Source organism: Flavobacterium foetidum, assembly GCF_004634245.1.
Taxonomy (GTDB): domain Bacteria; phylum Bacteroidota; class Bacteroidia; order Flavobacteriales; family Flavobacteriaceae; genus Flavobacterium; species Flavobacterium foetidum.
In genome coordinates this window covers 288,358-519,043 of record NZ_SJTF01000001.1, presented here as the reverse complement: position 1 = coordinate 519,043, position 230,686 = coordinate 288,358, and the positions used below count along the sequence as shown (strand labels likewise).

Annotated in this window: 206 protein-coding genes (2 of these 206 running past the window's edge); 99 read left to right on the top strand and 107 right to left on the bottom strand. The window is 35.1% G+C overall.

The window, feature by feature from the left end; all coding sequences use genetic code 11:
- Both E0W73_RS02250 and galA read right to left on the bottom strand, forming a co-directional pair.
- A protein-coding gene (locus E0W73_RS02250; RefSeq protein ID WP_135220457.1) for a helix-turn-helix domain-containing protein crosses the window boundary here: on the bottom strand, positions 1-526 show its 5' portion. Its footprint begins 344 nt before the window's first position; only the first 526 of its 870 coding nucleotides appear in the window; it begins with the start codon at positions 524-526; its stop codon lies beyond the left edge, outside the window.
- Between the two features lie 208 nt (positions 527-734).
- On the bottom strand, positions 735-3,551 hold the full coding sequence (gene galA / locus E0W73_RS02245) for a beta-galactosidase GalA (protein ID WP_135220456.1): 2,817 nt from the start codon (positions 3,549-3,551) through the stop codon (positions 735-737).
- 214 nt (positions 3,552-3,765) lie between these two features.
- Between galA and E0W73_RS02240 the strand changes: the two genes are divergently transcribed.
- The 3 genes from E0W73_RS02240 (at position 3,766) to E0W73_RS02230 (ending at position 5,599) form a co-directional block, all read left to right on the top strand.
- Positions 3,766-4,155: a hypothetical protein gene (locus tag E0W73_RS02240; RefSeq protein ID WP_135220455.1), complete on the top strand. Its 390-nt coding sequence runs from the start codon at positions 3,766-3,768 to the stop codon at positions 4,153-4,155.
- 17 nt (positions 4,156-4,172) lie between these two features.
- A complete protein-coding gene (locus E0W73_RS02235; RefSeq protein WP_135220454.1) occupies positions 4,173-5,039 on the top strand; it encodes a chromate resistance protein ChrB domain-containing protein in 867 nt (288 codons plus the stop codon).
- 62 nt (positions 5,040-5,101) lie between these two features.
- The gene (locus E0W73_RS02230) at positions 5,102-5,599 is read left to right on the top strand and encodes a hypothetical protein (protein WP_135220453.1); all 498 of its coding nucleotides are present in this window, start codon (positions 5,102-5,104) and stop codon (positions 5,597-5,599) included.
- Positions 5,600-5,744: 145 nt separating this feature from the next.
- On the opposite strand, the gene E0W73_RS02225 is transcribed toward E0W73_RS02230, so the two are convergent.
- Positions 5,745-6,239 carry a TlpA family protein disulfide reductase gene (locus E0W73_RS02225; protein WP_135220452.1) on the bottom strand — a complete coding sequence of 165 codons (495 nt, stop codon included), beginning with the start codon at positions 6,237-6,239 and terminating at the stop codon, positions 5,745-5,747.
- Between the two features lie 180 nt (positions 6,240-6,419).
- Here E0W73_RS02225 and E0W73_RS02220 point away from each other — a divergent pair, with 180 nt between their 5' ends.
- From E0W73_RS02220 to E0W73_RS21540, 4 genes are all read left to right on the top strand, one after another.
- A complete protein-coding gene (locus tag E0W73_RS02220) occupies positions 6,420-6,722 on the top strand; it encodes an ArsR/SmtB family transcription factor (protein WP_135220451.1) in 303 nt (100 codons plus the stop codon).
- Between the two features lie 7 nt (positions 6,723-6,729).
- A complete protein-coding gene (locus E0W73_RS02215) occupies positions 6,730-7,836 on the top strand; it encodes an NADH:flavin oxidoreductase (protein WP_135220450.1) in 1,107 nt (368 codons plus the stop codon).
- Between the two features lie 421 nt (positions 7,837-8,257).
- Positions 8,258-9,094 carry a tyrosine--tRNA ligase gene (tyrS, locus tag E0W73_RS02210; protein WP_244248417.1) on the top strand — a complete coding sequence of 279 codons (837 nt, stop codon included), beginning with the start codon at positions 8,258-8,260 and terminating at the stop codon, positions 9,092-9,094.
- A 13-nt stretch (positions 9,095-9,107) separates the two neighbouring features.
- A complete protein-coding gene (locus E0W73_RS21540) occupies positions 9,108-9,461 on the top strand; it encodes a S4 domain-containing protein (protein WP_244248416.1) in 354 nt (117 codons plus the stop codon).
- A 34-nt stretch (positions 9,462-9,495) separates the two neighbouring features.
- Here E0W73_RS21540 and E0W73_RS02205 read toward each other — a convergent pair whose 3' ends face one another.
- The 7 genes from E0W73_RS02205 to E0W73_RS02175 all read right to left on the bottom strand — a co-directional run bounded on the left by E0W73_RS02205 (position 9,496) and on the right by E0W73_RS02175 (position 19,941).
- Positions 9,496-10,014 (bottom strand): hypothetical protein, encoded by a 519-nt coding sequence (locus E0W73_RS02205; RefSeq protein ID WP_135220449.1) that lies wholly within the window; start codon positions 10,012-10,014, stop codon positions 9,496-9,498.
- Positions 10,015-10,123: 109 nt separating this feature from the next.
- Positions 10,124-11,260 carry an acyltransferase family protein gene (locus tag E0W73_RS02200; RefSeq protein WP_135220448.1) on the bottom strand — a complete coding sequence of 379 codons (1,137 nt, stop codon included), beginning with the start codon at positions 11,258-11,260 and terminating at the stop codon, positions 10,124-10,126.
- Positions 11,261-11,360: 100 nt separating this feature from the next.
- Positions 11,361-12,008, bottom strand: a complete 648-nt coding sequence (locus E0W73_RS02195) for a DUF1349 domain-containing protein (protein ID WP_135220447.1) — start codon at positions 12,006-12,008, stop codon at positions 11,361-11,363.
- Between the two features lie 192 nt (positions 12,009-12,200).
- Positions 12,201-14,417, bottom strand: coding sequence for a glycoside hydrolase family 3 C-terminal domain-containing protein (locus E0W73_RS02190; protein ID WP_135220446.1), 2,217 nt, complete (start codon positions 14,415-14,417; stop codon positions 12,201-12,203).
- 206 nt (positions 14,418-14,623) lie between these two features.
- Entirely contained in the window at positions 14,624-16,267 is a 1,644-nt protein-coding gene (locus E0W73_RS02185; RefSeq protein WP_244248415.1) for a DUF6377 domain-containing protein, read from the bottom strand.
- A gap of 185 nt (positions 16,268-16,452) precedes the next feature.
- On the bottom strand, positions 16,453-18,714 hold the full coding sequence (locus E0W73_RS02180) for an acyl-CoA dehydrogenase family protein (RefSeq protein ID WP_135220444.1): 2,262 nt from the start codon (positions 18,712-18,714) through the stop codon (positions 16,453-16,455).
- Positions 18,715-19,017: 303 nt separating this feature from the next.
- Positions 19,018-19,941, bottom strand: coding sequence for an EamA family transporter (locus E0W73_RS02175; RefSeq protein WP_135220443.1), 924 nt, complete (start codon positions 19,939-19,941; stop codon positions 19,018-19,020).
- A gap of 110 nt (positions 19,942-20,051) precedes the next feature.
- On the opposite strand from E0W73_RS02175, the gene E0W73_RS02170 reads away from it, so the two are divergent.
- Positions 20,052-21,476, top strand: a complete 1,425-nt coding sequence (locus E0W73_RS02170; protein ID WP_135220442.1) for an aminotransferase-like domain-containing protein — start codon at positions 20,052-20,054, stop codon at positions 21,474-21,476.
- Between the two features lie 77 nt (positions 21,477-21,553).
- Here E0W73_RS02170 and E0W73_RS02165 read toward each other — a convergent pair whose 3' ends face one another.
- The 6 genes from E0W73_RS02165 to aspA form a co-directional block, all read right to left on the bottom strand.
- The gene (locus E0W73_RS02165) at positions 21,554-22,501 is read right to left on the bottom strand and encodes a bestrophin family protein (RefSeq protein WP_135220441.1); all 948 of its coding nucleotides are present in this window, start codon (positions 22,499-22,501) and stop codon (positions 21,554-21,556) included.
- Positions 22,502-22,548: 47 nt separating this feature from the next.
- Positions 22,549-23,271 (bottom strand): hypothetical protein, encoded by a 723-nt coding sequence (locus E0W73_RS02160; RefSeq protein WP_135220440.1) that lies wholly within the window; start codon positions 23,269-23,271, stop codon positions 22,549-22,551.
- 83 nt (positions 23,272-23,354) lie between these two features.
- The gene (locus E0W73_RS02155; RefSeq protein ID WP_244248413.1) at positions 23,355-24,593 is read right to left on the bottom strand and encodes a HAMP domain-containing sensor histidine kinase; all 1,239 of its coding nucleotides are present in this window, start codon (positions 24,591-24,593) and stop codon (positions 23,355-23,357) included.
- Between the two features lie 145 nt (positions 24,594-24,738).
- Positions 24,739-25,413 (bottom strand): response regulator transcription factor, encoded by a 675-nt coding sequence (locus tag E0W73_RS02150; RefSeq protein ID WP_135220438.1) that lies wholly within the window; start codon positions 25,411-25,413, stop codon positions 24,739-24,741.
- 163 nt (positions 25,414-25,576) lie between these two features.
- Positions 25,577-26,194 (bottom strand): outer membrane beta-barrel protein, encoded by a 618-nt coding sequence (locus E0W73_RS02145; RefSeq protein WP_135220437.1) that lies wholly within the window; start codon positions 26,192-26,194, stop codon positions 25,577-25,579.
- Positions 26,195-26,403: 209 nt separating this feature from the next.
- Positions 26,404-27,813, bottom strand: coding sequence for an aspartate ammonia-lyase (gene aspA / locus E0W73_RS02140; RefSeq protein ID WP_135220436.1), 1,410 nt, complete (start codon positions 27,811-27,813; stop codon positions 26,404-26,406).
- Between the two features lie 158 nt (positions 27,814-27,971).
- Between aspA and E0W73_RS02135 the strand changes: the two genes are divergently transcribed.
- Positions 27,972-28,550, top strand: coding sequence for a pentapeptide repeat-containing protein (locus E0W73_RS02135; protein WP_135220492.1), 579 nt, complete (start codon positions 27,972-27,974; stop codon positions 28,548-28,550).
- A 127-nt stretch (positions 28,551-28,677) separates the two neighbouring features.
- Here the strand turns inward: E0W73_RS02135 and E0W73_RS02130 are convergent, their stop codons facing one another.
- The 4 genes from E0W73_RS02130 to glyA form a co-directional block, all read right to left on the bottom strand.
- Positions 28,678-29,181, bottom strand: coding sequence for a GNAT family N-acetyltransferase (locus E0W73_RS02130; protein WP_135220435.1), 504 nt, complete (start codon positions 29,179-29,181; stop codon positions 28,678-28,680).
- 1 nt (position 29,182) lies between these two features.
- A complete protein-coding gene (locus E0W73_RS02125; protein ID WP_135220434.1) occupies positions 29,183-30,223 on the bottom strand; it encodes a GMP reductase in 1,041 nt (346 codons plus the stop codon).
- A gap of 245 nt (positions 30,224-30,468) precedes the next feature.
- A complete protein-coding gene (gene miaE / locus E0W73_RS02120) occupies positions 30,469-31,062 on the bottom strand; it encodes a tRNA-(ms[2]io[6]A)-hydroxylase (RefSeq protein ID WP_008463152.1) in 594 nt (197 codons plus the stop codon).
- A gap of 134 nt (positions 31,063-31,196) precedes the next feature.
- Entirely contained in the window at positions 31,197-32,471 is a 1,275-nt protein-coding gene (gene glyA / locus E0W73_RS02115) for a serine hydroxymethyltransferase (protein WP_135220491.1), read from the bottom strand.
- Positions 32,472-32,579: 108 nt separating this feature from the next.
- Between glyA and fahA the strand changes: the two genes are divergently transcribed.
- On the top strand, positions 32,580-33,863 hold the full coding sequence (fahA, locus tag E0W73_RS02110) for a fumarylacetoacetase (RefSeq protein WP_135220433.1): 1,284 nt from the start codon (positions 32,580-32,582) through the stop codon (positions 33,861-33,863).
- A gap of 444 nt (positions 33,864-34,307) precedes the next feature.
- Here the strand turns inward: fahA and E0W73_RS02105 are convergent, their stop codons facing one another.
- Positions 34,308-35,348 carry an agmatine deiminase family protein gene (locus E0W73_RS02105; protein ID WP_135220432.1) on the bottom strand — a complete coding sequence of 347 codons (1,041 nt, stop codon included), beginning with the start codon at positions 35,346-35,348 and terminating at the stop codon, positions 34,308-34,310.
- 185 nt (positions 35,349-35,533) lie between these two features.
- On the opposite strand from E0W73_RS02105, the gene E0W73_RS02100 reads away from it, so the two are divergent.
- A complete protein-coding gene (locus E0W73_RS02100) occupies positions 35,534-37,048 on the top strand; it encodes a choice-of-anchor I family protein (protein ID WP_135220431.1) in 1,515 nt (504 codons plus the stop codon).
- Positions 37,049-37,249: 201 nt separating this feature from the next.
- Positions 37,250-38,509: an OmpA family protein gene (locus E0W73_RS02095; RefSeq protein WP_135220430.1), complete on the top strand. Its 1,260-nt coding sequence runs from the start codon at positions 37,250-37,252 to the stop codon at positions 38,507-38,509.
- A gap of 347 nt (positions 38,510-38,856) precedes the next feature.
- Here E0W73_RS02095 and E0W73_RS02090 read toward each other — a convergent pair whose 3' ends face one another.
- From E0W73_RS02090 to clpB, 6 genes are all read right to left on the bottom strand, one after another.
- On the bottom strand, positions 38,857-39,747 hold the full coding sequence (locus E0W73_RS02090) for a carbon-nitrogen hydrolase (RefSeq protein WP_135220429.1): 891 nt from the start codon (positions 39,745-39,747) through the stop codon (positions 38,857-38,859).
- 181 nt (positions 39,748-39,928) lie between these two features.
- Positions 39,929-40,138, bottom strand: coding sequence for a type II toxin-antitoxin system RelE/ParE family toxin (locus E0W73_RS02085; protein ID WP_135220428.1), 210 nt, complete (start codon positions 40,136-40,138; stop codon positions 39,929-39,931).
- Positions 40,138-40,383, bottom strand: a complete 246-nt coding sequence (locus E0W73_RS02080; RefSeq protein ID WP_135220427.1) for a hypothetical protein — start codon at positions 40,381-40,383, stop codon at positions 40,138-40,140. Before E0W73_RS02080 ends, E0W73_RS02085 begins: the two co-directional genes overlap by 1 nt.
- 133 nt (positions 40,384-40,516) lie before the next feature.
- Positions 40,517-40,927: a hypothetical protein gene (locus E0W73_RS02075; protein ID WP_135220426.1), complete on the bottom strand. Its 411-nt coding sequence runs from the start codon at positions 40,925-40,927 to the stop codon at positions 40,517-40,519.
- Positions 40,928-41,265: 338 nt separating this feature from the next.
- Positions 41,266-42,147 carry a DUF808 domain-containing protein gene (locus E0W73_RS02070; RefSeq protein WP_135220425.1) on the bottom strand — a complete coding sequence of 294 codons (882 nt, stop codon included), beginning with the start codon at positions 42,145-42,147 and terminating at the stop codon, positions 41,266-41,268.
- 396 nt (positions 42,148-42,543) lie between these two features.
- The gene (clpB, locus tag E0W73_RS02065; RefSeq protein WP_135220424.1) at positions 42,544-45,141 is read right to left on the bottom strand and encodes an ATP-dependent chaperone ClpB; all 2,598 of its coding nucleotides are present in this window, start codon (positions 45,139-45,141) and stop codon (positions 42,544-42,546) included.
- A gap of 201 nt (positions 45,142-45,342) precedes the next feature.
- Here clpB and ytxJ point away from each other — a divergent pair, with 201 nt between their 5' ends.
- Positions 45,343-45,732: a bacillithiol system redox-active protein YtxJ gene (gene ytxJ / locus E0W73_RS02060; RefSeq protein WP_135220423.1), complete on the top strand. Its 390-nt coding sequence runs from the start codon at positions 45,343-45,345 to the stop codon at positions 45,730-45,732.
- A 151-nt stretch (positions 45,733-45,883) separates the two neighbouring features.
- On the opposite strand, the gene E0W73_RS02055 is transcribed toward ytxJ, so the two are convergent.
- The gene (locus tag E0W73_RS02055) at positions 45,884-47,050 is read right to left on the bottom strand and encodes a hypothetical protein (protein ID WP_135220422.1); all 1,167 of its coding nucleotides are present in this window, start codon (positions 47,048-47,050) and stop codon (positions 45,884-45,886) included.
- Positions 47,047-48,042, bottom strand: a complete 996-nt coding sequence (locus E0W73_RS02050; RefSeq protein WP_135220421.1) for a DUF2157 domain-containing protein — start codon at positions 48,040-48,042, stop codon at positions 47,047-47,049. The genes E0W73_RS02055 and E0W73_RS02050 overlap by 4 nt, the downstream gene beginning before the upstream one ends.
- A 259-nt stretch (positions 48,043-48,301) precedes the next feature.
- Between E0W73_RS02050 and E0W73_RS02045 the strand changes: the two genes are divergently transcribed.
- Positions 48,302-49,354 carry a pectate lyase family protein gene (locus E0W73_RS02045; protein ID WP_135220420.1) on the top strand — a complete coding sequence of 351 codons (1,053 nt, stop codon included), beginning with the start codon at positions 48,302-48,304 and terminating at the stop codon, positions 49,352-49,354.
- Between the two features lie 63 nt (positions 49,355-49,417).
- Here the strand turns inward: E0W73_RS02045 and argH are convergent, their stop codons facing one another.
- The 12 genes from argH to E0W73_RS01985 all read right to left on the bottom strand — a co-directional run bounded on the left by argH (position 49,418) and on the right by E0W73_RS01985 (position 64,034).
- Positions 49,418-50,698 (bottom strand): argininosuccinate lyase, encoded by a 1,281-nt coding sequence (gene argH / locus E0W73_RS02040; RefSeq protein ID WP_135220419.1) that lies wholly within the window; start codon positions 50,696-50,698, stop codon positions 49,418-49,420.
- A gap of 184 nt (positions 50,699-50,882) precedes the next feature.
- On the bottom strand, positions 50,883-51,389 hold the full coding sequence (locus tag E0W73_RS02035; protein ID WP_135220418.1) for a hypothetical protein: 507 nt from the start codon (positions 51,387-51,389) through the stop codon (positions 50,883-50,885).
- A gap of 25 nt (positions 51,390-51,414) precedes the next feature.
- Positions 51,415-52,485, bottom strand: a complete 1,071-nt coding sequence (locus E0W73_RS02030; RefSeq protein ID WP_135220417.1) for a M20 family metallo-hydrolase — start codon at positions 52,483-52,485, stop codon at positions 51,415-51,417.
- A 289-nt stretch (positions 52,486-52,774) separates the two neighbouring features.
- Entirely contained in the window at positions 52,775-53,548 is a 774-nt protein-coding gene (gene argB, locus E0W73_RS02025) for an acetylglutamate kinase (RefSeq protein ID WP_135220416.1), read from the bottom strand.
- Positions 53,549-53,640: 92 nt separating this feature from the next.
- Positions 53,641-54,594 carry an N-acetylornithine carbamoyltransferase gene (locus tag E0W73_RS02020; RefSeq protein WP_135220415.1) on the bottom strand — a complete coding sequence of 318 codons (954 nt, stop codon included), beginning with the start codon at positions 54,592-54,594 and terminating at the stop codon, positions 53,641-53,643.
- Between the two features lie 88 nt (positions 54,595-54,682).
- Complete coding sequence (proB, locus tag E0W73_RS02015) at positions 54,683-55,444, bottom strand: glutamate 5-kinase (protein ID WP_135220414.1); 762 nt, start codon at positions 55,442-55,444, stop codon at positions 54,683-54,685.
- A 197-nt stretch (positions 55,445-55,641) separates the two neighbouring features.
- On the bottom strand, positions 55,642-56,835 hold the full coding sequence (locus E0W73_RS02010) for a glutamate-5-semialdehyde dehydrogenase (RefSeq protein ID WP_244248412.1): 1,194 nt from the start codon (positions 56,833-56,835) through the stop codon (positions 55,642-55,644).
- Positions 56,836-57,002: 167 nt separating this feature from the next.
- The gene (locus E0W73_RS02005; RefSeq protein ID WP_135220412.1) at positions 57,003-58,142 is read right to left on the bottom strand and encodes an aspartate aminotransferase family protein; all 1,140 of its coding nucleotides are present in this window, start codon (positions 58,140-58,142) and stop codon (positions 57,003-57,005) included.
- A 176-nt stretch (positions 58,143-58,318) separates the two neighbouring features.
- Entirely contained in the window at positions 58,319-59,296 is a 978-nt protein-coding gene (gene argC, locus E0W73_RS02000; RefSeq protein WP_135220411.1) for an N-acetyl-gamma-glutamyl-phosphate reductase, read from the bottom strand.
- Entirely contained in the window at positions 59,289-60,482 is a 1,194-nt protein-coding gene (locus E0W73_RS01995) for an argininosuccinate synthase (protein WP_095927668.1), read from the bottom strand. The genes argC and E0W73_RS01995 overlap by 8 nt, the downstream gene beginning before the upstream one ends.
- A gap of 55 nt (positions 60,483-60,537) precedes the next feature.
- Positions 60,538-61,185, bottom strand: coding sequence for a GNAT family N-acetyltransferase (locus E0W73_RS01990; protein WP_135220410.1), 648 nt, complete (start codon positions 61,183-61,185; stop codon positions 60,538-60,540).
- A gap of 578 nt (positions 61,186-61,763) precedes the next feature.
- Entirely contained in the window at positions 61,764-64,034 is a 2,271-nt protein-coding gene (locus tag E0W73_RS01985; RefSeq protein WP_135220409.1) for a M1 family metallopeptidase, read from the bottom strand.
- Between the two features lie 186 nt (positions 64,035-64,220).
- Here E0W73_RS01985 and E0W73_RS01980 point away from each other — a divergent pair, with 186 nt between their 5' ends.
- From E0W73_RS01980 to E0W73_RS01970, 3 genes are all read left to right on the top strand, one after another.
- On the top strand, positions 64,221-65,087 hold the full coding sequence (locus tag E0W73_RS01980) for an aldose 1-epimerase family protein (RefSeq protein ID WP_135220408.1): 867 nt from the start codon (positions 64,221-64,223) through the stop codon (positions 65,085-65,087).
- Positions 65,081-65,629 carry a GNAT family N-acetyltransferase gene (locus tag E0W73_RS01975; RefSeq protein ID WP_135220407.1) on the top strand — a complete coding sequence of 183 codons (549 nt, stop codon included), beginning with the start codon at positions 65,081-65,083 and terminating at the stop codon, positions 65,627-65,629. Before E0W73_RS01980 ends, E0W73_RS01975 begins: the two co-directional genes overlap by 7 nt.
- 111 nt (positions 65,630-65,740) lie before the next feature.
- Entirely contained in the window at positions 65,741-66,298 is a 558-nt protein-coding gene (locus E0W73_RS01970; RefSeq protein ID WP_135220406.1) for a DUF3575 domain-containing protein, read from the top strand.
- Here the strand turns inward: E0W73_RS01970 and E0W73_RS01965 are convergent, their stop codons facing one another.
- Both E0W73_RS01965 and E0W73_RS01960 read right to left on the bottom strand, forming a co-directional pair.
- Entirely contained in the window at positions 66,299-66,523 is a 225-nt protein-coding gene (locus E0W73_RS01965) for a VF530 family protein (RefSeq protein ID WP_135220405.1), read from the bottom strand. It abuts the gene before it with no gap.
- Between the two features lie 94 nt (positions 66,524-66,617).
- Positions 66,618-67,256 carry an outer membrane beta-barrel protein gene (locus E0W73_RS01960; protein WP_135220404.1) on the bottom strand — a complete coding sequence of 213 codons (639 nt, stop codon included), beginning with the start codon at positions 67,254-67,256 and terminating at the stop codon, positions 66,618-66,620.
- Positions 67,257-67,390: 134 nt separating this feature from the next.
- Here E0W73_RS01960 and smpB point away from each other — a divergent pair, with 134 nt between their 5' ends.
- The 3 genes from smpB (at position 67,391) to E0W73_RS01945 (ending at position 69,697) form a co-directional block, all read left to right on the top strand.
- Positions 67,391-67,846, top strand: a complete 456-nt coding sequence (gene smpB / locus E0W73_RS01955) for an SsrA-binding protein SmpB (protein WP_135220403.1) — start codon at positions 67,391-67,393, stop codon at positions 67,844-67,846.
- 75 nt (positions 67,847-67,921) lie between these two features.
- The gene (locus tag E0W73_RS01950) at positions 67,922-68,563 is read left to right on the top strand and encodes a DUF4136 domain-containing protein (protein ID WP_135220402.1); all 642 of its coding nucleotides are present in this window, start codon (positions 67,922-67,924) and stop codon (positions 68,561-68,563) included.
- Between the two features lie 84 nt (positions 68,564-68,647).
- Positions 68,648-69,697: a Fic family protein gene (locus E0W73_RS01945; protein WP_135220401.1), complete on the top strand. Its 1,050-nt coding sequence runs from the start codon at positions 68,648-68,650 to the stop codon at positions 69,695-69,697.
- Positions 69,698-69,726: 29 nt separating this feature from the next.
- Here E0W73_RS01945 and E0W73_RS01940 read toward each other — a convergent pair whose 3' ends face one another.
- The gene (locus E0W73_RS01940; protein ID WP_135220400.1) at positions 69,727-70,368 is read right to left on the bottom strand and encodes a protein-L-isoaspartate(D-aspartate) O-methyltransferase; all 642 of its coding nucleotides are present in this window, start codon (positions 70,366-70,368) and stop codon (positions 69,727-69,729) included.
- Between the two features lie 218 nt (positions 70,369-70,586).
- On the opposite strand from E0W73_RS01940, the gene E0W73_RS01935 reads away from it, so the two are divergent.
- The 7 genes from E0W73_RS01935 (at position 70,587) to E0W73_RS01905 (ending at position 77,415) form a co-directional block, all read left to right on the top strand.
- Positions 70,587-71,552, top strand: coding sequence for a Gfo/Idh/MocA family protein (locus E0W73_RS01935; protein ID WP_135220399.1), 966 nt, complete (start codon positions 70,587-70,589; stop codon positions 71,550-71,552).
- An 87-nt stretch (positions 71,553-71,639) separates the two neighbouring features.
- Positions 71,640-72,527, top strand: a complete 888-nt coding sequence (locus tag E0W73_RS01930) for a 3-hydroxyacyl-CoA dehydrogenase family protein (protein WP_135220398.1) — start codon at positions 71,640-71,642, stop codon at positions 72,525-72,527.
- 10 nt (positions 72,528-72,537) lie between these two features.
- Positions 72,538-73,209, top strand: a complete 672-nt coding sequence (locus tag E0W73_RS01925) for a YggS family pyridoxal phosphate-dependent enzyme (protein ID WP_135220397.1) — start codon at positions 72,538-72,540, stop codon at positions 73,207-73,209.
- Positions 73,210-73,284: 75 nt separating this feature from the next.
- Positions 73,285-74,646: an exonuclease domain-containing protein gene (locus tag E0W73_RS01920; RefSeq protein WP_135220396.1), complete on the top strand. Its 1,362-nt coding sequence runs from the start codon at positions 73,285-73,287 to the stop codon at positions 74,644-74,646.
- A gap of 28 nt (positions 74,647-74,674) precedes the next feature.
- Positions 74,675-75,514, top strand: coding sequence for an ion transporter (locus E0W73_RS01915; RefSeq protein ID WP_135220395.1), 840 nt, complete (start codon positions 74,675-74,677; stop codon positions 75,512-75,514).
- A gap of 154 nt (positions 75,515-75,668) precedes the next feature.
- Positions 75,669-76,589, top strand: coding sequence for a tRNA (adenosine(37)-N6)-dimethylallyltransferase MiaA (gene miaA, locus E0W73_RS01910; protein WP_135220394.1), 921 nt, complete (start codon positions 75,669-75,671; stop codon positions 76,587-76,589).
- Between the two features lie 79 nt (positions 76,590-76,668).
- Positions 76,669-77,415 carry an acyl-[acyl-carrier-protein] thioesterase gene (locus tag E0W73_RS01905; protein WP_135220393.1) on the top strand — a complete coding sequence of 249 codons (747 nt, stop codon included), beginning with the start codon at positions 76,669-76,671 and terminating at the stop codon, positions 77,413-77,415.
- A 165-nt stretch (positions 77,416-77,580) separates the two neighbouring features.
- On the opposite strand, the gene E0W73_RS01900 is transcribed toward E0W73_RS01905, so the two are convergent.
- The 18 genes from E0W73_RS01900 to E0W73_RS01815 form a co-directional block, all read right to left on the bottom strand.
- Positions 77,581-78,111 (bottom strand): hypothetical protein, encoded by a 531-nt coding sequence (locus E0W73_RS01900; protein ID WP_135220392.1) that lies wholly within the window; start codon positions 78,109-78,111, stop codon positions 77,581-77,583.
- Positions 78,098-78,787: a peptide chain release factor H gene (gene prfH, locus E0W73_RS01895; protein ID WP_135220391.1), complete on the bottom strand. Its 690-nt coding sequence runs from the start codon at positions 78,785-78,787 to the stop codon at positions 78,098-78,100. Before prfH ends, E0W73_RS01900 begins: the two co-directional genes overlap by 14 nt.
- Positions 78,775-79,380: a hypothetical protein gene (locus tag E0W73_RS01890; protein WP_135220390.1), complete on the bottom strand. Its 606-nt coding sequence runs from the start codon at positions 79,378-79,380 to the stop codon at positions 78,775-78,777. The genes prfH and E0W73_RS01890 overlap by 13 nt, the downstream gene beginning before the upstream one ends.
- A 12-nt stretch (positions 79,381-79,392) precedes the next feature.
- Positions 79,393-80,784: an RtcB family protein gene (locus tag E0W73_RS01885; RefSeq protein WP_135220389.1), complete on the bottom strand. Its 1,392-nt coding sequence runs from the start codon at positions 80,782-80,784 to the stop codon at positions 79,393-79,395.
- Positions 80,774-81,535, bottom strand: a complete 762-nt coding sequence (locus tag E0W73_RS01880; RefSeq protein ID WP_135220388.1) for a hypothetical protein — start codon at positions 81,533-81,535, stop codon at positions 80,774-80,776. Before E0W73_RS01880 ends, E0W73_RS01885 begins: the two co-directional genes overlap by 11 nt.
- A gap of 512 nt (positions 81,536-82,047) precedes the next feature.
- Positions 82,048-82,761 carry a response regulator transcription factor gene (locus tag E0W73_RS01875; RefSeq protein WP_135220387.1) on the bottom strand — a complete coding sequence of 238 codons (714 nt, stop codon included), beginning with the start codon at positions 82,759-82,761 and terminating at the stop codon, positions 82,048-82,050.
- A gap of 3 nt (positions 82,762-82,764) precedes the next feature.
- Positions 82,765-84,351 (bottom strand): sensor histidine kinase, encoded by a 1,587-nt coding sequence (locus E0W73_RS01870; RefSeq protein ID WP_135220386.1) that lies wholly within the window; start codon positions 84,349-84,351, stop codon positions 82,765-82,767.
- A gap of 59 nt (positions 84,352-84,410) precedes the next feature.
- Positions 84,411-85,007, bottom strand: a complete 597-nt coding sequence (gene coaE / locus E0W73_RS01865) for a dephospho-CoA kinase (protein WP_135220385.1) — start codon at positions 85,005-85,007, stop codon at positions 84,411-84,413.
- A gap of 1 nt (position 85,008) precedes the next feature.
- Entirely contained in the window at positions 85,009-86,007 is a 999-nt protein-coding gene (locus E0W73_RS01860; RefSeq protein ID WP_135220384.1) for a glycosyltransferase, read from the bottom strand.
- 121 nt (positions 86,008-86,128) lie between these two features.
- Positions 86,129-87,319, bottom strand: coding sequence for an enoyl-ACP reductase FabV (fabV, locus tag E0W73_RS01855; RefSeq protein WP_135220383.1), 1,191 nt, complete (start codon positions 87,317-87,319; stop codon positions 86,129-86,131).
- A 59-nt stretch (positions 87,320-87,378) separates the two neighbouring features.
- Complete coding sequence (locus E0W73_RS01850; RefSeq protein WP_135220382.1) at positions 87,379-88,083, bottom strand: hypothetical protein; 705 nt, start codon at positions 88,081-88,083, stop codon at positions 87,379-87,381.
- Between the two features lie 52 nt (positions 88,084-88,135).
- Positions 88,136-89,788 (bottom strand): DNA repair protein RecN, encoded by a 1,653-nt coding sequence (gene recN / locus E0W73_RS01845; RefSeq protein WP_135220381.1) that lies wholly within the window; start codon positions 89,786-89,788, stop codon positions 88,136-88,138.
- Positions 89,789-89,841: 53 nt separating this feature from the next.
- On the bottom strand, positions 89,842-90,726 hold the full coding sequence (gene porD / locus E0W73_RS01840) for a type IX secretion system protein PorD (protein ID WP_135220380.1): 885 nt from the start codon (positions 90,724-90,726) through the stop codon (positions 89,842-89,844).
- 59 nt (positions 90,727-90,785) lie between these two features.
- Complete coding sequence (gene coaBC, locus E0W73_RS01835) at positions 90,786-92,003, bottom strand: bifunctional phosphopantothenoylcysteine decarboxylase/phosphopantothenate--cysteine ligase CoaBC (RefSeq protein ID WP_135220379.1); 1,218 nt, start codon at positions 92,001-92,003, stop codon at positions 90,786-90,788.
- A gap of 9 nt (positions 92,004-92,012) precedes the next feature.
- On the bottom strand, positions 92,013-92,330 hold the full coding sequence (locus tag E0W73_RS01830) for a DNA-directed RNA polymerase subunit omega (RefSeq protein ID WP_012025451.1): 318 nt from the start codon (positions 92,328-92,330) through the stop codon (positions 92,013-92,015).
- A gap of 8 nt (positions 92,331-92,338) precedes the next feature.
- Positions 92,339-93,133, bottom strand: coding sequence for an outer membrane protein assembly factor BamD (locus tag E0W73_RS01825; protein WP_135220378.1), 795 nt, complete (start codon positions 93,131-93,133; stop codon positions 92,339-92,341).
- 136 nt (positions 93,134-93,269) lie between these two features.
- A complete protein-coding gene (dapA, locus tag E0W73_RS01820) occupies positions 93,270-94,151 on the bottom strand; it encodes a 4-hydroxy-tetrahydrodipicolinate synthase (protein ID WP_135220377.1) in 882 nt (293 codons plus the stop codon).
- Positions 94,152-94,166: 15 nt separating this feature from the next.
- Positions 94,167-94,679, bottom strand: coding sequence for a DUF6913 domain-containing protein (locus E0W73_RS01815; RefSeq protein ID WP_135220376.1), 513 nt, complete (start codon positions 94,677-94,679; stop codon positions 94,167-94,169).
- 47 nt (positions 94,680-94,726) lie between these two features.
- Between E0W73_RS01815 and E0W73_RS01810 the strand changes: the two genes are divergently transcribed.
- Positions 94,727-95,506: a 5'-nucleotidase C-terminal domain-containing protein gene (locus E0W73_RS01810; RefSeq protein WP_135220375.1), complete on the top strand. Its 780-nt coding sequence runs from the start codon at positions 94,727-94,729 to the stop codon at positions 95,504-95,506.
- A gap of 40 nt (positions 95,507-95,546) precedes the next feature.
- Positions 95,547-96,458, top strand: coding sequence for a bifunctional metallophosphatase/5'-nucleotidase (locus E0W73_RS01805; RefSeq protein WP_135220374.1), 912 nt, complete (start codon positions 95,547-95,549; stop codon positions 96,456-96,458).
- On the opposite strand, the gene E0W73_RS01800 is transcribed toward E0W73_RS01805, so the two are convergent.
- The 9 genes from E0W73_RS01800 to rpsF form a co-directional block, all read right to left on the bottom strand.
- Positions 96,445-97,146 carry a hypothetical protein gene (locus E0W73_RS01800; RefSeq protein ID WP_135220373.1) on the bottom strand — a complete coding sequence of 234 codons (702 nt, stop codon included), beginning with the start codon at positions 97,144-97,146 and terminating at the stop codon, positions 96,445-96,447. The genes E0W73_RS01805 and E0W73_RS01800 overlap by 14 nt on opposite strands.
- Positions 97,143-99,143, bottom strand: coding sequence for an NAD-dependent DNA ligase LigA (gene ligA / locus E0W73_RS01795; RefSeq protein ID WP_135220372.1), 2,001 nt, complete (start codon positions 99,141-99,143; stop codon positions 97,143-97,145). The genes E0W73_RS01800 and ligA overlap by 4 nt, the downstream gene beginning before the upstream one ends.
- Before the next feature lie 236 nt (positions 99,144-99,379).
- On the bottom strand, positions 99,380-101,317 hold the full coding sequence (locus E0W73_RS01790; protein ID WP_135220371.1) for an OmpA family protein: 1,938 nt from the start codon (positions 101,315-101,317) through the stop codon (positions 99,380-99,382).
- Between the two features lie 11 nt (positions 101,318-101,328).
- On the bottom strand, positions 101,329-102,261 hold the full coding sequence (locus E0W73_RS01785) for a PorP/SprF family type IX secretion system membrane protein (RefSeq protein WP_135220370.1): 933 nt from the start codon (positions 102,259-102,261) through the stop codon (positions 101,329-101,331).
- 47 nt (positions 102,262-102,308) lie between these two features.
- Positions 102,309-112,700 (bottom strand): Ig-like domain-containing protein, encoded by a 10,392-nt coding sequence (locus E0W73_RS01780; protein WP_135220369.1) that lies wholly within the window; start codon positions 112,698-112,700, stop codon positions 102,309-102,311.
- A 1,201-nt stretch (positions 112,701-113,901) separates the two neighbouring features.
- Complete coding sequence (locus E0W73_RS01775; protein WP_135220368.1) at positions 113,902-114,375, bottom strand: DUF6495 family protein; 474 nt, start codon at positions 114,373-114,375, stop codon at positions 113,902-113,904.
- A gap of 83 nt (positions 114,376-114,458) precedes the next feature.
- Positions 114,459-114,899, bottom strand: coding sequence for a 50S ribosomal protein L9 (gene rplI / locus E0W73_RS01770; protein ID WP_135220367.1), 441 nt, complete (start codon positions 114,897-114,899; stop codon positions 114,459-114,461).
- Between the two features lie 64 nt (positions 114,900-114,963).
- Positions 114,964-115,260: a 30S ribosomal protein S18 gene (gene rpsR / locus E0W73_RS01765; protein ID WP_135220366.1), complete on the bottom strand. Its 297-nt coding sequence runs from the start codon at positions 115,258-115,260 to the stop codon at positions 114,964-114,966.
- A gap of 5 nt (positions 115,261-115,265) precedes the next feature.
- Positions 115,266-115,607 (bottom strand): 30S ribosomal protein S6, encoded by a 342-nt coding sequence (gene rpsF, locus E0W73_RS01760; RefSeq protein WP_135220365.1) that lies wholly within the window; start codon positions 115,605-115,607, stop codon positions 115,266-115,268.
- A 175-nt stretch (positions 115,608-115,782) separates the two neighbouring features.
- Here rpsF and E0W73_RS01755 point away from each other — a divergent pair, with 175 nt between their 5' ends.
- A complete protein-coding gene (locus E0W73_RS01755) occupies positions 115,783-116,481 on the top strand; it encodes a LytR/AlgR family response regulator transcription factor (protein ID WP_135220364.1) in 699 nt (232 codons plus the stop codon).
- On the opposite strand, the gene priA is transcribed toward E0W73_RS01755, so the two are convergent.
- The 7 genes from priA to nadC all read right to left on the bottom strand — a co-directional run bounded on the left by priA (position 116,478) and on the right by nadC (position 122,708).
- On the bottom strand, positions 116,478-118,928 hold the full coding sequence (priA, locus tag E0W73_RS01750) for a replication restart helicase PriA (protein ID WP_135220363.1): 2,451 nt from the start codon (positions 118,926-118,928) through the stop codon (positions 116,478-116,480). The two genes, E0W73_RS01755 and priA, sit on opposite strands and share 4 nt — an antisense overlap.
- A gap of 34 nt (positions 118,929-118,962) precedes the next feature.
- Positions 118,963-119,298 carry a HepT-like ribonuclease domain-containing protein gene (locus E0W73_RS01745; RefSeq protein WP_135220362.1) on the bottom strand — a complete coding sequence of 112 codons (336 nt, stop codon included), beginning with the start codon at positions 119,296-119,298 and terminating at the stop codon, positions 118,963-118,965.
- Positions 119,291-119,590, bottom strand: a complete 300-nt coding sequence (locus E0W73_RS01740; protein ID WP_135220361.1) for a nucleotidyltransferase family protein — start codon at positions 119,588-119,590, stop codon at positions 119,291-119,293. The genes E0W73_RS01745 and E0W73_RS01740 overlap by 8 nt, the downstream gene beginning before the upstream one ends.
- A gap of 40 nt (positions 119,591-119,630) precedes the next feature.
- Positions 119,631-120,377, bottom strand: coding sequence for a subclass B1 metallo-beta-lactamase (bla-B1-FLAV, locus tag E0W73_RS01735; protein ID WP_135220360.1), 747 nt, complete (start codon positions 120,375-120,377; stop codon positions 119,631-119,633).
- A gap of 11 nt (positions 120,378-120,388) precedes the next feature.
- Entirely contained in the window at positions 120,389-120,820 is a 432-nt protein-coding gene (locus E0W73_RS01730; RefSeq protein WP_135220359.1) for a DUF2147 domain-containing protein, read from the bottom strand.
- Between the two features lies 1 nt (position 120,821).
- Positions 120,822-121,745 (bottom strand): YihY/virulence factor BrkB family protein, encoded by a 924-nt coding sequence (locus E0W73_RS01725; RefSeq protein ID WP_135220358.1) that lies wholly within the window; start codon positions 121,743-121,745, stop codon positions 120,822-120,824.
- A gap of 105 nt (positions 121,746-121,850) precedes the next feature.
- Positions 121,851-122,708 (bottom strand): carboxylating nicotinate-nucleotide diphosphorylase, encoded by an 858-nt coding sequence (gene nadC, locus E0W73_RS01720; protein ID WP_135220357.1) that lies wholly within the window; start codon positions 122,706-122,708, stop codon positions 121,851-121,853.
- Between the two features lie 414 nt (positions 122,709-123,122).
- Between nadC and E0W73_RS01715 the strand changes: the two genes are divergently transcribed.
- The 7 genes from E0W73_RS01715 to rlmH all read left to right on the top strand — a co-directional run bounded on the left by E0W73_RS01715 (position 123,123) and on the right by rlmH (position 128,957).
- The gene (locus E0W73_RS01715; protein WP_135220356.1) at positions 123,123-124,223 is read left to right on the top strand and encodes a DNA alkylation repair protein; all 1,101 of its coding nucleotides are present in this window, start codon (positions 123,123-123,125) and stop codon (positions 124,221-124,223) included.
- A gap of 295 nt (positions 124,224-124,518) precedes the next feature.
- Complete coding sequence (locus E0W73_RS01710) at positions 124,519-125,400, top strand: pirin family protein (RefSeq protein WP_135220355.1); 882 nt, start codon at positions 124,519-124,521, stop codon at positions 125,398-125,400.
- 2 nt (positions 125,401-125,402) lie between these two features.
- Positions 125,403-125,798, top strand: coding sequence for an OsmC family protein (locus E0W73_RS01705; RefSeq protein ID WP_135220354.1), 396 nt, complete (start codon positions 125,403-125,405; stop codon positions 125,796-125,798).
- Between the two features lie 5 nt (positions 125,799-125,803).
- Positions 125,804-126,088 (top strand): GNAT family N-acetyltransferase, encoded by a 285-nt coding sequence (locus E0W73_RS01700; RefSeq protein ID WP_135220353.1) that lies wholly within the window; start codon positions 125,804-125,806, stop codon positions 126,086-126,088.
- A gap of 380 nt (positions 126,089-126,468) precedes the next feature.
- Entirely contained in the window at positions 126,469-127,884 is a 1,416-nt protein-coding gene (locus E0W73_RS01695) for an amidohydrolase family protein (protein ID WP_135220352.1), read from the top strand.
- A 163-nt stretch (positions 127,885-128,047) separates the two neighbouring features.
- Positions 128,048-128,314 carry an antibiotic biosynthesis monooxygenase family protein gene (locus E0W73_RS01690; protein ID WP_244248411.1) on the top strand — a complete coding sequence of 89 codons (267 nt, stop codon included), beginning with the start codon at positions 128,048-128,050 and terminating at the stop codon, positions 128,312-128,314.
- Positions 128,315-128,483: 169 nt separating this feature from the next.
- The gene (rlmH, locus tag E0W73_RS01685) at positions 128,484-128,957 is read left to right on the top strand and encodes a 23S rRNA (pseudouridine(1915)-N(3))-methyltransferase RlmH (RefSeq protein ID WP_135220351.1); all 474 of its coding nucleotides are present in this window, start codon (positions 128,484-128,486) and stop codon (positions 128,955-128,957) included.
- Between the two features lie 37 nt (positions 128,958-128,994).
- On the opposite strand, the gene E0W73_RS01680 is transcribed toward rlmH, so the two are convergent.
- The 3 genes from E0W73_RS01680 to folP form a co-directional block, all read right to left on the bottom strand.
- On the bottom strand, positions 128,995-129,630 hold the full coding sequence (locus E0W73_RS01680) for a hypothetical protein (protein ID WP_135220350.1): 636 nt from the start codon (positions 129,628-129,630) through the stop codon (positions 128,995-128,997).
- A 305-nt stretch (positions 129,631-129,935) separates the two neighbouring features.
- The gene (locus tag E0W73_RS01675; protein ID WP_135220349.1) at positions 129,936-130,553 is read right to left on the bottom strand and encodes a hypothetical protein; all 618 of its coding nucleotides are present in this window, start codon (positions 130,551-130,553) and stop codon (positions 129,936-129,938) included.
- A 5-nt stretch (positions 130,554-130,558) separates the two neighbouring features.
- Positions 130,559-131,395, bottom strand: coding sequence for a dihydropteroate synthase (gene folP, locus E0W73_RS01670; protein WP_135220348.1), 837 nt, complete (start codon positions 131,393-131,395; stop codon positions 130,559-130,561).
- Between the two features lie 247 nt (positions 131,396-131,642).
- On the opposite strand from folP, the gene E0W73_RS01665 reads away from it, so the two are divergent.
- The 16 genes from E0W73_RS01665 to E0W73_RS01585 all read left to right on the top strand — a co-directional run bounded on the left by E0W73_RS01665 (position 131,643) and on the right by E0W73_RS01585 (position 143,802).
- The gene (locus tag E0W73_RS01665) at positions 131,643-132,182 is read left to right on the top strand and encodes a DUF1599 domain-containing protein (RefSeq protein WP_135220347.1); all 540 of its coding nucleotides are present in this window, start codon (positions 131,643-131,645) and stop codon (positions 132,180-132,182) included.
- Between the two features lie 79 nt (positions 132,183-132,261).
- Positions 132,262-133,383 (top strand): BT_3928 family protein, encoded by a 1,122-nt coding sequence (locus E0W73_RS01660; protein WP_135220346.1) that lies wholly within the window; start codon positions 132,262-132,264, stop codon positions 133,381-133,383.
- 659 nt (positions 133,384-134,042) lie between these two features.
- The gene (locus tag E0W73_RS01650; protein WP_135220345.1) at positions 134,043-134,540 is read left to right on the top strand and encodes a TlpA family protein disulfide reductase; all 498 of its coding nucleotides are present in this window, start codon (positions 134,043-134,045) and stop codon (positions 134,538-134,540) included.
- Positions 134,541-134,622: 82 nt separating this feature from the next.
- A complete protein-coding gene (tpiA, locus tag E0W73_RS01645) occupies positions 134,623-135,375 on the top strand; it encodes a triose-phosphate isomerase (RefSeq protein ID WP_135220344.1) in 753 nt (250 codons plus the stop codon).
- Between the two features lie 122 nt (positions 135,376-135,497).
- Positions 135,498-136,331 (top strand): 50S ribosomal protein L11 methyltransferase, encoded by an 834-nt coding sequence (gene prmA, locus E0W73_RS01640; RefSeq protein WP_135220343.1) that lies wholly within the window; start codon positions 135,498-135,500, stop codon positions 136,329-136,331.
- Positions 136,332-136,365: 34 nt separating this feature from the next.
- Positions 136,366-136,641 carry an ATP-dependent Clp protease adaptor ClpS gene (locus E0W73_RS01635; protein ID WP_135220342.1) on the top strand — a complete coding sequence of 92 codons (276 nt, stop codon included), beginning with the start codon at positions 136,366-136,368 and terminating at the stop codon, positions 136,639-136,641.
- A gap of 214 nt (positions 136,642-136,855) precedes the next feature.
- Positions 136,856-138,127: a sterol desaturase family protein gene (locus E0W73_RS01630; protein ID WP_135220341.1), complete on the top strand. Its 1,272-nt coding sequence runs from the start codon at positions 136,856-136,858 to the stop codon at positions 138,125-138,127.
- A 6-nt stretch (positions 138,128-138,133) separates the two neighbouring features.
- A complete protein-coding gene (locus E0W73_RS01625) occupies positions 138,134-138,811 on the top strand; it encodes a lysoplasmalogenase (protein ID WP_135220340.1) in 678 nt (225 codons plus the stop codon).
- Positions 138,812-138,857: 46 nt separating this feature from the next.
- Entirely contained in the window at positions 138,858-139,310 is a 453-nt protein-coding gene (locus tag E0W73_RS01620; RefSeq protein WP_135220339.1) for a 2-dehydro-3-deoxyphosphooctonate aldolase, read from the top strand.
- Between the two features lie 25 nt (positions 139,311-139,335).
- The gene (locus E0W73_RS01615) at positions 139,336-139,701 is read left to right on the top strand and encodes a hypothetical protein (protein ID WP_135220338.1); all 366 of its coding nucleotides are present in this window, start codon (positions 139,336-139,338) and stop codon (positions 139,699-139,701) included.
- A 6-nt stretch (positions 139,702-139,707) separates the two neighbouring features.
- Positions 139,708-140,019 (top strand): hypothetical protein, encoded by a 312-nt coding sequence (locus E0W73_RS01610; protein WP_135220337.1) that lies wholly within the window; start codon positions 139,708-139,710, stop codon positions 140,017-140,019.
- Positions 140,020-140,449: 430 nt separating this feature from the next.
- Entirely contained in the window at positions 140,450-141,268 is an 819-nt protein-coding gene (kdsA, locus tag E0W73_RS01605) for a 3-deoxy-8-phosphooctulonate synthase (RefSeq protein ID WP_135220336.1), read from the top strand.
- Positions 141,269-141,286: 18 nt separating this feature from the next.
- Positions 141,287-142,183 (top strand): hypothetical protein, encoded by an 897-nt coding sequence (locus tag E0W73_RS01600; RefSeq protein WP_135220335.1) that lies wholly within the window; start codon positions 141,287-141,289, stop codon positions 142,181-142,183.
- Between the two features lie 97 nt (positions 142,184-142,280).
- The gene (locus E0W73_RS01595; protein WP_135220334.1) at positions 142,281-142,955 is read left to right on the top strand and encodes a YiiX family permuted papain-like enzyme; all 675 of its coding nucleotides are present in this window, start codon (positions 142,281-142,283) and stop codon (positions 142,953-142,955) included.
- 87 nt (positions 142,956-143,042) lie between these two features.
- Positions 143,043-143,495 (top strand): hypothetical protein, encoded by a 453-nt coding sequence (locus tag E0W73_RS01590; RefSeq protein WP_135220333.1) that lies wholly within the window; start codon positions 143,043-143,045, stop codon positions 143,493-143,495.
- 4 nt (positions 143,496-143,499) lie between these two features.
- Positions 143,500-143,802, top strand: coding sequence for a hypothetical protein (locus E0W73_RS01585; protein ID WP_135220332.1), 303 nt, complete (start codon positions 143,500-143,502; stop codon positions 143,800-143,802).
- Positions 143,803-143,880: 78 nt separating this feature from the next.
- On the opposite strand, the gene E0W73_RS01580 is transcribed toward E0W73_RS01585, so the two are convergent.
- From E0W73_RS01580 to corA, 13 genes are all read right to left on the bottom strand, one after another.
- Complete coding sequence (locus tag E0W73_RS01580) at positions 143,881-145,272, bottom strand: M20/M25/M40 family metallo-hydrolase (RefSeq protein ID WP_135220331.1); 1,392 nt, start codon at positions 145,270-145,272, stop codon at positions 143,881-143,883.
- A gap of 167 nt (positions 145,273-145,439) precedes the next feature.
- Positions 145,440-147,359, bottom strand: a complete 1,920-nt coding sequence (locus E0W73_RS01575; protein ID WP_135220330.1) for a discoidin domain-containing protein — start codon at positions 147,357-147,359, stop codon at positions 145,440-145,442.
- A gap of 27 nt (positions 147,360-147,386) precedes the next feature.
- Positions 147,387-148,163: a glycerophosphodiester phosphodiesterase family protein gene (locus E0W73_RS01570; RefSeq protein ID WP_135220329.1), complete on the bottom strand. Its 777-nt coding sequence runs from the start codon at positions 148,161-148,163 to the stop codon at positions 147,387-147,389.
- A gap of 85 nt (positions 148,164-148,248) precedes the next feature.
- Positions 148,249-150,549 (bottom strand): beta-glucosidase BglX, encoded by a 2,301-nt coding sequence (bglX, locus tag E0W73_RS01565; RefSeq protein ID WP_135220328.1) that lies wholly within the window; start codon positions 150,547-150,549, stop codon positions 148,249-148,251.
- Between the two features lie 79 nt (positions 150,550-150,628).
- Entirely contained in the window at positions 150,629-151,342 is a 714-nt protein-coding gene (locus E0W73_RS01560; protein WP_135220327.1) for a carboxylesterase family protein, read from the bottom strand.
- Positions 151,343-152,719, bottom strand: a complete 1,377-nt coding sequence (locus E0W73_RS01555) for a glucoamylase family protein (protein ID WP_135220326.1) — start codon at positions 152,717-152,719, stop codon at positions 151,343-151,345. It abuts the gene before it with no gap.
- Between the two features lie 78 nt (positions 152,720-152,797).
- Positions 152,798-154,264 (bottom strand): RagB/SusD family nutrient uptake outer membrane protein, encoded by a 1,467-nt coding sequence (locus E0W73_RS01550; protein ID WP_135220325.1) that lies wholly within the window; start codon positions 154,262-154,264, stop codon positions 152,798-152,800.
- Positions 154,265-154,268: 4 nt separating this feature from the next.
- The gene (locus E0W73_RS01545; protein WP_135220324.1) at positions 154,269-157,268 is read right to left on the bottom strand and encodes a SusC/RagA family TonB-linked outer membrane protein; all 3,000 of its coding nucleotides are present in this window, start codon (positions 157,266-157,268) and stop codon (positions 154,269-154,271) included.
- A 244-nt stretch (positions 157,269-157,512) separates the two neighbouring features.
- Positions 157,513-160,257 (bottom strand): LuxR C-terminal-related transcriptional regulator, encoded by a 2,745-nt coding sequence (locus E0W73_RS01540; RefSeq protein WP_135220323.1) that lies wholly within the window; start codon positions 160,255-160,257, stop codon positions 157,513-157,515.
- A 102-nt stretch (positions 160,258-160,359) separates the two neighbouring features.
- On the bottom strand, positions 160,360-160,866 hold the full coding sequence (locus E0W73_RS01535; RefSeq protein WP_135220322.1) for a hypothetical protein: 507 nt from the start codon (positions 160,864-160,866) through the stop codon (positions 160,360-160,362).
- A 24-nt stretch (positions 160,867-160,890) separates the two neighbouring features.
- Complete coding sequence (locus E0W73_RS01530) at positions 160,891-162,075, bottom strand: acetate/propionate family kinase (protein ID WP_135220321.1); 1,185 nt, start codon at positions 162,073-162,075, stop codon at positions 160,891-160,893.
- Positions 162,076-162,635: 560 nt separating this feature from the next.
- Positions 162,636-164,729 (bottom strand): phosphate acetyltransferase, encoded by a 2,094-nt coding sequence (gene pta / locus E0W73_RS01525; protein WP_135220320.1) that lies wholly within the window; start codon positions 164,727-164,729, stop codon positions 162,636-162,638.
- Positions 164,730-164,795: 66 nt separating this feature from the next.
- Positions 164,796-165,869: a magnesium/cobalt transporter CorA gene (gene corA / locus E0W73_RS01520; protein ID WP_135220319.1), complete on the bottom strand. Its 1,074-nt coding sequence runs from the start codon at positions 165,867-165,869 to the stop codon at positions 164,796-164,798.
- A 603-nt stretch (positions 165,870-166,472) separates the two neighbouring features.
- On the opposite strand from corA, the gene E0W73_RS01515 reads away from it, so the two are divergent.
- Positions 166,473-167,366 (top strand): Fic family protein, encoded by an 894-nt coding sequence (locus E0W73_RS01515; RefSeq protein ID WP_135220318.1) that lies wholly within the window; start codon positions 166,473-166,475, stop codon positions 167,364-167,366.
- A gap of 199 nt (positions 167,367-167,565) precedes the next feature.
- Here the strand turns inward: E0W73_RS01515 and dnaK are convergent, their stop codons facing one another.
- Positions 167,566-169,449, bottom strand: coding sequence for a molecular chaperone DnaK (gene dnaK, locus E0W73_RS01510; RefSeq protein ID WP_135220317.1), 1,884 nt, complete (start codon positions 169,447-169,449; stop codon positions 167,566-167,568).
- 265 nt (positions 169,450-169,714) lie between these two features.
- On the opposite strand from dnaK, the gene E0W73_RS01505 reads away from it, so the two are divergent.
- The 13 genes from E0W73_RS01505 (at position 169,715) to E0W73_RS01445 (ending at position 180,799) form a co-directional block, all read left to right on the top strand.
- On the top strand, positions 169,715-171,199 hold the full coding sequence (locus E0W73_RS01505) for a TlpA family protein disulfide reductase (protein ID WP_135220316.1): 1,485 nt from the start codon (positions 169,715-169,717) through the stop codon (positions 171,197-171,199).
- A 66-nt stretch (positions 171,200-171,265) separates the two neighbouring features.
- Entirely contained in the window at positions 171,266-172,015 is a 750-nt protein-coding gene (locus E0W73_RS01500) for a hypothetical protein (RefSeq protein WP_135220315.1), read from the top strand.
- 95 nt (positions 172,016-172,110) lie between these two features.
- On the top strand, positions 172,111-173,667 hold the full coding sequence (locus tag E0W73_RS01495; RefSeq protein WP_135220314.1) for a rhomboid family intramembrane serine protease: 1,557 nt from the start codon (positions 172,111-172,113) through the stop codon (positions 173,665-173,667).
- Between the two features lie 183 nt (positions 173,668-173,850).
- Positions 173,851-174,315, top strand: coding sequence for a nuclear transport factor 2 family protein (locus E0W73_RS01490; RefSeq protein ID WP_135220313.1), 465 nt, complete (start codon positions 173,851-173,853; stop codon positions 174,313-174,315).
- Positions 174,316-174,319: 4 nt separating this feature from the next.
- Positions 174,320-174,781: an SRPBCC family protein gene (locus tag E0W73_RS01485; RefSeq protein WP_135220312.1), complete on the top strand. Its 462-nt coding sequence runs from the start codon at positions 174,320-174,322 to the stop codon at positions 174,779-174,781.
- Between the two features lie 22 nt (positions 174,782-174,803).
- A complete protein-coding gene (locus tag E0W73_RS01480; RefSeq protein WP_135220311.1) occupies positions 174,804-175,358 on the top strand; it encodes a hypothetical protein in 555 nt (184 codons plus the stop codon).
- Positions 175,359-175,463: 105 nt separating this feature from the next.
- Entirely contained in the window at positions 175,464-175,901 is a 438-nt protein-coding gene (locus E0W73_RS01475) for an acyl-CoA thioesterase (RefSeq protein ID WP_057122622.1), read from the top strand.
- An 11-nt stretch (positions 175,902-175,912) separates the two neighbouring features.
- The gene (locus E0W73_RS01470) at positions 175,913-176,392 is read left to right on the top strand and encodes a hypothetical protein (protein WP_135220310.1); all 480 of its coding nucleotides are present in this window, start codon (positions 175,913-175,915) and stop codon (positions 176,390-176,392) included.
- Positions 176,393-176,471: 79 nt separating this feature from the next.
- Entirely contained in the window at positions 176,472-177,461 is a 990-nt protein-coding gene (locus E0W73_RS01465) for an alpha/beta fold hydrolase (RefSeq protein ID WP_135220309.1), read from the top strand.
- 152 nt (positions 177,462-177,613) lie between these two features.
- On the top strand, positions 177,614-178,003 hold the full coding sequence (locus tag E0W73_RS01460; protein WP_135220308.1) for a DUF1398 domain-containing protein: 390 nt from the start codon (positions 177,614-177,616) through the stop codon (positions 178,001-178,003).
- Positions 178,004-178,065: 62 nt separating this feature from the next.
- Positions 178,066-178,917 (top strand): sulfurtransferase, encoded by an 852-nt coding sequence (locus E0W73_RS01455; RefSeq protein WP_135220307.1) that lies wholly within the window; start codon positions 178,066-178,068, stop codon positions 178,915-178,917.
- 15 nt (positions 178,918-178,932) lie between these two features.
- Complete coding sequence (locus tag E0W73_RS01450) at positions 178,933-180,174, top strand: ATP-binding cassette domain-containing protein (protein ID WP_135220306.1); 1,242 nt, start codon at positions 178,933-178,935, stop codon at positions 180,172-180,174.
- A 1-nt stretch (position 180,175) separates the two neighbouring features.
- Positions 180,176-180,799, top strand: a complete 624-nt coding sequence (locus tag E0W73_RS01445; RefSeq protein ID WP_135220305.1) for a family 16 glycoside hydrolase — start codon at positions 180,176-180,178, stop codon at positions 180,797-180,799.
- Between the two features lie 155 nt (positions 180,800-180,954).
- On the opposite strand, the gene E0W73_RS01440 is transcribed toward E0W73_RS01445, so the two are convergent.
- Together E0W73_RS01440 and E0W73_RS01435 are read right to left on the bottom strand one after the other, a co-directional pair.
- Positions 180,955-182,001, bottom strand: a complete 1,047-nt coding sequence (locus E0W73_RS01440; RefSeq protein WP_135220304.1) for an RluA family pseudouridine synthase — start codon at positions 181,999-182,001, stop codon at positions 180,955-180,957.
- Positions 181,991-182,611: a PASTA domain-containing protein gene (locus E0W73_RS01435; protein WP_135220303.1), complete on the bottom strand. Its 621-nt coding sequence runs from the start codon at positions 182,609-182,611 to the stop codon at positions 181,991-181,993. The genes E0W73_RS01440 and E0W73_RS01435 overlap by 11 nt, the downstream gene beginning before the upstream one ends.
- A 341-nt stretch (positions 182,612-182,952) precedes the next feature.
- Between E0W73_RS01435 and E0W73_RS01430 the strand changes: the two genes are divergently transcribed.
- From E0W73_RS01430 to E0W73_RS01415, 4 genes are all read left to right on the top strand, one after another.
- Positions 182,953-183,924 carry a D-alanine--D-alanine ligase gene (locus E0W73_RS01430; protein ID WP_135220302.1) on the top strand — a complete coding sequence of 324 codons (972 nt, stop codon included), beginning with the start codon at positions 182,953-182,955 and terminating at the stop codon, positions 183,922-183,924.
- Between the two features lie 330 nt (positions 183,925-184,254).
- Positions 184,255-184,947, top strand: a complete 693-nt coding sequence (locus E0W73_RS01425; protein WP_135220301.1) for a DUF421 domain-containing protein — start codon at positions 184,255-184,257, stop codon at positions 184,945-184,947.
- A gap of 111 nt (positions 184,948-185,058) precedes the next feature.
- Positions 185,059-185,520, top strand: coding sequence for a pantetheine-phosphate adenylyltransferase (coaD, locus tag E0W73_RS01420; RefSeq protein ID WP_135220300.1), 462 nt, complete (start codon positions 185,059-185,061; stop codon positions 185,518-185,520).
- A 418-nt stretch (positions 185,521-185,938) separates the two neighbouring features.
- A complete protein-coding gene (locus E0W73_RS01415; RefSeq protein ID WP_135220299.1) occupies positions 185,939-186,517 on the top strand; it encodes a PhnA domain-containing protein in 579 nt (192 codons plus the stop codon).
- A gap of 292 nt (positions 186,518-186,809) precedes the next feature.
- On the opposite strand, the gene E0W73_RS01410 is transcribed toward E0W73_RS01415, so the two are convergent.
- Both E0W73_RS01410 and E0W73_RS01405 read right to left on the bottom strand, forming a co-directional pair.
- Entirely contained in the window at positions 186,810-187,253 is a 444-nt protein-coding gene (locus E0W73_RS01410) for a hypothetical protein (protein WP_135220298.1), read from the bottom strand.
- Positions 187,254-187,452: 199 nt separating this feature from the next.
- The gene (locus E0W73_RS01405; protein WP_135220297.1) at positions 187,453-188,814 is read right to left on the bottom strand and encodes a DEAD/DEAH box helicase; all 1,362 of its coding nucleotides are present in this window, start codon (positions 188,812-188,814) and stop codon (positions 187,453-187,455) included.
- Between the two features lie 361 nt (positions 188,815-189,175).
- Between E0W73_RS01405 and E0W73_RS01400 the strand changes: the two genes are divergently transcribed.
- From E0W73_RS01400 to E0W73_RS01365, 8 genes are all read left to right on the top strand, one after another.
- Entirely contained in the window at positions 189,176-190,903 is a 1,728-nt protein-coding gene (locus E0W73_RS01400) for a M14 family metallopeptidase (RefSeq protein ID WP_135220296.1), read from the top strand.
- Between the two features lie 143 nt (positions 190,904-191,046).
- Complete coding sequence (locus E0W73_RS01395; RefSeq protein WP_135220295.1) at positions 191,047-191,385, top strand: cyclic-phosphate processing receiver domain-containing protein; 339 nt, start codon at positions 191,047-191,049, stop codon at positions 191,383-191,385.
- Positions 191,386-191,581: 196 nt separating this feature from the next.
- Entirely contained in the window at positions 191,582-192,190 is a 609-nt protein-coding gene (locus tag E0W73_RS01390) for an SLATT domain-containing protein (RefSeq protein WP_135220294.1), read from the top strand.
- A complete protein-coding gene (locus E0W73_RS01385) occupies positions 192,153-193,439 on the top strand; it encodes an SMODS domain-containing nucleotidyltransferase (protein WP_135220293.1) in 1,287 nt (428 codons plus the stop codon). Before E0W73_RS01390 ends, E0W73_RS01385 begins: the two co-directional genes overlap by 38 nt.
- 308 nt (positions 193,440-193,747) lie before the next feature.
- Complete coding sequence (locus tag E0W73_RS01380) at positions 193,748-194,152, top strand: hypothetical protein (protein WP_135220292.1); 405 nt, start codon at positions 193,748-193,750, stop codon at positions 194,150-194,152.
- On the top strand, positions 194,076-194,909 hold the full coding sequence (locus E0W73_RS01375) for a transposase (RefSeq protein ID WP_244248420.1): 834 nt from the start codon (positions 194,076-194,078) through the stop codon (positions 194,907-194,909). The genes E0W73_RS01380 and E0W73_RS01375 overlap by 77 nt, the downstream gene beginning before the upstream one ends.
- Before the next feature lie 367 nt (positions 194,910-195,276).
- Positions 195,277-195,834 (top strand): Crp/Fnr family transcriptional regulator, encoded by a 558-nt coding sequence (locus E0W73_RS01370; RefSeq protein ID WP_135220290.1) that lies wholly within the window; start codon positions 195,277-195,279, stop codon positions 195,832-195,834.
- Between the two features lie 70 nt (positions 195,835-195,904).
- Positions 195,905-196,801 carry an alpha/beta fold hydrolase gene (locus E0W73_RS01365; RefSeq protein ID WP_135220289.1) on the top strand — a complete coding sequence of 299 codons (897 nt, stop codon included), beginning with the start codon at positions 195,905-195,907 and terminating at the stop codon, positions 196,799-196,801.
- A 54-nt stretch (positions 196,802-196,855) separates the two neighbouring features.
- Here E0W73_RS01365 and E0W73_RS01360 read toward each other — a convergent pair whose 3' ends face one another.
- Entirely contained in the window at positions 196,856-197,485 is a 630-nt protein-coding gene (locus E0W73_RS01360) for an NUDIX hydrolase (protein WP_135220288.1), read from the bottom strand.
- 7 nt (positions 197,486-197,492) lie between these two features.
- Between E0W73_RS01360 and pyrE the strand changes: the two genes are divergently transcribed.
- Positions 197,493-198,137, top strand: coding sequence for an orotate phosphoribosyltransferase (pyrE, locus tag E0W73_RS01355; protein WP_135220287.1), 645 nt, complete (start codon positions 197,493-197,495; stop codon positions 198,135-198,137).
- A 136-nt stretch (positions 198,138-198,273) separates the two neighbouring features.
- Positions 198,274-198,666, top strand: coding sequence for an SRPBCC family protein (locus tag E0W73_RS01350; protein WP_135220286.1), 393 nt, complete (start codon positions 198,274-198,276; stop codon positions 198,664-198,666).
- Between the two features lie 206 nt (positions 198,667-198,872).
- Here E0W73_RS01350 and E0W73_RS01345 read toward each other — a convergent pair whose 3' ends face one another.
- Positions 198,873-199,601, bottom strand: coding sequence for a biotin--[acetyl-CoA-carboxylase] ligase (locus E0W73_RS01345; protein WP_135220285.1), 729 nt, complete (start codon positions 199,599-199,601; stop codon positions 198,873-198,875).
- A gap of 93 nt (positions 199,602-199,694) precedes the next feature.
- Here E0W73_RS01345 and rsfS point away from each other — a divergent pair, with 93 nt between their 5' ends.
- The 7 genes from rsfS (at position 199,695) to E0W73_RS01310 (ending at position 205,321) form a co-directional block, all read left to right on the top strand.
- Entirely contained in the window at positions 199,695-200,066 is a 372-nt protein-coding gene (gene rsfS / locus E0W73_RS01340) for a ribosome silencing factor (RefSeq protein ID WP_135220284.1), read from the top strand.
- A gap of 15 nt (positions 200,067-200,081) precedes the next feature.
- A complete protein-coding gene (gene ftsH, locus E0W73_RS01335) occupies positions 200,082-202,007 on the top strand; it encodes an ATP-dependent zinc metalloprotease FtsH (RefSeq protein WP_135220283.1) in 1,926 nt (641 codons plus the stop codon).
- Positions 202,008-202,122: 115 nt separating this feature from the next.
- Positions 202,123-202,728: a lactate utilization protein B/C gene (locus tag E0W73_RS01330; RefSeq protein ID WP_135220282.1), complete on the top strand. Its 606-nt coding sequence runs from the start codon at positions 202,123-202,125 to the stop codon at positions 202,726-202,728.
- Position 202,729: 1 nt separating this feature from the next.
- Positions 202,730-203,620, top strand: coding sequence for a phosphatidate cytidylyltransferase (locus E0W73_RS01325; protein WP_135220281.1), 891 nt, complete (start codon positions 202,730-202,732; stop codon positions 203,618-203,620).
- The gene (locus tag E0W73_RS01320) at positions 203,610-204,263 is read left to right on the top strand and encodes a phosphatidylserine decarboxylase family protein (RefSeq protein WP_135220280.1); all 654 of its coding nucleotides are present in this window, start codon (positions 203,610-203,612) and stop codon (positions 204,261-204,263) included. The genes E0W73_RS01325 and E0W73_RS01320 overlap by 11 nt, the downstream gene beginning before the upstream one ends.
- Complete coding sequence (locus tag E0W73_RS01315; protein WP_135220279.1) at positions 204,264-204,533, top strand: acyl-CoA-binding protein; 270 nt, start codon at positions 204,264-204,266, stop codon at positions 204,531-204,533.
- A gap of 8 nt (positions 204,534-204,541) precedes the next feature.
- Positions 204,542-205,321: a superoxide dismutase gene (locus E0W73_RS01310; protein ID WP_135220278.1), complete on the top strand. Its 780-nt coding sequence runs from the start codon at positions 204,542-204,544 to the stop codon at positions 205,319-205,321.
- 52 nt (positions 205,322-205,373) lie between these two features.
- Here the strand turns inward: E0W73_RS01310 and E0W73_RS01305 are convergent, their stop codons facing one another.
- Complete coding sequence (locus E0W73_RS01305; protein WP_135220277.1) at positions 205,374-207,245, bottom strand: alpha-amylase family protein; 1,872 nt, start codon at positions 207,243-207,245, stop codon at positions 205,374-205,376.
- Between the two features lie 284 nt (positions 207,246-207,529).
- On the opposite strand from E0W73_RS01305, the gene E0W73_RS01300 reads away from it, so the two are divergent.
- From E0W73_RS01300 to E0W73_RS01270, 7 genes are all read left to right on the top strand, one after another.
- Entirely contained in the window at positions 207,530-209,191 is a 1,662-nt protein-coding gene (locus E0W73_RS01300) for an OstA-like protein (protein ID WP_162847646.1), read from the top strand.
- A 173-nt stretch (positions 209,192-209,364) separates the two neighbouring features.
- Positions 209,365-210,558 carry an aspartate aminotransferase family protein gene (locus tag E0W73_RS01295; RefSeq protein WP_135220276.1) on the top strand — a complete coding sequence of 398 codons (1,194 nt, stop codon included), beginning with the start codon at positions 209,365-209,367 and terminating at the stop codon, positions 210,556-210,558.
- 247 nt (positions 210,559-210,805) lie between these two features.
- Positions 210,806-212,200, top strand: coding sequence for a tetratricopeptide repeat protein (locus tag E0W73_RS01290; RefSeq protein ID WP_135220275.1), 1,395 nt, complete (start codon positions 210,806-210,808; stop codon positions 212,198-212,200).
- 8 nt (positions 212,201-212,208) lie between these two features.
- Entirely contained in the window at positions 212,209-212,649 is a 441-nt protein-coding gene (locus E0W73_RS01285) for an energy transducer TonB (RefSeq protein ID WP_135220274.1), read from the top strand.
- Positions 212,636-213,382, top strand: coding sequence for a shikimate dehydrogenase family protein (locus tag E0W73_RS01280; protein WP_135220273.1), 747 nt, complete (start codon positions 212,636-212,638; stop codon positions 213,380-213,382). The genes E0W73_RS01285 and E0W73_RS01280 overlap by 14 nt, the downstream gene beginning before the upstream one ends.
- 423 nt (positions 213,383-213,805) lie before the next feature.
- A complete protein-coding gene (locus tag E0W73_RS01275; RefSeq protein WP_135220272.1) occupies positions 213,806-215,797 on the top strand; it encodes a DUF349 domain-containing protein in 1,992 nt (663 codons plus the stop codon).
- Between the two features lie 240 nt (positions 215,798-216,037).
- Positions 216,038-216,457: an OsmC family protein gene (locus tag E0W73_RS01270; RefSeq protein ID WP_135220271.1), complete on the top strand. Its 420-nt coding sequence runs from the start codon at positions 216,038-216,040 to the stop codon at positions 216,455-216,457.
- Positions 216,458-216,524: 67 nt separating this feature from the next.
- On the opposite strand, the gene E0W73_RS01265 is transcribed toward E0W73_RS01270, so the two are convergent.
- The gene (locus E0W73_RS01265; protein WP_135220270.1) at positions 216,525-217,793 is read right to left on the bottom strand and encodes a tetratricopeptide repeat protein; all 1,269 of its coding nucleotides are present in this window, start codon (positions 217,791-217,793) and stop codon (positions 216,525-216,527) included.
- A gap of 35 nt (positions 217,794-217,828) precedes the next feature.
- Positions 217,829-220,468: a DNA gyrase subunit A gene (gene gyrA, locus E0W73_RS01260; protein ID WP_135220269.1), complete on the bottom strand. Its 2,640-nt coding sequence runs from the start codon at positions 220,466-220,468 to the stop codon at positions 217,829-217,831.
- Positions 220,469-220,724: 256 nt separating this feature from the next.
- Here gyrA and E0W73_RS01255 point away from each other — a divergent pair, with 256 nt between their 5' ends.
- From E0W73_RS01255 to E0W73_RS01245, 3 genes are all read left to right on the top strand, one after another.
- Positions 220,725-223,271 (top strand): ATP-dependent Clp protease ATP-binding subunit, encoded by a 2,547-nt coding sequence (locus tag E0W73_RS01255; RefSeq protein ID WP_135220268.1) that lies wholly within the window; start codon positions 220,725-220,727, stop codon positions 223,269-223,271.
- Between the two features lie 341 nt (positions 223,272-223,612).
- Positions 223,613-224,980, top strand: a complete 1,368-nt coding sequence (gene rimK / locus E0W73_RS01250) for a 30S ribosomal protein S6--L-glutamate ligase (protein ID WP_135220267.1) — start codon at positions 223,613-223,615, stop codon at positions 224,978-224,980.
- A gap of 111 nt (positions 224,981-225,091) precedes the next feature.
- The gene (locus E0W73_RS01245; protein ID WP_135220266.1) at positions 225,092-225,613 is read left to right on the top strand and encodes a DUF421 domain-containing protein; all 522 of its coding nucleotides are present in this window, start codon (positions 225,092-225,094) and stop codon (positions 225,611-225,613) included.
- 89 nt (positions 225,614-225,702) lie between these two features.
- On the opposite strand, the gene E0W73_RS01240 is transcribed toward E0W73_RS01245, so the two are convergent.
- From E0W73_RS01240 to hutH, 3 genes are read right to left on the bottom strand one after another with little or no spacing between them, the layout of a single operon-like run.
- Positions 225,703-227,043 carry an inorganic phosphate transporter gene (locus E0W73_RS01240; protein ID WP_135220265.1) on the bottom strand — a complete coding sequence of 447 codons (1,341 nt, stop codon included), beginning with the start codon at positions 227,041-227,043 and terminating at the stop codon, positions 225,703-225,705.
- Positions 227,044-227,073: 30 nt separating this feature from the next.
- Positions 227,074-227,718: a DUF47 domain-containing protein gene (locus E0W73_RS01235; RefSeq protein WP_091491116.1), complete on the bottom strand. Its 645-nt coding sequence runs from the start codon at positions 227,716-227,718 to the stop codon at positions 227,074-227,076.
- Between the two features lie 48 nt (positions 227,719-227,766).
- Positions 227,767-229,281: a histidine ammonia-lyase gene (hutH, locus tag E0W73_RS01230; protein WP_135220264.1), complete on the bottom strand. Its 1,515-nt coding sequence runs from the start codon at positions 229,279-229,281 to the stop codon at positions 227,767-227,769.
- Between the two features lie 569 nt (positions 229,282-229,850).
- On the opposite strand from hutH, the gene thrA reads away from it, so the two are divergent.
- A protein-coding gene (gene thrA, locus E0W73_RS01225; RefSeq protein ID WP_135220263.1) for a bifunctional aspartate kinase/homoserine dehydrogenase I crosses the window boundary here: on the top strand, positions 229,851-230,686 show its beginning. 1,612 nt of this gene lie beyond the right edge of the window; the window shows 836 of its 2,448 coding nt (coding positions 1-836); the start codon lies at positions 229,851-229,853; its stop codon lies beyond the right edge, outside the window.

Genomic DNA, 230,686 nt, shown 5'->3' with positions numbered 1-230,686 from the left:
TATGCTTAAAATAGTTCTCTGAAGGCTGCATTTTCATTGACTCGTGAATAATCAAATTGACGTAACTGCGCATTAAATCGTCTTTGAAAGCATAGTCGGTTTCATATTCTTCAATCATTTTTTGAAACAACGAATCTATAAACACCTTTTGTTCAGTTGTTAAAGAAAAAATCGGAGTTCCTCCTATTTTAAACAACGGCGATTCATTTAGTGTTTCTGATCGGTCTGTGGTTTTAAAAAACTCCTCGGTAAAAACGCACGCATAACCTTCATATCCTTCAGAAAGAGTTTCCCAAGAATACGGAATAATCGGATTCCCGAAAAACAAAATCGTTCCGTCTGTCTCTATGCCTCGGTCTGCGTATTGGATTATGCTTTTGCTGGTATTGATGCAGATTTTATAAAAATCTCTTCGACTGTACACGGGAACTTTGGTGAAATCTCCATTTATAGGATAAACTTTAAAACCCTTCATCTTCAAATCTGAAGTGAAATCGCAATTCTGTATTTCTGTGTGATTATTCATTTGGCAAAGTTATGAAAATCAAACAATATTTTTTGTTTCAGGTTTAAAGTTTCAGGTTTTAGGTTTAACCGCAATGAACGCAAAGATTTACGCAAGGTTTGCTAAGTTTTTTTTAGCTTTATGGAAGAATCTCGCAGAGACGCATAGACACAAAGTTTTATTTCTCTTTGCGTGCTTTGCCTAAATCCTAGCGAACTTTACAGTTAATTTAATTTTTTAAAATGTTAGCACGTAATCCTTTCGCGGAAGCGGATAAAATCACCTCTTTTGCATTATCATCTTTTTGAATAATGATTTGGGCATAACCGTTAAAAAGCTTTCTTTTCCAAGATTCTGCTGGAGTTATAACCTGAATAATTCCGGGATCTGTGTTGATAACATCCCAGTCTTTTATTTTTTGCAATGGCGTTGTTGCAATGTGGATTGTATTTTTACCTTCTTTTAAAATCGATGTATTCAAAATATATTTTTGAACATCTTCTTTGCTTGGTTCAACTTTATTTCCATTTATAAAAACCACTGTTTCAACTCCTATTTTTTTGTAAAAGAAACTCACAAGATTAGAAGCCGAATTATTTCTTAGCTCAAATTCTCCTTTATAAACATAAGAGGCTGCTTGTTTTTTATAATCCCGATTTTTAAAAGCTTCCGTCCAGTCATTTTCTGAATAATGTGCTAATTGTTGTGGCAAAGTCGAATTTGCGCCTTTTTGTTCCATAAAATTATTTATGGAAACAAGTGTTATGTCATCAATAAATTTATCTTTTTCTAATGATGTCGGATCACCATTTCCTACTCCTAGAATTTTTCCTCCTTTTATCGAAAACGTAATTTCGTCATTTGCTGTTGGAACGTGCAAATTATTTTTATCAGTAGTTTCAACCGTTACAACAGAAACATTACCTTTTAAAACATTTTCTTTATCTAATGACAATTTGATGTTTTCTGGTTTTCCAGTTGTTTTTTGAATATCTGAAAGTACTTTTTTACCGTTTTTATAACCAATTGCTTCGAGAGTTCCTGGCGCGTATTCCACTTTCCATTCTAAATGTCCGTTTTGCTGCATTTTCTTTTTTCCCAGACTCTTTTTATTTAGAAAAAGTTCCACTTCATCACAGTTCGAATATGTCCAGACATCAATTTCTTTGCCCTCCATGCCGCTCCAATTCCAGTGTGGCAATACGTGCAAAACGGGTTGATTTCCCCACCAAGATTTGAGATAGAAAACATTGTCTTTCGGAAAACCGCACACATCCATCATTCCGAAATATGACGTTACCGAAGGCCATCCATACGGAGTCGGTTCACCTCGGTAATCAAATCCTGTCCAGATAAACATTCCGGCCAAATAAGGTCTTTCAGCATAGAATTTCCAACCTTCTTCAATGCTGTAAAAAGTAGGACGAGGTTTCTTGTCATACGCACTCTGGTAATGCTTTGTTTCATCAGTAAAATAAATGCCACGAGTCGCAAATGTCGAACCTTCTTCTGTTCCCATTCCAGGTTGTTTCTTAAATTCGTTTCGATGCGCATCAATATCACCGTTTCCTAAATAATTATAGCCCATAATTTCAACTACAGACGAAATACCGCTTTTAAATCCGCTGCTGATGCCGACCGTTACAGGTCTTGTTGGATCAATCGTTTTGGCAAAATCCTGCATGACATTCGTAATCCTTTCCCCCACAATATTGCCCTCAATATTCCATTCTTCATTTCCAACCGACCAGCAGAAAATACTCGGATGGTTTCGGTCTCGTTTTATCATTCTTTCCAAATCATTCAAGTGATAATCGTTTATTCCCATTAAACGTGTTTCGTCGATCACCAGCATTCCTAATTCATCACAGGCTTTTAACAATTCAGGAGTTGGTGGATGATGCGAACATCGATAGGCATTCGAACCCATTTCTTTCAGCTTTTTAATTCTGTAATACTGAATTTCATCGGGAAGCGCCGTACCGATTCCTGCATGATCTTGGTGATTGTTAGTTCCTTTTAGTTTTAAAGGTTTTCCGTTTAGAAAAAAGCCATTCTCAGGATCAAATGCAACAGTCCTAATCCCGAAAGAAGTTTTATAACTGTCAATTATTTTTCCTTCCTTTTTTATCTCGGTAATCAATTGATATAAATTCGGCGAATCGACATCCCATAAAATCGGTTTTTGGACACCCAGTTTTGAACTGTAAGCAATAGTTTGATAGAAGTCGGGAGCTTTTCTATTTTCAGAAGAAATCGCAACTTTGTTATTTTTATCATCCAAAATTGTTTGAATTATTTCAATCGAACCTTCAAACCTTCCTTTATTTGCTATTTCTACGGTTGCTGTAATTGTTGCATCATCGTCTTTTAATTCAGAAGTAACATACGTTCCATTTGCAGCCACATGAATGGGGTTGGTTTTCTTTAAGTAAACATGTCTATAAATCCCAGCACCTTCGTAAAACCAACCTTCTTCCATCGAAGCGTCTACGCGCACTACGATTGTATTTTCTCCTCCATAATTAACGTAAGCCGTTACATCATATTCAAAACCATTATAACCGCTTTGTTCTGTTCCGAGGTAATAGCCGTTAAAAAATACTTTTGAATTTCTAAAAACACCGTCGAATTGCAAAGAAATTATCTTTCCGTTATCTGATTCTGGGATACTAATCTTTTTTCGATACCAACCGATGCTTTTTTCAGGATGATTTTTTCCTGCTGCTTTAAATCCATGACTAAAACTGGCGCTTTCGCTAAAAAGCTGTTCAACCGCCCAATCATGAGGAAGATCAAGTTTTCTCCAGGCACGATCGTCAAAATCCTTTGCTGCGGGACCATCTCCAAAACCTGTTTTGGTCAAATAGGAAAAGTAGCCCGTAGCATGTCCTAAATCTTTTTTGGTATCGTATAAATGACCAAAAGAAAAACTCCAGTCCTTGTCAATCAAAATAAGCTCTCTGTCTGATTTGTTTTGAGCAAAAGATGACGCAGAACAAATAATCAGAAACAGCAAAAATGCTTTGGGCAATACTATTTTCATAAAAAAGCGGTTAGTGGTTAGAATGTGCAAAACGATAAAATTAAGTTTTATAACAGTTCTAAATTAATAGTATTTTATCAAAACGTTCGCAATTACTCTTTTTTATTAGGTAAAAATGAGGGGTAAAATTTAGAATCATTCTATTGGCTATACTTTTCAAAATAATTTTCTTTTGGTGTAATTTTATATAAAAATTTAAAAAGCAGAGAGTATTATGAGTGTTATTAAAGATGAAAAAAAGCTTCTGAGCACCATTAAACGAATCGATGAAAAAATCGACAAGAATAATGATCAAAAGATAGTTGCCTTTTTTGATTCTCTTGGATTAACAGAAAGAGAGGATGTTCCGAAGAATTTTCTGGACTGGGACACAATCCTTATCGTGGTTCCCGACCGCCACATTTCGCATGAACTAAAATATTACAAATTCTCTATATCAAGACTTTTTTTCGTAACCAATCCGTATGCGGACAAAATTCATATTTTTGATTTTGACGAATGGAAAAGCGTTACACGAAATAAAACCCAGTTTCAGATTAGAGAAATGATGAAAACTAATTTTGGCGGCGTGAGAAATGTATCCAAAAATCAAGAGCAAGAATAATTCTTAATTAAGAAAAAATGAAATGGATCACACGGGAAAGACCCAAAATTGACAGAATTGCGTGCCCATGGCTTATTAAAAAGTTTATCGATTCTGAGGCCGAATTCCTGTATGTTCCATTTGATGACGTACTTAGCAAAGCAAAAGAACTTGGCGCCATACCGTTTGACATTCCAAATGTAGAATATAGCCATTACAATGAAGAATGCACATTTGATTATATTGTAAAAAAACATCAAATCACTGATCCTGCTGTTTTAACAATGGCAAAAATTGTTAGAGGCGCCGATACCGACCAACATAATCTAGCAAAAGAAGCTGCGGGGCTCTGGGCGATTTCGGCAGGGCTTGCTCATAACATTACCGACGATCATTTATTACTGGAAACGGGTCTGAAAATTTATGACGCACTTTACAGCTGGGCCTCCTATTTGTACAACCAAAACCATCTCCAGAACAGCCCTTTCGAAAGCCTGTTGCAGGAAGTTTATAAAAAATTTCTAGCCGAAAAGAAATCCAATAAAAAAACTCCTTCTTGGGTAAAAGAATTAAAAGAAATAATACAAGATCAGATTGACACCCAATTTACTTTTGATCTGAAAAAGATTTCAAATGATTTAGAGCTAAACCCATCCTACTTATCCAGAGAATTTTCAAAGTATTTTGAAGATCTTAATTTTGGGGAATATGTACGCAAATTACGTATAGAGAAAGCCATAAATCTGATTCAGAATTCTACTTTTACCTTAACGGAAATCGCCTATATGACTGGGTTTTCAGACCAAAGCCACTTTACAAGAATCTTCAAACTCCACACTGGAAAAAATCCTTCTTCATACAGAAAAAACGCTTCAAAAAGTAAATCAGATACAAAAGGTAAATAGTGTTCTATTTATCAAAATGAACCATACTTAGCTTTGTTTTCCGATTAAAAAACAAACTATTTATGACTATTAAGCACATTTACTTATTTCTTTTATTGACCTTATCGGCCAATATCAATTCTCAAACTGTTTATCCTAAAATTACAGGGTACTTCGGCATTATGCATCCCATTACTACAATAAGCAATGAACAAACCAATGTAAACTTTCGCGATTATTATGCCGTTGGTTTTCCCACAGGCATTAACATTTGGAAAAATCAAAAAATTGGTTTTTCATTTGAAGTGGTTCCTAATATTAGAGTTCAGGGTGGCAGTGATAAAGTTAGCAATCTGCTGTTTCATCCTGGGGTGCTGGTCGCATTGGGAAATGGGTACACTTTTGCCGGAAGAGCAGCTTTTGAAAGCGGAGGCAGATATGGTTTTACACCTGTAATCAACAAAACCATTATTAAAAGCGAAAATTGCAGTTATTTTGCAGCTCTTCCGTTGCCAATACGTTTTGGAAATGACCATCCCGCAACATTTACGGTTGGTTTTCAGTTTGGTATAGCTTTTTAATTTCTGTTAGCTAAAACACAAAATTTAAAAAATCTCGCAAAACCACAGATTCGCAAAGAAAATTAATTTAAAACTTTGCGACTCTGCGACCATGCGAGATAATTGCTTTATATAACTTAACTAGCGTTACTGGCTGTTAAGAAAACTATTGCGACCCTAGAAGCTCGTTTATTTTATCTTCTAAAGCTTTTCCATGAATATTTTTGGCTAAAATGATTCCGTTTTTATCTATCAAAAAATTCAACGGAACCGACTGCAGCATGTAATCGTTCACTACAGGAGATTTCCAATATTTTAAATCGCTTACATTTGTCCAAGGCAACTTTCCTTTTGCAATTGCAGCCGTCCATAAAGGCTTTTTGGTATCCATAGAAACGCCATAAATTGATAATTTATCTGGATAAGCACTATGAAGTTTGACTAGTAATGGCTGCTCTTTGATGCACGGACCACACCATGAAGCCCAAAAATCAACCAAAACCAAAGAGCCTCTCAACGAAGAAAGTGCTGTATTTTCTCCTTTTGCATCTGGAAGATCTATTTCTGGAGCAATATCTCCTACATCTACGCCTACAACTTGTGCTTTAGAACTGGTAACCACACAGCATAGAAACGCCGCGATTAGTAAAGTTTTTTTCATAGTTAAGTTTATTTATTTGGGGTTCAATCTTATAATCAGCACACTATTTGCGAGATTATTCTATAGGCAAATATAAATTTTCTATCCGAAAAGAGCTAGTTTCCGAACTTCCAATCCTAAAATTATGCTAAATATTTTTCACTTAATTGATATATCGGGAAAAGTCGATATATTTGTTTCATGGAAACGATAGAAATTTTTAAAGCTCTTTCTAATAAAGCCAGACTTCAAATGTTGGAATGGCTTAAGGAACCCGAACTTAATTTTCCGGGACAGTTAGAACATGGCGGATTTGAGCATGGTGTCTGCGTTGGGCAGATTCAAGCCAAAGCTGGCTTGACGCAATCTACAGTATCTGAATATTTGTCTATTTTACAACGCGCTGGTTTTATAGAAGCCAAACGTGTTGGGCAATGGACTTACTATAAACGCAACGAAGGTGCCTTTGAAGCACTTAGTAAATTAATTCAATCTAATTTGTAAAATTACTATGAGTACAAACAACCTATTTTCTGAATTTAACCTAAAATCGTTAAATCTGAAAAACCGAATCGTAATGGCGCCAATGACGCGCTCTTTTTCTCCAAACGGAGTTCCAACGGATGAAGTCGCAGCTTACTACCAAAAAAGAGCTGAAGGCGAAGTTGGATTAATTTTGTCTGAAGGAACTGTTATCGACAGGAAATCTTCTTCTAATGATGCTAATGTCCCTCATTTTTACGGGGATTTAGCGCTAAATGGCTGGCAAAAAGTAATTGACGAAGTTCACGCTGCTGGCGGAAAAATGGGGCCGCAGATCTGGCATATGGGAATTATGGATAATCACCATTCTGGATGGGTGCCGCCGGTTCCATTCGAAGGACCTTCTGGATTAAACCGTCCTGATTTTAGAAACGGTGTAGCCATGACTGAAAAAGATATCGAAGATACTATTCTCGCTTTTGGTAAAGCTGCCGCTGATGCGAAAAGATTAGGTTTTGACACCATCGAAATTCATGGTGCTCACGGTTATCTAATTGACCAATTCTTTAGAGCTGAAACTAATTTACGTGAAGATGTTTATGGCGGCAAAACATTGCCTGAACGCAATCGCTTTGCTATTGAGGTAATAAAAGAAATCAGAAAACAAGTTGGAAGTGATTTTGCTGTAATTATGCGTTTTTCTCAATTCAAACCTTCTGATTACAACTATAAACTGGCTAAAAATCCGCAAGAATTAGAAGCTTGGCTCACTCCTCTTGTTGATGCTGGTGTGGATATTATACACGCTTCGCAACGCCGTTTCTGGGAACCTGAATTTGAGGATTCTGATTTAAACTTTGCCGGATGGGCCAAAAAAGTAACCGGAGCGCCAACTATTACAGTAGGTTCTGTAGGACTTTCTGGCGATTTCTTTGGTGCGTTTGCTGGAGAAAGTTCACAGCCAACTTCTTTAGAAGAATTGAACAGACGTTTCGACAGAGGCGATTTTGATCTGGTTGCTGTTGGAAGACCTCTCTTGTCTGACCCAAATTGGGTGGCTAAAATCAAGGCTGGAAAAACGGATGAATTAAAAGGTTTCAGCAAAGAAGCTTTAGCAGAATTGGTTTTAGAATAATTTTTCTTTTGAGATACAAAGTTACAAAGGTTCAAAGGGACAAAGGTTTTTCCTTTGAATCTTTATTGTTTGCTACAATACTCAAATCTGTTTAGATCTGCTTTAATCTGTATAAATCTGCGTGAAAAAATCTATGCGCAAAAGTATTTGAGGGAGATTTTAAAAAAAATTCCAGTAAATCAAATTTGATTTTATTATTCTACCAACCGATAAATTATTATAAAAAATTTATCTTTGCAGTCATGAAATTCTTGAACAGCATATTACGTCTTCCTTTTTTCAGCACTTATTATTATGCAATAACATCTGCTCGGATAGGCTATGCATATAATTCAACGTATTCTCAACTGTAAATTAGACAAATAAATTATATAAACCTTAAAGCCCGGGCATTGCGTCCGGGCTTTTTTATTTTCAAAAAATGGAAACAATTCAAAAATTAAAAGAAAATGCGGCCATCTTTCTTCCTGAAAATGGTTTGGAAGAAAAAATCAATCAGGCTCAAAAAGAAAACAGAAAACTAGTCATCAAACTAGGATTTGACCCCACTGCTCCCGATTTGCATCTAGGACATGCTGTTGTATTGAAAAAACTAAAACAATTTCAGGATCTCGGACATCAGATTGTGATTGTGGTAGGAAGTTTTACAGCTAGAATTGGCGATCCTACAGGAAAAAACAAAAGCAGAAAACCGCTTAGCAGTAAAGAGGTACAGCACAATGCCGAAACTTATATTACACAATTATCCAAAATTATTGATGTTGAAAAAGCTAAAATTGTTTTCAATTCAGAATGGCTAGACGAACTTTCTTTTGCTGAAGTGATTCAGATCATGTCGAATGTGACAGTTGCGCAATTGATGCATAGAAATGATTTTAACAAACGTTTTACCGAAAATACGCCGATTGCAATGCACGAACTCGTTTACCCAATTTTACAAGGTTTTGATTCGGTCAAAATAAATGCTGATATTGAAATGGGCGGAACCGACCAGCTGTTCAATTGCACAATGGGAAGACAATTGCAGGAAAATTTTAGAATGGCAACCCAGATTGTAATGTGCATGCCTTTATTGAAAGGCCTTGACGGAAAAGAAAAAATGAGCAAATCGCTTCATAACACTATCGGACTGATTGACGAGCCAAAGGAAATGTTCGGCAAAACGATGTCGATTCCAGATGATCTTATTTTAGAATTTTTAGAATTGACAACCGATTTTTCATTCGAAGAAAAACAAAAAAATCAAAAAAAGGCTTGAAAATGAAAATCCGATGAAAATTAAAAAACTGATTGCCAAAAATATCATAACGCAATACCATGACGCAGAAAAGGCAGATGAAGCAGAAGAATTCTTTGTTAATCAATTTCAAAACAAAAATTTAGATGTGAAATCTTTTGTTCCAGTTTTAATTTCTACATTAGAAAATGAATCTGATAAAATCGCCCTAATTGACCTTTGTGCTTCATTAAAAAATGAGATAACAAAATCGGCTAACAGGAGATTGATTGAAAGCGGTGCTGTACAAGTCAACAATGTGAAAATTACAAATCCGTACGAATCTATTGCTTTACAAAAAGAAACAAAAATTAAAATTGGAAAACGAAGTTTTTATGAATTACGCTAAAAGATCAAAGGGAACAGCAGCGTTCCCTTTTATTTTAATCTTCGTCATCATCGTAATCTTCTTCATTATCAAATTCAAAAAAATCATTCGGATCAAAAGGAATATCAGCATCGGGATCTTTATCGTGTGCTGTAACTCCTGGAGGATTAAACAATCCCCAGCTGTCCTTGATATAATTATATTGATCAAATCCAGCAACCCAGTCAACAAACAAAAGACGAAACTCTTCAATCGTATTTCGAAGCAATTCGATATAATCCTTATCTCTGATTCCTTCTTCAAAACGAAGACTTCCGGCCTGAACATACAATTCTCTGGCAGCTTTACGAATCAGCGCGGCATTTTCCATTCTTAAATCATACAAATCACCGCCTTCTGCTCCAGCAATTTTTACTGGAATAGTCATGGAATTTTCAAGCATGTACTTAACCACAGTTTCCTGCAAGTATTCATTCTCAGGCGGCACAATCTGTACCAGGCCTTGTGTCAGCTGAAAAATCTGTTCTGCCTTGATGTATATAGGCATTTTGTGGGTATCATCAATCGGTGACATTTCTTATATTTTTGAGAATCAAATCTAACTAAAAAAGGGATAAAACAAAAATGTTTCATCCCCTTCTGCATTTGTAACTAACAAAAATTACAAACTCTAAAAAAAAAACTTATGCAGCTCTTTTCTTCTGAAATTTATTCTGAAGCCATTTGCGAACTGGCTCATCATACAATTTCAAACATAAATAAGCCAACAATATACTTGCAAATAAAAGAGCGATTCCGAATGGATAACCTTCTTTTAATGATACTTTTTTATCTACTACCCAAGCCGTGTACCAATAAATCAGCGGATAATGAGTAATGTAAATTGGATACGAAATGTCTCCCAACAGCTTGCAGATTTTATTTGAAAATTCGCTTTTGATATGTCCGCCAGCGCCAATTGCCACAATTAGCGGAAATACCAAAATAATGCAGAATGACTCATACAATCCATTGATCCAAAGACTGTTTTCATCGCCAAATCGTGGCAGAGCCAAAACAATAGTTATTAAAATAGTGCAAATCCAGAAAGCGTTTTTTAGGTGGATCAGCTTTCCTAAACGGCATAGTGAAACTCCCGCAAAGAATGGAAATAACAATCTTGTAAAACCTACATTCATTTGCTCCAAATTTAGAGACCATCCGCCAATGACATCTCCCTTGGGGCCAAAAACCGTATAATTAATTAACAGACCGGCAAATATTACCACAAAAAACGTTAGCACCTTGTTCGAAAATCTGCGGAAAAACAGCGCATACAAAATGTTTGCAATATATTCAAAGAAAAGCGACCACGCAGGACCATTTAACGGATGCATTTCTCCCCAACCTCTAATTTCCATTGAAGGCGGAATTGGCAATAAGGTAAAACCTATTATCATGGTCAAAATCACTTTCCACACTTCCATCCCGGCAATCTGCGGAAACAATATATCTGACGCCTGAAAATAATACAATAACGCCCCAATAATCATTCCTAGAATCACCATTGGCTGTAAGCGAATCAATCTGCGTTTGTAAAACTCCCATTGCGTCATATTTCCCCAACGATCATCATAGGCATAGGCTACAACAAATCCCGATAAAAGAAAAAAGAAATCTACAGCCAGATATCCGTGGTTGATAATTTGTATAAAACGGTTCCCGCCGCTATGAGATTCGAAAATATGAAAAGCCACGACTAAAATAGCCGCAACTCCACGCAGACCGTCCAGAATTTCATAATGTTTCTTTGGTTGAATATCTGATGAAATTGTATTCATTTATTTTGGTTTAAGGTTATGATCGTTTTTTAATCATAGATTTCTAACATTTTAAAATCTATAAGCTTGGATATTGGAATTTAAAAAATTGGAATTTTATTTACTGATGATTCTTAAGCCATTCAAGCCTTCGCTGATCTGGCAAATGTTTTACGGTAAAATTTTCGAATTTTGCTTCAAAACCTTTTCCGTCAGGTGAAGCGGCCATTAATCCTACCATGACCGGTTTATTGTCTTCTAAAGGAGCATTTCTAGTCATGATGTAATTTTTATCGTCTAAAGAATAAAATACCTCCACAGCATCTAATCTTCTAACGACTTTTATCCAGATAAACGGCGGTGCTTTATCTAATGCTGTCACACTCCAATCACTTTTTTCGTGAGTCACAACTGTACTGACATTGAATTTTCCATCGACAAACTCCACTCCCGTTTTGATGTAGTTTTTTTCATCAATACGAATCATTAGCCCCATTTGATCAAAACGTGCGATATAATTTCCTGTCAATTTTACTTTTGCTTCAAACTCACCTCCATAATTGGCATAATAAAATGGCGCATCGTCTACTGTAAATCCGTAATGCGAAATCCTCCAGTAATCACTATTTGCTGTAACATTCATAATCAGGGCATTGTTTTTAATTTCCCATTTTTCAGGTTCGTTAAACCATTGCATTTTATTCAAGCTTTGCGCTGAAAGATTTTGCATTAAAAATAAGGCTAATACTGCAAGGATAATTTTTTTCATGTTATTTTTATTTTTTTTAACCATTTAAGATATTAAGAAAATTAAGCTAGACTTTAATAATACTCATTTATATTTAAGAAAATAAAGCTCTCCTTTATTTTTCTTAATGCCAATGGTAAAATTAAACTAAAGCAAAGCTGCAAATTTTTTAGACTTGCAGCTTTACAACCAACCAATTTAGAAATAATGAAATTATTGAAGTGAGAATCCCACTTTAGATTTTATATCTGTAGAAGATGCTCCGATAACAGCTTCAAAGGCTCCTGGCTCAGCAACCCAGTCGTGTTTTTTGTCGTCAAAGAAACTTAAAGCCGTTTTATCGATTGTAAACGTCACTGTTTTTTCTTCTCCAGCTTTAAGAGCCACTTTTTCAAAACCTTTTAATTCTTTTACCGGTCGAGGCAATGAAGCTTTTAAATCACTGATATAAAGCTGAACCACCTCTGATCCGTCGCGACTTCCTGTATTTTTTACCGAGACAGAAAATGTAATCTTATCTCCTGTTGTCATTTGTTTTTTATCAGCCGTTACTTTTCCATAAGCAAAAGTGGTATAGCTCAGTCCGTGACCAAACGAAAACAACGGTTTGATTTTGTTTTTGTCTGCCCAACGGTATCCAACAAAAATTCCTTCATTGTATTTTACGTCGTCACCACCTGGGAATTCTCCTAGGGCATGAGCTCCGTTATCGTTTAATTTTACTGGAAAAGTAAAAGAAAGTTTTCCTGACGGATTTACATCTCCAACCAAAACATTTGCCAAAGCATTTCCAGCTTCAGTTCCTAAGAACCATCCCTGAACCACTCCTGGAACTTCTTTGATCCAAGGCATCGCAACGGCATTTCCTGAAATATTTACGAAAACAATGTTTTTATTCACTTTGGCTAATTCGCTGATCAATTTATCCTGACCATAAGGCAATTCTAGATGTTTGCGATCATGACCTTCGTCATCCTGATTTTCGCTTTTGTTCAAACCTCCAATAAAAAGAACAATATCGGCATCTTTAGCAATTTTTAAAGCTTCAGCCGTTAATTCGGACTGCGGACGTTTTTCTTCTAAGCTTACTTTAGCCACTACCCCATTATAGTTGCTAGTTGGGTCTCCAACATAACCTCTTGCATATACAATTTCAGCCTGATTTCCGATTCTTTTCTTTAATCCTTCCAGAGGGGTGATTTCGTATCTTGCTTTTAGAGAAGAGCTTCCGCCACCAACAGTCATCATCTTAATTGCATTTTCTCCAATGACCGCAATCTTTTTAGTTTTTGAAAGATTGATTGGCAGAATATTGTTGTTGTTTTGTAATAAAACGATTCCTTCTTCGGCAATTTTGCGTCCTGCCAAAGCATGTTCTTCAGTTCCAAAAGAACCAAAAGGACGGTTTCTGTCCATTGTTGTCAAGAAAGATAAGCGTAGAATACGGCGTACTTTCTCGTCTAGTTCTTTTGTGCCCACTTCACCTTTTCTGATCATTTCAGAATAGGGTTTTGCCAAATAATAGTTATCATAAGCATTGCTTGTTCCCCAAGAAAGACCATTTGTCCAAGAACCAAATTCCATATCCAATCCGTTGTGGATGGCTTGTTTGGTATCGTTTACACCGCCCCAATCTGAAACTACAACACCTTTAAAACCCCATTCTCCACGAAGAATATCGTTTAGCAAATACTCGTTGTGGCAACATTGCTGCCCTTTATATTTATTGTATGATCCCATAATCGACCACACATCACCTTCTTGAACTGCGGCTTTAAAAGCTGGAAGATAAATTTCGTACAATGCACGATCGTCTACGATTACGTTTACAGAGTTACGATTTGTCTCCTGATTGTTTAAAGCGAAATGTTTTACGCAGGCCGCAACTCCATTTGCTTGTACGCCTTTAATATAAGGAACCACCATTTTTGAGGCCAAAAACGGATCTTCTCCCATGTATTCGAAATTTCGCCCGTTCAACGGACTTCTGTAAATATTAACTCCTGGTCCTAATAGTACGTTTTTGTTACGGTAACGAGCTTCTTCTCCAATCGATTTGCCGTACAATAAAGACAATTCTTTATTCCATGTCGAAGAAAGTGCTGTCAAAGCCGGAAATGCAATACAAGAGTCGTTTGTCCAGCCAGCTTGATCCCATTCGTCCCATTTTACTTCTGTACGAATACCGTGAGGCCCGTCAGTCATCCAGTTTTCTGGAATTCCCAAACGTTTTACTCCTGGCGAACTAAATTTGGACTGTGCATGAATCATCGCGATTTTCTCCTCGGTTGTCATTCGCTTTAGCGCATCTTCTACACGTTCATTAATTGGCTTTCTATCATCAAGATAAACCGGAACTTTATTTTGTGCATTCATTCCGAATGAACTCAATAAAACTAAAACAACGATTGTTTTAACGTTTTTAAACATAACTATTGTAATTTATTTAAGCATTCAATATCTGCAAAAGTACTAGTGGTCATTTGTACCTTTATCATATTGTAAAACTAAAACGTTATCGTACAGGTTATATTTTTGAACGCAAAAAAGTAGTGATTTAAAAAATTAAAACATTGATTTATAATTACATAAATAAAAAAAAGCACCAAAAAAAGTAGTGCTTTTAAAATTTTTATCTATGTTTTTAATGCCATCGAACCAATTTTCATGACCATTTCTTCGAAATCATTTCGCGAAACTGCAGCCTTATTCCTTCCTCTTGTTCTGTAATTGTAAATGGTGCTTAAAGAATAACGAAGAAATGCCGCAATCTTAACACTGTCTGTTATTCCGAGTCGGATCAAAGCAAAAATTCGGAGTTCGGTATTTAGCAATTCTCCTTGTTTCAAAACAATCTGCTCTTCCGGAATTAAAAGCGCATTAAAATCTTTTACGAAAGTCGGATAGAGATTTAAAAAAATGATATCGAAATTTTTGTAAAGCTCTTCAAGCTCGTTATCTACTAAAGTAGTTGACTTTAAGATTTTGTAAATTTCGTCAAACTGTTTGGCCGTCGCTTTTTTATTCAAGATAATTCTATAATTCTCCAATTTGTTGATGTATGTCGAACAAAGGCTAAAAAAATGCGCGATATATTCTTCTTTAACATGATTCGATTCAGACAATTGCGAATTGGTTTTCTGAAGCTGTTCGTTTGTTTCGGTGATGTCTTTGTTTAACTCGGCTAATTTCTGGCTGGTTTCATACAATTCTGCTCGAATTTTAGATACCTTTTTCATTTGTTTGTAGACATAAATTACAGCTGCAATCAAAAAGACCGATAACAAGCTAATACACAACAAATAAAGCTGTAATTCTGTTTTACGTTTTGCTTCTTTCTCAAGATAAACAGTGTTGATAATCGAGTACACCTCAGACATTAACAGGGTTCGAAACTGCACATTGCAGTATAAAGCATCTTCAATAGCCGATTGTGTCAATTTATAAGCCATATCAACATCGCCAATTTCATAAAAAACCAAAGCAAGTTCCTGTAATGAAGCATTGTCCTTATTGGCGTTTTTAAGATCTGATGTTGCCGAAAGCGCATAATACCTCTTTCGCAGTTCAAGATTATTAGTGGCTTCATAAATTTTGCCAAGCAAGTAAGTAATCATTGCATACTGCGGATTGTCTTCTTTTGTAACCGCCAGCAAATCTTGCAACTGCTTCTTTGTGTTATCAAATTTTTTATGGAAAATATCTTGCTGAATACGGTTTATCTTATAGCTAAATGAATTTGGATTCAGAATTGTAAGCAGAGAATCTCTGTATTTTATAATTTGTTGGCGGTATTCTTCATTATAGCTATTTGCAGCATAATGTTCAAAAAATTCGCGGTACGATATATAATAGGTTGGCAACAAATCTGAAGAAATCGTTTTTTTATTGATGCTTTTCAGAATGGCTTCAGATTCTCGGTATTTTCCGGACGAGGAATAAAGCGTAACCAATTGAAGCTGCGCCAAATTAAATAGATTTTTATCTTCAAGCTTTTCGGCTATATTGATGTTTTTTTTTACATATCGAATTGCGGAATCAGAATTGAATTTCTGGTATTCTAAGTATAATGTTTTATTGTAATTGTACTCCTGCTCTGGGGTAAGATTTTCAGATTTTATTTTTTTGAAGTTTAAAATCCGTTCTTCTTTGAGTCTTACATAATGTTGTTTGTTTTTGATGGCATTGTTTAATTTCGCCAAAATTACATCTTCGCTATCCAGTGCAAAAGACGGAATACAAAATAAAAAAGCACAAAAAAGTAAAAAGTGATTTTTCACTAGAAAAAGATAGATAGTTTAATAGGGAAACAAATATAATGATTTTAGATCCTAAGATACTAAGTGGCTAAGGTTCTAAGTTTTTTCTTTTTTTTGCCGCAAATTTCACGAATTTTCACGAATGAATTCTAATTTCTTCTTTACATCATATTTCGTGAAAATTTGTGAAATTCATGGCAGAAACCTTATTTTACAGCAATTGGCGCCGCTAAACAGCTTTCCGGAATATCAAAAGCGTTGACAAGCGCAACTGCATCTGGGCGAATATCCCAACACAATTGGTTGACTATTTTACGAATTGCTTTTGTTTTTACGGCTTCCATATAGCCGTCTTCTAGATACCACGCTTTGTTTTTTTCTAGTTGCGAAAGCGCAAACAGCTGATAAACCTTGGTAAGGATTTGCTTTGATTTTTCATCTTCAATGTTTTTTAGAGCTTCTTGAAACTGCTCCAAAACAATGCGCTCCAAATAAGCTTGTGCTACATCAATCATTTGATGTTGTACGACATTAAAAGCGTCATAAGCTTCTAATCCGCCATCGACCAATTTCTTGATACGTCTCGCTGCAGAAGCCAATATCGTTTTTTCTCTGTGTATGAATGCCTGCAAATGAAATTCGCTGTCGAGTAAATGTTCCTCCTCTGTTCTTCTGGTTGCAATCGGATTTTTTTCTGCTAAAGCGGTTTTGGCATTTTCATAAACATAATTGATAATTCCCAAAGATCCCATTTCTCCAAATGCTTTTCTAAATTCAGATAAACGGTTTTTTGCCACCAATTGCATCAATACCGTATTATCGCCTTCAAAAGTGGTGTAAATTTCGGTATCGTTTTTTAGCGCATCGATTCTGTTCTCAGACAAATATCCTTTTCCGCCACAAGCTTCACGGCATTCTTGCAAAATATCTCTTGTACTCCAGGTTGAATACGATTTCATTCCAGCTGCCAAGGCTTCTATTTCTTGCATTTCGGCTTCCGTTCTGTTCAAAAATCTTTTGGTTAAATACTGAAGAGCGAAATGTACAGCATACGTTTTAGCCAAATGCGGCAATAATCTACGCTGATGCATTCTGTAGTTTAAAATCGGAACTTCTGCGCCGCCTTCTGGTCCGAATTGCCTTCTTTGATCGCTGTAGCGAATAGCAATTGTTAATCCAGATTTCGCTGCCGCCAACGCAGATCTTGGAATCCCGATTCTACCTCCTACCAAAGTTCCTAACATGGTAAAAAATCGACGGTTATCACTTGGAATCGGACTTTCGAATTCTCCTTTTTCGTTTACCGAAGCAAAACGATCCAGCATATTTTCCTTTGGAATTACGACATTGTCAAAACTGATTGTTCCGTTATCTACGCCGTTTAGTCCCATTTTATGACCGCAATCACCAATTGTAACGCCTTCTACTACATTGCCGTCAGAATCTCGTAACGGTACCACAAAGGCATTAACGCCATAATCATGTCCGTCAATAATCAATTTTGCAAAAACAGTGGCCATTTGTCCATGAACTGCTGCATTTCCTATATATTCTTTCTGAGCGTTTTTGTATGGTGTATGAATCGTAAAAGTCTGATCATTATGATTGTACGTTGCGGTGGTTTCCAGACCTTTTACGTTTGATCCGTGATGCGTTTCGGTCATGGCAAAACAACCCGGAAGTTTCAACGAACCAATATCTCTTAAATATTTAGCATAATGTTTTTCGGTTCCTAAAGATTGTACGCTCATTCCCCACAGTCCAAATTGCACGCCGAATTTGATTACTAAACTCAAATCGTGATAACTCAGCGTTTCCATAATCGCAAAATAATCGGCTATGTTCTCTCCTCCTCCATATTGTTTTGGATAAGCCATATTTCCCAAATTTTCATCGGCAAGAATTTTACACCATTTGTAAACCGTCTCTCTGAAAACATTGATGTCAGTCGACGTTTCATAAGCAAATTCGGGTCTTGAAATAACCGATTTTACCTTTTTTATGATTGGCGCTTCTGTTCCGTCTAGAAATTCAGTTATTTTTTTGATGTCAAAATTCTCCGATGTCTGCGAATTAGCCGTAAATGACGCTGCCTTGGTTTTAAAATTCTGCAACGCTTCCTCACCTAGGATACCAAGATCATTTTCAAGCTTTACAAAGTCAGATTCGATTGGCGTTAGATCCAGATCATCTCCTGACAAAGCTTTTGCAATATCAAAAATCGATTTTATTGATGATTTATCCTGAATACTTTTCTCAATATCTGATTTCCATTGTGTAAGTTCACTTCGCGAAGGCGGATTTGAAATATCAACTTTTGAAAGAAGAAACTCTTTTTCGTCTTGAGAAAGAGCAGATAGTGAATTTATAAATTCTTTTAAGGTCGAAAACTCTTTCTGCGTCAAAAGATCATCAGACCACACTAAATAAAATAACGGAATAAAAGCTTGAAGTTTGTTGTTTTTCATATCAATAGATTCGGATTCGTATTCGTTTTTATATCACCACAGATTACACAGATTAAAATGATTTTCTTTCGCCACGAATTTTCACAAATTTTATTTACTATTCTCATAATCTAATTCGCTGGAATTCGTGCAATTCGTGGCAACATTTTTTCGCACAAAGAATACAATCAGTTAAATCAGTGGCTAAATAATTTTTCTGTTTAAAACATAAAAAAAACAGAAATGAAAAATAGTCATTCCTGTTTTAAAACCCTGTTAAGATTCTCGTAATTTTACATTTTAAACCAATAAAAAATAGTAAGATTATGTCTGGCGAGAATCTTTAGACGACAGGATATATTTTTGCTTTATGGCAAAAAGATGATGTGAATTAAAAACTAACACTGCAGCAAATATGATTCCGTATGCTGTAATCTGCAAAGGCGTTATATTTTCTTTAAAAACAAAGGCTGCCAACCCAAATGCAATCATCGGATTAATGTTTAATAACATTCCAACTGTTGAAGAATTGATTCCAGAAAGCGCGTACAAATTCAGGAAAAGCGGTACAATTGTAAATAAGATTGCGATTGTTTCGATACAGAAATAAAATCTAAATTCTGTTGGAACCGGTCCTCCATAACTTGGATAAAATGGTACTAAAAACAAGGCAGCCAATGTTATATGAAAAGTCAAAACAATAAATTTATCAAAATTCTTATTGGCACGCTGGCTTACCAAATAAGCTGCATACGTGAGACCAATAACGATACTAAAAAGCATATCCATAATATCGGTATAAGAAAGCAACAAACAGCCCGAAATGCTAAGTCCAACCGAAATCCATTGCGTTTTGAGCAGTTTTTCTTTTAGTATAAAATAAGCCAGCAACGTCGTTAAAATCGGACAAACTAAGTACGCCAAAGACGCCGCTTTAATGCTTACATGATTCATAGCATAAATAAACGTAAACCAGTTTGCCATCAAAAAAGCACTGCCGCCAATATTCAGAAGAATTGATTTTCTTTTTTCTGATTTCGGCATCGCTTTAAAGATTGCGATCGTTTCTTTTATTTTTTTTCTTTTGAATAAAAAAGCAATCAAAAGCATTAAGATACTGCAGCTGAAAACACGAAAAAATAGAATATCCAAGGAAGGATAATCGTGAATAGGCCTTAACACCAAACTGAAAAGTCCCCATGTTACAAAGGCGGTTATTGCGGCTATATAGTACTTTGTTGTTTTCACAAAATTTCTCTTTTGAATTTGTTTTCTTTTGATGAAGCAAATTTCTAAAAAATAAGACAGCAATACAGATACAGTTTTTGTAAATTGCAGCAGAACAGTTTTTATTTTTTATGAAAAATTCCAGTTACTTATACCTTCAGTTTGCTGACTTAATTGAGAAACAAATAAAATCCGGACTTCTCAATGTGGGCGACAAACTGCCATCAATCCGCGAAGTCTGTGCAGAAACGGGTTACAGCATGAGCACGGTCAGCAAAGCGTATTATGAAGTAGAAAGCCGCTCTTTGATTGAGTCAAGACCGCAATCAGGCTATTATGTGAGTAACATTTCGGCTCGTAAAATTCCGGAACCTTCTGCAAGCAATCCTGTTTTAACTGTTGAAAATATCGAACGCGAAGACCTGATTGATTTGGTGTATGGAGATATGCGCAAAAAGGATCTGACAATGCTTTCACTTGGTTTTCCTTCAAATGAATTACTACCAATAGCCAAATTAAACAAAGGAATGGTTCAGGCTATGCGCCAATTACCCAACAGTGGCACCAGTTATGAGGAAATTCAGGGAAACAGCAATTTACGAAAAGAGATAGCACGCTGGTCCTTTACTTGGGGCGGTTCTCCGACTGAGGAAGATATTATTACAACACCCGGATGTATTTCTGCTATTTCAGATTGTTTACTGACCCTGACAAAACCTGGAGATACCATTATTACCGAAAGTCCCGTCTATTTTGGTATTTTGCAGTTGGCCAGATCTTTGGGGCTTTACGTAATGGAGCTTCCAACCAATATGACAACGGGAATCGAGCTCGAAGCAGTAAAAAAAACGCTTTCATCCAAAAAAGTAAAAGCCTGTGTCTTGATGAGCAACTTCAGTAATCCTTCTGGAAGCATGATGCCAAACGAACATAAAAAAGAAATCGTCAAGATGATGGAATTCTATAATATTCCATTGATTGAAGACGATATTCATGGAGATTTGTATTTTGGCACAAGCCGTCCGACGAATTGCAAAACTTACGACCAAAGCGGTATTGTTCTCTGCTGCAGCTCAGTTTCAAAAACGTTAGCTCCTGGTTATCGCGTGGGCTGGGTTTTGCCTGGGAAATTCAAAAAAGAGGTGTTGCGAACCAAATTGTATCATACGATTTCTTCTCCCACAATTACTCATGAAGTTGTTGGTGATTTTTTGAAAAATGGCCGTTACGAAAATCATCTCCGCAGAATAAGACAAATCTTAAACCGCAACTGCAACAACTATATCAATACCGTTTTAGAATATTTTCCGGCTGGAACCAAAGTAAGCCAGCCACAAGGAGGCTTTTTTCTGTGGGTAGAACTTGATAAAAACATAGATACGGCTGCGTTTTACCATCTGGCGCTTAAACATAATATCAGTATTGCTCCTGGAAGAATCTTTTCTTTTCAGGACCAGTTTTCAAACTGTATGCGTTTGAGTTTTGGGCTTCCTTGGTCAAATGAATTAAGGCTGTCTATACAGACATTAGGAAATCTGCTTAAAAAATATTCCTGATAAATCATAAAAATGCCAGACAGCGCCACTAATTAAAACGCTGCCTGGCGACAATTGAGAAACCAAGTCAATTATTGTTACAAAACGTAGTAAGCCTCGCTTTCTACCTTTTTAGCATCATCTTTTAATTCAAACTCTTTCAAAATATCAAACTCGCTTTGGTATTCGTTAAGCATTTGTCTTATATTTTTTTCTATTGTATTGGCAATTGCCGTTACAGGAGTATCTGTTGGCCTGTTTTCAAACGGATCTTGCAGATGAATTGCCATTCTCTCAATTAAAAAGAAGGCTGCTCCAATAGCAGTAATCAATGGAATCGCAAACCAGCTCAAAACACTTGTAAGTCCGAAAGGCAATAACAGAATAAACAAACACAATGTCAGCCTGATGTACATGCTATAGGTTGTCGGGAAAATCGTGTTCTTAATTCGCTCACATTTTCCCATTTCATCGCATAATCTTGATAATGTGTTATCAATTTCAACCTGCTGATAGGCATTGATTTTCTTTTCGTTTTTAGCGTTTCTCAAATCTCTTCCGTGCAGCATCAAGATTGCATTCGGAACATTTTGATGATTTTTGATGTACTTGATTTCTTCTTCGCTCATCAATCCGTGAAGCGGTTTTACAGCATCTTTATTTCGGAGCGACTGTCCTAAGCTATAACACCAGGCAATTTGTCTTTTTGCAAAATTTTCTTTGAATTCGCTTGCTTCAACAGAAAAATCAGGATCTTCATAAAATGTCAGCACCTGACGAATCAAAGTTCTCGAGTCGTTTACAACAGCTCCCCATACAATTCGGGCTTCCCACCATCTGTCATAAGCCTGATTGGATTTAAAGGCTAGCAAAAGCGAAATAATGGTTCCGATCATGGTCGGAATTGCAATCGGAATATCGACCGGAAGCGTTACAAAATAGTGATGAAAGACTTCAAAAACTACTACATAAGCCATTACAAGGGCAATTTCTATTTTAATTTTCCCGAGAACGTACTTCATTGGTATTCTTTTCTTTAACAGCATACTTTTCGGTTTTTAAATTAAATTACACTTATTCTAAAACAGGTTTTTTAAACCAGTTCCTCGTATAATGAAAGTACTGGAAGTCCCAGTTTTTCATTAATATTTTCCTTTTTTACTTTCTTAAATTTGATTTTTTCTCCTTTGCGGGTTTCTACCAACATATCAATATTATGTTTCGTAATGGCCTCAGATAAAAATGGTTCTGCATTTTCGAAATTATCTTCAAAACTTGCCGTCTGGCTCACAATCTCAAATGAAAAGTTTTCGCTCAAAAATTGCTGCACATCTTTTATATGAATATTCACGTCTGAATTTTCTATATAAAGCGCTTTTTTGAAAACATCTTTATTGATTTCTGTGCTTAAATGTAGAATCGGGCATTTCTGATTGCCTGCAAGCTGCACTAAATATTGATGGATTTTTTTGGTTTCCTGTTTATAAGAAGGTGTCAGGATTACCAGTTTTACTGAAAAAACTTCAATAATACGTTTAAAAATAGGCGACGAAAGTCCGTACTGATTGTGAACTTTTAGTTTGCAGTTAGGAGTATGATCAATAATATAACGACAAGTCTCTAAGACTTCTTCTTGGCTTTTGGTAAGGCTAGATCGCATTTCTCTCAAAAAATTGGAAGAAGAAAATGTGTCTGGTGCCTCAGAAACTAATACTAATATAATTTCTGAATCAGTATTTTTAGACTGATTTACCGCAGATTTAACAGCAGAGATAGTGTCGTCTTTTAAAGTCGTAGGTATAAGGAAATTTTTCATAAGTATAACAGTTTAGTTTATACTTACAAAGTAACCAAGTGCAAATTAGACACTTATTAATCTAAAATTAGAATTTTCTAAGATTAAACATTAGATTTTTTAATGTTTGATTTCTTGAAGATGATTGTGACAATAGTACCTTTGTTCTGCTCCGACTGAACCTGCATTTCACCCTCATGCATGCGGATGATTTTTGATGCTAGCGGAAGTCCTAAACCATAACCAATATATTTAGTTGCAATTTTACCTCTAAAAAAAGGTTCGTAAAGATGAGGAATATCCTCAGGCGGAATTCCGATTCCGATATCATTAATCGAAATTTTAATCATTTCGTTATTGGCCGATAAAGTGACGAAAACCTCGTTATTGTCCGAATATTTTACTCCGTTTGTAATAATATTATTGATGGCAAGTTCCAGAAGCGGTTTATTGCAAGGCAAAAGCAATAAATTGGAGTCTTTTGGTGCAAAATTAAGCCTCACGACAACTCTGTTGTCCGGATAAATTTTATCTAGGTCAGATTTTACATCCATCAAAAGTTCGTCTATACGGGCGATATCAGAGACCTGTTTTTTTCCGTCGTAGCCGGTTTGTGTAAGTTTGAGCAAGCTTTCGGTCAGATTTCCTAATCTCGAAGCTTGGTTGTAGATATTTTCAAGTGATTCGACATATTCAGCAACAGCACGCTCTTTTAATAGCATAATTTCTGCCTCCGCAATAATGGTCGTAATTGGCGTTTTTAATTCGTGTGAAGCATTATTGATAAAATTGGCCTGAATCTCAAAAGAAGTTTCGAGCCTATCAAGCATATTGTTGAAAGTATTGGTCAAGTCTGAAATCTCATCCGAATTTTTGACTTCTGGCAGACGATTATGAAGATTAGAAGCACTGATTCTTTTTACTTCCTTAGTAATGCGTGCCACCGGATTGATTACTCTTTTGGCCAAAAAACGTCCTAACAAGAAAGCAAGAATCACAAATCCTATACCGCCAAAAACCATAATCTTGACGATGTAAACCGTTGTATCTGTTCCTTTTCTATCTCTTGCTCCAACGATTACAATGTATCTCTGATTGTTTTCTTCAAAAATTTGTCCTAAGTAATACTTATTGTCACGTTCAAAGTAATCACTTCCAGTGCTTAAAATAGTAGTATAAAATTTATTCGGAAGATTTAAGTTCGTATTGTAATCAAAACTGTTGTGGCTGTTGATTTTTAGTACATACTCTTCCTCTTCTATTAATTCTTCAAGACCGTTCTTTTTAAGATTCTTGTAGTATTTTATCTTTTGGGGATCATTCTGAAAATGGATTGAAGCCACAATTTTCGATCTGTCATCTAAACGCTTTAAAAAGTGGTATCTATTGTTTTCTCTGAAAAGAAAAAAAACAATAACACACAACAATGACGTGCTGAAGGTAGACAGAGCAACATAATTGAAAGTAATTTTTTTCCTAATATCCATTTTACGGTTTTATAACATAACCCAATCCTTTCATGGTATGAATAAGTTTGGATCCAAAAGGCTTATCGATTTTTCTTCTTAAGTAAGTGATGTATACATCTACAACATTGGTATTCATATCAAAATTGATGTCCCAAACATTGTCCAAAATCTGATCTCGGGAAACAATTCTGCCTGTATTTTTTGCCAGATAATACAATAACTTAAACTCTTTTGCGGTCAGAATTATGTTTTCGCCTCTTCTTTTTACGGTTTTGGCACGGCCATTTATTTCTAAATCAGCAATTGTAATGGTATCAATTTTCTCTGTTTCCTGATGCGATCGTCTGTACAATGCATTGACACGCGCATCAAGTTCTCCAAACTTAAAAGGTTTCACCAGATAATCATCTGCACCAGAATTAAGTCCTGTAACAATGTTTTCTGAAGTTCCCAAAGCGGTTAAAAGGAGAATCGGCACAAAGTTTTTGGCAGCACGAAGTCTTCTGCAGATTTCTATTCCGTTAATGTCCGGAAGCATTACATCTAAAATCACAACATCAAAAGTGTAATTATGAATCATTTCCAGAGCAGTTTTTCCGTCCATTGCCACACTTACTTCATTATTGTTTTCAGCAAATCCTTTACGAAGGATTGACAACAGATTTGGTTCGTCTTCAACTATCAGTAATTTCATCTTTAGAAGTTTGTATATACAACAAAAATAAGAATTGAGTTCAAAAATAGTACTTATTACGGATAGAAATTATGATTTAATTATGAACAATTAAGCCAAAACATAAAAAAAGCAGACCCAAGAGCCTGCTTTTTCTTATTTATTTATGTTAAACTTCAAATTCTTAATTTTTAAAGTTGAAACTTAATGTTGCGCCTAAACCAAATTGAAAGGTAGAAATATAATCTTCAATCGCAACTGGTCCTACCCAGTATGACCAATAATAACTTTCGCCAACTGCTGCCGATATAGATTGTAAATAGGCATTAATATTAACAGAAACAGATGATGTGGTTTTAATCTTTACACCTCCCTTTACGTCCCATGCAAAATATGTTCCGCTTCCTCCTTGAGGCGATTCTACAATACCGACTCCAGCACCGGCACCCAAAAACGGAAGCAAATTTGATCCTGTATCAAAATAGTGGGTAAAATCTGTAAGAATGAAATTGAATGCACCTTTATCATCAGTATTGATTTGATTTCCTGCAGGACCATATAATGGTATTTTAACATCTGAGCGTAAATACTTTAACTCAACAGAATTATTTGTTGAAAAGAAATACTCAAATCCCGCTCCATATTGAAAACCATCTTCGATTGTTGCCGAATAACCGTCGTAATCGAGTTGATCTGAAAAATTATATCCTCCATACAAATTAAGAGAAAATGACCTTGCATCTTGAGCCTGCATTCCTATCACCGATAGAAATACAGCTACTAATAAACTGTACTTTTTCATAAATTTTGGATTTTGTTTGTTAATGTATATCCAAATTTACTATTTTTCTTTCAAAAATATTTCTGTTTTGGAAAGAAAAAACATGAACTCAAAAACACAACTGCATGAAATACAGAACATTAAAATCAAATAATCAAACAAAATGCATTTTATCAATGTGTCAAAAAAGCGCTCTATTACAGTTTAATTTTATATTGCTTATCAACAAATTATTTCGTTATAAATTTTGGATGAATTAAATTTTCTAAAGAATAGATTTCATCCCACTTTTCCTGAGTAATTAATTTTCGTTCTATAACCGCAATTTGATGAACGCTTTTACCAGTTTTTAAAGCCTCGCCTGCAATACTGGCACTTTCTTCATAACCAATAATCGGGTTTAGTTGCGTTACGATTCCAATACTGTTCATGACCATATTGTAGCAGTGATCAACATTTGCCGTAATTCCGTTAATACATTTATCGATTAACGTCTGAATTGCATTCGAAAGATAATCCAACGATGTAAACATGGCAAAAGCAATAACAGGCTCCATTACATTCAACTGCAATTGACCTGCTTCTGCCGCCATTGTAACCGTTAAGTCCTGCCCAATAACATAAAAACAAGTCTGATTTACGACTTCTGGAATTACTGGATTTACTTTTCCGGGCATAATAGAAGATCCTGGCTGACGTGCCGGAAGATTGATTTCGTTTAAACCGGTTCTTGGCCCAGAACTCAATAAACGTAAATCGTTGCATATTTTAGAAATCTTAACGGCAGAACGTTTTAAAGTCCCCATAATCTGAACATAGGCTCCAGTATCTACAGTTGCTTCAATTAAATCTGGTGAAAGCGTTAACGGAATTCCGACCTCGTCTGCCAAATATTTTACGCAAAGTTCAGGATAACCTTCTGGAGCATTTACTTTTGTTCCAATAGCGGTTGCTCCCATATTGATTTCTAACAATAAATCCTGAGTATTTTTCAAACGCTGAATATCTTCACCAATTGTAGTTGCATAAGCTTTGAATTCCTGTCCTAAAGTCATCGGAACGGCATCTTGCAACTGCGTTCTTCCCATTTTCAGCACATCCTTGAATTCTTCTCCTTTTTTGGCGAAAGCAACTTCTAAACCTGCAAAAGTTTTGATAAAGCTTTCCATTTTTAAATACAAAGCAATTCTAAATGCCGATGGATAAGCATCGTTTGTCGATTGCGAACAGTTGACATGATTGTTAGGATGAAGAAACTGGTATTCTCCTTTTTTATGGCCCAAATATTCTAATCCGATGTTGGCAATTACCTCGTTAGCATTCATGTTTACAGAAGTTCCTGCTCCGCCCTGAATCAAGTCGCTTACAAATTCTTGGTCAAATTTACCTTCAATTACCTGATCACTTCCGTAACAAATCGCTTCGGCAATTTTAGGATCAATGGCACCACAGTCTTTGTTTGCCATTGCTGCGGCTTTTTTTACATAACCTAAACCTTTGATAAACAAAGGTTCTTTAGAGATTGGGATTCCTGTGATATTAAAATTTTCTACAGCTCTAAACGTCTGAATTCCGTAATATAAATGATTCGGAATTTCTAATTCTCCTAAAAAATCATGTTCCTTTCTTGTTGATTCCATATTGTGAAAATTGATAAATTTCAGCTTGAAAAATAACTGTAAAGCTACATTAATTTTATTCTAAAGTTTATATTATTTCAAAAATGATTTACGATTTTCCTCGAAAATTCTGTCGCAAATTAGTACCTTTTCGGCCTTAAATGATTATCAAAAAAGAGGTGAAAAAAGAAAGCGAATATTTTCTTGATAAAGAATACGATTCATTTATTTACGCTAAAGACGACCTTAATTTTAAAGATTTCGAAGGTTGCGTTTTTAATAATTGCAACTTCTCTGCCTGCGCTTTTCTAGCCGTTACTTTTATTGACTGTGTTTTTAATGATTGTATTTTTAACGAAGCAAAGATTAATTACGTCGCTTTGAGAACAGTCACTTTTAATCGATGCGAAATTAAAGAGGTAAATTTCGCCATGTGTGACAAATTAATTTTTGAAGTACATTTTAATGACTGTATTCTCGATTTTTCGAAGTTCTATACTTTAAAACTAAAAGGAACTCCGTTTATCAATTGCAGTTTAATTGCCGTCGATTTTATGGCCGCAGATTTAACCAGTGTAATTTTTGACAATTGCGATTTATACCGTTGCGAATTTAACAAGGCCATCGCCAACAAAGCCGATTTTAAAACGAGTTATAATTATACTATGGATCCATCGAAAACGAAACTGAAGAAAGCTGTTTTTTCTTTGAATGAAGTGAAAGGGTTATTATTTACGCATGATGTGATTGTGAGTTGAGCCACAGTTTGTCATTTCGACTGAAAGGAGAAATCACACTAGAAATTCCGCAGAGATAAATTCCAATCTTTGTCGAGTTCCGCGTGTGATTTCTCCTTTCAGTCGAAATGACAAAAATGCTGGAAAATTACTTTGAAATATCCTTCCCCATCACGTAATCCTCCATCAAATACCCGTTTCCAATTTCTATATCAATCGTTTCTTTAATTTCGAAACCTAGCTTTTTATAGAAATTTAAAGCGGTATTAAAACGGTTTACATTTAATAAGAGTTTATTGGAATTGTTTTCTAAAGCCAGTTTTTCAATAGATTCAAAAACTGTTTTGCCATATCCTTTCCCTTGAGTTTCTGGCAAAAGATAGATTTTATGGATTTTGGTAATCGCTTCGTTTTTATAATGATGCTCAATTCCGATAAAACCAATTACTAATTCTGAATCGGAAATTAAATAAAACAATTGTTCTTTATTCTGAATTTGTTTTGAAAGTGCTTCATCAGAATAAATGAGATCTAACATATATTCCAATTGTTCACTAGTCAAAATTTCGCCATAAGTTATTGGCCATGTTATATGTGCAATCTCTTGAATTTTAGCGATATCTTCAATCGACGCTTCTGTAATTTTAATCATATTATTTTGTAAAAACCTGATTTTCTTGTTCGCTTACGCGGATGAAAGTCGTTCGTTTTGTTAATTCTTTTAATCTTGAAGCACCAACATACGTACAAGTGCTTCTAATGCCGCCTAAAATATCTAAAACAGTATGAATCACATCTCCTTTAAACGGAACCTGAACTGTTTTTCCTTCACTTGCTCTATATTCTGCAACACCGCCAGCATGCTTGTCCATTGCAGTTTTAGAACTCATTCCGTAAAATTGCTTGAACTTTTCACCTTTTACTTCGATTAATTCACCACCACTTTCAGTATGTCCTGCGAGCATTCCGCCCAGCATCACAAAATCGGCTCCAGCTCCAAAAGCTTTGGCTACATCACCCGGAGTTGTACAGCCTCCATCGCTTATAATATGGCCGCCTAAACCGTGAGCGGCATCTGCGCATTCGATAATGGCAGATAACTGTGGATAACCTACGCCTGTTTTGACACGAGTGGTACAAACGGATCCAGGACCAATTCCAACTTTTACAATATCAGCTCCGGCCAATAAAAGTTCTTCGGTCATCTCGCCAGTCACAACATTTCCGGCAATAATTATTTTGTCTGGATATTGTTTTCTTGTTTTCTTTAGAAACTGAACAAAATGTTCTGAATAACCATTCGCAACATCGATACAAATAAATTTCAGTAACGGATTTGCAGTTATTATTTCTCCAATTTTATTAAAATCTTCTTTTCCAGTTCCTGTGCTGACTGCAATATAATTGTATACATCTGGAGCTGCATTTTTAAGAAACGTATTCCATTCTTCAAGAGAATAATGTTTATGAATCGCTGCAAAAAGTTTTTCTTTTGCTAAAACTTGAGCCATTTCAAAAGTTCCTACCGTATCCATATTGGCAGCCATAATCGGAATTCCTGTCCAATTTGATGTGCTGTGCAAAAACTTAAAATTTTGTTCTAAGGAAACTTCTGACCTACTTTTTAATGTAGATCTTTTAGGTCTAAACATTACATCTTTAAAACCTAATTTTAAGTCCATTTCTATTCTCATAGTTCGAGTTTTTGGTTACTCTCAAATATAAGGAATTTTAGATTTCAGACTTTAGATTTTAGATTATAAAAACTAAAAAAATGGACACGATTAAACTGATTCGTTTTCGCAAAACGCTGATTAAAACGGATTTTTAGAATTTCACAGAGATTCACAAAGGCTTTCGCAAAGCTTCACAAAGAAAAATTGAAAACTGTGACTGAGACTGAACACTAAAAAACCGAACACTGAACACTGAAAAAAACCTATCCGTGAATCGTTTCGTTTTTCCCGTAGTTGGTGATAATAGATTCTTCGAATGCCAGCCATTCTCTCCAACGTTTTTCGACGTCAATTCCAACTCCGTATTTGCGTGCGTAAGTTATGAAAGTCGTGTAATGCCCTGCTTCGCTTTCCATTAATTCTCTGTAAAAAACAGCTAATTCTTCATCCTGAATATTTTCAGAAAGCACTTTAAAACGCTCACAGCTTCTTGCCTCAATCATAGCAGAAAAAAGAAGTCTTTCTACAAGACCAGAAACGCGGCTTCCGTCTCCGCTTCTTTTCATGTACTGGTACAATTCGTTTACGTATTCATCTTTGCGCTCACGTCCTAATTTCAAGCCTCTTTTGATGATTATATTATGAACCTGCTCAAAATGATCTACTTCTTCTTTTACTAAAGCCAATAAATCCTGAACCAAGTCCTGATGTTCTGGATTGTTTGTAATGATAGTAATAGCGTTTGTTGCGGCTTTCTGCTCGCACCACGCATGATCCGTGAGAATCTCTTCTATATTTTTCTCAACAATATTTACCCATCTCGGGTCGGTTGGTAATTGTAATCTTAATACGCCCATTTTATTTTTTGTTTCAGGTTTGTTTTGTTTAAGTTTCAAGTTTTCTTTTCTAAACGAAAAAAGTTTAAAGTGTCATAATACGTCTATTTCCGCATTACAAAACTTTAAACTTGAAACCTTAAACTTTAAACTAATTAATACGCAAAAATTGGTCTTTCGCTCATTAATTCGTTAACTTCTGCTGCAACTTCTTCGATAAGATCTTCGTTTGTATGATCAGCAAGTACTTTATCGATTAAAGCTACGATAGTTTCCATATCTTTTTCAACTAAACCACGAGTTGTGATTGCAGCTGTCCCAACACGGATTCCAGAAGTGATAAATGGAGATTTATCGTCAAAAGGAACCATGTTTTTGTTTACTGTAATTTCAGCTTTTACCAATGCATTTTCAGCTTCTTTACCAGAAATATTTTTATTTCTTAAGTCAATAAGCATCATGTGGTTGTCTGTTCCGCCAGAGATAATGTTGTAACCTCTTTTTACGAAAGCATCTGCCATTGCATTAGCATTTTTTTGCAATTGCATTGCGTAAGTAAAGAACTCATCTTTTAATGCTTCACCAAAAGCAACCGCTTTAGCAGCAATAATATGCATTAAAGGCCCTCCTTGATTTCCTGGGAAAACAGCTAAATCTAATAAAGAAGACATCATTCTGATTTCTCCTTTTGGAGTTGTCAATCCTTGTGGATTTGGGAAATCTTTACCCATCAAGATCAAACCTCCACGTGGCCCTCTTAATGTTTTGTGTGTTGTTGTAGAAACAATATGGCAATGTGGAATTGGATCGCTTAATAATCCTTTTGCAATAAGACCAGCTGGGTGAGAAATATCAGCAAATAAAATTGCTCCAACACTGTCAGCAATTTGTCTGAAACGAGCAAAATCCATATCACGAGAATAAGCAGAAGCTCCAGCAATGATTAATTTTGGTTGCTCCTTAGTTGCTATTTCTTGAATTTTATCATAATCTAAGCGACCAGTTTCAGCGTCTACACCATAAAAAACTGGACGGTATAAACGACCTGAAAAGTTTACAGGAGAACCGTGAGTTAAGTGACCTCCGTGAGATAAATCAAAACCTAAAATTGTATCTCCAGGATTCAAACAAGCATGATAAACAGCAGTGTTTGCCTGAGATCCTGAGTGTGGCTGCACGTTTGCATATTCAGCTCCAAATAATTCTTTAGCTCTGTCAATAGCAATCTGCTCGATAACATCAACTACCTCGCATCCACCATAATACCTTTTACCAGGATAACCTTCGGCATATTTGTTAGTTAAAACAGACCCAGCTGCTGCCATTACTTCATCACTTACAAAATTCTCAGAAGCGATAAGTTCAAGTCCGTGAATTTGTCTTTCTTTTTCCTCTTGGATAAGATCAAAAATTTGTTCGTCGCGTTGCATTTTTTCGTTTTTCGTTAATTTCCTGCAAAAATACAAAAAAACGTTTGCCATACAGTTAGATTATGATATATTTGACATGTATTTTTTCAACAAACAATTAACACAAACATGCCAATAACCGCCAACGATACCAGTAGAAAATCATGGTTGGAAGTGCCAGAAAATAGCGACTTCCCTATTCAGAATATTCCCTTCGGCGTGTTTCTTACGAAAGAAAATGTCGTTACCGTGGGAACCAGAATTGGCGATTATGCCATAGATTTAGGGGCTTTACAGCAATTAAATTATTTTGACGGAATCGAATTAACAGACGATATGTTTATGCAGGATACGCTGAATGATTTTATTTCTGACGGAAAAAAAACATGGCGTTTGGTCCGAAATCGCATCGCAGATATTTTTGACCAAAATAATCCACAATTAAGAGATTCAACAAAACACCGAGATATTGTTATATTTAAAATTGAAGATGTAGAAATGCAACTTCCGGTTTTAATTGGCGATTATACCGACTTTTATTCTAGTAAAGAACATGCCACAAACGTAGGCAAAATGTTCCGCGATCCTGAGAACGCCTTACTTCCAAACTGGCTTCATATTCCGGTTGGATATCACGGTAGAAGTTCTACAATTGTGCCGTCTGGAATTCCAGTTCACAGACCAATGGGACAGACTTTGCCCAATGGCCACGACACCCCGGTTTTTGGCGCTTCACGTTTGGTCGATTTTGAATTGGAGACTGCTTTTATTACCACAGATGTAAACGTAATGGGCGAAAACATTCCGACTTACGAAGCCGAAGATTATATATTTGGGATGGTTTTATTGAATGATTGGAGTGCTCGTGATATTCAGAAATGGGAATATGTGCCTCTTGGACCATTTTTAGCTAAAAACTTTGCGACTTCAATTTCTCCATGGATTGTAACAATGGATGCCTTGGAGCCTTTTAGAACCAAAGGTCCAAAACAAGATCCAGCGCCACTTCCTTATTTGCAAACCAAAGGAAAGAAAGCTTTCGACATTCACTTAGAAGTTTCATTAAAGCCTGAGGACCAAGAAGAAACTGTTATTTCGAGATCCAACTTTAAATATTTATACTGGTCAATGAGCCAGCAGTTAGCACATCATACTTCCAACGGATGCCGCGTAAACTCAGGCGACATGATGGGTTCCGGAACAATTTCTGGCCCCACTCCGGATAGTTTTGGCTCTATGTTGGAATTGACTTGGGGCGGTAAGAATCCGTTAAAAATGAAAGACGGAAGCGAACGCAAATTTATTGAAGACAATGATACTGTAATTATTCGTGGTTTCTGCGAAAATGCAGAAGTAAGAATTGGATTTGGAGAAGTTTCAAGCCAATTATTGCCTCCTTTCATTAGACAATGAAGAACAGATAAAGATTCTGAAAAATTGTAAAAATACAGAAGCCTTGGGTATCGCCAAGGTTTTTTTATGCTTTTTTTGCCACAGATTAAAAGATTAAAATGATTTTTCAATCTATGAAAATCCTTTAATCTGTGGCAAATATTTTTTTAAGCTGGATCTGGTGTATGTTTTTAATCTCGCACAGACGCCAAAACGCAAAGTTTTCCTCATTTTTTGTCATTTCGACGTAAGGAGAAATCTCCACGAGAAACTCTATAAAGATTGACTAACTGTTGCGGAGTCACTTGCGGAGATTTCTCCTTACGTCGAAATGACAAATATTACTTGTAATTATTATTGTTCTTAAACTTTACCGGGGCTTCGACTTCGCTAAATCTGACAAAAACATATAAGTTAAGCCAAAAACCAAATCTTTGCGCCTTTGTGCCTTTGTGGCAAAAAAAATTAAGCTGGAATCTGCTGGCTTAAACAATGCAAAGTTCCGAATCCCCAGATGAAATCAATACAACTGATTCCAATTACTTCTCTGTCTGGGAAACATTCTGCCAAGATATTTAAAGCCACTCGATCATTGCTATCGTTAAATGTCGGCACTAAAACGCAATTATTCAAAATCAAGAAATTAGCATAACTAGCTGGCAATCTTAAATCTTCAAAATCGACACGTTTTGGCATTGGAAGCGCTACAATTATTGGAGATTTTCCGTTTTCTAATTTTGCGTTTTGAAGACGTTTCAAATTATCCTGCAACGGTTTGTAATTTGAATCATTTTTATCTGTTTCGACAATCGTTACGATTGTATCTTCATTTACAAATCGGCATAAATCGTCGATGTGTCCGTGAGTATCATCTCCTTCTATTCCGTCACCAAGCCAGATTACATTAGTGACTCCAAGATATTCTTTGAAAACTGCTTCGTAATCTTCTTTTGTAAAGCCAGGATTTCGAACCTGAATTGTTGGATGCATCAAACATTCCTCAGAAGTCAATAAAGTTCCTTTTCCGTTTACATCAATCGCACCGCCTTCTACAATTACCGGTTTTCCTTTGTATACAACCTGAGTTAACGGAACATCAATAAAATCAGCCACTTTTCCCGGAACGAATTTATCTAGCTGATAGTTTTTATATTTTGCCCAGCCATTGAAATTGAAATTCAGCGCTTCTCTTTTTGAACCATTTTTCACAATAATTGGTCCGGAGTCACGCATCCAGCTTCTGTTGGTTTTATGAATGATATACGAAACATTTTCAAGATTTACACGAGCCCTTTCAAGCATATCAGCAACTTTTTCCTTTAGTTTTTCATCGGCTACAACCAAGAAAACAGTTTCAAAAATGGCTACCTTTTTTATAAATTCTACAAAAGCCCATTGAACAGCTTCGTATTTTCCCGGCCAGTCGTTGCCATTATGCGGAAAACACAATACAATGCCCTGTTGCTTTTCCCATTCTGCTGGAAATCTTCTATTATTTGTTGACATAAAAACGTTCTAATTTAAGAAAGAGCAAAGATAAGCATTCATTAGGATTATAAAACAATCAGCCATAAATCATCTTTTATTTTATAAAAATTATCCGTCAAAATTTAAGTTAAAGATTATATAATATCTTCTTAATATTTGGCAGAAACCCTGTAATTACTTTTGCCAAAACTAAAAACTAACACATGAAAAAATTATCTATCTCCTTATTGGCTGCTCTTTTTATTATGGCGAGCTGTAATAATGATGAAAATTCAAACAACGAACCTGAGGTTGTTGTAAACGAAAATCCGGCAACTTTTAAGGAAATTGGTTCTATTACCATTGGTGGCGAAGCTGCTGCAGAAATTTCAGCTTACTGTGAAAAAACAAAAAGACTTTTTACAGTAAACAATAGTGGTGTCAATCAAATCGACGTTATTGACATTACCGATCCAACGAAACCGGCAAAAATTGGGAAAATTGATTTAGCTGCCTATGAAGGTGCTGCTAACAGCGTTTCTGTTTTTGATGGAAAATTGGCAGTTGCTTTAGAATCTACTGCAAACAAACAGGCTAACGGAAAAGTGGTTGTTTTCAATACTTCAGACTACAGCTTAATCAGACAAATAACTGTTGGTGCTTTACCTGACATGATTACCTATTCTCCAGATGGAAAATATATTATGACGGCAAACGAAGGGGAGCCAAATACTGATTATTCGCAAGATCCAAACGGAACCATTTCTATTATTGAAACAAGCAATTATAGTGTTACTACTTTAGATTTCAGCTCTTTTGCAAGTCAGGCAGCAACATTGTCAAAAGATGGATTCAGAATTTCTAAGTTCGCCAAAAGTTTTGCTCAGGATATTGAACCAGAATACATTACCATTTCTGACGATTCAAAAACAGCTTGGGTAACTTTACAAGAAAATAATGGTGTGGCAAAAGTTGATTTAACTTCTAAAACTATTACTGCCATTTATCCTTTAGGTCTAAAAGATTTCAATACTGCTGAAAATGCAATTGACCCAAGTGATAGTGATGACAAAATCGCTTTTAACCCATGGAAAGTAAAAGGATTATTTATGCCAGATGCAATCAGTCATTTTTCGGCCAGCAATGTTCCTTATTTTGTTACTGCTAATGAAGGCGATGCTAGAGAATACAATGCTTACTCAGACATTAAGAGATTGAAAAGTTTAAAACTTGACCCAACGGTTTTCCCTGATGCTAACTTAAAATTAGATGCTAATTTAGGAAGATTGAATCTTGTTACTGATATGGGAGATACAGATGGCGACGGAGATTTGGACGAATTGGTAAGCTTTGGCGCAAGATCTTTCTCGATTTGGAACGGTAATACTGGAAAAATCGTTTACGACAGTAAAAATGATCTTGACAAAAAAGCCCACGAACTAGGCCTTTACGACGATAAGCGCAGTGATGATAAAGGTTCTGAGCCAGAAGCTGTGTATGTTGCCAAAATGGGAAATCAAAACATTCTTTTTGTTGGACTTGAAAGATCTGACGCTTTTATGACTTATGATGTAACCAATCCTAATTCGCCACAATATTTACAGACCGTAAAAACCGGAGATGCTCCAGAAGGAATTCTTTTTATTCCAGCTTCAAAAAGTCCGACCAAAAGAAGCCTTTTAGTGGTAAGCAGCGAAGGCGACGGAACAGTAAAAATTTATCAGCCAGATTTAAAATAACCAGAATTTTTAAACCTAAAAACGGACAAATTTTAATTTTGTCCGTTTTTTTTATGCAAAAAATTGAAATTTAATTAACACATTTTCAGAATTCTAAGTTAAATAGTGGGAATTATGTAAGGCAATATAGAACACATTCCAAAACTCTCGCTATAATTTTGTCAGGAGTTTAAATAAAAACCCAATTAAATTTTTGATATCATGAAAAAGAAATTAGCATCAGTATCACTTTTACTATTAGCACTTACAGCAGGTGCCCAAAATATGACTACTACGTCTGCAAAACCAAATGTTGACCAGGAATATAATAAATGGTCTATCGAATTAAACGGCGGTGTAAACAAGCCAACACGTGCTATGACTCCAGGTTATACAACCGAGTCTTTAAACTTCTTTCACGCAGATTTAGGTGCGAGATATATGTTCAACCCAAAATTTGGTGTGAAGTTAGATGTTGGTTATGACCAGTTTAAAGAGAAAAAAAACACTCCTGATTTTGAAAGCCGTTATGTAAGAGCAAGTTTGCAAGGGGTTATTAATGTTGGACGTGCATTAAATTTTGAAACTTGGACTAATACAATTGGTATTTTGGCACATGGTGGTTTTGGAGTTTCGCAAATTAGCACAGAAACTGGTTTTGGCGGACAAGATTACATGGCACACGGAATTGCTGGTATTACTGGACAAATCAAATTAAGCAACAGAGTAGCTTTGACAGGTGACCTTACCGGAATTGTAAACGGAAGACAGAACTGGAACTTCGACGGAATGGGTAACACAACAACCGGTTCTTTTGATGGTGTTTTATTAAATGCTTCGGTAGGTTTAACATTCTATCTTGGTAAAAATGAAAAACATGCTGACTGGGTTGGCGAAGAAGACAGAATTACTGAATTGGAACAAAGAGTGGATTTAATCGAAACTGGTCTTATAGATTCTGACAAAGATGGAGTTGCTGATTTATACGATTTGGAACCAAACAGCGTGGCAGGAGTTGCTGTAAATACAAAAGGACAATCTATTGATACCAATCAAAATGGTGTACCAGATGAGTTGGAAAGCTACCTAGATAAAAATTATGAGAGAAAAGGAAGCGGAAATGCTACAAACAATACTGTCGAAGAATTAATCAACGGTGGTTATGTAAATGTTTATTTCGATTTCAATTCTTCTAAGCCAACAAACGCATCATTATCTGGAGTTGATTTCTTAGTAAAATATTTGAAAAACAATCCTGGAAAATCGGCAGACATTATTGGTTATGCTGACGAAATTGGAAATTCAAACTACAATACTGAATTGTCAAGAAAAAGAGCTGAGGCTGTGAAAAAAGTAGCAATAAATGCAGGAATTGATGCATCGAGACTGAATGTGATTGCTAACGGAGAGGATACTTCGGTTAACAAAAATTCGAAAGAGGCACGTCAAATCGTGAGAAGAGTTACTTTCCAAGTGAAGTAATATATATAAAACTAAAACGTAAAAAAGAGTTATTCAATTTTGAATAGCTCTTTTTTGTTATTAAATAGAATTACTGACCAATCTTTCAATAAAATAATTTTCGATTAATTCACAATTAGAATAAAGCTTCGGGGAAGCTAAATATTTATAGAAATAACAAGTACATACAAAACAAAGCTCCGGAGGAGCGGTATATTAAGTCGGAAAAATATGTCGCTTCTCCGGAGCTTCTTTCATTTGGCTTATATAAATTCTATAAATATTTAGCTTCTCCGAAGCTTACAAAAAAAAGAGCTATCTTTTTGGGATAGCTCTTTCATATATTTAAAAAAAAAAAAAAAAATCAATTATTTACCGATTGCTCTTTTAGTAATATCCTCAAAAGCATCGATTCTTCTGTCTCTGAAGAAAGGCCAATTTTGACGAACATTTTCCTGAAGATCTAAATCAACTTCAGCAATTAGGATTTCTTCTTTATCGTGCGATGCCTGAGCTAAAATCTCTCCTTGTGGCCCAGCAATAAATGATGCTCCCCAGAATTGGATTCCGTCAGTTCCATCGATATATTTTTCAAGACCAATTCGGTTAGCCGCAGCAACGAAAACGCCATTTGCAACCGCGTGACCTTTCATTACATTCATCCAAGCTCCGTACTGATTTTCTCCGTATTGCTCTTTTTCTTTAGGATGCCATCCAATTGCTGTTGGGTAAAATAAAACCTCAGCACCTTTTAAAGCTGTAATTCTTGCCGCTTCTGGATACCATTGATCCCAGCAGATTAAGGTTCCAACAGTTCCTTTTTTTGTTTCGATTGCCTGAAAACCTAAATCACCTGGAGTGAAATAGAATTTTTCATAAAAATGCGGATCGTCTGGAATGTGCATTTTACGGTATAAACCTGCTTCTGACCCATCTGCATCGATGATGTAAGCACTGTTATGATAAATTCCAGCCATTCTTTTTTCGAAGAAAGGAACAATAATCACAACTCCTAATTCTTTTGCCAATTCGCTGAAAGCAACAAAAGAAGTACTGTATAATGGTTCTGCTAAAGCAAAATTATCCACATCTTCACTTTGGCAGAAATAATGACTGCTATATAATTCAGGAAGTAAGATTACCTCTGCCCCTTGGCTTGCTGCATCTCTTACCCAGCTGATACATTTTTTTAGATTATTTTCAGCAACATCATTCAGGTTTAACTGAATTACTGATATTTTATATTTTCTTTTCGCCATGACATAAAATTTAGAGTGTAAAAATAATACTTTTTAAAGGAATGGCAAAGCCAGTTCAATTTACTTAACTCAGATATAAAAAGAGCTTCAAAGCTCTTCTTATAATTGTTTGATACTATCTCGTTTTGTAGAAAATATTTTACATATATAAATCACATCATTCTCTTCAAGATATAAAACTTTATAATCCCTTTATTATTATTCTTCGATACTCAAGCTCAATCTCATCTTTTTGATATTGCTCACTAAAGCGTATTTTTTTAGTGGCATCCAAAATTTCATTTTTAATATTATTTGCGCCTTGAACAGATTTCTCTTTATAGTAATTGTAAATAGTTTTAAGCTCATTTTTGGCCGAATTAGTCCAAATAACTTTTAAAAACTTATCCATTACCAGTTTTCAGATTCTTTCTCTAGATCTTCTTGTGAAGTATACTCTCCTCTTTCAATTTCCATTTTGACACCAGCCAGTTGAGCTTTATATTCACTTCGAGTGACTGGTTTTCCTTCTACAGAAAAAGCAACTACATCTTCTTCCTGATAACTTTCAATAACTGCTTTTACAACTTTTAAAAGACGTTCATCAGCCGTGTTAATATATTCTAATACACTTTCTCTCAACTCTAAGGCTCCCATAATCATATTTTTTTTAATCTTTCAAAGATAAAGATTTCGTTCACCTATTAAAGTCAAAAAAGAAAACCATTTCACATCGATTAAAAACCTCTGCAAAATGGCTTATCAACCTAAAAAATATCAATATTAGTCGTTATTCAATCACCACTTTCTGAGTTAAGAATTCAGTTTCTGATTTTTTGAATTTAATTTCGAAAGTTCCTTTCGCGGTTGCTTTGAATTTGTAAACTGTCTTTTTAGGATCTGGAACTTGCTGCGTGCAAACTTCTGATGGATATTTTGCAATTACCTGTAGTCCCTTTACATCTCCAATTGTTACTTCTGAAATTTTATCGAATTCTGCACAGGCATTATCTACAACATAAGTTACATCATAACTTAATTCGTCATTTACTTTTCCTGTTGTTGGTCCTTTGATTTCTGTTACGAAAGCAGCCTTTGTAGTTACAACCGGAGTTTTCTCGTCGTCATCATTACTGCATGAAACAAATGCAATTGATAAAAATAATACTACCAAAACTGATTTTAATCTAAAACTTTTCATATAAAATAATAATTAATTGTTAATTACTATGAAGACGTGTCTTGGTTGCAATGGTTGCTTAGAAAAAATGTTAAAAAGGTTGAAATAAGTATTAAGCAATTCGGAATCAGGAATTTATTTCATAAAAAAATATTTAAAAAATACCGTTATTTCTTATAAAAATAAAATTTTCTAGGTAGCCCCGATAGAAGAGGAAATCCTTTTGTGCCGGGGTTCGGCGCAAAAGATTGGAACGGATAGCGGGACAAAACGTTCTTTTAAAAACGATTCAATCTGCTCCCAAAACAAAAAAACACCAGCATTAACTGATGTTTTTTGAAATGTCTATTTGATTTTTATTATGCTTTCTTTTTAAAAATCTTTTTGAAGAGGTTGATCACTAGTAGAACTACAAATCCTAATACTAGACCAACCGTAAATTCTTTTATAATTGCAGGGATTTTAATTTCTTCCGACAAATGATGGAAATATGGAATATAGTGCACAAATATTCCACCAGCTACCAAAAGCAATGCAATTGTACCAATTACTGTTAGGCCTTTTATCACCAATGGAAGAGCTTTTACCAATAAATTTCCAATAAATCTAGAAAGGCTCTTTTCGCTCTTGCTGTGTTTTATGAGTTTGTAACCTGCCTCGTCCATTCTAACAATAAGCGCTACAATTCCGTAAACTCCTATTGTTGCTACCAATGCGATTATTGAAGTTACCATAATCTGCTGCGTCAAAGGTTCTTCTATTACGGTTCCTAACGCTATAATTACGATTTCTACAGATAAAATAAAATCGGTTACGATTGCTGACTTTATTTTTCCTTTTTCAATTTCTAGAATTTGTTCTTCAGTAAGAGTTTCATTTGTTATTCCTTCTGACTCGTCGTGTTTATGTGGAAAAACAAATTCGTAGATTTTTTCGGCTCCTTCATAAGCCAGGAAAAGTCCGCCCAGAACAAGAATTACGATGATGGCAACTGGAAGAAACGCGCTCAGCAAGAATGCAATTGGAAGAATAATGATTTTATTCAATAACGAACCTTTGCTTATTGCCCATAAAACCGGTAATTCTCTTGAAGAGGCAAATCCAGAAGCTTTTTCTGCATTTACTGCTAAGTCATCACCCAAAATTCCAGCTGTTTTTTTTGCAGCAACTTTACTCATTACTGCAACATCATCCATAATTGCTGCGATATCATCTAATAGAACAAAAAATCCTGAAGCCATTTTATAAATTTTATTTTTAGTGATGCGAATCTAGACATTTTGCCTTAATCTGCCCAATAATCCCGCATCAAAATTTGCGTTTTTTATTCCTACTTTTCTGTATCGGTTTTTTAGCTGCATTGTCCTAACAACACCCACAAAATAATAAAAACGATAATGGTTCCGAAACATCCGCCACCTAATTTTTTAGCGCCATACCCTGCTAATAGTCCTCTGAAAATATTGTTCATGATTGTAAATTTTAATTAATAATTTGCTGATTTTTATAACTTTAAAATTGAGTATTTATTCAAGATTTGTCGTTATAAGAATTGGGCAAAAAGTTTCAGAATTCACGGATAAAAAAAAGCATCAACCTTTCGGCTGATGCTTTTCTTAAGAGTAACATTAAAAAAATTATTTAGCGGTCTGGTTTCTAAAGACCAAATTACCATCGAAAGCATCTAATAAAATGATGCTGTCTGTTGTGATGTTTCCTGCCAAAATTTCTTTTGACAATTGATTCAACACTTCTCTTTGAACCACACGTTTTACTGGTCTAGCTCCAAAATGCGGATCGTAACCTTTGTCTGCCAGATACGCAATAGCTTCTGGAGTGGCATCCATTGTAATGCCTTGCAGTGCGAGCATTTTGGTAACGCTCTTTAACTGCAGACTTACAATTCTTGAGATATTCTCTACAGTAAGCGGTGTAAACATTACGATTTCGTCGATACGGTTGATAAACTCAGGTCGAACCGTTTGTTTTAACAATCCCAAAACTTCATTTTTAGCGGCTTCAGTTGCTGCTTCAACGCTTCCTTTTAGGTTTTCAAATTTCTCCTGAATGATATTACTTCCCATATTTGAGGTCATAATAATAATCGTATTTCTGAAATCGGCCAAACGACCTTTGTTGTCTGTTAAACGTCCTTCATCCAAAACCTGTAATAAAATATTGAAAGTATCAGGGTGCGCTTTTTCAATCTCATCCAACAAGACCACAGAATATGGTTTTCTACGAACAGCTTCTGTCAATTGACCTCCTTCATCATAACCCACATATCCTGGAGGCGCACCAACTAAACGGCTCACACTATGGCGTTCTTGATACTCACTCATATCGATACGGGTCATGGCATTTTCATCATCAAAAAGATATTCAGCCAGTGCTTTTGCCAGCTCCGTTTTACCAACTCCGGTTGTTCCTAAGAATAAGAACGAACCCACAGGTTTTTTCATATCCTGTAAACCGGCACGGCTTCTACGTACAGCGTCACTCACGGCCTCTATCGCTTCTTCCTGACCTACCACACGTTTGTGCAGTTCATCTTCCAAATGCAATAGTTTTTCTCTTTCTGTCTGAAGCATTTTGGTAACTGGAATTCCTGTCCATTTTGCCACAACTTCTGCAATATCTTCTCTGGTTACTTCTTCTTTTATTAAAGAATTACCAGATTGGAATTCTAACAGTTGTTTTTGCAAGCTTTCCTGGCGTTCCTGTGCTTCTTTTATTTTTCCGTAACGGATTTCGGCTACTTTTCCGTAATCGCCTTCACGTTCTGCACGTTCTGCTTCGTATTTAAAATCTTCAATTTCGTGTTTTACAGCCTGAATTCCGTCAACGATATCTTTTTCCTGTTTCCATTTTGCATAGATTTCGTTGCGTTCTTCTTTTAGGTTGGCCAATTCCATTCCTAAAATTTTTAGCTTGCTTTCTTCTTTTTCACGTTTGATGGCTTCGATTTCGATTTCCAGCTGCATGATTTTACGATCCAAAACGTCTAATTCTTCTGGTTTTGAATTGATTTCCATTCGAAGTTTAGAAGCCGCTTCGTCCATCAAGTCGATTGCTTTATCCGGCAAGAAACGATTCGTAATATAACGTTGTGAAAGTTCAACAGCCGCAATAATCGCTTCGTCTTTAATTTGAACTTTATGATGTGTTTCGTATTTCTCTTTGATTCCACGTAAAATCGAAATTGCACTTTCCGTATCTGGCTCATCGATTAATACTTTTTGGAAACGTCTTTCAAGCGCTTTATCTTTTTCAAAATATTTTTGATATTCATCTAAAGTAGTAGCACCAATCGCTCTCAACTCTCCACGAGCCAAAGCTGGTTTCAGGATATTAGCCGCATCCATTGCGCCTTCTCCTCCACCTGCTCCTACAAGCGTGTGAATCTCGTCAATAAACAAAACGATATCTCCATCTGCAGCGGTAACTTCTTTTACAACCGATTTTAAACGTTCTTCGAATTCTCCTTTGTATTTTGCTCCGGCAATCAAAGCTCCCATATCTAGTGAGAAAACGATTTTATCTTTTAAGTTTTCTGGAACGTCTCCATCCACAATTCTGTGTGCCAAACCTTCTGCGATTGCGGTTTTACCAACTCCTGGTTCTCCAATAAGCATTGGATTGTTTTTGGTTCTACGAGTCAGAATCTGCAATACACGACGGATTTCTTCATCACGGCCAATAACTGGGTCTAATTTTCCCGTACGTGCTAATTCATTTAGGTTCTTAGCGTATTTATTTAAAGAATTGTATGTTTCTTCAGCCGATGCCGATGTTACTCGTTCGCCTTTTCGTAATTCCTCGATTGCTGCTTTCAAACCTTTTCCAGTAACGCCTTGATCTTTTAAGATTTGGGAAACTTTACTTTTTGAGTCGAAAATAGCCAAGATTAAATGTTCGATTGAAACATATTCGTCGTTCATTTTTTGAGCAATAATTTCAGCTTCGTTCAAAGCTTTATTTGCGTCTCTTGAAAGCATTACATCGCCTCCCGAAACTTTTGGGAAACTCTGAATGGTACTGTCCAAAATCTGAAGAAACAACGGAACGTTTACATTTAATTTCTTTAGAATAAATGGCGCTACGTTTTCATCTACTTCAAAAATGGCTTTGAAAATGTGTTCATTTTCAATTTGCTGCTGGCCATTTCTTTGCGCTAATTGTTGCGACAACTGAATGGCTTCCTGCGATTTAATAGTAAACTTGTTAATATTCATATTTTTTCGATTTGATTGATTCTTTTCTAAATTCTATAAGATTAAAGTTACGATTTATAGAGCTAATTTTTTGATTCAAATAATTTAACTTTGTATTCAAATAGACAAATTATATTCCATAACAAAAAAACGGACAAAACGACACTTAAAAGCTGATTTTTATCATCTTCTAATGTCAAAAAGTCATAAAACAAGTCAAATATGAGTTTTTTTAATTCAATCTTCGGAAGTTCAGAGAACTCAGAAGCTCCAAAAAGCAACGTAAATTGGACAGAATTGACCGATATGCTACAATTAATGGAAATCGAAGCGATTTCTCAAGAAAAACCAGTCGTGATTTTTAAGCATAGCACAAGATGCAGCATCAGCCGAATGGCTTTAAAACAATTTGAAAGAGAATTTGACCTTGAAGGTGTTGTAGATGCTTATTTTTTAGATTTGATTGCACATCGAGATATTTCAAACGAAATTGCAAGCCGATTTGGGGTTTATCACGAATCTCCTCAATTGATTTTAATCAAAAACGGAAAAGCAGTTTACGATGTTTCGCACAGCGATATTGATGCTGAGGCACTGAAAAGCAAAGTATAGTTTTTTTTTTGCCACAGATTATCATAGATTAAAGGGATTTTTTCGCCACGAATTACACAAATTTCCACGAATTATTTTTTTGTAACTGTTGAAGCAAAAATTTTAAAATATACAATTAGTGAAAATTTGTGTAATTGGTGGCAAAAACAATTTAGAAACTCTCGCTAGAGCCACCACCGCTGAAACCTCCGCCTCCAAATTCCATCGGAGAATCTTGTGGTTTTACCTCTGGCTTCATTCCGAAAGCTGAAGCAACAACTAAGGCTTCTGCATTAAGGAATGCATCTGAATGATTGATTCTATCTGGTTTAAATGTCAGACCACTTTCTTTTTCTTTTAATTTTCGGATTGAAAAATACGCTATCGCGAATAAAATAAGTCCGCCCAAAGTTAGCGCCACTTCTACTGGCAAAACTGCGTAATAAAAACGAATCGTATAGATTGAAAATCCAATCGCTAAAAAACCTATCCACAGCATGATTCTGTCTTTTGTTCTTAAAGCTTGAGCCAAATAAACAATCGGAACAATAAAAGTAAAAGCATAAAAGAAAAAAGCAAACTTAATATCGGTTCCTGGTTTTACTTCTGCACCTAAGAGTTCAGCCGAAAGCTCTCTTACTACCAAATAATTGCATGAAAGGTACAACAACACAAGACAAAAACTATTAGCCAGCAATAATCCGTTTAGATAATAACTTTTAGTTAAGCTATACATCATCTTTTTTGTCAAAAAATAAAAAAATACTGCAAAAATCATGGCTACAAATGGTAGAATCGCCTTTCCAATATCTCCAAACTCAAACATCTGATAAAATAAAAACGCTGTTACAGACAAACAAAAAGCAAGCATTGAAAGCAAATGCAGGTATCTTAAAAACATACAAATAGATGCCACTGCCATAAAAAAAGCTATCACAGCTTCATAACCTTCGGTTGTTATAGCAATAGCAATTCCAATATTCATTATGGTTCCCAAAATAAAAGCATCATCTAAGCCGTGATTATGAAAATTTTGCTTAGCCAATATTTCTGAACCAGCAAAACCAACAACGGCAAAAATATAAAAGGAGATTTGGAAATAAGCATTTTCAGCACTTATTCCAAATATCGAAATGGCACCGCATATGGAACCATATAATAAACTGCTTAATAAAAAGAATCCTATTCGAACCAGTATATTTTCCTGACTTTTAAAAACGGGTAATTCATTTTGAACAAATTTCTTTTGTTCTTTACTTATAAAACCTCCTTTATACAAAGTTTGTGCTTCATCAACCAAGATTTGATTATCCAGCAGTTTTTTATCGTACACTATCATGCTGTAATTTTCTTATGAAAGTTTTTAATTAATATAACAAACATTACTATTGAGCCAACGAAATAAGCTGGTAGCAACAACACCAATAATTCCCAAATGTCTGAGAAATCGACATCTCCAAAAATTCTAAACAAAACTATATTCGCTCCTATATAGCCATAAACAATCATAAAAACATAAAGAGACATCGCTTTATAGGCATAACTGACTTTATAAAAATAATATGTCGAAGCCGCCAAAACCACAGCAAATAACATCCAAGTCACAACATAACCGGTTAAATTACTGATTGAAGAGATGCTTATGATGTGTAAGGCAAAAGTGAGAAAAACTAATCCAAAATGAGTTTTTAATCCTATTCGATTACTGTAAATGGTCCATAAAATCAATAAAACTCCTAGCATTACAGCCGAGTAGCTCAAATTTTGACTGGCGTAAAAATCATTGATATGTAATAAATCCTGAGGAGTAACTGAAAGTCCCACATAAGCAGCTAAACCAGTGATGGCAATCGTAAGAACACTTCGATTGTCAAAATAATACGCACAAAAGAAACTCACTGTAGTTGGGATTAAAGTCGCCAATCCGTAATGTTCTCCAAAAGGCTTGTATTGAAACTGCAGGTAACCAATAAAAATACAGGTCAGAATATTAGCGAGTAAAACCAGATATTCTAAAACTGGATGTTCAAACTTAGTTTCTGTTTTCTGAAAACCTTTTGAGTTTTTAAAACAGTAAAAAAAGCAAACCGCAATTACAACTAAAAGAACAGAAAGAATCGCAATATGCCCAATAGAGTCAATGTTTTCATAAATCAAAATTCCAATTCCTGAAGTAAACAAAAGAACTGATAAATAAAGAAATAGTTTTAATTCTGTGTTTATCGAAAAAATATTTAAACTTCTATAGGATTTAATTTCTTCAAACTGATTTTCTGTAATCAAACCTTTTTCATATAGGCCAGCAGTCGCCTGCTCATTAAACTTCTTCATTTGATTAATTTAAAATGTATCCAAATATATGTATTTAGTATGAATTTTCTCTTTTAATCCACCGTATAATATGCTGCCTATCTTTTATTATCTTGATTTTTAAATAAGAAGCTGTTTTTAAATGTAAAAACAACACTTACTACTCTTGTATTCAAAACCTTAGGCATAAAAAATATCATAAATTAATTTGAAATTAATCTGAATCCTATACATTTGTGCAATCGATTACATCAACTATTTACCTACACAAAAACCACAAATGAAAACAAAACTTATTTTATTGGCACTGCTTGTTCCGTGTTCTTTTCTTTTTTCTCAAAATTATTGCATGAGTAATCCCGAAGGATTTGGAGCTGCGGCTACAGGAGGAGGAAATGCTGTTCCTGTAACAGTAACAAATCTTGCAGATTTGACAGCAAAACTCAAACTTAAAACACCGCAGGTAATCTTGGTTTCCGGAACAATCAACTGTTCGTATACCAGTTTGGCTGTCAATGACAAAACAATAATCGGACTTCCGGGAGCACGATTGGTTAATTTAGACCAAACCGCGGTTGGGTCGGGAATTTTAAGCCTAAAATCGGGCTCCAATAATATCATCATTAGAAATCTGATTTTTGAAGGCCCTGGCTCTTATGATGTTGACGGACACGATAATCTGACTTCTGAGGCAACTAATATATGGGTTGACCATTGTGAATTTCAAGACGGAATGGATGGCAATTTTGACAATAAGGGCGATGCCGACAATGTTACGATTTCTTGGTGCAAATTTACTTATCTAAAAACGCCTAAATCTGGTGGAACTGGCGGAGCCGACGACCACAGATTTTCAAATTTAATAGGCTCCTCTAAAACTGATGCACCAGCCGACGGCCATTACAGCATTACCTTTAAAAACTGTTATTGGGCGAAAGGATGCAAACAAAGAATGCCTCGCGTTAGAAATGCTGAAATCCATATTCTTAACTGTCTTTACAATACATCAGAATCTGGTTCTGTAGCAATTGGTTTAGGCGGTGGAACCAAAAATTCAACCTGTTATGTAGAAGGTTCTGATTTTGTCAATGTTGATAAAGTTTTTAAAGAATACACGAGTACAGATGGCGGTGAAGTCGGAATCGCATTTGACCACTGCCGTAAAAGCCCAATGGATTTTGGCACTAAAGTAAATAAACCTTCTTATGCCTACACTACAATTCCTTTAGGAAAAGTGGAGGAATTTGTTTCTAATACATCTTGTGGTGCTGGAGCAACATTACAAGTAAGTTCAACTGGTTTAATAAATGCAAATTGCACTAACAAAATCTAACTTAAAAACACAAAAAAACCGATTTGATAATCACAAATCGGTTTTTCTTATTTTTAGAAAATCCTAAAAAGCAGCTTTCATTTTATCTTTTATCGCATCAAGGCATAAATTATTGATACTGCCTTCGTGCGTGTGTTTTGTCGCTTTTGGAGATTTGTAAGTTCCAGATTCCAATTGTTCAGCAACAGCTTTGTAAGCATCTCTAAACGGCATCCCGTCTACTACCATTTCGTTTAAAGTGTCAACTGTAAACAAATAATCGTATTTTTTATCTTCTAAAATATGGTCTTTAACCGTGATGTCTTTTATGGAGAAAATAGCAATATCCAAACAAGCTTTCAGATTCTGAATCGCTGGAAATAAACCTTCTTTTAAAAGCTGTAAATCTCTATGATAACCGCTTGGAAGATTATTGGTAATTAAAGTGATTTCGTATGGGAGCGCCTGAATCTTATTGCATTTTCCTCTGATTAATTCGAAAACATCTGGATTCTTCTTGTGAGGCATAATACTAGAACCCGTTGTAAGATGCGCCGGGAGACCAATAAAATCGAAATTCTGGCTCATATACAAACAAACGTCCATCGCAAACTTTGATAACGTTCCTGCAACGCTTGTCATAGCAAAAGCAACTGTTTTTTCTGCTTTTCCTCTACTCATTTGTGCTGCAACGGCATTATATTTCAAGGTTTCGAAACCTAATTCCTGTGTTGTGAAAGTTCTGTTGATTGGAAATGAACTTCCGTAACCTGCTGCAGAACCTAACGGATTCTGATCTACAATTTTTGAAGCAGCGTTCAGCATTGTAATATCATCAATCAAACTTTCGGCATAGGCAGAAAACCACATTCCGAATGACGATGGCATTGCAATTTGCAAATGCGTATAACCCGGCAATAATACATTTTGATGTTTCTCTGCCGATTCCATCAACAAATCAAACAAGGTTTTTACCTGTTCTTTTATGGCTTTTAGTTCATCTTTCAAATACAAATGAACGTCTACCAAAACCTGGTCGTTACGAGAGCGCGCGGTGTGGATTTTCTTTCCTGCATCGCCCAGTTTTTCTGTTAAAAGATATTCGATTTTAGAATGTACGTCTTCGAAACTGTCTTCGATTTCAAAATTTCCAACCACGATATCGGCGATGATTTCGTTTAAAGCATCAACTAAAGATGTTGTTTCTTCTGGAGTCAATAAACCAATCTGTCCCAACATTTTCGCATGAGCAATTGAACCTAAAGCATCGTATTTTGCTAAAACCAAATCCAGTTCACGATCGTTTCCAACGGTGAATTGCTCGATTTGTTTATCTGTTGGTATTCCTTTTTCCCAAAGTTTCATATTGTAGATTTTTTTGTTCCACAGAGATTCACAAAGTAATCTCAGAGATTCACAAAATTCTTTTCTTTCTGAATTTTATTTTTGTGACTTATTACTAAGAGCTGGACTAGTGTTTTCAGATTTTTCTCTTGTATTTGACGGAGGAGTCGGTTTTGGTTTTTGACCTGAATTGTTATTTGACATGTTATATTGTTTTTGTTAAATAAATTAATATTAAAACTAATGACAGTGTAACTGAAAGAAATATATACTTTTTCGATAAATGCAAATTTACACTTCTTTCATCATTAATTATTTTATTATGTTCCGCCATTTCAGCAAAATTATTTTTCAAATAATCTTCAAAGTTTATTTTTTCACTTTCTTCGGCATCTTTATTATAATCTTCTACCTCATTTTCATAATCTAATAGCTTTTTTGATAAAGGTAAATTTTCATATTCAAATCCTTTAAAAAGTCCATTATATGCTCTCGCTATATAAAAAGATGAAATTAAAAGAAAAATGATCATCAAAATTATCAAAGCCTTTACATAATAATTTTTTAAAAATACACTTTCGTCTTTTGTAAAATATGAAATTAAACCTATTAATAGCGTTATTAAACCAATTGGTATATTAACTCCATCTTCAACTTCTTTGCGTCTAGTTAATTCACGATTATGTAATTCTTTATAAAATTCTATATCCATAATAATTAACTAATAAACCAAAATATTATAATTTAAAGAAATCGGTTAGTATTTTGATGTACAAATCGACTCCTTCTACAATTTCATTTACAAAAATAAATTCGTCTGCAGAATGCGAACGCAATGTTTCTCCTGGGCCTAATTTCAAAGACTGACAGCTTAAAACGGATTGGTCTGAAAGCGTTGGCGAACCATAAGTCGTTCTTCCCAAGGCAATTCCGGCCTGAACCAAACCGTGGGCAACTGGAATTGACGAAGCATTTAAATGCATTGATCTTGGCGTTACTTCGGCATTTACATTTGCTTTTACCACTTCCAAGATTTCGGCATTGGTATAACGGTCTGTTACACGAATATCCACAACCAAATCACATTCTGATGGTACAACATTATGCTGTTTTCCAGCATTAATCTGTGTTACGGTCATTTTTACAGGACCTAAAACATCAGAGATTTTGTCGAATTTATAGTTTTTAAACCATTCCATTACCGGAATTGATTTGTATAAAGCGTTATCATCGTTTTGATGCGCAGCGTGGCTTGCAGTTCCTTTTACTTTTACATCTAAAACTAAAAGTCCTTTTTCGGCTACTGCCAATTGCATTAAAGTTGGTTCTCCAACAATTGCACAGTCTAGTTCTGGTAAATGTTTTAAAACACTGTTTAAACCGTTTTTACCACTGCTTTCTTCTTCGGCAGAAGCTACAATCACAATATTGTGAGAAAGGTTTTTATTTTCGTAGAAATGTACAAAAGTTGCTAATAACGAAACTAAACACCCTCCTGCGTCATTACTTCCTAATCCGAATAGTTTTCCGTCTTTTTCAATTGCTTTGAACGGATCGTTGGTATACGCCTGATTTGGTCGTACGGTATCGTGATGTGAGTTTAGTAAAAGTGTTGGTTTGTTTTCGTCGAAATATTTGTTGAAAGCCCACACATTGTTGTTTTCTCTCTGGAATGGAATTTCATTCTGATTGAACCAATTTTCGATTAAAAGAGCCGTTTGGTCTTCTTCGCTTGAAAATGAAGGGGTTTCGATTAGGCTTTTTAATAAACTAATTGCTTCCTGGGTAAGCGTATCTATATTTTTCATTTTGTTGTGCTCTTGCCGCAAAGGCGCTAAGTCGCTAAGTTTTTTTAAGCTTTTACTTTCTTAACTATATAATATGCGACATTTTTAATTTGCGCAAATTTCTTAAATTAATATTTAAAAGCACTGCTCAGTCTTGTTTTTTTGCCACTAATTACACGGATTTTCACAAATTATCTTTTTGTCACAGATTTAAAATCAAAATGAACTTTTTCATGTATTTTAAAAATTATTTTCTCTTTTTTAAACAGAAAAAAATTAGTGTCAATTCGTGTAATTCGTGGCTATATCTTTACAACGTAATCGTTGTATGCGGAATATCTGAATTTTGGAGCATTCTGTGATGTCCAATTTTGATTTTCTGCACACCTCTTGATAAACTATTGAAACAGTTATCCAGTTTTGGAATCATTCCGGAATGGATTACTTTTTCTTCTTTTAGTTTATTGTATAATGTTTCATTGATTTTAGTAATTACAGACGAATCGTCTTCCGAATCCATCAAAACACCTTGTTTCTCAAAACAATACGTCAGCGTAACATCAAAAACTTCAGATAAAGCAATTGATAATTCACTTGCAATTGTATCAGCATTGGTGTTTAATAATTGTCCGTTTTTATCATGTGTGATGGCACAGAAAACGGGAACAACTCCAGCTTCTAATAAAGTAGCTAATAACTTGGTGTTGACTTGTTTTACATCGCCTACAAATCCGTAATCGATTGTTGGGTGGTTTCTTTTTGTGGACTGAATCAAGTTTCCATCTGCACCTGAGAAACCAATGGCGTTATTGTCTTTAGCCTGCAATTGCGCTACAATATGTTTGTTGATTTGCCCTGCATAAATCATCACGACAACATCAAGCATTGGAGCATCTGTAATTCGGCGTCCATCAATCATTTGTGGCACCAAGCCAATACTCTGCGCCATTTTCGTAGCCGATTTTCCACCGCCGTGAACCAATATTTTATAGCCTTCAATTTTAGAAAAATCAGTTAAAAATTGTTCAAGTTCTGTTGGATTATCGATGATGTTTCCACCTATTTTGATTACGGTAACTTCCATGAGGTTCTAAGTTGCTAAGGTTCTAAGGAACTAAGGTTTTTGCTCATCGTTTCTTAGTATCTCAGAAACTTAGAACCTTAGTACCTCAAAAATTATATTTTTTTAAGAATCTTTTGTAAAACTAATTGTGCTGAATACGTTCTATTATTCGCTTGCTCGATTACGATTGAATTTTCTCCATCCAAAACTTCATCGCTTACAATCACGTTACGACGAACAGGAAGACAGTGCATGAATTTTCCGTTGTTGGTTAAAGCCATTTTTTCAGCTGTTACTGTCCAATTTGGATCACTGTTGGTTACTTTTCCGTAATCGTTGAAATTACTCCAGTTTTTTACGTAAACGAAATCGGCATTTTCGAAAGCTTTATCTTGGTCGTATTCGATTTTGCAGTCTTGTGTAATTTCTGGACTTAACTCGTAACCTTCTGGATGTGTGATTACAAAATCCATATCTTTCTGCATCTGCATCATTTCTACGAATGAATTGGCAACTGCCTGTGGCAACGCTTTCGGATGTGGCGCCCACGAAAGAACTACTTTTGGTTTGTTTTTGTGTCTTGGTTTGAATTCTTCCATCGTAATAGCATCTGCCAAAGATTGCAATGGGTGACGTATAGCACTTTCCATGTTTACAATTGGCACTGTAGCGTATTTCAAAAATCCTGAAATTACAGTTTCTTGATAATCTTTTTCTTTATCAACCAAACCTGCAAAAGCACGGATTGCAATAATATCACAGTATTGTGAAACTACTTCTGCCGCTTCTTTAATATGTTCTGATGCTCCAGAATTCATTACAGCTCCGTCTTCGAATTCCAATGTCCATCCTTCGTTGGTAAAATTCATTACCATAACGTTCATTCCTAAATTCATAGCCGCTTTTTGAGTACTCAAACGCGTTCTTAAACTTGGATTGAAGAATAACATTCCAAGAGTTTTATTCTTTCCTAAACTCTGATTTTTAAGCGGATTCTTTTTGATTTTAAGCGCTTGTTTTACCCATTTTGATAATGAGTTGATTTCTTTTATTGAGATGTAGTTCATTTGTTTTCTTTTTAATTTAGATAATGTGATAATTAGAAAATTGGATAATTCTGTCATTATCTAATTGACTAATTTTCTAATTGACTCATTAGATTATTTTTGTAAATGGAATTTCGTCTTTCAATGCCCGCAGAATAAAATTATCATTCAGTCCGTTGACAATCCAGGTTTCGATGTTGGCTGCTTTTGCAATTCCTGCTGCTTCAATTTTAGATTGCATCCCTCCTGTTCCATGTGATGATTTTGAGTCGCCGATTTCTTTTTCGAGCGATTTTAAATCATTTACCAATTTAATTGTTTGAGGAACTTCATCATGAATAGATTCTTTTGTGTAAATTCCATTTGTATTGGTTGCAATAATCAGAATATCAACATTTAAAAGAACCGCTGTTAAAGCCGCTAATTTGTCATTATCTCCAAACCGAATCTCATCTGTTGCAACGGTATCATTTTCATTGATAATGGGAATGTAATTATTTTTAACCAATACATTAATCGTATTTACAATATTCTTTTTGGTCTGCTCTTTTTCAAAATCCGAATAAGAAAGTAAACACTGCGATGTATTTAAGCCTAAATCTTTGAAATTCTCATTGTAAATCCGCATTAAATGTGGCTGTCCGATTGAAGCTAAAGCTTGCTTTACAAAAACATCTTTATCTTGATTATCCAGTTTTACAAATTGTTTTGCTGCCGCAATGGCTCCTGAACTTACTATGATAAATTCATATTCGTCGTTTAAAGCCGCAATCTGAACTCCAAGATCTTCAATCTTTCCCCGCGAAATGTGATTGGTTTCTTTGGTTAAAGTATTACTTCCTATTTTTAATAAAATCCGTTTTTTTGCCATGTCTTTTGTTTTTGCCACGAAGGCGCTAAGGCACTAAGTTTTTATGTTTTTTTTGCCACGAATTACACAAATTGACGCTAATTTATTCAGCATCTTAATAAAAAATAATTTGTGCGAATTAGTGTAATTCGTGGCAAACCAAATCTTAAATTCTAATTATTAATTATCTAATTGCCTCAATTTTCAAATTATCTCAATTATCGAATCTGTCCTTCTCCATACACGTACCATTTGTTTGTTACGAGATGTTGAAGTCCAATTGGCCCTCTTTGGTGCAATTTATCGGTGCTTATCGCTAATTCTCCGCCAAGACCGAATTGTCCGCCGTCTGTAAATCGGGTTGATGCATTTTGGTAAACCGCTGCAACATCTATTGATTCCATAAACTGCTGTGCTACTTCGTTATCTCTTGAAATAATTGCTGCCGAATGTCCGCCGCAATATTTGTTGATTTTTTCGATAGCATTTTGCTGAGAATCAATTGTTCCGATTACGATTTTATAATCCAGAAATTCTTCATACCAAATATCTTCATTTTCAAGGGTTTTAGTATTTTCAAAATTCTCTAATGATTTATCGACAATAACTTCCACTTTGGCCTCAATTAAAGCTTCGATTAACATTGCTGTAAAACCTTCAAAATTTGGCAACTTGGAACTTATCAAAACTTTATCTAATGCATTACAAGCCGAAATTTTAGCAGTTTTAGCATTTAAAATTACTTTTAAAGCCAAATCTGTATCAGCATCTTCATGAACATAAACAAAATTATTTCCGCGTCCGCTTACAATTACGGGACAAGTGGCATGTGCTTTTACAAATTCAATAAGTTTTTCTCCACCTCTCGGAACTATTAAATCGACTTTTTGAGTTGGTTTTTCTAAAAAAGCCTGGGTTTCTGTTCTGTTATAATTCAGATATTCCACCCAGTCTTTTGAAACTCCATTTTCTTCTAAAGCTTTATGCCAAAGACTTACTATTTTTAAGTTTGATTTTAAAGACTCTTTTCCTCCTTTTAATAATATCTTATTTCCGGATTTAAAAGCAATTCCGCCTGCTTCGATGGTAACGTCTGGGCGAGATTCGTAAATAATTAAAATCGTTCCGAAAGCGGCTGTTTTATTCACCACTTTTATTCCATTATCATGAGTAAAATGAAAACGCTCAACGCCAACGGGGTCTTCCTGAGAAGCTAACTGATTCAATGATAAAATCATTTCGTCGACTTTTTTATCATCTACTTTCAGACGTTCTTCCATCGCTAAATCTGAGCCGTCGTAATCTGATAAATCTTCTTGATTGGTCAAAATTATCTGATTCCGCTCCTGTTCGACCAGCTTTGCCATAGTCCGCAGCACGAGATTGCGTTTTTCAATTGATAATGGATTCATAATTTCTAGTTGGTTGGTTGTTTTTTGGTTGTTTCTTTTATCGAAACGTTATTTATCCTAACAGGTTTTAAAAACCTGTTAGGTTTAATTCTTGAAATATTTCCAAGGTTGCTTTCTACTAAATACCTAACAGGTTTTGGAAACCTGTTAGGATACTTACTTGTGTGTTAGTTCTTTAATTCCTCCAAACTTTCTTTTAAAGCTTTTACAAACGTATCGATATCTGCTTTTTTCACAGTCAACGGCGGTAAAATTCTTAACAGATTTTTGTTGTTGGCGCTTCCTGTAAAAATGTGTTTTTCGATGATTAATTTCTTTCTTAAAGCTGCTACATCAAAATCAAACTCTACACCAAGCATCAAGCCCTTTCCTTTTATTTGTTTGATTCCCTCAACTTCTTTGATTTTTTCTAAGAAATATTCGTAAACTTCATTTACATTTTTCTGTAAATCCAGTTTTTCAATTACATCTAAAACTGCAATTCCAGCGGCACAAGACAAGTGGCTTCCGCCGAAAGTTGTTCCTAATAATCCGAAACTTGCTTCGAATTTTGGAGAAATTAAAATGGCTCCAACAGGAAAACCGTTCCCCATTCCTTTTGCAACCGAAATAATATCAGCGTTGATTCCGTGATGTTGGAAAGCGAAAAATTTCCCGCTTCTTCCGTATCCAGATTGTACTTCATCTAAAATCAAAACCGCATCATGTTTTTTACATGCTTTCTCTAAAGCTTGGAAAAACTCCGTTGTTCCTTGGTCTAAACCTCCAACTCCTTGAATTCCTTCGATAATTACTGCTGTAACATCTCCTTTTGCTAATTCAGCTTCAACCAATTCGATTTGGTTTAAAGGTAAAAATGTTACTTCCTGTTGTGCATTTATTGGCGCAACAATTTTCTTGTTATCTGTAACGGCAACGGCTGCAGAAGTTCTTCCGTGGAAAGAGTTATGAAAAGCCACCACTCTTGATTTTCCATTATGGAAAGAAGCTAATTTTAAAGCATTTTCGTTTGCTTCAGCTCCTGAACTGCATAAAAACAATTCGTAATCTTCAAGACCGGAAAGTTTTCCTAATTTCTGCGCCAATTCCACCTGCAAAGGATTCTGAATGGCATTAGAATAAAATCCTAAGTTATCTATCTGATTCTTCAATTTTGCTACATAATCCGGCTGTGTGTGCCCGATAGAAATCACACCATGTCCGCTGTATAAATCTAAATATTCTACTCCTTTGTCGTCAATAATTGTACAATCTACTGCTTTTACTGGAGTGATGTCGTATAATGGGTAAACGTTGAATAAGTTCATCTTTTTAAAGTTAAAAGGTTATTTGTTAGGAGTTAAGAGTTATTTAGCAGATTTTAAACTGCTTGTAACTTTTTAACTCTGGAAAAAGTTATTTATAAATAGGAGTTAGAAGTTTTTAAATACAAGCAGTTATATAACGCTTAACCAATAACCTATAACTCATAACTTTTTTTAAATTAAAATCCGCTTGGTTTCAAATGTAAACCTGTGGTTTCTTCTAATCCGAACATTAAATTCATATTTTGAATTGCTTGTCCTGAAGCACCTTTGGTTAAGTTATCTATAATTGATGTTATGAGAACCCGGTTTCCTTTTTTCAATAAACTAATAATACATTTATTCGTTTGCACCACTTGTTTCATGTTGATGTTTGTTGTGGTAACGGTTACGAAAGGCTCGTTTTTATAGAACTCTTCGTATTTTTCAACTAATTGCTCCAAACTGTCATCGCACAATGTGTAAAGCGTTGCAAAAATTCCTCTTGGAAAATCTCCTCTGTTCGGAATAAAAAGCAATTCGCTGTCAAAATCATCCTGCAACTGAACCAGACTTTCTGAAATTTCACCTAAATGTTGGTGTTCAAAAGCTTTGTAATGCGACATATTATTGTTTCTCCAGCTGAAGTGAGAAGTTTCAGAAAGACTTACTCCTGCTCCTGTGCTTCCTGTTGTAGCATTAATATGAACATCATTATTCAACAAATTATGTTTTGCTAAAGGCAGTAAAGCCAACTGAATAGCAGTTGCAAAACAACCTGGATTGGCTATATAATTTGTCTTTTTGATTTCGGCTTTATTGATTTCAGGCAAACCGTAAACAAAATCTTTTCCTTCGAAATGCGCGTCTTTATTCAATCTGAAATCATTTCCTAAATCGATGATTTTAGTATGACTCGCGAACTGATTTTCTTTCAAAAATGAAATCGATTTTCCGTGACCTAAACACAAGAAAACAACATTTACATTCGGATTGATTTCGGCTGTGAAATTCATTTCAATATCGCCCATCAAATCGTGGTGCGCTACAGAAAGTGGTTTTCCAGCGTTTGTCGTACTGTAAACAAAATCGATGTTTACATTGGGATGATACATTAAAATTCTGATGAGTTCTCCGGCCGTGTAGCCCGAACCACCAATAATTCCGACATTAATCATGGTCTAATTTGTTTACAGATGAGAATATGTTTTGTGCATTTCCTAAAATCTTGATAAATCCTTTTGCATCGTCTGATGTCCAAGCATTGTTCATTTCTCCATACTGACCGAAACCAGTGTTCATCAAATCATTTTCAGATTCGATTCCGTCCAATGAGAAATGATATGGTTTTAATGAAACGGTTACTGTTCCGTTTACTGTTTTTTGAGTATCCTGAAGGAAAGTTTCAATATTTCTCATAACTGGGTCTAAGAACTGACCTTCGTGGAATAACATTCCGTACCAGTTTCCTAATTGCTCTTTCCAGTATTGTTGCCATTTCCCAAGAGTGTGTTTCTCTAGTAAATGGTGTGCTTTGATGATAATTAATGGTGCAGCGGCTTCAAAACCAACTCTTCCTTTAATTCCGATAATCGTATCACCAACGTGAATATCTCTACCAATTGCGTAAGCGCTTGCTAGCTTTTCAAGGGCAACAATATTATTTGATGGTTTATCTGTTTTTCCGTTTAAACCAACTAATTCTCCTTGTTCAAAATGAAGCGTTACTTTTTCTTCTCCTTCTTTTTGCAATTGCGATGGATAAGCTTCACTTGGCAATGGCTGACCTGAAGTTAGAGTTTCTTTTCCTCCAACACTTGTTCCCCAAAGTCCTTTATTAATAGAATATTGTGCTTTTTCCCAAGAATAGTGAACTCCGTTTTGAGCCAAATAATCTACTTCTTCTTGTCTTGACAATTTTAAATCTCTAATTGGAGTAATAATTTCGATTTCTGGAGCAATAGTCTGGAAAATTAAATCGAAACGAATTTGGTCATTTCCTGCACCAGTACTTCCATGAGCAATAGCCGTTGCTCCTACTTTTTTAGCATATTTTATAGCTTCAATTGCCTGAAAAACACGTTCAGCACTTACTGATAACGGATACGTATTGTTTTTCAATACATTTCCGAAAATCAAGTATTTAATAGCTTTATCGTAATATTTATCTAAAATCGTTAAGTTGGCGTGTTGCGCACTTCCTAACTCGTACGCTCTTTTTTCGATTGCTGATAATTCTTCTGCGCTAAATCCTCCTGTATCAACAAGAACGGTATGAACTTCATAACCTTTTTCATTTTTTAAATATTTCAAACAATACGAGGTATCTAATCCTCCGCTATAAGCTAATACTACTTTTTTCATTTTTTATAATTTAGGCTAATACTTTCGTATGTAGCAGTTTGAGATTTCTTTTTGATTAAATTTTGAATAAAAAAATAAATGACACTATTTTGTTTAAGAATAAAGCCTGTTTAATTTTTTTAAGTCTGCTTAAAACAGCCTCATTAAAAGGATGTCTTGGCGGTGTTTTTTGTTTTTCTTTAGGGTCGTATAACATTCCGGTGCAAAGACACATTTTGTTTTCTTTGCTTTGCAAGATTGGGAAATTGGTACAAGTTTTACAGCCAGCCCAGAAACTTGGGTCGGTTGTCAATTCTGAAAACGGAACCGGCTTATATCCTAATTCAGAGTTAATTTTCATAACTGCTAAACCAGTCGTAATTCCGAATATTTTAGCGTTCGGATATCTTTTTAAAGAATAGTCAAAAACTTTCGATTTGATTTTTTTTGCCAAACCTAAACTTCTGTAGTCAGGATGCACAATTAATCCTGAATGCGCCACGAATTTTCCGTGTTCCCAGCTTTCGATATAACAAAAACCTGCAAATTTCCCGTCTGCCAGAGCAATCATTGCATCACCATTCGACATTTTTTTCTGAATATACTCAGGAGTTCTTTTAGCAATCCCCGTACCTCTCAACAAGGCAGATGATTCTATCGTATCGCAGATTTCTTGTGCGAATTTGAAGTGTTCTTCCTGGGTAACAACAATAGAGATCTTCATTTCAATAATTGAAGTTTAGTGTTAAAAATAAAAGAATATTGTTTGGCTTGAAATCCAGAATTGAATCCAATAAAATTAAGCAAAACAGAAGTAACATTCTCAAAATCAAAAACTTGATTAAGAAAATTTACAAAATAATAAATACTTTTAGGATGTGTTTGTCCAATGGACAAATTATGTGATTTCAAAATGAAAAATGGATATGAATAAATATACGGGCTAAAAACTCAATGAATACTATATAGATAGCATCCGTACTTCGGGAGAAGTACCTGGTGAGATTGTCCGTGACAAAGAAGTTATATGTAAACTTGTTTTATTCATCGGTGCAAAAGTACATTATTTTTTAATTCAACAAACAAAAAAATGAATTTCTAACATTTTTTTAATGCAATGTTTGTTTTTTGGAGGTGCTAAGGTGCTAAGTCACTAAGGTTCTGAACCTTTCAATCAGCACCCTACACCTGAAACTTGAAACATGAAACCTGAAACTTGAAACCTGAAACCTGAAACCTGAAACAAAAACAAAACCCGATAGCTAATAACTACCGGGTTCTTAAACATTTATTATTGATTTATTATTTTTTAGTAAACTGCATTACTTGGCCATTTCCTAAAATCGTCATATCAAAACCAGTTTTAGCTTCGTTAAATTTAAATTTTAATCCCGCTCTCGGAGATTCGAATGTATCTTTTTCGCCCGCAACTGGGTCTAGGGCAAATTTTGGATAGTTTGGAAGCTCAGCATTCAGCACACTATTTTTTTCGGTCATTTCAATGGTTAAAGCCGATTTCGAGGCAACAAAATGACCTAAATACGGATCTAATATAAGATCTTTTTCAACCTTTCCTTTTCCAGCTGTCCAAACATTGTTGCTTTCATTATAATCTGGAAAAACATGATCGGGATCTAAAGTAATGCTTTCAATCTCTTCTGTCGAATTATGCTTGAAAGACCATGATTTATTACGTTGCCAGATTTCTACAGGAAGTTTAACTCGCGTCACTTTCCCGCTTTTCGTTTTTACATCCAAAACAATCGGCATTGGAATTTTATCAAAATTCTCAACGGTAATGACAACTCCTTTCGAAGGATCATTTTTTACGTATTTAATAGAATTAATACCTTGATCAAAACGCCAGTTGTTTACAAACCAGCTTCTCCAGAACCAGCTTAAATCTTCTCCTGCGACATTTTCTATTGTTCTAAAGAAATCATCTGGAGTTGGGTGTTTGTATGCCCAACGCTCTATATAAGTGCGCAGTGCCTTATCAAAACGTTCTTGTCCTAAAATCTGCTCTCTCAACATCACAAGACCCGCGCTTGGCTTAGCATAACATAAAACCCCAATATTGGCCTCCTTCATGTTATCAGGAGAACTCATTACTGTTTCTAACTTTGTACTTGTATAGTATTCTGCATATTCGTGAAGATCTTCTGGCTGGTGTTTGTATTCTCCATTATTAAAATCAACAGAACTCACCGAATTAATAAAAGTATTAAAACCTTCATCCATCCAAGCAAAATAACGTTCGTTTGAACCAACAATCATCGGGAACCAAATATGTCCGAACTCGTGATCTGTAACTCCCCATAAATCATCTCCTTTAGACTTCCATCCACAGAAAACAATTCCAGGGTACTCCATTCCGCCTTCATTTCCTGCTACGTTGGTTGCAGCTGGATAAGGATATTCTAACCATCTTTTTGAATAATTTTCAATTGAGCCTTTTACATATTCCGTCGAACGGCCCCAAGCATCGTTTCCTGAACTTTCTACTGGATACGCCGATAACGCCAATGATTTTTTACCGCTTGGAAGATTAATTTTTGCGCCATCTAAAATAAAGGCCGGAGAAGATGCCCATGAAAAATCTCTTGCATTTGTAATTCTGTAATGCCATGTTTTTTCAGCTGTTGCATTAGAATTTGCTGTTGCCGCAACTTCTTCAGCTGAGCGAATCATAACCGTTTTATCGCTTTGCTGTGCGTCTTTATAACGCTTAAATTGTTCTGCAGAAAAAACTTCTGCCCCGTTTACCAATTCTCCAGATCCAACTACATAATGGTTGGCTGGAGCGGTGATTTTTACATCAAAATTTCCGTACTCCAAATAAAACTCAGAAGCGCCTAAATAAGGTGCTGTATTCCAGCCTCTAACATCATCGTAAACGCACATACGCGGATACCATTGCGCAATCGTGAATATTTTTCCGTTTTTAGTTTCCAAAACCCCCATTCTATCCGATCCCTCAAATGGCGCAATGAATGAAAATTCGATTCTAATTTTCACAGAAGCTCCTTTTGCCGCTAATTCTTCAGGAAGAAAAACCTGCATTCTGGTGTCTGTAACTATATATTTTGCCTCAACTTCTGTTCTCTTTTTTCCAACAGAAATTACCTTGACCGATTTAATTTTGTTTCCTCCGTCAAAAATTTGGCCTTGAGCGCCGTTTCGGCTTCCTGTCAAGGGCACTACTGCATTTCCGCGAGAATCATCTTTAAATAAGTTCTGATCTAAATACAACCACAGAAACGATAATTTGTCTGGACTATTATTAGTATACGTGATTTCGTCTGTACCCACAATTTCGTTTGTGGCATTGTTAAGTTTTGCCGTAATTACATAATCGGCCCTGTTCTGCCAGTAATCTACTCCCGGCTGTCCACTTGCCGTTCTTGTAGAAGTTCCGTTTTTTGTATAAAAATTAGGTGCAAATGCATCATGATAATCGTAATTGTTTACGGGACTTCCTGCAGTAACCGATGGTGTCTGTTGTGCAGACGCAAAAGAAATCCCTGCAAACAAAGCCACGGTCAATAAGGCTTTTAGAGAATTATTTTTCATATTTTTTAGCTGTTTATGTAGCAAATTAATGAAAAAAAAAGCTATTTACAGAGAAACATCAAAACTTAAATTCAATTTTAGTAAAATTTTATAAATAAAATAAATTAAGCGATTTTCCTAAAAAAATAAAATTTATAAAATATATTTACATCACTCTAAAACTAATTTCTCTATAAACATCTTATTTTGAATACAACAATCTCAAATTCACTATTAACAGCTTCTATAAAACATGCTGGAGCTGAATTATTTTCTATAAAAGATAAACAAAACAAAGAATATATCTGGGAAGGAAATCCTGATTTTTGGGGAAAGCACTCACCTGTTCTGTTTCCGATTGTTGGTACTTTAAAAAACAACACTTATACGATCAACAACAACGAATATCAATTGCCTCGTCATGGTTTTGCTCGTGATATGGATTTTGAACTCGTTGAAAAAACTGAAAACAGAGCTGTCTTCTCACTAAAATCTTCGACAGAAACCTTACCAAAATACCCTTTTGAGTTTGAGTTGCAGTTGATATATACGCTTAATGAAAATTCATTGGATATAGAATACAAAGTATTCAATAAAGGAACTGAAAAAATGCCTTTTTCTATAGGTGCCCATCCCGCGATTGCATTACCTGATAAATTTGAAGATTATGCATTTAAATTTGAAAAAGAAGAAGAACTCAAATATTACTTGCTTGAAAACGATTTAATTTCATCTAAAACCAAAATTTTAGAAACCACAAATAGCATAATTCCATTAAACTACGAACTTTTTAAAAATGATGCTTTGATTTTTAAAACTTTAGATTCAAAATCACTAACCATCCTAAAAAATCAAGCACCTTACGTAAAAGTAGATTTTAACGATTTTCCGAGTTTAGGAATATGGACAAAAGAAAATGCCCCATTTGTTTGCATCGAACCTTGGCTAGGTTACTCCGATACCGATGAAAATTCAGGGAATTTATACGAAAAAGAAGGAATTTTGATTCTTGAGGCAGAAAAAGATTTTGCTGCGAAATTTAGTATTACAATAGCACAAACAAAGACATGTTAGAATTTAATTTTACTCCATTTCCTGTAGTAGAAACAGAGCGTTTACTATTAGACAGGGTTACAGATTCTGATGTAAAAGAAGTTTTCCAACTGCGCTCTAATCCAGAAACCATGAAATATATTCCGAGGCCTTTGGTAACAAATCACGAAGGCGCTTTGGAACATATAAAAATGATCAATGATAAAATTGAGGAAAACATTTGCATAAACTGGGGAATAAGGCTTAAAGGTAGCCCCAAATTATTAGGGATTATCGGTTTTTACAGAATGCAACCTGAAAATTATCGTTCAGAGATTGGATATATGCTAAATCCTGATTTTCACGGAAAAGGCATCATTACGGAAGCAGTAAAAAAACTTATAAAATTTGGCTTTGAAGAATTGAAACTTCATTCGATTGAAGCTGTAATTGACCCTGAAAATACGGCTTCTGAAAAAGTTCTTCAAAAATGCGGCTTTGTAAAAGAAGCTCATTTTAAAGAATCTGATTTTTGGGACGGAAAATTCTTAGACAAAGTAATCTATTCATTACTAGAACCATAGCCATAAATCAACAATAAAAAGAATTTTATTACAATAGTCGCCCGATTAAAGCGTTATATTTGCGCCGAAACAAAGTAAAATACCGACTTATTGAAGTATAAAAATCTTTTTATGAAAAAAATACCCGCCCTAATCGCTCTTTTATTCTGCCTACACGCCCAAAGTCAGACCTATGTGAAATTTAATGGTGTTACCGCCTTTGTTGCAGTTCCTAATATAGGAGTTGAAACCAGTATTGGAGAAAAAACAACTTTTAGTTTTGACGTAATGGCTTCTTTCTGGGAATCCTTTAATGGGAATCATCCAATGAAATTTGTTACTGTAACACCAGAAGTTCGTTATCATTTTAAAGAAAAATATAACGGATTTTATGTTGGAGGTCATGTCGGTGCTGATAGATATGAACTACAGAAATGGAATTACTGGGATAGTAATCAATATGAAGATGGTTTTGGCTATAGAATTGGTGCAACTGTCGGATATAATCTAAAAGTAAGCGACAAATTGCTGCTTGATTTTTTTGTAGGTGGCGGATGGCACCAAGGATTTTATCATGGTAAATACAATGACGGAACCCCAGGACGTTACGAACATGCTCCAAATTGGAACAAAAGCGGCGAATGGCTACCTTATCGCGGTGGAGTAATGCTTTCGTACAAATTAAACTAATCAGCCGAATTTAGGAAGCGATTTTAAATACAATTCTTCCACCTTTTTTCTTGCCCAATCTGTTTTTCTCAAAAAAGTAAGACTTGATTTTACGCTAGGATTCGAGGTAAAACATCTAATAGGAATCAATTCTCCCAGAGTATCAAATCCGTAATAATCTACGAGAGTTTCGACAATTTTTTGAAGCGTAATTCCGTGAAGCGGATCTTTGGACTTGTTTTCCATTTTATACAATTTAAATAAACCAAAAGACCGTACTTTAAAAAGCACGGTCTTTTTTGCAAAATTAACGAATTGACCCAAACAATTCCTTAAATTTTTAGAATAAGAATTTAAATCCGAAAGAAAGCGGTGAAGTCAAATTCGGATTACTTCCCGCCAATGCAGTATTGTAAAAAGGGTCAACATTGGCAACATGCGCTAATCCGAAATTAGTAACAGTTGTTTTTTCTCCATTTTTAGGTTCAATAGTTGTAGAAGTAAAGTTTGCTAAATCATATGAAAACTCAACTGAGAAGTTTTTGGTAATAAAATAGTCAAAACCTCCTGATACAGATAATCCAAACTGATTTACTTTTAGATCACTCTCTTTTTCTTTTCCTGAGATAACCGGAATAGCCGCCTGACCAAAGAAATATAGTGATCCCGCAACGTTCCAGTATTTTCTAACCAAGGGCTGTACTACTAGCAAATTGGTTTTTGCAGCTGTTCCAGCATCAGATTCTGCTTTTATGTTAATGACACCAACACCTGCTCCAACTGCAACAGATGGACTTATAAAAGTTCCCACTACCGGCAGTACAGACAAAGTGGTATTTTTTTCATCTGCAGTTTTAGTCTGCTGATAGCCAAATTGAGAGGTTGCAAACCACGCTCCTTTTAAACCTTGAGAAGATTCCTGAGCATTAGCATTTAAGCCCATTAATACGATACTTACTAATGTTACAATTTTTTTCATTTTGTAGTTTATTTTAAATTATAGAACAAACTTAGCCTCAAGGTTTCTCTTAAATCCTGACTTAAATCATAGATTAAAAAATATCTTTAATTATCTTTGACAACAAGGAGTTTTTTATTCTAAATTTGCATTCTATGTTAAAATCTGTCAATATACTAAACAAGAGAGCCCGATTCGATTACGAGATTATCGATACTTACACGGCAGGCATCGTTCTGGCCGGAACAGAAATCAAATCAATTAGATTGGGAAAGGCAAATATTACCGAAAGCTTCTGTGAGTTTAATAATCTAGAGCTTTTTGCCATTAATACTTATATCGAAGAATATTCTTTCGGGAATCAATTCAATCATAAATCACGAAGTGAAAGAAAATTGCTATTGAATAAAAAGGAATTAAAAACACTTTCTAAAGCCGTACAGACCAAAGGTCTTACAATCGTGCCGCTAAAATTATTCACCAACGAAAAAGGGCTCGCAAAACTGCAAATAGGTCTTTGCAAAGGGAAAAAGAACTACGACAAACGCGAATCATTAAAAGAACAAGACACGAAACGTGACTTAGACAGAATTAAAAAAGCGTACAATTAAGCTTACACATAACAGATAAACCATTGTTTATCAAAATTTTATAGTTATTTTTACTACAAACAATAACTATAAAATATGAAAAAGTACTTCATTTCTTTGATTTTAATTCTGTCACTTTCAAATTGTGGCAGCAACACTTCCATTGTCAACAGTTGGCGAGACCCGAAAACAACAGTTGCCGAAGAACATTTTAAAAAAGTTTTGGTAGTCGTGTTGGTTAAAGACGAAGCCTCGAGAAGAATTGCTGAAAATCGTATTGCCGCTAGTAATCCAGTATTCAAAACTTCTTATCAATATTTAAACGAAACAACCAGACAGCTTACTCAAGAACAAAAGTTAAAAATTCTTCAAGATGAAAATTTCGACGGTGTGGTTACCATGCGTCTAGTAAGCAAAGAAAAAGAAACTACTTATGTGCCAGGAACATATACCGGCATGTATTACGGCGGTTTTGACGGAATATACACAGGAATGTACGGTTATGGTTTCGGAAATTGGTACGGAATGTATTCGCCTGTTTTTTATGATCCTGGATATTATCAGGAAACAACCTATTATATGGTAGAAACTAATATCTTTTCTTTAAAGCAAAACAAATTGATTTGGACCGGAACTACAAAATCTGATTATGTGACAGATGTAGGTCAAACGGTCGATGCCATTATGCAGGCTGTCGTGAAAGAAATGCGAAAAGACGGTTCTTTACCTCCAAAATAAAATCCATAAAGCAACATTTAATTTGTTGCTTTTTTCATAGTATAAAAATTGACTAAATTCGTCAAGACAAAACTTTTCATTTAAATGAAATCACTTCTCAAAAATGCCAGAGAACAGAAAGGCTTAAAAACACGGGAATTAGCACAACTTGCAGACATTGACCAAGCATTGATCAGTAAATTCGAATCGGGATCCAGAAAACCTACCAAAGATCAAATAATTAAACTATCTCAGCTTTTAGAAATCGATTATGAAACTTTAATGATTGCCTGGCTGAAAGAAAAAATTCTTTATGAAATTGGTAATGATGATCTTGCTTTAAAAGCATTAAAAGTTGCTGAAGACGAAATCAAATACAATAAAACAGTATCAAACTTTAAACTATCGACTTCTTTAGAAAAAATCCTAAAAGAAATCGATGCCTTAAAAGAAAAATTAAATTCTTATCGCCAGTATGACAGCTTTAAAATAAAACAGGCCTTAGAATTAGAATATACTTTTGAAAGCAATAGAATTGAAGGAAATACAATGACACTTCGCGAAACTGACATGGTCATAAATGAAGGCTTGACCATTTCTGGAAAAAGTATGCGAGAACATCTTGAAGCTATAAATCATCAAGAAGCAATTAGTTTTATTAAAGATTTAGCGAATAAAAACAATTCTTTAAACGAACGAGATCTTTTATCGATTCATAATCTAATTCTGAGAGGTATTATTCCAGAAGATGCTGGACGTTACAGAAAAGTTCAGGCTATAATTCAAGGAAGCAGTCACATTCCTCCACAGCCTTTAATGGTTCCGCAGGAAATGGAAGGATATTTTAGTTGGTATGAAATCAATAAAAACAGATTGCATCCTATTATACTGGCTGCCGAAATGCATGAAAGATTAGCAATAATTCATCCGTTTATTGATGGAAACGGAAAAACTTCAAGATTGATAATGAATTTAATCCTTATGCAAAAAGGTTATCCTATAGCCAATATTAAAGGGGATTACGAAACTCGAATGCAATATTACCAGTCTTTAGAAATTGCTCAAACCAAAAAAGACAAAGAAGATTTCTTTCTGTTTATTGCTCAAAAAGAAAAAGAAAGCCTGGAAAGATATATCTCAATTCTTACACAATAAAAAAAGCCCGCTTGAAACGGGCTTTACTTCTAATTTTTATCTTCTAATAAAGGAACAAATCGGAATTCTCCAAACTCATGTTTTTCAAATTGGGTTTCATTCTTTCTGATCAATAAGGTCATAATCTGCACATCTTCTCCCAACGGAATAACCAATCTTCCTCCTATTTTTAATTGCGCCATTAATGGCTGAGGAATAAACGGTGCACCTGCCGTGACTATAATACTGTCAAAAGGAGCGAAATTTGGCAATCCTTTGTAACCGTCTCCAAAAGTGACATGTTTGGGGCGGATGTTCAGTTTCGGAAAAAGATTCGATGTTGTTTTAAACAGTTCACTCTGTCTTTCAACGGTATATACTTTAGCGCCGAGCATAAACAAAACGGCAGTCTGATAACCAGAACCTGTACCGATTTCTAAAATTTTGTGGTCTTTCTTAACTTCAAGCAATTGCGACTGAAAAGCCACTGTATAAGGCTGAGAAATGGTCTGACCTGCACCAATCGGAAAAGCCTTATCCTGATAAGCGAAATCTTCAAAACTAGAATTCAAAAAAAGGTGTCTTGGGATTTTTTTTATCGCATCCAAAACCGCTCTATCAGTAATCCCTTTTTGTTCTAAAGTAGCTACTAATTGATTGCGAAGTCCTTGATGTTTGGCAGTGTCTTTCAAAATGGGTAGGTTTTATTTTCGCAAAAATAAGAAACAAAACAGGATTTCAAATATTGATTTTAAATTAAAAAAGGTTAAAGGGTAAAAGTTATGAGTTATAGGTTATGGGCCAAAAGTCGTAAGTCGTAACTCATAACTTTTAACTCACAATTCACAATTCACTAAATTCATTTTCACGTTAAACAAATAAATTCTATTTTTGTTTAAAATACATTCTCATGTTAAAAGTAGGAGTTTTAGGTGCTGGTCATCTTGGTAAAATACATTTACGATTATTACAACAATCTGACAAATACGAATTAGTTGGATTTTACGACGAAAATCAAGAAAATGCCGAAAGAATCTCAAAAGAATTTGGCTATAAGAACTTCAGTACAATTGCAAAACTCATTCACGCTGTCGACGTGATCGACATTGTAACTCCAACGCTTTCACACTATAAATGCGCTAAAGTTGCCATCAAATCAGGAAAACATATCTTTATTGAAAAACCAATTGCTAATAGGGTAGAAGAAGCTGAAGAAATTATTGCTTTAGCTAAAGAATACAACGTAAAAGGACAAGTGGGTCATGTAGAGCGTTTTAATCCCGCTTTTATCGCCACAAAAGAAATGATTGAGAATCCGATGTTTATAGAAACGCATCGTTTGGCGGAGTTTAACCCGCGTGGAACTGATGTTCCTGTGGTTCTGGATTTAATGATTCATGATATCGATGCTATTTTAAGCGTTGTAAAATCTAAAGTAAAAAGCATCAATGCAAGCGGTGTTTCGGTTATCAGCGAAACTCCGGATATCGCCAACGCTAGAATTGAATTCGAAAACGGATGCGTGGCAAACTTAACGGCGAGCAGAATTTCACTGAAAAATATGCGCAAATCACGTTTCTTTCAAAAAGATGCTTATATCTCTGTAGACTTTTTAGAGAAAAAATGCGAAGTCGTTCGTATGAAAGATGCACCAGAAGTTCCCGGAGATTTTGACATGATTCTTCAAAATGCTGAAGGCGTAAAAAAACAAATCTACTTTACAAATCCAGACGTTGAACAAAACAATGCGATTTTAGACGAACTAAACTCATTTGCCGATGCAATCAACAACAATACAACTCCTGTAGTAACATTGGAACAAGCAACAGATGCATTACGAGTGGCATATCAGATTATTGACTGTTTCAATAAATAAGTAAACTTCAAAAAAATAAATTAGCCACGAATTCACTATTTAATTGGTGAATTCGTGGCTAAATCATAAAAAAATATCTATCAAAGTATGAAAACAATAGCTGTTATTGGAGCAGGAACAATGGGTAACGGAATTGCCCATACTTTCGCGCAAAGCGGATTTACTGTAAAATTAATCGACATTTCTGAAAAATCATTGGATAAGGGAATGGCAACAATCGCTGCCAATTTAGATCGAATGCTATCTAAAGGAACTATCACTCAGGAAGATGTTGCCAAAACAATTACCAATATTATTACTTATACCGATATAAAAGATGGTGTTGTGGGTGTCGATTTAGTCGTAGAAGCTGCCACAGAAAATCTTGAGCTCAAACTGAATATTTTTAAACAGTTAAATGAAGCTTGCTCTCATAATACAATCTTAGCGACCAATACTTCTTCTATTTCGATAACGCAAATCGGCTCTGTTGTTGCTCATCCTGAACGTGTTATTGGAATGCATTTTATGAATCCGGTGCCGATTATGAAATTGGTTGAAATCATTCGCGGTTATAATACCAGCGATGAAGTAACCGAAATCATCATGAAATTATCGGAGAAACTAGGTAAAGTTCCTGTAGAAGTAAACGATTATCCGGGTTTCGTAGCAAACAGAATTTTGATGCCTATGCTAAACGAGGCAATTGAAACGTTATATAATGGTGTTGGAGGTGTTTATGAAATTGACACGGTAATGAAATTAGGAATGGGACACCCGATGGGACCACTTCAATTGGCTGATTTTATTGGTCTTGATGTTTGTCTTGCCATCTTAAATGTAATGTACGACGGATTCAAAAATCCTAAATACGCTCCTTGCCCACTTTTAGTAAATATGGTGAGAGCTGGAAAACTAGGCGTAAAATCTGGTGAAGGTTTTTACGATTACAGCGAAAGCAAAAAAGCTGAAAAAGTTTCAAAACAGTTTTTATAAAAGAAATGTTATGTCGATTCAATTGAATTTAAATACAATTAAAGATACTTTACCTGAACACGTAACTCTAGTTGCCGTTTCAAAAACAAAACCTGTTTCAGACTTGATGCAGGCTTACGAAGCTGGTCAGCGTATTTTTGGAGAAAACAAAATTCAGGAAATGACCGAAAAATGGGAACAAATGCCAAAAGACATTCAATGGCACATGATTGGTCATGTTCAGTCCAATAAAGTCAAATTTATGGCTCCGTACGTAACTTTGATTCACGGTGTTGACAGTTTGAAATTATTGCAGGAAATCAACAAACAGGCTTTAAAGAACAACAGAACAATAGATTGCCTTCTTCAAATATATATTGCCGAAGAAGAATCGAAATTTGGTTTAGACGAAAAAGAATTAAACGAACTTTTAACTTCTGTAGAGTTTACAGAATTGAAAAATATTCGTATCTTAGGTTTGATGGGAATGGCAACTTTTACCGAAGACCAAAACCAGATTAAAAAAGAATTTACCCATTTAAAAACGATTTTTGACTCATTAAAAAATATTGACGGATATGGTAAAGACGCACTGCAGTGCGTCTCTACAATTTCAATGGGAATGTCCGGAGATTATAAACTAGCAATAGAATGCGGAAGCACAATGGTAAGAATTGGAAGCAGCATTTTTGGCGGTCGTTAATACCTGCCGTAAAGACGCATTGGAGTACGTCTTTACAAAAAACTGAATACTAAAAACTGAGACTGAACACTTAATTTGTACGCAATACTCGACATAGAAACCACTGGGGGACAATTTAATGAAGAAGGAATTACCGAAATTGCCATTTATAAATTTGATGGTCATGAAGTAGTTGACCAGTTTATTAGCTTGGTTAATCCCGAAATTCCGATTCAGCCCTTCGTAGTCAAACTAACCGGAATCAACAATGCTATGCTGCGTTCGGCTCCCAAATTTTATGAAGTCGCAAAACGCATTATCGAAATCACCTCAGACTGCATTATTGTCGCACACAACGCCTCTTTTGATTACCGAATTCTTCGAACAGAATTTAGACGCTTGGGCTACGATTTTGAAGCCAAAACGCTTTGCACCGTAGAATTGGCAAAAAAGCTTATTCCAGAACAGACTTCGTATAGTTTAGGTAAATTGGTCCGTGCACTCGGAATACCAATGGCCGACCGTCATCGCGCCAGCGGAGACGCCATGGCTACGGTAAAGCTATTCAAAATGCTTTTAGAAAAAGATCTTGAAAAAACGATTGTTAAAGATTTTATCAAGCTGGAAATCGAAAAAGGCATTGCTCCAAAATTACTCGACCTTTTAGGACAAATGCCTTCTAAAACCGGTATTTATTACATCCATAACGAAAGCGGTGCCTTAATTTACATTGGCAAAAGCCGAAACATCAAAAAAAGAATCAATCAGCATTTTACTTCGACCAACAAAAAAAGCAAAAGAATACAGGCAGAAGTTTTTACGATAACGTATGACGAAACTGGTAGCGAATTAATTGGTCTTTTGAAAGAAAGCCAGGAAATCAAACTAAACAGGCCTAGATATAACCGTTCGCAGCGAAAAACCATTTTCCCATTTGCTATTTATGCTGAAAAAGACAACAATGGCTACATCAACCTAAAACTAGAAAAAGCTGATGGACGAAAAAAAGAAATTCTTTCGTACGCATCATTGCAAGAAGGAAAAAATGCGCTTTTCATGTTTACGGCAAAATATCAATTGTGCCAAAAACTAACAGGATTGTACGATACCAAAAAAGAATGTTTTCAATATAAAATAAAAGAATGTGATGGGGCTTGTATAGGGAAAATAACTCCTGAAGAATACAATGCTCGTGTACAGCAGTTTATCAGCGAAAACAGTTTTGAGAACAAAAGCATGATTTTGATGGACAAAGGACGAACTGTAAACGAAAGAAGCGCTATTTTAATCGAAAACGGCGTCTATAAGGGTTATGCTTATTATGATTTAAATTACCAAATCACAAACATCGAAATACTAAAAAACATCTTGATTCCGATGCAGCACAACCGTGATGTAAAAAATATTATCCAGAATTACATCCGAAAAAGCAAATCACTCAAAATTCTTCATTTTTAACAAACAAAACTTTGATTATCTTTAAGATATGAAAAAGAAAAAATCACAATACGAACTCTTTAGAGAAAAAGTCAAAATCATCCTTTATGGCACCAATACCATTTTAGGACGAATGTTCGATTTGGTTCTTTTAGGCTTAATATTATTAAGTGTTTTATTGATAATGCTCGACACCGTTGAGGGAATCAGTTCAAAATACCATTCTCAATTATGGGTCTGCGAATGGATCATCACTATATTCTTTACTATCGAATATATCTTAAGAATCATTTCCATTCAAAAACCCATCAAATACATTTTCAGTTTCTACGGAATAATTGATTTATTGGCCGTTTTGCCAATGTATTTATCGATATTTTTCCCAGGGGCAAGTATTTTATCAATTGTTAGAGCACTTAGGTTTCTTCGATTATTTAAAATTCTGCATCTTCCGCAGATTTCGCATCAATCCATGCAACTGAAAGAAGCTATTGATGCCAGCAAAGAAAAAATTCTCGTTTTTATTTATTTCGTCTTGGTCAGCACCATTATCATTGGGTCGATAATGTATTTAGTCGAAGGCAAAGAATCTGGATTTACAAGTATTCCGATGGCCATTTATTGGACAATTGTAACCCTGACAACTGTGGGTTACGGAGACATTTCTCCACAAACCCCTCTCGGCCAGTTTATTGCAGCACTTGTAATGATTTTAGGTTACGGAATCATAGCCGTTCCAACTGGAATCGTAACAGCCGAATTTGCCAAAAAAAGCCTGAAAAACAATGCCGTAAACACTAAAAAAACCTGCAGAAATTGTCAAGCGCAGGTTCACTTTGACAGTGCTAAATATTGCTACGAATGCGGAACCGAATTGTCCAATAATTAATTTTAGAAGCTAATCCGGCTGTACATTGCAACTCCTCCTTATCTTTGTTGTTTTTTAAAGTCATAAAAGGAGCTTCCGCTGGTCGCTCTTTTACGCCAAAAAAAACAAACAAATATAAGTCCGGGGTTTTCATTTCCATCCGGGCTAAAAAAATATGAAGCACCTAATCACCATCGTCGGACCAACAGCCATAGGCAAAACCGCTTTAAGTATCGAATTGGCAAAACATTTTAATTGCGAAATCGTTTCTTGTGACAGCCGTCAGTTTTTTAAAGAAATGACTATCGGAACAGCTGTTCCAAGCCAGCAAGAACTCGCCGCCGCCAAACATCATTTTATTCAAAACAAATCGATTTTCGAAAACTACACTGTAGGCGATTACGAAAAAGAAGCACTTTCTAAGCTTGAAGAATTATATCAAACTAACGATTTTGCCATCTTGATTGGCGGTTCAGGTTTATATGTTGATGCAATTTTAAAAGGCTTTGATGAATTTCCTGAAATAGCTCCAGAAATTCGTACTGAGGTAAATTCAAACTACGAAAAACTAGGAATTGAATATCTCCAAGAACAATTAAAAAATCTGGACCCAGATTATTATCAAAAAATAACAATCGAAAATCCGCAGACCTTGCAAAATCCGCAGCGAATGATGCGTTTTGTCGAAGTCTGCATTGGCTCGCAAAAGCCGTATTCTTCTTTTTTAAATCTAAAAAAGAACAGCAGAAACTTCACTCCTATCCTTATTGGTTTAGATGCCGACAGAGAAATAATTTACAGCAGAATCAACCAGCGTGTCGATATCATGATGAATGAAGGATTATTAAAAGAAGCCGAAGCGCTTTATCCCAACAAATCGTTAAATGCGCTCCAAACCGTCGGTTATAGAGAATTATTTAGTTATTTTGACGGAGAATTCACCCTGCCTTTTGCCATAGAAGAAATCAAGAAAAACACCCGAAGATTCTCCAAAAGGCAATTAACGTGGTTTAAACGAAACGAAAATACAACATGGTTCGATTACGCAACAGATAGAAAAGAAATCATAGATCACATAGAAACCCATATCAAATAAAATCTATTTTTCTATTTTCTATTTTCTATTTTCTGAGATAAAAATCTAAAATCAACAATCTAAAATCTAAAAAGCAAGAATGCCAATATCTCCCAACTTCACATCAGTTTTAAGCAAAGACTGGGAAATTAATTTTACGCAATGTACACCAAACGGGTACTTGAAATATACTGATTTATGCAATCTGCTGCAATTGACCGCCGCGGCACATTCAGAAGTCGGCGGCATCAGTTTTACTGATATGCAAGAATTTGATCAAGCTTGGGTTTTGAGTCGTATGCGTGTAGAAATAAGTGCTTTACCAAAATGGCAGGATGTTGTAACGGTAAAAACATGGATTAACAGTTTAGAAAATTCACGTTCTGTTCGTGCATTAGAAATGTATGTTAACGGAAAAAAAATCGTCGGAAGCGAGACTTACTGGGCGGTTTTTAATACCAAAGCACGTCGTCCAGAAGCTTTAGCACTGCCTTTTGAACACTTCGAATTGTTTCCTGAAAAAAGAGCAACAGAAGAAGGCTTTTCAAAAATCAATCTTAATCATGACAAAGAAGCCGTTTTTGAAAAAACTGTCTACTTATCCGATTTAGATATAGTAAATCACGTAAATAACGTGAAATACCTAGAATGGTGTCTGGATCATGTTGACCCAAAAAGAATCATAAAGCAAGAAGTTAAAAGTTTCGAAATGAATTTCATGAAAGAACTTTCATTACAAGATAATGTTATAATTCACGAAAGCGAAGACGACAATCATACAACAGCAACATTCAGCATTACAAAAGACGAAAAAACCTGTTTTGCTTTGGAATTGCACTGGAAATAAACCCCATGTACTCTCCTGCAAGGTTTCCAAAACCTTGTAGGTTTGTTATTTAGGTTTTAATATTTTTTAATAGATCAAAAGAAATACCTACAAGGTTTTGGAAACCTTGCAGGAAAGCTTAATAAATAAAAAAAGATGCAAAATTTGCATCTTTTTTTATCATAATCATTTCGATTTCTTTTTAGAACCTTTCTTAGATTTCTTATCTTTCTTCTTAAGCAAATCAATTTTTTCTTTAATCCTTTTTTCTACATCGTCAATATCGGATTCATAATTAAATTGCAACAAATTAAGTTTTGCATTTTTAATTTCTTTCAATGCTTTTTTAAATTCGCTCTGCGCTTCCAAAAGAATTGCTTTTTTGACATAAATCTCAGATTTGTTGATTCCTTTTACTGTCAACGAAAAATCAATCAATTTCTGAGCTTCTTCGTAATCTTCATTTAAAATCAACGTTTTCAAATAATACGGATATACTTCAAGCGCATGAATATTAATCGCTAAAGCTTGCTGAAAATAAGATTTTGCCTCTTCGTAATTCATCAATTGCTCTGCCTGAATTCTTCCATACAAACATAAAACCATTGTATTTTTATCATCATATGAAAAAGCATAATCTAAAGATTCTATAGTTCCTTCCAACCAAAACGGATAATTATCCAAGGCTTGAAAAAGATATTTATCAGTTGTTTTCATTGCGTAAATCGTTTTTTAGTTTCTGACGAGTTCCTTTGTAACTTTTCTCTACTTTGTTCTTTTTAAAATCACTTCCTGTAAAAACTCTTACCGGATTGCCACGGGCTACATTGAGCTGATTTTCCCATTGTTTTCCTACGTGATTTTTAAGTTGAACTAGCTTTTCGTCTTCTAGTTTTTTTAATAATCTTTCTGTTGCCAGTTTTTTGTTTTGATGCTGCGAACGGCTGTCCATAGAAACAACCGCAATTCCAGTCGGAATATGTGTTGCCCGAATTGCAGAACTCACTTTATTGACATGCTGACCGCCAGCTCCAGAACTTCGCATTGCCTGATATTGAATATCATTTTCTGAAACTGATGCATTTTTTTGCTGTTCAATTTCAAAAATCCCAATAAACCAATTCTTGCGTTTGTGCATTTTCCTAAACTGGCTCTGGCCAATCCACTGAATCGTTCCAACCCAAGATTTCACAAACTGATCAGCATTTTGTCCTTTTACAGCAATTGATGCGGTCTCTACAGTTCCATTTTCTTGTCCGGCTTCTCTTTGCAGTAAAACTGTTTCTAAATCCTGTTCGTCCGCTTCATCCAAAACTTTTTTAAGCACTTGAGCGACAACCCAAGTGCATTCTGCAGGGCCGCGACCCGCTGTTATCTGAATTATTCTTTCCATTTTTCTAATATTTTAAGAAGCTTTTCTCTATTTTTTGCTTCTTTAATAAATTTTGGAAGTCGTGAAACCATTGTTCCATTACCGCTTCCATTATTATTTCTCTCTCTTAAATCAGCTTTAATGTATTTTTCCAAGTACCCTAAATGTTCCTGATTGTAAACCCAAAAAACGTTTCCTTTGACTTCTTTTTGAAACCAAAGCTGCAAATTGTGCCAAGGTTCTCTTACCAAACCATCTTTTTGCGGTTCTTTTCTAGTTCTCAAAATCGAAGGTTTTATTTCCTCGTTAAAACTGCAATGCGGACATTTAACCTGATACATTTCTGGTCTTTCTTTAAAAATCTGAGACTCATAATCAAATTTTTCATAACAATTACCACAGAAATGCTTTCCAAGTGCTTTGTATTGATAAACTGGTTCGTCAATCTTATGAAAGCAGGATTTGCATTCAAAAGTCATTGTAGTACATTTTCCGCATTCACAATTTCTAGGAATTTCTTTCAAAACTCCTTTAGATTCGCATTTGGGACATTTCACGAAAATCTCGTTATAAAAATTTCCCAGCCATTTATTTTCATCTTGAAATCTTTCCATAATCTTAGTTTTTTAACGATCCATTCTAACAATCTTTGGCGTAAAAGTTCCCAAAACTTCAACAAGTTCACTTTGGTTTGCCATCACTTTTGTAATGTCTTTGTAGGCCATTGGTGCTTCGTCAATATTTCCTCCAATCAAGGTGACATCATTGGCTTTCAAAACCTTTTTGATTTCGCTTTGCGTAAAAGTACTTTTGCATTTGGCTCTCGAAAACAAACGTCCCGCACCATGTGAAGCTGAATTAAGGCTTTCAGCATTTCCTTTGCCTTTTACAATAAAACCTGGAGCAGTCATCGAACCCGGAATAATTCCTAATTGTCCTTCTCCAGCTGGTGTCGCACCTTTTCTGTGTACAATACATTCCTGACCGTTTACCATTTCTTTCCAGGCAAAATTGTGATGGTTTTCAATCGTTACGACTACTCTTTTTCCAATCGCCTTGGCAATTCGTCTGTGAATGTCATCATGGCAAGCTTTTGCATATTCACCAGCTAAATTCATCGCCAGCCAATATTCCTGACCATCGTGGGTATTCAAATCCAGCCAAGCCAAATGCTGTACATTTTTGGGTAACGGACATTGTTTTGTTGCCAAATACGTATAATGCTTTGCAATATTTGCCCCTAATCCTCGAGAACCGCTATGCGAAAGGACAGCAAAATATTCACCTTTTTCCAATTTCCATTCGTTCTCAGGATTCTCAATTCTAGCAATTCCAAATTCCACAAAATGATTTCCTCCGCCAGATGTTCCCAACTGTTTATAAGCTTTTGGAAGAAGATTTTTCAATAACGGAATATCCTGAAATCCGCTATTGTAAAACACCTCATGATCTACACGAGAAGCATGCGTTTCATACATTCCGAATTTTGTATTGTCCTTTAAGATTGCTTCCAACTGATGCTCTTTCCCTTTAAAATGAGAAGCTGGCAAATCAAAAATCGAAAGGCTCATTCGGCATCCGATATCCACTCCAACTCCATACGGAATTACAGCATTATCGGTCGCCAAAACACCGCCAATAGGCAGTCCATAACCCGAGTGAGCATCCGGCATTAAAGCTCCGGCAACTGAAATTGGCAGTTTCAATGAATCATACAATTGAAATTTTGCTTGTTCATCAATTTCATTTTCTCCAAAAATTCTAAAAGGAGCTCGTGTATTTCTCAGCTGATGCATTCTCACTTGGACTGGCTTAATCAAACCTTCGGCTACTTTTCCCCAAGTTCCGTTTCCTTCATATTTTTCAGGATGAAGCAATACATCTTTTGCTTCTGTCAGAATAGATTCTTTTTTTTCTCTTTTTCTATATCTGTTTATTTGCCCTAAGGCGATATTTATTGAATTGTTCTTTGGAAACCCTAACTTAATCAGGTCTTTTCCAGACAATTTATTTCCCATGATTTTCTATCATTTCGTCTGCATATTGCTGATACAAAACATGCAGACTTTTATTTTTAATTGGACTTATCTCTTTTGGATTTTCTTTTTCATAGTAACTCCATTTATGAGAATTGCCAGATAATAATCTATTAATTTTATCTCTTAGATTACGATTAACAATATAATTTTCAAGCATTTGAATCTGACTTTCCAACTCTGAATCGACCATCCTCGTATGTGTTATCATATAAGAGCTTACACGAAGTACATACCGCCAAGGCTCATTGAATACATAGTGAATTTTGTACCTCTTACAGTTACTGCACCAGCGTTCGCGCCTATAAAAATGCGCTTTTTCCTTTTCTGTCAATGCCAGTTTTGGACTTTTCCATTCCCATTCTGAAAATTCTTTTACAGTTTGGAGTTTTTCAACATACACATTTCTTCTTTTTCGTTTTTTCTTTCTCTTAAAAGATTTTTCAGGAGAGAACTGCCATGTGTTTATTTTTTCCAATAATTCTCTGTAAAAGGCAGCTTCGGATGATCTTGAAACATCATCTCTTAATTTGAAATTACGCTGCCATCCTTTTTGATAAGGAACTTCTAAAGCAACTAATGGTAAATTTCTGCGCTTGTACCAAAGCTCAACTTCAAGTTTTCTTAACTGAATCAATTGTTTTTCAAAATCTTTTTTAACTAATCGTCTTTTTCTTCTTTCAGTTTTAAAGCGAGTATTTAAAACATACTCCGCTACCGAATAATTTTCCATAAAAAAATTATCGTGCATTAAATTCAAGCCTAGAAAGGCTAAACATTTTATCCAAAAGGATAAATACTAAAATCGGTTTTCCGGGAAAATTTTGAAGTGTCTAGAATAAAAAAAGCCCGAAACTAAATGTCTTCGGGCTTTTTTATATATCTATAAATTATATTTCTAAGATTGAAATAAGCCACGAAGAACTGCTGCACCAAATCCGTTTGGTGTGAAGCTTTGTGATGTCAATGCAAGTACAAACATTATTTCTTCGTTTTTAAAGGGTTATTATTTTTTTCGTGTGCAAATATTGTGAATTGTTTTTTGATTTTCCAAATTTATTTAAGGAAAATTCATCAAAATACTTTTAGAATTACAAACATAAAATTCAAACAAAACAAATAATAAACTCATAACCAAAGTATTAACCATGATTTCATCCTTTAAAAAAAGCAGTGAAAAATTTAAATAAAAAACACAAAAAAAGCCCTGATTTCTCAGAGCTTATATAATTTTTGTTGAATTAATTATTCAGAAACTTTGCTTTTTACCACTAATCTGAAACCTTCACCATGGATATTCAAGATTTCTACATCTTCATCTGCTTTAAGATATTTTCTCAATTTAGCAATGTAAACGTCCATACTTCTTGAAGTAAAGTAGTTATCGTCTCTCCAAATTTTCGTTAAAGCTAATTCTCTTGGCATTAAGTCATTTTCATGAAGAATCAACATCTTAAGTAATTCATTTTCTTTTGGAGATAATTTAATAGGCTCTTCATCTTGGAAAGTAAGGAATCTCAATTTTGAATTCAGGTGGAATTTACCAATATTAAATTCAAACTGTACCTGCTCAGCTTTTGTATCAGCTGATTTTCTTTGAATTATTGCTTTAATTTTCATTAATAACACTTCTGAATCAAAAGGTTTATTAAGATAATCGTCGGCACCTGCTTTATATCCTTTCAATACATCTTCTTTCATAGACTTAGCTGTCAAGAAGATAATTGGCACTTCACTATTTTTTTCTCTAATTTCTTTGGCTAAAGTATAACCATCTTTATAAGGCATCATCACGTCTAGAATACATAAATCATATACGTCTTTCTTGAACTTCTCGAAACCTTCCATACCGTTTTTAGCTAAAGTAACTTCAAAGTCATTTAACATTAGATAATCTTTAAGAACAGCGCCAAAATTTAGGTCATCTTCTACTAAAAGTATTCTTTTGTTATTTTCCATATTTTAATTTATTAATGGTATTTTTATTATAAAGGTGCTACCTTTTCCTTTTTCGCTTTCAACATATACTTGACCGTTATGGTCTTCAACTATTCTTTTTACATAAGCCAGTCCTAATCCGTGGCCTTTTACGTTGTGTAAATCTCCTGTATGCTCTCGGTAAAATTTCTCAAAAACACGTTTTTGGGCCACTTTACTCATTCCTAAACCATGATCTTTTACCTTAATCAGAATCATGTCTTTTACATTTTCGGTAAAAATTTCGATTTTAGGAGCATCTGGTGAATACTTTATCGCATTTTCTAAAATATTAACTAAGACGTTTGTAAAATGCACTTCGTTTATCAATGAAGTTGTTCTTGCCGCATTAAAATGTTTTACAACAGTTCCTTGTCTGTCTTCTAGAATTAAATTTACATGTTCGATTGCATCGTCAATAATGTCGTGAATCACAGTAGGTTCTTTAGTAATATCAAGCTCTCTTTTTTCTAATTTAGAAATTCTGAGAACATTTTCGACTTGAGCGTGCATTCTTTTGTTTTCGTCTCTAATCATTTGAAGATAGCGATAAACTTTCTCTTTATCTTCAATTATCTTGGGGTTTCTAATAGCATCAAGTGCTAAGTTTATTGTTGCGATTGGGGTCTTAAACTCATGCGTCATATTATTTATAAAATCAGTCTTGATTTCAGAAATATGTTTCTGACGTAATAATTGATTTAACGCACTTGTATAGGCAACTATTATGATTAATGTAAAAATTATTGACAATATGGTAATGCTCAATAATTCTGACAGCAAAAATTTCTTTTTATGAGGGAATGTAACATACAATTCATAGTTACTATTTCCTTCGTTATCAGTAAAAATCGGAACCTGATAGCTCGCATCTTTATCATAATGAAACCCTTCCGATTTTATTTTAGTAGCTAAGCCACTGTTTAAAACACCAAACTCAAACTTGGTTTTAACACCATATTCTTCCAATTCCTTCTTAAGTAGAGAATTCAGTTTAGGTGCCGAGATACGTTCATCAAGAGGCAACGCTCCTGCAATATCTTTCAGCGTAATCTCCTGCTGCATTTTGTTCAAAATATCAAGACTACCTGATTTTTCAATTTTTAGGTCAGGTATTATACTTTGACCTAATGGATTATTATCAATTCCGTTGTTGTTATTGTAAACTTCCGTAACACGTTTTGAACTAAAACTCTTAAAACGTTCACTACTGAATTTTTTGTTAAACAGTTCGCCTGTTATATCATAATCTTCAGAAGTTAATGTATTGGAATAGACAATGGTTTTGTTGGTCTTTTTATTTTTCTGAATAAACAACACTTCCAAAAGGTCTTCTTTTTTTGGTGTTTTCCCTATGCTGTCCTTAAGCTTGTTGGCTTTATCTGCATAGGCATATAATTCTTGTTTTTCAAGTTTATCAGCAACATTTCCAATAACTTGAGTAACGTGGTATTTAAATTGTTCATCGTTGTTTTTAAACGATGAATTGAACCAATAAACTTGTACCAGAATGATCCCTATCAAGGATAAACTCATCAGTAAAACAAGTATTCTAAAAAATAATTTATTCATCGAAACAAAATTAATATTTTAACAATATACTAAATAATACATTAACCAAATATTAACATTTAAGACTGATTTTGTTTTATATTTAAAATTTTAAGAATTTTAACAACTTCTTCTCTAGCAATTTTAAGATTATTGTTATTAATCATGAAATTGCTCATAGAAATTCTTTTTTCGTCATTCCACTGCATTTTCATCCTGCTCAGAACTTGTTCCTTTGTGGTATTATCTCTTTTTATGACCCTTTCAATTCTTATTTCTTCAGGTGCTGTTACTGTAATTATAAGATCACAATCTTTATATCTTCCGCTTTCAAATAAAATTGCGGCTTCATAAATTACATAGTCATAATTTTGGTGTTGTTTTCTCCAGATTTCAAAATCTTCTTTGACAGCAGGATGCACCAACGAATTTAAAACAGCAAGCTTATCCTTATCATTAAAAACAATTTCGGCCAGTTTTGAACGGTTCAAGACATTGTCTTCAAAAATGCTATCTCCGAATTCTGCTTTTATTTTTTCAATAACAGAAACAGAATTCATTACTTTCTTCGCACCATCGTCTGCAATATATACAGGAACACCTAATTCTTCAAAATAACGGGCAATAGTTGTTTTTCCGCTTCCTATTCCACCCGTAAGGCCAATAATTTTTGTCATGCTAAACTTTAAAAAACATATTAGGAAAAGCCTCTTGTGGTTTTCTTTTTAAAATAATGATTTTTATAAACGATTCTAAAAACCCCGTTCCGTAACCATAAAATTGTTTTCCAACTGCTATTACAGAAAGATATCCTATTTTAATGCTTTTATTCTGGATACTCGCTGTAAGAAAAATTATAACGAAATATACAAAATATAATTGTAATAAAATATCAATGTTGAAAATTAACAATAAAAAAGCTAATAATAATCCGAGCATGAAAAATGTCGGAAAGAAAAAAGTAAGTTTATTATGTTCCGGATACCAGCTGTTTAAGATCGGACGAGCTTTACCGAACTTTTTAACCTGAATTGAGAACTTTTCCCAGTCAATCCTTCTTTTATGGTAAACATACGCCTTTTGAAATAGACGTGTTTTAAAACCTAAATTCCATAAACGTATAGACAAATCTGGATCCTCGCCAGGATGTATATTTCCAAAACCTTTTGAAACCTCAAAGGCTCTTTTAGAAATCCCCATATTAAAACTGCGAGGCTGGAATTTATTTATTTTTTCAGAGCCGCCGCGAATCCCGCCTGTTGTAAGGAAAGAAGTCATCGCAAAATTGATGGCTTTCTGAATATCCGAAAAACTGTCCAAAGCTTTATCAGGACCACCAAAACAATCTACATATTCTTCATTCAGAGCGTTTCTCACTTCAGACAAATAATTAGGCGGAATAATGCAGTCTGAATCGAAAATGATAAAGTAATCGCCTCTTGCTTTCTGCATTCCGTAATTTCTGGAATCGCCTGGACCTGAATTCTCTTTAAAATAATACGAAATATTTAATTTCCCTTGATAGGTCATTACTACATCACGACAAGGTATTGTTGAGCCGTCTTCGACAAGAACAATTTCAAATGCTTCATTATAATCTGATTTTGTCAAACTTTCTAAAAGTTCATCAACTTCATCAGGACGATTATACACGGGTATAATTAAAGAGAAAATCATAGCAGAATGTGCGTATTAAGGTGTATTTTTAAGATTTTAAAATTTTAACAAAGATAATCTAATTCATAAAAAAAACCATCAACATTAATTGATGGTTTTTTCAAGTTTTTAACGTATTTTATTACTTAATACTTTCAATATTTACTACTTCGTTTGTATCTGCTTTATAATCGACACCCGCAAATTCAAATCCGAATAAATTCAAGAAATCATTTCTGTAACCTGCAAGATCGCCAATTTCAGGCAATGACTCGGTTGTAGCTTCCAACCAAAGTTTCGCTACTTTTTCCTGAACGTCATCGCGCATTTCCCAATCATCAATTCTGATTCTACCTTTTTCGTCTACAGGAACTTCAGAACCATTGTACAATCTATCTTTAAACAAACGTTGGATTTGCTCGATACATCCTTCATGAATTCCTTCTTCTTTCATTATTTTATATAGAAGAGAAATATATAACGGAATTACGGGAATTGCAGAACTTGCCTGAGTAACCAAAGCTTTGTTTACAGAAACATAGGCTTTACCTCCAATTTCTTTTAAGCTGTCAGAAATCGTAAACGCAGTAGCCTCTAAATGGTCTTTTGCTCGTCCGATTGTTCCTTTGCGATAGACAGCCTCTGTCAATGCTGGCCCGATATAAGAATAAGCTACAGTAACAGCTCCTTCTGCTAGTAAGTTTTCATTTTTCAACGCTTCAATCCACATTGCCCAGTCTTCACCTCCCATTACGGCAACTGTATTTTCAATATCTTCTTCGTTAGCAGGAGTAATAGAAACTTCTGAAACTTTTCCCGTATGGAAATCAACTGTTTTGTTAGTAAAAGTCTGTCCGATTGGTTTTAAAACCGAACGGTGCGTAACTCCTGTATTCGGGTTTGTACGAACAGGAGAAGCCAAACTATAGATTACAAGATCAACTTGGCCTAAATCAGCCTTAATCAAGTCTAAGGTCTCTCTTTTAATTTCATTTGAAAAAGCATCTCCATTGATGCTTTTTGCATAAAGACCAGCTTTATGAGCTTCAGCCTCGAAAGCTGCAGAATTATACCAACCTGGAGAAGCCGTTTTTCCTTCAACCGGCGGTTTTTCAAAAAACACTCCAATTGTTGATGCATTAGAACCAAAAGCACTTGTAATTCTTGAAGCCAGTCCGAAACCTGTAGATGCTCCAATAACTAATACTTTTTTAGCTCCGTCAATTGCTCCTTTTGATTTTATATATTCTATTTGATTTTTAACATTTTGCTCGCTTCCCGTTGGATGGGCTGTCAAGCAAATAAATCCTCTCATTCTTGGTTCTATAATCATATTCTGTTTTTATTTCAATTTTTATTTGATCCTTTTCTAGTATTCAAAAACCTGAAAAATTATTTAATAATCTTATCTATATTTTCACGTACAGTCTGAATATCAACGTCTTTTTCTATGCATTCTATCTTAGTTCCGTTGTATTGTTCGATTAAAAGATTCAAATCTTCACAATCTCTTATAAAGTTAACTTCTTTTTTCTCGATATCAAATACAACTCCTTTTAATTTATTCATATTAACAGACAGCAATCCTCCTACTATTCCTCCCGTACCGTAAGCCGCACCTTTAGTAAAAGAATTGGCAAATACGCCTTCTAGATATAAAAACTTACCGTCGTTGATTACTCTGTGATAAGACAATGGATTGCTACCGTCCTGACTCCTATCTTCTTTTACTGAATATTTATGAAAGTATTTTTGCTGGATATAGAGAACACCATTGTAAGAAATAGCAAAAAAGTCAAGTTTTACATCATTTCTGGTCCAAGCAAAATAAACTTGATCTACAACCGCAGCCTTATCTATTGGTTTATAACGCATAACGCTTTTTCTCATGATTGCGTCGCCCATATAAACTCCTTTTTTTGCTACAAGATCTTCATAAGTTTTATATACGCCTTCAGGAACGTCTTTTGCCAAAAACAAACTGGTATTTTCTTCTGAAGTTTTGGAAGAAGCACCGTTGTTTTCAGCAGTTTCCTGAGCGTTGACCGTTGTAACTAAAAGACTAAAAAAATAAAAAATAGTAATTTTTTTTAGCATAGATTCTTAATGGTTTTCCTGTTGTTACTATCAACAAATATAAATCAAATATTTAATTTAATAATTCTTTTGCATGATTTAATGCCGAATCTGAGATGTTTGCTCCAGACAACATCTGCGCAATTTCTGTAACTCTTTCATCCTGAGTCAAAAGCTTCAATTCAGAAACCGTATCGTTGCCAAAGGTTGATTTAGAAACCCTGAAATGAGAATCTCCTTTTGCTGCGATCTGCGGTAAATGGGTAATAGCAAATATCTGCATAGAACTGCTCATTTCCTTCATAATCTCACCCATTCTAATAGCTATTTCACCCGAAACTCCCGTATCGATTTCATCAAATATCAAAGTCGGAAGTTTTGAATATTTTGCCAGAATAGCTTTTACAGCTAGCATAATTCTAGACATTTCTCCTCCTGACGCCACTTTTTTCAAAAGTCCGAAATCTGTTCCTTTATTGGCAGAAAACAAAAACTGAAGCTCTTCTTTTCCGTTTTGAAGATACGTTTCCGAAGGAATCAATTCCATATTAAAACGAACATTAGGCATTCCTAAAGTAGACAGAATAGCTATTAACTGATCCGAAAGAACCGGAATCGCCTTTATTCTCTTTTCATGAATAACAGCTGCCAACTGATCTAGTTCTGCGGTTTTTAGTTCTATCTCTTTTTCCAGAGTGCTAATTTCCTCGTCCATTCCGTCCAATTCCAATAAAACATTTCCTAAATCAGCTTGTATCTGGATTAATTCATCAACTGAATTCACTTGATGCTTTTTCTGTAGATTATAAATAAGCTGCAGTTTCTGGCTTACAAGCTGCAACTGTTCTGGATCGTTTAGCAATTTCTCAGAAATATTTTGAAGCTCTTTTGAAACATCATCAAACTCAATTGCAAGACTCGAAATACGCTGAAAAACATTTTCATAATCTGGTGAAAAGGCCGCAATCTTCTGCAACGCATTTTTAATCTCATTCAGATTATGAAAAACGCCGTATTGCTCTTCGTTTGCAATCACTAAAGACTTATCTAAGGACTCTTTAATGATTTCAACATTATTTAATTTTTCATATTCTGCCTCTAAATCACTTTGTTCGCCAGATTGCAGTTTTGCCGAAACCAATTCGTTCAGCAAAAAAGTGTTGTATTCTTGTTCTTTTCCAGCGTCTGCCTGCTTTTTTTGGAGTGCATTTAGTTTTGATTTAGCACTTCTATACGTTTTTAAAACTTGTTGATAATTAGCAATTGTCTCAAAATTTGCAGCAATTGCATCAATTATCTTGAATTGTACATTTTCATCAGACAGTTCTTGAGTCTGCTGTTGCGAATGAATATCGATTAAAAACAAACTTAAATCTTGAAGCTCCTGAAGATTTACCGGGCTATCATTAATAAAAGCGCGTGATTTCCCCGATGGAAGTATTTCGCGTCTAATAATTGTTTCGTCTTCGTAATCCAAATCATTTGATGCGAAAAACTCTTTTAAATTGTATTTTGAAATATCGAACTGCGCTTCGATTACGCACTTTTCTTCTTTATTTTTTAATGAAGTCAAATCTGCTCTTTTTCCTAAAACCAGTCCGATTGCCCCAAGGATAATAGATTTACCTGCCCCCGTTTCACCTGTAATTATAGAGAAACCCTTTGAAAAATCAATAGCAAGTTTTTCAATCAGAGCATAGTTTTTAATAGACAATGACGTAATCATAGAAACAAATTTGTAATATAAAAGTTATTGAGAATTTAGAAATAAAACGTTTCTTAAAATTTAATCTGAGACCATTTCCCAGCATTTAAAGGCGAAACTCTATTTAAAACATCGGTTAGATCGCTGATGGGAACGCTTGGACCACCAGAAAATATAGAAACTATTTCATCTGACTTGGCATCAAAAAAGATTCTAGTCAAAAAAGCATTCGGCTTAACCGAATTTAATCTTGCAATCAACAATAATGATGATTTTATTTTTTCTTTAGACGTTTTTAGATCATCGCTCATGGTATCAAGACCCGTGTGATACATAAACATTGTTTGGCGTAAATCACTGTAAGTTGGCGCAAGCATATCATTTATCAGATAATATCGATTCTGCAATCCGTCAGATTGGGTCCAGCCTTTAAAACCGCCTTGTTGTGCGACATTGGCAATATTTTGAGCCGTTTCAAAATACTGATTTCCAGCTCCCATCTGAAAAGAATCAGCATCCATGCCCAAAATCAAATAGCTGTAAAAAGAAATTACCGACACCAAATTTGATTCATAAACGCTCGGATTAAAAAGCAAAGGTTCGTATTCGGTATATTTAAAATTAAAATCTTTATCGTTATAATTTAGGATTGGAGACGAATAAGTGGAATTAAAAATCAATCGTGAAGACTGAACCTGAATAGTGCCCGTAAATTGATCCGAACTATTAGAAGACAACGTAATATACATAGAACAATTAATGCGTTCGTTTTGCTTCAAAACCGAACCTGTCCAATCGGTTTTATTCACAAACTCTGACAACGCAGTCTGAAGGGTCTTAAAAACTTGTTGATTCGGATTTGGAAGTCGTTCTGTATTAATAGTAACCGTACAATTTAGCTGCTGAGCTTGCGCAAAGCCAAAAATAAAAAAAACTAAAAGTGCTGCGATCTTATTCATACTGGTTTATATTTAAATTCTGTCGCGCAATCATACACCAATGCGCACCGATTTAAGTTTTAGCTGTTTTCTGAGAAGTGCAAAACTACTTTTCCCAAAATATCAGCCGCAACAGACTCTTTTGATTTTAATTCCATTGGTTCGATTTTAAAATTTCCATCAATAAACGTTACTTTATTGGTTTCTTTTTTAAAACCTGCTCCTTCATCCTGTAAGGAATTTAAAACAATCAAATCTAAGTTTTTTTTCTGAATTTTCAACTTAGCATTTTCAATTTCGTTATCAGTTTCTAAAGCAAATCCGACCAAAAACTGTTTTTCTTTGATTGCTCCCAGCGAAAACAAAATATCTTTTGTTTTTTCTAGTTCAATAGAAAATTCTGAAACTGTTTTTTTAATCTTCTGTGTTGCAACATTTTTAGGCCTGTAATCAGCCACTGCTGCTGCTGCAATTGCCACATCTACATTTTTAAAGTGTAAATGGCAGGCATCAAACATTTCCTGAGCTGAGACTACATCAATCACTTCGATTGAAGAGTTTTTGACCTTTAAATGCGTCGGTCCTGAAACCAAAATAACATCAGCACCTAATTTTGCGGCTTCATTTGCGATATCAAACCCCATTTTTCCGGATGAATGATTTCCTATAAAACGCACCGGATCTATTGCCTCGTATGTTGGGCCAGCAGTGATAAGGATTTTTTTTCCTTTAAGAGGAAGCTTACTGCTTAAATCTGCTTCGAGAAATGCAACTATATTTTCCGGCTCCGCCATACGGCCTTCACCAGACAAACCACTGGCCAATTCGCCACTTTCGGCTGGAATCAAAATATTACCGAACTGCTTAAGCGCTTTAAAGCTAGATAAAGTTGAAGGATGTTTGTACATGTCCAAATCCATTGCAGGTGCAAAATAAACCGGACATTTTGCTGATAGATAGGCAGCAATTAAAAGATTATCACAGTTTCCCGTAGTCATTTTAGACAAAGTATTTGCTGTAGCTGGCGCAATCAGCATTAAATCGGCCCATAAAGCCAATTCTACATGATTATTCCAAACTGCATCTGTATCTTCTTCGTTAAAAAAATTCGAGTGTACCGGATTTTTAGATAAGGTAGATAGTGTAAGTGGCGTTACAAAATCCTTAGAAGCAGGTGTCATGATCACTTGGACATGTGCACCTGCTTTGATAAAAAGTCGTACTAATGAGGCTGTTTTATACGCTGCAATTCCACCGGAAACACCCAGTAAAATCTTTTTCCCGTTTAAAACTGACATTATACTATATTATTTGTTTGAATTTCTGTGGTACGTTTTACCGTCTAACCATTCTTGAACAGCTAAAGCGTGTGGTTTTGGTAATTTTTCGTAAAATTTAGAAACTTCAATCTGCTCTTTATTTTCAAAAACTTCTTCAAGACTGTCATTATAAGTAGCAAATTCTTCTAACTTTTCAGTCAATTCTTTTTTAATTTCAGAATTAATCTGATTTGCTCTTTTAGCCATAATGGTAATTGCTTCATACACATTTCCTGTTGGCTCTTCAATAACCGTTTTATTGTAAGTTATTGTGTTAACAGGAGCATTCGTCTTTTTTAAATCCATGACTTTATTTATTTAGTAAATTTTTGTAAATCCGTTTCAACTCTGGCATTCATTTCGTCTGCCTGTTTTCTATATTTTGTATCGCTTTTAAACTTCAGCAAGTTGTTGTAAGCTGTTTTTGCAACATGCAAACGCTCTTCCATTTTTGACGGAACGCTGTTTATTGCCAATTGGTAAGCCGAATCGTATTTATAGAACAATGCGTCTTCTTTAAAAGGTGTACCAGGAAAATCAGCTATAAAATTGTCAAAAGCCACCAATGCTGACTTAAAATCTGATATTGTATTGTAGCCTTTAGCATTTTCATAAGCTTTTTTCTCCAATTTTCCATTCAGCTTCTGTACAGTCTCATTTGCCTGTGCAATGTATTCTGAGTTTGGATAATTATCAATAAAAGCTTGCAGTTTCTCTAAAGCTTTTACTGTATCAGCTTGATCAAGACTATAAACTGGCGCCAATTTAGAATAACTGTAAGCACCTAAAAAAGCTGCCTCTTGTACCTTTTCGCTTCGAGGATAACCTGAAACAAAACTTTCGAACTGGTAGCCCGCCAAATAATATTGTTTGGTTTTGTAGTATGATTGAGAAAACATGTAAAAAAGCTTTTCTGCCTGTGGTTTTCCTCTATAAGAAGGAGCCAGCTGCTCAAAAAGACGTATCGCTTTATTGTATTTTCCAGCCTCATACATCTTTGTTGCGATTTCAAATTTTGCTGCAACATCATCGTTTTTCAGTGCTTTTTGATAGTCACTACAAGAATAAAAAAGGGCTGTTAGAAGCAACAGCGAAATTAGTTTTTTCATTTTCATACTTTTATTATGATCTCTCAGACAATTATGCCAAAGCAAAATCACACCGAAGTTTCGGTGGCAAATTTAGTTATTAATTTAGCTATTGCAAAATATTTTTTGGTATAATAAAATACCCTTAAATATTATGTTATTTTATGCTGTTTTTTACAAATTCATTCAATCTGTCAGCAAGCGATTCGTCAACACTTACCAATGGCAGACGAACAGTATTTTCAGCAATTCCAAGCGCTTGAAAAATTTGTTTGATTCCCGCTGGATTGCCTTGTTCAAAAATCATGTCAATACTATCAGACAAGAAATAATGTGTTTTAAACGCATCTGCAGCTTTTTTATTGAGTCCTAAACGAATCATTTCTGAAAATTCTTTTGGAAAACCTTGCCCGATTACAGAGATTACTCCTGCTCCACCAGCAAGTACGATTGGCAATGCCAGCATATCATCTCCAGAAATTACAAGAAAATCTTTTGGAGCATTTTTGATTATCTGCATAGCCTGAGCCATATCGCCAGCAGCTTCTTTAATAGCCACAACATTTTTAAAGTCATTAGCTAGACGCACTACTGTTGCCGGCAACATATTACTAGATGTTCTTCCTGGTACATTATATAAGATTACTGGTACAGGCGAAGCTTCAGCAATCGCTTTAAAATGCTGGTATATTCCTTCTTGAGTAGGCTTGTTATAATAAGGAGAAACTGATAAAATTGCATCGAAAGCGCTAAAATCTCTTGTTTTTAATTCTTCTACAACCTGCATCGTATTATTACCTCCAACTCCAAGAACCAAAGGTAGCCTTCCCTTGTTAACCTCAACAACTGTGTTTATAACCAATTCTTTCTCTTCAGCTGTGAGGGTTGCATTTTCGGCTGTTGTACCCATTACTACAAGATATTCCACACCTCCATCGATAGAGAAATTTACAATTCTGTGCAAAGCTTCAATATCTACTGAAAAATCTTTTTTAAATGGAGTCACAAGCGCAACACCAGTTCCTATTAATGATTGCATATTTTTTATTATAATTTATTTTATATTTTTTAAATACTTAAACAATTCTGAAACGAAAAGTTTATAGTTCTTTTTCTCCGTGTTAATCATCCAGCGGTTCAGACCTGCATCGACTGTTGCAAAACCAACCTTGAATTTAGCTCTTGATTTTTGCGTAAGCAACATCAAAAGCGGCTTTTCCACATTATAAAAACTAATCAAAAGATCAAATTCTGAAGCTGTAAATTCATTCAAAAACTCCTCTTTAACCTCCCCTTTCCAATCAATGTGTTTGTTGCCGAAAGTTGGCCTTGCATATGTTTTTTTCTTGTCGAATTTATCGATATAGGAAGCCGTTTTAACATTCTCAGGGGCAATTCCGTAAACGGTAAACTCTTTGATCAATGCTTCTGAATCGTTGAAATCGCTCTCATCTATCAACAAACCAATTGTTTGCACATCTTTTGAAAAGACTTCATTTTTATTATTATTGAGGTTATTTTTTAATGATTTTTTTACAAAAAATTCCTTCGTATAATTTAAAAACATAGTACTTTTACCAGATTACAAAATTAATTATTTAAGTTGCATTTAAAATGGTAAAACTAAAAAAGTATAACGGATTTTTAAAACTTTTTGTTATATTCTTAACACTTTTTTTCATTCTTTCCTGTAGCCCCAAAAACTACAATCTGACCAAAATAGAGGGAAAACAACTTCCAGTAACCGAAAAGGCTGCTGAAACTCCAGAAATTGAAAAATATATAAAACCTTATCGCGATCATATTAACCAGGACTTAGACAATGTTTTAGCTTATGCTCCTGAAACACTAGATAAAAGCACAGGAAAATGGCAAACCAATATTGGAAGCTTATTGGCCGATGTCTGCTTGCAAAGAGGAAATAAGGTTTTTAAATCTCGTGAAAATAAGGATATCGATTTGTGTCTGTTGAATCACGGGGGTATTCGAGCTATTCTTCCAAAAGGAAATGTTACCACACGAACAGCTTTTGAAATTATGCCTTTTGAAAATAACTTAGTTGTACTGGCATTAAAAGGCGAACAAATTTTGGAAATTGCCGCTTATATCATCAGAGAAAAAAAACCACAGCCTTTGTCTGGGATGACGTTTACCATTGCAAAAGATAATACTGCAAAAAAAATATTGATTCAGGGAAAACCGCTTGATTTGAACAAAACGTATTACGTTGCTACTAATGATTATTTAGCAAATGGCGGCGACAGCATGACTTTTTTCGCAAAAAACACTCAAAAATTTGACTTGAATTATAAGCTTAGAAACGTTCTGATTGATTACTTTAAAGAAGTAGACACTGTTGTGGCTCCAAAAGATACTAGAATTACTGAAGAATAAATTTACAAAAACACCTAGCGTTCCTGCAAAACAATATAAAATGAAAAGAAGAGAATTTATCGAAAAAACTGCTGCCAGTACTGCCCTTCTAAGTTTAGGACTATCTTTAAGCAGTTTTGGAACTAATGATATCAAGCATTTAACCATTCTGCATACCAATGACGTACACAGTCATATAGATCCATTTCCGGCAGATGATCCTCGCAATCCTAATAAGGGAGGTGTTTCTCGTCGTGCTGCTTTGATAGAAAGTATTCGAAAAGAAAATCCAAATGTGCTTTTACTAGATGCAGGTGATATTTTTCAGGGAACTCCATATTTTAACTATTACGGAGGTGAACTGGAATTTAAATTGATGAGCATGATGAAATATGACGCTTCTACCATTGGGAATCATGATTTTGACAATGGTCTTGATGGTTTATACGCACAGCTTCCTCACGCAACTTTTGATTTTATAAACTCCAACTATGATTTCAAAAATACTGTCATGGACGGACATGTGAAGCCTTATAAAATCTTCAATAAAAATGGAATAAAAGTTGGCGTTTTTGGTGTGGGAATCGAACTGCAAGGCCTTGTGGATAAAAAATTATATCTGGAAACAGTTTACAATAATCCGGTAGAGATTGCACAAGATATGACACAGCTTCTGAAAAAGGAACAAAAATGCGATCTAGTAATCTGTCTTTCGCATTTAGGATACAAATACAAGGACGATGCAAGCAAAATCAGTGATTTAAAATTTGCGGAACAAACTCAGGATATTGATTTAATTATTGGCGGTCATACACATACTTTCTTAGACAAACCAACAATTGTAAAAAATAAAGCTGGTAAAGAGGTTTTGGTTAATCAAGTCGGATGCTACGGAATCAATCTGGGTAGAATTGACTTTTATTTTGATAAAGATAAAGCACACACAAACCAAGGGACAACTATTGTTGTATAACTCTCTTCTGTCTTTTTTGAATTCTAGCTTTTTCGAGGAAATATTCAACCATAAAGAAATAAGCTAGAATTTGGGTTATGTCTCTAATTAACACCAGAACCACAGAATACGAGAAATATTGATTGAAAATATAGAATATATCCGAGAAAATATAACTCACAGCCATTAAGGACATTAGCAAAGTTAAAAACGTACCCTTTGTTATATAACTTACAAAACAGAAGTAACTCAGAATACTTAATACAATACCGTAAGTGACGTAGATAACTTTAAATTTCTGCATATTTTCTAACTGAAGACTCAATACAGAAATCAGCAAGTAGAAAATGAAAACTACCACAATAGAAATAGGCAATACATCTCGCTTTGTGAGTTTTATTCTTTCGTGTTCCCTAATAAACAAAACCAATATTAAAACATACACAACCATAAAACTCAATACCGCCCCTATTTCAGAGGTTTCAATTGCCATTAAATCGTAAACCTGGCCCACAAAACAAAAAAAGAAAATAAGACCTTCTGTTTTTCCTATTCTTAATTCATTGCTTATAAAATAATAAATGAATATAGACGGCAACACAATCGATTTGGCGTAGGTTGCCAAAACGTCCTGTTCTATCCAATCAAAGATAATGGTTAAGAACAATGCCAAGAAAAACAGAATTAATGAGGGCTTATTGGCTTTCATTCATTGAGCTTGTTTATAAAATCTTCCTCAGAAAGTATCGGAACATTAAGTTTAGTGGCTTTTTCTAATTTTGCAGGCCCCATATTATCTCCTGCTACAACAAAATCTGTTTTGGCTGAAATCGAACTTCCGACTTTTCCGCCATTATCTTCAATTGCTTTTTTGAGTTCATCTCTCGAAAACTGACTGAAAACACCCGAAACAACAAAAGTTTTACCTATAAATTTATCAGTTGCGTTTGGGTTGTTTCTTTGAACAATTTCAAATTGTATTCCGTAACTTTTTAATCGGTCAATTATGATTTTGTTTTCTTCATTCTCAAAGAATTCAATTACGCTTCTCGCAATTCTTTCGCCAATTTCATCAACTAAAACCAAATCCATCAGAGAAGCTTGGCTTAAGGCATCAATGTTTTTATAGTGTTTTGCTAGTTTTTTGGCCACGGTCTCTCCTACATAACGAATTCCGAGTGCAAATAATACGCTTTCAAAAGGAATTTCTTTAGATTTCTCGACTCCATTTACCAGATTCTCAGCAGATTTCTGAGCCATTCGTTCTAAATGGAGAATGTCCTCGACTTTTAGCTCGTATAAATCGGCATAATTATGAACCAGTCCATTCTTAAAAAGCAATGCGACAGTTTCGCCCCCAAGACCTTCAATATCCATGGCTTTTCTTGAAATATAATGTTGTATTCTACCTATAATCTGCGGAGGACAGCCATAAAAGTTCGGACAATAATGATTTGCCTCACCAGCATTTCTAACCAATTCGGTCTGGCATTCTGGACAATGTGTGATATAATGCGTGACTTCTGAATTTTCGGGGCGCTTTTCTAAATCTACCGCAATAATTTTTGGAATAATCTCACCTCCTTTTTCAACAAAAACAGTATCGTTGATTCGAATATCTAACTTTTCGATTTGATCGGCATTGTGCAAAGAAGCTCTTTTTACGATAGTTCCGGCCAATTGTACCGGCTCAAGATTAGCAACAGGTGTAATGGCACCTGTACGCCCAACTTGATATGAAATAGATTTTAGTTTTGTAGAAGCTTGTTCGGATTTGAATTTATAAGCAATTGCCCATCTTGGCGATTTTGCTGTATAACCTAATTCTTCTTGAGAATGAATGCTATTAACTTTTATAACAACTCCGTCTGTTTCGTACGGAAGCTTGTGTCGCTGTGTATCCCAAAAATCAATAAAATCAAAAACTTCTTGCATGTTATTGACCAATTTTGCTTCGCTTGGAACTTTAAAGCCCCAGCTTCTAGCAGCTTCGAGACCTTCATATTGCGATTTAAACGGCAAATTATTTCCAGTAACAAAATAAAGCAGACATTCGAGCGGACGTTTTGCAACCTCAGCACTATCTTGGAGCTTTAAACTTCCTGATGCTGTATTTCTTGGATTTGAATAAGGCGTTTCGCCAATTTCTATTAACTCCTGATTCATTTTCTCGAAACCGGCCAACGGAAGTATGATTTCTCCTCTTATATCAAATTTATCGGGATAACTTCCTTTTAGACGAAGCGGGATTGATTTGATTGTTTTGATGTTATTGGTTACCTCATCTCCCTGAAAACCATCTCCTCGAGTTAATGCTTGCACTAATTTTCCGTTTTCATATGAAATGCTTATCGATGCACCGTCGTATTTTAATTCGCAGGTATATTGCAAATCTACATTTCCTAAAACTCTCTGAATACGATTCTCCCAATCTAAAAGATCCTCTTTTGAATACGAATTATCCAGAGAATACATTCTATATTGATGTGCAACAGTTTTGAAGTTTTTGGTAACCGAACCTCCAACACGCTGTGTAGGAGAATTTTCATCAAAGAATTCTGGGTGTTTATTTTCTAATTCCTGAAGTTCTTTCAGCTTAATATCAAAATCATAATCGGAAATTGTGGCATTGTCTAACACATAATAATTGTAGTTGTGCTGATTAAGTTCATCTCGTAATGTTTGAATGGTCTCTTGAATGCTCATATAATATTGAAGAATGTATAATGTGAAAACTGAACTTCAAAATTAGGATTTATTTTTGTTTGAAAGTATTAAAAAATGAAAGTTTTATAAAATCAAAAATCAAGCTGTGAATCCACAGCTTGATTTTCTCCTTGTCCATTATTCTTAAAAAAGAATGACTAAAACCAACTTCCAAATGGTTTTTGGTGCTTCACATTATTAACTGAAAATCAATTAATTAACAGACAAATATAAAACTATTTTTGAATAATGATAAAATCAGAACGTCTGTTTAAAACATGCTCTGCTTCTGAACATTTTACACCATTTTTGCATTTATTAATCAGTCGGCTTTCGCCATAACCAATTGCACTTTCAATTCTAGAGGCATCGATGTTTTGTGAAACGATATAATCTCGAGTAGCTTTAGCCCTATTGTCTGAAAGTTTAAGATTGTAAGCATCTTTTCCGCGAGAATCGGTGTGCGATTCGATTTTGATTCTAATATTTGGAAATTTCTGCATAATAAAAACCACCTTAGACAACTCTTCAATTGCTTTAGGAGTAATGTCATATTTATCATAATCAAAATAAATCGGATTTACGTCAACTTTTTCGACTCCTTTTCTTTTTACCACCAAGTCATCATAGTTACTTAATTCGAAATTTACATCTTTGATTTCGCCGGCATTTTCACCAGTAGTTTCGACAGTCTTGTCATCGCTACTGTAATTTGGTTTAGCAGCAATCATTTTTACTGTTTTGTTGCACGGAACTTCGATAGCATACTTTCCTTCGTAATTGGTTCTGGTCTCGCCAAGAACTTCGCTAAAAGAGTTGTAAGCCATTACGACCACGTCAGACAAAGGCTGTTTTGACTTTCTATCATAAGCAGTTCCTGAGATGCTCTGTTTACAAACTGGTTTGGATTTCGTAAACGAATAAATATCATCATCGCCCTTTCCTTCGGCTCTGTTTGAAGAAAAATAACCGTAAGTATTTGATTTGTCAATTATGAAAGCAAAATCATCCTTATTACTGTTGATCGGCGCACCTAAATTTTTAGGTGTAGAAAAAGTCCCGTCTGCCAAAAGCTTGCTTTCATATATGTCTAAATCTCCCCAACCGTAATGTCCATCAGAAGAAAAATAGAGTACTCCGTTACTGAAAAAAGGAAAAAGATCATTACCAATAGTATTAATGGCCGGACCTAAATTTTTTGGCGAACTCATTGTACCATCGTCAGCGATTTTTACATAATAAAGATCTGTTTCTCCATAACCACCAGGCATATCGGAAGCAAAGAATAACCATTTTCCGTCTTCGCTCAGAGAAGGATGCCCAACAGAATATTCATCACTGTCAAAAAACACCTTTTGAACATTTTCTAGTTTATTGTCGACAATTGATCCCTTTACAATCTGGAAATTATTGACTTTATCCTCATCTACAACCAATTTGTTTTTCTTTACAATATTCGTTGTGTAGTAAATCGTCTTCCCTTGACTATCAAAACTAGCTGTAGCCTCGTGATATTTGGTCATCACGTTTGGAAGAAAAACAGATTCGTTAAACAAGCTGCCATCTGCAGGATTTCGTTCTGCAACATACAAATTAAGAAAAGGCTGATTGTTCCAAGTGTACAATTTTTCACTAAACTTTGTCGTATCTCTTGCAGAGGTGAACACCACTTTTTCTTGAAAAAAAGTCGCACCAAAATCAGATTTACTCGTATTGATGGCTAAGTTTTTAATTTCATAAAGAGGTTTTGCCTTGGCAACGCTGTCCATATATTTTTTTTGGGCAACATAGCGGCTCACTTCCTTTTTATCGCCCTTTTTTTCGAGATATTCCTTGGTAATCTTATCTGCTTCCTCATAATCCATAACTGCTTTCATCGATTGAATGTAGCGCAGGTAATAGATATCGGTCAAGTTGTTCCCTTGCACTTCATACAGTTTTCTATACCATTTTAAGGCATTTCTAGAATCTGAAATAAAATAATAGGAATCTGCCGCATTTTTTAAAGTCTGTGCCGATGGATCTTTTATATGCTGGAGGCATTCTTCATAAGCTTTAGAAGCATCTGCATAAGCATAATTTCTGAACAAGGCATCAGCTTTCTTCAAATTGGTTTTTTGAGCAAAACCAAAGGTAATGCTCAAAATTAAACATAGGATATATAGCTTTCTCATAGGTTTTGTATTTAGAAGAATCGAGGAGATTTGATTTTACTTTGATTTTTAACGAATTGATACTTCAAGATGATTTCGTGAGAACCATCATTATATTTGTTCAAATCGCTTACAGTATAATCAAAAGCATATCCGAGATAAAAACTTCTTGAAATCTGAAACCCAGCCAATATACTGACAGAATCGTCTGTTCGGTAAGAAGCTCCAATAACAAATTTTTCCTGAATCATAAAGTTTGCCGAAACATCAGCAGTAATTGGCGCACCACTTACGGCTTTTACTAAAAATGCTGGCTTAAATTTTAAACTTGGACTAAAATCAAAAACATATCCTCCCATTAGGAAATAGTGCATACGATCATAATCTACAGATTCCTGCACATCATCATAATAATTATTTCGCATAAAACTCGGAACAGACAGACCTACGTACCATTTATCGGTATAGTAGTAAATCCCTGCCCCTACAGCGAGTTTCATTTGATTGTTAATATTTTGATTAAGCAAGACATCATTATTGTCGTAATATCTTCCTTTAGACCAGTCAATGCTCAGCATCCTCATACCTGCTTTAAGTCCAAAAGCCAATCTTTTTTCATATCCCAAAGGAATTGAATAAGCGAAATTCCCATCAAGGTACAATTCATCCGAAGGGCCAATTTTATCATTCACTACACTTAAACCTAAACCTAGATTTTCGTTTCTAAGAGGTGAGTGAATGGAAAATGACTGAGTTTCGGGTGCGCCGGAAATTCCGACCCACTGAGAGCGATACAAAAGCGCTGCTTCTATGGTGCCGGCAGATCCAGCATAAGCTGGATTTACCGTCATAGTATTATACATATACTGGGTATATTGAGGATCCTGTTGTGCGTTGGCACAAACCGTGATAAGAGAACATATTAAAATGAAATACGTTTCTAATGATTTTATATATAGTTTCATAACGATACTTATTAGTTTAATTAATTAGATGATTAATAGAAGCCGGCTTATCTCATAATAGACAACCATCCTTTTTTAACCGTTCCATCTCCAATGGTTATCACATAAAAATAAGTACCTGTTGGCAGCATATCTCCTCTATTAACAACTCCGGAAACATTTGCTGTTCCGTTCCAATCATTTTCATAATGTGCCTTGCTGTACACTAATGCTCCATATCTGTTGTAAACTTTCAGCTCATTATTTGGATAAGATTCGATACAGTCAATTCTGAACAGATCGTTTGCTCCGTCGTTGTTTGGAGTAAACTCGTTGTAAACAGTCAAGCAAATTGGTTCTAGTGTAACCGAAGCTGAATTATTTGACGGATCAACATCCAAAGGAGTTGAATTTTCTACAGTTGCAACAACCGTGTAATTTCCGTTAGGCAATACTTCGGCAACAATTGTCAACACTACACTTTGACCAGCATTTAATCTCGGAATTGTCCAGAGTTGCGTATTAGAATCATATGTTCCAGAAGTTGCAGACGAACTTACCAATTCTAAACCGCTAGGAAGTAAATCACTAACAAGAGTATTTATGAAGTCACCTTCTCCAACATTGTTTACTGTAATCGTAAATGTTACTCTATCACCAAAATTCGGAGTCGGATTATCTACTGTGTGAGTAATTGTTAAGTCAGAACAGCTTGCTACCGTAACGTTAAGAGATTTTACCGTTCTTTCGTCACAATTATTAACATAAGCCACCTCAACTCTTCCTGGACCAATATCAGACCAAGAAACAGTTACAGAACCATCTGCTGCACCACCTCCAGAAATAATTGTTCCTCCTGTGATTGTCCAAACATAGCTTGATTTTCCGTTTGCAATTGAATAAGTAACTCCTTTGAAAACACAAGGCGTGTCATCTGTAGTAGCGATCTGAACAGCAGCGTCGTTCTCAAATGAAACTGTAATTGCCAACCTTGGAGCATTGTCACAACCGTTAGTTGTATTGCTTAGAGCTCCCGCATAATAGGTTGTTGCTGTTAGCGGTGTGTTTGCAGCTAATGGTGTTCCTCCTGTAGCTGCAGCATAAAATACCACATTGGCTTCATTCACTTGAATATTCGCTAATGTCGGAGCCGCACCTAGACAGAAAACTTGTGAGGTATTTGTCGTTGTTACCACTCCAGGTGAATTAACATTGACAACCACAGCTAGTCTTACTGGATTTTCGCAACCAGCCACACTTGAAATTGCTCCATAATAAGTACCGGTAACTAGAGCTGTTGTTGCAGGAATCGCGGTTCCGCCGACAGCCGTACTGTACCAAACAACATTTGCCTCATTAACTTGAATATTGGCTACTGTTGGAGAATTTAAAGTACAGAAATTCTGTGTCGCATTATTAGTCGTCGGTATCGCAGTCGGATTCACCACTGTAACAGTCACCTGTAAACGTGTTGTACTCTCACAATTAGTTATAGGATCTATAATATTTCCATAATAAACTCCAGTTGATAATGGCGTCGCAGATGCAATTGCTGTTCCGCCAGTAGCACTGGTATACCAAACCACATTTGACTCATTTACCTGAATACTAGCAAAAGTAGGCGTTGTAACAGAACAGAACGTTTGCGAAGCATTATTAGTAGTTGGATTTACAGTGGCGCCCACTGTTACAGCAACTAACAATCTTACACTACTTGTACAGCCAGTTGCCGGATCCAGAATAGCTCCATAATAATTCGCTGTAGTTAAAGCTGTTCCAGCCGGAATCGCTGTTCCACCTGTTGCTGTAGTAAACCAAACTACATTACTTTCATTTACCTGAATGTTACCAACTGTTGGATTAGTTCCAGAGCAAAATACCTGAGCCGCAGAAGTTGTTGTCGGAGTTGCAGGGTCTGTAACGCTTACTGCAACCGCCAGCCTTACGGAGCTTTCGCAGCCTGTCGCAGTATCAACCAAAGCTGCGTAATAAGTGCCGCTTGTCAAGGCTGTCGTGGCCGAAATCGCTGTGCCGCCTGTAGCTGTGCTGTACCAAACCACGTTGGTCTCATTCGTTTGGATGCTCGCAAATGTTGGCGCATTTACAAGACAGAAATCCTGCGTCGTGTCGGTTGTGGTCGGAGTCGCTGGGTCAGTCACGGTTACTGTAATCAATAATCGTACTGAGCTCTCGCAGCCTGTTCCCGCATCAGCCAAAGCTGCGTAATAAGTGCCGCTCGTCAAGGCTGTTGTGGCCGGAATGGCTGTGCCGCCTGTAGCCGCGCTGTACCAAACCACGTTGGTCTCGTTCGTTTGGATGCTCGCAAATGTCGGTGCATCTTCTTGACAGAAATCCTGTGTCGCATCGGTTGTGGTCGGAGTTGCAGGGTCTGTAACGCTTACTGCAACTGCCAGCCTTACGGAGCTTTCGCATCCTGTCATTGCATCTAATAATGATGCATAATAAGTACCGCTTGTCAAGGCTGTTGTCGCTGGAATCGCTGTTCCGCCCGTAGTCGTGCTGTACCAAACCACGTTGGTCTCATTCGTTTGGATACTCGCAAATGTTGGTGCATCTTCTTGACAGAAATCCTGTGTTGTATCTGTTGTTGTGGGAGCTACAGGGTCTGTAACGCTTACTGCAACTGCCAGCCTTACGGAGCTTTCGCAGCCTGTCACTGCATCTAATAATGATGCGTAATAAGTCCCGCTTGTTAGAGCTGTTGTGGCCGGAATTGCTGTGCCGCCTGTAGCTGTGCTGTACCAAACCACGTTGGCCTCGTTGGTCTGGATGCTCGCAAATGTTGGAGCATTTACTAGACAGAAATCCTGCGTCGTGTCGGTTGTAGTCGGAGTCGCTGGGTCAGTCACGGTTACTGTAACCAATAATCTAACTGAGCTCTCGCAGCCTGTTCCCGCATCAGTCAAAGCTGCGTAATAAGTGCCGCTTGTCAAGGCCGTTGTGGCCGGAATCGCTGTGCCGCCTGTAGCCGCGCTGTACCAAACCACGTTGGTCTCGTTCGTTTGGATGCTCGCAAATGTCGGTGCATCTTCTTGACAGAAATCCTGTGTCGCATCGGTTGTGGTCGGAGTTGCAGGGTCTGTAACGCTTACTGCAACTGCCAGCCTTACGGAGCTTTCGCATCCTGTCATTGCATCTAATAATGATGCATAATAAGTACCGCTTGTCAAGGCTGTTGTCGCTGGAATCGCTGTTCCGCCCGTAGTCGTGCTGTACCAAACCACGTTGGTCTCATTCGTTTGGATACTCGCAAATGTTGGTGCATCTTCTTGACAGAAATCCTGCGTCGTATCTGTTGTTGTCGGAGCTGCAGGGTCTGTCACGGTTACTGTAACCAATAATCGCACTGAGCTCTCGCAGCCTGTTCCCGCATCAGCCAAAGCTGCGTAATAAGTGCCGCTTGTCAAGGCTGTTGTGGCCGGAATCGCTGTGCCGCCTGTAACTGTGCTGTACCAAACCACGTTGGCCTCGTTGGTCTGGATGCTCGCAAATGTCGGTGTATTTACAAGACAGAAATCCTGCGTCGTGTCGGTTGTGGTCGGAGTCGCTGGGTCAGTCACGGTTACTGTAACCAATAATCGCACTGAGCTCTCGCAGCCTGTTCCCGCATCAGCCAAAGCTGCGTAATAAGTGCCGCTTGTCAAGGCTGTTGTGGCCGGAATCGCTGTGCCGCCTGTAGCCGCGCTGTACCAAACCACGTTGGTCTCGTTCGTTTGGATGCTCGCAAATGTCGGTGCATCTTCTTGACAGAAATCCTGTGTAGTATCGGTTGTGGTCGGAGTTGCAGGATCTGTGACGCTTACTGCAACTGCCAGCCTTACGGAGCTTTCGCATCCTGTCGCGGCATCAGCTAAAGCTGCATAATAAGTACCGCTTGTCAAGGCTGTCGTAGCAGGAATCGCTGTTCCGCCCGTAGCCGTGCTGTACCAAACCACGTTGGCCTCATTCGTTTGGATGCTCGCAAATGTTGGTGCATCTTCTTGACAGAAATCCTGTGTCGTATCTGTTGTTGTCGGAGTTGCAGGGTCTGTCACGGTTACTGTAACCAATAATCGCACTGAGCTCTCGCAGCCTGTTCCCGCATCAGCCAAAGCTGCATAATAAGTGCCGCTTGTCAAGGCTGTTGTGGCCGGAATCGCTGTGCCGCCTGTAGCTGTGCTGTACCAAACCACATTGGTCTCGTTGGTCTGAATGCTCGCAAATGTTGGCGTATTTACAAGACAGAAATCCTGCGTCGCATCGGTTGTGGTCGGAGTCGCTGGGTCAGTCACGGTTACTGTAACCAATAATCGTACTGAGCTCTCGCAGCCTGTTCCCGCATCAGCCAAAGCTGCGTAATAAGTGCCGCTCGTCAAGGCCGTTGTGGCTGGAATGGCTGTGCCGCCAGTAGCCGCGCTGTACCAAACCACGTTGGTCTCGTTAGTTTGGATGCTCGCAAATGTCGGTGCATCTTCTTGACAGAAATCCTGTGTCGTATCGGTTGTGGTCGGAGTCGCCGGGTCATTGATCAGTACAGCTGCGCTCTGTAGTGTCCCTGCAGCGTTTTCGCAAGTTGTATCACTTGAAACTGCAACATAATAGGTAATAGGACTCATAGCACCAGTTAATCCTGTTGCGGTTAAAACACCACTAGCACTAATTGCATAGGTAACACCGCCTATTACTGCGCCATTTATAATTGGCTGTGTCTTATTTGCATCAAGAAACCATGTAAACACTGGAGCTGTAAGCAAAGTAGCAGTCGGCGTTAAAACTGCTGGCTGGTCATGACAAATTGAAATATCATTAACCGAAAGATCGTTTTGATCTGATGGTCTTAAAATTGTAAATGTAATCTGTGTTCTATCTGCAGCTACAGTTTCACAAAATTCGGCAGAGCTTACCCCTACGTAATAAGTATATGTTCCAGGCGTTAATCCATTTACAATCAATTGACTGGTATTTTGACCCGCAATCAATTGACTGGTCGTTCCGTCAAAACTGTACCAATAATAAACTGGATTTGTTAATGTCGGCGTTCCTGTTAATCCCGTAGCCAAAGTAACTGTTCCTGTTGGAGAACAAATGGTTGTATCTGATCCTCCGTTCAAAGTAATAGCCGCTAATGCATTTGTTGGACTTGATGCTTTCACTTCAATCGTGACTTCACCTCTAGCAAAAGTTTCGCAACCGTAACGTACTGGCTGTACATAATATTTATAAATACCTGCAGTTTGAGTAAGTGGAACTGTATAGGTTAATCCGGTCGCAACGGCAGTTCCTCCTGTCGGCGCATCATACCAAATATAGGTAGAGCAAGCTTCTTCGGGTATTTGCAAGGTAACAGCTGTTCCCGGACAGACTGTAACCTTATTATTCGGATCTGCTCCTATTACTGTGGTATTTGCTGAGCGTTCAACTGTATGAACTCGTAGTACATCAAATACACTCGCGATTCCTCCTAAACGAATTCTCACTTTATCATATGAATCGTTTGGTGAAGATACCAAAGCTACAGCTAAAGAATTTCCTGCTAGTAGCTTCAAAGTCAATAAAGAACTGCTGTTGTCAATCGGAGCGCCGACAGCAACATCTCCTAAATAACGTTGTATAGTAAATCCAGTAAGCAAATTCAAATTCAAAAGAGCTGCTGGACGCGAAATAACAATTCTTAAGGTATCACTAACAACAGATGGTGTTTTAAATTTCACTGTTAAATCAGCTGCTGCTGCAACACCCACACCACCATACATTGTGGCAAAAGTTGAGATGTCGTTGTCTGCAATATTCCAAGAATCACTTACACCGACAGTACCTGTTACGGCTCCTATCGGAAGACCTAAATCCGTTGCACCATAAAATATATCCTGAATATCTCCAGGTGTACATGCCACAGTTGGAACTGATCTGTTGTAATGCGCATCAAATACTTTTGTGTTTTGAGCTACACTTACCAATGAAGCAGACTGAATACGGATTCCATCATAATCTTGAGGTCCTGCTGCATTGGAAGGCACAAAAGTAAATTCATAAGTATTGTCTCCAGATATTAAATTTAATAAAGAGCCAGACACTGGTTGCATTGTTCCTATAGGAGTTCCTCCTAAGGTTCCAACGACTGATAAATTTTGTCCTACCGCCAATAAGCTGTATTCTGAACCAAATTTAACTGTTACTGGAGTACCTTTTGCAATTGGAGCCGACCAAGTCAAATCTTGCCAAGTTGTTCCAACTCCCAATAATCCGAGACCTGTTGTAATAGTAGAATATGTTTGTGGATTTCCGTCAACAGCATTTGCTCCATCGGTAACCACTCCCGTAACAATTGAACCAGATGTCTGAGCAGTCGCATAAACTCGCTCGCTCAAAGACTGACAACTGCTTAAATCAATTACATTAATAACCTTTGTAGCTGTAGTAGAACAAATTCCGTCATTTGCTACAGCAGTATAAGTATAAACTCCTGGCGTATTAAGAACTCCTGTTGTAAATACTGGACCAGGAATCTGATTTCCTTGAGGATCGAACCAAGTGATGTTTGCGGTAGAAACTGCCTGCAATGTTACATTAGACCCTACATTTACAGACTCCGAAGGATTTGTAACTACCAAACTTGGCAATGCATTAATTGTAACAGTAACTGATTGACGTGCTGATGGGCAAGTCACCCCATTTTGCTGCGCTTCAATTGAATATACTCCGCCTGTAGTTATATTTGCAGCTGCATCAGCAGTAATAACTGCATTTGATGAATCATAAAAAGTATAAGTAGTATTGCCGCTTGAGTCGAAATTAGTAATGGCATTTCTCAGATTAGCACTTCCACAACCTGATAATGTTGCAGTTGTATTTAAAACAGTAGTCGACGGAAAGTTAACTGTCACTGGAAGCAATGTTCCGTTTACATTTTCACAAGTACCTCCATTTAAAACCGATACATAATAGGTAAAAGGTGTCGAAGCTGCGCTTAAACCTGTTATAGTCAAAGCTCCTGTTGTAGCATCTTTGTTAAATGAAACTCCAGTCTGAGCTGCAACGGTACTTCCTGTTACTATTTGCTGTGTTTTGTTTTGATCTGTATAATACCTAAATTCTGCACCTGCAATGGTCGAAGTTGGTGCCAAAACTGCTGTGCCAGCACAAGAAGCTTCTACAGGTGTTGTTATTACTACGTCTGCTGCTGTCGGAATTGGAAGTACAGTAACTGTAACTGCTTGACGTAAGCTATTGTCACAACCTCCACGAGACGCTTGTAAGTAAAAAGTGGTCGAAGAAGTCAATGGAGCCGTTGGGCTTACCGCAACAACTGCTCCTCCTACTGGTGCATTATACCATGTATAGGTCTCAGATCCTGTTGCTGTTAAACTAGCCGACTGTCCTGCACAAATTGGAGTTGAAGCCCCATTAATAACCGCATTTGGATATCTGTAAGCCGCCTGATAAATATATAAATTACTTAAAACAGTAGCCACTCCTCCTAATCGCACTTCTACACGATCAAATGGCGCTGCTGTTGTAAAGCTTACTTTAAATTTATTTCCTGACAATAATTGAATGTTCAATAAATTACTATTTACCGAAATTCTGTCATTATTATATGTTGCTCCATTATAGGTCGCCAAAGTAATATTAGACAAAACACTTAAGTCAAGAACACCTCCTGGCACTTCAAGATCAACATCAATAATATCTCCGGCCAGACCTGGATTAGCAAATATCAATTCCTGCTGGATATAACCTCCAACAGCTATAGGGACAGTAAGCTGCGCATAAGTATTAATGTCTCCGTCTACAGAACCGTTTGCATTTGATACAGTACATCCAACACATAATGAAATTGGCAATGTAGGATTAGATGTAACCTGAGTTCCTGCCTGCAGACAAGTACTAGCATTGGCGATAACAATCACATTTACGACTCCTCTAGTTTGATTCGCACAGTCTGTCGTTATATTAGACGCCTCAACATAATAACTTTGATTAGCTGTTAATGCTGGAGTTGTGTATGTCGTTGTGTTAACTGCAAGAGGTGCTCCACCAGTAGCAGTGGTATACCAATTGTATCGTACTCCAGCAACAGGATTGGCTACTGCTAATGTAACTGTTTGTCCAGACTGAATAATAACATCTGAAGCCGCAAACGTTGGAACAGCAGGAATTGGGCTAATGGTTAAGTTTACCGAAGTACGTGTCGGTGTGGCACAATCTCCAATAACAGCTTCTACATAATAATTTGTATTTGCTGTTAATGTCGGAGTAGTAAAAGATGTACCAGTCGCCACTAGAGTTCCTCCCGTTGCTGCATCATACCAGTTATAAATAGTTCCTGCAACTGGTGCGTCAACTGTTAAAGTTGTGCTTTGCCCGCTACAAATTGTTGTTGGAGATACCGAAACTGTAGGAAGAACAGGATTCACAATTGAAACCTGAACAGGATTTCTTTCACTATTAACGCAACCATTTCTTGTTAACTCAATATAATATGTGGTTGCTGTTGTTAGAGCTGGAGTTGTGTAGGCTGCAGTAGTTGCAAGAGGCGAACCGCCCGTTGCGGCACTATACCACGCCACTGTTTCGCCTACTGCTGTCGCCGCAGTCAAAGTGGTAGTTTGTCCACTGCAAATAGTTGTATTTCCAGTAACTGCTGGAACCTTATATCTATAGCTAGCCTGATAAATATCTACGCTGGTTAAAACTGTTGCCAATCCTCCAAGTCTAACTTCAACTCGATCAAAATTAGCTCCTGCAACTACACTCGCTCTAAAACGATTTCCTGACAATAATTGCAAAGTAATCAAAGGATTCGTAGCAGCGACTCTATCATTGTTGTATGTCGCGCCATTATAAGTAGCTAAACTCACTGCTCCCAATAAAGTAAGATCTGCAAGTCCGCCCGGAAGTTCGAGTTCAACATCTACAATATCTCCCACTTTACCAGGATTATTAAATTGAAGGGTCTGCTGGATATAACCGTTTATTAATCCAACGGGAACGGTTAATCGTGCCGCTGTTGCTAAATTTCCATCAACAGAATTGTTTGGATTTGTAGAAGCACATAATAAACAAAGTCCGTTTAATGCTGTTTGTTGGCTGTTAGCCTGTAAACAACCACCCAGCGGAGAAGCAATTACCGTTACCGTTACCGGCACTCGGGCTGCGCTTACACATCCTCCAGAGGCACTTTGTGTTTCAGCATAATAAGTTTTTGTCGCAGTTAAAATCGGCGTCGTAAACGTTGGAGAATTTGTAGCCAAAGCTGTTCCTCCTGTAGCTGTATCGTACCAGTTTACAGTTACACCCGGCTCAGAAGTTGTGGCAGTCAATGTTGCATTCTGACCGGACTGAATTGTAACGCTTTGAGTTAAAATAGAGGGTGCTCCTGGAATTGGATTTGAGGTTACGTTTACCTGAGTCCTCGTTGCACTCACGCATGCTCCAATGGATGCGCCTACATAAAAAGTTGTAGTACCAAGCGGAACTGTTGGCGAATAAGTATTTCCAGAAGCCAAGGCCGTACCGCCACTCGCTGTAGAATACCAGCTGTATGTAGTACCAGGTATCGGATTTATTAACGATAAAGTAGTCTGTTGTGTAGGTCCAGATGAACAAATAGCGGTTCCTGCATTACTTACTGCTGGCGCCACCGGATTTGAAACATTCATCACAACCGGAAGTCGTTCATTACTTTCACAACCTGCAGCTCTTGTTACTCCTATATAATAAGTAGTATTTGCTGTTAAGACTGGCGTAGTATAGGTGTTTCCTGTTGCAAGAGCAGTCGTAGACGACGCAGAACTGTACCACGCCAATGAAGTACCCGCGGCAGGTGTTGCTGTCAGCGTCGCTTGATTGCCAGAACATACAGTTTGAGTTAAACCGCCTGTAACGGTCGGTTTTGCAAACTCTAAGCGCACATCATAAATTCTTAGCTCAGTAAGTGCTGTTACTGCACCTCCTAATGAAAACTGAATTTCATTTGCGGGACCAGGAAGCGTGAGCCTCAAAACTCCTACCGTGTTTCCTGGAAGCAAGGATAAATTTAGCAGCGGACTATTTACTGCCAAACTTGAACCTACATTGGTTCCATTGAGTTTTGCCTGTACACTCGCTGTCGACAATAAAGACAAACTCAACAAACCAGAACCGCTACCAATATAGGCCACAATTTCGTCACCAGCTTGGGCTGTCTGCCCAAACCGCATTGTTTCTTGTACTGTACAGAGCACACCTACTAGTGTATTCATTGCAGTATAGGTTGTTAAGGCGGGGTCATTGTCATACGCCGCTGCTGGACTCGTTAACGTAGCTCCAACGCATGCCAAACCCGTAATGTCATTTGTGTTTGACACTGGTCGACAAAAGGTCTGAGCAAAATTTTTATTACATATAAGCAATAAAAATAAAAGTCCCAATAATCTCTTGTGAATACTGAGATCATAAATAGTAAATTTTTTTTTCATAATTTGGAAGATTAGAAAATGGACAATAAAACACCTCTTGCAATAAGCACGAATGCTTACACAATTAAACAATCAGTTAAAAATCAAATAGTTAAATAATAATTCTAAATCTTAGTTCGTCAAGATTTTAAGCAACAATTTTTTAAAATTCATACTATATCTGATAGGCCAAACCAAATCAGATAAACGCAATGCTTTCGGCAAAGCTGTTCTAATTTTAGGAAAAAGATTCTAATCTTCTTTCCTGAGGAGTGATTTGCTGCAGGTTTAAATTTTCTAAATGAAAATTATAATTTAAGTAGAGTTTTGGGGAAACTCAAAATATATAATTTGATTCTTTACAAATGACGCGAGTTGATTAGTCTTGCCACACATTCTTCTTTTGAAATAAATTCTAAAGATTGAACCTCATCATTTTACTAGGAATAAAAAATCCCTTCGCATGTAGTTATGAAAAGCAGCGACAGGGGTATGAATAAAATAGATTTCTAAAATCTAAAATTGAAGATAATAGTTTGGATTTCGAAATAGAACGTAATCTACGGTTTAGATTAGTTGCATCCAAAGAAATAAAAAATAAAGCTAAAGTAAAAAGAACAGCTAATAATGTATACTTGATAAAGAAAGTAGTTGTCAATTCCATACACAGGCCAATTAGTTATGATTTAAATTTTAAACTTTACTCTTTTAAACAAAAACACACAACTGAATTAGTGATATAAAAATGCAATTTGGTTGTTTTTGAAAAAGTACAAAAGAAAGTTTGTTTAACTTTTGTATTCTAAAATTAACAAAAAACATGTTATAAAACAACACTAAAATTCCTATAATTTCAAATTTAACAAATCACAACTGCTTGGTTTTCCTTGGAATTATCAGAAAAACCAGTAGGTTTTAACACAATCGAATATCTAAATTTTCGTTAAACAAAATTTCAATATTTTATGTTAAATATAAAAAAACGATGTAAAAACTTACTTTTGTAATAAAAAAATCATAAAAACTATCCGTGATTTGTACCTTGAATAGATTCGAATCAAAGGAAGCTAGATAAAAATAAAGATTTTACACTATTCAGAAAAAACAAGTAGAAATACGCATTCGATTTTCTGAATAACGATAAACAAACGTTAAAAAACATAAAAAAAGACAAACAATTGATTTATAACCGTTTGTCTTTAAAAATTATATTTAAGGAACTTTAAGACTCAATAATTGTATTAATCTGCACAAAAAGTTGACCATCGCTTAAAAATGCTCCTTGTTTTATCAATTCAAAGATAGAAGCATTTCGTTCTTCTGTGAACACTTTTTTACCTGTTTTCATTTCAATATTATCTGTAAACATATTATCGCTTAACCACTGAAGACCTTCTTTAGTCAAAAAGTCTATATCAGCATCTAATGACTTCAAAACGATTGACTGTATATAAGTATCGAAGCATTGAAACAAAAATATATGGTTTTTAGAAAAATGTTCTAGATATTCTGCTCTTGACAAAACCCCTTCCCAAATTAGATCAGAAAAAATATCCAATTCCTGCTCTGCAACTTCTGGCTTATTAACTTTCAACTCATCCCATTCTGCCTTATCAATGGCCTGCGTTGCCAAAAAACTAGCAAATTCTGCATGCAGTTCATCAAACTGCTCCTTTGTTAATCTTGCGTATTTCATTTCATAAAGATTAAATTCGACTTAAATAATTTCAAAAAAAAATCCCGATAAAAATCGGGATTTAATTATAGATGTTAGAAATATTACTTTTCAGCAACGATTTCATAAGGTAATTCAACGATAACATCTCTGTGCAAACGAACTGTAGCATTGTATTTACCAATACGTTTTACAACACCGCTAGTGATGAATTTTCTATCGATTGCATTTCCAGATTTCTCTAAAGCTTCAGCGATATCAATATTAGTGATAGAACCAAAAAGTTTCTCTCCACCAGCTTTTGCAGTAAGTTTAATTTCAAGTGCTTTTAAAGTTTCAGCTAATGCTTTAGCATCAGCAACAATTTTAGCTTCTTTGTGTGCTCTTTGTTTTAGGTTTTCAGCCAAAACTTTTTTAGCAGAAGGAGTTGCCAAAGTAGCAAAACCTTGAGGAATTAAAAAGTTACGTCCGTAACCTGGTTTTACAGATACTACATCATCTTTAAATCCTAAGTTCTGTACGTCTTGTTTTAAAATAAGTTCCATGTTGTTGTCCTTAATTTTAGAAGTTAGGTTCTGCATAACAGAAACCAGCGACTAGAGTTTTTAATTATTTTAATAAATCGGCCACGTATGGCAATAAAGCTAAGTGACGAGCTCTTTTTACAGCTACAGAAACTTTTCTTTGGTATTTTAGTGAAGTTCCAGTTAAACGACGAGGAAGAATTTTTCCTTGCTCGTTAACGAATTTCAACAAGAAATCAGCATCTTTATAATCGATATATTTGATTCCTGATTTTTTGAAACGGCAATACTTTTTAGTTTTGTTAGTTTCAATGTTTAAAGGCGTTAAATATCTGATATCTCCGTCTTTTTTTCCTTTTGCAGATTGTTCGATTGTAGACATAATAATTACGCTTTAGTAGATTTTAATTTTGCTCTTCTTCTTTCAGCCCATGAGATAGCATGTTTGTCTAAACTTACAGTTAAGAAACGCATAACTCTTTCGTCACGTCTAAATTCAGTTTCAAAAGCTAAAAGAACTTCTCCAGCAACTTTGAATTCGAATAAGTGATAAAAACCACTTTTTTTGTTTTGGATTTCGTAAGCCATTTTTTTAAGACCCCAATCCTCTTTCGATACGATTTCAGCTCCTCTACTAGTAAGAAATTCTTCAAATTTCGTTACTGTTTCCTTTACCTGAACTTCAGATAAAACGGGATTTAAGATGAAAACAGTTTCATAATGATTCATAATAAAAACTTTATTTGTTAAAATTGGGTGCAAAAGTAAGCATTAATTTTAAATATGCAACAGAATTTTACTTTTATTCGGTGTAAAGTAAAAAATATGCGTTCATTTTAGTTTTTTCTATAAAAAAATAATACATTTACTATTGCTATCCTGAATTTATTCAAATTAAAATGTTATGAAACTAAACTGTGTTGTTGTTGATGATAGTTCTATACAAAGGACAATTATTGCAAAATTAGTTAATAATCACCCAGGTCTGCACTTAGTTGGTGACTTTTCTAATGCAATAGAAGCAAAAAACTGTATCTCTTTGAATAATATTGACTTAATATTCCTAGATATCGAAATGCCAGTGATAAATGGTTTTGATTTCCTTGACGGGCTAAAATCAAAACCACAAATTATATTTATTACCTCCAAAGCAGAATATGCTTTAAAAGCCTTTGATTATGATGCTACCGATTATTTACAGAAACCAATTGCGGTAGATCGTTTTAATGCTTCGGTAAAAAGGGCAATAGATATGCATCTTCTCAAAAAAGATGTCAAAGAAGAAGAAGGCGAACATATTTTCATTAAAAGCAATCTTAAAAAGCTGAAAATATTCACTTCTAAAATCAAATGGATCGAGGCATTTGGAGACTATGTAAGAGTCGTGACGGAAGACGACAGCAATCTTGTATTGTCTACTATGAAATCTTTTGAAAACGACCTTTCGAAAGAAAAATTCATTCGTGTTCACAAATCTTACATCATCAATATTGATAAAGTCGAAAGATTTAACAGCAAATTTGCCGAAATCGGAATTACGAAAATACCGCTCAGCCGAAATAAAAAAGAAGACTTGGTAAAAGCGCTTTCGACTTCAAATTAATAAAAATCTACATTTACAGCAGTTCGAATTGCTCTATACGGCGGAACAGATTCAAAACTATTCAACATTTTCTGAATAGTTTTTTTTGTATTCCCCAAATGCAAGTTGTGCGGAATTTTTATCAATATGGTACGAATATATTCATTGCGTATTCTGCTTACTGCAGGCTCTTCAGGACCAAGCACAGGCATGCCTAAATTTTGGCTCAAGACTTGATAAAGCCACATGGAGCCTTCTTTTAATTTATCAAAATCACGATGTTTTAAAGTCAGTTTTATGATTCTGAAATAAGGCGGGTATTTATAAATCTGCCTGTCGTACAGCTGCTCTTTATACATAGCAGCATAATTATGATTCGTTACCTGCTGTATTGTATTATGATTCGGATTGTATGTCTGAATAACAACTTTGCCTTGCTTTTCTGCTCTTCCTGCTCTTCCTGCAACTTGTGTCATCATTTGGTAACTTCTTTCAAAAGCTCGAAAATCAGGATGATGCAGCATATTATCGGCATTCATTATTCCGACCAAGCTTACGTTATCAAAATCAAGACCTTTGGCAAGCATTTGCGTACCGACCAAAATGTCGACTTCCCTGTTTTTAAATGTATCGATGATTTTTTCAAAACCAAACTTGCCCCTCGTTGTATCTTGATCCATCCTGGCGGTTTTGGCATTTGGAAAAAGCGCTGACAGCTCCTGCTCTATCTGCTCTGTTCCAAAGCCTTTTGTGGTCAAATCGATACTCGAACAATTATGGCAATTTGTTGGTTTAGCAATTGCGTAACCACAGTAGTGGCATCGCAGCTGATTTTTATGCTTATGAAACGTAAGGCTTACATCGCACTGTTGGCAATGAGGTACGTGACCGCAAGTAATGCACTCTATGATAGGCGAATATCCTCTTCTATTCTGAAACAAAATAACCTGCTCACCTAAAGATAATGCTTCTGCAATTTCTTCTATTAAAAGATCACTGAAATGGCCTGTCATTCTTTTTCTAAAATGCTTATCCTTCAAATCAACTAACACTATTTCGGGCATCCTGACATTATTATAACGTTCAGTAAGCGAAACAAGCCCATACTTGCCAGCCTGAGTATTATAAAATGTTTCAATGCTTGGTGTTGCTGAACCTAAGAGAACTTTGGCTTTGTGAAAATTTGCCAGAACAACTGCTGCATCTCTCGCATGGTAGCGAGGCGCTGGATCTGTCTGTTTGAAAGTCTGCTCGTGTTCTTCATCTACAATTAATAATCCTAAATTGGCGAAAGGCAAAAACAAAGCAGATCTTGCCCCAATCACAATTTGTGCCTTTTCAGAATTCTCAAGCGTTTGCCTCCAAACCTCCACTCTTTCATTATTAGTATATTTAGAATGAAAAACAGCCACTTTGTTTCCAAAATGAAGTCTTAATCTTGAGACCAGCTGTGTAGTAAGCGCAATTTCGGGAAGCAGATACAACACTTGCTTTCCCGACTGCAGATATTCTTCAATTAATTTGATATAAATCTCGGTCTTTCCGCTCGAAGTTACACCGTGAAGAAGGCATACATCTTTTTCAAAAAAGCTATTTTTGACTGCGTTAAACGCATTTTCTTGTGCTATACTCAGTACAAGCTCCTTATCTGTTCTTTCTCCCTTAAAAGAAACGCGATCGTGTTGTAGAAAATACTCCTCAAAAATCTCTTTTTCGATCAAGGCTTTTACAATCGATGTTGATGTATTTGAAATTTCGATAAGCTTTTTTACTGTAATCGGCTTCTTCTCTGAAGCTTGCAATTGAAAAAAAGCCAACACAATCTCCTTTTGCTTGTTGGCATTTTTTAAAGCTTCCAGTAGCTGATTCAACCCTTCGTCTGTTTCATATTTTGAATGCAGTTTTACGTAACGAACCAGCTTTGGCTTGTAGTTTTCCTTAATCTCTTCTTCCAAAAAAACGATATCCTTTGAAATCATCTTTTGAAGAATCGGAATAACATTTTTTTTATTTAAAATCGAAATAATATCCTGTACTTTTAAAGAACTTTGGTGCTGCAGAGCCTCATAAATCAAAAACTCATCATCGGAAAGCTCTGAGTCATTTACAACTATCCCAGCTTTATGCGACACGATAGTCTCGCTTTCAAGCAATAAACCGGTCGGAAAAGCACCACGATAAACATCTCCGATACCGCACATATAATAATCTGCAATCCATAGCCAATGTTTGATCTGTATCTCAGTAGCAATTGGTTTTTCGTCTATAATCTGGTGAATTTCTTTCGCTTCATACAAAGTGGGCGCATTCTGATGAACACTCAAAACCAATGCTGTGTACATTTTGCTTTTTCCGAAAGGCACGACAACACGCATTCCTTTTTTTATAAAATGAAATTCGGCCTCAGAAACACGATATGTAAAGGTTTTAGCTAAGGAAAGAGGTAAAATAACTTCGATAAAAAACATGTAGAAATTTTATTGGATTTTGAATAACCGGTGATTATTCTGAAAGCATTTGTTCAACCTCATTTTTAAGAATGGGCAATTGCTTTATCACAATACCCCAGATTACAGCATCAGATACAGTATCGTATCCATGAATAATTCTATTTCTAACATCAACAATTTTGCGAGAATCGGTTATCTGAATTTTATCATCTATTTTTAGTATCCGACTCATAGCCTCACCAATAATCTCAATATTTCTTTCTACAGCTCGTTTCGTTCGCACATCTGCCTCATATTCCTGAAATTGTATTGACTCAGAAAGATAACTGTCAATTTCTTCTATGGAACCTAGAATATCAAACAACCATGTTTTAATATCATTATCCATAAATCAATTGTTTTTGCTTATTTAGGTTTTCTCTGAAATATGGATTTTTAATAGCTTTCTCTTCTAATAAATCAATTGGACGGTTCAAAATCTCTTCTAATGAAAATTTAAAATCGAAATAATTATCAGCATAATCCAAAACATCCAACGATTTAAAATCTACTAGTAAATCAACATCACTTTTATCATTAAAATCTTCTCGCAACACAGAACCAAAAGCATACAAAGCCTTTACTTTATGCACTTTACAAAGCTTAGAAATATCTATCATATGATTTTCTAAAAAGTTCATCTTTTAAATTTTAACGGAATCAAATATAAACAAAATTATTCTATTTGTTTTCTTTAGATTTTTGAGCCAAATATTGCTCAACCAATTTTTCAGTATGATTCAGCGAATTAATATCTTCCCAATCATCATGTCCTGGAATAACAAATTTTGGATTTTTAAATTTCTTCTGAACCTTTTTAATCGATTTCTGCCACTCTCTCACATCTGCATCGCCAAGATAGCCCAAATCCTCAGCATCGGCACTTTTTACAAAACAACCGCCATAAAGCACTTTTTCGTTATCAAACCAAACTACAACATTGTCAGGCGCATGACCTTTTCCTGGGTAAAAAACATTAAATTTATGCTGTCCGACCGTAAAAGTGGTATCGTTTGCAATAATAAAAGACGCTCTCGGTTCTTTGTTTTTTTCCAGAATATCATCTGTCAGTTTTATAGAATAGGTTTTGATTCCTCTTTTCTTATAAAACTCAAAACCTCCCGCACGATCATTATGCGAATGTGTGGCAAAAAGCATTACAACTTCTTTGTTATGTCTAGCTTTTATTGAATCTATCAAAGGCTGAAACTGTGTTTTATCCCACGGTGCATCGAAAAGGACAACTCCTTTGTCTGTAACAAGATACATTGCATTTGCAGAGATTTTGTCCCCTTTGTAATCATTAAAAGTCCTATAAACATAAAAGTCACCTGTAAGATGACTTATTTGCAATGGTGAGCTCTTAGATTGTCCAAGGCTGTTTAAAACTACCGCTAACAATAAAATTATCGAAGCTAATTTTCGCATGTATTTTTAAGTTAGTTTTTTACACGTGACCAGTACTGTGTTCTGCCCATAAGAGAAACACCTACATAACCGCGAAGTTTTAGTTTGTCTGGAGACTCTAATGTGATATAACATTTGTATTTTTTACCGCTTGTAGGGTCTAAAATAGTCCCTCCATTGTATTCTGAAACATCTTTTTTAAGACCGTTCATAATAACCATTCCTAAAATTGGTTTATTTTTATCTGCACCTTCACATTTTGTGCAAAGATCTTTTTTATGACTTTCGCGAAGAATATCTACTACTTTTCCATACACTTTTCCAGATTTTTCATAAATCTCTACAATTGACTTTGCTTCTCCGGTTTCATCATCAATAGTTTTCCACTTTCCGATAACACCTTGAGCCTGCACAGAAGACAAAGCGAATAAAAATACACCGATTGTTAACATCCAATTTTTCATATCATTTTTCTTTTTTTTGTTTTAATTTTCTGATAGAAGCATTCAGTTCGAACCCTAAAAGCAGAATCATACAGTTTATCCAAATATAAAACATTAGAATCAATAAAGTTCCAATTGAACCATAAAGTTCGTTATATTTTGAAAATTTTATAACCCAAATCCCAAAAAAGAATGAAGATATAACAATTAACACTGTTGTAAAAACAGAGCCAATACTAATAAAAGGCACTTTATTGTATTGTTTTGTTCCATAACGCAATAATATTGAAGTTGTTATCAAAATCATTAATATAACAAACAAATAACGCCCCAAAATAATAAGCGGAATTCTGTCGCTTAATACATCCTGAATAATCGTTTTTTGAATAAATACCTCAAAAACAACTATTGTTGCCACTGTAACAAACAAAATAACTGTCATTACAAGTGAAATAGCAAGTGCAACCAAATATTGCCTAAAAAAGCCTCTTTTATCAAAAACATGCTTAGACGATTCGAAACCACTTAAAATTCCGTTGATGCCATTAGCCATCAAAAAAATAGAAAGCAAAAATCCCGAAGACAATAAGCCCGAATGACTGTTGTTTAAGATATCGCTGATGATTTTGCTTATGGCATCAAAAGTATTAGGAGGCACGCTCTGCTGCACGAACTGTAGAAAATCTTCCTGAAAATTCTCTATTGGAATAAACGGAATTAAGTTCAGAATGAATAGTGCAAATGGAAACAATGCCATAAAAAAGCTAAAAGAAACTGCACTGGCATGATACGAAAATGCACCTTCAAGAATTCCTAAAGTATACATTTCAAGCAAATCATACAGCGAGAAACCTTCTAGCCATGGCAATTTTATTGTTTTTAAAAGTCGGGCGAGATTACGTATTATTGGCAGTTTCTCTATCCGAGCTTCTATCTCTTGCGACATATCTTTTTGATTTTAGATTGTTGAGTTTAAATTTTAGATTTACACCTAAGTCGACTTTATTTCAGAACCAAACTCATAACTTATAACTCAAAACTCTTAACTCCCCTAAAAAGCTTTCAAACTCAAATCCATATTATAAACAGAATGTGTTAAAGCTCCAGACGAAATATAATTAACACCGCACAAAGCATATTCACGGATTGTTTTTTCGTTGATGTTTCCCGAAGATTCTGTTTGGCATTTTGTACCAATCAAATTTACTGCAGTTTTAGTGTCTTCGTAATTAAAATTGTCAATCAAGATTCTATGAACACCATCGCTTAAAAGAATCTCTCTAATTTCATCTAGATTACGAGCTTCTACAATAATCTTTAAGTCTAGCTTATTTTCTTTTAAATATTCTTTTGTTTTGGCAATTGCACGAGTAATTCCTCCTGCAAAATCAATATGATTATCTTTTAGCATTACCATATCATAAAGAGCAAAACGGTGATTTTCTCCTCCGCCAATTTTTACTGCCCATTTTTCTGCTACTCTAAAATTCGGTGTTGTTTTTCGAGTGTCCAAAATTTTAGCTCCAGTTCCTTCTAAAAGCTGTGCATATTGATTCGTTTTAGTCGCAATTGCAGACATTCTCTGCATGGTATTCAAAACCACCCTTTCAGCTTTTAAAATAGATTGCGAACTTCCAGAAACTTCAAAAACGACTTGGCCATATTCTACATGCGTTCCGTCTTCTATATACGTTTTTACTTTTAGTTTTGGATCCACATATTCAAAAATCATTTTGGCAAGTTCAACGCCCGCGATTATTCCTTGGTCTTTTACCAATAATTTTGCCTGACCATGAGCCGTATCAGGAATACAAGCCAGTGAACTGTAATCTCCTCTGCCAACATCTTCTCTAATGGCATTGCTTATCAAAAGCTGCAACTCTGATTGAAACTGAACTTTACTTATCATTTTCTTATTTTTAATAATACGCTAAATTAGAATTTATTTTATGGAATTAAAAGTTTAGTTTTTGCGAAAAGTTTATTATTCGCTTTTGTAATACAGAAAACACCTCTTTTTTTTAACACATAGAAACAGAGTTGTACTTTGACTTTAAAAAGCGTTTCACTTGCAGAAATACACATAGCTTTAACTGCAATCTATGTGTTAAAATCTAGATTTTTTCTAAATTCTTTAGTTGCGCTAAATATAAAATCTATGTTTCTATGTGTTTAAAAAAAGATGCTTCAACAATTAAAACATTAAATATCTCTTTTTTAACCCTTAAGACAGTATGAAAAATAAAGTTACAATTCTTAACAAAACTTAACCTCTTAATAAGCGATCAATTAAATATCTTTGAGGTTTATTCAAACAAAAATCATGGGATTAATTAAAGATATTTACTCAGTTTCTTTTTACGAAAATTTCAGCAAGGCTGTCGCTGAAGTTTATCCAACATTCGAAAAACAAAAATTCATCGACGCCATTTTTGATGAGAATTTTGCGCAAAAAGAATGGAAAGAAAGAATGAAACATACTACTGTTGTTTTTCATCAGTTTATGCCACAAAATTTTCCAGAAGCCGTTGCTTTAATTGATAAAATCATAGATAATCTAAGAAAAAACAACTTTGCCGACAGTAATTTGGCTTTTATTTTCTTTGCTGATTATATCGAAATGTACGGTTTAGAAGATTTTGAAACTTCAAAAAAAGCCTTTGTTTCTGTTACCCAATTTATTAGTTGTGAATTTGCCGTTCGTCCTTTCATTTTAAAATACAAAGAACAAATGATTGATGAAATGATCAAATGGTCCTTGCATGAAAATCATCATGTGCGTCGTTTGGCTAGCGAAGGCTCACGTCCGAGATTACCGTGGGCAATGGCGATTCCGTTTTTGAAGAAAGATCCCTCTTCTATTCTTCCAATTTTAGAAAATCTAAAAAACGATCCTTCCGAATATGTTCGAAGAAGTGTTGCCAATAATTTAAATGATATTGCCAAAGATAATCCGCAGATTGTATTAGAAATCGCATCCAAATGGAAAGGACAAAGCAAAGAAACCGACGGAATTATCAAACATGGATGCCGAACTTTATTAAAACAAGGACATCCGGAAATCCTGAGTCATTATGGTTTAGAAAGCAGTAATATTGAACTTTCATCTTTCGAAATTAAAACACCGACTGTAAAAATTGGAGATTATCTTCAGTTCCAATTTCATTTAAATAATAAAAATGAAGAACCAAAAACGGTTCGTTTAGAATACGCTGTCCATTATAAAAAAGCAAAAGGACATCTGGCAAAAAAAGTCTTTAAAATCAGTGAGAAAATCTATCATCCGAATCAATTGATTAAGATTGAAAGAAATCAGTCTTTTAAATTGATTACGACTCGAGTTTTTTATACGGGAGTTCATCAACTGTCGATTATTATTAATGGAACGGAGAGTGAAGTTTTGGAGTTTGAATTGATTGATTAATGTAATGAGTTTTCACATTTTTGTTATTTCGACGAAGGAGACCCGAGCGATAGCGAACAGGCGAAGCAAATCTCCACAAGTAGCTCCGCAAAGTAAAGCGCCAATCTTTGTAGAATCCCGAGTGCGATTTCTCCTTCGTCGAAATGACAAACAAGACTATGTAAAAGAAGCGTTTGAATTATTCTACATTTTCCCTACTTTTATAGCTAACACAAAAAACAAGCTTTCTTAACCTAAATTAAGTTACAGATTTCTATCACAACTGTAATTTTGTTTTCAAATCAAATAATACCACATGTCAAATATCAGTTTAATTATCGAAGAACGTGCTGCCAATATTGGCAACTTTATGGTAGGTCGTTTATTGCCTTTCCGTGAAAAAAGAGCTGTCGGACCATTTGTATTTATCGACCATATGGGACCTGCGCATTTAAGTGACCATGAAAATATGGATGTCCCGCCGCATCCGCATATCGGACTTTCAACTTTGACATTTTTGTTTGAAGGAAGCATTATGCACCGAGACAGTTTAGGAACCGAACTGGAAATAAAACCAGGCGCCGTAAACTGGATGACCGCCGGAAAAGGAATCGTTCATTCTGAAAGAACTCCTGAATATTTAAGACATTCAGACAAAATGCTTCACGGATTACAAATCTGGGTGGCACTTCCAAAAGAGTTAGAACAAATGGAACCTAATTTTACCCATGTTGAAGCAGACGATATTCCGGCTTGGGAAGAAGATAGCGTTTCGTACAAATTAATAGCTGGCGAAGCTTTTGGCAAAAAATCTCCAGTTCCAGTTTATAGTCCGTTGTATTTTATTGAAATCAAGAGTAAGGAAGCTAAGAAAATCAATATCGGACAACATTTATTTGGCGAAAGCGGTTTATACATTTTGGATGGAAGCATCAAAAATGGAGAGCATACATACGATCCACGACAAATTCTGATTACAACTGAAGCCTCTCTTTGTGAATTTGAAATTGCTGCAAATTCAACTGTATATCTTTTTGGTGGAGAGCCGTTTCCTGAAGAGCATTTTATCTTTTGGAACTTTGTTTCATCAGACAAAAACCTCATCGAAAAAGCTAAAAAAGACTGGACAGAACAGACTTTCCCAAAAGTTCCAGGCGAAACTGAATTTGTACCATTACCAGAACCAAGAATCAAATAATTATGGATACCGTTAAAGCAACAATCGATACCAGAAAATATCGTACAGAAATAACCTCTAAAACCGGTAATATTTTAATTTCGGACGAACCACAAGAAATGGGCGGAAAAAATTTAGGTTTTAGTCCTTTTGAACTTCTAGCGTCATCTCTTGCCTCTTGTACACTAATTACCTTGAGAATGTATATTGACCGTAAAGCTTGGGATGTACCTGAACTTTCTATCTGGGTAGATTTTGAAAAAAACGAAGAGCATACGGTTTCTTTATTTTCAACGAAAATCTTGATTACAGGAAATGTAGACGACACACAAAAACAACGCATTTTGAAAATCGCAAACAGTTGTCCTGTTCATAAAACACTTAAAAACACAATCGAAATAAAAACTTCTTTAGTATAAAAAATATGGAAATTCAACAAATTAACGATATAAAAAAAGGTCATTTTGAAGCAATAGAAGACGGAAAAGAAGCTGGAAAAATGACCTACACCTGGGCTGGAGATTCAAAATTTATCATTGACCACACCGAAGTAAGTCCTGAATTTAACGGAAAAGGCGTTGGTAAAAAACTGGTTTTGGCTGCTGTAGACTATGCTCGAAATAACAATCTGAAAATTATCCCACTTTGTCCTTTTGCTAAAAGCGTTTTTGATAAGGTTGAGGAAATTCGTGATGTACTTTTTTCTTAAAGGTGCTGAGATACTAAGATGCTAAGGTCCTAAGTTTTTTTTAACCGCAAGGAACGCGAAGAATTACGCAAAGTTCGCAAAGTTTTTTTTTAGATAAAGCTTTGCTAACTTTGCGTTTATACTAAGCTCAGTAAATAATAAAACCTTGCGCTCTTTACGGTAAAACTCACCACAGCAAAAAAATAACCGCAAGGCACACAAAGAATTACGCAAAGTTCGCAAAGTTTTTTCACACAGAGCTTTGCGAACTTTTGCGTTTATATTAAGCCTCACATATCAAAAAACCTTGCGCTCTTTGCGGTAAAAATTCAACTCAACGAAATTCGATTTTCAAATTTTCGCAGAAAATCGTATATTTGCGCGTAATTTAATCTTAGAGTATGACAAGAATAATTACACTTTTCTGCATTTTTATGGCGCAAATCGGCTTTTCTCAATCGGCTGCCAGTTATTTAGAAAAAATCAGAAATAATGAAGCGCTCTTAACCGCTTTCTTCCAACAAATGCCTAAAGGAGGCGATTTACACCATCATTTTTCTGGATCAGTTTATGCAGAACCGCTTTTAGAAAGAGCAATTGCAGAAGATTTTTATTTGAATCTGGAAACTATGGCAGTTTCTAAAACCAAACCTGCAAACGGAAACTGGGAAAACTTCTCTTCTCTTAAAAACAACGGAAAATTAGAATACTACGAACAACAGGTCATGCAGACTTGGTCGATTAAAGATTATAATGGTTCTGTACCTTCTGACGACCAGTTCTTTGATTCTTTCATAAAATTCGAACCTACGATTCAAGGTCATTTTGCAGAAGGAATGCTGGAATTAAAAAAACGTGCTATAGCTGAAAATGTCCTTTATATCGAAACACAATTATCAACGATTCCGTGTAACATGAATGTTTCGGATCTGACTGATTTCAATACAAAACTTCGCGAAGCTTCTGCTCAAAAAGATGAAAAAGCGGTTCTAAAACTTTTGGATGAATTGTATAAATCACTTCAGAAAAAAGACGCTAAAAAATATGCTGAAGATTTCAATACTAATTTCATAGCTAAACTTCACAAAGACCTCAAAATGGATGACGAAAACTTCACCATGCGTTACCAAAACTTTGTCCTTCGTTTTATGGAACCTGTAGATTTATTCAAAAACCTGGTTATTGCTTTTATTTCGTCAAGCGAAAGTAAATTGACAGCTGGTGTAAACATCGTTTCTCCGGAGCACGGTCAAACTTCTATGAAAGATTACTGGCTTCACATGGTGATGTTTAAATACTGTCATTCAAAATTTCCAGATGTAAAATATACCCTTCACGCAGGCGAATTGACTTTAGGTTTGGTTCAGCCGGAAGAATTGACTTGGCACATCAACGATGCCATTTATGTTGCAGGCGCTAACAGAATTGGTCATGGAGTGGATATCGCTTATGAAGCCAACTCGTATGATTTATTGAAATATATGGCTCAAAAAAACATTCCGATTGAAATTAATCTGGCAAGTAACGAATTCATTTTGAGAGTAAAAGAAAATAGACATCCATTTACGCTTTATAAAGAATTTAATGTGCCAATTGTAATCAGCACAGACGATGCGGGAATATTAAGAAGCAATATGACCGAGCAATATGTTTTATTAGCCAAAAGATATCCTGATGTGAATTACGAAACAATAAAAAAATACGTTTATAATAGCATCAATTACAGTTTTATTCAGGGCGAATCGGTTAAAAAACAATTGATTAAAGATTTAGACAATCGTTTTAAGACTTTTGAAGCGAAGTTTTCTAAAAACTAATCTGTGTGAGATTGCACGCAGATTTTAAACAGATTTAAGCTGATTAACGCAGATTCTTTTGTTCAAAATATTATAAAAATAAAATCTGCCGAATCTGCTAAATCTGCGAGAGTATAATTTCTCCCGCAGATCAAGCAGATCAAGCAGATAAAATTAATTTACCATGATTTTAGAAAGTGCATTTCTTTATGTAAAACCGGAATTAGCAAATCAATTTGAAGCTGATTTTGCAAAAGCAAGTCAATACATTTCATCAATCGATGGTTATTTAGGACATCGTTTGGAAAAATGCTTGGAAGTCGAAAATAAATATCTTTTATTAGTCGATTGGAATACTTTAGAAGATCACACAGTTGGTTTCAGAACTTCTGAAGCGTACTTAGAATGGAAGAAGATTTTACACCATTATTCGAACCTTTTCCAATTGTAGAACATTTTGAAACGGTTTTCGAGAATAAAAAATAGTTTTTTTAGCCACAGATTTAAAGAATTAAAAGGATTTTTTAATCCACTTAAAACAAATCTGTGGAAATCTTTTTAATCTGTGGCAAAAAATAAATTCGTGCTAATTAGTGCAATTAGTGGCAAAAACAAAACCAATGAACATCAAACTTATCGCAATAGGCAAAACAGATAACAAATCACTTCAAACTCTGATTGACGATTATACCAAACGTTTGTCGTTTTACATCAAATTTGAATTGGAAATCATTCCCGACATCAAAAATGCAAAGAACTTATCTGAAAGTCAGCAGAAAGAAAAAGAAGGTGAACTAATTTTATCCAAACTTTCGCCAACCGACCAATTAATTTTATTGGACGAAAACGGAAAAACATTCTCCAGTGTTGGTTTCTCAGAAGAATTACAAAAAAAGATGAATTCTGGCGTCAAAACACTAGTTTTCGTAATTGGCGGACCTTATGGTTTCTCTGAAACCGTTTATAAAAAAGCACAGGGAAAAGTTTCGCTTTCGCTGATGACGTTCTCACATCAAATGGTTCGATTGTTTTTTATCGAACAATTGTACCGCGGCTTTACGATTTTACGAAACGAACCTTATCATCATCAGTAGAAAAACAGTGTTCAGTCTCAGTTTTAAGTGTTCAGTTTTAAAAAATGTACTCTACTGGAAGTTTGTCGAGATTGCAAGTCACTTCTTTTTGCAATAAGATTTTATATTGGAGATATTCTTCATAACTCATATCCTTATCAAACAAAAACACTAAATCTGGCACTCTTTGAAATTTAATACTGTAAAAATGTTGTAATATTTCTGAGATTTTTATTTCCTTACCTGCCATAAAAACCTGTTGTTTTCTTCCTTTTTTAAAGTAAACCACAAAATTTCCTGGACCAGGTTTCTCCATTTTATAAAACACTTTCGTGAAAGGCAGAAAAGCTAAATTCTTTCCAATAGAATCTGCATAAGAATAATAGTTTTCAGATTCTTCATTCTGATGCATTTTCTCGTTTCGCTTTTTATCCTGCATTTTCATTACCTGCGGAATCACTAATTTCAAAGGAATGCGTTTGTCTACATTGAAAATCCAATTGGTAGAAATGATGGCGCTTTTTCGATTTAAATCAGCGATGGTATCTTTTCCTTCTTTTTTAAAAAAAATATAAATAGACGAATGATCTTGTATATCTTTTACAATCGAAATGTTTGATTTTGGCAACAAAACATCTTCTTTTTTCCCGCAGGAAAATAAAAGGCAAATTACAAGTAGAGAAAAGTATTTCATTTTAAAACTGTATTAATTTTTATCATATGAACACAATATTGGTTCATTTCTTTTAAAAAACATTTATCATATATAGGTAATTGGGAACTCAAAACGGTATCCATGCCACATTGCAGACAAACTGTCGTTTCGCCTATTTTTTCTTTATCCGTTCATTTATCTTTTGACATAAAAAACTTTTTCACAATGAAAACATCCACACAAATCTCGCCGTAAAATTTGTTCTTTATGTGAATAACTACCTTTATGTGATTTTTTTTTATAAAATCGACATCAAATTGATTTCTCCTTTTTCAGAATCAATATCATTTATGCTTTTTAAATTCGGGAATACAAAAACTTCCTGTTGCTCCGGAACTAAAGGTAAACACAACATTATCCTTATAAAACATTGTAGAACAATTATCTGAGTATTTTTTCTGGTCTTCTTTGTTAAGGTTTTTATCAAAAATCAAGTAGCTTAACACTCCCATTCCTTTATAACCATATTCAAGTCCTAAAGGATTTCCATTTGAGATTCCTATGCAATTTACATCATCCAGTTTGCTGTAAATTTCTTTAAAAGTATCATTATTCCAGTTCAATTTCTTTTTGACTTCCTCTAATGATGTTGTTTTAACATCGCTACGTTCAACTCCATCAGATTCTGTATAATCCTTAAAATCAACATCCCATTGTTGGAATAATGTTTCACCTTCACCTGGAACATTTGTTGGTTCGTAAACGGACAAATTAATATTATCCGAAGAATAATATCGTATACTAACTATGTAGCCTTTTGGAATTATTTTATCAAAATACTCTTTGAGTTCATTTATTTCCTTAGATTTCGCATTGTAATTTCTTCTTAAATCTGATGTATCTTTCTGATTGCAACTCAACAATGTTATTGTAATGAAAAAGAAATAGCTTATTTTTTTCATCCTTTTTAGATTGAAATAATAGAGTTCATTTTACCAGACAAAGTAACACATTCCACAGCTTCTTTCACGTCATGAACCCGAAGAATTTTTGCCCCTTTCATCAAAGCAATCGTATTCAGAAAAGTTGTTCCGTTTAAAGCTTCCTGAGGTGTTATACCTAGTGTTTTATAAATCATTGATTTTCTTGAAATACCAACTAAAACAGGCAAATTTAAAAGATTGAAAAGCTCCATTTTTTGCATGACTTCATAATTCTGATCGGTTGTTTTGGCAAAACCGAAACCCGGATCCAAAATCAAATCGTTGATTCCTAAAGTTCTTGCTTTTTGCACTTTTTCAGAAAAATAGAAAAGCATTTCTTTCACAATATCATCGTACTGCGTCAAACTTTGCATCGTCTGCGGATTTCCTCGCATGTGCATCATAATGTACGGAACGTTGTATTTGGCAATTACTTCAAACATTTTATCGTCCAATTCGCCTGCTGCAATATCATTTATAATCGCCGCACCGCTCTCTATACTCGCTTTGGCAACGGCTGCTCTAAAAGTATCAATGGATAATAATGCTTCCGGAAAATGCTTTAAAATCAATTCTATTGCAGGAACAATGCGGTCGATTTCTTCTTGTTCTGAAACAAATTCAGCACTTGGTTTGCTGGAATAAGCACCAATATCAATAAACGTCGCTCCTTCAGAAAGCATTTTATCAACTTGTGAAATAATCTCGTCTTCGTTTTTATATTTTCCTCCGTCAAAGAAAGAATTTGGCGTTACATTCAAAATCCCCATTACTTTTGGAATCGTTAAATCTATAAGCTCGCCTTTACAGTTAATAAACATTTGGTTTCAAGTTTTATTTGTTTAAAGTTTCAAGTTCATGCAGATTACGCAAGTTTGGGAACTTGACCCGAGGCTGAAAGCCGAACTGGCGAAGCAAACCTGAAACCTGAAACATTTTTTCAGTTTCAAGTTCTCAGTGTTAACAATTTGTTTAGAAAAAACTTGAAACAAAGCAAACCTGAAACTTGAAACTCTTAAAAAATTATCCTTATTTTTGAAGAAATTTTAGCAAATATACAGCATATAAATGAAGAATACTTCCGAAGAGTTTGATAATGTTATCACGGTTTGCCGTACGTTGTTTATCAATAAAATGAAAGATTACGGTAGTGCTTGGAGAATTTTGAGACTACCATCGCTTACTGATCAGATTTTCATAAAAGCGCAAAGAATAAGAAGTTTACAGGAAAATGAAGTCCGTAAAGTGGATGAAGATGAAAAAGGAGAATTCATTGGAATCATCAATTATTCTATTATGGCTCTGATTCAGTTAGAATTAGGCGTCGTGGACCAGCCGGATTTGGACGTTGAAAAAGCAACTGAATTGTACGATGCTAAAGTAAAATTGACCAAAGATTTGATGGAAGCCAAAAATCACGATTACGGAGAAGCGTGGCGCGATATGCGTGTAAGCTCATTAACTGATTTGATTTTGCAGAAATTGCTTCGTGTCAAACAAATCGAAGACAACAAAGGAAAAACAATAGTTTCTGAAGGAATTGATGCCAATTATCAGGATATGATTAATTACTCTGTTTTTGCTTTAATCTTAAATCCAATAAAATAATATTTAGCCACAAATTACACAAATTCCCACAAATTAATTAGTGTAGATTCGTGTAATTAGTGGCAGAAAAACTTTACCCATGAAAAACATTATTACCCAATTCTCCCGAATATTTGTCGGTGTATTATTTATAATTTCCGGATTAATCAAACTAAATGATCCAGTTGGATTCTCTTATAAATTGGCTGAATATTTTAGTGAGCCTGTTTTCAATATGCCTTTTTTAGAGCCATTGGCTTTAGGATTAGCCATCTTTTTAGTAATCTTAGAAGTCGTTTTGGGCGTAATGTTATTAGTAGGTTACAAAGCAACTCAGACCATTTGGGCGTTGTTGGTTTTAATCGTTTTCTTTACGTTTCTTACCTTCTACTCGGCTTACTTCAATGTGGTAAAAGATTGTGGATGCTTTGGCGATGCACTAAAATTAACTCCTTGGGAATCTTTCACAAAAGATGTCGTTTTGTTATTCTTTATTCTGATTTTATTCTTCAATAAAAAATTAATAAAACCTTTATTTTCAACTTCAGCGACCAACTTAGCAGTTTATGTGAGCGTTACTTTATCAGCATTTATGGCTTACTGGGTTTTAAACCATAATCCAATTAAGGATTTTCGTCCGTATAAAGTTGGAAACAATATCGAAAAAGGAATGGAAATTCCAGAAGGTGCTCCAAAATCTGTAGTTGAAATGATTTTTATCTACAAAGTAAATGGAGTTGATAAGGAATTTACAGAAAAAGACCTGATGAATATTCCTGAAGGCGCGACATTTGTAGACAGAAAAGACAAAATAATTTCTGAAGGTTACATTCCGCCAATCCACGATTTTACCATGACTAAAGACGATTCTGATTATAAAGACGAATTATTGAAGGAACCAAAATTAGTAATTTTTGTAACCTACGACTTGACGAAATCTGATCCAAAAGGAATGCAAAAGCTTTCTAAAGTAACAGCAGATGCACAAGCGAAAGGCTATAAAGTTATTGCTATGACTGCCTCTAATGCTGATGAAATTGCAAAAGCCAAAAAAGAATACGGCTTAAATATCGATTTCTATTTCTGCGACGCGACCACATTAAAAACAATCGAAAGAGCCAATCCGAGCATTGTAGTAGTACACAAAGGAACCATTGTGCAGAAATTGCATTATAACGATGTCGAAGATTTGAAGTTGTCTGATGTTGCATATAATCTATAACTCGTTGGGTGAAATTATTTTCAACACATAGAAACATAGTTTAACTAAACTTAAAAAAGGCGTTTCACTAGTCTAAATGCACATAGTTTAGCTATGTGTGGAAACTTGTTTCTTCCATTTTCTTTTTTCGGCACAAAAAACTATGCTTCTATGTGTTAAAATGCTTTTATTTTTTTATTACACCAAACGGGTAATCTATAATTTCTAGAAACATTATTTATCGAAAACGCCAATATTTTTTCCTAAAGTATTGGCGTTTTTTAAACAAAAAAATATGTTTAAGAATCACACTGACATTAAATTAAAACACGAAAAATTCATAAAAACAGTTTGTGAAACAAAAATTGTTCATCGATTAGAAGATGACAAGGGATTACATCAATATTCTAAAAAGCAAAATCACGACGTTTTTTAACCTCAAAATGAACTTTGAAAAATAAAAAATTACATCTTTTTCCGTTTCCTGAAAAATCACTTTTAAGAAATCCCGAATTTTAGACTGTACTATTACGATTTCATTCTCGTTTTTCTAACCAAAAAGCTTGATTTTGTTACAGAATAAACGACTCTTCAAATTTTGTTAATCCGCATTTGGCTTTCAAATTGTTTGTTTAACTTTGTGAATTAAGTATCTAAAACAAAAACTTTATAATCGTTATATGAAACAAATTGCTTTGGCTGTAATAGCATTTATTACATTTTCATGTTCACAAGCTCAGAAAACAAGTTTCTCAAAAGAAGCTTTATCAGAAAAGTTATTAAACGTTGAAGGCGGTCAGACTTCCTTTAAAAATATCCTAAAAAAATACAAAGGAAAAACACTGGTAATCGAAGTTTGGGCTTCATGGTGCGGTGACTGCGTAAAAGCAATGCCGAAATTAAAAGAACTACAAGCCGCTAATCCTGATGTTTCTTATTTATTCCTTTCTGCTGATAAAACCGCTGAAAAATGGAAAGCCGGAATCGAGAAACACGAATTAAACAAAGGCGACCATTACATGATGAACGACGGCATGAAAGGTGTTTTCGGAAAAGCAATCGACCTTGACTGGATTCCGAGATACATCGTTATTGACAAAACAGGTAAAATTGTGCTTTACCGCGCAATTGAGACTGATTTTGACAAAATCAATGAAACATTACAATCATTGAAATAATTTTTCAATATCAATAATAGTCAAAATTCAATTTCAATTTTGACATACTTCAAAAACAAAAAAATAATATAAAACTACCAAAATGAGAAAAACAATTGTTGCAGGAAACTGGAAAATGCATAAAAATGCGGCTCAGACTGAAGAATTACTAAGCGAATTGATTTCAAAAATTCCAGCAAAAACAAATGCGCAAGTTATTGTGGCTCCAACATTTGTAAACTTACAAGCTGCTGCTGCAAAATTAAAAAATACAACAATCAGCGTTTCTGCACAAAATGTTCACCAAGCTGAAGGCGGCGCTTTTACAGGAGAAATCTCTGCAGATATGTTAACAAGCATTGGTGTTGATACTGTAATCTTAGGTCACTCTGAGCGTAGAGCTATTTTTCACGAAACTGATGCATTAATTGCAAGCAAAGTTGACACTGCCTTAAAGCATGATATGACTGTAATTTTCTGCTTTGGCGAAGAACTAAAAGACCGTCAGTCTGAAAATCACTTCAATATTGTTGAAAACCAATTGCGCGATGGCGTTTTCCATATTGCAAAAGAATCTTGGTCTAAAATTGTTTTGGCGTACGAGCCAGTTTGGGCTATCGGAACTGGAGAAACTGCTTCACCAGAACAAGCACAAGAAATGCACGAATTTATTAGAGAAACGATCCGTAAAGCTTTTGGAGCTGAAATCGCTGATGAAGTTTCTATTTTATACGGTGGTTCTGTAAAACCAGAAAACGCAAAAGAAATCTTCTCTAAACCAGACGTAGATGGTGGTTTGATTGGAGGTGCTGCTTTAAAAGCTGATGATTTCTTAGCTATCGTTACAGCTATTTAAAAAATAGATATTATATTTTACAAAAAACCATTCGCACTGCGAATGGTTTTTTCGTTTTTGGATTTGGATTTTTTTAATTGGAATTTCTATTATAAGAAGTACCTTTGCAAAAATTTTTATTTATGTCAAACATCTATTTAGGATATCATTTTACAATTGAGCCAAAAGAATTGGGTTCGGAAATTTTAGTGGCAGAATTGGGCGAAAAAGCGTTTGAAAGTTTTACAGAAACAGAAAACGGAATTTCGGCTTTTGTGAAGAAGGATTTGTGGGATGAAAACATTCTGGATGATATTTACATTTTACAATCGGATGAGTTTAAGATTGAATATACGATTGAAGAGATCGACCAAGTGAATTGGAATGAAGAATGGGAGAAAAACTTCGAACCCATTGATGTTGACGGAAAGTGCCACGTTCGTGCTCCTTTTCATCCAAAAACAGATGCCGAATTTGACATTGTGATCGAGCCTAAAATGAGTTTTGGAACCGGACATCACGAAACAACTCACATGATGATTCAGCACTTACTGGAAATGGATGTTAAAGGTTTGAAAACACTTGACATGGGTTGCGGAACAGCTATTCTTGCCATTTTAGCCGAAATGAAAGGTGCTGAGCCAATTGATGCTATAGATATTGACAATTGGTGTTATTTGAATTCTATTGAAAATGCAGAACGCAATAATTGCAAACATATTAGCGTTTATGAAGGCGATGCGGCATTGTTGGCGGGAAAAAAATACGATTTGATTATTGCCAACATCAATAGAAATATTTTACTAAATGATATGCAGGCTTACGTAGATAGCTTAAATCCAAAAGGGATAATTCTGTTCAGCGGTTTTTATGAAGAAGATATTCCGTTTATCGATGCTTCCTGTACTGAAAAAGGCCTTACTTATGTTAAAAAGTTCCAAAGAAACAACTGGGTTTCATTAAAATACGTAAATTAGTTAATCGTAATTACAAGTACAAAAAACTAAAAAAATGAGTACTAAAGAAAAAGTAAGAGAAAGAGTCCGTGAGAAAGAAGCGGTAGTGTTCAACAACGAAATCATTGTCTACAATGACGACGTAAACACTTTTGACCACGTAATTGACACCTTGGTTCGCGTATGCGACCATACACCTGAGCAGGCAGAACAATGCTCCTTAATTGTTCATTATAACGGAAAATGTACTGTAAAAACAGGCCCGATAGAAAAACTTAAACCACAATGCACACAACTTTTAGAAGCCGGACTGAGCGCTGAAATCGTTTAAATCATAATAAATATGCTAAAGCATTCTGTTTTATTCAAAGCTAATAAAACAGAATGCTTTTTCATTTGCAGAAATGCTTTAAAATGCCATATAAACCTGATGACTACCAAGCCTCATTTTTAGAAAAATCGCAATAGTAAAGCACAAAAATTACTAATAACCTAAAAAGCATTTTATTTTTATTATATATTTGAATAATCTAGAATGCTTTTTTATGGAAGAATACGGGAAAATACTCATTATTGCAATGCCGGTTTTTTTAGCATTAATTGTCTTTGAAAAATTGTACGGCATTTATAAAAAAAATGACACGGCACCGCTAATAGACAGCGTTTCGAGCATCAATTCTGGAATTACCAATTCGGTCAAAGATGTTTTGGGGCTAAGCGTTACTTTTCTTTCTTATGAATGGCTGGTTTCAAAAATTGCTTTGCAACATTTAGAAGCAAATGTCCTCTCTTACTTCATTGCCTTTTTTGTAATCGATTTTTACGGTTACTGGAGCCACAGGCTAGCCCATCAAATTAATTTTCTCTGGAACAAACATGCTATCCACCACAGCAGTGAAGAATTTAATCTAGCATGTGCATTGCGACAGCCGATTGCAAGTTTGGTAAATCTGTTTACTTTTCTGCTTATTCCGGCCGCTTTGTTGGGAGTTCCGGCTTCTGTTATTGCCATCACGCTTCCGTTGCATCTGTTCCTGCAGTTTTGGTATCATACCAAACACATAAAGAAATTAGGTTTTCTGGAGCATATTATTGTGACACCGTCTCATCATCGGGTGCATCATGCCATAAATCCGGAATATTTAGACAAAAACCATTCTCAGATATTCATTTTTTGGGACAAGATTTTTGGCACATTTCAAAAAGAGTTGGATGAAGTTCCGCCTGTATTTGGAATCACAAGGCCAGCTGAAACTTGGAACCCAATAAAAATCAATTTTCAGCATTTGATCTTATTGGTAAAAGATGCCTGGAGAGCAGAAAACTGGAAAGACAAATTTACCATTTGGTTTAAGCCTACAGGTTGGCGGCCAGAAAATTTTGAAGTAAAATATCCCGTGAAAAAGATTGAAAATATCTATGAATTTGAAAAATACGGAATTCATAACTCAAAAAAGCTAATTTGGTGGTCGGTCGTCCAGATGCTCATTACCTTACTGTTTGTCAGCTATTTATTTGACAATGTTGCAAAAATCGGCCTTCCAGCTATTTTTGTCTACGGATTTTATATTTTTGTCAGCATCTATAGCGCCGCGGAGTTAATGGATAAAAGTAAGGATGCGGTGTATTGGGAGGCATTCCGTTTTGTTTTATTAGTTTCAATAATAACTTATTATGGTGATTGGTTTCAACTAAATCAGATTATTTCTGTCGGAAGCTATATTTTAATAAGCTATGCCTTTATATCATTACTGATTAGTGTGTATTTTGTGACTATAGATTTTAAGATCTTCCAAAACCAATTTGTAAAACCATAACCCTATATGAAAAATTCATCGTTTTTTAAAATTTTCATTGTCGTCAGCGTCCTCTACCTGATTGCAATGTACCTCGGGCATGAACATTTTGATATATTCCTAAAACCAATTCTGGTTCCGATTTTAGTTTTTGCAGCTTATTTTTATCATAAATTCCCAACCAAAAACAATCTTATTGCCGCACTTTTTTTCTCGTGGCTTGGAGATGTAATTCTGCTTTTTACAGATTTGGGCGAAACTTATTTTATTCTCGGCTTGGTTTTCTTTTTGATAGCGCATATCATTTATTGCGTGCTTTTTAACCAGCAGATTAAATCTTCGAAAAAAAGGAACAAAAACATCTTTATTCTCGGAAGCATATTGATCGCTGTTTATCTAATCGGAATGGTGAGTTTCTTGCTGCCATATCTCGGAAGCCTGGAAATGCCCGTTATCGTATACGCAAGCGTGATTTCGACCATGTTATTGTTTGCCTTCAACGGTTTGCTTATCTGGGAAAAATCAGGAAATTGGCAGGTATTTCTGGGAGCTTTATCTTTTGTAATTTCAGATAGTATTTTGGCAGTAAACAAATTCTATCATCCAATAGAAAGAAGTTCCTTTTTTATCATGCTTTCTTATCTAATGGCACAATATCTGATTGTAATTGGTATTTTGAAACTGAATTCGAAAAAAACGAAATAAGATACTGCAAAACTCTTACATTTGTTAGAATAAATTAACCAAACCCATGAAAAAAACTGCCCTTTTCGTTATTTTGCTAGCAGCTATGACCTCTTGCGTAAGCACTAAATCGACTTTAAAAAATGTAGATGATAACGCTCCAGATTTAGTCCTTAAAAAAAATAATACTTTTGCTATTACGCTTTTCAGCAGTGACAAGAGATATGGCTACGACCCAGATTATCCTGTGAATATCTTTTTTAGAAATACTACTGACGAAGCTTTAAACGAAACACGTTTCCTTAATGCGCTTGCAGGACCAAATGGCGAAAAAATCACATATACGAGGCTCGAAACCTGTTGTCCTTTTCCGACCAAAAGAAGCAATATGGGCGCTGGATTTTTGAATGTATATGAACTAAAGTGGGAAGGCCAGAAAAAGCCCGTTAAACTTTATTTGAATATTTATGAAAAAGGAATTTTGATGGTTCCAATGGGATTAAGTATTAAGCAGGAATAGTATATAGTATAAGTATATTATCCAAATGAGAAAAAGAATCTTTACTGCATTTACTATTTTGCTGTTCACGCTGATTGTGTTTACTATTAGCGGCTTTTATCTGATGGAAATTGACGATCACTACGGAAACTTACAACAGATTTATTTTGAATGCAAGAGCGGAGATCTAATTGTAAATAAGGATAACAATAAATTTGGAATTATCTCTAAGAACTGGAAAAGAGCGTTGATTGTAACCAATAAAAAAGATACTTTGGATTTATATGAATTCATTCATCAAGATAAATATGAAGTTTTACGGACTGAAAATGAATTAACCAATAACCTCACTATAAATCAGATAATTGATTTAAAGAAGAACAATTCATTTAAAACTATCATTACAAATTAATTGATTATGTACGGAGTCTCTCCATTTATTCTAATGCTAATAGGGCTATTTTTCCAATTAATCTATGGCAGAAAAGCAATCAATCAAACCATTTCCTTAAGTTTTGGCGCCATATCGATAATCAGCATTACATTGCAGGCAATATTATCTATTATCGCTTATTTTGTGGCAGCGCATAATTTCTTCGAAAATCTCGGTGGCAACCAATACCATTGCGGAATGGGGATGTTAGGAATTATCATGATCTCGTTTTTTATTTTCTTAATGCTTTTAATGGTAATTATAGTGCAACATCTTACGAGAAAAAACTACCAGTAAAATGAAATCAAAAAAATCCTGAAGCTAACCTATTTAACTTAAATTTTCTTAATTACATCCAAAACAATAACTCGTCAGTTATTTTTAAATACGACAATGTCAGAAAATAGTAAAACATGACCGAAGTCATATAAAAACTTCTTCTGATGCCATAATATTGTCGCCAAAAATAAATTCTGATTTAGAGTAGTTTTGGTAATTCAGCTAATGTCTTAGTCTAGATAAAAGCGAAAATCATATTTAACAACTTATTTTTAGGTTCAGAGAGTGCGACCGAATGATGCTACTGAACAGATTTTGAAAAAAAAATTAAAAAACATATTGTAGTGAACATCAGTTGCGATAGCGGTCAGGATTCATAAAATAATCTTAAATCTTCATCTCCTATTCATAAATCCTAACTACCTTTGCATTACCAAAAATTCATATAATGAACATACACAATATTCCACAAATCAAGCATACTGAGAGCGGAAATTTCTTTTTATTAGCGGGTCCTTGCGCTATCGAAGGAGAAGAAATGGCACTTAGAATTGCTGAGAAATTAGTTGGTATTACCGACAAACTTCAGATTCCTTATGTTTTTAAAGGATCGTTCAAAAAAGCGAACCGATCTAGAATTGATAGTTTTTCTGGAATTGGAGACGAAAAAGCTTTAAAAATCCTTAGAAAAGTCTCAGAAACCTTTCACGTTCCAACTGTCACTGATATCCACACTAACGAAGACGCTGATAAAGCCGCTCAATATGTAGATGTATTACAGATTCCTGCATTTTTAGTACGCCAAACCGATTTAGTTGTAGCGGCGGCTAATACCGGAAAAACTGTCAATTTGAAAAAAGGACAATTCATGAGTCCGGAAAGCATGAAACACGCCGTGCAAAAAGTATTAGACTGTAATAATGAGAATGTTATGGTTACAGATCGCGGTACTATGTTTGGTTACCAAGACATGATTGTTGATTTTAGAGGAATTCCGACTATGCAACAATATGCTTCTACTGTCTTAGATGTGACACATTCTTTACAACAGCCAAATCAAACCGCAGGGGTTACAGGAGGAAGACCTGATATGATTGAAACTGTTGCTAAAGCAGGTATTGCAGTTGGTGTTGACGGTATTTTTATCGAAACCCATTTTGACCCTGCAAATGCCAAAAGTGATGGCGCTAATATGCTTCATTTAGATTACTTCGAAGGTTTAATGAATAAGTTAGTAGCCATCAGAAAAACTGTAAACGCCTTTTAATTATAATACTTAAGTTCTTTGAAAACAAAATTTTTATTTTTCTTGCTGGCTTGTGTTTCTTTAAACGCATTGGCTCAGGAGGAAATTCCGGTTCAAAAATATGCCGCTCACAACAAAGGAAAATTCTTTGTAACCTGGGGTGGTAATAGAGAAAGTTACTCAAAATCTGATGTAAACTTTAGGGGTAAGGATTACAACTTTACGGTTGAAAACATGAAAGCTCATGACAAACCTAAAGGTTGGCACATAGACTATATTAATCCTACCAAAATGACCATACCTCAGACAAACTTGAGATTCGGATATTTTATTAGTGACCATTACAATGTAACAATTGGTGTTGATCACATGAAATATGTAATGACGCAGAATCAGATAGCAAACGTTACTGGAAAAATTAATTTGCCTTTAGATCAACCTGGTTCTATTTATAATGGAGATTACAATAACACTCCTGTAGATATGTCTCAAGGTGGCGCCAAGGAAGGCGGCATACCGGCAGGCAGCCCTAATACTCCTTTTTTGATTTACGAACATACTGATGGGCTAAACTACATTAATACAGAAGTTTCTAGATTTGATGATATCTCAAAATTATTTTGTCTTCCAAATATTGATAAAGTGCAGATTAACTTAACAGAAGGATTGGGTGCTGGTATTTTGTATCCAAAAACAAACACTACCCTTTTAGGAAAAGAGCGTCATGATGATTTTCATATTTCAGGTTATGGTGTTTCTGCGAAGGCGGGTCTTAACATTACCTTTTTCAAGCATTTCTATTTACAAGGAGAGCTAAAAGGTGGCTACATCAATATGCAGGATATTAGAACGACCACAAGCAACGAAGATAAAGCTTCACAAGATTTCTTCTTCTTCCAAAGAATTATTGCTGTTGGAGGGATTTTCAGAATCTAACAAGCTTTAAAAATATTCAGAAAATAGCTGTCAGTTTATTTGGCAGCTATTTTTTTTATTACTTACTTTGTAACTCAAAGTACTTTAATTTCTATTCATGAAAAAGAAAAAATATTTATTTCCGATTTTCACTTTCTTGTTGAGTTTTGCTTGTGCACTATTTGTAAGTATAAAAATTTTTCCTAACAATCCGTTTACGGGAAACAAACCAAGCACAGCTTTAGAAAACAAAATTCAAGAAGGAGATTTAATATTTCAGACTTCAGAATCGAAACAGTGCGAAGCTGTTAGGATTGCTACGAATTCCAAATTCTCTCATTGTGGACTCATTTTCAGTCAGAATGGCAAATGGATGGTTCTGGAAGCTGTTCAGCCGGTTAAAGTTACTCCTCTAGAACAGTGGATTACACACGGAAGAGATTCTAAATATGTTGTAAAAAGACTTAAGGATAATAGTGTACTCACTCCTGCAATCATCGAAAAAATGAAAACCTACGGAAAATCGTTGATTGGAAAAGAATACGATGCCTATTTTGAATGGACAGATACCCGAATTTACTGTTCTGAACTCATCTGGAAAGTCTACAAGAATGCCCCAGGTATCGAATTGTCTCAACTCAAAAAACTAAAAGATTTCAACCTAAGCGATGCAAGGATACAGCCAATCTTAAAAGAAAGATACGGAAATGAAATTCCACTTGACGAAAAAGTTGTAGCTCCTTCTGATTTATCTGATTCGGATTTACTGAAAACCGTAATCGATACTTACTAAATATAATCGGCTCTGTAATTTATAAGAAGAGCCTTTTATTTTACTTTTTAACTTTGAATTTCAAAGAACTTTTAAAACCGAATCAAAATGAAAGACCAATTTATTGAAAAGCTTTACGAGTACAGCAAAGAACCTTATCAAAAGTATTTTAAGAAAAATAAACCTTGGGAAATCAACAAACAAGAGCTTATGGATTATCCTGAAAACAGCTTAGGTTATAAACTTGGCGGATTCTTGTACGAGCATCATTTTGACATTCAGCCAAAACTTGAAGATCATGATATCATTCACGTTTTGACCGATACAGGAGTTTCGGTTATCGAAGAAATCGGAATGCAGTTTTATCTCTTCGGAAATGGCAAAAGAAGTCTTTACCTCTTTATAGTAATCTCATCTGGAATTGCTTTTTATCCTAATAAAATGAAATACTTTTTGGAGCAATACAAAAAAGGAAAACAAGCGCATCCGTTTCATTATTTGGACTTTTCGAAAATGCTTCTGATGCCTCTTTCAGATATAAAAAAAACTTTTAAAATTTAAAAAAATGAAATCAATTGACAAACCTTTTGAAGAAAAACAGTCTGTTGAGCTAGCTGTTGGCTCATTTATAATTATTACATTTCTGTTTGCGCTTTACGTGATCACAAACGGGAATTCTAACGTACTTATTCTGGCTTGGCCATTTGCCGTTGCCGCTATAATTGCAAACAGTATAATGTTTTTCCATTTGACGGAAAAATTCATCAAACTGCAGGAGCAGCGAAAAGAAATTGGTTTTAAAATTATATTGCTGCTATCAAATATTCCAATCACTTTTGTGTATTATTTGGTTGTGATGAAACTTTAAATTTCAAAATTATTTCAAATCATAAAAAAAGCTGCAAGTATATCACATGCAGCTTTTTTTGAATTCTTTATTTTAGATTTAGTTTGATGCTGGAAGCGTAATTCCGTTTTGGTCAAGCAAGTACATCAATGTAGTCATTGTGGCTGCTCCCAATTCAAGTTCTCTTTTATTTATGGCATCAAATTTATCGTTTGCTGCATGGTGATAATCAAAATAACGTTGAGAATCTGGTTTTAAACCAGCCTTAACAATCGCTTGAGACGTTAAATGACTGATATCAGAACCGGCATGTCCTATTGTAAAACTATGAATCAAATAAGGTTCGAAAAGATCTTTATATCCTTGGATTTTTTTCAAATTAGCATCATCTGCTTCAATAGAAAAACCTCTTGGCGTAAATCCGCCTGAATCACTTTCTAAAGCAAAAATGTGGTTCTCTTTATTTTGTTTCGAAACTTCTTCGTATTTGGCACCGCCTCGTCCTCCGTTTTCTTCATTCATAAACAACACTACGCGAATCGTATTTTTTGGCTTGTAATTTAAATTTTTAAGAATACGAATTACTTCCATACTCTGAACCACTCCTGCTCCATCGTCGTGAGAACCGTCTGCCAAATCCCAAGAATCTAAGTGTCCGCCCACAACCATGATGTTTTGAGGTGTTACGGTTCCAGTTAACTCTCCAATTACGTTATACGATAAGGCATCTGGAAGAGTCTGACAAGATTGTTTGAAATAAAATTTCAAAGCTGGATTTGCTTTTAAAGATTTGCTTAACAACTCAGCACCGTTTGTACTGATTGCTGCTGTTGGAATGTATTGCTCTTTTGGCAAGTCGCCATAACTTTGGTTTCCGGCATGAGGAAAATCATCCAAACGCAAATTCATCGAACGAACAATGCTTCCTACTGCTCCTAATTTGGCCGCTTCTTTTGCACCTGCATATCTTTGGTCAACACATGCTCCGTAAGATGTAAAAGTTTCAATGTTTTCAGGATTCATTGGTCTGTTGTAAAAAACAATTTTTCCTTTTACTTTATCTGCTCCAAGCGCGATAAGCTCTTTTATCCCCTGAACTTCGATTACCTCAGCGGTTAGACCTGTTTTTGGAGTCGCAATAGAAGCTCCCAAAGCACAGATTGGTATGTTGGTTTTTACCTTACCGTCAAGAATGTAAGCCGTTTCTTTCTCGCCACGCACCCAATGAGGCACCATAACTTCTTGAAGATACACTTTATCTAATCCTAAAGATTCTAATTGTCGCTTGGTATATTCTACTGCTTCGGCAGCTCCTTTGGAGCCAGAAAGACGGCTTCCGATGTCGTTGGACAAATACTCCAGCCAAGTATAACATTTTGCTTCGGTAAGGGCTTTTTTGTAGAATAATTTAATGTTTTTCTCATCATTTGACTGTGCAAAAGATGTCAATCCGTTTAAAGCTAAAACTGCTAAAAGAATCGTTTTTTTCATAGTTTATATAACATTTTGGGTTATGTCCTTTTTTTGGGCTTAATTGACAAAGAAACAAAAAATCTACAGAACTGTCAGAGTTTTTCGATAGCCTTTTCATAAAAAAAGCCTTAATTACAAATTCTGCAATTTGTGATTAAGGCTTTTAAAAATTCAACAACTAAAAATTATTTTATTTCTAAAATCTTATTTTTAGGACTGATTCCGTTTTCATTAAATGCTTCGATCGTAAAATAATATCGGGTTCCTTTGTCTAAACCTCTAAAGTCATAAGTATTGTCTCCATAAACCATAATACTGTTATACAATTTATCTGGTGCTATTCCGTAATAAATATGGTAACCAACGGCATCATTTTGTTTTTTCCACGAAATCATTGCATTTCTTGAGTCCGTTTTGTTTCTATTGACTTTGAATCCGAGAACCGATTTCGGTTTTTCTGCTAATCCATTTCCGAAAACTCTGAAATCTGAAATGGCAAATAAACCAGAAGCATTATGAATGTTTTCCATTTTGATATAACGTGCTTTAAAAGGCTTTGTCAATTCTACATAATCGTGCGGCGCATCTTTATCATTTTTAGATTTATCTATAACCAAAGTCCAGTTTACAGCATCATCAGACATGAATATTTTGTATTGGTAATAAATATCCATTGCTTTATTGAACTGCGTCGCTTTATGATCTGCGTAATTGATCTGCAGTGCCTTTATTTCCATTGGTCTTCCTAAATCCATTTGAAGCCATTCGCCTGGATTACTTGTTTTAGCAGACCAATAGGTTTGAATATTTTCATCGGTTAAATTCTCAGGGCCGTAACAGAATTTTTCAAATACTTTTTTGCCTCCATTATCCATTCTGTGTGTTTCTACTTCCATGCATTCCTCAGAAGAAGAAACTGTTACAGGCTTTTTATATGAAAGCAGCATCCAACCTGACGAAGCTCCTTTGGTCTGATCTCGTTGGGCAGTTGGCAATACGATTGGGAAATCACCATAAGAAGTAATAGAATACATTACATCATCTTTATCAAATCCAGCTGGAAACATATCAATACGACGCTCAAAACGGTCTTTAATAGAAATTTTACAAGTTCCGGTATTCCAATAATTTCCGTAGTTATCAGCAAAAGTATTTCCGTGTCCCGCTCCAATCACAAATCCGCCCGGTTTATACGACATCGGATTATGTTTTTGATACACAAATGGCCCCAGCGGATTATCGCCAACATGCACTCCATTTGCATAACCTTTAAACTCGGTTGCTGGCGCGCCGTACTGCATATAATATTTTCCGTTGTGTTTGGTCATCCAAGCGCCTTCAATAAAATTTCCCCAAGGTGCAGGTTCCATATCATTGTTTGGCCCAAAACGTTCCCAACCATGTGCTGACGGATCAAGAATGGCAACTTCCTTAATCTGCCCGTAAGGTTTCTGAATATCCTCTACTTCTGTCGCTTTGTATAATGTTGCATAATCGGCCTGATTTCCTTTTGGAAGCCAAGTGTTATAATCAACCTCGACACCTACAAGAGGAAGTTTTCCGCTCGAACCGTAATACATATAGACTTTTTTGTCATCGTCCTGAAAAATGGCTGGATCCCAAGTTGGCAGCATTGCCTTATCTACATGACGTGTCCATCTTCCTGATTTTGGATCGGCTGTTTTCCAAATCGGATGATCTCTTTTCCAAGTTGAACCTACGTAAAATAGGGTATCATTTACAACCCAAGCCGCGGGCGCACATTGATCGTCGTCGCCTGGCTTTCTTTGGAAACTTCCGTAAACAAAATTCCAGTCAGACATGTCTTTGCTCCAGAAAAAGCCAGCCTGATTAGTCGCAAATAAATAATATTCGCCTTTATAAGTAATAATTACCGGATCTGCGCTTGAACGGCGAGAATAAGGAATTCCGTTGTGATTGTAAGTCGTATAATTGTAGCCAATATTGATTGGGTTACAATAAGTAGTCGCTGGTTTATTAGGATCAAACCATTCTGTTTTGCCTAATTTTTGTGCCAAAAGATTGTGATCGCAAAAAATCACAAGCAAAAGCGACATTGCAAAAAGTTTATATCTTTTTTTCATTTTGAATGATGTTAGCAAGCCTCCAGATTATTTTTTAAACTTTAATCTTTCGCTTAAAAGTTCGGGTTCGTTTGTTGTGATATAGTTGAATTTATGAGCGATAAGCCAATCCATATCTGTCGCTTCATTAACAGTCCAAGCATTTAGAATAATCTTGTTGTCCTCAGCTTCTTTGATCCATTCGGGATGTTTTTGGAAAACAGAATAATGATAATCGACTCCGTTAATTTTATCTGCCTTTACTTCCTTTGGAGATTTGTTTCCTTCCAAATATTGCAAAGAAGTCTTTGGATCCACTTTTCTGATTGCTTTGAGGATTTCGTAATCAAAACTTATGTAGCAGGTATTTTTGTCTGCCTTTAATTTTTTAACAACCTCAACTGCCATTAAAGCTGTTTTCTGTCCTCTTTCTTTACTGATTTCTGAAGGCTTGATCTCGCAGACTAAAAGCGTCTTTTTATTATTCTTTTTCCCTTCTGAAATATACTCGCATAAGGTTGGAAGTTTTTCTCCATTAGAAAGCTTAAACCGAATTAAATCGGCATATTTGGTTTCTTCAATAAGTAGTTTGTTATAGTGTGCATCATGATTGATGACAAGCGAATCATCTGCTGTTCTCCAGACATCAAATTCTGACCCTGGCAATTTTAGGTCAATTGCGTGTCTTAATGCAGCGATAGAGTTTTCTGGCAAGTTATTCTTTTTCCATGCTCCACGATGTGCAACTATTGCATTCTTTTGTGCGTAACTAAAAGAAAAAACAATCAGTAATGCTATTGAACACAATCTTTTAAAATCTCTCATTTCTTTCCATTTTAAAATGATTTTTATTTCAGAAAAAAAGCCCCTCGTTAACCATACGAAGGGCTTTTTACAATAAATAAACCAACTATTTAGTTAACTCAAAACTAACTTTCTTGTCGGCAGTCGAACTTCCTCCAACGAAAACATCAAACTGTCCTGGCTCTGCTACAAATTGTAAATCAGAGTTATAAAATTTTAAATCTTCAACAGTAATATCAAAACTTACGGTTTGTTTTTCGCCTTTTTTAAGCGCTATCTTTTGGAAACCTTTCAATTCTCTAACTGGTCTTGTTACAGAACCCACCAAATCTCTAATGTATAATTGAACCGTTTCTTTTCCGTCAAAATTTCCAGTGTTTGTTACCTCTACTGTTACTTTTAATTTGCCGCTGAAATTCATTTTATCAGAGGAAATTTTCAAGTTTGAATAATCAAAAGTGGTGTAGCTTAAACCAAATCCGAATGGAAATAATGGCTCGTTTCTTTCGTCAATATAATTTGATCTGAATTTTTCGAATTTACCTTCAGTGTTAGCAAGCGGTCTACCAGTATTTTTATGTGCATAGTAAATTGGCAATTGACCAACGCTTCTTGGGAAAGTTGATGTTAATTTTCCTGAAGGATTTACATCTCCAAATAAAACATCTGCAATAGCGTAACCTGCTTCTGTACCCGCGAACCAAGCATTTAAAATAGCTGGAACTGTTTTTTCTTCCTCGGTAATTACCAAAGGTCGGCCGTCAAATAAAACAACAACAACTGGTTTTCCTGTTTTCAATAAAGCATTCAGTAAATCTTTTTGCGCTTGCGGAATTTCTAGGTTAGCACGGCTGCTTGATTCACCGCTCATTTCTGCAGATTCTCCAAGAGCCGCAATAATTACATCTGATTGTTCTGCTACTTTTAAAGCTTCGGCCAATAATTCTTCTTTCGAACGTGAATCACGGTGTAATGTTTTTCCAAACATTGTAGCGTTAGTTTCAAAAGTCTCATCGTAATCTAAGTTGCTGCCTTTTGCATACAATACTTTAGTATTTTTTCCAGCTACCTCTTTTATTCCCGCCAATAAAGAAACCGCATTTTCCATTTTGGTCGCTACCGACCAAGTTCCTGGCATATTTTCTTTTGCATCTGCCAATGGGCCAATCAAACCGATAGTTCCCGATTTTTTAAGTGGCAATAACTGATTTTGATTTTTTAGCAAAACCAAAGACTGTGCGGCAATCTGGCGCGCTTCTTTTCTGCTTGCAGCAGTAAAAATTTCAGTTTTTGCTCTTTTTTCGTCGCAGTATTTATATGGATCTTGGAATAAACCCAAATCATACTTAGCTTCTAAAATCAATCTTACGGCATTATCAATAGTTTGAATAGTTACTTTTTTCTCGTCTAACGATTTTTTTAAAGTCGTTAAGAAACCTTCTCCAACCATATCCATTTCAACACCTGCATTTAAAGCTAAAGCAGAAACATCTTGAAGATCTCCCATTCCGTGCGGAATCATTTCTGGGATTCCCGTATAATCTGTTACCACAAAACCTTTAAAACCCCATTGCTTTCTTAAAACATCTGTCATTAACCATTTGTTTCCAGTAGCGGGGATTCCATCAACTTCGTTAAAAGATGCCATTACCGATCCAACACCAGCATCAACAGCTGCTTTGTAAGGTGGGAAATATTCATTAAACATTCTGATGTGGCTCATGTCAACCGTATTATAGTCACGTCCTGCTTCTGGAGCTCCATACAATGCAAAGTGTTTCACACAAGCTAAAATTGAATTATTTTTTGAAAGATCACGCTGCTGGTAACCATTTACCATAGCTTTCGCAATCTGGCTTCCTAAATACGGATCTTCTCCAGAACCTTCTGAAACTCTTCCCCATCTGGGATCGCGAGAAATATCAACCATTGGCGAAAATGTCCAGTTGATTCCGTCTGCGCTGGCTTCTTGAGCGGCAATCTGGGCGCTACGTTCGATCAAGCCCATATCCCAAGTACAAGATAAACCTAACGGAATCGGAAATGTAGTTTCGTAACCGTGAATAACATCCATACCAAAAAGCAATGGAATCTTTAAACGGCTTTTTTCAACAGCAATCTTCTGTACTTCCTTAATTTTTTGAACTGATTTAATATTGAACAAACCGCCAACCTTACCTTCAGCAATATTTTTTGCAATGTTAGAGCTGTTTGCTTGTCCTGTCGTAATATCTCCAGAAGTTGGTAAGTTTAGCTGCCCTAGTTTTTCATCCAAAGTCATTTTAGACAAAAGTTCAGCTACAAATTCTGATTTTGGCTTAATGGTTACTGAATTTTTAGTGCTCTTTTTTTGAGAAAATCCCAAAACAGTACATCCTAAAAAGAGTAAGATTAATTTGTTTTTCATAGGTTTTTAATTTATTTCTTGGAATATGAAATTTTGGTCATTAAGCTTAAGTCTTAATAAATCTGATTCCATTTTTTTATTAATTCTTTGTGTTTGTTTTCTTTTGCTGCAGCATCCAATTATAGATTTCAGGATTGTCATAAACTCTTGTCCAGCTGTCATGTCCCGCATCGTCAAAAATGGTTAATTGAACGTCTTGGGCATTGCATTTTTTTAATTCCTTGTAAACCGTTACCGCATAATCAACATTTACCACATCATCCAATAGTCCGTGATAAATTCTTACAGGAATGCTTTTGATTTTGCAGATCTCTTCCATCTGAATCAAATCAACAAAACCTGAAATTGGCACTACAGCAGCAAACATTTCAGGATGAGAAATGGCCAGATTCCAAGCTGCCCATCCGCCTGAACTTAATCCCGTAACATATATCCTTTCTGAATCTATGTTGTTTTCTCTTTGGATTTTCTGAATCAACTGATAAATCGATTCTATATCCCAATTTTCATCTTCTTTGCATTGAGGCGCCAGAATATAAGCATCTAATGGATGACTTTTTAAATATTTAAAAGGGCCATTAATTTTTACTTTCTCAATAGCAGTTCCTTTTTCTCCATCTCCCGAAACAAAAACAATCAATGGCTTATTTTTCTCTACATCTGCGGGTTTGTGCAAGGCGTAACCCAACTCATAATTGGATACAATAACCGTTTTTAATTTTCCGGTAGTTTCACTTTGTGCAAAACCCAAAAAAGAAAATAAGAAAGCTAAAAGCGTGACTTTGTACTTCATTTATTGAATTCCATATTTTTCAGATTTAAAACCAAGTTTCTGCAACCCTTGTCTTACTTCCGGAGCATTCATAAACAATTTCCATAACAAACCTGAACGATAGTTTTCGATCATGACCACTTCTGGTCCTTGATCGATTGCTAGATATTTTTTTGCGCTCCAGTTATGTTCTAGACTGACAGCGTCATAGAAACCCGCAGGCCCCCAGGTTAGTTCTTTATGGTTTTCATATAAATTTCTTATCAATGCGATTGATTCTTTAGGCGTATAAACAATTGAACTAACCCCGGCCGTTGGTGAAATAACTCCTTTATCGTTGCTCGGCATATGCGCATCATAGCCGTCGGAACCATCTGGATTTCTCGAATATGAAGCTGTAAGCCCCCAAAAATCAGCTCCATATCCTTTAAATTTCTTCGGATTTTCTAAACAATACTGGTAATCTATTTTTATATGATTGGTGTTGAGATTCCAATAATTCGCGTACTTATCTGTTAACTGATTCGGGTCTAATCCTACATAAGAATAATGCGCCCAAAATAAAGGCCCGCCAAATTCTGCAGCACCGTTATGTTTCAAGATAAGTGGTAAATTGTATTTTGTGTTTGCCGAAACAATTGCACCTCCTCTTGCCCATCCTTCGTGATATGCTTTCGCATCGATTGAATGTTCTGGCGAAGATGCCGCCATTATATACGTAATCAGACATTCATTGTAACCTTCAAGAGGAAAATCCATCTCCCAAGCATAATTTGGCGACCAATGCCAATACAATACATTTTTGCCGTTGGTAAACCATTTCCAGTCGACCCCTTTCCATAAAACATCAAATTTTTGCGCTACCGCTTTTTCTGTGGCACTGCCGTCTTTCAGATATTCGCGAACTGTAATCATTCCTGAAACTAAAAATGATGTTTCGACCAAATCTCCTCCATTATCTTTAGTTCCAAAAGGCTTAACTTTTCCCGTATTTCCATCAATCCAGTGTGACCAAGCGCCGTGAAAACGATCTGCTTTAGCAAGAAAATCGGCGATTTTGTCCAGTCTCTTCACTCCTTCTTCTTTAGAAATATATCCTCGGGACATTCCCGAAACAATTGCCATCAATCCGAAACCTGAACCTCCCGTTGTAACGATATGTGCATCATTTTCGGGATAATTCCCGTCGGGATGATAGCGTTCTCTAGCCAGTCCTGAGTTTGGTTCTGCATAATCCCAGAAGTATTTGAAGGTCTGTTTTTGAACAACATCCAAAAGCTGTTCATCGGATAATTTTTCTACAGAAATTTTGTTTTCTTCTTTCTCTTTCTTGTCAGTCTCCTTCGAGCCGCAACTTAAAAAAGCGAAAGAAAGCAGTAAAAGTGAAAATCTGATCATGTCTTTGTTTTAATGTGATTTGATAAATAAATCACTTCCTTCCTAGATTTAGAAGGAAGTGATTTTAAAGTTTATAAATTAATATCCTCCAGGATTTTGGCTAGAATAGCCAACCGATTCTCTAATAAAGAAAGTTGGAATTGGCCATAATTCGTGTTTACCGACCACAAATGTTTTTCCATCTGCTGCCATTGCCGCTTGTGCCTGACCTGTTCTAACTAGATCAAACCATCTATCATGTTCAAAAGCAAGTTCTACTCTTCTTTCTTTCCAAATAGCAGTTCTTACATCTCCTTGAGATACAGCTGGAGTATCGCCTAAACCTGCCCTATGTCTTACTTGATTTAACAAAGGAACAGCTGCTCCAGTTTGTCCTAACTCGTTTAAAGCTTCCGCTTTCATCAATAATACTTCTGCATATCTTAAGTATCTAAGATTGGTATCTGTAAATTCAAGATTATAAAAATCTGATGAATACGCTTTGTAATTATACATTGGATTTGTTACAGTAGAAGCTACTACTCTGCCATCATATAAAACTGAACCTCTAAAGATGATTGTAGCTGCTCTTCTTACATCGCCAGGCTCGTAAGCATTTGCTAAACCTTGTGATGGAGTATTGAAGCCCCAGCCCCATCCACCATTACCTCTTGGTGCTTGAGAAACTGTATAATTGCCAATTCCAAGTTTTTGATCTGAAGTTGGTGATCCAACACCGTTGATTTCGAAAATTGATTCAGAACCAAATTCTCCTTCTTTTTTAAATTGCAATGAATAATCTGAAACTAGAGAATAACCAGTAACTTTATCACAATTATCAATCACATTTTGCCAGTTCTTTTGGTACAAATTTACTTTTGCTAATAACGCATAAGCAGAACCCTTAGAAACTCTTTGTTTATCGTTGCCAGAATAAGCAGATTTCTCTGGGAGTAATTCTGATGCTTCTGCTAAATCCTTAACAATTAAAGCATAAACATCTGCAACTGGTTTACGAGTCAACTGCATCTCTTTATCTTCTGCAGTCAATGGTGTATTCGTTAGACGATCAACAATTGGAACGGCTCCATAACCTTTTACTAAAGTAAAATACATAAAAGCTCTCATGAATTTTGCTTCTCCAATTAATCTATTTCTCAAAGCTGGAGTTACTTTATCTAATTGTGGTAAATAAGTTAATGCTTGATTACATCTATTGATTCCTGCATAATTTGCCTTCCACACACTTTCAAAAGACGGAGTCGACGCATTATAGGTTAGCGCATCTATAACATCTTTATCAGCTCCAGTATCTCCAGGATCAGAACCTTTATCAGCATCATCAGAAATTATACTCGTTACGGCATTCCATCCAAAAGAGGACATGTCCCAAGACAAAAATTGGTTGTAAATTGCAGTCACCAATTCTGTAGCTTTACTATCTGTATTTAGATAATCTATATCAACTGGAATTTTATCCGTTTGATCTACATCTAAAAAGTCATCTGAGCATCCTGCAAAGAAAAGTCCAGAAAGTAAAAACAATGATATATATATTTTTTTCATAATGTTAAAATTTTAGATTAGCTCCAATTACAAATGATCTCAATGATGGGTAAGCATCAAGCTCAACTCCCTGAGTACCTGTCACTAATTCTCCGTCTCCTAATGCTTCTGGTGAAAATCCTGAGAATTTTTGAGTAATAAATGGATTAACAGCATTTACATAGATTCTACAATAGTTAATAAAGCTATTTTCTCTAATAGGAAGTTTATATCCTACTGTAATGTTATTAATTCTAAAGAAGTCTGCTGATTCTAAATAATATGTTGAAGCAACCGGAACTTGGTTAAACGGAGCTGGATTTGAAGCTGTCGTATTTGTTGGAGTCCAAAAATCTCTTGTTAGAGAAGCTTCTATATTTTCTCCAGAAAAACGTTGTGCTTTTTTACCATTATAAACTTTTGCTCCTCCAGTACCGTATCCATCAACAGAAAAGTCGATGTCTTTGTAAGTTAAACCTAAAGTAACTCCGTAATTAGTAGTTGGTAAAACTGAACCTACATATTTCTTATCATTAACTTCGTTTAAAGCACCTTGAGCAACTTTATCTCCATTAGCATTGTAGTACAACATCTGTCCATTTGCTGGATCTACTCCTGCATATTCGTACATGTAGAAACTACCAATAGGGCGTCCAACAGACGTGAAATCAAGCAATTTTGTATTTTGTCCATTTCCTAAATTTCCTGAAACAATTGGAGCGATAGATGGATTATTTAAACTTGCTAACTTATTTTGATTGTGAGAGAAGTTACCTCCAACCCAGTAGCTTAAGTTATCGTTTATTTTATCATCCCAACGTAAAGCAATTTCATAACCTTTGTTTGACACTTCTCCAACGTGAGTAGCTGTTCTTTGAGTAAGTCCCGAAGTTGAATATGGCAAAACATATAAAATTGCATTTTTTGTATTCTTATCATACACATCAAAAGATCCTTTTAATCTGTTGTCGAACATTTCAATATCAAAACCTCCAGAAAGTTCTTCAACAATCTCCCATGATAAATTTGGATCCACAGATGAATCTACAGTAATACCTGAACCTGCATTTGGTCCATAGTTTAGTCCAGATGTAAAAGTTTGATTGTTTAGTGGCACTTTTTGGTTACCTAATCTACCCCATGAACCTCTAATTTTTAATAAATTAAGACCTTTAACATTACTTAGGAAGTTCTCTTTTGTAACAATCCATCCAGCACCGAATGATGGGAAAGTTCCCCAACGATTACCTTCAGAAAATTGTGATGATCCGTCACGTCTTACAGTACCTGTAAATAAGTATTTATCCATCAACTTATATTGGAAACGAGCAAAATAAGATGACAATTTAGATTGATTTAATGCTACATCAGTGTAACCAACTACCGCCGATGCATAAGGTACATTATCTAAAGCCCAGTAATTTGAATTAGCTTCAACATTTTTTCTTGTAACACCGATTTTTTCTCTAGTACCAATAACATTTGTTTCTATACCTGCTGTAACTTCAACATCGTGAATTTCTGAGAAAACTTTGTTATATGTAAAATAATTTGATAGATTCCAGTTAAAATACTGTTCTCTATTTCTTGTTAGAGTGTTTATATTTAAACTATTAGTATCATAAGCAGAAACTATTCTATTTGGGTCTGCAGCTAACCATATAGCTAAATTATCAACATAATTATATTGTTTGTACGTGTAAAATTCACCATTAAATTGAGAAGTAAATTTTAAAGATTTGATAATATCATAATCTAATCTTAAACCTCCCTGTAAAATTACAGTTTGTTGTTTTTCATTATTGAAATCTATAGCGCTTACAGGATTTCCAACTGAATTAAATTGAGAACCAGTTTGAGCAACTACTCCATTATTTACAAATGGTACTCCGTATTTTCCATCTGCGTAACGTACAGGAACCATTGGAGATTGTCTGTAAGCAGTTGTAAATGCAGATAGTGGTTTAGGTATGTTTTTTATAGAACTTACACTAAAATTTTGGCTTAGTTTAAGCTTGTCAGAAATTTTATATTCATTATTACTTCTAATAGTAGTTCGAGAATAATCTGTTCCATTCAAAATACCTTTTTCTTCGTAGTTCGCAGCACTTAAAAAGTATTTAACACTTTCAGATGAGCCAGAAATTGCAATATTACTTTCTGAAAAAGTACCTGTTCTAGTAATTTCATCATACCAATTCGTATTTATCGGCTGATTCAAAGTGAATTTTGTTGGATCATTAAAAGCAGCATTACTATAGCGAGCATATTCTTCGCTGTTTGCCATTTTTACTTTCTTTAAGGCAGATTTAAATCCGATGTAACTGTCAACGTCTACAGTCATCTTACCTTTACCAGTTTTAGTAGTAATCATGATAACACCATTTGCTCCTCTAGTACCATAGATGGCAAGAGCAGATGCATCTTTCAAAACCTCGTATGAAGTAATGTCATTTGTGTTAATGTTGTTGATGTTGTCTGTTGGCATTCCGTCAACTACATATAAAGGATTTCTACCCCCTAATGCAGTACCAACTCCTCTAATAATTACTGACGGTGTTCCTCCAGGCGTATTAGATGCCGTTACTTGAACTCCGGCAGCCTTTCCCTGAATTGCCTGAGTCGCATTCGATACTTTCATTTTGGTAATCTCCTCTGATTTTAATGAGCTTACAGATGAAGTATTATCAATTTTCTTTCTTGTACCGTATCCAATTACAACTACTTCTTTTAAGGCAGTATCTCCAGATTCTTGTAAAGTAATTGTCATTGGCGCAGCAGTAGCAGGAACAGTAACCGCATCAAAGCCGAGCATTGAGACTTTTAATGGCTCTCCTACTTTGGCATTGATTGTAAAGTTACCGTCGAAATCAGCATCAGCAGAAGTTCTTGATTCCGCAGCTCCTATTATGGCTCCCGGAATTCCAACTCCATTACTGTCTACTACTTTTCCTTTAATTGACTGTCCAGACATATAAGCTGGTAGCAGCAAGAGTGCTAGAAAGCTAAAAATAAAATTTTTCATACAGTATGTAATCGTTTAAGTTAGTAGAGCCAAATTACGCAATTACAACGTTGTAGTACATCAATTAGCAATACTACACAACTACATCACTACATCAAAAACAACAAATAAAATACTGTATATCAAAGAGTTAAAATTAGACAATAGTCCTTTAACACACTCTTATGATGTAGTAATGATGTATTAGAATTATATAAAAAAAGGTATTTAAAAATACAATATGTTTAAAAAATGAAACCAAATCTTACAGACTTAATAAAAACTTTGAGAGGTTTTCATCCTGAGTGAGATTAAGTTTCTTTCTAAGACGATATCTGTGCAATTCTACACCTCTAAATGAGATATTCATTAAAGGTGCAATTTCTTTCGAAGAAAGGTTCATTTTTAGGTACACACAGAGTTTAATATCTTTGGGTGTAAGATTCGGGAATTTCTTTGTCAGATTAATGATAAACTCGTTATGAATCTGATTGAGGTTAGTTTCAAAAGTTTCCCACTCGTGTTTGTTTACTTCATTAATTTTAATCGCTTTTTTGATTTCGCTTTTAAGCTTGCTGAAATCTTTTTCGGTTTCTAGAATATTTTGAATATTCTCAATCATTTCGCTTTGTTTTGCAATAGAAAGCGATTTGCCAGCCACCTCAGAAGATTTTGTCTGCAATTCAAGCTCTAGAATATGTTTTTCATATTCCTGAATATTCAGTTCGTTTTCTTTCTTCAATTCCATTTCGAGAATTTCTTGCTGGTGTTTGAGTTCTTCTGCCTGCAATTTCAATTTTTGAGTATAACGGAATTTGTTCCATCTGTAATAGAAAAAGAGGATTGCACCAATAACGAGCAAATAAAGCATAACCATCCAAAACGAAAAGTACCAAGGTTCGGCAACTTTAAACTCAAAGGTAGAAACCTTGTCATAAGTAGCGCCATCATGCTTATAAATTTCCACACTATGAAAACCACTGCTGAGATTATTGAGTATAATCAACCCGTCTGAAATTGGCGTATATTCCTTGCTTTTATCAAACCTGTAAAATAGATTTGGCTTGCTTGCTCCATAAATTCCAGAAATGACATTAATCTTCAATTCGGTATTGAATTTTATTTTTGAGTCATTCGGAACTAGATTTGAATCGCTGAAAGCTTCAATCTCTACAGCAGATTTTTGTTTATTTTCATATTCTAGCTTTAAGGAAATGAAACCATCATCAAGATTGAATAAGTAATGATTTTGATTTTTAAAAATTCTAAGGTTTTCATTAATGAGTTTTCCTTTGTAATATTTTTCCTGAATAATATTCCATATAAACTTATTTCCCGAAGCATAAATATGATATAAAACACCATTCTGCAAAACCATAAAGTGGTCTTCGTCTATAGAAACGACATCTGAAACATTTTTGAAAGTGGAATTAAACAATTCATTTTCAACCAACTTATTGCTTATCGAATTAAAAGTATACCAGGAATTATTAATCAGAAACAAAATTTCTTTTCTAAACTCAAAAATTTTGATTCCGAAATCATTCGTAATTTTATTTTGCTGCGTTACATTTTCAACCTTTTTGGTGTTGTAGTTATCGTCTAGTAAAACTCGATACAGACCACGATAATTATCGGCAGCCCAAATTTCGTTTCTTTTATTCTGAGCAACATATTTGATTGGTTTAGCCAGACCTTTTATAATTTTGTATTGGGTCAGATCTTTATAATTGTCGTAAACCAATATGCCACTGTAAGTTGACTGAAAATAGGTATCATTGATGCTGCTTTTAGACATGTTCCAACCACCACTTACTCCATTTATTTTGGTCAGAGAACCGTTATCGTATGAAAATGATCCATCGTTGTGTCCTATAATGTATTTATTGTCAATTTTAGAAATATTCCATCCTTGTCCCTGTGTATTGGGCATCATGTTAAATTTTCCTGCCGCATATTCAAAAACGCCGTGATTGGAAGCAATCAAATACCCTTTATTGGTAATGGCAACTGAATAGACCGAACCTAAAATTCCTGAGTTATCATAAAAGAAAGAAATAGGCGAATTTACCTCGACATGCGCAATTCCGTTATCGAGTCCGAGCCATAAATCATTTTCCTTGTCGATTGCTAGACTCAGAACCGAATTGTTCATTAAGACATTATCCCGCTCAATGTTTTTATAGAGATTGGTAGAAAGATCTAGAATAATAATCCCTCTATTTCCGGTCCCGATAACAAGTTTATTGCCCTTTATGAATTTTGCAACATTGATTGTTGCACTTTTTAAAGTTTCATTTATCGGATTGTCCCAAGATCTTAAACCATTTTTTTCAACAACAAAAACTCCTTTTTTCTGGGTAAAAATATAAGTCTTGCCTTTGTATTTCTCAATCGCATGAACGACGGTATTTTTTAGAACATTCCATCCTTTTGGATTCGCAATTCTGTTCCCGTTCATTTTGAAAATCCCATATCTAACCGAGGCCGCATACAGATTATTTTCTACAGGAAAACAATACGAAATCAGGAAGGGGAATTTTATCTTTTTAATATTTTTTCCGTCATAAATAAAAATATCATTGAATGACTGAAAGTAAAGCGCTCCTTTGAACCTGAAAATTTTCCAGATTTCTTCATTATCCTTTTCATCAAACAACCTAAGTTTTTTTGTAATCGAGACATAATGCATCTTGCTGTTTTTCCTGTACCAATAACCAAATTCTTTATAGGAACCAGAATATATCTTGTCGCCTTCAATTAAAATTGAGCGGATAATGGTTTTGTTCGGAAGTGTGTATTTTTCCCATTTTACACCATCATAACGAAGCAAGTAATGATTATTAGCAAAATACATTGCTCCATCTTTCCCCTGTGCGACATTCCAAATTTGGTTATCGCCCTGATAGTCTGATTTGTTGTAATTTTCAACGAAAGGAAGTAATTCTTGTGCCTGAATGTGGAAAGCAATGAAAAAGAAGAAAACTGATTTTATAAGTATCGATTTCAATATGTTCGGATTTATACCCAAAGATACTCACAAATATTTAATTTCACATGCAAAAAAAGCTCCTCAAATGAGAAGCTTTTATCTAATAAACGAACTATAAGACTATTTTATTTCTATTTGTAACCCCATTTTAAAGTCCACATTATCTTTTTCCAACTTGAAAACAAATCCAGAATTTACAGCTTGTTCGATGTAAAATTCATCTCCTTCATTTATTTTCTCCCAATACGCTTTTTGAAAGGATTTAACTCCTATTTTCCATTCTCCAAAATCAACTTTAAATCTCTCCCAACCATTTTCATCATCTATCCAATGTTCTTTTTTTATTGCTTTTAATATTCCTGCGTATTTCTGTTTTTCTTTCAAATCATGGCTAAAGCCATTATCTACAGTTGAGCTTATAAATAAAAATAAATGAGCGACAATTGTAACGATTGCAAAAAACTTAAAAACATTATTTGACGCATCGAAACCAACAGATAAATATATTATTGCAAAAACTAAAATCGATATAAATGAAATCCAGATTCTAAAACGCGAGTTATATCTTTTTTTCCCTTTTAAAGATTGTATATCAAATTGATTTAATGAAACTTTTGTTAGTGGCATAAAGTAACTTAAATATCTTTTAAATTAATTATTCAGCAATTGAAAAACTTGATTTGCAATTTCATATTCTTCATCAGTAGGAACAACCAACACTTTTACAAGTGAGTTTTCTGAGTTGATTTCTCTTATTTCCTTAGAACGAATCTGATTTTTTGCTGCGTCGATTTCAATTCCAAAATAATCCATATCTGTACAAACTAGTTTTCGCATATACGATGAGTTTTCGCCAATTCCGGCAGTAAAAATAATAGCGTCCAATCCGTTCAAGGCCGCAGCATAAGCACCAATTGTCTTTTTAATTCTGTAGGCATTCATCAGCAAAGCCAATTGGCAGTCCTTATCTCCTTCTTCTGCTCTCGATTCGATATCACGAAGATCGCTGTAGCCCGTCAATCCGAGCATACCGCTTTGTTTCAATAAAATAGAATTTACCTCGTCTGGAGTATAGCCTAAATTTTTCACTAAGTAAAAGATAACCGATTGGTCGATATCACCCGCACGAGTTCCCATAATTAAACCATTTGCTGGCGAAAATCCCATTGTGGTATCGATGCTTTTTCCCTCTTTTACAGCAGACATACTGCAGCCATTTCCTAAGTGAATGGTAATTATCTTAGCACTTTTTTCTAGATATTTGATTGCTTGTTCTGAAACATATTTATGGCTTGTTCCGTGAAAACCGTAAACACGAACTTTATGTTCTGTTAAAAGGAAATTCGGAATAGCATATTTATGCGCCTCAACCGGAATTGTCTGATGAAAAGCGGTATCAAAAACCGCTACTTGTTTGGCTTCAGAAAAGATTTCTTCTGCTACATTTATTCCAACCAAATGAGCTGGATTATGCAAAGGCGCTAGTTCAGAAAGCTCTTTTATTTTTTCTTTTACTTCTTCTGTAATTTCTGTCGTATCAGAAAAATAACTTCCTCCATGAACGACTCTGTGCCCCACCGCAGCGATTTCTGAAGTAGTTTTAATCACTCCTTTTTCAGGATCTAAAAGCAAATCCGAAACTTTCTGCAAACCTACTTTGTGGGTTGGAATCGGCAATATTTCTTCAATCGAATTTGATGCTGTCTTAAAAGTAATATTTGAAGTTTCTAAACCAATTCGGTCAATCATACCTGAACAAATTACTTCGTTTGTCGGCATCACCATTAATTGATATTTTATTGATGAACTTCCTGAGTTTATGATAAGTATTTTCATTTTTTATGTTTTTTGCCGCAAAGGCGCTAAGTCACTAAGTTTTTTTTATTGTTGAGATTAGTACGCGGATGAAGCGGATTTACTTCGTAAAGACGCGGATTAAAAACGGATTTTTTTTTATTAAAAGTAAAATCTGTGCAAATCTGCGTTTTCGCGATAGCGAATCTGTCTCACCCGTGTTCCATTTCTTAATTTTTAATTCTTTTTTTATTTTTGAGATCAGAACGCAGATGAAACGGATTTACTTCGTAAAGACGCGGATTAAAACGGATTTTTCATTTCATCAAAATAGTTTTCGCGACAGCGAATCTGTCTCATCCGCGTTCCATATTTTTAATTTTTAATTCTCAATTTATAATTTTATAAAAGTAAAATCTGTGTAAATCTGCGTTTTCGCGATAGCGAATCTGTCTCATCCGTGTTCCATATTTTTAATTTTTAATTCTCAATTTATAATTTTATAAAAGTAAAATCTGTGCAAATCTGTGTTTTCGCGATAGCGAATCTGTTTCATCCGCGTTCAATATTTTTTAATTTTTAATTCTCAATTTTTAATTGAATTACATTCCCTGGGCCTGAATTGCTGTAATGACCACCGTATTGATAATATCATCAACTGTACAGCCACGGCTTAAATCGTTTACAGGTTTATTTAATCCTTGAAGCATTGGGCCAATTGCTAAAGCGCCCGTTTCTCTCTGTACGGCTTTATACGTGTTGTTTCCTGTATTTAAATCCGGAAAAATTAATACACTTGCCTGACCTGCTACTTCAGAATCTGGCATTTTGCTTTTTCCAACGCTTAAATCAACCGCAGCATCGTACTGAATTGGGCCTTCAATTTTAAGATCTGGTCTTTTTTCTTTTACAATTTCGGTTGCAGTTCGCACTTTTTCTACTTCATCTCCTTTTCCAGATGAGCCAGAAGAATAAGAAAGCATGGCTATTTTGGGCTCAATTCCGAATGCTAAACTAGATTCTGCTGAAGAAATAGCGATTTCTGCCAATTGCTCTGCCGTTGGGTTCGGATTGATGGCACAATCTCCGAAAACCGAAACTCTGTCTTCTAAACACATAAAAAATACAGAGGAAACTACAGAAGAATTAGGTTTAGTTTTGATGAACTGCAATGCTGGTAAAATCGTATGTTGGGTGGTATGCGCAGCTCCAGAAACCATTCCATCTGCATGGCCTTTGTACACCATCATGGTTCCGAAATACGATACGTCTTCCATTAAATCTCTTGCCATTGTAATACTTACGTTTTTGGCTTTTCTCAGCTCATAGTACGTATTTGCATAATCTTCATAAAACTCAGATTCTATCGGATTGATGATATTTACTTTAGAAAAATCAAGCGTAATTCCAAGTTCGATGACTTTATTTTCAATTTGCTTTTTATCGCCAATAATCGAAATATCAACCACATCCATATCCAATAATCTTGATGCTGCAGTAATGATTCGGTCATCATTTCCTTCCGGTAGTACAATATGTTTTCTATGCTGTTTAGCCCTTTTAACCATGTTGTACTGAAACATTTTTGGCGTCATTCCTTCTGCTTGGAAAGTGATTAATCTTTCTGATAAAGCTTCATTATCAACGTATTTCTCAAATGTAGTTATAGAAGTCTCAATCTTATGCGTGTTATTAGCGTAAATCTCAGATTTGATAGAACCAATTTTATTGGTAATATGATACGTACCGCCGTCAACCGCAATAATCGGAACAATTGCCGAAAGTCCTTCTATAAGCTTTAAGATACTTTCTTCTGGAACAATATTTCCCGTAAGGATAATTCCAGAAATGGTTGGATAGTTAGCCGATTCATTAGCCTGTAAAGCTCCCAAAATAATATCAGAACGGTCACCCGGAGTAATTACTAAAGCATTATCATTTAAATGAACCAAATAATTATGCAATTGCATTGCTCCTACACTGTAATGACCAATTTCGTTATTGAGATAATTTTCTCCAAATAAGACTTTAGCATCCAATTCGTTTACAATCTCCTGCATTGTCGGATTATTCAAACTCGAAATCAACGGAATCGTATTAACCAACACAGTTGAAGGCAAAGTTTTCTGTAGACTATTCGTAACCAATTCTATGTTTTCTGGTTGCACTTTATTAGCAAAAACAGATAATACCTCAACCTCTTTTATTTTGAACGAATCGTAAACGAGATACAAACTGTCTAAAAGTTCTTCTAGAGTTTTACCAACGCCTGAACCAACAATAATCGTTGGGATTCCGAGATTTTTAGCGATTAAAACGTTCAAATCTAGTTCGATTGAAGTTCCTTCTCCCGTAAAACTTGTTCCTTCAACCAGAACAAAATCAAAACGTTCTTCTAGTTTTTTATACTTTTCGATGATTAAATCGAGAACCTCGCCTATTTTTCCTTTATTCTTTTTCTTGATTAATCTGCTTTTGGTTATCGCATATGCATCTTCAAAATGAATATCAAGGTTAAAATACGACAAAACGGTCTCAATATGGTTGTCTACCTCGCCGTCAACAAAATCTTCGATTATAGGTCTAAAATAACCCACTTTGGCAGTCTTTCCGATTAAGATGCTCATTAAGCCGAGCGTGATAATCGATTTACCGCTGTTGTGATCGCTTGTTGCTATATATATTGCTTTACTCATAATTATTTATATTTATTCTAAATAACAAATTTAATAGAATCATTTCTTTTATGACTCAAACAAACGTTAAAACCATCTTCGTTTCTTGAAATAAATGATTAGGGCTATAACCAGCAAAAACATGACACCCATAACTACAAAATAGCCATTTTTCATTTTGAGTTCCGGCATATTTTCAAAGTTCATTCCGTACACTCCCACAATAAAAGTAAGCGGAATAAATATGGCCGAAATAATCGTCAGCGTTTTCATGATTTCGTTCATTTTTCGGCTTTGTTCCGAAAAATAAAAGTTTGATGCACTTTCTAAAGCGCTCATATCTGATTCTATTTGTTCTAAAAGCTCCAAACTTTTCTGATGCAGTCTGATAAAAAAGTTAAACGTCTCTTTTCGAATTAATCCGTTTTGATCGTCATCATCTTTTTTCGTTTTCAAATAATAAAGCGAATCTCTAAGTGGCACAATGGAACGTTTAAGGAAATTTAAATTATCACGATGATTTTCAATTTTTTCTAAAATAATGGGTTTTGCCTCTTTTTTGGTCTGATTGATCAATTCTTCCACCTTATCTTCTTCATCTTCCAGCGTTATGTAGAAATTTTCCATTACAGCATCTAAAAGCAGATACAATAGATAATCTACTTTTTTGGTTCTAACGATTCCTGCATGTGTACGAAGACGCTCGCGAATGTGGGTAAAAAAATCACTTCGTTTTTCCTGAAAAGAAATCAAGATTCCTTCCTTCACAATAAAACTGAGCTGCTCAACGCTTATAGTATCAGAATACTCAGAAGGCAATAGTGATTTTATATTAAAAAACAAAACATCTGACTGTTCTTCTAATTTTGTTCTTTTTGTAGTGTTAAGAATATCGGCGAGCAAAAAATCATCGAGGTTAAAATGTGCTCCGATAGTTTTAATGAGGTCAATATCGTTTAAGCCATGAATATTTAACCAGTTATTTTTTGAAAAATCAAAACAAGAATTTAGAGCTAGTACCGTAAATTTTTCATATTCAACAACATCTGCATCATCATAAACAAAAAGCTGCATCTCAGTTTCATGTTCCTTGTGCGTTCCTGTATATTCTAAAGTGATATGTTGCAGCTTGCGCCCTTTCTTGTATTTAATCTTTCTCATTCAAAAAAATTTACAATAGTAATATTACGAAAAAGATTTTGAAGAAGGAATGACAATTGTCAGTTTATAAAAATTCATTTAACTCGTTGGGTAATTATTTTCAACACATAGAAACATAGTTTAACTAAACTTAAAAAAAGGCGTTTCACTAGTCTAAATGCACATAGTTTAGCTATGTGTGGAAACTTGTTTCTTCCATTTTCTTTTTTCGGCACAAAAAACTATGCTTCTATGTGTTAAAATGCTTTTATTTTTTAATTACACCCAACGGGTTCATTTAATAAGTAAAATGCATCTTTTCGTCATTTAAATACAAAAAAAAGATCCATTCCTAAACTTGATTTTTCTATCTTAATCCTTTTACTAATTTCTTAATAACATGAGGATTCTTTGATTTCTTCGGAATAAACAGCATAAATTATCGATACCTAACAAGGCAATGGTACAAATAAACAGCAAAATGTACTTTCTTTCGACAATGGAGAAATATCGGCACTAATTTTTAACAAAGTAAAATATAACAAATTCCGATATCGGCAAAATAAACCGTCTTGAAATAATTTTTTATTGTATTTTTGCCGATAACGGAATTTAACACATATCATGAAGTATCTTTCAGTAGTAGAATTTGCAAAAAAAGTAGAATTATCAGAGAGAACGATACGCCACTATTGTTCTTTAGGTAAAATAAAAGGAGCATTCCTAACTGGTAAAACATGGAATATTCCAGAAGATGCTGTACTTCCCAAAAAAGAAACAAAAAAAAACTCCAGTAATATATTACTTAATATTCTGAAAGAGCAAAAGGATATGAAGCTGAAAGGAGGTATTTACCATCGTACTCAGATTGATTTAACATATAACTCAAATAAAATTGAAGGAAGCCAACTGACCCACGATCAAACAAGATATATTTTCGAGACTAACACCATTGGTGTTTCTAAAGAAAGTATAAACGTAGATGACATTATTGAGACATCTAATCATTTTCGCTGCATTGATTTTATTATTGAGAAGGCCAATAGCAAGCTAACGGAATCTATAATTAAGGAACTTCATTTTTTATTGAAGTCTGGTACGTCAGATAGTGCAAAGAGCTGGTTTAATGTTGGCGAATATAAGAAAATGCCAAATGAAGTCGGTGGTAATGAAACTTGTTCTCCTAAACTTGTTTCACTAAAAATGAAAGAACTTTTGCATAGTTATCACAAGATTAAAAATAAAACTATCGAAGAAATTATTGATTTTCATTATAAATTTGAAATTATACACCCCTTTCAAGATGGGAATGGTCGTGTAGGTCGTTTGATTATTTTTAAAGAATGCCTAGCAAATAATATTGTCCCATTTATAATTGATGAACAACTAAAACTTTTTTATTACAGAGGTCTACAGGAATGGACTAATATCAAAGAGTATTTGATGGACATCTGTCTTACTGCACAGGATAATTATAAATCTATACTCGATTATTTTGAGATAACGTATAATTCTTAGGATACAAAATAGTAGTTTAGCAGCTGCAAGTTTAAATGGATAAAAAACTACAATTATCAAACTGCAGTTTTTCATTTTAAGTTTTCGGGAAAATAAATCAAGAGTATCAGACACAAAAAGTAATAAAAAAACAAAAACCGCTGTAAACATTACATTTACAGCGGTTTAGCATTTATTATTAACTGATATTAATCAGTACTTATTTCACCTCTTCGAATTCAACGTCTTCAACGTTATCTCCAGAAGACTGCTCTTGTTGTGGAGCAGCTTGTTGTCCTTCACCTCCTTGAGCGTACATTGCTTCTGTAGCTGTTTTCCAAGCTGCATTTACATTGTCTAATCCTTTTTGGATTGCGTCAAGATCTTGAGATTGGTGAGCCATTCTCAATTCAGTTAAAGCGTATTCGATAGCTGTTTTTTGATCGTCTGTCAATTTATCTCCTAACTCTTTCAATTGAGATTCAGTTTGGAAGATAGTACTGTCAGCTTCGTTCAATTTCTCAGCTCTTTCTTTTGCAATTCTGTCAGCATCAGCATTAGCTTCAGCATCTTTTTTCATTCTTTCGATTTCTTCAGCTGTTAATCCAGAAGAAGCTTCGATACGGATATCGTGAGATTTTCCTGTTCCTTTATCAGTTGCAGAAACTTTGATAATACCATTAGCATCGATATCGAAAGTTACTTCGATTTGAGGAACTCCTCTTGGTGCTGGTGGAATACCGTCTAAGTGGAAACGACCGATAGTTTTGTTATCAGCAGCCATTGCTCTTTCTCCTTGTAATACGTGGATTTCAACAGATGGTTGAGAATCAGCAGCAGTAGAGAATACTTGAGATTTTTTAGTTGGGATAGTTGTGTTAGACTCGATTAATTTAGTCAATACACCACCCATAGTTTCGATACCTAAAGAAAGAGGTGTTACGTCAAGTAACAATACATCTTTTACATCTCCAGATAAAACTCCACCTTGAATAGCAGCTCCGATAGCTACAACCTCATCAGGGTTAACACCTTTAGAAGCTTTTTTACCGAAGAATTTCTCCACTTCGTCAGCGATTCTTGGCATACGAGTAGAACCTCCTACAAGGATTACTTCGTCGATATCAGATGTAGATAAACCTGCATCTTTTAATGCTTTAGCAACTGGCTCCATAGAACGTTTTACTAATGCATCAGATAATTGCTCAAATTTAGCTCTAGATAATTTTTTCACTAAGTGTTTTGGTCCAGAAGCAGTAGCCGTTACGTATGGCAAGTTGATTTCTGTTTCAGCAGAAGATGATAATTCAATCTTAGCTTTCTCAGCAGCTTCTTTCAAACGCTGTAATGACATTGGATCTAAACGTAAATCAATTCCTTCTTCAGATTTGAATTCGTCAGCTAACCAGTCAATAATAACTTGGTCAAAATCATCACCACCTAAGTGAGTATCACCATTTGTAGACAATACTTCAAATACACCGTCTCCTAATTCAAGAACAGAGATATCAAAAGTACCTCCACCTAAATCGTAAACAGCAATTTTTTGATCATTTCCTTTTTTATCTAATCCGTAAGCAAGTGCAGCAGCAGTTGGCTCATTGATGATACGCATAACTTTAAGACCAGCGATTTCTCCAGCTTCTTTTGTAGCTTGACGCTGCGCATCGTTAAAGTATGCAGGAACTGTAATAACTGCCTCAGAAACTGTTTGTCCTAAATAGTCTTCAGCAGTTTTTTTCATTTTTTGAAGTGTCATTGCAGACAATTCTTGAGCAGTATATAAACGACCGTCAATATCCACACGTGGCGTATTGTTGTCGCCTTTTACTACTTTGTAAGGAACTCTTTTTGCTTCACCTTCAGTCTCAGCAAAAGTGTGTCCCATAAAACGTTTAATAGAAGCAATCGTTTTTGTAGGATTCGTTACTGCTTGTCTTTTTGCAGGATCACCTACTTTAATCTCTCCACCTTCAACAAAAGCGATGATAGATGGTGTAGTTCTTTTTCCTTCTGCGTTAGGGATAACAACTGCTTCGTTACCTTCCATTACAGAAACACAAGAGTTCGTCGTACCTAAGTCAATTCCGATTATTTTACCCATTTTTTATATATTTAATTTTTGATTTATTTTTCAAACTCATGTGGCATAAGTCAATCTTTGTGCCAATATAAAAATCTAAAGTAATTTGTCAGTTTTACGGTCTAGGCCTAAAATTCATCTGACAACATGACATTTTTAGAACCTGACAGCTTTGGCATATCGCTGTATCACATGTCATTATTTACAAATTAACCCAATTATACTTCTTAATTTGTCTCAAAAAAAATTATATTTGAGATACTTTAAAATCCTTAAAATTGAAAAGATGAAATGGTTCTCTCTAGTTTTATTCGTTCTGTTTCCAGGATTGGTTATAGGCCAAACCAAAAACAGTATTCAAATCTTAGGAAGTATCAACGGAAAAATTCCTGAAATAATAGAATATACCTTACCGATTAATGGAATTGATTATTTCGGTTTTACAGATTCCGTTCAGCCGGATTCTTCAGGCAATTTTCAAATCAATCTTAAATTGAATCAAACCAGCTTTATTGATTTATCTTACAAATACAAATCGTACGGAACTTTAATTGTTGAACCTGGAATGACTTATAAAGTTCAAATCAATACTGAAGATTCTAAAAATCCATTTTCTGTCGAATCTAAAAATGCAAAAGGGCAACTATTATACAATCAGATTACAAACAGAAGCATGATAGCTGGAGGGCATTTTGAACTCGAATCCAGAAAATACAGCAAAGACAGTGTGCCAGCTGTAATCAAACAAAAACTGGAAGAAAGCAGCATAAATGAATTACAAGGCTTTAAAGATCTTTTGAAAGAGAATATTATTTCTAAAGATTTCTATCATCTCGTTGAAACAGACAGAGATTATTTCTATAAAGGAGCGCAAGGAAGTTTCGCTTTTATCAATTATTTGAATGAAGTTAGAAAGCAAAACACACTCAGTAAAAATCAATATACAGAACTCTGGTCAGCAATTTTCAAATCTAACCCGCTAACTAATCCTGAACTTTTAAAATCTCCGTGGTTTTATTTTTATGCAGAAAACTATTTACGTTACAATGAATTGATTCTAGAGAACATAGATACTGCAATCCTTACTGAATTTCATAAACAAGGACTTATTCATACCCATAATATTGATAATGCAAAAAAATATCTATCTGGCCCACAATTAGAATATTATTTTGCTGCTTATATTTATTACGAAGCGATCAATAATAACTACGAGCAGGAACTAATAAAACTTTTTGAAGAATTTAAAAAAGCATATCCTTCCAGTTCTTACACTCATTTCCTAGAGCCGGTAATTATTCCTATTATATCTTTCCACAAGAAAAAAGAGGAACCGCTAAATGAGAAGGTAAAATTTGTAGAAAATACCGCCGAAATTACCTCCGTAAAAGATTTAGTAAAGAATCTAAACGGAAAACCATTTTACATTGACGTTTGGGCAACTTGGTGCGGACCCTGTAAAGAAGAATTTAAAGACAACCCAAAGTTATATGAATTGCTGCAATCTAAAAATATTACGATGGTTTACATTTCGATAGACAAAGAAAGCAAGGATAAACAATGGCGTGATATGGCACATTTTTACAACTTAGAAGGATATCATGTAAGAGCCAATAAAAAATTAGACGACGATTTACGAAATATATATGGCAGTGAATCTCTTGCAATTCCGTGGCATTTTCTTGTAGATGAAAACGGAACTGTTTTAAATAAAAAACTTAGCGGCGGTTCTGATATTCAAAATTTAGAAAAACAGTTGAATAAAAACTAATAAGTCTTTGTTTTAAAAATCTTACATAAATATTTATACTTGAAGAATATACTAAAACCTCAATCAATGAAAAACTCAATCGTATACATACTGTCTCTTTTGCTTGTTTTCACCATACAATCTTGTAAAAAAGACACCCAAACCACTTCAAACAATGTTACTGTTACTGACAGTCTACCAACAAATAAAGAATTTGAAGAAAATGGCGAAGAATATGAAGAAAACAATCCTGAAGAAGCAGATATTACCTATCCTGAAACCGGAAAAAAGGCATCCGATTTCCTTCCAAAACTTGGTATTTATGAAATTCAATACAATGCCGAAGGTGATCTGAATAATGACGGTTTAAAAGATATAGCGGTCGTTTTGAAACATAAAGATGTCAAAACTTCCAAAAGACCAATGCTGATTCTTTTGCAGAATGCAGATAAATCATATCGTTTAGATAAAGTTTCGGATGTTGCCATGCCGGCAGAATACAATGAATTCGATTTTAAACTTTACGATACAGAAGATATTAGCATTGAAAAAGGTAAACTGCTTGTAAATCTTTACGGCATGGGACCAAGTGGCACTTTTTTCTGCACATTTAAATATATGGGTAAAGATCTTGTTTTAAATTATATGGAAGCAAACTTTAGTGGTGCTGGGGGTCGTTCTGGACTTGTTTATGATTTTGAAAAAGGAGAAATAACCCAAACCGAAACCAACACAATGAAAGAAGATGAACCCACAACATCTGAAACCATAAAAATAAAAAAGAAGCCTCATTTCTTTGAAGAGACTTCTGTTACAGAGTTTTTTAATGAAGAATAATCTTTTATTAAAAAAACCTTTCTAGTTCTTAATAAAAAAAACAATATTTTAACAATGTAAGAAAAAAATTATATTTGTGCTATCTAATAAATATCATGAATAAAACTATACACCAAAAAATCAATATCCTTTTCATCCCATTTTTAATTACATCAATTGGCTTTTGCGCTATATATACTTTTCTAAACTGGATTTTACTTATTAAGCTACAACTATTTTCAATAAAAGAATTTGTAATAGAATTTGGACTTCCAGCTTTCCTCCCTGTAATTCCAATAGTATTTTTTTTTCGACCAAGATTAAAAATTTTGAACTTAAAAAAATCCAATGGAAAAAGTTACAGCGATCTTTTCATAATTATTCTTTGGCTTGCAATCGCAGTTCCGACTATAATTGCACAAAACTATTTAAAAAACTCAACAGGAAAATTGAGTAAAGTAGACTACATCAGTCAGATTTCAAAACAAGAACCATCAAAGTATTATAAGGTTAAACGTTTCTATTTAGACAAATCAAAAGTCGGAGTTAATACATCATTTGAAGTTGGCGGAAAATACAATGAAAATTTTAGTATAAATTTATTTATAGTTGTTCCTATTCTTGACAAAAAAAGTGATACGGCTACTATTTCAAGTTGCAAATATTGGTTAGGCATAAAATATGACGAGCGCATGAGCAACAGACTAGATGAAAGAGAAAAACAAAATAGGTATGAAGAATTTCTAAAATTGAGTCAGTATGAATTCGACAGAACTGATTTTAGTGATTTTGTTTATTTGGAAAAGGTTGGAAATTCTGAAATTGGTGATGGATATAAGGAAGCGCTAAAAAAATTTAAAAAATTTAATACCGAAGGTTCTATAATATTTATTTCAAATAACAAACCATTCGAAAGCAGAAGAGGAGATACTTTGTATTGGCTTATTGGAACATTTTTATCTGGGATAATTGTTTGGCTAGTAATGATATTGATACCCGTGTGCAATAGAACAGAATTAAGACGCTTCGAAAAAGGGACCTTTGAAGACAAGGATTTAAAAGAGTTTTTAGATTTTCTAAAACCAAGAGAAAACTTCTACATTACCCCTATTTTAATGTACAGCAATATTTTAATTTATTTAATAATGGTAGTTGCTGGACTAGGCTTTATATCCTTTAAGGGATATGATTTACTAGATTGGGGCGGAAATTTTAGACCAGCTACAATTAACGGCCAATGGTGGCGTCTTTTAACTAATATTTTTCTTCATGGTGGATTTATTCATTTGCTATCAAATATGTTTGGGCTTTTGTTTGTTGGTATATTTATAGAACCAGTGCTAGGCAGATTAAGATACATACTATTATATTTAATTACAGGAATACTAGCCAGCTGTTCCAGTATTTGGTGGTATGAGGCAACTGTAAGCATAGGAGCTTCAGGGGCAATTTTTGGGCTTTATGGAGTATTTCTAGGTCTATTGTTGAAAAAAGTATTCCCTGAAGATTTAAGCAAAGCTTTTTTAACTACAACATTGATATTTGTAGGTTACAATTTAATTATGGGGCTTATTGGCGGAATCGATAACGCAGCCCATATTGGCGGACTTCTGAGCGGTTTTATTTTCGGAATTATAATAAGTAAATCTGTAAAAAATGAATCCGTAAAGTAAATCATACTACGATTATCTTCCAGTTAGTCAGTGTTAACAGTCTTTCCTGCTCTTAAGCAATGAGTAGATTACACTTCCGTACATTGTCTAAAACTGAACAAAAAGAATAAAAACAACACTGAAAATCAACCAATTGAAAAACAATTACTAAATTAGTTTTTTATTATTCCAAAATAAACTGATATGAAAAACATTTTAATTGTTCTTATTATTTTCATCTCCCTTTCCTCCTGTAATAATGCAAAATCTGAAAAAATGAATCCAGTATCTTCATCCGAAAATGAAAAACTAGTAAAAGAATATTTCGAGCTTTTTAATCAGCACAAATGGAAAGAAATGGCCGACATATATGTTGAAAATGCCGATTTTAAAGATCCTTCTCTAGGAAACGGAATCGTAAAACAATCACATCAGCAAATCGTCACAAAATATACAGAATTGAGTGATATGTTTCCAGATGTTCATGATAAAATCCTGCAAATTTATCCTTCGGGCGAAAAACATATTATTGTAGAGTTTGTTTCAACTGGAACTGCTCCCGATAATTCCAAATTTGAATTACCGATCTGCACCATTTTTACAATTGAAAACGGAAAAATCACCAAGGATTTTACCTATTACGACAACTTTGAAGAACCTCAAGAATAAAAAAATGACTTCAGAAATCCTTTCCACAACGCCAGATTCAGAAATTGTTACAACACGAATTCTAAATTTTCCGCAAGAACTTGTTTTTAAAGCTTGGAGCGATCCAGAACATTTAAAAAATTGGTGGGGACCGAATGGCTTTACCAATACTTTTCATGAGTTTGACTTTCGCGAAGGCGGAACATGGAAATTCACTATGCACGGCCCTGAAAAAGGAAATTATGAAAATGATGTTGAATTCATCAAAATAGAAAAACCGAATCTTATTGCTTGGAAACGCCATTCTAAACCACTTTTTCAAATCCTGACAACCTTTGAAGCTATTTCTGAAAATGAAACAAAAGTGGTTTTTAAAATGCTTTTTGAAACAGAGGAAGAATGTCAGAAACTTAAACCTTATGTTGTGGATAAAAATGAAGAGAATTTTGATAAGTTGGAAGTGGAATTGAACAAAATTACAATTTAATCATTTTAATAGATTAAGAATTATGCAAATAGATTTAAATCCAGAAGAAGAAATTGAATTTGTAATATCCAAAAGAAAATCGTTTCCTTTCAGAGATGAAGACTTTCTCAGAATTCCAATGTTGATAGGTGTTCTTTTTATATTGTACTTCGCTAATAACACTTTTTCAAGAGGTTTCTCGAAAGGATTTGTCGCATATTTTTATTTAATTTCAGCCTTATTTTCTTTTATTCTGTTTTCCGTAGTAAAAAATTATTACAAAAGATTATTAATTGCTTTTAAGTGGAAGTATATCGTAACCAATAAACGTCTTTTTGTCCTTAACCATAAAAACACAATTGAACATTCCTTTTATTATGATAATTTCCCTGAAATTAATTTTTCAGAAAATTTATACGGAAACGGATATTTAATCATTGGCAAAAAACAGCCTGTCTTTAGTTCCTCCAGCTCGTTTCTTCATTATAGAATGGGAGTTAACTTTAGCGAAGAAGATCTTATTTTATACAATATTGAAAATGTAAAAAATGTATCTAAATTAATAAAGTCCAGAATTACAAATTATGCTACTCAGTAAATCTGTAATATTTTTTATTCTCAAAATCAATTTTGGTCATTCTGCAAAATGGCTTTTACACATTTATTCGTAATTTCGATTTCTCATTAAAATTACAATTACAAAATGGCTTCATTTACAAAAGAAATATCTTTTCGCTGGTCAGATCTTGACCCTAATTTTCACGTTCGTCACAGTGCTTATTACGATTTTGGTGCACAGCATCGTATTGAAATCCTTGAGGAATTAGGACTAACCTTAAAGGTAATGCAGACACAAGGTTTTGGGCCTGTTTTATTTAGAGAAGAATGTGTTTTTAGAAAAGAACTCAAACTTTCAGACAAAATATTCATTCACACCAAAACATCAAAAATGAAAGCTGATGCTTCGCGCTGGTCCATCATTCACGAATTTAGAAGAGAAGATGACACTTTGTGTGCAACAATTACGGTAGACGGCGCGTGGATGGACACAAAACTCAGAAAACTGGCCTCGCCTACTCCAGAAATCGCAATTCAGGCATTAAGCATTTTCCCTAAAAGCGATGATTTCGTCGGATTATAAAAACTAGCGTAATGAAACAACTTCTCTCTTTTTTGATAGCGTTATTGTTTTTTGTGAGCTGCAAATCTCCAGAAAAAAAGCCTTTGGAGAAACTCCAATCACCCAAAGAAACTGTTGAAGCTTATTTAGCCGCCACAAATCGCTTTGATTTTGAAGCCGCAGAAAAACTTTTGATTCCGAATAAAAACAATCAGATGCAATTAGAAACCATCAAAAAAATGGAAAAAAGCTTACCTGACGAAAGAAAAAAGGAATTTATCAATAAAGAAAAAGACGCTTCTTATCACGAAGCAAGCATAACCAATTCTAGCGCGCAAATTATCGTGACACTCAATAATGAAATCGTCATGCCAGTTGAATTCAATCTGAGGAAAGTAAAAAACAAATGGCTCATCGAATCAATCGGAACATTCAAAAAACAACCAAAATCCAAAAGCATAAATTATGTTTTTGGATTTTTTACTTTCGTTTCTCTCCTCAATACTTTCTGATAATTTTAAGATTTTAGGCTTTGTTATAAAAATGCATAGCTTTAAATTTATGGTATAGTAATCTGAAATACCACAAAAAATGAAAATCATAAAACTCGTCATACTCTTAATGCCTTTATTTTGCCTTTCTCAGGAACAGAAAATCAAGCCATTAGATATAAATTTAAGCAATTATGAATATCCGTTTCCGGTTCAGTTTTTAGAAGTAAACAACCAACGCCAAAGTCTAAAAATGGCGTATATGGATATTAAGCCAAGCAATTACAATGCTAAAAACATTGTTTTGTTTCACGGAAAAAACTTTAATGGAGCTTATTGGGAAACCACTATAAAAGCATTAACAAAAGAAGGATTTCGCGTAATTGTTCCGGATCAGATTGGTTTTGGAAAATCATCAAAACCAGAAAACTTTCAATATACGTTCCAGCAGTTTGCAGAAAACACCAAAAAATTATTGGATCAGCTTGGCATTCAAAAAACTGCAATTTTAGGACATTCGATGGGCGGCATGTTGGCTACTCGTTTTGCGCTTATGTATCCAGAAATCACAGAAAAATTAGTTTTAGAAAATCCAATCGGATTAGAAGACTGGAAACTTGTTGTTCCGTATAAACCGGTTGACTGGTGGTACGAATCGGAATTAAAACAAAACTACGAAGCCATCAAAAAGTACCAAATGGCTAACTACTACGACGGAAAATGGAATGCAGACTACCAAAAATGGGCAGAACTGGGCGCTGGCTGGACAACTGCTCCCGATTACAAGAAAGTTGCCTGGAACTCTGCTTTGATGTACGATATGATTTTTACACAACCTGTTTTGTATGAATTTAAGAACGTCAAAAGCCCGACACTGCTAATCATTGGAACGAGAGATAAAACCGCAATCGGAAAACAACTTGTTTCTGAGGAAGTAAAAAAAACGATGGGAAATTATGCCGAAGTGGGCAAAAAAACACAAAAAGCAATTCCGAATTCTAAGTTAGTCGAAATTGCCAACACAGGTCATTTGCCCCATATCGAATCTTTTGATCAATTTATAAAACCATTAATCGTATTTTTGAAATAATATATTTTTGTTTGCCACTAATTACGCGAAGTTGAACTATTTTCTTTTTCAAACATTAAAAAGAGCAACACAGATTAAATCATTTTTAATCCTTTAATCTGTGGCAAATAGTGTAATTTGTTGCAGAAACCTAACCTAAAAAAATTATAATTATGTTTACAATAGAACAAATAAAAGAAGCGCACTCAAAAGTAAAATCTGGTGCCGATTTTCCAAATTATATCCAAGATTTAATTATTTTGGGCGTAAAGGGTTATGACACTTTCGTGAATGACGGACATGTAGAATATTATGGAGTAAATGGCTATAGCGTTACGGCAGATGAAAAATATCCCGAAATTAAAGTCGCAGATTTTCCAAATAAAGAATATTTCATAGAACTTTTGGTCAAACACCAACATGGAGAAACAGATTATATGACTTTCTGCAACCATTGTGCGCAATGTGGCATTGCAAAATGGAGAGTCGATATTGTTGAAATGACATGCACTTATTTTGATAAATCGGGCAACGAAATCCTGATCGAAAAAATTCCGGAATAATGGATTTCCCAATGGCTAAATTCCAATTTCCTGCTTCACAACATTAAAAACAACACTACCAAATGTCATTTTTACCAATTATAAACGTATCGGAATTACTTCGGTTACAGGATTCAGATGAAATTGTTTTAGTTGATGCTCGTGCTGGACTTAATGCGCAAGAAAATTATCAAAACAAACATCTTAAAGGTGCGCGTTATGTCGATTTAAACAAAGATTTGGCAACCGCAGACTGCAATCCTGCCAATGGAGGAAGGCATCCTCTTCCGTCTTTAGATAAGTTTTCTGAGGTGCTTTCAAAACTGGGAATTTCTCGTTCCTCGCATATTGTTGTTTACGATGACAAAAACGGGTCCAATGCAGCCGCTAGATTTTGGTGGATGCTAAAAGCTGTCGGGCATGAAAAAATCCAAGTTTTAAATGGAGGTTTTCAAGAAGCCGTAAAAGCAGGATTTCCTTTAAGTACTGAAATCGAAAATTTTAAAAAAGTCGAGAAATATCCTGTTTCTAGTTGGAAATTAGGCTTAGCCGATATTGAAGAAGTTGAAAAAGCCCGAAACAATCCTGACAACATAGTAATTGATGTTCGGGATAAAAATCGTTTTGACGGACTTACAGAACCGTTAGATTTAATTGCAGGACATATTCCGGGAGCAGTAAATGTGCCTCTCACCGAAAATCTCGATGAAAATGGATTGTTTAAAACTCCTGAGCAATTGGCTGAAAAATACCAATCTATTATCGGAAATAAAAAAACAGAAAATAGCATCGTGCATTGCGGTTCTGGCGTAACTGCCTGTCATACCTTGCTCGCAATGGATTATGCAGGAATTCAGATTCCGAAACTTTATGTAGGTTCGTGGAGCGAATGGTCGAGAAACAATCGCGAAATGAAGCTAAAAGAAAACAATTAATACCTAAAAATAAAAATGCAGCACTGGGACATACTTTTATCCAACCAGGTAAACAAAAAAGCTTTTATAGACAGCCTGTTAAATGGCGACGCAGAAGGAGATCTAGCCGTTTTTAATAATCAAAAAGGAATTCTTTTTTCAGATATTGCAATTGAGAAATTCATCGAAAAAGAGTTCCAGTACGACAGTGTAGAGGCTTCTCCTGATACGCACAGGCAATTGCGTACTTTTTCATCGGGAGAACGCAAAAAAGAGTTTTTAAAATACTGTATCAATCAAAAGCCCGATTTTATCATTTTTGATAATCCGTTCGATCATTTAGATCAGGCATCGAGAGTAATTTTGGCTGATTCCTTAAAGGATTTGACCAACGAAATCGCCATAATTCAGCTTTTAAACCGAATGGTTGATGTATTGGAATTTGTTCCGAACAAAGCGCTGATTAAAGATAATACGTTTACACTTTATCCGATTTCAAGCGCCGAAAATCATTTTAAGACCTTAAATACAGCTGCAATTCCAAAAGCAGCAGAAACACATTCTTTTCACGAAAGTGTATTGATTAAGCTCGATAACGTTTCGGTTAGTTATGAAGAAAGAAAGATTCTCGACAACATTTCGTGGACCATAAAACAAGGTGAATTCTGGCAACTGATTGGTCCAAATGGTTCCGGAAAAAGCACCATTTTGTCATTGATTACAGGTGACAACCCAAAAGGATTCGGCCAAGATCTTTATTTATTCGGACGAAAAAAAGGAACTGGAGAAAGTGTTTGGGACATAAAAAAGCAGATCGGAATATTCGCAACTTCTATGACCGATTTATTTCAGAAAAGCCATACTTTAGAACAAATGATCCTTTCCGGATTTTTTGATCAAATCGGACTTTATACCGAACCCACCACACATCAAAAAAATCTAGTTACACAATGGCTCGAAGTCATTGAAATGGCAGACCTTTGCAAAAAACGTTTTATAGACCTTTCTATCGGACAGCAACGAGTAGCGCTAATTGTGCGCGCCGTTTTAAAACATCCACCGCTATTAATTCTAGATGAACCTGTTGAAGGTTTAGACGACGAAAATGTAGATTTAGTGATTCAGCTAATCAATACCATCAAACAAGAAACCAATGTAAGCATTATTTACGTTTCGCACCGTATTGAATCTGGCCTCGCTCCTACTTCAGTTTTCGAACTTTTACCATCAGAGACAGGATCAACCGGAAAAATAAAATATCATTCAGAATTAAATTAAAATGACACTAAAACATATTAGCATATTTCTTTTTTTATTGGTTTTAAGTTCGTGTTCCAGCACAATTTCAACCGAAAAAAAAGAATATTCAACTACCAATTCTTCGAAATTAAAATCTGACTGGACAATCAATTCTCAAGAATGGTTTTTAGACAACAATACTATCACAGGATCGGGTTCAGCTTCAAAATGGGGTGTTTTGATTTCGAAAAAAGAGCTTCCCAAAAATTATGAGATAGATTTTAAAGTCAATATGACAAAGGAATCTTTATTTGAAATAATGCTTAATCTGGATAAAGAAAAATACATCCGCACCTATCTGTATCAAATTGACCAAAACATCGTAATTGGCGAAGGCATTTATTACAAAAATGATGATTCATACGGTAAAAGAGGCGGCAGAACCTTGTATAAGAAACCTATGCAACTGGAAAACAACAAAACGTACTCCGTAAAAATCAAAGTCACACAGAACCAATTATACTTTTTAGTCGACGGTCAGACTTCATTAGAATGTTCTCTTGAAAAAAGCAATTTAAGCCAAAAAGGAAAACTAGGCTTCATTACCAACGGTGAAGTCAAGATAACCGATTTAAAAATTAAATATCTATCAGAATTAAATTAATGAAAACATTTTTTTCATTAATTCACCACTCGTTAGAAAAACTCTAGTGTGTCTCTACAGAATATTGAAATGATATAAATAAAGCTCCTTGCGGAGCTTTATTTATATCATAATTCAGGAAATTATCTAATTTCCAAATTCACAAATTATCTAATTCAAGACTCTTCCTCCTCCATATGATGCGACTTAGAATAATTTCTCCACTTGTCTAAACATTCCTGAAAATCCTGCGGCAATTCTGTATCAAAACGCATCATTTCACCTGTATTTGGGTGTACAAATCCAAGTGTTTTAGCATGCAGTGCCTGACGTGGCAAAGCTTTAAAACAATTTTCTATAAATTGTTTGTATTTCGTAAAAGTCGTTCCTTTCAGAATCAAATGGCCACCGTAACGTTCGTCATTAAACAGCGGATGTCCGATATGCTTCATATGCGCACGAATCTGGTGCGTTCTTCCGGTTTCAAGTTTACAAGAAATAAGCGTCACATAACCAAAACGCTCCAAAACTTTATAATGCGTAATGGCAGGTTTTCCGATTTCTGGATCATCAAAAACGGCCATCTGCATACGGTCTTTTAAATGTCTGGCAAGGTTTCCTTCAATAGTGCCACTGTCTGCAGTTACATTTCCCCATACCAAAGCAATATATTCGCGTTCTGTGGTTTTCGCTTCAAACTGCTTTGCAAGATGTGTCATGGCGGCTTCTGTTTTCGCAATAATCAAAAGACCAGATGTATCTTTATCGATTCGATGCACCAAACCGGGACGCTCGCTGCTGTTCATTGGCAGATTATCAAAATGATGGGCCAAGGCATTTACCAGTGTTCCGGTATAATTTCCGTGTCCGGGATGCACAACCATTCCAGGTTCTTTATTAATCAATAAAAGGGCATCATCTTCATAAACAATAGTAAGCGGAATATCCTCAGGAAGAATATGATTTTCGTATGGAGGATGTGACAACATTACAGTTATCACATCAAAAGGTTTTACTTTGTAGTTTGATTTTACCGGAATATCATTCACAAAAATATTTCCGTTTGTTGCCGCGTTCTGAATTTTGTTTCGTGTGGCATTCGGAATCAAATACATTAAATATTTGTCAATACGCAAAAACGCTTGACCTTTAGGGACTTCAAATCTGTAATGTTCGAATAATTCGTCTTCCAGATCTAAATTTTCATCAATATTACTGCTCATCACTTGGGTTTTCTGCAGGCTCTGTAGCTGTACTGTCGGCCTGGCTTTCATCAACATAACTTGCTTTTCCGTCACCTAAAACCAAATCAATTTTAGACGCTTTCAGCACTCGGTCTCCTACTTTTAGGTTTCTGCCTTTGTAACGCATTTCTAGAACCATATCTTTACCAAGATTCGGAATATAAGTAATCGTTCCTTCTTCAAGTCCGAGGGCTTTTAAGGTAGGAACTGCTTCACGATATGTTTTTTCAATTAAATCCGGAATTCTAACAGAAGAAAATCCAGAAGCATTAATTTTAATGTAAATTTTTCGGCCCACTTTTACTTTGGTTCCCGGCAATGGATCCTGTTCTACAACGCTGTATTTCGGAAATTCGCTTCGATAATCCACACTATCCAAAAGCACATAATCCAAATCAAGGTCGTCCAGTTTTTCTTCAACCTGCTCCTCTGTCAGTTTTGCCAGATTCGGAACCTCGATTTCATGTCCGTGATCGGTCGTAAAAGTCAACCAATGCATAAATAAATAACCTAAAACAACAATAATTGCAGCAGCCATTAATAATTGCAAGAAAAAAACTCTGCTTGTTAAATACTTACGTAAACTCATAAATTTATTTTTATTAGCGACAAAGATAAAGTATTTCGTTTCAAAAAAAATGATAATTTTGTTTAAAACAAAGAACTTTGGAATTTGAATTTAAAATTTCCGATTTCAATTTTCAGGAGCTGTTTCCTGCTATCCGCTGTATTCCCGATAAACAAAAACTACGGCTAAAAAGCCTTGTTTTTCTAAATCGGGAGATGCCGCTTCTATCAGGGCTAAGACACTCTATTTCATAAGAACGTTATTTATTAAAAAATCATATATTCAATAAAGTTTCAAAACAGATTTAAACGATTTACCGTAAAACCTGAAACTTGAAACAAATTAAAACCTGAAACAAAAACATGAAAAACATTGCCATCATCATGGGCGGATATTCAAGCGAATACAAAATCTCGCTTATCAGCGGAAACGTTGTTTATCAATATCTTGACAAAACCAAATACAACGGATTTCGTATTCATATTTTTAAAGAAAAATGGGTTTATGTAGACCAAAACGATGCCGAATTCCCAATCGATAAAAATGATTTTTCAGTTACTGTAAACGGGGAAAAAATCACTTTTGACTGCGTTTTTAATGCAATTCACGGAACTCCTGGAGAAGATGGATTAATGCAGGCTTATTTTGAATTGCTAGGAATTCCGCAATCTTCTTGCGATTATTACCAATCGGCATTGACGTTCAATAAAAGAGATTTATTATCAGTTCTAAAACCATACGGAATCAAAACGGCGGTTTCTTATTACTTGAACAAAGGTGATGTAATCGATACACAAGAAATCATTAAAAAAGTGGGGCTTCCTTGTTTTGTAAAACCAAACAAAGCCGGTTCTAGTTTCGGAATCTCAAAAGTAAAAACCGAAGCCGAATTGCCTATTGCTATTGAAGTTGCCTACAAAGAAGACAACGAAATCATTATTGAAAGTTTCCTTGACGGAACAGAAGTTTCTGTCGGCGTAATCAATTACAAAGGCGAAGTAATTGTATTGCCAATTACCGAAATCGTATCAGACAACGATTTCTTTGATTACGAAGCCAAATACGAAGGAAAATCACAGGAAATAACGCCAGCAAGAATTTCTGATGAATTGACTAAAAAAGTGGGAGAAACAGCAAAACGTGCTTACGAAGTCTTAAAAATGAAAGGTTTCTCACGAAGCGAATTCATCATCGTAGACAACGAACCACATATGCTGGAAATGAACACCATTCCGGGATTAACCACAGAAAGCTTAATTCCGCAACAAGCAAAAGCAGCCGGAATTTCTTTGGAAGATTTATTTACAAATGCTATCGAATTGGCTTTAGCTTAAAGATACTTAAGGTTCTGAGATTCTTATAAGATTTCAGGACCTTATTTTTTTTAATAATAACTAACCGTTTGGGTGAAATAGAATAAAATAGCTTCATTCAAGAATTAAAATCTAATTTGATCTGCTAAAAATCCTTTTGCTTATAAATTTTTCACGCAGATCTATACAGATTAAAGCAGATTTAGACAGATTTATATCCAAGCTGCTTTAATAGAATTGAAAAAAAATAATTTCACTCAACGGGTTAATAGCTATCAGAGTTAGAGAACCAAAGTCCGTAAAAAAGAAACTTAAAATCTCAGCAACTTAGAACCTTAGAAACATAAAAAAATGAAAGAAATCTTTGAATGGAACAGAGTACTTTTTAATGAACTTCCTGAAATATTTGTTCTAGAGGTAATATTCCGTTCAACGGTAATGTTTACGATTTTATTGCTGACCCTTAAACTGGCGGGCAAACGAGGCGTAAAACAATTATCGATTTTTGAAACGGTAATCATTATCGCACTTGGTTCTGCAGCCGGCGATCCTATGTTTTACGAAGATGTCGGAATCGTTCCTGCCATAATTGTTTTTATGGTTATTATCCTTCTCTACCGCACAGTAACCTGGATTACGGGAAAGAGCAAAAAATTTGAAGAATTTATAGAAGGAAAAACAGTATGCTTGATTAATGACGGAAAATTCTCTGTAAGCAGTTTTAAAAAAGAAACGCTGGCGCAGGATGAATTTTTCTCAGAATTGAGAGTAAAATCAATTGAGCATCTCGGCCAGGTAAAACATGCTTTTATAGAGCCTAGCGGCGAAATCAGTGTGTTTTTTTACGAAGACAAAGAAGTCGGCTACGGACTTCCGATTTTGCCCCTGCTCTTTAACGAAAAAAGCAAGACAATTCCGCAAGACGGCACTTATTCCTGCTCTTTCTGCGGTAACACTGAAGAAGTCAAAAAAGGAACCGCAAACTGCAAAGTCTGCCATAAAGATGAATGGGTGGAGTCTATTAAGACATTAAGGATTTCTTAGAAATTTAATTCTAAAAAGAGAAAATTCTAAATTCCAAACTTAAAAACAAGTTAAGAATCATAGTTAAAACCTTAGCAACTCAGTATCTCAGAACCTTAGAACCTTAAAAAAATGAGAAAAGCAATATTCCCAGGATCATTTGACCCGATTACATTAGGACACGAAGACATTATTAAAAGAGGAATCCCCTTGTTTGATGAAATTGTCATTGCAATCGGTGTCAATGCCGAAAAAAAATACATGTTTTCCTTAGAAGAAAGAAAACGTTTTATCGAAGAAACCTTCAAAGACGAACCAAAAGTTACGGTTATTACGTATGAAGGCTTAACAATTGATTTGGCTAAAAAACTAAAGGCGAATTTTATCTTAAGAGGTCTTCGCAACCCAGCCGATTTTGAATTCGAAAAAGCAATCGCCCACACCAATAGAAAACTTTCTAAAATAGAAACGGTATTTTTATTGACTGCAGCAAGCACATCATTTATCAGCTCAAGTATTGTTCGCGACGTATTGCGTCATGGCGGAGAATATGAAATGCTGGTTCCAAATGCGGTTAGAGTGAAAAATAAATAATTGTTTTTTGAGCCTTCTGAATGAAAAGAAAAATCTTAATAGTACTTGTAATCTGTTTTGGCGTATTAAAATAAAGTATCACGAAAGTTCTCAAAATGAGACTTCGATTATTGATCTTAATAAAATAACTCGTGGGGTGAAATTATTTTCAACACATAAAAACATAGTTTAACTAAACTTAAAAAAGGCGTTTCACTAGTCTAAATGCACATAGTTTAGCTATTGTGTGGAAACTTGTTTGTTCCATTTTCTTGTTTCGGCACAAAAAACTATGCTTCTATGTGTAAAATTCTTTTATTTTTTAATTACACCCAACGGATTAAAATAATATTTAAAAACTAAATTTTACGCCGAAATTTAAATTTGCAATGCTTGTCTATTATAAGTAATTTCGCATTTTTAAACAAACCCATAAATAATGAGCATCGAAAGAGAATTAAGCAAACGAAGCGGATCTAAATGTGAGCTTTGCGGCGCTGAAGAAAATTTAAAAGTTTATCAAGTCCTTCCAACGAGAAAAGGTGGAATTGATGAAGCTGTATTAGCCTGTAATACCTGTATTGACCAGATTGAAAATCCAGACAACGTAGATTTGAATCACTGGAGATGCCTGAATGACAGCATGTGGAATGAGAATATTCCGGTTCAGGTTGTTGCGTGGAGAATGTTAAGCCGTCTGCGCGCCGCAGGATGGCCACAGGAATTACTTGACATGATGTATTTAGAAGATGATGTTCTAGAATGGGCAAAAGCTACAGGAGAAGGCGAAGATGACGAAAATAAATTGGTTCACCGCGACAGCAACGGCGTAGTACTACAACACGGAGATTCTGTTGTTTTAATCAAAGATCTTAAAGTAAAAGGATCAAGCATGGTTGCCAAACAAGGTACCGCAGTAAGAAATATTCGTCTTGATCATGAAAATGCAGAATACATTGAAGGAAAAGTTGATGGACAGCAGATTGTGATTATTACACAGTACGTTAAGAAGATATAGTTCTCTTTTGAGGGACAAAGATTCAAAGGAACAAAGTTTTCTTGGAATACTGTTTAATTTAACACCTAAAGACACAATCTCGATAGCTATCGGGAATACAAAGTTCGCTAAGTTTTATTCAATAAAGCTTAGCGAACTTGCATTAAAACCATACATAAAGTATATGAACCTGAAACTTGAAACCTGAAACAAAAAAAAAGCCGTTCAACAAGAACAGCTTTTTTTATATTTTTTAGAGATAAAGCTAAAAAACTTTGCCCCTTTGTCTTTTTGTTACTTTGAACCTTAAAAATTACTTTTGGAATAATTTGTTGATTTGATCTTTTACGAATGGCTCAGATACGTTGTTTGTTGCAGCATCTCTTTCTTTACCAGAAACCATAAACTGAACAGTAGCTTTGTCCGGAACCACATTACCTGTGTAGTGCAACCAAATATAGTTGTTAGGCAACTCTAATTTAATATCGTACAACGGAGAAGCTGTAAATCCGCCCATGATAATGTTGTATAAAGAGTTATAAGCATTATCAATGTTCTTAAATGAAAATTTTCTCAAAGTCGAATCATCATCACTTTGAACGATAGTGTAATACACAGTGTATTCGTCACCAATTTTCTGAATGTAGTTGTTATTTACTTTTCCTAATTTCTCTACAGGAACTGTTTCTAGAACCTTAACCTGTGCAAACGAAACAAAACTAAAAAACAATGCGGCAAGAGTAATAATCTTTTTCATAATAGTACTTGGGGTTTACAATTTTACGAACACAAAAAAACATAGAAATATTGAAAAAACCCCTATCAATTCATTATTTTTTCAATATAAAATTGTAAAAGTTAGTCAAACAAAAATAAAACACTGAAATACAACAAGATAAAAACCAAATACTCCCAATACAAAATCATTTTTTGTACTAAAAATCATTTTATTTGAACTAATATTTACCTTTTTTCTCGTCTTCTACTTTCTTTACAACATTACGGGCCACTTCAATTTTAAACTTTTTGCCCTTCATTTTTTCGTCTTTAATATATTTAAGCAAATCTTTTACCTTACTGTATTTTACAGCGGCAAACGATACAAAATCTTTAACTTCTATGAGACCTAAATCGTCTTTTTCTAGTTTTCCTTTTTGACAAAAGAAACCCACTATATCAAACTTGTTCAGTTTTGTCTTCTTTCCGCCACTGATGTAAATGGTTTGAAATTGAGGCGGTTTCGGTAATGAAACTTTACCTTCTACATCCATAATATCCATTTCATAATCAATGTAGTCAAGTTGTTTTTCACTTTCGTGAATGATCAAATAGGCAGTTCCAGATGCTTGCATACGCGCAGTACGGCCATTTCTATGCGTAAACTCATCTTCTTTTAACGGAAGATGGTAATGAATAACGTGTTTCATTTCAGGAATATCCAAACCTCTTGCGGCCAAATCTGTTGTTACCAAATAACTGATGCTTCCGTTCCTAAATTGGATTAAGGCTCGTTCACGTTCGTCCTGATCCATTCCGCCATGATAATAGACCGAGTAAATCCCTTTCTCGTTTAACGTATCACTGATTCTCTCCGCAGCATCACGATGATTGCAGAAGATAATTGCTGATTCTGATTTTAAAGAACAAATCAGATTAAACAAACTCTGCAATTTATCTTTAGCTGGCGAAATCACCATCTTCATCGACAAATTTGTCTTTTCTTCCTCTTCAGGAATAAAATCTAAAACCGTCGGATTAACAACTTTTGTATATTTCGGAATCTCAATATCTGAAGTTGCCGAAACCAAAACACGTTTATTAACTTTCTGTAATCTACTAATGATAAAAGACATCTGCTCATGAAAACCTAATTGCAGCGATTTATCAAACTCATCTAAAATCAAAGTCTGAATTTTATCTGTCCTAAAGGTTTCTCTGTCGATATGATCGGCTATTCTTCCAGGCGTACCAATTAAAACCGCTGGCGGATTGCTTAAATTCTTGATTTCAGTTTCAATCGAATGCCCTCCATAGCAGATATTGACTTTGTATTGCGTTCCCATTTTCTTCCAAACCTGCTCAATCTGCAATCCCAACTCACGAGACGGAACCAAAATCAGACATTGAACCGATAAAATTTCTGGCTGCAACAATTCTAAAACCGGAAGCAAAAATGCTAATGTTTTTCCCGATCCTGTTGGAGAAAGCAGTAAAACGTTGTTGTCTTGAAGAATGACATCTTTTGCAGTTTCCTGCATTTCGTTTAGGTTTTCAATTCCTAAATTCGAAAGTACATCGTGAGAATGGTGTTTTTTCATGCTGCAAAAGTAATTAAAATTGTTTGGTTTGTTTCAAGTCTCAGGTTTCAAGTTTGATATGCTAGATTTTTTTATTTCACGCAGATTTAAAAAGATTTAAGCAGATTGAGCAGATATTTATCTCTCATAAATTATGCAAATCAAGCAGATAAAATCAAAACATCAAATTAAAAAATCCACAAAATCTGCCGGAAGCAAATGACCATAAAGATTACCTTTCACTCAGATTTAAAAAATCAAAATTAATCTGCCTAAATCTGCAAAATCTGCGTGAAACAAATAGCCATAAGCATATCAAACTTGAAACCTAAAACTTGAAACAAATAAAAAACTATATTTGATTCTTCAAAAAACCAGAATCATGAAACTTCTTACCATTCTCTTTTCACTTTTCACAATCACGACTTTTGCTCAAAACAACAAAAAATACGACACGTTTTTTGAAAAAGGAAACGGAAATCAGGCTGCAGATTACTTCGAAACCATTCGGTATTTTAAGCTTTTAGCAAACGATTTTCCGACGATACAAATCAAAGAAATGGGATTGACCGACTCAGGTTATCCATTGCATATGGTGACTTTTAATCCAGATAAAGTGTTTGATTTTGATGAGATTCAGAAAACTAAAGCTGTTTTGTTTGTGAATAACGGAATCCATGCTGGAGAACCGGACGGAATCGATGCCACAATGCAGTTCTACAGAGATCTAGCAACCGGAAAAGTGAAAGCGCCTAAAAATACCGTTTTGGTAACGATTCCTGTTTATAATATTGGAGGCGCTCTAAACCGAAATTCAACAACTCGCGCCAACCAAGACGGACCAGAAATTTATGGTTTTAGAGGAAATGCAAGAAACTACGACTTGAATCGCGATTTAATGAAATCGGATACCAAAAACACCAAAAGTTTCGTCGAGATTTTCCAGAAAATAAATGCTGATGTTTTTATCGATAATCACGTAAGCAACGGTTCTGATTATCAATACAAACTGACGTACATCATGACGCAACACAACAAACTCGGAACCGTTTTGGGCGATTTTATGAATAACGAAATGATGCCTGCTTTGGTAAAAGATCTGCAGAAAAAGAAAATAGAAACTACGCCTTACGTTGATTCCTTTAAAGATACACCAGATAAAGGTTTTGGTCAGTTTGTAGATAGTCCTCGATATACAACGGGGTATACTTCGTTGTTTAACACAATCGGTTTTGTGGTTGAAACGCATATGCTGAAAAAATACGCAGAACGTGTCAAAATGACTTATGAATACATGAAATCGACCTTAGATTTTACTGATGCCAATTATCAGAAAATCAAAGAACTTCGTGTGAAAAACCTACAGCAATACCAACCTAAAAAAACCTATACGCTACAATGGGAACTGGACAGCACGAAAACTACCAAATTTACATTTTTAGGTTACGAAGCAGGATATAAAAAAAGCGAAGCGACAACAGGAAATCGTTTGTATTACGACCGAAGCAAACCATATAAAAAAGATGTTCCGTATATCAAAGAATTCAAATCACAAAAAGAAGTCGTTATTCCGTCTGCTTATATCATTCCGCGGGGTTACTGGAATATTATAGACCTGCTGAAAAACAATAACATTTCGTTTACCGAACTTAAAAACGACACCATTATAGAGGTTGAAAGCTACCGAATCGCCGACTTTAAAACCATTCCGTCTGCTTACGAAGGTCATTATCTGCACAGAAATACAACCATAACTTCTAAAATGGTAAAAATGAATTTTGCTAAAGGAGATTACTACGTTCCAACGAATCAAAAAGGTGTAAAATATCTTCTAGAAGCTTTTGAACCCGAAGGAGTAGATTCGTTCTTTAATTGGAATTTTTTTGATGCTATTTTACAGCAAAAAGAACATTATTCTGAATATATTTTTGAAGATACTGCTGCACAGCTTTTAAAAGAAAACCCTGCTCTCAAAGCAGAACTTGAAGCCAAAAAACAAAACGATACCGCTTTTGCTAAAAATCCAGAAGCTCAATTAGATTGGATTTACAAACATTCTGCTTATTACGAAAAGGCGCATATGCAGTATCCTGTTTATCGAGTTTTATAGTTTTTTTTTAACCGCAAAGTCCGCTAGTTTTTTTGTTTTAGATTGAGTTGAGAATACGCTAAGGTCGCAAAGCTTGACATTTAGAACTTTATTAAAGTTTAAAAGTTAGATCAATTTGAATCAAAATCTTTTATACAAAAAGTATGTCATACAAACTCTTTCTCGACGATTTACGAGATGTTCCAATGGTTTACAAAAACCTGACTGATGATGATTTTGTCATTGTCAGGAATTTTCATGATTTTAAAGAGGTGATTATTGAGAAAGGGCTTCCCGAATTAATTAGTTTTGACAATGATTTAGGGCTTGACGAAAATGATAATATCGCAGAAGACGGTTACGCTTGCGCGAAATGGCTGGTTTATAAATCTGGACTAGATTTACAGAATCTAAAATTCAACGTTCATTCTGCCAATCCTGTTGCAAGTCAGCAGATTCAGGGTTTACTTGATAATTATATTAGACATTTGAGATCACAATAATGCAGATTTTTAACTATACTTGTAAAGAAAACAATTGTAAAAAGCAACCTTGCTTTACTTTGTGGGCACGGATTGTAAATCCACGCCATCGGATTTTGTAAACATTTTGAAGTTTTACGGTTTTCCGTAAAAAAGTACACTAATAATCTTATAAATTTGAAAACCATCCATCAACAATAATTAACATTTTAATTTAATGAGAAAAGAAGAATTTTTAAACACATTAGCTCAAAAAGGTTACGATATAGGATTTGGTGCAAAAAAAAACTTTTCATCTTATGATATAATTAATAAACTTCCTAGCTGGGTAGGATTTATATCATTAGCAGTTGGTATAATCCAAATTGCATATGAAAATATTCCTTTGAATAAAGAGCTTTCAATCTTACTAATTTTTGTGGGTATTGCTATAATGTATTTAGAAGTATTCAAAAGTAAGACAAGTGAATTTGAGAATGAAGGCATTAGACTTACAAGATTATTTAATTCTATTAGAGATTTGTACTATCGTGCAAAATCAGACACGAATTTTTCGTATCAAAATTATGAGGCATCTTATAATAACATTTTAAATGATTTTTACAGTAATAATGTTAGTAAACAAGTATTTATGTCTAGTTGGTATGCACACTTTAAATTTTTTTATGAAATGCAAACTGATTGGATTGTAAATGAATTAAAATTAACTTTTTTCAAGGACAAAATACCTAACTCATTAAAAATCATATTTTTAATTACTTCAATTTTAATTTTATCATGTTTGTTTTATGAATGTATCCCAAGTATTCCAAGACTTTGTAAATAATTTAACTGTTACAAATGAAGAAAGTATTGAAAATAGGTTTTCAACCATTACAAAAAGATTAAATACCGATTTTCATAATATAGATTCTAATTCAGAAAATGGTATATATGTTGGTAGTTATGGCAGAGGAACTGCAATAAATGGAGTTAGTGATTTAGATTTATTATTTATACTTCCTGATTCTGCCTACACAAAATACAATAACAGAGAAGGAAATAAACAGAGCCAGTTACTACAAGATGTAAAAAATTCGATCTTAAAAACTTATTCACAATCAGAAGTTAGAGGTGATGGACAAGTTGTTGTAATTGAGTTTGGAAATGATTTTATTGAAGTTTGTCCAGCTTTTGAAGAAAAAGATGGAAGTTTTACATATGCAGATTCAAATAATGGAGGTAGCTGGAAAAAAACTGACCCTATACCTGAATCTCAAGAAATATCTAACTTTGATATTGACTGTAATGGAAATTTAATAATCTTATCTAAAATAATAAGAGCATGGAAAAACAAAAGTGGAGTCAAAATAGGTGGTTTATTAATTGATACTTTTGTTTATAATTTTTTCAAAGAAAACCCAGATTATCAAGATTATACATTTGAATACTATGATTTATTAATTAGAGATTTTTTTAATTATCTAAAAGAACTAAATGATGATCGAGTATACTGGTATTCTCCAGGTAGTAACCAGCATGTTTATAAAAAAAAATCAAATTTTAAAACCAAAGCAAAAAAAGCTTTCTTTATTGTTGAAGAAGCTATAGAAAAAAGAGAAAACTCTGGAGTCTATGAAATATGGCGGAAAGTTTTTGGAAAACCATTTCCTTATCCAAAAGTTGTTAAAGAATCAAGTTACAATTATAATTCTCAAGAAGAGTATATTGAAGACAAATATCCTTTAAACATCAAGTATAAATTAAGAATTGATTGTGAAATAACACAAGATGGCTATAGGACAGGTTTGTTAAGAACCATAAAATATTTATCAAAAAACAAAAAATTGCGTTTCTTTATAGATAATACTGATGTACCAGAACCATTTGAAGTCCTTTGGAAAATAAAAAATGAAGGCGAAATTGCTTACAGAAGAAACTCATTAAGAGGACAAATCATAAATAGCAATTTTTCTAAGAATGAAAGAAAGGAAAGTTCAGATTTTGAAGGCGCTCATTATGCCGAGTGCTATATAATTAAAAATGGTTATTGTGTAGCAAGAGACAGAATTGATGTCCCAATAAGCAATAGATAGAATAAAACTATTGCTCCTGCTGGCGCGAGCGCAATGTCATTAAGTTAAGACATTAAAGCTCTTAAATTCAATTAAGTATGCTTATATAAATTGGTTTAATTGTATTATTTTTCTTATATTTAAACTGTAATTTTACAGTTTTTAAATATGCCCAAGAATTCAATTTTAATAATTAAAAAATTGAGAGATGAGATTTTTAGCAAAGAAATAATAACCTCTTTTAAGATGAATGAACAGGATTTTACCAGAAAACGTAAACAGCTTTCGGTCAGGTTTTGCTTTTTATGCTGAATTTATTAAAGAAAAGCATGGCCATAGAAATTAATAATTTTCTGGAATATCTGAATGCAAAATTGGATTCACAGAAAGTTGAACATTTTACATCCAGTGCTTTTGTTCAAAAAAGACAGAAAATAAAACCTGAGGTTTTTAACTATTTATCAACTGTAATTACAGATAATTATTATGTGCAGAGCAACGAAAATATAAAGAGGTTTAAGGGCTTTAGAGTTTTAGCTGTTGATGGTTCAAAGATAACCCTGCCTTATACTGAGGAATTAAAAATGACTTTTTGGAGAATCAAAAAATCAGACCAACACCTCAATTATTCAGGCAAAATCTTCAGTATTGTACGATGTGCTCAATCAGCTGGTTTTAGATTCAGTTCTGGAAAACATAAAAACAGGAGAACGAGAATCAGCCTTGAAGCATAAGTATCATTGGAAAGAAGATGATTTAATAATTTACGATAGAGGATATCCTTCTTATGATTTTAAATATGAACATATTAAGTCTGGGGTTGATTATCTGATAAGAGTCCAGAAAAATCACAGCAGGATAGTAAGTGAATTTATATCAAGCGGTAAAAGAAGCCTGATTGTCGATGTTTTCCCGCAGGAAAAACACTCTTTTGCCGGAAAAGATTATAATAAATCTACAAGTATAAAAGTCCGGCTGGTTCGGGTTGGCTTGTCCAGTGGAGAAACTGAAATTTTGATGACATCTTTACTGGACAGTCAGATTTATCCATCAGACATATTTAAAGAATTGTATTTTCTAAGATGGGGAGTTGAAACATTTTGCGATGAATTAAAAAACAAATTAAAAGTAGAATATTTCACGGGTTATTCTAAAATTAGTATTGAGCAGGATTTTTTCTGTGCGGTATTTATCAGCAACCTGCAGTCGATTATTGTAAACGATTTGGAAGAAGAATTAAAAGCTAAAAATCGAACCAGAAAGTTAGATTACAAAATAAACACCAATTTGTCTTATGGATTTTTAAAAAACCGAATTTTAGAACTACTTTTTAAAGAAGCACCCTTGGAAGAAGTATTCAAAGAACTAGAAAATCTCTTTCTTCAAAATACAATTCCAATTCGATTAAACCGAAATAACAAACGGGAATCTGGCAAATATAGAACTGGAGTGAGACCTGTAGTACTTAAAAACCAGAAAGATGCGATATAGATTTTCCTTAACTTAATGACATTGATCGCGAGCGTCCCGCTCGTGATCGCAATCTAAATCAAAACTAAAAAGGACGATCGGGACGCTCACGCCAACAAAAAACAAACAAAACCTTAACCACAAAGCATATCCCCACGTGAGGGATAGAGCTAAGCTACCGAAGTAGCAGTGAAAGCCCGACAGCATCCCGATAAGAGGGCGTATAAGCGTAAAGCATATTGGCACTCTTATCGGGATGGTGGCACGCCCTAAATGTTATTGTAAACATCGTATAAAAACAAAATCTTGCTGTCTTAAAAACAGAATTAGGTAAAGATTTGAAAAGATGAGTAAATTTGCATCAAGCTACTAAATCAATTACCTTAAAATGATACATTTCCTAAAATCATTACAAATCATTTCTGATAGTGAACTTGAAAAACTAAATGGTTTTACAGAAAACAGAATCCTCAAGAAAAACGATTTTCTTATTAAGGAAGGAAATATCTGCAATGAAATTGTTTTTATAAAAAGAGGTATTGTCCGTTCCTTTTACACCAATACCGAAGGGAATGAAATCACGAAATGTATTGCTTTTGAAAACGAATTGGCTTCTGCTTATTCTAGTTTTATAACGCAGGAACCTACTTTTGAAAACATCCAGGCGCTTTGTGATACCGAATTGATTGTTTTAAAAAGAAAAGACCTATTCTATTTATACGAAAATAGTTTAGAATGGCAGGCTGCAGGCAGATTTTTGACAGAAATGGAATATATAAAGACAGAAAATCGTGCTGTTTCTTTTCAGAAGCAAACGGCAAAAGAAAGGTACGATTCGCTTGTAGAAAATCATTCAAAATTTATCAAATATATTCCTTTAAAGTACTTGTCCTCTTATTTAGGAATAACTTCGCGGCATTTGAGCAGACTGCGCAAAACAAACTGATTTTTAGGACAATTGTCTATTTTTTTGACAACAGTAATTGATTTCTTTGTATAAACCAAAACTTACATTTATGCAAAGAACTGAAAGCATCGATAAAAATCTAAACACTTTCTCGGCAACTTTTAAGCGTCATGTAGCGGCAATAGATAGCGGTAGCATCGAATATATGGATGAAGGCGCCGGCATTCCTATTGTGTTTCTTCACGGAACACTTTCAAATTCGAATACGTGGCGCAAAATCATTCAGCCACTAAGTGCAAAATACAGATGTATTGCTATTGATTTGCCTATCGGAGGACATACTATTCCGCTAGAAAACAATGTCGATTTGTCTCCAATCGGCATAGCGCAACTCATAAAAAACGTTTTAGATTATCTTGCTCTTGACAAAGTGATTCTGTTTTCTAACGATACTGGAGGGGCTTATGCGCAAATATTTGCTTCGCTATATCCTGAAAATATCGACAAGTTGATTTTTTCAAACTGCGAAGTACAGGACGTTTTTCCGCCCTCAAAATTCAGATATTTAATTAGAGCTGTAAAAATTCCGGGGTTTATTTCCTTGTTAGGAAATGCTTTCAAAATAAAAAGCCTTCTTACTTCAGATTTGATGATGGGATTACTTTCTCATAAAGTAACAAATGAAGAATTCGCTGCACTGTTTTTAAAAACTTTTATCGAAAATAAAGAAGTAAGAAAAAATTTTGCTTCGAATGTAGCAACTTGGTCGCCGAAATATACCATTAGGGCTGCAGAAAAGCTGAAATCCCTTAAAAATCCTGTTCTTATTCTTTGGGGAGAAGATGACAAAAAACTGTTTCCTTTAGAACTAGGAAAGCGATTAAAAGATATGTTTAGCTATTCAAAATTAGTTTCGATTCCGAATTCAAAGACTTATGTGCAAGAAGACCAACCAGAAATTGTAATTAGAGAAGTCATAAATTTTATAGAAACATATCGAGCATAACCTGAAACTTGAAACCTGAAACTTGAAACCAAATGAAGCTAGAAATTCCAACAGCTAAATGCCATTGGAATTTCTAACTTTTACTATTGGACTTTCTTCTTCTTCAAACAACAATTTAATATTCTCGTACGAATTCTTAAGTGCTTCTTTGATTTGCTCTGGATTTAACCAAGCCACTTTTTCGATTCCCTCTTCTAATTGCCCGTGTGGTGTTCCTTCAAAATCAGAAAACATTTCGAACCAATGTGTGATTTTGAGTTTGTATTTTCCGTTGCGCTTAAAGATATGATAGGTTTTTTGAAGTTTGTTCGTAATACGAAGCTGGTTTACTCCTGTCTCCTCCTCTACCTCACGCATAGCCGTCGCTTCGATGTCTTCCCCTTTCTCGATGCCGCCTTTTGGCAGGTCCCACTTTCCGTTTCTAAAGATAAACAAGACTTCGCCTTTCTTATTGTAGACAAAGCCTCCGCCCGCTTTATTAACCGGAATTTTGGCTTTTAGGGTTTTCATCATTTCACTTTCGTCTGGATGATATAGAATCGCTTTTTGAATTTTATTTTGAAAAATTTTAATTATAAGCTGCTCTATATCAATACTCTCTAACAAGAACAATTGAAAATCTGTTTCCTTCGAAATTTCATTTGTCAAAAAAAGTGGTTTGTCGTTTACAAAAACTTTATACATTTGTACTATGATTTTTAATAAAGATACTGCCGAAAAAACAGCCGAATTGCTTTTGCAAATAAATGCAATTAAATTGAATCCCGAAAATCCTTTTACATGGGCTTCCGGCTGGAAATCTCCTATTTATTGTGATAATAGGCTGATTCTTTCATTTCCGAGCATCAGAAATTATGTTCGTGATGAGTTTGCTAAGAACATCGAAAAACAATTTGGAAAGCCTGATGTCATTGCTGGTGTTGCCACTGGAGCCATTGGAGTTGGTATTCTAGTTGCCGAAAGTTTAGGTCTTCCATTCGTATACGTACGTCCCGAACCAAAAAAACACGGAAGACAAAACCAAGTGGAAGGTTTTTTGCAAAAAGGACAAAATGTTGTAGTGGTTGAAGATTTAATTAGCACCGGAAAAAGCAGCTTGATGGCTGTAGAAGCTTTAAGAAGCGAAGGTGCTAACATTAAAGGTATGGCTGCAATCTTTACTTACGGTTTTGGTGTTGCCGAAGAAAATTTCAAAGAAGCTAATATTGACTTGTTCACTTTAAGCAACTACGAGAATCTTCTTAGTTTAGCAGTTCAAAAACAATATATCACAGAAGACCAGCAATCTACACTGCTTGAATGGAACGAAAGTCCATCAACTTGGGGACAGGAATAGATTTTAGATTTTCTAGAAATTCGCTACGCTCCTTTTTTGGGATTTGGAATTTAGAAAATTGGAATTTATACTAATTCTAGCCTTGCGAACTTTGCGGTAAAAAAACACTTGATAAAACAAAACAAAAAAACACTATATGAACTTAGAAAGTCCAAAAGTTACAGTTCAGAAATCAGCTCAGGATCTTTTTGATCAATTGTCTGATGTACGAAATTTTGAAAAATTAATGCCGGATAATATTGCTAAATTTGAAGTAACCGGAGAAGACGCTTTTATTTTTGGATTGAAAGGCATGCCAGAAATCAAATTAAAAATGAAAGAAAAAACAGCTCCTAACAAAATTGTTCTAGGTGCTGCAAGTGATAAACTTCCGTTTACACTTACTTCAAACATTGATAGTGTTTCTGATTCAGAAAGTGCTGTTCAATTATTTTTTGAAGGAGAGTTTAATGCCATGATGGCTATGATGGTTAAAGGCCCAATAAGCAAGTTTATCGAAACTTTAGCTAATAATATGCACAAGCTTTAATACTTTTAAATTATAAATGAAGGCCTGATTTAACGATCGGGCTTTTTTTTGTTATTGCCGTGAAGGCGCTAAGGCACAAAGTTTTTTTTTGTTTTTCGAACAGATCTATTTCCCATAAAATACAGAAATTCTCACGCAGATTTAAAAAGATTTAAGCAGATTACACTTTGCGACTTGGAGCCTTTGCGGCAAAAAATCTTAGCAAGTTAGTAAAGCATCTTAATCTCCTTAATATCAAATTCGGAAACAGAATCGTCTTCAAGTAAAATTTGTATTTTCCCAAAAGAAGAAACACCCTGAATAATTCCCATGAAATTGCGGTCATCAAGATTTTTAAAAGGCATTGGCACACCTTTTCGGAATAAAGAATTGAAATACTCCTGCCAGAAGATAGACGAAGACGTTTCCCATAACGCAATTTTTTCTTTGATTTTGTCTGTTATCAAAGCTGGGAATATTTCCTTATCTAAAGTTTTATTCAAGATAACACAAAGTGAAGAAGCTTGAGGCAATTCATCAAAATTGGTTTGGTTTACATTTAGGCCTAAGCCCACAACTGACACAATTCTGCCATCACTTTTGATGGTATTTTCGATAAGTATGCCACCAATTTTTTTATTATATGACATAATGTCGTTTGGCCACTTAATACTTAATTCAGGGATATTTAGCGATTTTAAAACTTCAATTACACTTAATGAAACGATAACACTGAGTTCAAAAAACTTTTCGTTATCAAACAAAAAATCTTTGACCAAGACACTCATAATTAAGTTTTTACCTTTCTCAGATTCCCATTTAGAACCACGCTGCCCTTTTCCTTTAGTCTGATTTTCAGCCGTTACGACTGTAAAATTCTCCAGTTCCTCATAAGCTGCGAGCGATTTTAAAAAATCATTTGTAGAATCTATGGCATCGAGTTTGATTAACTTCATTACAATAATTTAAATAACTTAATTTAATATTTTGTTAAGGTTCAAAAATAATCACAAAATTTGGTAACTTTACAAATTCATATAAAATAATTCATGGCGAAAAAGACTATTAATAATGATGTTCTACTGGCGAACATAATCAAAGGGATTGAGGAAGTAAAAGGAAATGATATCGACATTCTTGACTTAAGAGAAATAGATACTGCAGTATGCGATTATTTCGTAATTTGCAGCGGTAGCTCAAACACCCAAGTTAACGCCATCGTAAACTCAATTCAAAAAACTGTATCAAAAGATTTAAAAGACAAGCCTTGGCACGTAGAAGGAACCGATAACGCAGAATGGGTTTTAATGGATTATGTACATATTGTAGTGCATGTTTTCCAGAAACACATTCGCGAATATTACAACATCGAAAGCCTTTGGGGCGATGCCAAAATAACTACAATCGAAAATAAATACTAAAGAAACTTTCATTAAATGGCTAAAGATAATAATCCAAATCCGAATAAATTTAGAATAAGTCCTTGGTTAATATATACCGCAATACTTTTAGTTTTTTTATTCATCAGTTTTGCAACCGGAGGATCAAGCATAAGCGAACCTGCACAGTTAACGTCGTCTAAATTCAATACCTTATTAGAAAAAGGCCAGATTGAAAAAGTAATTGTTTACAACAAAGCAGAAGCTGAAGTATATTTGAATGACAAGGCTCTTAAAGACCCTTCTAACAAAAAAGTAGCTAAAGACATTTTTGAAAGACCAAACAAAGGTCCTCATTACACTTTAGAAATCGGTAACGATCAAATTTTCCAAACCAAGCTTGAAAAAGCTGTTGGCGAAGGCAAATTAAAAGATTTTAACTTTCTTCAAAAAAATAACTGGAGCGATATCTTAATTAGCTTGCTTCCTATCATTATCATTGTTGGTGTATGGATATTCATCATGCGCAAGATGTCTGGAGGAGGTGCTGGAGGAGGCGGACAGATTTTCAATATCGGAAAATCTAAGGCTAAATTGTTTGACGAAAAAACAGACATCAAAACTACATTTAAAGATGTTGCAGGTCTTGAGGGCGCTAAAGAAGAAATTCAGGAAATCGTAGAATTCCTTAAAAACCCAGAAAAATACACCAATCTTGGAGGTAAAATTCCGAAAGGAGCTTTGTTAGTAGGGCCTCCGGGAACTGGTAAAACGTTGTTGGCAAAAGCTGTTGCCGGCGAAGCACAAGTACCATTTTTCTCTTTATCAGGTTCTGATTTCGTAGAGATGTTCGTGGGAGTTGGTGCTTCACGTGTACGTGACTTGTTCAAACAAGCAAAAGAAAAATCTCCTGCTATCATTTTCATCGATGAGATTGACGCTGTTGGTAGAGCGAGAGGAAAAAGCAATATGTCTGGAGGTAATGATGAAAGAGAAAACACATTGAACCAATTACTGACAGAAATGGACGGTTTTGGGACAAACTCAAACGTAATTGTATTGGCGGCGACCAACAGAGCAGATGTACTAGACAAAGCTTTAATGCGTGCTGGACGTTTTGACAGACAAATTTTTGTTGACTTACCAGACATTCGCGAGAGAGCTGAAATCTTTGCAGTACACTTGGCTCCTATTAAAAAGGTTGAAGGACTTGACTTAGATTTCTTAGCTAAGCAAACTCCGGGATTCTCGGGTGCAGATATTGCAAATGTTTGTAACGAAGCGGCTCTTATAGCAGCACGTAACAACAAACCAGCTGTTGACAGACAAGATTTCCTTGATGCAGTTGACAGAATTATTGGTGGTCTTGAAAAGAAAAATAAAATCATTACTCCTGATGAGAAAAGAGCGATTGCGATTCACGAAGCAGGTCACGCTACTGTAAGCTGGATGCTGGAACATGCCGCTCCGCTTATCAAAGTAACTATTGTTCCTCGCGGACAAAGCTTAGGAGCTGCTTGGTATTTACCAGAAGAGAGACAAATCGTTAGAACAGATCAGATGTTAGACGAAATGTGTGCTACTATGGGAGGAAGAGCTGCTGAAAAAGTGACTTTCGACAGAATTTCTACAGGAGCTTTAAGCGATTTAGAAAAAGTGACACGTCAGGCTCGTGCAATGGTAACAATCTACGGATTGAACGATAAAATCGGAAACGTTACTTATTACGATTCAACTGGTCAGAGCGAATACAATTTCTCTAAACCTTATTCTGATGAAACAGCAAAAATCATTGATGCCGAAATTTCAGAATTAATCGAAGGACAATATCAGAGAGCTATTCATATATTAGAAGAAAACAAAGACAAACTGAATCAGCTTGCTGATATATTAATTGAAAAAGAGGTAATTTTTAAAGATGACCTTGAAACAATTTTTGGAAAACGCACTTGGGATAAAAATTTAGAAGAGGTCGTTTCATAAATTAGCATCAAATACGGAATATTTTTTAAAATCTTAATTCAAAACAGGCTTTTGAATTAAGATTTTTTTATCTTTGAACGTTTTCAATTAACATGTAAAGTATTTCATATAAAAAATGAATTTTTTCAGAAAAATATTCGGTTCGGGCGAAGCCTCTTCTGACGAAGAGAATGAAAGTGAATACGCCGGAACCTCTGCCCAAAACAGTCATTTATCTTTAGACGAACAGTTCATTTTCAATTTTAAGAAAAATGGAGGTAAATTCTTGTATTGCGAAAATACTCTCGAAGTTGCAGAACAGTTCGAAAACATTTTAGAAGAAAATGATTGGTTTGAAAAAGAAGCCTTATGTTACGAATCTGCTCTTTTTCATTTATTAGAAGAGAACAAATTATTTTATATAGCCCCATCTAATCCGAAGTTTCTTTTAGCAAGCTGCGAAAATTTGATTGCCGATGAGGGTTCCATTCTATTTTCTTCAAAGCAAATTAGGCAAAACAAACCAAACGACCTTCCTGCCAACATTGTCATTCTTGCAACGACAAGCCAAATCCTTCCAATGAAAAGCGACGGATTAAGCGCTATCAAACGAAAATACGAACGAGACTATCCAACCAATATCACCACAATAAAATATTTCGAAAAAGCCAAAGAAGAAGATTTCACACAATACGGAAGTGTTGCAAAGAATCTGTATCTACTGCTTTTAGAAGATCTTTAAGATGAACGAAACACTTAAGAGAACCATTTCTGGTGCTGTTTATATCGCTTTGTTATTAACGTCAATCTTGTTTTCTACCGAAAGCTTTATTCTCCTTTTTGGCCTTTTTTTGGTCATCACAATTTACGAATTCAGTAATATTGTATACCTCAATAAAATTTTCTCGATTTTATTTGGTGTCGTTTTGTACTCGTCTATTCTACTGGTAAGCCACTACAATAAAGAGACAACAGATTTCATCAATCGCAATTTTGATACTAATGTGGTTTTAAAAACCAATATTCAGCAGTTAGATTTAGTTCTGTTGGCCGTTACTATTGTGGTTTCTATAAAATGCATCATTTTCCTTTTTTACGATTCTGTACAAAAAGTCAGCATTTCATCAAAATACTTATACCTATTAGGTTACATCACCCTTCCCTTTGTGTTTATTGTAAAAATTTCTTTTGGCACAAACGACTACAATCCTAAAATCATACTAGGCCTTTTTGTGCTGATATGGACCAACGATACTTTTGCTTATTTGGTTGGAAAATCAATAGGAAAACATAAGCTTTTTGAGCGTGTTTCTCCTAAAAAGACCATTGAAGGTTTTCTTGGTGGCGCTGTTTTTGCTGCCTTTGCCGGTTATTTGATTTCAAAACTTTATATTCAGCCGACACCCGAGTTCAGCAACAGATCGATTTTAATATGGACCGGAATTGCCATTATCGTAAGCATTTTTGGAACCATTGGAGACTTAATCGAATCAAAATTTAAACGTATAGCCGGAGTAAAAGACAGCGGCTCGATAATGCCCGGACACGGAGGCATCTTAGATCGACTAGATAGTGTTATATTTGTAGCACCAATTATATTTTTATTTTATCAAATTTTATATTATGTTTCATAAAGAAGGAGGCCCGTCCATTTTATTAGGTACAGTTTTTACTGTAGCATTGATTTTAATTGCTGAAAAATTTATAGATATCTATTGGCTGCGCATGCTGGTACAAATTGCCGCACTTCTGATACTGATTATTATTTTACAGTTTTTTAGAAATCCGAAAAGAATTGCAGTGAGAAACAGTGGCCATATTTTGGCTCCCGTTGATGGAAAAGTTGTAGTAATAGAAGAAGTTTACGAAGGAGAATACTTTAAAGACAAACGTCTTCAGGTTTCTATTTTTATGTCGCCAATCAACGTTCATGTGACACGTTATGCAATGGACGGAATTATAAAATTCAGTAAATACCATCCTGGTAAGTTTTTGGTAGCATGGCATCCAAAAGCAAGCGAGGAAAACGAAAGAACAACTGTGGTAATCGAAAACGAAACTTTCGGCGCAATCTTATACCGCCAGATTGCGGGTGCATTGGCCAGAAGAATTGTTAATTATGCAAAAGAAGGTATGCAGGTTGTACAAGGAACTGATGCCGGATTTATAAAATTTGGTTCGAGAGTAGATTTATTTTTACCTTTAGGTACACCTGTCGATGTAGTGCTTGGACAAAAAGCAATTGGAGGTAAAACCATTATCGCTTCAAAAGTTTAAATGACTAATAAAGACCTAGATACTCGTTTCGAAGAGGCCGTAGAAGCTGCTATGAAAATGACTCAGGCTTCGTTGCCACAAGATGTGCAACTGCGTCTTTATGCCTTTTACAAACAAGCCACTTTTGGAACAGCCGTTTCTAATCAATCTGAAAATTTTGATTTAAGAAATGCATTCAAAATCAATGCATGGCTTCAAATCAGCCATTTATCAATCGAGGAAGCCAAAGAAAACTATATCGAAATCATTAATTCATTAATCTCAAAATAGACGTCATCATGAAGAAGTATCTTGTTATGTACAGCATTTTAACTTCATTTTTACTTTTATTTTCCTGTAAAGATGATAAATTGGTTGAAGTAGTCGAAGTTCCACTGCCAACTAAGGAAGAAAAAATTACTATTGGCTCTCCTGCTGATGTAAAAGCAGATCCAGGCTCCTTTGAAATGACAAAACTGCCATTTGCCTATGATGCGCTGGCTCCGGCAATTAGAACGCTTACGCTAGAAACACATTATTCTAAGCATTATTTGTCGTATACAAACAACTTCAATAAAGAAATTGTGTCGACGGAGTTTGAAAACATGCCTATTGAAGACATTTTGAAAAAAATGGATATGAACAATGCCAAACTTCGTCAGAATGCTGGTGGCTACTATAATCATACTCTTTATTTTAATGTATTAACACCAAAAGAACAGACGCCGAAAGATACTTTAGCAGGATCTATTACTAAAGAATTCGGTTCTTTCAACAATCTTACAAGCCAGTTTAAAGGGCAGGCAGAAAAACAGTTTGGTTCAGGATGGGTTTGGCTTGTGGTTGACCGTTATGGAAAACTCCAAATCACTACAACAGAAAATCAGGATAATCCACTAATGCGAAATGCTTTGATTCCTGGAACGCCAATTTTAGGAATAGATCTTTGGGAACATGCTTATTATCTAGATTATCAAAACAGAAAAGGCAGTTATATTGATGCTTTTTACGAACATATAAACTGGGAAAAAGTCAACGAATATTACATAGAAGCCTTGAAAAAGGTGAAGAAAGTATAAAACAAAAAAGCTGCTAAAAATTGATTAGCAGCTTTTTTTTTACAACCTAAGATTACTTCAATTCGTAAATTAATGATTCTGATGGATTAAGTTTTACATACATTTTTCCTTCTCCATTTTTGACCGTTAAATACGTTTTATTTTTCAAGTACAGCTGATCGATTAAAACATACGAACCGTCGGCCAAATTCCATTTCGCAATAACATCTGCAGGAATCACCAATTCAAATTCGCTTGTCTTTTCAGAAGAAAAATTAACAGTGATAATAAGTTTTTGGTTTTCGGACCAACGTACAAAAGAATACAATAACGAATCGTAAGAAGAAGATTTCTCACGATTTACCTTCTGAATCTCTTGAAAACTACCCATTAAAGCTGGGCTTTTTATTGTGAAATTTAACAATCGCTTATAAAAGTCACGAAGTTTCTTTTCTGAATCGGAAAGCTGCCCGCCATCAAACTTGCCCTCATTCATCCAGCGTTGATGGTTTGGAACTCCGATATAATCAAAGATTGATGTTCGCGAAGGTTTTCCAAATCCAGCATCTTCATTGCCAGCCTCTCCTACTTCTTGCCCAAAATAAATCATAGTTGGCGAAGTACTAATGGTAGCCGAAACGACCATTAGAGGTTTTCCTCTTTCTGGAGTTCCTGCAAATTCGGCACTTGCCAAACGCTGTTCGTCATGATTGTCCAGAAAGTGAAGCATATGATGTTCTATATCAGTCATTCTTTTCTGAATATCGTTTAATTCATCTGGAGAAGATTTTCCGCGGATAATGTCTTTCAGTTTATCATAAGTTTCGACCTTATCGTATAAATAATCCATTTTTCCTAAATGAATATAATTTCGATATTCGTTCGGATTATAAACTTCTGCCAGCAAAAATGCGTTTGGATTCTTCATTTTGATTGAAGAGTTCAAATAACTCCAAAATTCATACGGAACCATTTCAGCCATATCATAACGAAATCCGTCTACACCTTTTGCCGTCCAATACAAAGCAATATCCCTGAATTTTTTCCAAGAATCCGGTACGTCTTTATCTTGCCAGAAAGCAAAATGCTCCTGAACCGATTTTTGATTAAAACCTATAGGAAGTTCAGGGAAATCTTTTGTTCCGTCGGGACGAACGCCGTAATTTACTTTTACCGTTTCATACCAATCATTTTGATCAGGTTTCGCTTTACGCGAGCCATTTCCTGTCCATTTAGCTGGATTTTCATCAAATTTACCATCAATTAAAGGATTTTTTTCTCCATTCAGAGGCAACACGTTATCCGGAATTTCAAAATGCATTCCCGGAATATAATAGAAATTATTATCTCGTTTGTACTCAACGCTTACATCATCGGTAGCGCCAAAATCTTTTACGCCATCAGGATTTGATTTTCCTTCATATTTTCTCGCTATATGATTTGGAACAATATCGATAAGAACCTTTAAACCTGCATTATGAGTACGTTTAATCAAGGCTTCAAACTCTTCTAATCGTTTTGAAGGGTCTACAGCCAAATCTGGATTTACATTGTAGTAATCCTTTACAGCATAGGGCGACCCTGCCCTGCCTTTTACCACTTCAGGATCATCATTAGAAATGCCGTAAGCAGTATAATCTCTTATCAATGCATGATGAGGTACTCCAGTATACCAAACATAATTAACCCCTAGATCTTTTATTTCATGAAGCGCCTTATCGGTAAAATCATTAAATTTTCCCACATCATTTTCTTCGATGGTTCCCCATGGCTTATTAGTTTTATTTTTATTTCCGAATAGGCGTGTAAAAACTTGGTAGACTACAACCTTTTTTTCTGGTTTAGCTTCTTGTTTTGCTGTACTCATTTTCAGATCTTTTGTTTTACAGGCAGAAAGCAGTACCGTTAACGTAATTCCGGCTGCTATTATTTTTTTACTTATCATATCTTTTGGGAGATTGTTAACTTGTGATACTAAAGGAATATCACTTAAATTTAAAACTGATCTCTAAATGTAATTCATTTTTCAAAATGCAGCTCATAGTCTTTTCAAAATGGTGGTTTTAAAATCAGTTCCAGCGCAACTACAACGTGGGAGTTACTCTTTTTGTTGAAAAATAATCAAGTACTAAACATCTTAAATAAACTGTTGATGACTAATTATAAATTAATCCTAATAACAATCTAAGGTTATTAGCTTTTTCATAAATTTGACAAAAATTTAATCAGTTGAAGAAATCAATCTTTTTTATATCCTGCCTGTTTATCTTAAGCATTCAGTTCACTTTCGCGCAGGCGAAAAAAACAAGTCCGAAACAGATTCATGTAGAACATGCCGACAATTTTGAACGTAATGAAGAATTAGTTCCGGGCGCAGTGCTTTTGAGCGGCAATGTAAAAGTTGATCATGACGGCGTAGTGCTTACCTGCAACAAAGCTTATGTTTTTGAAAAAGAAAACTACCTTAAAGCATTTGGAAACGTACAGCTGGTACAAGGCGACACTTTGTTTCTAAACAGTAAGTACGCAGAATACAGTGGTAATCTAAAAAAAGCATTTGCTACTGGAGATGCCGTAATGACTTCTCCTGATGCGACTTTGCAAACCGATACAATCAATTTCGACCGCAATGTGCAACAAGCTTTTTACAATACCAAAGGAACTATAGTTAATAAAGAAAACACTTTAGTCAGCAAATCTGGGAGGTATTTTGTTGAGGAAAAAAAGTTTCAGTTTTTGACAGAAGTAACCATTACCAATCCGAAATATGTTATTAAGTCTAATCATTTGGATTATTATAGCAATTCGGGTCACACTTATCTGCTAGGACCGTCTACCATTACCAGCAAAACCAATTATATTTATACCGAAAAGGGTTTTTACGATACCAAGAAAAACCTCGCTCATTTTTTGCGAAAATCGTATATAAAATATGATGATCGGCGAATAGAGGGCGACAGCTTATTTTATAATCGAAATACCGAATTTGCCTCTGCGACACGAAATGTCAAAATTACCGACTCGATTAACCGCGGAGTTGTAAAAGGCCATTACGCAGAACTTTATAAACTTAAAGATTCTATGTTTGTAACCAAAAGAGCCGTTGCGGTTAATTTTGTCGAAAACGACTCTGTTTACATTCACGGAAAAAGATTATTGGTTACCGGAAAAGAAGGGGAACGAATTTTAAGAGCTTTTAACAATGTTCGTTTTTACAAAACTGATATGAGCGGTAAATGCGATTCTATTCATTCAAACTCAAAAACCGCCCTGACAAAATTAATAGGAAAACCGATTTTATGGAATGGAGAAAGTCAGATTACCGGCGATGTCATGCATTTAATTGGCGATAATAAAACCAGAAAAATTGATTCTCTAAAAGTTCTCAACAACACTTTTATAATTTCAAAAGACACCCTAGGAACTGGCTATAACCAGGTCAAGGGGCTCAATTTGTTTGGAAAATTCCGGGACGGAAAACTCCATGATGTTGATGTCATCAAGAACACAGAGGTCGTCTATTTTATGCGAAACGATGCGAACGAACTTATTGGCATCAATAAAAATGTGAGCAGTAAAATCAATATGATTTTAGAGAATAATGCCGTCGAGACTATTACATTCTTTAATAAAGTCGACGGTGATATTTATCCCGAAGACGAGTTGCCAGAAAATGCCCGAAAACTTAAAGGAATGGTTTGGCGAGGCGACGAACGAATAAAATCAAAAGACGATATTTTTACGGACGAAGACAATGAGTTGCACGAAAAATTAATCAAAGAAGGAAAAGAAGAGGAAGAAAAAGGCAAAAACGTTCCTATGAAAGTCAGAAAAGAAACTTTGAATTACGACAAGAAAAAAACTGCTCCTGCTGTTAAAAGCAAAAAGTAGTCTGATTCTAAAAATGCCTTAATGAGAAAAAAAATAAAAACTTAAACTCAGTTGCAAAACTTAACCTAAGCCTAAAGTCAAAACCTTAGAAGCTTAGTACATTTACGCCTCAAAAAAGTTTTTAATATAACTTAGAAGCTCAGCATCTCAGCAACTTAGCAACTTTTAAAAAAATGAACCCAGATTTTATAAAATACCAAGCACAGACTTCTCCTTACCCGCTAGGAATGGAAGTTTCTCACGCTATTGGATCTTACATATACGATACAAACGACAAGAAATATTTAGATTTTGTTGCAGGAGTCTCAGCTTGTACGCTTGGACATCAGCATCCGAGAGTAAATCAGGCAATAAAAGACCAGTTAGACAAATATTCTCATGTAATGGTTTACGGAGAATATTCTCAAAGTCCAGCGGTTCAGTATTGCAAATTAATGGCTTCACTCCTTCCTGAATCTTTAAATAAAACTTATTTAGTAAACTCAGGAACAGAAGCTATTGAGGGCGCTTTAAAACTCGCAAAAAGAACAACGGGGCGCAGTCAGCTTATCTCGTGCCACAATGCTTACCACGGTAACACTATGGGCTCGATGAGCGTCATGGGGTTTGAAGAACGCAAACAAGCTTTCAGGCCTTTGCTCCCAGATGTTGATTTTATTACTTTCAACAACGAAGCCGATTTAGAAAAAATCACAACCCGCACTGCGGCAATTCTTTTGGAAACGATCCAAGGCGGCGCCGGATTTATTCAACCTGAAAATAACTTTTTACAAAAAGTACGCAAACGATGTGACGAAGTAGGCGCTTTAATGATTGTTGACGAAATTCAGCCTGGATTTGGCAGAACTGGGAAATTATTTGGTTTTCAGAACTACGACGTCGTTCCAGATATCGTCGTGATGGGAAAAGGTATGGGTGGCGGAATGCCGGTTGGCGCTTTTACAGCTTCGGCTGAACGAATGGATCTTCTAACCGAAAATCCAAAATTAGGTCACATTACGACTTTTGGCGGGCATCCTGTCATTGCGTCAGCTTGTCTAGCCACTTTGCAGGAATTAACTGAAACAAATTTAATGGCTGAAACACTAGAGAAAGAAAAACTCTTTAGATCTCTTTTGGTACATCCTTTGATTACAGAAGTTAGAGGAAAGGGATTAATGCTTGCGGCGATGACTGAATCGGCAGAAATTACCAATGAAGTGATTTTAACATGTCAAGACAGAGGACTAATTTTATTTTGGCTTTTGTTTGAAGGCTGTGCGATAAGAATCACACCTCCTTTAACCATTTCTGAGGAAGAAATCAAAGAAGGTTGCGGAATAATATTAGAGGTAATGGACGAAGTTTTAAAAAGGAAAAAAAATTAAACCACAAAATGTTTCTTAAAAATCAACCAAAAACAAAAAATTGGGAGCTGATTTTATATTCTGATAAAAAACAAAATCATAAAGAAGAAAGCTTATTCGCTTAAGAATAAAAGAGATTTCTTCCCAAAATAGAATAAAAAATGCTATATATTGTTAATTAAATTGTTCAAAACAATTAATTTCTTATCCTTACAACAATTATATGGTTGCCTAAATTTATAACAGGCTAATTTCAAATAAACGAAGTATGCAATTAAGCAACGAAGAAGAAGATTATAACCTATCCTTATCCAAATTTGAGTCGATGTTGAAAACCAACAAAGTACTCTTTTTTGATTCTGAAGAATTTGAAGAAATTATTCTTCATTATTTAGACATAGGTAAGGCTAATTTAGCAAAAAAGGCCTTAAAACTTGCATTAGATCAGCATCCAAAATCTACAGGCTTAAAATTAGTACAAGTAGAAATGCTGGTTTATGACGACAAACTCGACATGGCTGAAAAGCTTTTGAATGAGTTATATGCTATTGAACCTAACAACGAGGAAATCTATATCCAGAAAGCCAATATCTATTCTAAAAGAGACCAACACGAAAAAGCTGTCGAACTGCTCAAAATCGCGTTGCAGTACACTGATGATTATGCCGATGTGTACAACTTGATCGGAATGGAATATCTTTTTATGGATAATCTTGAGCTGGCTAAAGAGAACTTCATAAAATGTCTCGAAGAAGATCTAGAAGACCAATCTGCTCTTTACAATGTGGTTTATTGTTTTGAATTTTTAGACCAGAATCAAGAAGCGATTGCCTACCTTAATGAATACATTAACAGAAATCCGTATAGTGAAATCGCTTGGCATCAGCTTGGACGATTACATTATGGCGTAAAGGAATATGAAAACGCAATTCGAGCTTTTGACTATGCAACCCTAATCGATGATGAGTTTTTAGGCGCTTTTATGGAAAAAGCAAAAGCATACGAACGTCTTAGAAAATACCAAGAAGCAATCGAAAGCTACAACAGAACAATTGAGCTTGAGGATGCTACTTCGTATGCTTTGCTTCGTATCGGAAAATGCTATGAAAAACTCGGAAATTCGGCAAAAGCAATTCAATATTACAACCAAACAGTACACGAAGATCCTCTATTGGATAAAGGTTGGATTGCTATAACTGATTTTCACATTCGTCAGAAAAATTTCCAAAAAGCGTTGTTTTTTGTGAACAAAGCTTTGGCAATAGACAACCAAAATCGCTTGTACTGGAAGCGTTATGCAACCATCAACAAGCAAATGAACTTTTTTGAGGAAGCCGAATTTGGATACAGAAAAGCTGTTGAATTTGGCGATTACTCCTTGGAAACATGGTTGTATTGGGTTGATATACTTCAGTTCTTAGGAGAGTTCGAAATGGCAATCCAGACACTTCTTCAGGCAACAGAATATTTCCCAGAAGAAAACGAAATAGAATACCGTTTGGCCGGATTGTACTTTATGATTCAGGACAACACAAAAGCCAAATTTCACCTAAGCAACGGACTAAGGCTAAACTTCGACAATTATATCTTAATTGAAGACTTATTCCCTGTTGTATGGACAAAAAAAATGGTGAAAAACTACATTGAAAAACATAGAAAATAAAATAATTAATGAAAAAAATTTTTACAATTCTCGCCATTACACTTTTTACATTTTCATACGGTCAGAATCAACCAGCAGAAAATACTACTGATTCTGGAACTACAGAAAAAAAATCAGGCGATACCCGAATCTATGCTCCTGAAAAAGTTGAAGTAAGAGCTGAATTTAAAAACGGCGTTGCAAAAATGAGAGAATTCCTAAAAGCCAACTATGCAGTCCCTAAAGAAATGATAGCCAATAATCAAACAGGTCAAGTTATAAGTACTTTTGTTGTGGAATCAGACGGCTCATTATCAAATATAAAAATCGTTAAAGATTTAGGGATGAACACTGGCGAAGAAATGGTAAGAGTTTTAAAATTAATGCCAAAATGGGATCCAGCAGAGCTGAATGGAAAAAAAGTTAGGGTTTCACATACATTGTCATACGGTCCAAATGGAGGTAATTAAGAAAAGATTTGGTCTGCTAGGACGCAATATTAGTTATTCATTCTCGAAAGGGTATTTCACAGAAAAGTTCAACCATGAAGTTTTTGAAGGTAATACTTATGAAAACTTCGACATACCGGAAATTAATCATTTTACAGAATTAGTTAAAAACAATCCAGATTTAAAAGGATTGAATGTGACTATTCCGTACAAAGAACAAGTAATTCCGTTCTTAGACAAATTATCCAAAAATGCATCTCAGATTGGTGCGGTTAATACAATCAAATTTACCAAAAAAGGCAAATTAAAAGGATACAACACCGACTATTACGGTTTTAAAAAATCGCTTGAGCCTTTATTGGAGCCACATCATAAAAAAGCTCTTATTTTAGGAACTGGTGGCGCGTCAAAAGGTGTTGCCTATGCGCTTGAGGAACTCAATATTCCCTACACTTTTGTGTCAAGAGAAGCGAAAGAAAACATTATCGATTACGATTTAATCAATGCCACGACATTTGATAATTTTCAAATCATAATTAACTGTACGCCAGTCGGAACAAGTCCGAATATTGAGGCATCACCAAATTTGCCTTATGAGTTTTTTACAGAAAAACATATTGCATACGATTTGATTTATAATCCTGCCGAAACTACCTTCTTGAAAAAGGCAAAAGAACATGGAGCGGTGATTAAAAACGGTTATGATATGCTTATTTTTCAGGCTGAAAAAGCATGGAAAATCTGGAACAAATAAAAAAAATCACTAAACTAAAATATGCAGCAGTAATTTTCTCGAATTACTGCTGCATTTTTTATTTCACTACAGTTCATAACAAATTTGAATAAAGGATTTCTGCCAATTATTTTACACAATATTTTAACTAAGAGTTACAGTAAAACTTCTTACACATTGGTAGACGTTGTTTTTTTGGTAGTGTAATGAATTACAACACACACTAAATTGGATTTTATTTAGATAATTGCCATAAAAATGCTAAAAAAGAATTTTCTTTTCTTTTAACAAATCAGTAAAAAAATAGTAATCATTATTTAAAATCAGCATAATGAATAAGAATTTCATCCTAAATTACATCATAAACGTGCGATTTATTTTGTATTTAGAAACACCTTTACTATCTTTCGCAATGTTTAAAGTAAAATCCTTATACATTTAAAGATGTTAGAAGAAAAGAATGATAACCTGCACGAAGCAGACGGAAAATTAGGAATCGATATGAGCGATGCCGCACAACATGATGCTCCTGAAAGTAATAAAACTGACAAAGCACATGAAAATGCTGTTTTAAGTACTAACGCTGAGGCTGAAAAACTAGAGCCAACAGAGCAGACAGACCATCAAGAAGCGCTGGACGCCATCACAAATTCAAACGCTGAAGAAGGCGAAGATGAAACACTAAAAGGTAGACATGAAATCCCGATGAAGGATTATGACACTTTTACATTGGACGCTCTTGTGGATGAATTAAAACAACTGGTAAATACAGACAAAATTATGTCTGTAAAAGATCATATTGAAGAAATTAAAAAATCATTTTTATCTAAATACAATCATCTTTTAGATGAGAAAAGAGAAGAATTCAACGCCTCAAAAGAAGATCCAAACGAAGAATTTGAGTATCATTCTCCTCTAAAAAATAAATTTGACGAATACTATAATGTGTTCAGAGAAAAAAGAAATGTTCACTTTAAACATTTACAAACCAATCTAAAATCAAATCTAGAAAACAGACTTGCCATTGTTGAGGAACTAAAAGAACTTATAAATCCTCAGGAAAACATAAAAGACACTCTTAAACATTTTAATGATTTAAGAGAAAGATGGAAAAATGCGGGTCCGATTCCAAAAGATAAATACAACCATGTCTGGAACAATTACCACTTTCATGTAGAAAATTTCTATGATTATCTGCACTTGGATCGAGAAGCAAGAGATTTAGATTTTAAACACAATTTAGAGCAAAAGCTAAAAATAATTTCTCGAGTAGAACAACTAGCTGAAGAAACTGATATTAACAAATCTTTCCGCGAACTTCAGGATCTGCACAGAATCTGGAAAGAAGAAATAGGTCCTGTTTCTAAAGAACATCGCGATAGCATCTGGAACAAGTTTAGCGAACTCACTAAAAAAATCCATGATAAAAGAGAGATTTTATTTGAAAACCAAAGAGCTGGCGAACAGCAAAATCTTGAAACTAAAAAGGAAATAATTGCCAAAATTGAAGCGTTAGGGACTGAAAAAGTAAATTCGCATTCGCAATGGCTGGTGCAGATCGAAAAAGTAGAAGCGCTTCGTAATGAATTCTTTGCAGCTGGAAAAGTTCCTGCCGAAGTAAACGAAGAGACTTGGGCCGCATTTAAAACTGCCGTACGCAATTTTAATGCATTCAAAAATTCATTTTACAAAGACATCAAAAAAGACCAAAATGAGAATTTGAATAAAAAGCTGGCACTGGTCGCCAAAGCAAAAGAATTGCAAGAAAGCACCGACTTTGCTTCTACAACGCCAATAATGAAGCAAATTCAGGAAGAGTGGAAACAGATCGGCCATGTTCCTAAAAAATATTCCGACAAAATCTGGAAAGATTTTAAGGATGCGTGCAATTATTATTTTGACAAATTAAAAGAACACAAATCTGAAGAAAACAGTGAAGAAGTAGCCGCTTTTGACAATAAAAAAGCTTATTTAGACACTTTGAGAGCGTTCCAGCTTACAGGAGACCATAAGACCGATCTTGATGCTATAAAAGCTCATATCGAAATCTGGAAGGGTTATGGAAAAGTGCCTTTCTCGAGACGTCATATTGAAGGAAAGTTCAACAAAATTTTAGATGCTCTTTTTGAAAAATTAAGTCTGAGCAAGAAAGAAAGCGAAATGATGCGTTTTTCTAATAGAATAGACTCTTTGTCTGACAGCAATGATACACGTAAACTGGACAATGAAAAGATCTTTATTATGCGCAAAATTGAAGAGGTTCAGAATGAGATTTTCCAGCTAGAAAACAACATTCAGTTCTTTGCCAACACCAAGAATTCGAAAAAAGAAAATTCAATAGTATTAGAAGTTAGAAAAAACATTGCTATTCACAAAGAAAGTCTTGAGGTTTGGAAAGACAAGCTAAGACAGCTTCGAAATTTAAACCAGGAATAAAACAATCCATATCTCAAATTTTTAAATTCCAAATTTCAATTGATCAAATCGATTGGAATTTGGAATTTTATTTTTTTTAATCGTTCCAAAAGATAAACATGCTGAAAGTCTTTTTTTTTATGAATTTACTTTCAAATAACAAATTGATAAATTAATACTAAAAAATATTCGTTATATTTGAGTTACCACTAGTTATTGATATTCAATAAAATACAAGTATTAATTTTAATCACTAAGAAAATGAAATTTACTAGAAAAGCTCATGCCAACTGGCAAGGAACCGGTATGGAAGGAAAAGGAACCATTAGTACGCAGAGTACAACCCTAGATAATGCTCAATTATCATTTAAAACCAGATTTGCAGACGGAGTTGGAACAAATCCAGAAGAGTTGGTTGCAGCGGCCCATTCAGGCTGTTTTACGATGCAATTAAGCTTTTTACTCAACGAAGCAGGCTTTACAGCTGACGATCTCACTACAGAAGCAACTGTAACTTTTGAAGACGGAACAATAACACTTATTCATCTAGACTTAAAAGGAAAAGTGCCTTCTATTTCAGCAGAAGAATTTGAAGCCACTGCTGCCAAAGCAAAGGAAATCTGCCCTATTTCCAAACTGCTGAATACCACAATCACACTATCTGCATCATTAATAAGCTGATTTAAAAATAAGCATAAAAAAACCAAGGTCGACAACCTTGGTTTTTTTTATTATTTATAATGTGCTATTACATTTTTGCTTTTACAGCTTTAGCTTCAGCTGTCATTTCAAGAGCATTGTAAACACCGATAAGGGTTTTAGCAATATCTTCGTTTTTAGGATCTAAATCGTTTGCTTTTTTAAGGTAAGGAATTACGCTTTTGAATACGTTTTCTCTCTTAACTTTTAATTCATCATAACGTTTCATGTCTTTAGCAGAAGTACCCAATTTATTCATCTCGTCAATGATTGGTTTTTCAGCCTCCAATTTCAATACAGATAAATTGATGTAAGCATTTGCGTAAGCAGGATTAATCTCGATTGCTTTAAGATAGTATTTCTCAGCGTCTGCATTGTTTTTTGCTCCTGCACTGATAACTCCTAAATTGAAAACTAAATCGGCGTTATTTGGTTCTTTTTGCAATGCTTCATTTACTAATACTTTGTATTTTTCGTAATCTTTAGTTTCAAGATACAAGTTAGCTTCAGTTAGAATTAATGAAGAATCCTCTGGGTTTGCTTTTCTAGCATCAGCAATTGCTTTTTTAGCATCTTCTGTACGTCCTTTTTGAACTAAAATCAAAGCAAGATTTTTGTAGATTTCACCTCTTTTAGAAGGAATCACTTCTGTTTTAGGTTTTTCGTGAGTTCCTAATTTTAAAGCTAAATCTCTTTCTTTTGCACTACTGAAACCTACTTCAGTTCCAGAAGCTTTGTCAACCGCAGTATAAGAAGTTCCTTTCCCTGAATAATTTAAATTCTTCAATTCTTCGTACATTTTCAATGCCCCGTCAAAGTCCTGTCCATTAACTGCAGTTGAAGCCGCATAGTACAAATTGATGGTATCTTTTTTATCCAATAAATAAGCATCATATAATTTTTTTGATCCTTCAGCATTTTTGTTAGACTGAGTATCTGCAATCGCAGAGTTGATCAATTTTCCTTTGATATCAGTAATCGATGTTGCTGCTTGAGTAGAATATTTCTGTTTTCCAGAAGCTTTTTCGATATCAATCAGTTTTTTATAACTTTCTGCAGAAAGGCTTAAATTCTTGCTTTCATCAACTTTTTTGTTAGCCAAATCAAGGTAAGCATTTCCTTTTACAAAATAAAACTGAGCTTGTTCAGTATCTTTAGCATTTGCCACCATATTCTCGGCATCATTCAAAATTGAAATCGCTCCCTGAGCATCACCACCTTTTAATGCCTTTTCAGCATTCTTTATTTGGTCTTTTTGAGCAAAAGCTGCTGCAGAAATCAGTAAAGCTGATGCGAATATTACATATCTACTTTTCATAATAATCTAATTTGTATTTGTTTTCTATTTATTGTTTATTCTTCAGATTCCTCTTCATCAGATTCTTCTTCATCTAAATCCTCTTCTGTTTCGTCCTCTTCCTCCTCTTCTACTGAACCTTCGTCTTCGAGAACTTCCATATCAGGCTTAACCCTTTCAATTGCAGATTCGATAACATTTCCGTCCTCATCGACTACAACTTCCTCAGCTTCGTCTTTCATTACCGTTGTAACGGCAGCAATAGAGTCTTTACCTTTTAGATTGATAAGTCGCACACCTTGAGTAGCACGTCCCATCACACGAAGATCTTCAATAGCCATTCTGATGGTCAATCCTGATTTGTTGATGATCATTAAATCATCAGAATCTGTAACAGCATTGATTGAAATTAATTTTCCTGTCTTATCGGTAATGTTAAGAGTTTTAACCCCTTTTCCACCACGGTTTGTAATTCTGTAAACATCTTCGCCATCATCGTCAACCAGTTTCGTACGTTTACCGTATCCATTTTCTGTTACAACCAAAATCTGCGAATCATTGACGTCATTTTTAGCAACAGTAACCATACCAATTACTTCATCGGTATCATCTTTTAAGGTAATTCCGCGAACTCCAGAAGCTGTTCTTCCCATCGGACGTGTTTTGGTTTCCTCAAAACGAACTAGCTTACCAGACTTAACAGCCAATATAATCTGGCTTTCTCCATCTGTCAATTGCGCTCCGATCAATTCGTCACCTTCCTTAATTGTAATCGCTGCGACACCATTTGCTCTTGGCTTAGAATATTTCTCTAACGAAGTTTTCTTCACCTGCCCTTGTTTTGTAACCATTACGAGGTTATGGGTATTGATATAATCTTTATCTTTTAAATCTTGCGTGCAAATGAAAGCTTTTACTTTATCATCGCTTTCGATATTTACAAGATTCTGAATCGCACGACCTTTTGCGGTTTTGCTTCCTTCTGGAATTTCGTAAACACGCATCCAGAAACATTTTCCTTTTTGTGTAAAGAACATCATGTACTGGTGGTTTGTTGCCACAAACATATGCTCTAAGAAGTCCTGATCTCTTGTTCCGGCACTTTTTTGTCCAACTCCTCCTCTATTCTGCGTTTTATATTCAGTAAGATTCGTACGTTTGATATAACCTGCATGAGAAATGGTAATTACCACATTTTCGTCGGCAATCAAATCTTCTATACTTACATCACCTCCAGAATACTCAATTTGAGAACGTCTGTCATCTCCGTATTTATCGCGAATTTCTACTAACTCTTCCTTAATAAGGTTGATTCTAAGATTAACGTCTGCTAATAAAGCTTTTAAATGCTCAATCAACTTCATCAATTCGTCATATTCCGCTCTCAATTTATCCTGCTCCAGTCCTGTTAACTGGCGAAGACGCATTTCTACAATTGCGCGAGCCTGAATGTCAGACAATTTAAATCTTTCGATTAATTTTTCTCTTGCCTCGTCAGTATTTTTAGACCCTCTAATTAACGCAATTACTTCATCAATATTATCAGAAGCAATGATTAATCCTTCTAAAATATGGGCTCTTTCTTCTGCTTTTCGTAATTCAAATTGTGTTCTTCTTACTACAACATCGTGACGGTGCTCAATAAAATAGTGAATCATATCCTTTAGATTCAGCAGTTGAGGACGTCCTTTTACTAATGCAATATTGTTTACACTGAAAGAAGATTGTAACTGAGTATATTTATATAAGGTATTTAAAACAACGTTTGGCGTAGCATCGCGCTTTAAGATATAAACGATACGCATACCGCTTCTATCCGATTCGTCTCGAATATTGGCAATACCATCAATTTTTTTCTCGTTAACCAAATCAGCCGTACGTTTGATCATTTCGGCTTTGTTTACTTGGTACGGAATCTCGGTAACCACGATGCATTCTCTTCCGTCTACTTCTTCAAATCCAACTTTTGCACGCATCACGATACGTCCGCGGCCGGTTTTAAAAGCTTCACGAACACCTTCATAACCATATATTATACCTCCCGTCGGAAAATCTGGAGCTTTGATATGAGTCATTAATTCGTCTACTTCGATATCATTATTATCAAGATATGCTAAAGTACCATTGATAACCTCGGTTAAGTTGTGAGGAGGCATATTAGTTGCCATACCAACCGCAATACCAGTTGCTCCGTTTACCAATAAAGTAGGAACCCTTGTCGGCATTACCTTTGGTTCATATATAGTATCGTCAAAGTTGAGCTGAAAATCAACTGTTTCTTTTTCGATGTCTGCCATAATTTCTTCAGAAATCTTACGCATTCTGGCCTCAGTATAACGCATTGCCGCTGGACTATCACCGTCTACAGAACCAAAGTTACCTTGACCGTCAACTAATAAATAACGCATACTCCATTCCTGAGCCATACGAACCATAGCGTCATATACAGATGTATCTCCGTGCGGGTGGTACTTACCCAGAACCTCCCCCACGATTCTCGCAGATTTTTTGTGGGCAGATCTTGAGGTTACTCCTAAATCATACATTCCATAAAGAACTCTTCGATGTACTGGTTTCAAGCCATCTCTAACATCAGGAAGTGCTCTCGATACAATTACAGACATCGAATAATCGATGTAAGCTGATTTCATTTCATCCTCTATGTTAATAGGAATTAACTTTTCTCCTTCAGACATAAGTTGTTATATTAAATAATTATATTAGTTTCAAAGCGTGCCAAGATACGTTTTTTTAAAATTTTTTCAGCTATTTCCTTACACTTATTTAAATGATTTATTAACAACTTTATTTTGCCTTTTAGTTAATAAATTAAGCGTTTTTTAACGCTTTTATTCTCTTTTTTTTCGTCTATTAGCTGACAGGACATTCAAAGGGTACGGTTTTTGTTTTTAAAACAGTAATTCACTAAATTTACAATACCAATTATATATTATGGATGATAATTTTTCACCAAGAGTAAAAGATGTTATTACATACAGTAAAGAAGAGGCCCTTCGTCTTGGCCACGACTTTATTGGTACTGAACATCTAATGCTGGGCATTTTAAGAGATGGTAACGGAAAAGCTATTCATATACTTAATAACCTAGCTGTCGATTTAGATCATTTACGCAGAAAGGTAGAAATACTAAGCCCTGCCAACTTGAGCGTTGAAGTAAATACAGAAAAGAAGAACCTTCACTTAACCCGACAGGCCGAAAGAGCCCTGAAGACCACTTTTCTTGAAGCAAAAGTATTTCAAAGTTCATCAATAAGCACGGCACACCTGCTTTTATGCATCTTGCGCAACGAAAACGATCCCACAACCAAGCTGTTGAATAAACTTAAAATAGATTATGACATAGCTAAAGAACAATATTTAAATATGACGCCAAACGAAGAAGAATTCTTAGAAAACCTGCCTCGTAATGAATCGTATAATGACGATCCAGGACAAGATGACAGTCTAAAAGAAAGCAGTTTTAATAATCCAGCCAATAAGTCAAACAAAAAATCTAAGACTCCGGTTTTGGATAATTTTGGGAGAGATTTAACAGAAATGGCTGAAGAGGGAAAACTGGATCCTGTTGTTGGACGCGAAAAAGAAATTGAACGTGTCTCTCAGATTTTAAGCCGAAGAAAAAAGAACAACCCGCTTCTTATTGGAGAGCCTGGTGTCGGTAAATCTGCTATTGCAGAAGGACTTGCATTACGAATCATCCAAAAGAAAGTTTCTCGTATTCTTTTCCATAAACGTGTCGTAACTCTTGACCTTGCCAGCTTAGTTGCCGGAACAAAGTACAGAGGACAATTTGAGGAAAGAATGAAAGCTGTTATGAACGAGCTTGAGAAAAATGATGACATCATTCTTTTTATTGATGAAATCCACACCATTGTAGGTGCTGGAGGAGCAACAGGTTCGCTTGATGCTTCAAACATGTTCAAACCAGCTCTTGCTAGAGGCGAAATTCAATGTATTGGCGCCACTACTCTTGATGAGTACAGACAATATATTGAAAAAGACGGCGCCTTAGAGAGACGTTTTCAAAAAGTAATTGTAGAACCAACTTCTGTTGAAGAAACAATTGCAATTTTGAACAATGTAAAAGATAAATACGAAGATCACCATAACGTAACGTATACACCAGAAGCAATTGAAGCCTGCGTAAAGCTTACCGATCGTTATATGTCTGAGCGTTTCTTACCAGACAAAGCTATTGATGCCCTTGACGAAGCCGGATCTCGTGTACACATTACCAACATTGATGTTCCGAAACAAATTTTGGATTTAGAGCGTCAGTTGGAGGAAGTTCGTGAGCTTAAAAATATGGTTGTTAAAAAACAAAAATATGAGGAAGCCGCAAAACTTCGTGATGACGAAAAACGCATCGAAAAAGATCTTGCTTTGGCTCAGGAACAATGGGAAGAAGATTCTAAAAACAACAGAATCGAAGTTACAGAAGACAATGTTGCCGATGTTGTATCGATGATGACCGGAATTCCTGTTAACCGAATTGCACAAACAGAAAGCAACAAATTGGCTAAGTTGCCTGAGTTGATTCAGAATAAAGTGATTGGACAAAACGAGGCCGTTCTTAAAATTGCTCGTTCTATCCAGCGTAACAGAGCAGGACTAAAAGACCCTAACAAACCTATCGGTTCGTTTATCTTCTTAGGTCAGACTGGTGTTGGTAAAACGCAATTGGCTAAAGTATTAGCAAAAGAATTATTTGATTCTGAAGATGCTTTGGTTCGTATCGATATGAGCGAATACATGGAGAAATTTGCGATTTCTCGTTTAGTTGGAGCGCCTCCGGGGTACGTCGGGTACGAAGAAGGCGGACAATTAACAGAGAAAGTTCGCAGAAAACCATATTGTGTTGTTCTTTTAGACGAGATAGAAAAAGCGCATCCAGACGTATTCAATATGATGCTTCAGGTTCTAGATGACGGTTATTTGACGGATAGTTTAGGTCGTAAAATCGACTTTAAAAACACTATTATTATCATGACATCTAATGTTGGCGCTCGTCAGTTGAAAGATTTTGGGCAAGGTGTTGGATTCGGAACTGCAGCCAGAACAGCTCAAGCCGATGAAAACTCTAAAAGCATTATCGAGAATGCTTTAAAGAAAACTTTTGCTCCTGAATTCTTAAACAGAATTGATGATGTAATTGTGTTCAACGCATTAGAAAAAGCTGACATCGATTTGATTATCGAAATCGAATTGAAAAAATTGTATTCTCGTATTGCTGACTTAGGATACAAGTTGAGCTTAACTGACAAAGCTAAAGCATTTATCGCTGAAAAAGGTTTTGACAAACAGTTTGGAGCACGTCCTTTAAAAAGAGCAATCCAAAAATATGTTGAAGATTTGCTAGCTGAAGAAATCATTACCTCGAAAATACATTCTGGCGATGAAATCTGGATGGATTTAAAAGATGATTCACAAGAATTATCAGTTGAGATACATAAAGCAGAAGAACCGACTAATCAATAAATTAGTCAAAAATTATAACACATATAACATGCCCGTTACGTTTTCATAACATAACGGGTATTTTTTTTATTAAAAATCACTATCTTTAGTAAAAGCAAATAGCTATTTTTGAATTTAAATTCTATAACAAAACCTGTTGGGTAGTGAAATTAAAAAAACAATTAAACACATAAAAACATAGATTTTTATTTTACTAAAGAAAGAAACTAGTTTGTAACACATGGTTCCGATAGCAGTCGGGATGAATTTATGCAAGCGAAACGCCTTTTATGCAGTTTCAACATTATGTTTCTTGTTTAAAATAATTACAACCAACAAATCATAAAACTAAATAAATATATATGCTTCAAAACAAAGTCATTTTAGGCAGCGAAGAATGGTGCTCATTTCCAGAACTTGGAATTCCGACAATCAAAGCTCGTGTTGATTCTGGTGCCAAAACTTCGGCAATGCACGCTTTAAACATAGCTCCTTTCATAAAAAATGATGCCAATTGGGTTAAATTCGACATTAATCCGATTCAGAATAATATCAAAACGATTATTCATTGCGAAGCACCTTTGGTTGACAAACGAATCGTTAAAAGTTCGAGCGGTTTTAGAGAACATCGTTACGTTATACAAACTAGTTTAAAAATAGGCGATGCCAAATGGCCAATCGAAATGACTCTGACCAACCGCGATTCTATGGGATTTCGAATGCTTTTGGGGCGCGAAGCTATGAGCGGAAGGGTTTTGGTCGATCCTGAACAGAAATATCTTCTGGGACAGCCTACACCAGAATCGCTTAAGGAATTGTATAAAAATTCAGAAAAAGCAACAACTGGTTTACGAATCGGGCTTTTGGCGAGTAATCCTGAATTGTACAGCAACAAACGCATCATGGAAGCCGGCGAAATGCGCGGTCATGAAATGCATTTTTTAAACATTAAGGAATGCTATATGAAACTTGATGCCAAGACACCAGAAATTCATTATCGAGGCGGAAAAATCTTAAATCAGTTTGATGCTATCATTCCGAGAATTCGTCCGAGTATTACTTTTTATGGTTGTGCGCTCACACGTCAGTTTGAAGCTTTAAAGGTATTTTGTTTAAACTCTGCTACAGCGATAACACAATCAAGAGATAAATTATATTCTTTACAGTTACTTCTAAACAGCGGAATTGATATTCCAACAACTGGTTTTGCCAATTCTCCTCTTGACACAGACAACTTAATCAAAATGGTTGGCGGCTCACCCTTAATTGTAAAATTATTGGAAGGAACACAAGGAAAAGGGGTTGTTTTGGCCGAAACCAAAAAAGCAGCAGAAAGTGTTATCAATGCTTTCAAAAGTTTAAATGCTAACATCTTAGTTCAGGAATTCATAAAAGAAGCAAATGGAAAGGATATTCGTTGTTTTGTAATTGATGGAAAAGTAGTTGCAGCAATACAGCGTGAAGCGATGCCGGGCGAATTTAGAGCCAATATTCATTTGGGGGGCACTGCTTCTGTAATCAAAGTAACTCCCGAAGAAAAAAAGATTGCCATTAAAGCCGCAAAGGCAATGGATCTAAAAGTGGCAGGTGTCGACATTATACGTTCTTCTAAAGGGCCATTATTGCTGGAAGTTAATTCTTCTCCAGGTCTTGAGGGAATTGAAGGGGCAACAAACAAAGATGTGGCCGGAGAAATGATTAAAGCGATAGAGAAGAATTTCAAATTATAACTAAGTTCATTTAAACTTAATACCGGATAAATATTTTAGCAGCTTTGTCAAAGTTTAGGATTTTGACAAAGCTTTTTTTATTTAACTTTAAGTTATACAAAAGAATCAAAAATGACACAATTTCCTTATTTTGATATTATTCTTAGAAGTGTCGCCGTTTACTTCTTCATGACGATTGCGTTGAGAGTTTTTGGGAAAAAAGAACTTTCTCAGCTAAATACTGCCGACGTAATATTGATTTTACTAATCAGTAACTCCGTTCAAAATGCGATGGTTGGCCCAGATACAAGTTTGACAGGAGGTCTGGTCGCCGCTTTGGTTTTGTTTGTTATTAATTATGTCATCAAAAAACTAACTCACAGATATAAGATTTTCGGCGATTTATTATTAGACAAACCGCAAATTTTAATTCACGACGGAAAACTGGATTTCAAAACTTTAAGCAAACTCGATATTTCCGACGAAGAACTAAAAGAAGCTATGAGAGAACATGGAATCGAATTTTTTAAAAACGTAAAACTGGCAATGCTGGAAATAGACGGAACAATCAGCATCATTTCTGAAGATCAGCAGAAACTAAAACAAACACATTACAAGAGAAGACATAATCGGAAGAATTTGCAGAAGTTTTAAAAGCAAAAAAAGCTGATTTCAAAATCGAAACCAGCTTCTCTATATGGATAAATGTGATGTAATTCACATATTATTTCAAAATCATTTTCCTAGATAAATACACTTAAAACAAAGTATATCAAACCAGCTAAAATCGCTGAAATCGGAATAGTTAGGATCCAAGCCCAGATTAAGCTTACCGTAACTCCCCAGCGAACTGCAGAAACACGTTTTGTCAACCCTACTCCAATAATAGAACCTGTAATAGTATGTGTTGTACTTACCGGAATTTTTAAGTGTTCTGTAAAGTAAAGCGTCAAAGCACCTGCAGTCTCTGCCGCAACACCTTCAAACGAACTTACTTTTGTGATTTTAGAACCCATTGTTTTTACAATTTTCCATCCACCGCTTAGAGTACCGGCAGCAATTGCAGAATAACAGGCCAATGGAATCCAAGAAGGCATTCTAAAAGCACCATCTTCTGAAGGAAGAGCCACATCTAACCAAGGATCCATATGGACACCAGGATTTGTATTGATATAAACAACAACTGCCGCAGCAATAATTCCCATTACTTTTTGAGAATCGTTCCCACCATGCCCTAAACTAAATGCAGCAGAAGACAATAATTGCATTTTCTTTAAGGCAGCATCCGCTTGATGAAGATTTAAACTACTGAAGATTAAACAAAAAGCACTTACAGTCAATACAATAAAAGCTACTAAAAACCATTTAATATTGTGCGGCTCAAATGCTACGCTCCAAAAAACAGAGGAAGCAAAACGAGGCTTATGTCCGTCTTTTACAATTTCATCATAAGGAATCATTTGCGCATAAACAAACCATATTGTTGCAATCATCAAAGCAACTGTAAATATTTTTGGCCCAATACTTTTACGAGAAGCATTTAGCAACCAAATAGAAATCAAATAAGACGCTAAAGCTCCCAATAGTGGCGCTAAAACGATAAAAGCAATAATGATAAGAACTCCCGAAGGCATTCCGCCATCTTTCCCGGCTTTGTACCAACTCACTATATCGTACCAGTGATGAGTAGCTCCATCTGCACCAACATACCCAGAAAAACCATGAACTGCAATAGCGTGTGCTACAGCCGCTCCGGCAAAACCACCGATTAATGTATGAGAAGAACTTGAAGGAATTCCTAACCACCAAGTCAATAAATTCCAGCAAATTGCGGCAATAACCCCGGCTAAAATCACTACAAGGTCAATCTGCATCGTATCTGCTGTTTTGGCAACAGTATCTGCCACACCAAATCCGAAAACCCAATAAGCCAGAAAGTTAAAAAACGCTGCCCAGACTACCGCCTGAAAAGGTGTTAGAACCTTTGTAGCAACAACAGTCGCTATAGCATTTGCCGCATCATGAAAACCATTGATGTAATCAAAAATTAAAGCTAATACTATAATTAATATAAGTATAGTCATAAGATTATAACTTCAGAATGAAAAATTGAATTAAGAATGTTTTACAGAAATAGATTCTAGTATATTCGCAACACTCTTGCATTTGTCTGTTGCAGATTCTAAAACAGATAACACTTCTTTATATTTAATGATATTTTTAGCGTCTGTTTCGTTTTCAAAAATTTCAAAAACTGCTTTGTTATAAACGTTATCCGATTTGTTTTCTAGTTTGTTGATTCTAGCACAAGCATCCTTGATAACTTTAAAATTCTTTAGATTTCTCAACTCTTTTACAGCGCTGTCAATGTTCTGACAAGCCTCAAGGTTGATTTCTGTCATCTTTCTGATAGATTTTGTAATCTTATCAACTTGATACAATCTCATACGGCTAGATGCACCGTGAAGGTAATCTGCAACGTTATCGATAGAAGTAATTAATGTATGGATATCTTCTCTGTCAAAAGGAGTAATGAAGTTACGGCTCAGCTCTAAGTTTGTCTGACGTGTAATATCTTCACCTTTTTGTTCTAATTCGTCAATTTTCTGAAAAAGAATTTCTCTTTCTTTTAATGGTAAATTTACAGCTTCGTGTAAGTTAGAAGCTAATTCAATTAAATTGCTTGAAGCTTCTTCAAAAAGTGGAAAGAATTTCTTGTCTTTCGGCACTAAAAATTGGAAAATACTGTTTATTGACATTTGTTTATTTTTGATAGTGCAAAATTACTTCAATAATATTTTACAATGTTAAGCCATTGTTAACAAATCGTTTTCTATTTGAAAACTAGACAAGAACGAAATTGTATTTTCAATATCGATATGCAAGATCCTATCTTCTTTAACCAAAGGCACCACTTCTCGGTAACTTCCTAAAAACATTTCAATGAAATCACTTGATTTTAAAGGCTCTCGGTAGGCAATTGCTTGAGAAGCGTTTAATAATTCGATAGCCAAAATACGCTCTAAATTGTCTAAAATTCGTAAGGCTTTTGTTGCTCCGTTTGCCCCCATGCTCACGTGATCTTCCTGTCCATTGCTCGAAACAATGCTGTCGACACTTGCCGGAGTTGCCAATTGTTTGTTTTGGCTCGCAATACTGGCCGCTGTATATTGCGGAATCATAAATCCTGAATTCAACCCCGGATTATCTACCAAAAACGCAGGCAGATTGCGCAATCCTGAAATTAACTGATAAGTTCTTCTTTCTGAAATGCTCCCTAATTCGGCCAAGGCGATTGCTAAAAAATCCAAAGCCAATGCTAAAGGCTGACCATGAAAATTTCCGCCCGAAATAATCTGATCCGCCTCTATAAATATATTCGGATTATCGGTAACCGAATTAATTTCAGTTTTGAATACTTTGCGAACGTAATCAATGGCGTCTTTCGAGGCTCCGTGAACTTGCGGCATGCAACGGAAAGAATACGGATCCTGAACGTGTTTCTTTTGTTGAGCAATAATTTCGCTTCCGTCTAAGAATTCAGCAATTCGCTGTGCAGTTACAATTTGTCCTTTGTGCGGACGTATATAATGTATCAATTCATTAAAAGGCTCGATTCTTCCATCAAAACCTTCTAAAGAAATAGCTCCAATCAAATCTGCTAGATACGAGTATTTATAAGCTTTTATCAAGATATGGGCTCCATAGGCACTCATAAACTGAGTTCCGTTCAGCAAAGCCAGACCTTCCTTAGATTGTAAAACGATGGGTTCCCAGTCAAAATGTTTTAAAACGGCTGCAGCTTCTGTTTTTTTTCCTTCAAAAAGCACTTTACCTTCGCCAATCAATGGCAGTGATAAATGTGCTAAAGGCGCTAAATCTCCCGAAGCTCCAAGAGAACCTTGCGTATAAATTATTGGAAGAACATCATTATTATAAAAATCAACTAAACGCTCTAAAGTTTTCAATTGAACCCCAGAATGACCGTAACTCAAAGATTGTATCTTTAGCAAAAGCATCATCTTTACGATTTCGGCAGGAACTTCTTCGCCTGTTCCGCAAGCGTGCGATTTCACTAAGTTTTCCTGAAGCTTGGAAAGGTTTTCATTAGAGATTTTTACGCTATAAAGAGACCCAAAACCAGTATTGATTCCGTAAATTGGTTCAGAATGAGACATCATTTTTTTGTCTAAATAATCACGGCATTTCTGAACATTGACTTTTGCCTCTTCCGACAGTTCAAGCAATTTATTAAAGCTTATAATTTCGTGAAGCGTTTCTAAGGTTATAGTCTCGGTACTTATATAATGAACCTCTCTCATGATGATTTCAAATTTTGAAACACCAAAATTCAACAAATCAACATTAAAAAGCAACAAATTATCACAATAATTAAAATTTCATAAACCACAAATTCATCTGTTGTATAATTCTCAATCCTAAAAAAAGCGCTAACTGTACAATTTTAAATCTATTTTCAGCTAAAAACCAATTCTTTGATAGGCTTAAAACAGCTTTAGACGGAATCTGAAATATAGCAAAACCTCAACTTAACATCTTTAATTTTGACAAATGCTCAATATCGAATAGTTGAGATTTGAATTATTAAAATATTCGTAAAAAGGCTTTTGGGGTTTTTAACTTTTGCAAAAAGCTGTACTTTTGAAAAATCAAAAATGAAAAATAACAGCAAAAAATATCAATCTACTATCATTACAGCTCTAACTGAAGCTGCAATTGCTGCTATTACAACTTCTACTACAACAACTACTACCCCTTAGGGGTATACATTTTTACATATAATCCAATTTGTCTATACTTTTTTCGTGAAAGAAGAAAGGTAATGGATACATGAAAACTATTGCATTTCAAAAAAATAAAAATATCAAAAATGAAAGTATTAAAATTTGGCGGAACTTCTGTTGCCAATGCTCAAAATATAAAACTCGTTCTCGAAATTGTTGAACAAAAAGCAAAACAAGACCAATTAGTTGTAGTAGTATCCGCTTTAAGCAAAGTGACCGATTTACTGCAATCGGCAGCAGCCAAAGCAGCGGCAAACGATGAAAGCTTTAGAGAGGTTGTAGCAGAAATCGAGAAAAAACATCTTGACACGCTTAAAGAGCTTATTCCGGTAAGTGAACAAAGCAGTCTTTTAAGTCACGTAAAAAGAATCATCAATCACTTAGAAACTTTATTGGACGGTTGTTTCCTTTTAGGAGAATTATCTCCAAGAACTGCTGACACTATTTTAAGTTTTGGTGAATTACTTTCATCTTTCATCATTGCGCAGGCATTGCAGCAAATCAATAAAAATGCGGTTTATAAAGACAGCCGTGAATTGATTAAAACGGATCATAACTACGGAAAAGCAACTGTAAATTTTGAGATTTCTAACAATCTGATCCAGGAATATTTCGGACAGAACAATAGCCAAATCAACATTTTGCCAGGTTTTATCGCACAGACTCCCGACGGAATTACAACAACTCTAGGGCGCGGCGGTTCTGATTATACTGCAGCTATTATCGCTGGAGCACTTAATGCGGAACAACTGGAAATCTGGACTGATGTAAACGGAATGTTTACTGCAAATCCGAAGATTGTAAAACAAGCAAGACCTATTGCAACAATCTCTTACCAAGAAGCAATGGAGTTGTCGCATTTTGGAGCAAAAGTTTTGTATCCGCCTACCATTCAGCCGGTTTTAAGAAAAAATATTCCGAT

Excerpts from the sequence above, each read along its gene's own strand:
- galA (WP_135220456.1), bottom strand. The coding sequence starts at position 3,551 with ATGAAAATAGTATTGCCCAAAGCATTTTTGCTGTTTCTGATTATTTGT.
- E0W73_RS02240 (WP_135220455.1), top strand. The coding sequence starts at position 3,766 with ATGAGTGTTATTAAAGATGAAAAAAAGCTTCTGAGCACCATTAAACGA.
- E0W73_RS02235 (WP_135220454.1), top strand. The coding sequence starts at position 4,173 with ATGAAATGGATCACACGGGAAAGACCCAAAATTGACAGAATTGCGTGC.
- E0W73_RS02230 (WP_135220453.1), top strand. The coding sequence starts at position 5,102 with ATGACTATTAAGCACATTTACTTATTTCTTTTATTGACCTTATCGGCC.
- E0W73_RS02225 (WP_135220452.1), bottom strand. The coding sequence starts at position 6,239 with ATGAAAAAAACTTTACTAATCGCGGCGTTTCTATGCTGTGTGGTTACC.
- E0W73_RS02220 (WP_135220451.1), top strand. The coding sequence starts at position 6,420 with ATGGAAACGATAGAAATTTTTAAAGCTCTTTCTAATAAAGCCAGACTT.
- E0W73_RS02215 (WP_135220450.1), top strand. The coding sequence starts at position 6,730 with ATGAGTACAAACAACCTATTTTCTGAATTTAACCTAAAATCGTTAAAT.
- tyrS (WP_244248417.1), top strand. The coding sequence starts at position 8,258 with ATGGAAACAATTCAAAAATTAAAAGAAAATGCGGCCATCTTTCTTCCT.
- E0W73_RS21540 (WP_244248416.1), top strand. The coding sequence starts at position 9,108 with ATGAAAATTAAAAAACTGATTGCCAAAAATATCATAACGCAATACCAT.
- E0W73_RS02205 (WP_135220449.1), bottom strand. The coding sequence starts at position 10,014 with ATGTCACCGATTGATGATACCCACAAAATGCCTATATACATCAAGGCA.
- E0W73_RS02200 (WP_135220448.1), bottom strand. The coding sequence starts at position 11,260 with ATGAATACAATTTCATCAGATATTCAACCAAAGAAACATTATGAAATT.
- E0W73_RS02195 (WP_135220447.1), bottom strand. The coding sequence starts at position 12,008 with ATGAAAAAAATTATCCTTGCAGTATTAGCCTTATTTTTAATGCAAAAT.
- E0W73_RS02190 (WP_135220446.1), bottom strand. The coding sequence starts at position 14,417 with ATGTTTAAAAACGTTAAAACAATCGTTGTTTTAGTTTTATTGAGTTCA.
- E0W73_RS02180 (WP_135220444.1), bottom strand. The coding sequence starts at position 18,714 with ATGAAAAACAACAAACTTCAAGCTTTTATTCCGTTATTTTATTTAGTG.
- E0W73_RS02170 (WP_135220442.1), top strand. The coding sequence starts at position 20,052 with ATGAAAAATTCCAGTTACTTATACCTTCAGTTTGCTGACTTAATTGAG.
- E0W73_RS02165 (WP_135220441.1), bottom strand. The coding sequence starts at position 22,501 with ATGCTGTTAAAGAAAAGAATACCAATGAAGTACGTTCTCGGGAAAATT.
- E0W73_RS02160 (WP_135220440.1), bottom strand. The coding sequence starts at position 23,271 with ATGAAAAATTTCCTTATACCTACGACTTTAAAAGACGACACTATCTCT.
- E0W73_RS02150 (WP_135220438.1), bottom strand. The coding sequence starts at position 25,413 with ATGAAATTACTGATAGTTGAAGACGAACCAAATCTGTTGTCAATCCTT.
- E0W73_RS02145 (WP_135220437.1), bottom strand. The coding sequence starts at position 26,194 with ATGAAAAAGTACAGTTTATTAGTAGCTGTATTTCTATCGGTGATAGGA.
- aspA (WP_135220436.1), bottom strand. The coding sequence starts at position 27,813 with ATGGAATCAACAAGAAAGGAACATGATTTTTTAGGAGAATTAGAAATT.
- E0W73_RS02130 (WP_135220435.1), bottom strand. The coding sequence starts at position 29,181 with ATGATTAAAATTACAGAAGCGTCGATTGAAGATATCGCTAAAATTCAA.
- E0W73_RS02125 (WP_135220434.1), bottom strand. The coding sequence starts at position 30,223 with ATGAGAATAGAAATGGACTTAAAATTAGGTTTTAAAGATGTAATGTTT.
- miaE (WP_008463152.1), bottom strand. The coding sequence starts at position 31,062 with ATGGGCGTATTAAGATTACAATTACCAACCGACCCGAGATGGGTAAAT.
- glyA (WP_135220491.1), bottom strand. The coding sequence starts at position 32,471 with ATGCAACGCGACGAACAAATTTTTGATCTTATCCAAGAGGAAAAAGAA.
- fahA (WP_135220433.1), top strand. The coding sequence starts at position 32,580 with ATGCCAATAACCGCCAACGATACCAGTAGAAAATCATGGTTGGAAGTG.
- E0W73_RS02105 (WP_135220432.1), bottom strand. The coding sequence starts at position 35,348 with ATGTCAACAAATAATAGAAGATTTCCAGCAGAATGGGAAAAGCAACAG.
- E0W73_RS02100 (WP_135220431.1), top strand. The coding sequence starts at position 35,534 with ATGAAAAAATTATCTATCTCCTTATTGGCTGCTCTTTTTATTATGGCG.
- E0W73_RS02095 (WP_135220430.1), top strand. The coding sequence starts at position 37,250 with ATGAAAAAGAAATTAGCATCAGTATCACTTTTACTATTAGCACTTACA.
- E0W73_RS02090 (WP_135220429.1), bottom strand. The coding sequence starts at position 39,747 with ATGGCGAAAAGAAAATATAAAATATCAGTAATTCAGTTAAACCTGAAT.
- E0W73_RS02085 (WP_135220428.1), bottom strand. The coding sequence starts at position 40,138 with ATGGATAAGTTTTTAAAAGTTATTTGGACTAATTCGGCCAAAAATGAG.
- E0W73_RS02080 (WP_135220427.1), bottom strand. The coding sequence starts at position 40,383 with ATGGGAGCCTTAGAGTTGAGAGAAAGTGTATTAGAATATATTAACACG.
- E0W73_RS02075 (WP_135220426.1), bottom strand. The coding sequence starts at position 40,927 with ATGAAAAGTTTTAGATTAAAATCAGTTTTGGTAGTATTATTTTTATCA.
- E0W73_RS02070 (WP_135220425.1), bottom strand. The coding sequence starts at position 42,147 with ATGGCTTCAGGATTTTTTGTTCTATTAGATGATATCGCAGCAATTATG.
- clpB (WP_135220424.1), bottom strand. The coding sequence starts at position 45,141 with ATGAATATTAACAAGTTTACTATTAAATCGCAGGAAGCCATTCAGTTG.
- ytxJ (WP_135220423.1), top strand. The coding sequence starts at position 45,343 with ATGAGTTTTTTTAATTCAATCTTCGGAAGTTCAGAGAACTCAGAAGCT.
- E0W73_RS02055 (WP_135220422.1), bottom strand. The coding sequence starts at position 47,050 with ATGATAGTGTACGATAAAAAACTGCTGGATAATCAAATCTTGGTTGAT.
- E0W73_RS02050 (WP_135220421.1), bottom strand. The coding sequence starts at position 48,042 with ATGAAGAAGTTTAATGAGCAGGCGACTGCTGGCCTATATGAAAAAGGT.
- E0W73_RS02045 (WP_135220420.1), top strand. The coding sequence starts at position 48,302 with ATGAAAACAAAACTTATTTTATTGGCACTGCTTGTTCCGTGTTCTTTT.
- argH (WP_135220419.1), bottom strand. The coding sequence starts at position 50,698 with ATGAAACTTTGGGAAAAAGGAATACCAACAGATAAACAAATCGAGCAA.
- E0W73_RS02035 (WP_135220418.1), bottom strand. The coding sequence starts at position 51,389 with ATGGATATAGAATTTTATAAAGAATTACATAATCGTGAATTAACTAGA.
- E0W73_RS02030 (WP_135220417.1), bottom strand. The coding sequence starts at position 52,485 with ATGAAAAATATAGATACGCTTACCCAGGAAGCAATTAGTTTATTAAAA.
- argB (WP_135220416.1), bottom strand. The coding sequence starts at position 53,548 with ATGGAAGTTACCGTAATCAAAATAGGTGGAAACATCATCGATAATCCA.
- E0W73_RS02020 (WP_135220415.1), bottom strand. The coding sequence starts at position 54,594 with ATGAACTACATCTCAATAAAAGAAATCAACTCATTATCAAAATGGGTA.
- proB (WP_135220414.1), bottom strand. The coding sequence starts at position 55,444 with ATGGCAAAAAAACGGATTTTATTAAAAATAGGAAGTAATACTTTAACC.
- E0W73_RS02010 (WP_244248412.1), bottom strand. The coding sequence starts at position 56,835 with ATGAATCCATTATCAATTGAAAAACGCAATCTCGTGCTGCGGACTATG.
- E0W73_RS02005 (WP_135220412.1), bottom strand. The coding sequence starts at position 58,142 with ATGAACTTATTCAACGTTTACCCATTATACGACATCACTCCAGTAAAA.
- argC (WP_135220411.1), bottom strand. The coding sequence starts at position 59,296 with ATGATTAATGTCGGAATTATTGGTGGTTCGGGCTACACGGCCGGAGAA.
- E0W73_RS01995 (WP_095927668.1), bottom strand. The coding sequence starts at position 60,482 with ATGAAAAAAGTAGTATTAGCTTATAGCGGAGGATTAGATACCTCGTAT.
- E0W73_RS01990 (WP_135220410.1), bottom strand. The coding sequence starts at position 61,185 with ATGAAGATCTCTATTGTTGTTACCCAGGAAGAACACTTCAAATTCGCA.
- E0W73_RS01985 (WP_135220409.1), bottom strand. The coding sequence starts at position 64,034 with ATGAAAAATAATTCTCTAAAAGCCTTATTGACCGTGGCTTTGTTTGCA.
- E0W73_RS01975 (WP_135220407.1), top strand. The coding sequence starts at position 65,081 with ATGTTAGAATTTAATTTTACTCCATTTCCTGTAGTAGAAACAGAGCGT.
- E0W73_RS01970 (WP_135220406.1), top strand. The coding sequence starts at position 65,741 with ATGAAAAAAATACCCGCCCTAATCGCTCTTTTATTCTGCCTACACGCC.
- E0W73_RS01965 (WP_135220405.1), bottom strand. The coding sequence starts at position 66,523 with ATGGAAAACAAGTCCAAAGATCCGCTTCACGGAATTACGCTTCAAAAA.
- E0W73_RS01960 (WP_135220404.1), bottom strand. The coding sequence starts at position 67,256 with ATGAAAAAAATTGTAACATTAGTAAGTATCGTATTAATGGGCTTAAAT.
- smpB (WP_135220403.1), top strand. The coding sequence starts at position 67,391 with ATGTTAAAATCTGTCAATATACTAAACAAGAGAGCCCGATTCGATTAC.
- E0W73_RS01950 (WP_135220402.1), top strand. The coding sequence starts at position 67,922 with ATGAAAAAGTACTTCATTTCTTTGATTTTAATTCTGTCACTTTCAAAT.
- E0W73_RS01945 (WP_135220401.1), top strand. The coding sequence starts at position 68,648 with ATGAAATCACTTCTCAAAAATGCCAGAGAACAGAAAGGCTTAAAAACA.
- E0W73_RS01935 (WP_135220399.1), top strand. The coding sequence starts at position 70,587 with ATGTTAAAAGTAGGAGTTTTAGGTGCTGGTCATCTTGGTAAAATACAT.
- E0W73_RS01930 (WP_135220398.1), top strand. The coding sequence starts at position 71,640 with ATGAAAACAATAGCTGTTATTGGAGCAGGAACAATGGGTAACGGAATT.
- E0W73_RS01925 (WP_135220397.1), top strand. The coding sequence starts at position 72,538 with ATGTCGATTCAATTGAATTTAAATACAATTAAAGATACTTTACCTGAA.
- E0W73_RS01915 (WP_135220395.1), top strand. The coding sequence starts at position 74,675 with ATGAAAAAGAAAAAATCACAATACGAACTCTTTAGAGAAAAAGTCAAA.
- miaA (WP_135220394.1), top strand. The coding sequence starts at position 75,669 with ATGAAGCACCTAATCACCATCGTCGGACCAACAGCCATAGGCAAAACC.
- E0W73_RS01905 (WP_135220393.1), top strand. The coding sequence starts at position 76,669 with ATGCCAATATCTCCCAACTTCACATCAGTTTTAAGCAAAGACTGGGAA.
- E0W73_RS01900 (WP_135220392.1), bottom strand. The coding sequence starts at position 78,111 with ATGAAAACAACTGATAAATATCTTTTTCAAGCCTTGGATAATTATCCG.
- prfH (WP_135220391.1), bottom strand. The coding sequence starts at position 78,787 with ATGGAAAGAATAATTCAGATAACAGCGGGTCGCGGCCCTGCAGAATGC.
- E0W73_RS01890 (WP_135220390.1), bottom strand. The coding sequence starts at position 79,380 with ATGGAAAGATTTCAAGATGAAAATAAATGGCTGGGAAATTTTTATAAC.
- E0W73_RS01885 (WP_135220389.1), bottom strand. The coding sequence starts at position 80,784 with ATGGGAAATAAATTGTCTGGAAAAGACCTGATTAAGTTAGGGTTTCCA.
- E0W73_RS01880 (WP_135220388.1), bottom strand. The coding sequence starts at position 81,535 with ATGGAAAATTATTCGGTAGCGGAGTATGTTTTAAATACTCGCTTTAAA.
- E0W73_RS01875 (WP_135220387.1), bottom strand. The coding sequence starts at position 82,761 with ATGGAAAATAACAAAAGAATACTTTTAGTAGAAGATGACCTAAATTTT.
- E0W73_RS01870 (WP_135220386.1), bottom strand. The coding sequence starts at position 84,351 with ATGAATAAATTATTTTTTAGAATACTTGTTTTACTGATGAGTTTATCC.
- coaE (WP_135220385.1), bottom strand. The coding sequence starts at position 85,007 with ATGACAAAAATTATTGGCCTTACGGGTGGAATAGGAAGCGGAAAAACA.
- E0W73_RS01860 (WP_135220384.1), bottom strand. The coding sequence starts at position 86,007 with ATGATTTTCTCTTTAATTATACCCGTGTATAATCGTCCTGATGAAGTT.
- fabV (WP_135220383.1), bottom strand. The coding sequence starts at position 87,319 with ATGATTATAGAACCAAGAATGAGAGGATTTATTTGCTTGACAGCCCAT.
- E0W73_RS01850 (WP_135220382.1), bottom strand. The coding sequence starts at position 88,083 with ATGCTAAAAAAAATTACTATTTTTTATTTTTTTAGTCTTTTAGTTACA.
- recN (WP_135220381.1), bottom strand. The coding sequence starts at position 89,788 with ATGATTACGTCATTGTCTATTAAAAACTATGCTCTGATTGAAAAACTT.
- porD (WP_135220380.1), bottom strand. The coding sequence starts at position 90,726 with ATGAATAAGATCGCAGCACTTTTAGTTTTTTTTATTTTTGGCTTTGCG.
- coaBC (WP_135220379.1), bottom strand. The coding sequence starts at position 92,003 with ATGTCAGTTTTAAACGGGAAAAAGATTTTACTGGGTGTTTCCGGTGGA.
- E0W73_RS01830 (WP_012025451.1), bottom strand. The coding sequence starts at position 92,330 with ATGGATTTAAAAAAGACGAATGCTCCTGTTAACACAATAACTTACAAT.
- E0W73_RS01825 (WP_135220378.1), bottom strand. The coding sequence starts at position 93,133 with ATGAAAAAACTAATTTCGCTGTTGCTTCTAACAGCCCTTTTTTATTCT.
- dapA (WP_135220377.1), bottom strand. The coding sequence starts at position 94,151 with ATGCAATCATTAATAGGAACTGGTGTTGCGCTTGTGACTCCATTTAAA.
- E0W73_RS01815 (WP_135220376.1), bottom strand. The coding sequence starts at position 94,679 with ATGTTTTTAAATTATACGAAGGAATTTTTTGTAAAAAAATCATTAAAA.
- E0W73_RS01810 (WP_135220375.1), top strand. The coding sequence starts at position 94,727 with ATGGTAAAACTAAAAAAGTATAACGGATTTTTAAAACTTTTTGTTATA.
- E0W73_RS01805 (WP_135220374.1), top strand. The coding sequence starts at position 95,547 with ATGAAAAGAAGAGAATTTATCGAAAAAACTGCTGCCAGTACTGCCCTT.
- E0W73_RS01800 (WP_135220373.1), bottom strand. The coding sequence starts at position 97,146 with ATGAAAGCCAATAAGCCCTCATTAATTCTGTTTTTCTTGGCATTGTTC.
- ligA (WP_135220372.1), bottom strand. The coding sequence starts at position 99,143 with ATGAGCATTCAAGAGACCATTCAAACATTACGAGATGAACTTAATCAG.
- E0W73_RS01790 (WP_135220371.1), bottom strand. The coding sequence starts at position 101,317 with ATGAGAAAGCTATATATCCTATGTTTAATTTTGAGCATTACCTTTGGT.
- E0W73_RS01785 (WP_135220370.1), bottom strand. The coding sequence starts at position 102,261 with ATGAAACTATATATAAAATCATTAGAAACGTATTTCATTTTAATATGT.
- E0W73_RS01780 (WP_135220369.1), bottom strand. The coding sequence starts at position 112,700 with ATGAAAAAAAAATTTACTATTTATGATCTCAGTATTCACAAGAGATTA.
- E0W73_RS01775 (WP_135220368.1), bottom strand. The coding sequence starts at position 114,375 with ATGAAATACGCAAGATTAACAAAGGAGCAGTTTGATGAACTGCATGCA.
- rplI (WP_135220367.1), bottom strand. The coding sequence starts at position 114,899 with ATGGAACTTATTTTAAAACAAGACGTACAGAACTTAGGATTTAAAGAT.
- rpsR (WP_135220366.1), bottom strand. The coding sequence starts at position 115,260 with ATGTCTACAATCGAACAATCTGCAAAAGGAAAAAAAGACGGAGATATC.
- rpsF (WP_135220365.1), bottom strand. The coding sequence starts at position 115,607 with ATGAATCATTATGAAACTGTTTTCATCTTAAATCCCGTTTTATCTGAA.
- E0W73_RS01755 (WP_135220364.1), top strand. The coding sequence starts at position 115,783 with ATGAAACTAAACTGTGTTGTTGTTGATGATAGTTCTATACAAAGGACA.
- priA (WP_135220363.1), bottom strand. The coding sequence starts at position 118,928 with ATGTTTTTTATCGAAGTTATTTTACCTCTTTCCTTAGCTAAAACCTTT.
- E0W73_RS01745 (WP_135220362.1), bottom strand. The coding sequence starts at position 119,298 with ATGGATAATGATATTAAAACATGGTTGTTTGATATTCTAGGTTCCATA.
- E0W73_RS01740 (WP_135220361.1), bottom strand. The coding sequence starts at position 119,590 with ATGAACTTTTTAGAAAATCATATGATAGATATTTCTAAGCTTTGTAAA.
- bla-B1-FLAV (WP_135220360.1), bottom strand. The coding sequence starts at position 120,377 with ATGCGAAAATTAGCTTCGATAATTTTATTGTTAGCGGTAGTTTTAAAC.
- E0W73_RS01730 (WP_135220359.1), bottom strand. The coding sequence starts at position 120,820 with ATGAAAAATTGGATGTTAACAATCGGTGTATTTTTATTCGCTTTGTCT.
- E0W73_RS01725 (WP_135220358.1), bottom strand. The coding sequence starts at position 121,745 with ATGTCGCAAGAGATAGAAGCTCGGATAGAGAAACTGCCAATAATACGT.
- nadC (WP_135220357.1), bottom strand. The coding sequence starts at position 122,708 with ATGATAAGTAAAGTTCAGTTTCAATCAGAGTTGCAGCTTTTGATAAGC.
- E0W73_RS01715 (WP_135220356.1), top strand. The coding sequence starts at position 123,123 with ATGGGATTAATTAAAGATATTTACTCAGTTTCTTTTTACGAAAATTTC.
- E0W73_RS01710 (WP_135220355.1), top strand. The coding sequence starts at position 124,519 with ATGTCAAATATCAGTTTAATTATCGAAGAACGTGCTGCCAATATTGGC.
- E0W73_RS01705 (WP_135220354.1), top strand. The coding sequence starts at position 125,403 with ATGGATACCGTTAAAGCAACAATCGATACCAGAAAATATCGTACAGAA.
- E0W73_RS01700 (WP_135220353.1), top strand. The coding sequence starts at position 125,804 with ATGGAAATTCAACAAATTAACGATATAAAAAAAGGTCATTTTGAAGCA.
- E0W73_RS01695 (WP_135220352.1), top strand. The coding sequence starts at position 126,469 with ATGACAAGAATAATTACACTTTTCTGCATTTTTATGGCGCAAATCGGC.
- E0W73_RS01690 (WP_244248411.1), top strand. The coding sequence starts at position 128,048 with ATGATTTTAGAAAGTGCATTTCTTTATGTAAAACCGGAATTAGCAAAT.
- rlmH (WP_135220351.1), top strand. The coding sequence starts at position 128,484 with ATGAACATCAAACTTATCGCAATAGGCAAAACAGATAACAAATCACTT.
- E0W73_RS01680 (WP_135220350.1), bottom strand. The coding sequence starts at position 129,630 with ATGAAATACTTTTCTCTACTTGTAATTTGCCTTTTATTTTCCTGCGGG.
- E0W73_RS01675 (WP_135220349.1), bottom strand. The coding sequence starts at position 130,553 with ATGAAAAAAATAAGCTATTTCTTTTTCATTACAATAACATTGTTGAGT.
- folP (WP_135220348.1), bottom strand. The coding sequence starts at position 131,395 with ATGTTTATTAACTGTAAAGGCGAGCTTATAGATTTAACGATTCCAAAA.
- E0W73_RS01665 (WP_135220347.1), top strand. The coding sequence starts at position 131,643 with ATGAAGAATACTTCCGAAGAGTTTGATAATGTTATCACGGTTTGCCGT.
- E0W73_RS01660 (WP_135220346.1), top strand. The coding sequence starts at position 132,262 with ATGAAAAACATTATTACCCAATTCTCCCGAATATTTGTCGGTGTATTA.
- E0W73_RS01650 (WP_135220345.1), top strand. The coding sequence starts at position 134,043 with ATGAAACAAATTGCTTTGGCTGTAATAGCATTTATTACATTTTCATGT.
- tpiA (WP_135220344.1), top strand. The coding sequence starts at position 134,623 with ATGAGAAAAACAATTGTTGCAGGAAACTGGAAAATGCATAAAAATGCG.
- prmA (WP_135220343.1), top strand. The coding sequence starts at position 135,498 with ATGTCAAACATCTATTTAGGATATCATTTTACAATTGAGCCAAAAGAA.
- E0W73_RS01635 (WP_135220342.1), top strand. The coding sequence starts at position 136,366 with ATGAGTACTAAAGAAAAAGTAAGAGAAAGAGTCCGTGAGAAAGAAGCG.
- E0W73_RS01630 (WP_135220341.1), top strand. The coding sequence starts at position 136,856 with ATGGAAGAATACGGGAAAATACTCATTATTGCAATGCCGGTTTTTTTA.
- E0W73_RS01625 (WP_135220340.1), top strand. The coding sequence starts at position 138,134 with ATGAAAAATTCATCGTTTTTTAAAATTTTCATTGTCGTCAGCGTCCTC.
- E0W73_RS01620 (WP_135220339.1), top strand. The coding sequence starts at position 138,858 with ATGAAAAAAACTGCCCTTTTCGTTATTTTGCTAGCAGCTATGACCTCT.
- E0W73_RS01615 (WP_135220338.1), top strand. The coding sequence starts at position 139,336 with ATGAGAAAAAGAATCTTTACTGCATTTACTATTTTGCTGTTCACGCTG.
- E0W73_RS01610 (WP_135220337.1), top strand. The coding sequence starts at position 139,708 with ATGTACGGAGTCTCTCCATTTATTCTAATGCTAATAGGGCTATTTTTC.
- kdsA (WP_135220336.1), top strand. The coding sequence starts at position 140,450 with ATGAACATACACAATATTCCACAAATCAAGCATACTGAGAGCGGAAAT.
- E0W73_RS01595 (WP_135220334.1), top strand. The coding sequence starts at position 142,281 with ATGAAAAAGAAAAAATATTTATTTCCGATTTTCACTTTCTTGTTGAGT.
- E0W73_RS01590 (WP_135220333.1), top strand. The coding sequence starts at position 143,043 with ATGAAAGACCAATTTATTGAAAAGCTTTACGAGTACAGCAAAGAACCT.
- E0W73_RS01585 (WP_135220332.1), top strand. The coding sequence starts at position 143,500 with ATGAAATCAATTGACAAACCTTTTGAAGAAAAACAGTCTGTTGAGCTA.
- E0W73_RS01580 (WP_135220331.1), bottom strand. The coding sequence starts at position 145,272 with ATGAAAAAAACGATTCTTTTAGCAGTTTTAGCTTTAAACGGATTGACA.
- E0W73_RS01575 (WP_135220330.1), bottom strand. The coding sequence starts at position 147,359 with ATGAAAAAAAGATATAAACTTTTTGCAATGTCGCTTTTGCTTGTGATT.
- E0W73_RS01570 (WP_135220329.1), bottom strand. The coding sequence starts at position 148,163 with ATGAGAGATTTTAAAAGATTGTGTTCAATAGCATTACTGATTGTTTTT.
- bglX (WP_135220328.1), bottom strand. The coding sequence starts at position 150,549 with ATGAAAAACAAATTAATCTTACTCTTTTTAGGATGTACTGTTTTGGGA.
- E0W73_RS01560 (WP_135220327.1), bottom strand. The coding sequence starts at position 151,342 with ATGAAGTACAAAGTCACGCTTTTAGCTTTCTTATTTTCTTTTTTGGGT.
- E0W73_RS01555 (WP_135220326.1), bottom strand. The coding sequence starts at position 152,719 with ATGATCAGATTTTCACTTTTACTGCTTTCTTTCGCTTTTTTAAGTTGC.
- E0W73_RS01550 (WP_135220325.1), bottom strand. The coding sequence starts at position 154,264 with ATGAAAAAAATATATATATCATTGTTTTTACTTTCTGGACTTTTCTTT.
- E0W73_RS01545 (WP_135220324.1), bottom strand. The coding sequence starts at position 157,268 with ATGAAAAATTTTATTTTTAGCTTTCTAGCACTCTTGCTGCTACCAGCT.
- E0W73_RS01535 (WP_135220322.1), bottom strand. The coding sequence starts at position 160,866 with ATGCCACTAACAAAAGTTTCATTAAATCAATTTGATATACAATCTTTA.
- E0W73_RS01530 (WP_135220321.1), bottom strand. The coding sequence starts at position 162,075 with ATGAAAATACTTATCATAAACTCAGGAAGTTCATCAATAAAATATCAA.
- pta (WP_135220320.1), bottom strand. The coding sequence starts at position 164,729 with ATGAGTAAAGCAATATATATAGCAACAAGCGATCACAACAGCGGTAAA.
- corA (WP_135220319.1), bottom strand. The coding sequence starts at position 165,869 with ATGAGAAAGATTAAATACAAGAAAGGGCGCAAGCTGCAACATATCACT.
- E0W73_RS01515 (WP_135220318.1), top strand. The coding sequence starts at position 166,473 with ATGAAGTATCTTTCAGTAGTAGAATTTGCAAAAAAAGTAGAATTATCA.
- dnaK (WP_135220317.1), bottom strand. The coding sequence starts at position 169,449 with ATGGGTAAAATAATCGGAATTGACTTAGGTACGACGAACTCTTGTGTT.
- E0W73_RS01505 (WP_135220316.1), top strand. The coding sequence starts at position 169,715 with ATGAAATGGTTCTCTCTAGTTTTATTCGTTCTGTTTCCAGGATTGGTT.
- E0W73_RS01500 (WP_135220315.1), top strand. The coding sequence starts at position 171,266 with ATGAAAAACTCAATCGTATACATACTGTCTCTTTTGCTTGTTTTCACC.
- E0W73_RS01495 (WP_135220314.1), top strand. The coding sequence starts at position 172,111 with ATGAATAAAACTATACACCAAAAAATCAATATCCTTTTCATCCCATTT.
- E0W73_RS01490 (WP_135220313.1), top strand. The coding sequence starts at position 173,851 with ATGAAAAACATTTTAATTGTTCTTATTATTTTCATCTCCCTTTCCTCC.
- E0W73_RS01485 (WP_135220312.1), top strand. The coding sequence starts at position 174,320 with ATGACTTCAGAAATCCTTTCCACAACGCCAGATTCAGAAATTGTTACA.
- E0W73_RS01480 (WP_135220311.1), top strand. The coding sequence starts at position 174,804 with ATGCAAATAGATTTAAATCCAGAAGAAGAAATTGAATTTGTAATATCC.
- E0W73_RS01475 (WP_057122622.1), top strand. The coding sequence starts at position 175,464 with ATGGCTTCATTTACAAAAGAAATATCTTTTCGCTGGTCAGATCTTGAC.
- E0W73_RS01470 (WP_135220310.1), top strand. The coding sequence starts at position 175,913 with ATGAAACAACTTCTCTCTTTTTTGATAGCGTTATTGTTTTTTGTGAGC.
- E0W73_RS01465 (WP_135220309.1), top strand. The coding sequence starts at position 176,472 with ATGAAAATCATAAAACTCGTCATACTCTTAATGCCTTTATTTTGCCTT.
- E0W73_RS01460 (WP_135220308.1), top strand. The coding sequence starts at position 177,614 with ATGTTTACAATAGAACAAATAAAAGAAGCGCACTCAAAAGTAAAATCT.
- E0W73_RS01455 (WP_135220307.1), top strand. The coding sequence starts at position 178,066 with ATGTCATTTTTACCAATTATAAACGTATCGGAATTACTTCGGTTACAG.
- E0W73_RS01450 (WP_135220306.1), top strand. The coding sequence starts at position 178,933 with ATGCAGCACTGGGACATACTTTTATCCAACCAGGTAAACAAAAAAGCT.
- E0W73_RS01445 (WP_135220305.1), top strand. The coding sequence starts at position 180,176 with ATGACACTAAAACATATTAGCATATTTCTTTTTTTATTGGTTTTAAGT.
- E0W73_RS01440 (WP_135220304.1), bottom strand. The coding sequence starts at position 182,001 with ATGAGCAGTAATATTGATGAAAATTTAGATCTGGAAGACGAATTATTC.
- E0W73_RS01435 (WP_135220303.1), bottom strand. The coding sequence starts at position 182,611 with ATGAGTTTACGTAAGTATTTAACAAGCAGAGTTTTTTTCTTGCAATTA.
- E0W73_RS01430 (WP_135220302.1), top strand. The coding sequence starts at position 182,953 with ATGAAAAACATTGCCATCATCATGGGCGGATATTCAAGCGAATACAAA.
- E0W73_RS01425 (WP_135220301.1), top strand. The coding sequence starts at position 184,255 with ATGAAAGAAATCTTTGAATGGAACAGAGTACTTTTTAATGAACTTCCT.
- coaD (WP_135220300.1), top strand. The coding sequence starts at position 185,059 with ATGAGAAAAGCAATATTCCCAGGATCATTTGACCCGATTACATTAGGA.
- E0W73_RS01415 (WP_135220299.1), top strand. The coding sequence starts at position 185,939 with ATGAGCATCGAAAGAGAATTAAGCAAACGAAGCGGATCTAAATGTGAG.
- E0W73_RS01410 (WP_135220298.1), bottom strand. The coding sequence starts at position 187,253 with ATGAAAAAGATTATTACTCTTGCCGCATTGTTTTTTAGTTTTGTTTCG.
- E0W73_RS01405 (WP_135220297.1), bottom strand. The coding sequence starts at position 188,814 with ATGAAAAAACACCATTCTCACGATGTACTTTCGAATTTAGGAATTGAA.
- E0W73_RS01400 (WP_135220296.1), top strand. The coding sequence starts at position 189,176 with ATGAAACTTCTTACCATTCTCTTTTCACTTTTCACAATCACGACTTTT.
- E0W73_RS01395 (WP_135220295.1), top strand. The coding sequence starts at position 191,047 with ATGTCATACAAACTCTTTCTCGACGATTTACGAGATGTTCCAATGGTT.
- E0W73_RS01390 (WP_135220294.1), top strand. The coding sequence starts at position 191,582 with ATGAGAAAAGAAGAATTTTTAAACACATTAGCTCAAAAAGGTTACGAT.
- E0W73_RS01385 (WP_135220293.1), top strand. The coding sequence starts at position 192,153 with ATGAATGTATCCCAAGTATTCCAAGACTTTGTAAATAATTTAACTGTT.
- E0W73_RS01380 (WP_135220292.1), top strand. The coding sequence starts at position 193,748 with ATGGCCATAGAAATTAATAATTTTCTGGAATATCTGAATGCAAAATTG.
- E0W73_RS01370 (WP_135220290.1), top strand. The coding sequence starts at position 195,277 with ATGATACATTTCCTAAAATCATTACAAATCATTTCTGATAGTGAACTT.
- E0W73_RS01365 (WP_135220289.1), top strand. The coding sequence starts at position 195,905 with ATGCAAAGAACTGAAAGCATCGATAAAAATCTAAACACTTTCTCGGCA.
- E0W73_RS01360 (WP_135220288.1), bottom strand. The coding sequence starts at position 197,485 with ATGTATAAAGTTTTTGTAAACGACAAACCACTTTTTTTGACAAATGAA.
- pyrE (WP_135220287.1), top strand. The coding sequence starts at position 197,493 with ATGATTTTTAATAAAGATACTGCCGAAAAAACAGCCGAATTGCTTTTG.
- E0W73_RS01350 (WP_135220286.1), top strand. The coding sequence starts at position 198,274 with ATGAACTTAGAAAGTCCAAAAGTTACAGTTCAGAAATCAGCTCAGGAT.
- E0W73_RS01345 (WP_135220285.1), bottom strand. The coding sequence starts at position 199,601 with ATGAAGTTAATCAAACTCGATGCCATAGATTCTACAAATGATTTTTTA.
- rsfS (WP_135220284.1), top strand. The coding sequence starts at position 199,695 with ATGGCGAAAAAGACTATTAATAATGATGTTCTACTGGCGAACATAATC.
- ftsH (WP_135220283.1), top strand. The coding sequence starts at position 200,082 with ATGGCTAAAGATAATAATCCAAATCCGAATAAATTTAGAATAAGTCCT.
- E0W73_RS01330 (WP_135220282.1), top strand. The coding sequence starts at position 202,123 with ATGAATTTTTTCAGAAAAATATTCGGTTCGGGCGAAGCCTCTTCTGAC.
- E0W73_RS01325 (WP_135220281.1), top strand. The coding sequence starts at position 202,730 with ATGAACGAAACACTTAAGAGAACCATTTCTGGTGCTGTTTATATCGCT.
- E0W73_RS01320 (WP_135220280.1), top strand. The coding sequence starts at position 203,610 with ATGTTTCATAAAGAAGGAGGCCCGTCCATTTTATTAGGTACAGTTTTT.
- E0W73_RS01315 (WP_135220279.1), top strand. The coding sequence starts at position 204,264 with ATGACTAATAAAGACCTAGATACTCGTTTCGAAGAGGCCGTAGAAGCT.
- E0W73_RS01310 (WP_135220278.1), top strand. The coding sequence starts at position 204,542 with ATGAAGAAGTATCTTGTTATGTACAGCATTTTAACTTCATTTTTACTT.
- E0W73_RS01305 (WP_135220277.1), bottom strand. The coding sequence starts at position 207,245 with ATGATAAGTAAAAAAATAATAGCAGCCGGAATTACGTTAACGGTACTG.
- E0W73_RS01295 (WP_135220276.1), top strand. The coding sequence starts at position 209,365 with ATGAACCCAGATTTTATAAAATACCAAGCACAGACTTCTCCTTACCCG.
- E0W73_RS01290 (WP_135220275.1), top strand. The coding sequence starts at position 210,806 with ATGCAATTAAGCAACGAAGAAGAAGATTATAACCTATCCTTATCCAAA.
- E0W73_RS01285 (WP_135220274.1), top strand. The coding sequence starts at position 212,209 with ATGAAAAAAATTTTTACAATTCTCGCCATTACACTTTTTACATTTTCA.
- E0W73_RS01280 (WP_135220273.1), top strand. The coding sequence starts at position 212,636 with ATGGAGGTAATTAAGAAAAGATTTGGTCTGCTAGGACGCAATATTAGT.
- E0W73_RS01275 (WP_135220272.1), top strand. The coding sequence starts at position 213,806 with ATGTTAGAAGAAAAGAATGATAACCTGCACGAAGCAGACGGAAAATTA.
- E0W73_RS01270 (WP_135220271.1), top strand. The coding sequence starts at position 216,038 with ATGAAATTTACTAGAAAAGCTCATGCCAACTGGCAAGGAACCGGTATG.
- E0W73_RS01265 (WP_135220270.1), bottom strand. The coding sequence starts at position 217,793 with ATGAAAAGTAGATATGTAATATTCGCATCAGCTTTACTGATTTCTGCA.
- gyrA (WP_135220269.1), bottom strand. The coding sequence starts at position 220,468 with ATGTCTGAAGGAGAAAAGTTAATTCCTATTAACATAGAGGATGAAATG.
- E0W73_RS01255 (WP_135220268.1), top strand. The coding sequence starts at position 220,725 with ATGGATGATAATTTTTCACCAAGAGTAAAAGATGTTATTACATACAGT.
- rimK (WP_135220267.1), top strand. The coding sequence starts at position 223,613 with ATGCTTCAAAACAAAGTCATTTTAGGCAGCGAAGAATGGTGCTCATTT.
- E0W73_RS01245 (WP_135220266.1), top strand. The coding sequence starts at position 225,092 with ATGACACAATTTCCTTATTTTGATATTATTCTTAGAAGTGTCGCCGTT.
- E0W73_RS01240 (WP_135220265.1), bottom strand. The coding sequence starts at position 227,043 with ATGACTATACTTATATTAATTATAGTATTAGCTTTAATTTTTGATTAC.
- E0W73_RS01235 (WP_091491116.1), bottom strand. The coding sequence starts at position 227,718 with ATGTCAATAAACAGTATTTTCCAATTTTTAGTGCCGAAAGACAAGAAA.
- hutH (WP_135220264.1), bottom strand. The coding sequence starts at position 229,281 with ATGAGAGAGGTTCATTATATAAGTACCGAGACTATAACCTTAGAAACG.